This window comes from Novosphingobium rhizosphaerae, assembly GCF_050920675.1.
GTDB classification, from domain to species: Bacteria; Pseudomonadota; Alphaproteobacteria; order Sphingomonadales; family Sphingomonadaceae; genus Novosphingobium; species Novosphingobium rhizosphaerae.
Window position 1 is genome coordinate 402,490 of the sequence record NZ_CP137862.1, and the last position, 230,686, is coordinate 633,175.

The 230,686-nt window shown below is 66.7% G+C and carries 168 protein-coding genes, 3 pseudogenes and 1 other annotated feature (2 of these 172 running past the window's edge); of the genes and pseudogenes, 79 read left to right on the forward strand and 92 right to left on the reverse strand.

Annotation, left to right across the window (positions count from 1 at the left end; all coding sequences use genetic code 11):
* Together R9J51_RS21695 and R9J51_RS21700 are read left to right on the forward strand one after the other, a co-directional pair.
* On the forward strand, positions 1–276 hold the end of the coding sequence (locus R9J51_RS21695) for a hypothetical protein (RefSeq protein WP_432788020.1). 318 nt of this gene lie to the left of the window's left edge; only the last 276 of its 594 coding nucleotides appear in the window; the start codon falls outside the window, past its left edge; the stop codon is at positions 274–276.
* Between the two features lie 241 nt (positions 277–517).
* Positions 518–1,765 carry an alginate export family protein gene (locus R9J51_RS21700; RefSeq protein ID WP_179562397.1) on the forward strand — a complete coding sequence of 416 codons (1,248 nt, stop codon included), beginning with the start codon at positions 518–520 and terminating at the stop codon, positions 1,763–1,765.
* Here R9J51_RS21700 and R9J51_RS21705 read toward each other — a convergent pair.
* The 7 genes and pseudogenes from R9J51_RS21705 to R9J51_RS21735 all read right to left on the reverse strand — a co-directional run bounded on the left by R9J51_RS21705 (position 1,753) and on the right by R9J51_RS21735 (position 11,281).
* Positions 1,753–3,569, reverse strand: a pseudogene (locus tag R9J51_RS21705) (putative bifunctional diguanylate cyclase/phosphodiesterase). The gene R9J51_RS21700 and the pseudogene R9J51_RS21705 overlap by 13 nt on opposite strands.
* Positions 3,541–4,407, reverse strand: coding sequence for a uroporphyrinogen-III C-methyltransferase (gene cobA / locus R9J51_RS21710; RefSeq protein ID WP_179562395.1), 867 nt, complete (start codon positions 4,405–4,407; stop codon positions 3,541–3,543). Before cobA ends, R9J51_RS21705 begins: the two are co-directional and overlap by 29 nt.
* Positions 4,404–4,757 (reverse strand): nitrite reductase small subunit NirD, encoded by a 354-nt coding sequence (nirD, locus tag R9J51_RS21715; protein WP_179562393.1) that lies wholly within the window; start codon positions 4,755–4,757, stop codon positions 4,404–4,406. Before nirD ends, cobA begins: the two co-directional genes overlap by 4 nt.
* On the reverse strand, positions 4,754–7,234 hold the full coding sequence (gene nirB, locus R9J51_RS21720; RefSeq protein WP_179562391.1) for a nitrite reductase large subunit NirB: 2,481 nt from the start codon (positions 7,232–7,234) through the stop codon (positions 4,754–4,756). The genes nirD and nirB overlap by 4 nt, the downstream gene beginning before the upstream one ends.
* A gap of 348 nt (positions 7,235–7,582) precedes the next feature.
* Positions 7,583–8,791 (reverse strand): ABC transporter substrate-binding protein, encoded by a 1,209-nt coding sequence (locus tag R9J51_RS21725; RefSeq protein ID WP_179562389.1) that lies wholly within the window; start codon positions 8,789–8,791, stop codon positions 7,583–7,585.
* On the reverse strand, positions 8,791–9,369 hold the full coding sequence (locus tag R9J51_RS21730; protein WP_179562387.1) for an ANTAR domain-containing protein: 579 nt from the start codon (positions 9,367–9,369) through the stop codon (positions 8,791–8,793). Before R9J51_RS21730 ends, R9J51_RS21725 begins: the two co-directional genes overlap by 1 nt.
* Positions 9,370–9,586: 217 nt before the next feature.
* Positions 9,587–11,281, reverse strand: a complete 1,695-nt coding sequence (locus tag R9J51_RS21735) for a protein kinase domain-containing protein (protein ID WP_179562385.1) — start codon at positions 11,279–11,281, stop codon at positions 9,587–9,589.
* 95 nt (positions 11,282–11,376) lie between these two features.
* Here R9J51_RS21735 and R9J51_RS21740 point away from each other — a divergent pair, with 95 nt between their 5' ends.
* The 3 genes from R9J51_RS21740 (at position 11,377) to R9J51_RS21750 (ending at position 17,480) form a co-directional block, all read left to right on the forward strand.
* The gene (locus R9J51_RS21740) at positions 11,377–12,600 is read left to right on the forward strand and encodes a nitrate/nitrite transporter (RefSeq protein WP_169475375.1); all 1,224 of its coding nucleotides are present in this window, start codon (positions 11,377–11,379) and stop codon (positions 12,598–12,600) included.
* 4 nt (positions 12,601–12,604) lie between these two features.
* The gene (locus tag R9J51_RS21745) at positions 12,605–16,408 is read left to right on the forward strand and encodes a bifunctional nitrate reductase/sulfite reductase flavoprotein subunit alpha (RefSeq protein ID WP_179562383.1); all 3,804 of its coding nucleotides are present in this window, start codon (positions 12,605–12,607) and stop codon (positions 16,406–16,408) included.
* 64 nt (positions 16,409–16,472) lie between these two features.
* Positions 16,473–17,480: an MlaA family lipoprotein gene (locus R9J51_RS21750; protein ID WP_179562381.1), complete on the forward strand. Its 1,008-nt coding sequence runs from the start codon at positions 16,473–16,475 to the stop codon at positions 17,478–17,480.
* Here R9J51_RS21750 and R9J51_RS21755 read toward each other — a convergent pair.
* Both R9J51_RS21755 and R9J51_RS21760 read right to left on the reverse strand, forming a co-directional pair.
* Positions 17,477–20,476, reverse strand: a complete 3,000-nt coding sequence (locus R9J51_RS21755; protein WP_179562379.1) for a sensor histidine kinase — start codon at positions 20,474–20,476, stop codon at positions 17,477–17,479. The two genes, R9J51_RS21750 and R9J51_RS21755, sit on opposite strands and share 4 nt — an antisense overlap.
* A complete protein-coding gene (locus tag R9J51_RS21760; protein WP_432788021.1) occupies positions 20,466–21,119 on the reverse strand; it encodes a response regulator in 654 nt (217 codons plus the stop codon). Before R9J51_RS21760 ends, R9J51_RS21755 begins: the two co-directional genes overlap by 11 nt.
* Positions 21,120–21,283: 164 nt before the next feature.
* Here R9J51_RS21760 and R9J51_RS21765 point away from each other — a divergent pair, with 164 nt between their 5' ends.
* The 9 genes and pseudogenes from R9J51_RS21765 to R9J51_RS21805 all read left to right on the forward strand — a co-directional run bounded on the left by R9J51_RS21765 (position 21,284) and on the right by R9J51_RS21805 (position 28,937).
* The gene (locus tag R9J51_RS21765; RefSeq protein WP_169475379.1) at positions 21,284–22,114 is read left to right on the forward strand and encodes an alpha/beta fold hydrolase; all 831 of its coding nucleotides are present in this window, start codon (positions 21,284–21,286) and stop codon (positions 22,112–22,114) included.
* A gap of 4 nt (positions 22,115–22,118) precedes the next feature.
* Positions 22,119–22,601, forward strand: coding sequence for a DNA starvation/stationary phase protection protein Dps (gene dps / locus R9J51_RS21770; RefSeq protein ID WP_179562377.1), 483 nt, complete (start codon positions 22,119–22,121; stop codon positions 22,599–22,601).
* A gap of 29 nt (positions 22,602–22,630) precedes the next feature.
* Complete coding sequence (locus tag R9J51_RS21775; RefSeq protein ID WP_168557065.1) at positions 22,631–23,308, forward strand: hydrolase; 678 nt, start codon at positions 22,631–22,633, stop codon at positions 23,306–23,308.
* A 66-nt stretch (positions 23,309–23,374) separates the two neighbouring features.
* Positions 23,375–23,629, forward strand: a complete 255-nt coding sequence (locus tag R9J51_RS21780; protein WP_179562375.1) for a XapX domain-containing protein — start codon at positions 23,375–23,377, stop codon at positions 23,627–23,629.
* 4 nt (positions 23,630–23,633) lie between these two features.
* Positions 23,634–25,481 carry an amidohydrolase gene (locus tag R9J51_RS21785; protein ID WP_179562373.1) on the forward strand — a complete coding sequence of 616 codons (1,848 nt, stop codon included), beginning with the start codon at positions 23,634–23,636 and terminating at the stop codon, positions 25,479–25,481.
* A 14-nt stretch (positions 25,482–25,495) separates the two neighbouring features.
* Positions 25,496–26,379: pseudogene (locus R9J51_RS21790) on the forward strand (VOC family protein).
* A gap of 7 nt (positions 26,380–26,386) precedes the next feature.
* Positions 26,387–26,809: a DoxX family protein gene (locus R9J51_RS21795; RefSeq protein ID WP_432788022.1), complete on the forward strand. Its 423-nt coding sequence runs from the start codon at positions 26,387–26,389 to the stop codon at positions 26,807–26,809.
* Positions 26,806–28,230 (forward strand): alginate export family protein, encoded by a 1,425-nt coding sequence (locus R9J51_RS21800; protein WP_432788023.1) that lies wholly within the window; start codon positions 26,806–26,808, stop codon positions 28,228–28,230. The genes R9J51_RS21795 and R9J51_RS21800 overlap by 4 nt, the downstream gene beginning before the upstream one ends.
* 11 nt (positions 28,231–28,241) lie before the next feature.
* Positions 28,242–28,937: a YoaK family protein gene (locus R9J51_RS21805; protein ID WP_179562369.1), complete on the forward strand. Its 696-nt coding sequence runs from the start codon at positions 28,242–28,244 to the stop codon at positions 28,935–28,937.
* Positions 28,938–28,973: 36 nt separating this feature from the next.
* Here the strand turns inward: R9J51_RS21805 and R9J51_RS21810 are convergent, their stop codons facing one another.
* Complete coding sequence (locus tag R9J51_RS21810; protein WP_432788024.1) at positions 28,974–29,861, reverse strand: sugar kinase; 888 nt, start codon at positions 29,859–29,861, stop codon at positions 28,974–28,976.
* Between the two features lie 28 nt (positions 29,862–29,889).
* Positions 29,890–31,097, reverse strand: a pseudogene (gene manD, locus R9J51_RS21815) (mannonate dehydratase).
* A gap of 277 nt (positions 31,098–31,374) precedes the next feature.
* On the opposite strand from manD, the gene R9J51_RS21820 reads away from it, so the two are divergent.
* The 5 genes from R9J51_RS21820 to R9J51_RS21840 all read left to right on the forward strand — a co-directional run bounded on the left by R9J51_RS21820 (position 31,375) and on the right by R9J51_RS21840 (position 38,288).
* On the forward strand, positions 31,375–33,942 hold the full coding sequence (locus R9J51_RS21820; protein WP_179562367.1) for a TonB-dependent receptor domain-containing protein: 2,568 nt from the start codon (positions 31,375–31,377) through the stop codon (positions 33,940–33,942).
* Positions 33,932–34,894: an ABC transporter substrate-binding protein gene (locus tag R9J51_RS21825; protein ID WP_211184907.1), complete on the forward strand. Its 963-nt coding sequence runs from the start codon at positions 33,932–33,934 to the stop codon at positions 34,892–34,894. The genes R9J51_RS21820 and R9J51_RS21825 overlap by 11 nt, the downstream gene beginning before the upstream one ends.
* A 93-nt stretch (positions 34,895–34,987) precedes the next feature.
* Entirely contained in the window at positions 34,988–36,325 is a 1,338-nt protein-coding gene (locus R9J51_RS21830; RefSeq protein ID WP_168557073.1) for an LLM class flavin-dependent oxidoreductase, read from the forward strand.
* Positions 36,322–37,911 carry an FAD-binding protein gene (locus tag R9J51_RS21835; RefSeq protein WP_169475386.1) on the forward strand — a complete coding sequence of 530 codons (1,590 nt, stop codon included), beginning with the start codon at positions 36,322–36,324 and terminating at the stop codon, positions 37,909–37,911. The genes R9J51_RS21830 and R9J51_RS21835 overlap by 4 nt, the downstream gene beginning before the upstream one ends.
* Positions 37,908–38,288: a 4Fe-4S dicluster domain-containing protein gene (locus tag R9J51_RS21840; protein WP_179562365.1), complete on the forward strand. Its 381-nt coding sequence runs from the start codon at positions 37,908–37,910 to the stop codon at positions 38,286–38,288. Before R9J51_RS21835 ends, R9J51_RS21840 begins: the two co-directional genes overlap by 4 nt.
* A 47-nt stretch (positions 38,289–38,335) precedes the next feature.
* Here R9J51_RS21840 and R9J51_RS21845 read toward each other — a convergent pair whose 3' ends face one another.
* The 5 genes from R9J51_RS21845 to R9J51_RS21865 form a co-directional block, all read right to left on the reverse strand.
* Positions 38,336–40,834, reverse strand: coding sequence for a TonB-dependent receptor (locus tag R9J51_RS21845; protein WP_179562364.1), 2,499 nt, complete (start codon positions 40,832–40,834; stop codon positions 38,336–38,338).
* A gap of 176 nt (positions 40,835–41,010) precedes the next feature.
* Positions 41,011–41,940 (reverse strand): aliphatic sulfonate ABC transporter substrate-binding protein, encoded by a 930-nt coding sequence (locus R9J51_RS21850; RefSeq protein WP_179562362.1) that lies wholly within the window; start codon positions 41,938–41,940, stop codon positions 41,011–41,013.
* 47 nt (positions 41,941–41,987) lie between these two features.
* Positions 41,988–42,842, reverse strand: coding sequence for a TauD/TfdA family dioxygenase (locus R9J51_RS21855; RefSeq protein WP_179562360.1), 855 nt, complete (start codon positions 42,840–42,842; stop codon positions 41,988–41,990).
* A 17-nt stretch (positions 42,843–42,859) separates the two neighbouring features.
* Positions 42,860–44,197 carry an LLM class flavin-dependent oxidoreductase gene (locus R9J51_RS21860; protein WP_169475390.1) on the reverse strand — a complete coding sequence of 446 codons (1,338 nt, stop codon included), beginning with the start codon at positions 44,195–44,197 and terminating at the stop codon, positions 42,860–42,862.
* A gap of 133 nt (positions 44,198–44,330) precedes the next feature.
* Entirely contained in the window at positions 44,331–46,745 is a 2,415-nt protein-coding gene (locus tag R9J51_RS21865; RefSeq protein WP_179562358.1) for a TonB-dependent receptor domain-containing protein, read from the reverse strand.
* 176 nt (positions 46,746–46,921) lie between these two features.
* On the opposite strand from R9J51_RS21865, the gene R9J51_RS21870 reads away from it, so the two are divergent.
* From R9J51_RS21870 to R9J51_RS21890, 5 genes are all read left to right on the forward strand, one after another.
* Complete coding sequence (locus R9J51_RS21870; protein WP_168557081.1) at positions 46,922–47,920, forward strand: ABC transporter substrate-binding protein; 999 nt, start codon at positions 46,922–46,924, stop codon at positions 47,918–47,920.
* Between the two features lie 3 nt (positions 47,921–47,923).
* Positions 47,924–49,096, forward strand: coding sequence for an acyl-CoA dehydrogenase family protein (locus R9J51_RS21875; RefSeq protein ID WP_169475393.1), 1,173 nt, complete (start codon positions 47,924–47,926; stop codon positions 49,094–49,096).
* Positions 49,093–50,058, forward strand: a complete 966-nt coding sequence (locus tag R9J51_RS21880; RefSeq protein ID WP_179562356.1) for an NAD(P)-dependent oxidoreductase — start codon at positions 49,093–49,095, stop codon at positions 50,056–50,058. Before R9J51_RS21875 ends, R9J51_RS21880 begins: the two co-directional genes overlap by 4 nt.
* A 125-nt stretch (positions 50,059–50,183) precedes the next feature.
* A complete protein-coding gene (locus R9J51_RS21885) occupies positions 50,184–51,269 on the forward strand; it encodes an LLM class flavin-dependent oxidoreductase (protein WP_179562354.1) in 1,086 nt (361 codons plus the stop codon).
* A 13-nt stretch (positions 51,270–51,282) separates the two neighbouring features.
* Positions 51,283–52,098 carry a class II aldolase/adducin family protein gene (locus R9J51_RS21890; RefSeq protein ID WP_169475396.1) on the forward strand — a complete coding sequence of 272 codons (816 nt, stop codon included), beginning with the start codon at positions 51,283–51,285 and terminating at the stop codon, positions 52,096–52,098.
* 109 nt (positions 52,099–52,207) lie between these two features.
* Here the strand turns inward: R9J51_RS21890 and R9J51_RS21895 are convergent, their stop codons facing one another.
* The 5 genes from R9J51_RS21895 to R9J51_RS21915 form a co-directional block, all read right to left on the reverse strand.
* Positions 52,208–53,572 (reverse strand): FAD-dependent oxidoreductase, encoded by a 1,365-nt coding sequence (locus R9J51_RS21895; RefSeq protein WP_179562352.1) that lies wholly within the window; start codon positions 53,570–53,572, stop codon positions 52,208–52,210.
* 93 nt (positions 53,573–53,665) lie between these two features.
* A complete protein-coding gene (locus R9J51_RS21900) occupies positions 53,666–54,925 on the reverse strand; it encodes a rhodanese-like domain-containing protein (protein ID WP_179562350.1) in 1,260 nt (419 codons plus the stop codon).
* Positions 54,922–55,557, reverse strand: coding sequence for a cysteine dioxygenase (locus R9J51_RS21905; RefSeq protein WP_168557088.1), 636 nt, complete (start codon positions 55,555–55,557; stop codon positions 54,922–54,924). The genes R9J51_RS21900 and R9J51_RS21905 overlap by 4 nt, the downstream gene beginning before the upstream one ends.
* Positions 55,558–55,561: 4 nt before the next feature.
* Positions 55,562–56,365, reverse strand: coding sequence for an ABC transporter ATP-binding protein (locus R9J51_RS21910; RefSeq protein WP_168557089.1), 804 nt, complete (start codon positions 56,363–56,365; stop codon positions 55,562–55,564).
* 29 nt (positions 56,366–56,394) lie between these two features.
* Positions 56,395–57,171: an ABC transporter permease gene (locus R9J51_RS21915; RefSeq protein ID WP_179562348.1), complete on the reverse strand. Its 777-nt coding sequence runs from the start codon at positions 57,169–57,171 to the stop codon at positions 56,395–56,397.
* A gap of 343 nt (positions 57,172–57,514) precedes the next feature.
* On the opposite strand from R9J51_RS21915, the gene R9J51_RS21920 reads away from it, so the two are divergent.
* Both R9J51_RS21920 and R9J51_RS21925 read left to right on the forward strand, forming a co-directional pair.
* Positions 57,515–58,348, forward strand: coding sequence for a LysR substrate-binding domain-containing protein (locus R9J51_RS21920; protein ID WP_168557091.1), 834 nt, complete (start codon positions 57,515–57,517; stop codon positions 58,346–58,348).
* A 147-nt stretch (positions 58,349–58,495) separates the two neighbouring features.
* Positions 58,496–59,188, forward strand: a complete 693-nt coding sequence (locus R9J51_RS21925; RefSeq protein WP_169475400.1) for a peroxiredoxin-like family protein — start codon at positions 58,496–58,498, stop codon at positions 59,186–59,188.
* 66 nt (positions 59,189–59,254) lie between these two features.
* Here R9J51_RS21925 and R9J51_RS21930 read toward each other — a convergent pair whose 3' ends face one another.
* Positions 59,255–61,579, reverse strand: coding sequence for a TonB-dependent receptor (locus R9J51_RS21930; protein ID WP_168557093.1), 2,325 nt, complete (start codon positions 61,577–61,579; stop codon positions 59,255–59,257).
* 236 nt (positions 61,580–61,815) lie between these two features.
* Between R9J51_RS21930 and R9J51_RS21935 the strand changes: the two genes are divergently transcribed.
* The 3 genes from R9J51_RS21935 to R9J51_RS21945 all read left to right on the forward strand — a co-directional run bounded on the left by R9J51_RS21935 (position 61,816) and on the right by R9J51_RS21945 (position 66,717).
* Positions 61,816–64,569, forward strand: a complete 2,754-nt coding sequence (locus R9J51_RS21935; protein ID WP_432788025.1) for a glycoside hydrolase family 2 TIM barrel-domain containing protein — start codon at positions 61,816–61,818, stop codon at positions 64,567–64,569.
* Between the two features lie 3 nt (positions 64,570–64,572).
* Positions 64,573–65,823 (forward strand): MFS transporter, encoded by a 1,251-nt coding sequence (locus tag R9J51_RS21940; protein WP_168557094.1) that lies wholly within the window; start codon positions 64,573–64,575, stop codon positions 65,821–65,823.
* 123 nt (positions 65,824–65,946) lie between these two features.
* Positions 65,947–66,717: a FadR/GntR family transcriptional regulator gene (locus tag R9J51_RS21945; protein WP_168557095.1), complete on the forward strand. Its 771-nt coding sequence runs from the start codon at positions 65,947–65,949 to the stop codon at positions 66,715–66,717.
* Positions 66,718–66,743: 26 nt separating this feature from the next.
* On the opposite strand, the gene nagE is transcribed toward R9J51_RS21945, so the two are convergent.
* The 4 genes from nagE to R9J51_RS21965 are packed head-to-tail and all read right to left on the reverse strand — an operon-like array spanning position 66,744 to position 73,243.
* Complete coding sequence (gene nagE / locus R9J51_RS21950) at positions 66,744–68,462, reverse strand: N-acetylglucosamine-specific PTS transporter subunit IIBC (protein ID WP_179563036.1); 1,719 nt, start codon at positions 68,460–68,462, stop codon at positions 66,744–66,746.
* Positions 68,463–68,470: 8 nt separating this feature from the next.
* Positions 68,471–71,026, reverse strand: a complete 2,556-nt coding sequence (ptsP, locus tag R9J51_RS21955; protein WP_432788026.1) for a phosphoenolpyruvate--protein phosphotransferase — start codon at positions 71,024–71,026, stop codon at positions 68,471–68,473.
* Positions 71,027–71,075: 49 nt separating this feature from the next.
* The gene (gene nagA / locus R9J51_RS21960; RefSeq protein WP_179562346.1) at positions 71,076–72,212 is read right to left on the reverse strand and encodes an N-acetylglucosamine-6-phosphate deacetylase; all 1,137 of its coding nucleotides are present in this window, start codon (positions 72,210–72,212) and stop codon (positions 71,076–71,078) included.
* Positions 72,209–73,243, reverse strand: coding sequence for an SIS domain-containing protein (locus R9J51_RS21965; protein WP_179562344.1), 1,035 nt, complete (start codon positions 73,241–73,243; stop codon positions 72,209–72,211). Before R9J51_RS21965 ends, nagA begins: the two co-directional genes overlap by 4 nt.
* Before the next feature lie 806 nt (positions 73,244–74,049).
* Here R9J51_RS21965 and R9J51_RS21970 point away from each other — a divergent pair.
* Positions 74,050–75,966 (forward strand): NPCBM/NEW2 domain-containing protein, encoded by a 1,917-nt coding sequence (locus R9J51_RS21970; protein ID WP_179562342.1) that lies wholly within the window; start codon positions 74,050–74,052, stop codon positions 75,964–75,966.
* 371 nt (positions 75,967–76,337) lie between these two features.
* Here R9J51_RS21970 and R9J51_RS21975 read toward each other — a convergent pair whose 3' ends face one another.
* From R9J51_RS21975 to R9J51_RS21985, 3 genes are all read right to left on the reverse strand, one after another.
* Positions 76,338–76,706 carry a hypothetical protein gene (locus R9J51_RS21975; RefSeq protein ID WP_179562340.1) on the reverse strand — a complete coding sequence of 123 codons (369 nt, stop codon included), beginning with the start codon at positions 76,704–76,706 and terminating at the stop codon, positions 76,338–76,340.
* Between the two features lie 88 nt (positions 76,707–76,794).
* Positions 76,795–78,081, reverse strand: a complete 1,287-nt coding sequence (locus R9J51_RS21980; protein ID WP_179562338.1) for a sigma-54-dependent transcriptional regulator — start codon at positions 78,079–78,081, stop codon at positions 76,795–76,797.
* Positions 78,082–78,085: 4 nt separating this feature from the next.
* A complete protein-coding gene (locus tag R9J51_RS21985; RefSeq protein ID WP_179562336.1) occupies positions 78,086–79,804 on the reverse strand; it encodes an ATP-binding protein in 1,719 nt (572 codons plus the stop codon).
* 219 nt (positions 79,805–80,023) lie between these two features.
* Between R9J51_RS21985 and R9J51_RS21990 the strand changes: the two genes are divergently transcribed.
* The 6 genes from R9J51_RS21990 to R9J51_RS22015 all read left to right on the forward strand — a co-directional run bounded on the left by R9J51_RS21990 (position 80,024) and on the right by R9J51_RS22015 (position 89,750).
* On the forward strand, positions 80,024–81,355 hold the full coding sequence (locus R9J51_RS21990) for a dicarboxylate/amino acid:cation symporter (protein ID WP_168557101.1): 1,332 nt from the start codon (positions 80,024–80,026) through the stop codon (positions 81,353–81,355).
* A 28-nt stretch (positions 81,356–81,383) separates the two neighbouring features.
* A complete protein-coding gene (locus R9J51_RS21995; protein ID WP_179562334.1) occupies positions 81,384–82,868 on the forward strand; it encodes an alginate export family protein in 1,485 nt (494 codons plus the stop codon).
* 60 nt (positions 82,869–82,928) lie between these two features.
* The gene (locus R9J51_RS22000; RefSeq protein WP_179562332.1) at positions 82,929–84,590 is read left to right on the forward strand and encodes a M20/M25/M40 family metallo-hydrolase; all 1,662 of its coding nucleotides are present in this window, start codon (positions 82,929–82,931) and stop codon (positions 84,588–84,590) included.
* 241 nt (positions 84,591–84,831) lie between these two features.
* A complete protein-coding gene (locus R9J51_RS22005; protein ID WP_168557104.1) occupies positions 84,832–86,331 on the forward strand; it encodes an MFS transporter in 1,500 nt (499 codons plus the stop codon).
* Between the two features lie 38 nt (positions 86,332–86,369).
* Positions 86,370–86,425 (forward strand) — a sequence feature (sul1 is cis-regulatory element that is thought to sense ions involved in sulfur or methionine metabolism; They are found in Alphaproteobacteria).
* Between the two features lie 67 nt (positions 86,426–86,492).
* Positions 86,493–87,998, forward strand: coding sequence for a SulP family inorganic anion transporter (locus tag R9J51_RS22010; RefSeq protein WP_179562330.1), 1,506 nt, complete (start codon positions 86,493–86,495; stop codon positions 87,996–87,998).
* A 78-nt stretch (positions 87,999–88,076) separates the two neighbouring features.
* Complete coding sequence (locus tag R9J51_RS22015) at positions 88,077–89,750, forward strand: amidohydrolase (protein WP_432788027.1); 1,674 nt, start codon at positions 88,077–88,079, stop codon at positions 89,748–89,750.
* On the opposite strand, the gene R9J51_RS22020 is transcribed toward R9J51_RS22015, so the two are convergent.
* The 10 genes from R9J51_RS22020 to R9J51_RS22065 all read right to left on the reverse strand — a co-directional run bounded on the left by R9J51_RS22020 (position 89,740) and on the right by R9J51_RS22065 (position 104,160).
* Positions 89,740–89,916: a hypothetical protein gene (locus tag R9J51_RS22020; protein WP_168557107.1), complete on the reverse strand. Its 177-nt coding sequence runs from the start codon at positions 89,914–89,916 to the stop codon at positions 89,740–89,742. The two genes, R9J51_RS22015 and R9J51_RS22020, sit on opposite strands and share 11 nt — an antisense overlap.
* Positions 89,913–91,019 (reverse strand): PepSY-associated TM helix domain-containing protein, encoded by a 1,107-nt coding sequence (locus tag R9J51_RS22025; RefSeq protein WP_179563032.1) that lies wholly within the window; start codon positions 91,017–91,019, stop codon positions 89,913–89,915. Before R9J51_RS22025 ends, R9J51_RS22020 begins: the two co-directional genes overlap by 4 nt.
* Positions 91,016–94,153, reverse strand: coding sequence for an amidohydrolase family protein (locus tag R9J51_RS22030; RefSeq protein WP_179563030.1), 3,138 nt, complete (start codon positions 94,151–94,153; stop codon positions 91,016–91,018). The genes R9J51_RS22025 and R9J51_RS22030 overlap by 4 nt, the downstream gene beginning before the upstream one ends.
* Entirely contained in the window at positions 94,153–96,381 is a 2,229-nt protein-coding gene (locus R9J51_RS22035) for a TonB-dependent receptor domain-containing protein (protein ID WP_179563028.1), read from the reverse strand. The genes R9J51_RS22030 and R9J51_RS22035 overlap by 1 nt, the downstream gene beginning before the upstream one ends.
* A gap of 39 nt (positions 96,382–96,420) precedes the next feature.
* Positions 96,421–97,056 carry an FMN-binding negative transcriptional regulator gene (locus tag R9J51_RS22040; RefSeq protein WP_179563026.1) on the reverse strand — a complete coding sequence of 212 codons (636 nt, stop codon included), beginning with the start codon at positions 97,054–97,056 and terminating at the stop codon, positions 96,421–96,423.
* Positions 97,057–97,131: 75 nt separating this feature from the next.
* A complete protein-coding gene (locus tag R9J51_RS22045) occupies positions 97,132–98,595 on the reverse strand; it encodes a PLP-dependent aminotransferase family protein (protein ID WP_179563024.1) in 1,464 nt (487 codons plus the stop codon).
* 472 nt (positions 98,596–99,067) lie between these two features.
* The gene (locus R9J51_RS22050; RefSeq protein WP_179563022.1) at positions 99,068–99,301 is read right to left on the reverse strand and encodes a hypothetical protein; all 234 of its coding nucleotides are present in this window, start codon (positions 99,299–99,301) and stop codon (positions 99,068–99,070) included.
* Positions 99,302–99,382: 81 nt separating this feature from the next.
* The gene (locus R9J51_RS22055; protein WP_179563020.1) at positions 99,383–100,396 is read right to left on the reverse strand and encodes a hypothetical protein; all 1,014 of its coding nucleotides are present in this window, start codon (positions 100,394–100,396) and stop codon (positions 99,383–99,385) included.
* Positions 100,397–100,727: 331 nt separating this feature from the next.
* The gene (locus R9J51_RS22060; protein WP_036500702.1) at positions 100,728–101,564 is read right to left on the reverse strand and encodes an IS5 family transposase; all 837 of its coding nucleotides are present in this window, start codon (positions 101,562–101,564) and stop codon (positions 100,728–100,730) included.
* A 76-nt stretch (positions 101,565–101,640) separates the two neighbouring features.
* The gene (locus R9J51_RS22065) at positions 101,641–104,160 is read right to left on the reverse strand and encodes a TonB-dependent receptor domain-containing protein (RefSeq protein WP_179563018.1); all 2,520 of its coding nucleotides are present in this window, start codon (positions 104,158–104,160) and stop codon (positions 101,641–101,643) included.
* Between the two features lie 171 nt (positions 104,161–104,331).
* Between R9J51_RS22065 and R9J51_RS22070 the strand changes: the two genes are divergently transcribed.
* From R9J51_RS22070 to R9J51_RS22095, 6 genes are read left to right on the forward strand one after another with little or no spacing between them, the layout of a single operon-like run.
* Complete coding sequence (locus R9J51_RS22070; RefSeq protein WP_179563016.1) at positions 104,332–105,006, forward strand: GntR family transcriptional regulator; 675 nt, start codon at positions 104,332–104,334, stop codon at positions 105,004–105,006.
* The gene (locus R9J51_RS22075) at positions 105,006–105,920 is read left to right on the forward strand and encodes a hydroxymethylglutaryl-CoA lyase (RefSeq protein ID WP_179563014.1); all 915 of its coding nucleotides are present in this window, start codon (positions 105,006–105,008) and stop codon (positions 105,918–105,920) included. Before R9J51_RS22070 ends, R9J51_RS22075 begins: the two co-directional genes overlap by 1 nt.
* 53 nt (positions 105,921–105,973) lie before the next feature.
* Positions 105,974–108,022: a hydantoinase/oxoprolinase family protein gene (locus R9J51_RS22080; RefSeq protein WP_169475421.1), complete on the forward strand. Its 2,049-nt coding sequence runs from the start codon at positions 105,974–105,976 to the stop codon at positions 108,020–108,022.
* Positions 108,023–108,037: 15 nt separating this feature from the next.
* Complete coding sequence (locus R9J51_RS22085) at positions 108,038–109,927, forward strand: hydantoinase B/oxoprolinase family protein (protein WP_179563012.1); 1,890 nt, start codon at positions 108,038–108,040, stop codon at positions 109,925–109,927.
* Between the two features lie 2 nt (positions 109,928–109,929).
* Positions 109,930–111,117, forward strand: a complete 1,188-nt coding sequence (locus tag R9J51_RS22090; RefSeq protein WP_168557119.1) for a CaiB/BaiF CoA transferase family protein — start codon at positions 109,930–109,932, stop codon at positions 111,115–111,117.
* Position 111,118: 1 nt separating this feature from the next.
* Entirely contained in the window at positions 111,119–111,754 is a 636-nt protein-coding gene (locus tag R9J51_RS22095) for an isochorismatase family protein (protein ID WP_169475423.1), read from the forward strand.
* A gap of 4 nt (positions 111,755–111,758) precedes the next feature.
* Here R9J51_RS22095 and R9J51_RS22100 read toward each other — a convergent pair whose 3' ends face one another.
* From R9J51_RS22100 to R9J51_RS22140, 9 genes are all read right to left on the reverse strand, one after another.
* Positions 111,759–112,679 (reverse strand): YncE family protein, encoded by a 921-nt coding sequence (locus R9J51_RS22100; RefSeq protein WP_179563010.1) that lies wholly within the window; start codon positions 112,677–112,679, stop codon positions 111,759–111,761.
* A 162-nt stretch (positions 112,680–112,841) separates the two neighbouring features.
* Entirely contained in the window at positions 112,842–114,614 is a 1,773-nt protein-coding gene (gene atzF / locus R9J51_RS22105; RefSeq protein WP_179563008.1) for an allophanate hydrolase, read from the reverse strand.
* Entirely contained in the window at positions 114,611–118,207 is a 3,597-nt protein-coding gene (gene uca, locus R9J51_RS22110; protein WP_179563006.1) for an urea carboxylase, read from the reverse strand. The genes atzF and uca overlap by 4 nt, the downstream gene beginning before the upstream one ends.
* On the reverse strand, positions 118,204–118,842 hold the full coding sequence (locus tag R9J51_RS22115; protein ID WP_179563004.1) for an urea amidolyase associated protein UAAP2: 639 nt from the start codon (positions 118,840–118,842) through the stop codon (positions 118,204–118,206). Before R9J51_RS22115 ends, uca begins: the two co-directional genes overlap by 4 nt.
* A gap of 17 nt (positions 118,843–118,859) precedes the next feature.
* Complete coding sequence (locus R9J51_RS22120) at positions 118,860–119,699, reverse strand: urea amidolyase associated protein UAAP1 (protein WP_179563002.1); 840 nt, start codon at positions 119,697–119,699, stop codon at positions 118,860–118,862.
* Positions 119,696–120,175: a CopG family ribbon-helix-helix protein gene (locus R9J51_RS22125; protein WP_168557125.1), complete on the reverse strand. Its 480-nt coding sequence runs from the start codon at positions 120,173–120,175 to the stop codon at positions 119,696–119,698. The genes R9J51_RS22120 and R9J51_RS22125 overlap by 4 nt, the downstream gene beginning before the upstream one ends.
* 16 nt (positions 120,176–120,191) lie before the next feature.
* Positions 120,192–120,983 carry an ATP-binding cassette domain-containing protein gene (locus R9J51_RS22130; RefSeq protein ID WP_168557126.1) on the reverse strand — a complete coding sequence of 264 codons (792 nt, stop codon included), beginning with the start codon at positions 120,981–120,983 and terminating at the stop codon, positions 120,192–120,194.
* Entirely contained in the window at positions 120,980–121,795 is an 816-nt protein-coding gene (locus R9J51_RS22135) for an ABC transporter permease (RefSeq protein ID WP_168557127.1), read from the reverse strand. The genes R9J51_RS22130 and R9J51_RS22135 overlap by 4 nt, the downstream gene beginning before the upstream one ends.
* Positions 121,796–121,869: 74 nt before the next feature.
* Positions 121,870–122,952 (reverse strand): putative urea ABC transporter substrate-binding protein, encoded by a 1,083-nt coding sequence (locus tag R9J51_RS22140; protein WP_179563000.1) that lies wholly within the window; start codon positions 122,950–122,952, stop codon positions 121,870–121,872.
* Positions 122,953–123,683: 731 nt separating this feature from the next.
* Between R9J51_RS22140 and R9J51_RS22145 the strand changes: the two genes are divergently transcribed.
* The 3 genes from R9J51_RS22145 (at position 123,684) to R9J51_RS22155 (ending at position 128,763) form a co-directional block, all read left to right on the forward strand.
* The gene (locus R9J51_RS22145; protein WP_349237544.1) at positions 123,684–126,131 is read left to right on the forward strand and encodes a TonB-dependent receptor; all 2,448 of its coding nucleotides are present in this window, start codon (positions 123,684–123,686) and stop codon (positions 126,129–126,131) included.
* A gap of 125 nt (positions 126,132–126,256) precedes the next feature.
* A complete protein-coding gene (locus R9J51_RS22150) occupies positions 126,257–127,138 on the forward strand; it encodes a sterol desaturase family protein (protein ID WP_168557129.1) in 882 nt (293 codons plus the stop codon).
* Between the two features lie 50 nt (positions 127,139–127,188).
* On the forward strand, positions 127,189–128,763 hold the full coding sequence (locus tag R9J51_RS22155; protein WP_179562998.1) for a tetratricopeptide repeat-containing sulfotransferase family protein: 1,575 nt from the start codon (positions 127,189–127,191) through the stop codon (positions 128,761–128,763).
* Positions 128,764–128,772: 9 nt separating this feature from the next.
* Here the strand turns inward: R9J51_RS22155 and R9J51_RS22160 are convergent, their stop codons facing one another.
* On the reverse strand, positions 128,773–130,446 hold the full coding sequence (locus tag R9J51_RS22160) for a family 43 glycosylhydrolase (RefSeq protein ID WP_179562996.1): 1,674 nt from the start codon (positions 130,444–130,446) through the stop codon (positions 128,773–128,775).
* 162 nt (positions 130,447–130,608) lie between these two features.
* On the opposite strand from R9J51_RS22160, the gene R9J51_RS22165 reads away from it, so the two are divergent.
* The 15 genes from R9J51_RS22165 (at position 130,609) to rutA (ending at position 146,815) form a co-directional block, all read left to right on the forward strand.
* On the forward strand, positions 130,609–131,301 hold the full coding sequence (locus tag R9J51_RS22165) for a response regulator transcription factor (protein WP_179562994.1): 693 nt from the start codon (positions 130,609–130,611) through the stop codon (positions 131,299–131,301).
* 10 nt (positions 131,302–131,311) lie between these two features.
* A complete protein-coding gene (locus R9J51_RS22170) occupies positions 131,312–132,688 on the forward strand; it encodes an ATP-binding protein (RefSeq protein WP_432788028.1) in 1,377 nt (458 codons plus the stop codon).
* Positions 132,689–132,844: 156 nt separating this feature from the next.
* Positions 132,845–133,159, forward strand: coding sequence for a hypothetical protein (locus R9J51_RS22175; RefSeq protein WP_432788029.1), 315 nt, complete (start codon positions 132,845–132,847; stop codon positions 133,157–133,159).
* Positions 133,147–133,536: a phosphatase PAP2 family protein gene (locus R9J51_RS22180; protein WP_432788030.1), complete on the forward strand. Its 390-nt coding sequence runs from the start codon at positions 133,147–133,149 to the stop codon at positions 133,534–133,536. The genes R9J51_RS22175 and R9J51_RS22180 overlap by 13 nt, the downstream gene beginning before the upstream one ends.
* Positions 133,537–133,567: 31 nt before the next feature.
* Positions 133,568–134,338 (forward strand): TonB-dependent receptor plug domain-containing protein, encoded by a 771-nt coding sequence (locus tag R9J51_RS22185; RefSeq protein WP_432788031.1) that lies wholly within the window; start codon positions 133,568–133,570, stop codon positions 134,336–134,338.
* Positions 134,335–134,703 (forward strand): hypothetical protein, encoded by a 369-nt coding sequence (locus R9J51_RS22190; protein WP_432788032.1) that lies wholly within the window; start codon positions 134,335–134,337, stop codon positions 134,701–134,703. Before R9J51_RS22185 ends, R9J51_RS22190 begins: the two co-directional genes overlap by 4 nt.
* A gap of 61 nt (positions 134,704–134,764) precedes the next feature.
* Positions 134,765–135,082, forward strand: a complete 318-nt coding sequence (locus tag R9J51_RS22195; protein ID WP_432788033.1) for a hypothetical protein — start codon at positions 134,765–134,767, stop codon at positions 135,080–135,082.
* Positions 135,010–135,534 (forward strand): TonB-dependent receptor domain-containing protein, encoded by a 525-nt coding sequence (locus R9J51_RS22200; RefSeq protein ID WP_432788034.1) that lies wholly within the window; start codon positions 135,010–135,012, stop codon positions 135,532–135,534. The genes R9J51_RS22195 and R9J51_RS22200 overlap by 73 nt, the downstream gene beginning before the upstream one ends.
* A gap of 212 nt (positions 135,535–135,746) precedes the next feature.
* A complete protein-coding gene (locus tag R9J51_RS22205) occupies positions 135,747–135,929 on the forward strand; it encodes a hypothetical protein (protein ID WP_432788035.1) in 183 nt (60 codons plus the stop codon).
* A 486-nt stretch (positions 135,930–136,415) separates the two neighbouring features.
* A complete protein-coding gene (locus R9J51_RS22210) occupies positions 136,416–137,450 on the forward strand; it encodes a TolC family protein (RefSeq protein ID WP_432788036.1) in 1,035 nt (344 codons plus the stop codon).
* Between the two features lie 76 nt (positions 137,451–137,526).
* Entirely contained in the window at positions 137,527–138,474 is a 948-nt protein-coding gene (locus R9J51_RS22215) for a hypothetical protein (protein ID WP_432788037.1), read from the forward strand.
* Positions 138,474–141,569, forward strand: a complete 3,096-nt coding sequence (locus tag R9J51_RS22220; RefSeq protein WP_179563123.1) for an efflux RND transporter permease subunit — start codon at positions 138,474–138,476, stop codon at positions 141,567–141,569. Before R9J51_RS22215 ends, R9J51_RS22220 begins: the two co-directional genes overlap by 1 nt.
* A gap of 434 nt (positions 141,570–142,003) precedes the next feature.
* Entirely contained in the window at positions 142,004–144,151 is a 2,148-nt protein-coding gene (locus R9J51_RS22225) for a TonB-dependent receptor (RefSeq protein WP_179562986.1), read from the forward strand.
* Positions 144,152–144,293: 142 nt separating this feature from the next.
* On the forward strand, positions 144,294–145,709 hold the full coding sequence (locus R9J51_RS22230) for an amidase (RefSeq protein WP_179562984.1): 1,416 nt from the start codon (positions 144,294–144,296) through the stop codon (positions 145,707–145,709).
* 26 nt (positions 145,710–145,735) lie between these two features.
* The gene (gene rutA / locus R9J51_RS22235) at positions 145,736–146,815 is read left to right on the forward strand and encodes a pyrimidine utilization protein A (protein WP_179562982.1); all 1,080 of its coding nucleotides are present in this window, start codon (positions 145,736–145,738) and stop codon (positions 146,813–146,815) included.
* A gap of 60 nt (positions 146,816–146,875) precedes the next feature.
* Here the strand turns inward: rutA and R9J51_RS22240 are convergent, their stop codons facing one another.
* Positions 146,876–148,168, reverse strand: coding sequence for an MFS transporter (locus R9J51_RS22240; protein ID WP_432788038.1), 1,293 nt, complete (start codon positions 148,166–148,168; stop codon positions 146,876–146,878).
* Between the two features lie 76 nt (positions 148,169–148,244).
* Between R9J51_RS22240 and R9J51_RS22245 the strand changes: the two genes are divergently transcribed.
* Positions 148,245–149,531, forward strand: a complete 1,287-nt coding sequence (locus R9J51_RS22245) for an amidase (RefSeq protein ID WP_179562980.1) — start codon at positions 148,245–148,247, stop codon at positions 149,529–149,531.
* Here the strand turns inward: R9J51_RS22245 and R9J51_RS22250 are convergent.
* The 4 genes from R9J51_RS22250 to R9J51_RS22265 form a co-directional block, all read right to left on the reverse strand.
* Complete coding sequence (locus tag R9J51_RS22250) at positions 149,528–150,556, reverse strand: LacI family DNA-binding transcriptional regulator (protein ID WP_168557141.1); 1,029 nt, start codon at positions 150,554–150,556, stop codon at positions 149,528–149,530. The genes R9J51_RS22245 and R9J51_RS22250 overlap by 4 nt on opposite strands.
* Before the next feature lie 65 nt (positions 150,557–150,621).
* The gene (locus R9J51_RS22255; RefSeq protein ID WP_179562978.1) at positions 150,622–152,277 is read right to left on the reverse strand and encodes a GMC family oxidoreductase N-terminal domain-containing protein; all 1,656 of its coding nucleotides are present in this window, start codon (positions 152,275–152,277) and stop codon (positions 150,622–150,624) included.
* Between the two features lie 10 nt (positions 152,278–152,287).
* Entirely contained in the window at positions 152,288–153,628 is a 1,341-nt protein-coding gene (locus tag R9J51_RS22260) for a glycoside-pentoside-hexuronide (GPH):cation symporter (RefSeq protein WP_179562976.1), read from the reverse strand.
* A gap of 66 nt (positions 153,629–153,694) precedes the next feature.
* Positions 153,695–154,645, reverse strand: coding sequence for a sugar phosphate isomerase/epimerase family protein (locus R9J51_RS22265; RefSeq protein WP_168557144.1), 951 nt, complete (start codon positions 154,643–154,645; stop codon positions 153,695–153,697).
* Positions 154,646–154,834: 189 nt separating this feature from the next.
* On the opposite strand from R9J51_RS22265, the gene R9J51_RS22270 reads away from it, so the two are divergent.
* Positions 154,835–155,953 (forward strand): Gfo/Idh/MocA family protein, encoded by a 1,119-nt coding sequence (locus R9J51_RS22270; RefSeq protein ID WP_179562974.1) that lies wholly within the window; start codon positions 154,835–154,837, stop codon positions 155,951–155,953.
* A gap of 16 nt (positions 155,954–155,969) precedes the next feature.
* Here the strand turns inward: R9J51_RS22270 and R9J51_RS22275 are convergent, their stop codons facing one another.
* Positions 155,970–157,136, reverse strand: coding sequence for a lactonase family protein (locus tag R9J51_RS22275; protein WP_179562972.1), 1,167 nt, complete (start codon positions 157,134–157,136; stop codon positions 155,970–155,972).
* Between the two features lie 72 nt (positions 157,137–157,208).
* A complete protein-coding gene (locus tag R9J51_RS22280; RefSeq protein WP_218847466.1) occupies positions 157,209–158,393 on the reverse strand; it encodes a GGDEF domain-containing protein in 1,185 nt (394 codons plus the stop codon).
* Between the two features lie 356 nt (positions 158,394–158,749).
* Here R9J51_RS22280 and R9J51_RS22285 point away from each other — a divergent pair, with 356 nt between their 5' ends.
* Positions 158,750–159,262 (forward strand): hypothetical protein, encoded by a 513-nt coding sequence (locus tag R9J51_RS22285; RefSeq protein WP_432788039.1) that lies wholly within the window; start codon positions 158,750–158,752, stop codon positions 159,260–159,262.
* 326 nt (positions 159,263–159,588) lie between these two features.
* Here the strand turns inward: R9J51_RS22285 and R9J51_RS22290 are convergent, their stop codons facing one another.
* From R9J51_RS22290 to R9J51_RS22310, 5 genes are all read right to left on the reverse strand, one after another.
* Positions 159,589–160,608 carry an alpha/beta hydrolase gene (locus R9J51_RS22290; RefSeq protein ID WP_179562966.1) on the reverse strand — a complete coding sequence of 340 codons (1,020 nt, stop codon included), beginning with the start codon at positions 160,606–160,608 and terminating at the stop codon, positions 159,589–159,591.
* Positions 160,609–160,643: 35 nt separating this feature from the next.
* On the reverse strand, positions 160,644–160,874 hold the full coding sequence (locus R9J51_RS22295; RefSeq protein ID WP_432788040.1) for a hypothetical protein: 231 nt from the start codon (positions 160,872–160,874) through the stop codon (positions 160,644–160,646).
* Positions 160,871–163,018: a TonB-dependent receptor gene (locus R9J51_RS22300; RefSeq protein WP_432788041.1), complete on the reverse strand. Its 2,148-nt coding sequence runs from the start codon at positions 163,016–163,018 to the stop codon at positions 160,871–160,873. Before R9J51_RS22300 ends, R9J51_RS22295 begins: the two co-directional genes overlap by 4 nt.
* 247 nt (positions 163,019–163,265) lie before the next feature.
* Positions 163,266–164,255 (reverse strand): LacI family DNA-binding transcriptional regulator, encoded by a 990-nt coding sequence (locus R9J51_RS22305; RefSeq protein ID WP_179562962.1) that lies wholly within the window; start codon positions 164,253–164,255, stop codon positions 163,266–163,268.
* Between the two features lie 36 nt (positions 164,256–164,291).
* On the reverse strand, positions 164,292–165,344 hold the full coding sequence (locus R9J51_RS22310; protein WP_179562960.1) for an alpha/beta hydrolase: 1,053 nt from the start codon (positions 165,342–165,344) through the stop codon (positions 164,292–164,294).
* 121 nt (positions 165,345–165,465) lie between these two features.
* Here R9J51_RS22310 and R9J51_RS22315 point away from each other — a divergent pair, with 121 nt between their 5' ends.
* A complete protein-coding gene (locus tag R9J51_RS22315) occupies positions 165,466–165,978 on the forward strand; it encodes a DUF3237 domain-containing protein (RefSeq protein ID WP_179562958.1) in 513 nt (170 codons plus the stop codon).
* A gap of 4 nt (positions 165,979–165,982) precedes the next feature.
* Here R9J51_RS22315 and R9J51_RS22320 read toward each other — a convergent pair whose 3' ends face one another.
* The 11 genes from R9J51_RS22320 to R9J51_RS22370 all read right to left on the reverse strand — a co-directional run bounded on the left by R9J51_RS22320 (position 165,983) and on the right by R9J51_RS22370 (position 178,450).
* The gene (locus R9J51_RS22320; RefSeq protein WP_179562956.1) at positions 165,983–167,701 is read right to left on the reverse strand and encodes a tannase/feruloyl esterase family alpha/beta hydrolase; all 1,719 of its coding nucleotides are present in this window, start codon (positions 167,699–167,701) and stop codon (positions 165,983–165,985) included.
* A gap of 147 nt (positions 167,702–167,848) precedes the next feature.
* Entirely contained in the window at positions 167,849–168,835 is a 987-nt protein-coding gene (locus tag R9J51_RS22325; protein WP_432788042.1) for a sensor domain-containing diguanylate cyclase, read from the reverse strand.
* Positions 168,836–169,328: 493 nt separating this feature from the next.
* Positions 169,329–170,972 (reverse strand): AMP-binding protein, encoded by a 1,644-nt coding sequence (locus R9J51_RS22330; protein WP_179562952.1) that lies wholly within the window; start codon positions 170,970–170,972, stop codon positions 169,329–169,331.
* A complete protein-coding gene (locus R9J51_RS22335; protein WP_179562950.1) occupies positions 170,969–172,372 on the reverse strand; it encodes an aldehyde dehydrogenase family protein in 1,404 nt (467 codons plus the stop codon). The genes R9J51_RS22330 and R9J51_RS22335 overlap by 4 nt, the downstream gene beginning before the upstream one ends.
* A 74-nt stretch (positions 172,373–172,446) precedes the next feature.
* The gene (locus R9J51_RS22340) at positions 172,447–174,645 is read right to left on the reverse strand and encodes a TonB-dependent receptor (RefSeq protein WP_179562948.1); all 2,199 of its coding nucleotides are present in this window, start codon (positions 174,643–174,645) and stop codon (positions 172,447–172,449) included.
* Positions 174,646–174,674: 29 nt separating this feature from the next.
* Positions 174,675–175,145, reverse strand: a complete 471-nt coding sequence (locus tag R9J51_RS22345; protein ID WP_169475057.1) for a cytochrome C — start codon at positions 175,143–175,145, stop codon at positions 174,675–174,677.
* Positions 175,142–175,615: a c-type cytochrome gene (locus tag R9J51_RS22350; protein ID WP_432788043.1), complete on the reverse strand. Its 474-nt coding sequence runs from the start codon at positions 175,613–175,615 to the stop codon at positions 175,142–175,144. Before R9J51_RS22350 ends, R9J51_RS22345 begins: the two co-directional genes overlap by 4 nt.
* Complete coding sequence (locus R9J51_RS22355; protein WP_179562946.1) at positions 175,612–176,178, reverse strand: methylamine dehydrogenase light chain; 567 nt, start codon at positions 176,176–176,178, stop codon at positions 175,612–175,614. Before R9J51_RS22355 ends, R9J51_RS22350 begins: the two co-directional genes overlap by 4 nt.
* A 3-nt stretch (positions 176,179–176,181) precedes the next feature.
* Positions 176,182–176,772: a redoxin family protein gene (locus tag R9J51_RS22360; protein WP_432788082.1), complete on the reverse strand. Its 591-nt coding sequence runs from the start codon at positions 176,770–176,772 to the stop codon at positions 176,182–176,184.
* The gene (locus tag R9J51_RS22365; protein WP_179562942.1) at positions 176,772–177,260 is read right to left on the reverse strand and encodes a MauE/DoxX family redox-associated membrane protein; all 489 of its coding nucleotides are present in this window, start codon (positions 177,258–177,260) and stop codon (positions 176,772–176,774) included. The genes R9J51_RS22360 and R9J51_RS22365 overlap by 1 nt, the downstream gene beginning before the upstream one ends.
* Positions 177,257–178,450 carry an amine dehydrogenase large subunit gene (locus tag R9J51_RS22370; RefSeq protein ID WP_432788044.1) on the reverse strand — a complete coding sequence of 398 codons (1,194 nt, stop codon included), beginning with the start codon at positions 178,448–178,450 and terminating at the stop codon, positions 177,257–177,259. Before R9J51_RS22370 ends, R9J51_RS22365 begins: the two co-directional genes overlap by 4 nt.
* 142 nt (positions 178,451–178,592) lie before the next feature.
* Between R9J51_RS22370 and R9J51_RS22375 the strand changes: the two genes are divergently transcribed.
* Positions 178,593–179,252 (forward strand): TetR/AcrR family transcriptional regulator, encoded by a 660-nt coding sequence (locus tag R9J51_RS22375; RefSeq protein ID WP_432788045.1) that lies wholly within the window; start codon positions 178,593–178,595, stop codon positions 179,250–179,252.
* Between the two features lie 34 nt (positions 179,253–179,286).
* Here R9J51_RS22375 and R9J51_RS22380 read toward each other — a convergent pair whose 3' ends face one another.
* From R9J51_RS22380 to R9J51_RS22395, 4 genes are read right to left on the reverse strand one after another with little or no spacing between them, the layout of a single operon-like run.
* Entirely contained in the window at positions 179,287–180,699 is a 1,413-nt protein-coding gene (locus tag R9J51_RS22380) for a sugar porter family MFS transporter (RefSeq protein ID WP_168557162.1), read from the reverse strand.
* A gap of 21 nt (positions 180,700–180,720) precedes the next feature.
* On the reverse strand, positions 180,721–181,617 hold the full coding sequence (locus tag R9J51_RS22385; protein WP_179562940.1) for an SMP-30/gluconolactonase/LRE family protein: 897 nt from the start codon (positions 181,615–181,617) through the stop codon (positions 180,721–180,723).
* Positions 181,608–182,381 (reverse strand): SDR family NAD(P)-dependent oxidoreductase, encoded by a 774-nt coding sequence (locus R9J51_RS22390; RefSeq protein ID WP_168557305.1) that lies wholly within the window; start codon positions 182,379–182,381, stop codon positions 181,608–181,610. The genes R9J51_RS22385 and R9J51_RS22390 overlap by 10 nt, the downstream gene beginning before the upstream one ends.
* Before the next feature lie 17 nt (positions 182,382–182,398).
* On the reverse strand, positions 182,399–183,529 hold the full coding sequence (locus R9J51_RS22395; RefSeq protein ID WP_179562938.1) for a fumarylacetoacetate hydrolase family protein: 1,131 nt from the start codon (positions 183,527–183,529) through the stop codon (positions 182,399–182,401).
* A gap of 154 nt (positions 183,530–183,683) precedes the next feature.
* On the opposite strand from R9J51_RS22395, the gene R9J51_RS22400 reads away from it, so the two are divergent.
* Entirely contained in the window at positions 183,684–185,402 is a 1,719-nt protein-coding gene (locus R9J51_RS22400; RefSeq protein WP_179562936.1) for a DUF5597 domain-containing protein, read from the forward strand.
* A 58-nt stretch (positions 185,403–185,460) separates the two neighbouring features.
* On the opposite strand, the gene R9J51_RS22405 is transcribed toward R9J51_RS22400, so the two are convergent.
* A complete protein-coding gene (locus tag R9J51_RS22405; protein WP_179562934.1) occupies positions 185,461–186,306 on the reverse strand; it encodes a fumarylacetoacetate hydrolase family protein in 846 nt (281 codons plus the stop codon).
* Positions 186,307–186,562: 256 nt separating this feature from the next.
* On the opposite strand from R9J51_RS22405, the gene R9J51_RS22410 reads away from it, so the two are divergent.
* The 4 genes from R9J51_RS22410 (at position 186,563) to R9J51_RS22425 (ending at position 191,348) form a co-directional block, all read left to right on the forward strand.
* A complete protein-coding gene (locus R9J51_RS22410; protein ID WP_179562932.1) occupies positions 186,563–188,842 on the forward strand; it encodes a TonB-dependent receptor in 2,280 nt (759 codons plus the stop codon).
* Positions 188,839–189,402, forward strand: coding sequence for a hypothetical protein (locus tag R9J51_RS22415; protein ID WP_432788046.1), 564 nt, complete (start codon positions 188,839–188,841; stop codon positions 189,400–189,402). Before R9J51_RS22410 ends, R9J51_RS22415 begins: the two co-directional genes overlap by 4 nt.
* Positions 189,399–190,877: a PepSY-associated TM helix domain-containing protein gene (locus tag R9J51_RS22420; protein WP_179562930.1), complete on the forward strand. Its 1,479-nt coding sequence runs from the start codon at positions 189,399–189,401 to the stop codon at positions 190,875–190,877. The genes R9J51_RS22415 and R9J51_RS22420 overlap by 4 nt, the downstream gene beginning before the upstream one ends.
* A gap of 69 nt (positions 190,878–190,946) precedes the next feature.
* Positions 190,947–191,348: a VOC family protein gene (locus R9J51_RS22425; RefSeq protein WP_179562929.1), complete on the forward strand. Its 402-nt coding sequence runs from the start codon at positions 190,947–190,949 to the stop codon at positions 191,346–191,348.
* Here the strand turns inward: R9J51_RS22425 and R9J51_RS22430 are convergent.
* From R9J51_RS22430 to R9J51_RS22460, 7 genes are all read right to left on the reverse strand, one after another.
* A complete protein-coding gene (locus R9J51_RS22430) occupies positions 191,345–192,970 on the reverse strand; it encodes an alpha-L-fucosidase (RefSeq protein WP_432788047.1) in 1,626 nt (541 codons plus the stop codon). The genes R9J51_RS22425 and R9J51_RS22430 overlap by 4 nt on opposite strands.
* A gap of 14 nt (positions 192,971–192,984) precedes the next feature.
* Positions 192,985–195,309, reverse strand: coding sequence for a glycoside hydrolase family 31 protein (locus R9J51_RS22435; RefSeq protein WP_179562925.1), 2,325 nt, complete (start codon positions 195,307–195,309; stop codon positions 192,985–192,987).
* A gap of 148 nt (positions 195,310–195,457) precedes the next feature.
* Entirely contained in the window at positions 195,458–196,996 is a 1,539-nt protein-coding gene (locus R9J51_RS22440) for a tryptophan halogenase family protein (RefSeq protein WP_179562923.1), read from the reverse strand.
* Position 196,997: 1 nt separating this feature from the next.
* On the reverse strand, positions 196,998–198,491 hold the full coding sequence (locus R9J51_RS22445; protein WP_179562921.1) for a tryptophan halogenase family protein: 1,494 nt from the start codon (positions 198,489–198,491) through the stop codon (positions 196,998–197,000).
* Between the two features lie 98 nt (positions 198,492–198,589).
* Positions 198,590–201,514, reverse strand: coding sequence for a TonB-dependent receptor (locus R9J51_RS22450; RefSeq protein ID WP_179562919.1), 2,925 nt, complete (start codon positions 201,512–201,514; stop codon positions 198,590–198,592).
* Positions 201,515–202,068: 554 nt separating this feature from the next.
* Entirely contained in the window at positions 202,069–203,706 is a 1,638-nt protein-coding gene (locus R9J51_RS22455; RefSeq protein ID WP_179562917.1) for a family 43 glycosylhydrolase, read from the reverse strand.
* Between the two features lie 100 nt (positions 203,707–203,806).
* The gene (locus tag R9J51_RS22460; RefSeq protein ID WP_168557191.1) at positions 203,807–204,874 is read right to left on the reverse strand and encodes a LacI family DNA-binding transcriptional regulator; all 1,068 of its coding nucleotides are present in this window, start codon (positions 204,872–204,874) and stop codon (positions 203,807–203,809) included.
* A 132-nt stretch (positions 204,875–205,006) separates the two neighbouring features.
* Here R9J51_RS22460 and R9J51_RS22465 point away from each other — a divergent pair, with 132 nt between their 5' ends.
* Positions 205,007–207,481: a glycoside hydrolase family 3 protein gene (locus R9J51_RS22465; RefSeq protein WP_179563111.1), complete on the forward strand. Its 2,475-nt coding sequence runs from the start codon at positions 205,007–205,009 to the stop codon at positions 207,479–207,481.
* Between the two features lie 84 nt (positions 207,482–207,565).
* Here R9J51_RS22465 and R9J51_RS22470 read toward each other — a convergent pair whose 3' ends face one another.
* Positions 207,566–209,473: a sialate O-acetylesterase gene (locus R9J51_RS22470; protein ID WP_218847465.1), complete on the reverse strand. Its 1,908-nt coding sequence runs from the start codon at positions 209,471–209,473 to the stop codon at positions 207,566–207,568.
* Between the two features lie 2,460 nt (positions 209,474–211,933).
* Here R9J51_RS22470 and R9J51_RS22475 point away from each other — a divergent pair.
* Positions 211,934–213,442: a GH39 family glycosyl hydrolase gene (locus R9J51_RS22475; RefSeq protein ID WP_432788083.1), complete on the forward strand. Its 1,509-nt coding sequence runs from the start codon at positions 211,934–211,936 to the stop codon at positions 213,440–213,442.
* Between the two features lie 52 nt (positions 213,443–213,494).
* Here the strand turns inward: R9J51_RS22475 and R9J51_RS22480 are convergent, their stop codons facing one another.
* From R9J51_RS22480 to R9J51_RS22505, 6 genes are all read right to left on the reverse strand, one after another.
* Positions 213,495–214,910: an MFS transporter gene (locus tag R9J51_RS22480; protein WP_432788048.1), complete on the reverse strand. Its 1,416-nt coding sequence runs from the start codon at positions 214,908–214,910 to the stop codon at positions 213,495–213,497.
* 2 nt (positions 214,911–214,912) lie between these two features.
* Entirely contained in the window at positions 214,913–216,598 is a 1,686-nt protein-coding gene (locus R9J51_RS22485; RefSeq protein WP_179562913.1) for a GMC family oxidoreductase, read from the reverse strand.
* A gap of 21 nt (positions 216,599–216,619) precedes the next feature.
* Positions 216,620–217,264 carry a gluconate 2-dehydrogenase subunit 3 family protein gene (locus R9J51_RS22490; protein ID WP_179562911.1) on the reverse strand — a complete coding sequence of 215 codons (645 nt, stop codon included), beginning with the start codon at positions 217,262–217,264 and terminating at the stop codon, positions 216,620–216,622.
* Positions 217,265–217,311: 47 nt separating this feature from the next.
* Complete coding sequence (locus tag R9J51_RS22495; RefSeq protein ID WP_179562909.1) at positions 217,312–218,889, reverse strand: carboxylesterase family protein; 1,578 nt, start codon at positions 218,887–218,889, stop codon at positions 217,312–217,314.
* A 173-nt stretch (positions 218,890–219,062) separates the two neighbouring features.
* Positions 219,063–220,115, reverse strand: coding sequence for a sugar phosphate isomerase/epimerase family protein (locus R9J51_RS22500; protein WP_168557196.1), 1,053 nt, complete (start codon positions 220,113–220,115; stop codon positions 219,063–219,065).
* A gap of 15 nt (positions 220,116–220,130) precedes the next feature.
* On the reverse strand, positions 220,131–221,246 hold the full coding sequence (locus R9J51_RS22505; protein ID WP_179562907.1) for a Gfo/Idh/MocA family protein: 1,116 nt from the start codon (positions 221,244–221,246) through the stop codon (positions 220,131–220,133).
* A gap of 124 nt (positions 221,247–221,370) precedes the next feature.
* Between R9J51_RS22505 and R9J51_RS22510 the strand changes: the two genes are divergently transcribed.
* The 4 genes from R9J51_RS22510 to R9J51_RS22525 all read left to right on the forward strand — a co-directional run bounded on the left by R9J51_RS22510 (position 221,371) and on the right by R9J51_RS22525 (position 225,472).
* Entirely contained in the window at positions 221,371–222,591 is a 1,221-nt protein-coding gene (locus R9J51_RS22510; protein ID WP_179562905.1) for an MFS transporter, read from the forward strand.
* Between the two features lie 127 nt (positions 222,592–222,718).
* Complete coding sequence (locus R9J51_RS22515; RefSeq protein ID WP_168557199.1) at positions 222,719–223,393, forward strand: TetR/AcrR family transcriptional regulator; 675 nt, start codon at positions 222,719–222,721, stop codon at positions 223,391–223,393.
* Positions 223,394–223,568: 175 nt separating this feature from the next.
* Positions 223,569–224,588, forward strand: coding sequence for an isopenicillin N synthase family oxygenase (locus R9J51_RS22520; protein ID WP_179563105.1), 1,020 nt, complete (start codon positions 223,569–223,571; stop codon positions 224,586–224,588).
* Positions 224,585–225,472, forward strand: a complete 888-nt coding sequence (locus R9J51_RS22525; protein WP_179562903.1) for a hypothetical protein — start codon at positions 224,585–224,587, stop codon at positions 225,470–225,472. Before R9J51_RS22520 ends, R9J51_RS22525 begins: the two co-directional genes overlap by 4 nt.
* 53 nt (positions 225,473–225,525) lie before the next feature.
* Here R9J51_RS22525 and R9J51_RS22530 read toward each other — a convergent pair whose 3' ends face one another.
* Entirely contained in the window at positions 225,526–226,092 is a 567-nt protein-coding gene (locus R9J51_RS22530; RefSeq protein ID WP_179562901.1) for a hypothetical protein, read from the reverse strand.
* 422 nt (positions 226,093–226,514) lie between these two features.
* Here R9J51_RS22530 and R9J51_RS22535 point away from each other — a divergent pair, with 422 nt between their 5' ends.
* The 3 genes in view from R9J51_RS22535 to R9J51_RS22545 are tightly spaced (at most 22 nt apart) and all read left to right on the forward strand, a layout consistent with a single transcriptional unit that may run on beyond the window.
* A complete protein-coding gene (locus tag R9J51_RS22535; RefSeq protein WP_179562899.1) occupies positions 226,515–229,091 on the forward strand; it encodes a TonB-dependent receptor in 2,577 nt (858 codons plus the stop codon).
* Between the two features lie 22 nt (positions 229,092–229,113).
* Positions 229,114–230,628, forward strand: a complete 1,515-nt coding sequence (locus tag R9J51_RS22540) for an FAD-dependent oxidoreductase (RefSeq protein ID WP_179562897.1) — start codon at positions 229,114–229,116, stop codon at positions 230,626–230,628.
* A 12-nt stretch (positions 230,629–230,640) separates the two neighbouring features.
* On the forward strand, positions 230,641–230,686 hold the 5' portion of the coding sequence (locus tag R9J51_RS22545; RefSeq protein ID WP_179562895.1) for a RidA family protein. The gene runs 482 nt beyond the window's last position; only the first 46 of its 528 coding nucleotides appear in the window; it begins with the start codon at positions 230,641–230,643; its stop codon lies beyond the right edge, outside the window.

The window sequence follows — 230,686 nt, forward strand, 5'->3', positions numbered from 1 at the left end:
TGGAGCGAGGGACGCCTGCTGGCGGCCGGCATGCGGCTCGACGAGCCGGCCTGCGGCGGATTGCGCCGCGTGACCGGGCGCGTGGCCGATCCGATGCTGTGCCACCGTGGCTGGGTGGTGGGGGCCGTGGACCTGGCCGCGGGGCGCATCGCCACGGTGGCCTATGGGCATCCGCAGCCCGGCTTCAGCGGCCTGTCCGCCGCAGTGCAGGTGGATGACACGTTGTGGCTCGGTTCGTTCCAGGCAGATCGCCTGGCCACGGTGACGCTGCCCTAAGCGGTAAAAAGTCCTTGCTGCGCTGCACCCGAATCGCTTAGCCTGGCATTCGAGCCGGCTGGTCGGCGCCCAATGGCGGGCGTTCTTTCCGGGCCGCTGGCCCTTCGTAACAATGCGTGGCAATGGTGCCGCCCGATGTGATCCTCCAGGGATCATCTCGTGGCGGCTTTTTTGTTTTGCGCAGACGCGCGGGGGGCGGCGGCAGCCATCGGTTCCAACAGGTTCAGGAAGGAAAATGCCGATGACATATCGCCTCTTGGCAACCGCGCTGTTGGCCGCGCCGCTTGCCCTGGCACAGCCGGTCCGCGCCGCGACGGGTGATCCGGTGCCGGTGTCCGACACACTGACGATCGATCCGATCCTCGATGCGCGGTTGCGTTGGGAAAATGTCGATACGCCGGCCAAGGGCGCCGATGCGGTGACGCTGCGGCTGCGCAGCGGAGTGGAATTGCGCCACGCACCCTCGCATCTTGCGGTGCTGGCTGAAATGGAAGGCACCTTGCCGATCGTGGGCAATTACAACGCCCTGTCGTTTGTGCCGGCGCGCGCGAAACCCGGCTATGCCGTCGTGGCCGATCCGGCCAACGTGGAATTGAACCGCCTGCAGATCCAGTACCGCACCAAGGCACTGGGGCTGACGGTGGGGCGCCAGGTGATCAACCTGGACGATCAGCGCTGGGTCGGCGCGGTGGCCTGGCGGCAGAACGAGCAGACGTTCGACGCGGTGCGCGGGGAACTGGCACTGGGTCCGCTCGTGGTCGACGCGTCTTATGCCAAGAGCCAGCGCACGCTCTATGGCACCGATGCGCAGGGCCGCACCGCCTATGACGGCCGCTTCTGGTTCCTGCAGGCCGGGTTGCACCACGGGCCCTTTGCCGTGAAGGGCTTTGCCTATCTGCTCGATTACGATCGGGCGGAGCAGGTGCCCGCCCTGGCGCTGACGCTCGCCGATACGCAGACCTGGGGGCTGCGCGCCACGGCCGCGCTGCCGCTGGGCAAGGGGGTGAAGCTGGCACTGGCGGGCAGCTATGCCCGGCAAAAGCCGTGGGCGGATAATCCCCGGCGGTTCGATGCGGATTACCTGGCAGGGCAGGCCGACCTTTCCGCGCATGGCTTCACCGCCACCGCCGGCTATGAAAAGCTGGGCAGCGACAACGGCATCGCCCTGCAAACCCCTATGGCCACGCTGCACAAGTTCAACGGCTGGGCGGACCTGTTCCTGACGACGCCCGCCGCCGGCCTGCGCGATGCCTATGCGGGCCTTGCCAAGACTTTTGCCGTCCAGGCCATGCCCGGCCTCAACGCGACGGTGACCTGGCACGATTTCCATTCCGACGCCGGCGATCTGCCGCTGGGCCGCGAATGGGATGCCAGTGCCGGGTTCAAGTGGCACAAGGTGGGGTTGCTGGCCAAATATGCCGATTACACCGCGCGCGGCTATGGCAGCGATGCGCGCAAGATCTGGCTGGAGGCCGACTACGCGTTCTGAGCCCGTTGGGCTGCCCCGCCCAGGTTGCGGGTGGGGCAGATCAACCCGGTAATCGCCTCGCCCGGCACCGCGCGCGAAAACAGATAGCCTTGGCCGGCCAGGCAGCCCATCGCGCCCAGTGTATCGGCCTGGTCCTGATGCTCGATCCCTTCGGCCACCACCTGGATGCCCAGCTTGACGGCAATGTCGATCACCCCTTCGACGATGATCTGGCTCGGCCGATCCGAAACGATGCGGTCGACGAACGACTTGTCGATCTTGATGAAATCCACCGGTATCGACATCAGGTGCGTCAACGAGGCAAAGCCCGTGCCGAAATCGTCAAGCGCCACTTTGAGGCCCTTGGCGCGCAAGGCCGCCACGGAACGGCGGATCACGCCGTTGTCGTCATCGATATAGACCGCCTCGGTCACTTCCAGGATGACCATCGACAGCGGCACGCGCTGCCGTTCGAATGCCCGGCCAGCGCGTTGAAAAAGCCCGCGCTGTGCAGGTCTGCCGAACTCACGTTGATGCCCACCCGGCAAAACGGCACGCCCTGGTCAAGCCAGGATCGCGCATCGCGCGCCACCTGGTCGATCATTTCCAGGGTCAGCGCGCAGGCGGTCTGCGGGTCGCTGGTTGCTTCGTGGAATTCGGCCGCCGTGACCATGCGCTGGTCCATGCGAATGCGGCACAGCGCTTCCAAGCCGCAGACCTCGCCGCTGGCAAGGTGGATGATTGGCTGGTAGTGCGCCTCCAGCCGCCCATCGCGCAGGGCGGCATCCAGTTCGCGCACTGCGGTGATGCGCCGCGTCATGCGCGTGCCGATGCCCGGCCAATACCGCACGAAGCCACCCCGCGCGATATCCTTGGCATGATAGAGCGCGTAGTCGGCGTTCTGCTGCACGCGTTCGGGGGTGCAGTCGCCCGCCGAGAAGATGGCCATGCCCATGGTGCCGCCCGGGCGCAGGAAATGCCCGGACAGCCTGACCGGCGGGCGCAAGGTTTCCAGGATGCGTTCGGCCAGGGTCTCAATGGCTTGCAGGTGGTGATCGGCGGTGATCAGCACGGCAAATTCGTCGCCACCGATGCGATAGACCGGATCGGGCAGTGCCGCGCCGGCAAGGCGCTGCCCCACTTCCACCAGCAGCGCGTCCCCGGCCTGGTGGCCATAAGTGTCGTTGATCGCCTTGAACCCATCGAGATCGATCATGAACAGCGCCCAGTTGCCGGGCCGGCTGCAATCCAGCCCGGCCAGGGCGGTGTTGAAGGCTGCGCGATTGGCCAGCCCGGTCAGGGCGTCGGTGTTGGCCCGGCGATCGCGCTCTTCGACCCGGCGCTGCCGATCGAGCGCAATGGCGCACAGTGCAATGCAGCGGTCGACCAAGTCGCGCTCCAGGGCCGAAGGGCCGCGCATTTCGCGGTAGTAAAAGGCAAAGGCGCCTACCGGCCGTTCCTGCCCGGCAAAGATCGGTCGCGACCAGCAGGCCCTGAGGCCGAGCGGCAACATCAGGTCGCGAAACTGGGCCCAAGCCGGATCGTTGGCAATGTCGGTCGACATCACTTCCACGCCCAGCGCGGTGGCCGTGCCGCATGCGCCCACGTTGGGCCCGATCGCCACGCCATCGATCGCGGCGCGCAACGATGCGGGCAGGCTGGGCGCGGCCAGGGGCCGCAGCCGGCCGCCGCTGTCGACGGTCAACACCGAACAGACCACGCCGGGTGCCTGGCTTTCCACTTCCTCGCACAACCGAACGATCGTGGCGCACAGCGGAGCGCCACGCGCAATCATTTCAAGAATGATGCTCTGAAAATCGCTCATCGGGTCTCGGCCGGCCAGTTATCGCGGGCACGATCATGCGGCTTGCCAACTTAACGTTTTGTTGTCTGCTGCTATTCGGGTTTTCCACCTGGCCAACGCGGATCTCGGCCCGCGCCATCGCCTGGCCGATCAGCAACAGCGCCGGCCCATCGCCCAAGCCGCTGCAGGCGGCCAGGCCCAGCAGATCGAGCCGGGTGCGCAAAACGCGCTCTTGCGGCAGGCTGGCGTTTTCCACCATGGCTACCGGCGTGTCCCCGGGCAGCCCTGCCGCCATCAGTTGCTCGGCCACCTCGGGCGCGGCGGCCTTGCCCATGTAGATTGCCAGGGTTGCCTGGCGATCGGCCAATGCGGCCCAATCCAGGTCGAGCGCTTCGCCCGCGCGGGCATGGGCGGTGATGAAAGTGAGCTTGCGCGCCAGTCCGCGCAGTGTGAGCGAGGCGCCAAGGCTGGCCGCCGCTGCGCTCGCCGCCGTCACGCCGGGGCAGATGCGCGCGTCGATCCCGGCGGCGCGGCAGGCGTCCAGTTCCTCGGCCACGCGGCCAAAGATCGCCGGATCGCCGCCTTTGAGGCGCACCACGCGTTCGCCCGCCAGCGCCGCCTCCACGATCAGCCGGTCGATGCTGGCCTGGTCCTTGGAATGGCGGCCCGAACGCTTGCCGACATGGACCAGCTGCGCGCCGGGGCTGATGAGATCGAGCACACCGGGACCGACCAGCGCATCGTGGAATACCACGCTCGCCTCCCCGATCAGCCGCGCGGCCTTGCGCGTGAGCAGTTCGGGATCGCCCGGCCCGGCGCCAACCAGCCAGACGGTGCCGACGGGGAAATCGTCGCTCATGCCGCGTGCGCCGGCGCCTGCGCGCCCACCACGGCGGAGCGCAGCAGATAGAGCCGCCCGGCATCGACGCGCACGGGGATCGTCGGCACGCAGCCCTGGTCGTCGCCCAGCGCCTGCCCGGTTTTCAGGCTGATGTTCCAGCTGTGCAGCGGGCAGGTGACCACCGCGCCATGGACGATGCCCTGGCTGAGCGGCCCATGCTTGTGCGGGCACTTGTTGACCAGGGCATAGAACTGGTTGTCCAGCGTGTGGAAGATCGCGATTTCCTCGCCGCCCTGCACCGGCAAGGTGCGCGCGTTGCCGGGGCTGATCTGGCCCACCGGTCCGATATCCAGCCAATCGCCGATCATTCTGCGGCCTCCAAAAGTGCGGGGGTGGGGAAGGGGCGGAACTCGCCCAGGTGCTGGTGCAGTTCGGCGTCTTCGCCGCCCACGCGGCGCGCCCAGGGATCGTCCTGCGAGAATTTCTGCGAATAGGCAAAGCGCGCGGCCAAGCGCTCCACCGCGTCGGGCGCGTCGAACAGGCTGGCCTTGATATGCGCCAAGCCCACGCGCTCGATCCACGGCGCGGTGCGTTCGAGATACCATGCCTCTTCGCGGTAGAGCTGGACGAAGGCGGCGCAGACCTGCATCGCCTCGGCTTCGGTGGTGACTTTGCACAGCAGGTCCGTGGCGCGCACATGGATGCCGCCGTTGCCGCCGACATGGAGTTCATAGCCCGAGTCCACGCAGACCACGCCGAAATCCTTGATCGTCGCTTCGGCGCAATTGCGCGGGCAGCCGCTGACCGCGATCTTGAACTTGTGCGGCATCCAGCTGCCCCAGGTCATCTGCTCGATCCTGATGCCAAGGCCGGTGGAATCCTGCGTGCCGAAGCGGCACCATTCGCTGCCCACGCAGGTCTTCACCGTGCGCAACGACTTGCCATAGGCATGGCCCGAAACCATGCCGGCAGCGTTGAGATCGGCCCAGATCTTGGGCAGGTCTTCCTTCTTCACGCCAAAGATATCGAGCCGCTGCCCGCCCGTGACTTTGACCATGCGGCCATACTTTTCGGTGGCATCGGCAATCGCGCGCAATTCGCCCGGATTGGTCATCCCGCCCCACATGCGCGGCACCACCGAATAGGTGCCGTCCTTCTGGATATTGGCGTGGAGCCGCTCGTTGACGAAGCGGCTTTGCTGGTCGTCCTGATAGGTCCCCGGCCATGCGCAGAGCAGGTAATAGTTGAGCGCCGGGCGGCACGAGGCGCAGCCATCGGGCGTGCTCCAGTTCAATTCCTGCATGACTTGCGGGATCAGCTTGAATTCGCGCTCTACGATCAGGCGGCGCACATCGGCATGGGTAAACGTGGTGCACTTGCACATGGTCTTGGGGCCAGCCTGGACCTCGTCGCCCAGCGTCAGCGCGAGCAGTTGCTCCACCAGCCCGGTGCACGACCCGCACGAAGCCGAGGCCTTGCACTGCGAACGCACCGCATCGAGGCTGCATGCGCCGCCCGTGATGGTGGCAACCACCGTGCCCTTGGACACGCCATTGCAGCCGCAGATCTCGGCATCGTCGGGCAGGGCCGCCATGGCCGCGAGCGGATCGGCCGCCGCGCCACCACCCATGGCGTGGGCCTGGCCGAAGATCAGTTTGTCACGCAAGTCGGCAATGTCTGCCCCGCGCTTGAGCAGGTCGAAATACCAGGCGCCGTCGCTGGTATCACTATAGAGCACGGCGCCGACCACGCGGCCCGCCTGCACCACCACGCGCTTGTAGAGCCCGCGCGCGGCATCGCGCACGACGATGTCTTCGCAATCGGCGCCGCCGGAAAAATCGCCGGCGGAAAACAGGTCGATACCCGAAACCTTGAGCTTGGTGGACGTGACCGATCCGGCAAACCCCGCGCCGGGGCGGCCCACGGCCATGTCGGCCGCCGCGCGGCACATCTCCCACAGCGGCGCGACCAGGCCATAGCAGGCGCCGCGATGCTGCACGCATTCGCCCACCGCCAGGATTGCGGGGTCGCTGGTGACCATGTGATCGTCCACCACGATGCCGCGTTCCACCGCTAGCCCGGCGGACTTGGCGAGCGCGGTCGCCGGGCGGATGCCCACGGCCATGACCACCAGATCGGCCGCAATCTCGCGCCCGTCTTTCAGCCGCACACCGGCCACCCGCCCATTCCGTTCAAGGATTTCGGCCGTGTCCGCCCCGGTCAGGATCGTCTGCCCGCGCCGTTCCAGTTCGGTCTTGAGCAGGTAGCCGGCGGCTTCATCGAGCTGGCGTTCCATCAGCGTGGGCATCAGGTGAATGACCGTCACGCCCATGCCGCGCAAGCTGAGACCATGGGCCGCTTCCAGCCCGAGCAGCCCGCCGCCGATGACCACGGCCTGGCCACCGGCATCGGCGGCGCGCAGCATCTTGTCCACGTCGTCCAGATCGCGGAAAGTGACCACGCCCGGCAGGCTTGCGCCCGGCACAGGGATGATGAACGGATCGGAACCCGTCGCCAGCAGCAGCCGGTCATATGGCTCCACCCGGCCCGAAGCGGCGGTGACGGTGCGTGCGGCGCGGTCGATCGCCACGACCGGATCGCCCGCAACCAGAGTGATGCCGTTGTCGGCATACCAGGCCGCATCGTTGATCACGATGTCTTCAAAGGTCTTTTCGCCGGCCAGCACGGGCGAAAGCATGATCCGGTTGTAATTCACCCGCGGTTCGGCGCCGAAGATCGTGATCTGGTAGGCCGCCGGATCGCGCGCCAGGATTTCTTCCACCGCGCGGCACCCGGCCATGCCGTTGCCGATCACGACGAGGCGTTGGAGAGGTGTGGCAACCATGGATCACGAACTCCTGCAATGCCACGCAGCAAACGCGAAAAGGCCGCCACAACACACGCCAGAAGGCGATGGTCGGGGCGGCTTCGTTGCCACGCGATGGGAAGAAAGAAGCCTTGGCCGGCGCGAGGGGCACCCGCCATTGGGTGCCGGCCGGATCAGGGCTGATAGGGTTGATCCTATACGCTAGCCGGTGCTTCGCCAAGTGGATTTTGCAGGTGCGAGCAAATCCCGCGCATTACGCTCGTCACCCCGGACTTGATCCGGGGTCCAGCTTTTTCTTGCGACATGGCCAAGAAAAGCCGAACCCCGGATCAAGTCCGGGGTGACGTAGTGTTATGATTTAGCGGCCTATTCCAAACTCGCCGCATAGCCCGCGATGTCATGCGGGTCGAAGCTGCGCCCATCGAAAAAGCGGTTGTCGGCCATGGTCATGGCGCCCTGCTGCGCGCCGACAGAGGTCAGCCGCGCGAGGCTGCCTTCGACTTTGGAACTCGCGCCAGGCAGGGGTTCGCCCGTGCCGAGCAGCGCCGCGCGATAGACATCGGGGCGGAATACGCGGCCCGCGCGTTGCGCATCGTCCATGTCGATCGCGCCGCCTTCCCAGCGCACCATCTGGGTGTAGAGCCATTGCGCCTGGCTGACCCACGGGAAATTGGCCGCCTCGCGATACTGGAACATGAAATCGGGAAAATGCACCGGCTCAGCGCCTTGCGACAGGCGCAACCGGTCGGTGATCGCGCGTTCGATCAGGTCTGCCCGCCCATCGAGATAGGCGGGGCGCGCGAGGATCGCGGCGTTTTCGCGGGCCATGGCGGGATCGGCAAAGTGGCGCGCGGCCTGGGTCAGCGCGCGGATCAATGCCTCGGTCTCGGGGCGGCGATCCTCCAGCGTGGATTGGCGCATGGCCAGCACCTTTTCCACGCCGCGCCGCCAGATCTGCGCGGTGGCCAGCACGATTCGCCCCGCGCCGCGTTCCACCGCCACGCTGTTCCACGGCTCGCCCACGCAGATCCCGTCCACTTCGCCCGCTTCCAGCGCGTCGGCGCTGAACGGCGGGGGGACGACGGTGATGGCCACGTCGCGATCGGGCACCACGCCGCAGGCGGCCAGCCAGTAGCGCAGCATGTAATTGTGGCTGGAATGACGGTGCACCACGGCAAAGCGCAGCCGCCTGCCTTGGGCAAGTTCCTCTGCTACCACGGTTTTAAGTGCGGCCCCGGCAGCGCGGGGATCGGCCAGCGCGCCGGCAGGGGCGATTCGCGCGGCCAGGTCTGTGCGCATGGTGATGGCGTTGCCGTTGAGCCCCAGCACGAAGGGGACGGTCAGCGGCTGGGCCGGGCGCCCGCGTCCCAGCGTGGTGGCAATGGCCAGCGGCGCCACCAGATGCGCGGCATGGGTGTGGCCGTAAAGCAGCCGGTCGAGCACCGTGGCCCAACTCACATCGCGCACCAGGCGCAGCGACAGCCCTTCCTGCGCGGCAAAGCCATGTTCGTGCGCCAGAATCGGTAGCGCGGCATCGACCAGCGGCAGGAAGCCGATTGCAAATTCATGGGCCATCAATTGCCTCCCATCAGGCCATGGGCCGTTACCACGGCGCTCGCGATTTCGGCGATCTTGCGCCCTTGGTCCATCGCCGTCTTGCGCAAGGCGGCATAAGCATCGGGTTCGGAAAGACCGCGCGATTTCATCAGGATGCGCTTGGCCGCATCCACCGTCTCGCGCTCCGCCAGCTTGCCGCGCGCGTCGGCCAGATCGGCCTGGAGCCGGGCAAAGGCGTTGAACCGTCGCACCGCCAGATCGAGGATCGCGCGGATGCGGTGCGGGGCAAAGCCATCGACCACATAGGCGGAAACCCCGGCGTCGATGCTCGCCCCAATCGATTCCTCGTCCGAATCATCGACGAACATGGCGATCGGGCGGTCGAGCACGCGGCTGACCGCGAAATATTCCTCCAGCACGTCGCGGCTGGGGTTGCCCAGGTCCATCAGCACGATGTCGGGCTCCAGCTCGGCGATGCGTGCCACCAGCGCGCGACGCTGGGTGATCACGAACACCTCGCAGTCCTCAAGCCCCGCCAATCCTTCATGGATGACAGAGGCCCTGGCCGCGCTTTCATCGACGATCGCCACACGCATGCACGCGAGAGTCGGCACAGATCAGCACGGATGCAATGCAAAAATCGCGGTTCGGCGCCCGCGCGATTTCGCACTTGCATCATTGCGGCAAACGCGTCAGGTTATGGGCAACAGCGCGATCACAAGGGCGTGATCGGCCGCTTTTTTCACCCATCCCATCAGCACGGCAATGGCGCCGCCCCGTTTTCGGAGCAGGCCCATGGTGCGCATTCCGCCCTTATCGCCACAAGACCGCAACGATCAGCGCGGCTGCCAACAGCGCGCAAAGCCCTTTCCAGAACAGCAGCGGATCGCGTTGCAGCAAAGGCAAGGGGCGCAAGGGCCGGCGTGCCACGGCAGCGCCCCCTTCCAGCGCGCGGACCACCTCGACCATGTCGGCAAAGCGGCTTGCCGGGGCGATCGCCACCATGCGCAGCAGCACGGCATCGAGCCAGCCGGGCAGGGCGGCATTGCCCTGGCTGGGCGGATCGGGCTGGCGAAAGCGCGGGCGGCTGAACGCCTCGGTCTGGCCGTGGGGCCAGCTCCGCGCAAACAGGCGCCACAGCACCACGCCCAGCGCGAACTGGTCGGTGGTCGGGCTGCCGGCCTCTCCGGCAAACATTTCGGGCGCCAGGTAGCCCGGCGTGCCGGGGATTTCATCGACGCCGGTTTCCTCCACCTGGGGCAGGCGCGCCACGCCCAGGTCGATCAGGCGGGGCGTGCCGTCTTCGCCCACGATCACGTTTTCGGGCTTCACGTCGCGGTGCACGATGCCCAGCCGGTGCAGCGCGGCCAGGCCCCGCGCCATGCCGATGGCCAGCGCCAGCGCCGTGCCGAAGGGCACCGGCCCCGCCGCCAGCCGCGCTTCCAGCGTCATGCCGGGGTAGAACGGCTGCACCCCGTAAAGCCGGGTCTGGCGGCTTTCATCGACGGCGATCGCGCTGCCCACGAACGGGCTGTTGACCCGGGCGCCCACCACCAGTTCGCGGGCAAAGGCAGCGCGGGCGGCCGCGTCGGACAGCAAGGCAGCCTGGGGAAACTTGATCACCACGGCCGCATTGCCGCCCAGGGTATCGGTGGCGCGGAACACGCGGGCCAGGCGCCCTTCGGACAGCAGCGTCTCCAGGGCAAAGCCATCCACGCTTTCGCCCACTTGCGGCGCGGGCAGGATCGGCAGGCGCGCCAGATCGCCCGCCACGCCATCATGGCCGGGCAGGGGCAGGCTTACCACATCGAGCACCACGGCGCTGGCATTGTCGCGTCCGCCTGCCGCCAGTGCGGCATCGACCAGGCCTTGCGCGTCGGCTTCGGCGGAACGGCGCGCCGCGAGCAAGCGTTCGATGCGCCGGGCCGAAAGCACGCCGTGCACGCCATCGCTGGTCAGCACCAGGCGATCGTGCGGGGCCAGCGCCACTTGCTGGTGATCCAGCCGCAACGTGTCTTCCAGGCCGAGTGCACGCAGCAGCACGTGGCGCATATCGGGGTGGGCGTGGCAATGATCCACGGTCAATTGCTGCAGGCGCCCATCGCGCAGCAACCAGGCGCGGCTATCGCCCACATGCAGCACATGGGCGCGCCGCCCGCGCAGCACCAGCGCGGTGAACGTAGTGGCGCAATGGGCCAAGGCCTCGCCCCGGCCCATCGCCGCGAGCCAGCTGTTGTAGGGGCGCAGCACGCGTTCGGCCGCGGCGGCCACGCCGATGGTGGCCGGCTGCGCATAGAATCCATCGAAAAAGCTGGCCACGGCGAGTTCGGCCGCCACGCGCCCGCCCTTGCCGCCGCTCACCCCATCGGCGAGCGCGGCGGCAAGGCCATGGCGCCGCCGCTCGCTTTCGCTGCCCAGCCAGGCGGCGGCAAAATCCTGGTTTTCCGGCCTCGGTCCCGGCGCGCTGGCAATCCCCACCGCCGCCCACAGCCGTCCTTCCTCGTGCATGGCAGCATCCCCCTCACGTGTGTGCACACGCGATTGGGGCCGCACCCATCCACGCCGTCAACATCCATTTCGTGCTTTGAGGGGAGCGTTTCGCAATGACTGAAAAACCGTTCTGGCAATCGGGCCATCGGCCCACGCTGATCATGGCCTTCCTCTATTTCGACGTGGCCTTCATGATCTGGAACCTGCTGGGTCCGCTGGCGCCGATCTTTGCCAAGGCCATGGCGCTCAGCCCGGCGCAGAAGGGCTTTATCGTGGCCGTGCCCACGCTGGCGGGCGCCGTGCTGCGCCTGGTCAACGGCTTCCTGGCCGATCGCATCGGGCAAAAGCGCACCGGCGTGATCAGCCAGATCATCGTGATCGGCGGGCTGCTGACGGCGTGGAAACTGGGGGTCGATTCGATCCACGCGCTGATCGCGGTGGGCGTGGTGCTGGGCTTTGCCGGCGCGTCGTTCTCGGTCGCGCTGCCGCTCGCCGGGCGGTGGTATCCCCCCGCGCACCAGGGCAAGGCCATGGGCATTGCCGGCATGGGCAATTCGGGCACGGTCTTGGCCGCGCTGTTCGCGCCGATCCTGGCCAAGCTGTTCGGCTGGTCCAACGTGCTGGCGCTGGCCACGATTCCGGCCGTGGTCGTGCTGATCGCCTTTGTCGCGCTGGCCAAGGACAGCCCCAACCAGCCTGAAGCCAAACCGCTCGGCCAATATGTCGCGGGCTATTTCCGCATGCTGCGCGAAGGTGATGCCTGGTGGTTCATCCTGTTCTACGGCGTCACCTTCGGCGGATTCGTCGGCCTCTCGGGCTCGCTGCCCACGTGGTACACCACGGAACTGGGCATGACGCCGATCATGGCCGGCTATGCCACGGCGGCCTGCGTCTTCGCCGGCTCGCTGGTGCGCCCCATCGGTGGCGCGCTCGCCGACCGCGTGGGCGGGATCAAGACGCTGACGGGCGTCTATGCCATTGCCGCCGTGCTCTTGGTGGTGATCAGCCAGACGCCGGCCAGCTTTGCCGTGATGTTCCCGCTGTTCTTCTGCGTGATGGCCACGCTGGGCGTGGGCAATGGCGCGGTGTTCCAACTGGTGCCGCAGCGTTTCCGCAACGAGATTGGCGTGATGACTGGCCTCGTCGGCTTTGGCGGCGGCGTGGGCGGGTTCTACCTCGCGTCCTCGCTCGGCCTGGCCAAGCAGTGGACCGGATCGATGGGGCCGGGCTTCCTGGTCTTTGCTGCCTTGGCCGTGCTCGCGCTGGCGGGGCTGAGCGTGGTCAAGACGCGCTGGCGCACCACCTGGGGCGCGGCGATTGCCGGCGTGCGGATCTGACGCGATGTTCATCCCCGCCGATCCCCAGGGCCAGGTGGCCGCTTCCGCCCCCGATGTGGTGCAGGTGCGCAGCGCCTGCCCTTATTGCGGGGTCGGTTGCGGGGTGGTGATGGATGTGGCCGCCAACACGGTGGTGCGGATGCGCGGGGACAAGGCGCATCCGGCCAACCGGGGGCGGCTGTGCACCAAGGGCCAGACGGCCCACGTGCCGCTCACGGCGCCGGGCCGGGCAGAGCAGGCGCAACTGCGCGGTGCGGATGGCGCACTGGCGCCGGTGGCTCTGGATACCGCGATTGCCGCCGTGGCCGACGGGCTCAACACCATTATCGCGCGCGATGGACCCGATGCCGTGGCGCTCTATGTTTCGGGGCAAATGTCGCTCGAGGCGCAATACCTGGCCAACAAGCTGGCCAAGGGCTTCATCCGCACGCGCCATATCGAAAGCAATTCGCGCCTGTGCATGGCCAGCGCGGCCAGCGGCTACAAGCTATCGCTCGGCGCCGATGGCCCGCCCGGTTCCTATGACGATTTCGACGCGGCGGACTTGTTCGTGGTGACCGGCGCCAACATGGCCGATTGCCACCCGATCCTGTTCCTGCGGATGATGGACCGGGTGAAGGCGGGTGCCAAGCTGATCGTGATCGACCCGCGCCGCACCGCCACGGCCGACAAGGCGGACCTGTTCCTGCAAGTGCGGCCGGGCACCGATCTGGCGCTGCTCAATGGCCTGCTGCATATACTGCTGGCGCAAGGCGCGGTGGACGCCGATTTCATCGCCGCGCACACCAGCGGCTGGGAAGCGATGCCCGCATTCCTGGCCGATTACGATCCCGCCTGCGTGGCCACGATCACCGGCCTCACGCAAGCCGACCTGCACCGCGCGGCGCGGATGATCGCGGAAAATCCGCGCTGGATGAGCTGCTGGACCATGGGCCTCAACCAGTCCACCGCCGGCACGTGGAACACCAATGCGCTGTGCAACCTGCACCTGGCCACCGGTGCGATCCTGAAAACCGGGGCGGGGCCGTTCTCGCTGACCGGCCAGCCCAACGCCATGGGCGGGCGCGAGATGGGCTATATGGGCGCGGGGCTGCCCGGCCAGCGCAGCGCCGAAAACGCTGCTGACCGTGCCTTTGTCGAAAGCGCCTGGCGCCTGGCGCCCGGCACGCTGCGTGGCGAAAGCGGGCAGGGCACCATCGCCTTGTTCCAGGACATGGCCCAAGGGCAAATCAAGGCCTGCTGGATCATCTGCACCAATCCGGTGGCGAGCGTGGCCAACCGCAAAAGCGTGATCGCGGGGCTGGAGGCGGCCGAACTGGTGATCACGCAGGATGCGTTCCTGGCCACCGAAACCAATGCCCATGCCGATGTGGTGCTGCCCGGCGCGCTCTGGGCCGAAGGCGATGGCGTGCTGGTCAATTCCGAGCGCAACATGACGCTTACCCCGCGCGCCGTGCCGCCGCCGGGCGCGGCGCTGCCCGATTGGCAGATCATTGCCCGCGTCGCCTGTGCAATGGGTTTTGTCGAGGCGTTTGCCTACAGCAGCGCGGCCGAGGTGTTCGAGGAAATCCGCCAGTTCGCCAATCCGGCGACAGGCTATGACTTGCGCGGCGCCAGCCACGCGCGGCTGCGCGCAGGGCCTGTGCAATGGCCCTGCGCGCCCGAGGGCGAGACACGCAACCCGATCCGTTATGCCGATGGCGGGGAAGTGCGCTTTCCCACGCCCGATGGCCGCGCCCGGTTCTGGCCGCGCCCGCATCTGCCGGCGGCCGATCTGCCCGACGCCGATTTCCCGCTGGTGCTCAATACCGGGCGGGTGCAGCACCAGTGGCACACCCTGACCAAGACGGGCAGGGTGCCCGCGCTCAACAAGCTCAACCCCGGCCCGTTCGTGGAAGTCCATCCCGACGATGCCGCCGCCCTGGGCGTGGCGCATCAGGGCCGCGCGCGCCTGCGCTCGCGGCGGGGGGAAGCGGTGCTGCCCGTGGTGGTGACGGATCGCGTGCTGCCCGGCACCTGCTTTGCCCCATTCCACTGGGCCGATCTGTTCGGCCCCGATCTGGCGGTCAACGCGCTCACCAGCGATGCGGTGGACCCGATTTCGTTGCAGCCGGCGTTCAAGTTTGCCGCTGTCGCGCTGGCTGCCGCATCGCCCGCACCGATCGTGCCCGCGGCAACCGCGGCAACCGCGTCATCGGCCGATAAGGCGGCATCTGGCCCGGACGTGCTGGTGGCCTGGGCCTCGCAGACCGGGCGGGCCGAAGGACTGGCGCTGGCCCTGGCCGAAGCCCTGGCCGCGCAGGGCCACGCCGCGCGCCTGGCCTGCCTGGCCGAACTTGCGCCCCAGGACCTTGCCGGGGTGCGCCATGCGCTGTTCGTGGCCAGCACTTTTGGCGATGGTGACCCGCCCGACAACGGCGCTGCGTTCTGGCGCGCTTTGGCCGTTGAGGCGGCGCTCCGGCTCGATCACATGGCTTTTGCCGTGCTGGCGCTGGGCGATGCCAGCTATGATGCCTTTTGCGGGTTCGGCCGCGCGTTGGAAGCGCGATTGACGGCGCTGGGCGCCAGGCCCCTGGCCGCGCGCCACGATTGCGAGCCCGATGACGACCACGCCCCGTGGCAAGCGCGCGTGCTCGCTGCCCTGCCGCCTGGCCAGCGCCCCGCCGTCGCCGCCAAGGTCGCGGCACCACCCGCCATCGACCGCCGCAACCCGGTGGCCGCGCCGCTGGTGCTCAACCAGCGGTTAAGCCGGCCTGGCGCCGCCAAGGACGTGCGCCGTTTCGGCTTCGATCTGGCCGGGACTGGCCTGCGCTACAAGGCTGGCGACGCGCTGGGCGTCTGGGGGCGCAACGATCCGGCGCTGGTGGCGCAGATTCTCGATTGTCTGGGCCTGCCGGGGGAAACCCCGGTGGCCGTGGGCGAAGCCGTGGTCCCGTTGCACGAAGCGTTGATCAGCCGCCGCGAAATCACCCGGCCCGCACGCGCCGTGCTGGAGGCGCTGGCCCTGGTCGATGGCGATGCGCCTTTTGCCCCGTTGCTGGCTTCGGCTCGCAAGGCTGCGCTCGATCAATGGCTATGGGGCCGCCAGATGATCGACGTGCTGGCCGCGATGGCGGTGCGCCCCGGCGCGCAGGCGCTGGTCGATGCGCTGCGCCCAATGCAGCCCCGGCTCTATTCCATTTCGTCCAGCCCGCTGGCAGGCCCCGACCGCGTGGAATTGACCGTTTCCGCGGTGCGCTGGGCGCAAGGCGGCGCATTGCGCCACGGTGCCTGCTCCACATATCTGGCAGACCGCTGCATCGACGCATCCCCGCGGATTTTCGTGCAGCCGACCCAGGCCTTCGTGCTGCCGGCCGACGATGCCGTGCCGGTGATCATGATCGGGCCGGGCACGGGCATCGCGCCGTTCCGTGCCTTCCTGCAGGAACGCGAGGTGCGTGGGGCCGTGGGTCGCAACTGGCTGTTCTTTGGCGAGCAGCACCGCGCGAGCGACTTCTATTACGAGGACGAGATTGCGCATTGGCACGCGCAAGGCCATCTCGCGCGCCTGTCCCTGGCGTTTTCGCGCGATAGGGCGGCCAAGGTCTATGTCCAGCATCGCATGGCCGAAGAAGGCGCGGCGCTGTGGCAATGGCTGGCAGAGGGCGCGTGCCTCTATGTCTGTGGCGACGCGACGCGCATGGCGCGCGACGTGGAAGAAACGCTGGTGCAGGTGATCATGCGCCATGGCGGCATGGATGCAGAGGGCGCGCGCGCCTTTGTCGATGGCCTGCGCGAACAGGGCCGCTATTGCCGCGATGTCTATTGACGCAGCCTTGCGCAAGGCATTGGAATATTGCGATACGATGGGGTAACTGAGGCCCAGGTTCATCGTGCATACAGCATTCCCGGCCAACTGGCGGGTTATGGTGACTATGGCGATGGACAAGAGCGGCGGGCGCGCGTCGCGCAGCAGGGCGGCAGCATGGTTGGCCGCTTCGGCCCTGGCTGCCTTGGCGGCCCTGCCAGGCGCCGCCCGCGCCCAGGCGCAGGATCAGACCGCCCCGCAGATCCAGTTGCCCACGCTGCCCGCGCCCGCTGCGCCACCCGCGCCAGCGACCGAGCAGGCCACGGCAACGCCCGCTCCGGCCGAATCCGCCCCGGCCGAGCCCGCTCCACCGGCCGAAGCAGACGAAGCGCCGGGCATCGTGGTGCAGGGTGACAGCTTTTCCCGGCAAGACCCGGCCCACGCGATCAACCAGAAATCGTTCGAGGCGATCCAGAAGGGGGACAAGCTGGTCGTGGCCCCGGTCGCGCGCGCCTATGAAAAGACCCTGCCGTCGCCGCTGCGCCGGGGGCTGCACAATGCGCTGTACAACTTGCGCGAGCCCAGCAATTTCGTGGCGTTCCTGCTCGAGCACAAGTTCGGCAAGGCCGGGCAGGTGCTGGTGCGCTTCACGGTCAATTCCACCGTGGGCCTGGCCGGCCTGATCGACGTGGCCAAGGCCAAGCCGCTCAAGATTCCCTATCGTCCCAATGGCCTGGCGGACGTGGCCGGGTTCTATGGGATCAAGTCGGGCCCCTACCTGTTCCTGCCGCTGATCGGGCCGACCACCCTGCGCGACCTGATCGGCACCACGATCGACCGCGCGTGGTTCCCGCTCGCCGTGGGCAAGCCGCTCGACACCGTGCCCTATGGCCTGGCCGTGACCGTGATCGGCGGCCTCGATGATCGCACCGCGATCGACGGGCAGCTCAAGAAGTTCCGCGAGGAATCCCCCGATCCCTATAACGCCACGCGCGATTTCTACCTCAAGCGCCGCCAGGCGGAGATCGACGCGCTGCGCCATCCGCACAAGGACGAAGCCGCGCCGCCTGCGCACGAGGGTGACCGGCCCTAGGCCGCATAGGCGAGGCGCGCCGGCACCGCCAGGCGCACCAGGGTACCCAGATGGTGCCCGCTTTCGATCGAGAACGATACGCCGATGCGCCGGGCCCGCTCGCGCATCCCGATCAGGCCATAGTGTCCCTTGGTCAGCGCATCGGCGCCGTCCGCGTCGGTGGGGAGGGTGGCGATGCCGATGCCATCGTCGCTGACGAACAGCGCCAGCGCCCGCGCACCATAGTCCACGTGCACGTCCACTGCCGTCGCCTGGGCGTGGCGGACGGCATTGCACAACGCTTCGCCCACGATCGCGACGATTTCGTCGACGATATCGGGGTGCAGCGGCCGTACCGCGCCTTTCACCGTCAGTGTCAGGGCGGCATCGGTCACCTGGCTGTCGAGCAGGCGCTGCAACTCGCGGCGCAAGTGGCGGTCTTCCAGCCGGCGCAGCCCCTTTACCCGGTCGCGCCCTTCGATCAGCATGGCTTCGGCCCGGTCCAGCGCCGGAACCAGCACGGACTGCGCGGCCGGATCGTGGGCCAGCCGGTCGGCCACCGATTGAAAGCGCATGAGCAGCCCTTGCACCCCCTGGATCAGCGTATCGTGCAATTCGCGCGCAATACGGGCGCGCTCCATCTCGCGTTCGGCCATGCGATCGCGGATCAGCCGCCCGAGGTATTGCACCCGGGCCATATAGACGAGGTAGAGCGCGGCCGAGACTGCCAGGATCGCCGCCAGCGGAAACCACCAGGTCTGGTAGAAGCGCCGGGCAATGGCAAAGCGCACGCGCTGGCCCACCGGGTTCCACACCCCGTCTTCGTTGGCGGCGATCACTTCGAAGGTATAATCGCCGGGGCCCAGATCGGTGAACACGGCGCTGCGTTCGGGCGATGGCGCCGTCCAGGCCCCGCTGCTGCTGCCGGCCGACAGGCGCGTGCGGAACAGCACGCGCTGGGGCACGGTAAGGCTGGTAGCGGTGAAATCGATGCGCACGCCGTGGGTGCCTGCCGGCAGGCGCAGCCCCGGCAACGGTGCCCGCGCCGCGCCGCCCGCAACGATCGCGCGCACCAGCACGGCGGGCGGCAGCGGATTGCCGCGCAAGGCGTCGGGCGCGATCGAAACCACGTTGCGGCGGGTGAGGAACCAGATGCGACCATCGCCGCCTTGGGCCACTTGCGCGCCGGCCGCTTTCTGTACGAAGCTGTTGAGCCCGTCGCGGAAATCGAACAGCCGCCAGGGCACGGCCGTGCCGTGCCGGGCCAACGCGGTGGCGAGATCGGCGGCGCGCAGCCGCACGATGCCGATATCGCCAATTCCCCACACATCGCCATTGCTGGCGCGCACCATCCCGTTGAGCGAAGCGGCCCAGGGATAGCGCGTGGCCGGTAGCGCGTGCATGCTTGCAGCCAGCGGCGCCTCTATGCCGCGTGCGCCGCTGATCAGCGGGCCGCTGGCCGCGTCGCCAGGCAACAGGCCTTCGATCCCGCCGACGCGAGACTGGCTGTCGGGCAGTGCAACGAATGGGGCATCGAACGGCGCCGCGCCTTTTGCCGGTGGCGGCCCGCGAAACACGACGACAGCGCGCCCGTCCGCGCCGATGGCGATATTGGCCGGCAGGCTGCCTGGCGCGGACACGGCATGCCAGGCCCCGCCCGCGCGCCACCACAGCCCCTGGTCCAGCGCGGCGAGCCAAAGGCGCCCGGCGCCATCCTCTCCGCAGGCCAGCGGCGCCAACCCCGGCGGCAAGGCGATCGTTGCGCCGGCAGCGCCCTGCGGCCCCAGCCGCACCATCGCCGACTTGCGCACCAGCCAGGCGCCCCCCGCATGCGCCGGGCACAGCGCCGTGGCCGGGCTGGGCAGCGCCAGGATCGGCCGCGCGGCCTGGCCCGGCGCGATGGCATAGGCGGCGCGGGCGTCGGCCACATAGACCGTGCCGTCGCTGGCGGCGGCCAGGCGATAGCTGGTGGGGGAATTGGCGGGAATGGCGGTTTCCACCACAACCGGCACGCGGCGCAGCTTGTCCAGCCCCAGTTCCGTGCCGATCCACAGATTGCCCTCGCGATCCTGCAGCAGGGCGTGGGTCTGGTCCGACGTCAGTCCTTGCGTGGCATCGAAGGCAAAGCGGCGTAGCGCTGGGGCGCCACGCCCTGCGTTGTCCAGCCGCAGCACGCCGGTGTTCCAGGTGGTTTCCCACAAGGTGCCGCCGCTATCGAACAGCATGCGCGTGCCGCCCACCGGATCGGGATTGATCGCCAGCGGCGGCCCGGCGCGCCAGTGGCCCCGTTCGGCCGCGATGCGCCGCGTGCCGGCCGCGTCGGACAACCACATGGCACCGCCCGGCCCTGGCGCCAGGCTGGCGCGCGGGGTCACGGCGATGCCGGTATCGACAAAGCGTGTCGCGCCCGGCTGCCGTACCAGCACGCGGGTTTCGGTGGCCAGCCATTGCGTGCCATCGGCGGCAAAGGCCGTGCTCCACGCCGGTTCGGCCGGCAGGCCAGCCTCTTTGCCGAATTCCTGCCAGCGCCCGGCCGCATAGCGGGCCAGCGTGCTTTCGCTGCGCCCGCCGCGCACCACCCACATCGCGCCATCGCCCGCCTGGGCCATGTCGGTCACCTGGCGCGAGGGGTGGGGCATGGCCATGTCCACCAGGCGTCCGCTGCGCCAGGCCATCACCCCGCGACCGCGCCCCAGCCCCACCCAAACCGTGCCGTCGTGCGTGGCCGCCAGTTGTGATACCACCAGCCGCGCCGCGTCCTTGCCCGGCGGCTGCACCGGCTCGAACGTCAGTCCGTCAAAGCGGAACAGCCCTTCCACGCTGCCGATCCACAGGAAGCCGTCGCTCGATTGCGTCAGTGCGTTGATCCGCCCCGGCGCCCCTTCTTCCAGCGTCCAGTGTTCGTGCTTGTAGCCGGCCAGCGCGGGCTCCGGGCGCTGCGCGGCCAGCGGTGTTGCCGCCAGGGCAAGCAGGCCGGCCGCCAGCCTGCCCGCCTTGCGCCAGCGGCTAAAGTTCAATGATGCCCCGCCGTGCCGCCTTGGTCACCGCGTGGGTCCGATCGTTGACGTGCAGCTTGCCAAAGATGTTCTTGATGCCCGATTTCACCGTTTCTTCGGCCAGGTTGAGCGCCCAGGCGATCTGCTTGTTGGCATGGCCAGAGGCAATCAGTTGCAGGATTTGCGTTTCGCGCGGGGTCAGTGGCTCGTCGATTGCGTGCAGGGCGATTTCCTGCGCCACGTCGGGCGCCAGGTGGCGTTGGCCTTCATAAACGGTGCGGATCGCGCCCAGCAATTCGCGGCGCAGGCTGCTTTTGAGCAGGAACCCGGCGGCCCCCGCGCGCAGCGCCTGAAGCGCCTGGGCATCGCCGGAATAAGTGGTCAGCACCAGGATGCGCGCCTGGGGATGGCGCGCGCGGATCGCCTCTATCGCCGGCAGGCCGCCCATGCCGGGCATGCGCAAGTCCATCAGCACCACGCCGGGGCGCAGCGCATCATAGAGTGCAACGGCCTCTTCCCCGGTGGAAGCCTCGCCCACCACGGCCATGTCTGGCTGCATCGCAATCACCGCCGACACCCCTTCGCGCAGCATCGGGTGATCGTCGGCAATCAGGATGTCTATCGTGGTCTCGTCGCGCGCGGGCATGGCGCCAGCCGATACCATGGGCTTGGGCCCAAGGGTAGTCACCCGAAATGGGGGATGGTTGCCCCCCATGCAGGGGCTGGCAGCGGTGGAGCCCGCGCGCACACTGCCGGGCGAACGAAACGCTGGCCGTGCGCCGTGGGCAAGGTTGCCCATGGCGCCGCCGGAAGGGGAGCCTTCACGTCATGCCCACGATCACCACCGCCGATGGTACGGAAATCTTCTACAAGGACTGGGGCAGCAAGACCGCGCAGCCCGTGGTGTTCCACCATGGCTGGCCGCTGAGCGCCGACGACTGGGACGCGCAGATGATGTTCTTCCTGGGCGAAGGCTATCGCGTGATCGCACACGACCGGCGCGGCCATGGCCGTTCCACCCAGACGGCCGAAGGCAACGAGATGGACACCTACGCGGCCGACGTGGCGGCGCTGGCCGATCATCTTGACCTGAAGAACGCCATCCACGTGGGCCATTCCACCGGCGGGGGCGAAGTGGCGCACTATGTGGCGCTGGCCAAGCCCGGCCGCGTGGCCAAGGCCGTGCTGATCGGCGCGGTTCCGCCGATCATGGTGCAGACCCCGGCCAACCCCGGCGGCTTGCCGATCGAAGTGTTCGACGGGTTCCGTGCCGCGCTGCTGGCCAACCGCGCGCAGTTCTTCCGCGATGTGCCCGCAGGCCCCTTCTTCGGCTTCAACCGCCCCGATGCCAATGTCTCGCAAGGGCTGATCGACAACTGGTGGCGCCAGGGCATGATGGGCGGCGCCAAGGCGCACTACGATTGCATCAAGGCCTTTTCGGAAACCGATTTCACCGACGACCTCAAGGCCATCGATGTGCCGGTGCTGATCCTGCACGGCGAGGACGACCAGATCGTGCCGATCGCCGATTCCGCCCACCTCGCGATCAAGCTGGTCAAGCACGGCACGCTCAAGACCTATCCCGGCCTGCCCCACGGCATGGCCTCTACCCACCCTGACGTCATCAACGCCGACTTGCTCGCGTTCTTCAAGGCTTGATCCGATGACCTACGAAACCAGCATCGATCTTTCGGCCCACGTGCGCAAGGCGTCGGTCGCGCTGCTCCAGACGCGCCTGTCCGACGCGCTCGATCTTGAGGCGCAGGCCAAGCAGGCGCACTGGAACGTGCGCGGCCGCCATTTCCTGCAGCTGCACGGCCTGTTCGACGCCGTGCACGGGCAGATCGAGGACTTCGTCGATCTCCTGGCGGAGCGTATCACCACGCTGGGCCATGTGGCAGACGGGCGGGTGCAGACCACGGCGGGCGCCACCACGCTTTATGAATACCCGCTCGCTGCCCATGGCGGCGACGCGCATATCCGCGCGCTGGCAGCCAGCCTGGCGCTGTTCGCCAAGGCCGTGCGCGCCGCGATCGACGCAGCGGCAGCCGAGGGCGACGCCACCACGGCCGATCTCTTCACCCAGATCTCGCGCGAGAGCGACAAGCAGCTCTGGCTGCTCGAAGCCCACCTGCTGGCGGATTGAGCGTTTCCATTCTTCAAAGGACCGATCCCATGACCTTTCACGCCAAGTCGTTGATCAACCCTGACGACACCGTGTTCCTGTTCGTCGACCACCAGCCGCAGATGTCGTTCGGCGTCACCAGCATCGACCGCCAGTTGCTCAAGAACAACACCGTGGCCCTGGCCAAGGCGGCCAAGCTGTTCGGCGCGCCGATCATCCTGACGGCGGTGGAGACCAAGTCGTTCTCCGGCTATATCTGGCCCGAACTGCTCGACGTGGTGCAGCAGACGCCGATCGAGCGCACCTCGATGAATTCCTGGGACAGCGCGGAACTGGTTGCCGCGGTGAAGGCCACCGGCCGCAAGAAGCTGGTGATCGCCGCGCTGTGGACCGAGGCCTGCCTGCTGTTTCCCACGCTCAGCGCGATCGAGGAAGGCTTCGAGGTCTACATCATCACCGACGCTTCGGGCGGCACTTCGCCCGAAGCGCACGACGTGGCCATCCGCCGCATGGAGCAGGCCGGCGCGCAATCGCTCACCACGGTGAACGCGGTACTGGAACTGCAGCGCGACTGGGCGCGGCGCGATACCTATGACGGGGTCATGGCGATCACCCGCGAGCATTTCGGCGCCTATGGCATGGGCGTGGACTACGCCTACACCATGCTCCACGGCGCCCCCCAGCGCGGCCAGTTCGCCCACGAAGTGGTCGGCGGCGCCGAGCACTGATTATCCCCCCCGGCGGCCCGTCCTCTCCCTCTATCGAGGCGGGCCGTTTCCCCAAGGAAACCCCCCATGAAGGCTTATCTTGCATCGCTGGCGGCAGGCCTGCTCGTGGGCATCGTCTATTCGCTGCTGGGCGTGCGTTCACCCGCGCCGCCGGTGATCGCCTTGATCGGCCTGCTGGGCATCCTGGTGGGCGAACAGGTCGTGCCGCTGGTGCGCCATGCCGCTGCCGGGCACGCGCTGGTCGCCTTCGTGCGCACCGATTGCCGCAGCCACATCTTTGGCCGCCTGCCCGATGGCACGGCGCCGGAAAAGGACGCCTGAGATCATGGCCGATACCCTGATCGTCAACGCCAAGGTCACGACGCTCGACCGCGCCAACCCACAAGCGCAGGCGGTGGCGATCCGCGATGGCCGCTTCCTGGCGGTGGGCAGCGAGGGCGAGGTCCGCGCCGCCGCCGCGCCCGATGCCAGGGTGATCGACGCGGGCGGCCGCCGCCTGATCCCTGGCCTGATCGACAGCCACATGCACATCATTCGTGGTGGCCTCAATTACAACATGGAGCTGCGCTGGGACGGCGTGCCGACGCTGGCCGATGCCATGGCCATGTTGAAAGCCCAGGTGGACCGCACCCCCGCGCCGCAATGGGTGCGCGTGGTGGGCGGCTTTACCGAGCACCAGTTTGCCGAAAAGCGCCTGCCGACGCTGGCCGAACTCAACGCCGTGGCGCCCGATACGCCGGTGTTCATCCTCCACCTCTACGATCGCGCGCTGCTCAACGCGGCGGCGCTGCGCGTAGTGGGCTATACCAAGGACACGCCCAACCCGCCGGGCGGGGAAATCGTGCGCGACGCGGCCGGCAATCCCACCGGGCTGCTGCTGGCCCAGCCCAACGCCACGATCCTCTATTCCACGCTGGCCAAGGGGCCAAAGCTGCCGGAAGACTACCAGGTCAATTCCACGCGCCATTTCATGCGCGAGGTCAACAGCCTGGGCGTGACCGGCGTGATCGACGCGGGCGGGGGTTTCCAGAACTATCCCGATGACTATGCCATCATCGAAAAGCTCCACGCCGATCGCCAACTCACCGTGCGGATCAGCTACAACCTGTTCACGCAAAAGCCCAAGGAAGAGCTGGCCGATTTTGCCGGCTGGGTGAAGCAGGTATCGCCCGGCCAAGGCGACGATACCTATCGCCACAACGGCGCGGGCGAGATGCTGGTCTATTCCGCCGCCGATTTCGAGGATTTCCGGGTGGAGCGGCCCGACATGCCGCCGAGCATGGAAGGCGACCTGGAGCCGGTGATCCGCCTCTTGGCCGAGCATCGCTGGCCCTGGCGCCTGCACGCGACGTATGACCAGACCATCGGCCGCGCGCTCGATGTCTATGAAAAGGTCAACCGCGACATTCCGCTCACCGGCATCAACTGGTTCTTCGACCATGCCGAGACGATCAGCGACCGCAATATCGACCGCATAGCCGCGCTGGGCGGCGGTATCGCCGTGCAGCATCGCATGGCGTACCAGGGCGAATACTTCGTGGAGCGCTATGGCCACCGCGCGGCGGAGCGCACGCCGCCGATTGCGCGGATGATCGCGGCGGGCATTCCTGTGGGCGCGGGCACCGATGCCACGCGGGTGGCGAGCTACAACCCCTGGGTGTCGCTCTCGTGGCTGGTCACCGGGCGCACGGTGGGCGGCATGGCGCTCTATCCCGGCGCCAACCGCGTTTCCCGCGAAAAGGCGCTGGCGATGTGGACGCACGAGAACACCTGGTTTTCCAACGAAGTGGGCAAGAAAGGGCAGATCATGGCAGGGCAACTTGCCGATTGCGCGTTGCTGAGCGCCGATTTCTTTGCCGTGCCCGAGCATGACATTGCCCATATCCGCAGCGTGCTGACCCTGCTGGGCGGGCAAGTGGTGCACGGCGAGGGGGACTTTGCGCCGCTCGCGCCGCAACTGCCCCCGGCCATGCCCGATTGGTCCCCAGTCAACACCTTCGGCGGCTATCACCAGACCAGCGAAGCCCGCGCGATGCTGGCGAGTGCCTGCGGCTGCGCCAGCGCCTGCGGCGTCCATGGCCACGATCACGCGGCCGCCTTGGGCCAGGCCGCCCCGGTGGCCGATGTCCAGACGTTCTGGGGCGCGCTGGGCTGCGGCTGCTGGGCGGTTTGACAGGAGAATTCATGATGAAGCTGCGTGTTTCCCTTGCCCTTGCGGCCCTGCTGGCCTCAGCGCCGCTGGCCGCAAAGCCCGTTGCCACGCCCGATTTTTCGGTGGGCGCGCAATACGATACCACTCACGTCTATGTGCCGCAGGAGCAGTTCGACGCCTTCGTCACCGCGTTCCAGGCGACATTTGGCGGCACCACCAGCAAGCAGGGCGAATTCCAGGTGACGCCCACGCCCAGCCTGACCAAGTCGCAACTCGTGCTCACCCCCGCCGGCACGGTTTCGGTGTTCGGCTTCAAGACGCCGGTGCCCTATCCGTTCGGTGCGGAGCGGACCGGCTATCTGGTGAGCGACATGGACGCGGCGGTGAACGCGGCGCGCGCCGCCGGGCCACGCGCCTGATCGAAACCTTCCCCGATCCCATCGGCCGCGATGTGGTGGTGCAATGGCCGGGTGGGGTGAACATGCAGCTCTATTGGCACACCGCCACGCCGCATTATGCCCCGCTCGCCATGGTGCCGGAAAACCGCGTTTACCTGACGGCAGACGCGGCTGACACCTTTATCCTGGCGTGGACGCGCTTTGCCCATGGCCGCGTGGTGTCGGACGACAAGACCGCGCCGGGCGGTGAAGTGGGGCAGGCCGCCCCGATCCGCCGGGTGATGATCGACAGCGGCTATGGCAAGCTGACCGTACTCGTCTCCAACGGGCAACTGCCCTGGCCCTGGGGCCGGGACATGACCGGCTATGCCGTGCCGGACCTTTCCGCCACCCTGGCCAAGGCCACGGCAGCGGGCGTCGAAACGCTGGTGCCCCCGCGCGAAGTGGGCGGGCGCATGGCCGCGCTGGTGCGCTTCCCCGGCGGCTATATCGCCGAAATCCACCAGAACGCGCTGCGATAAGGCGGTGGTGCGCGAACCCCGCTTTGTCGACGCGGTGCTGGATTGGCCGCCCACGTGGTTTGTCGCCCGCCTCTTGCTGGTGGGCGCCTATCTGGTGGGAGGCCTTGCCAAGCTGGCCGATTGGCCGGGCGCCGTGGCCGAGCAGGCGCATTTCGGGATGCACCCGCCCGCGCTGTGGGCTGGCATCACGATTGCGGTGGAACTGCTCGGCCCGGCGCTGATCCTGGCGGGGCGGTTGGTGTGGCTGGGCGCCGGGATGCTGGGCGTGTTCACCGTGCTGGCCGCGTGCACGGCCAATGCGTTCTGGACCATGCAAGGCGCCGAACGCTTTGCCGCGACCAACGCCTTTTTCGAGCATCTGGGCCTTGCCGGCGGCTTTGTGCTGGCGGCGCTGGTGGCCGAACATGCGCGGCGCGAAGGCCGCATGTGAGGCGCCGTTGGCCCGCGCTCTGGGCCATGCTGGCGGCGGTTCCGGCGCAGGCCCAATCGCCAGCGGACCAATCGTCCGATCAGGACGTGCTGCCGCGCAGCGTGATCGAGGCCTGGCGCCCCCCCACCCTGACGATCACCCGCTATACCGAGGATTGGTCTGCCCTGGCCGATCCGGCCAAGCGCACCGGGCGCTGGACGGCGCCGTTCAAATATATCCCGCTGGGCGAGGCGGACCGCTGGTTGTCCAGCGGCCTCGAACTGCGCGCGCGGGTGGAATCCGGCCAGGGGCAGACCGCCAGTTATTGGCGCGCGATGCCCCATGCCGATCTGCATTGGGGCCGGCTCCGCGCGTTCGTGCAGGGGTTGGCGAACACGGCGGGCGGCGTTGCCGGCGGGCCGGCGCCGGTCGATCGCACCGGCATCGATCTGCTGCAAGCCTTCGTCGATTACACCGTGCCGCTGGGCACGCAGGCCAGCTTGCGGCTGGAAGGCGGCCGGCAACTGGTCAGCCTGGGCAGCGAGCGGCTGGTCGGCACGCGCTATGGCCCCAATACGCCGCAGCCCTTCGATGGCACGCGCGCGCTGCTCGATGCGGGGCCATACACCGCCAGCGTGTTTTACCTGGTGCCCGTGGTCGCAGGGCCGCGCCGCCTGGACGATCGGCGCTCCCGCCAAAAGGCGCTGTGGGGGCTCTATGCCACGCGTTGGCTGGGGGCGGGGCAAAAGGCGCGGATCGATGCTTATGCCATGGCCTATCACGATCGCGCCGCATCGCTGCAACAGGCCGGGCTGGCCGGCGGCACTGGTGAGGAGCGGCGCACCACGCTGGGCCTGCGCGCGGCGGGGCAGGCCGGGCGGCTCTATTGGGATGGCGAGGCGATGGTGCAGCGTGGGCACTTGGCTGGCCGCGCGATCCGCGCCTGGTCGGTGGCGCTGCGCGCCGGGCGCCGCTTTCCCGCCTTGCCGATGCAGCCCGATCTTTCGGTTCATGCCGATCTGGCCAGTGGCGACAGGGCGCCCGGCGATGGCCGGGTGCAGGGGTTCAACCCGCTGTTTCCCAAAGGCAAGTATTTCGGCGAACTGTCTCCCTTTGGCCCGCGCAACCTGATCGACGTGCACCCCGCACTGGTGCTCTCGCCGCTGGCCGGGGTGAAGCTGGGGCTTTCGGCCATGGCCTATTGGCGGCACAGCCGGGGCGATGGGATTTACGATGTGCCCGGCCGCCAGTTGCACGCCGCAGACGCCGGGCAGGGCCGCTTTCTGGGCAAGCAAGTTGAAGCGGTGCTATCCTGGCAGGCCACGCCCGAACTCACGTTGACCACGTCGGCCAGCCATTTCGTGCCGGGCGCGTTCCTGGTGCAGGCCGGCGCCGCGCGGCCGATCGATCTTTTCGCGGGTGAAGCCGTGTTCCGGTTTTGAAGGAGAGTGCCATGGAAGACCCGCCCGTTGTCGTGCGTCCCGCGTCGCCGCTGCCGCGCTTGCTGTTGCTGCTCTCTGCCACCACCGGCCTGGTCGATGCGGTCAGCGTGCTGGGGCTGGGCAAGGTGTTCACCGCCAACATGACCGGCAACGTGGTGTTCCTGGCCTTTGCCCTGGCGCGGGCACCCGGCTTCACACCCTTGCCTTATGTCGTGGCGCTGGCGCTGTTCATGGCTGGCGCGCTGGTGGCGGGGCGGTTGTGGCGCCACGCCGCCAGCCATCCCCTGCGCTATTGGCTGGTGCGCGCCGCCTTGCTCGAAGCCGTGCTGTTCCTGGTCGCGGCGGGGGTCGCGCTGGTGCCTGGCGTCGATCGCCCGCATCCAACCTGGGCGGTGTTTGCCATGATCGCGCTGACGGCCGGGGCCATGGGCTTTCGCAACGCCACGGTGCGCCAGCTCAAGGTGCCGGATCTGACCACCACTGTCCTCACGCTGACCATCACCGGCATCGCCGCCGATGCCGGGGCGCCCAACTTGCGCACCCGCCTGGGCGCGATCGCCGCGATCTTTGCCGGCGCGGTGGCCGGGGCGCTGCTGGTGCTGCATGCGGGCCTGGCGCTGCCCTTGGCGCTCACCGCCGTGCTGGTGCTGGGCGGCACGCTCGCTTGCGTCCGCCACCCGCTGATGGCGCTGCCGCATCGGCCATAAGCCTGTCCCAAAGCGGTCAGTCCAATTGCACGGTGTCTAGTCGCGCGCGGGGATGGCGCCGGGGCGCATGATCGTCCACCCGGCACAGGCATGGCCGGCCAGTACCGCTGCCGTATCGTCCGATCCGCGCAGCACGGCGCCCAGGAACCCGGCGTTGAACGCGTCGCCCGCGCCGCTGGTGTCGATCGGTTGCAGGCGCGCGGGTGGGGGGATCGTCTCGCCGCCGGGCAGGCGGGCACCCTCCGCGCCCGATTTGACCACCGTGCGCGCGCAGCCCTGCGCTTGCCAGCGCGCGGCCACGACGGCCGCGTCGGTCTCGCCGGTCAGCGCGGTTTCGTCTTCCAGGGTGGGCAGGCCGATGCTCGCCGCCGCCACGGCGCGGGCGTGCCAGGCGCGCGCAGCTGCTTCGCTTTCCCACAGGCGCGGGCGATAGTTGCTGTCGAACGCCACTTCCCCGCCATTGGCGCGCACGCGCGCGGCCAGGGCGAGCAAGGCGCTGCGCCCCTCGTCGGGCAGGATGGCAAGCGAGATCAACGAGAAATAGAGCAGCGCCGCCTGGGCGGCGCGGTCCATGGCACTTGCCGTTTCGGGCAGGGCAAACATCGCGCGCGCGGCGCTCGCCTCGCGCCAATAGGTAAAGCTGCGCTCACCCTGCGCATCGGTGGAAATGGCATAGAGCCCGGCGCCCCGCGTGGGGTGCGTCAGGATCAGGCTATCGCCTACCCCTTCGTCCCGCCAGGCCGCGCGCAGCTTGGTACTGAACGGATCGCGGCCCAGCGCGGTGAAATAGGCCACGTCATGCCCGGCGCGCGCCAGGTGGATCGCGGTGTTGAGCGTGTCGCCGCCATGGCCAAGGCGGAAAGTCTCTCCCGCCCCGGACAATTCCAGCATGCCTTCGCCCAGGCAGACGATCCGCCCGGTCATTCGATCCCCCCGGTCGTTCGACCCATGATCACCAGTTCCACATCGTGCCGTCTTCAAGACGGGCCACCGGCAGGTAGGCCGGCTTGTAGGGGTATTTCTTGGCCAGTTCCTCGTCGATGTCCACCCGTGGCCGGGGGTATCGCCCACAAACAGCTCACCCTTTTCGAAATGGTAATCGTGCGGGAAAACCGCATCCGTTTCAGCGGTGTGGCGCATGTATTCCTGGATGCCGAAATTGGGCACCCAGGTATCGAAATGCAGCGCGCAGCCCATGGTCACCGGCGAAAGATCGGTTGCGCCATGGCAACCGGTGCGCACCTGGTAAAGGCTGGCCAGATCGGCAATGCGGCGCAAGTGAGTCAGGCCACCCGCGCCCACCACGGTGGCGCGGATATAGTCGATCAACTGGTTCTGGATCAGGTCCTTGGCGTCCCAGATCGTGTTGAAGATCTCGCCCACGGCCAGGGGCGTGGTGGTGTGCTGGCGCACCAGCTTGAAGGCTTCCTGGTTTTCCGCAGGCGTGCAGTCTTCCAGCCAGAACAGCTGGTAGGGCTCCAGCATCTTGCCCAGGTTGGCCGCTTCCTGCGGGGTGTAGCGGTGGTGCCCGTCGTGCAGCAGGTGATGGTCGAAACCATAGGTCTTGCGCAGTTCTTCAAACAGCTTGGGCACGTGGTTGAGCGCCTTGCGCGTGTCCCACCCGGTGACCGAGGGCAGCGCGGCATCGGCCGGCTCGTAATAGAGCTTGCCCCGGCCCACGCCATAGGCGTCCTTGATGCCGGGTACGCCGGTCTGGGCGCGGATCGCCTTGTAGCCCATGTCGATATAGTGGCCCACCGCTTCCACGGTTTCGGCAATGTCAGAGCCGTTGGCATGGCCATAGACCATCACGCCGTCGCGGCTGCGCCCGCCGAGCAGCTGGTACAGCGGCATGCCCGCCATCTTGGCCTTGATGTCCCACAAAGCCATGTCCACCGCGGCGATCGCCCGCATCGTCACCGGGCCGCGCCGCCAATAGGCACCGCGATAGAGATATTGCCAGATATCCTCGATCCGGCGCGGGTCCATGCCGATCAGGCACGGCGCCACGTGATCCTGCAGATAGGAAACCACTGCCAGTTCGCGCCCATTGAGCGTGCCATCGCCGATGCCATAGACGCCCTGGTCGGTTTCGATCTTGAGCGTGACGAAATTGCGGCCGGGGCAGGTGACGATGACCCGTGCGGCAGTGATCTTCATGAAATGGTCCTCGCGTGTCGGCTGACGGATGGTGGCAGGCGAATGTGGTCTTGCCGAATTGGCCGACCGATATCGGCCTGTCAAGTTTTACAAGATTGGTAATGCCAGTTTGTGCCGATCAGGCCCCATATTGGCAATGCTCATGGGTGGCGACTGTGAAATCATTGGCAAGGCGCGGTCGTGCTCCGTAACTCGCGGCGGTATTTTCAACCAAAGCGGTAGAGTTTAGACAATGACCAATGGGGGTTTTCGCGCGGGCCTGTTGCGGGGCGGGGCCGTGTTCGCTGTACTCGGGGTGGCCCAGGTGGGCGCGGCCCATGCGCAAGGCGCGGGCGCCGTGGCGTCGGCGCCGGCGGCCGAAGGCGTTGACGAAAGCGGCGCAGGGGCGATCATCGTCACCGGCCTGCGCGGCGGGCCGCAGCGCACGGTGGCGGAAAGCCCGGCACCGATCGACGTGGTCGGGGCCGACAAGCTCAAGACCACCGGCGCTGCCGAATTCGGCGAAGCGCTCACGCGCGTGTTGCCCTCGATGAATTTCGCCAGCACGCATGCCGGCATCTTTTCCGTGGTCCGCCCGGTCAGCAATCGTGGCCTGAGCCCGGCCTATACCCTGGTGCTGGTCAACGGCAAGCGCCGCCACAACAGCGCGTTCATGACCAACACCACCCAGGATACCAGCGGCGTCAACGCGGTGGACCTGGACATGATCCCGACCAGCGCGATCGGCCGGATCGAAGTGCTCAAGGATTCCGCAGCCGCGCAATATGGCACCGATGCCATCGCCGGGGTGGTCAACATCCAGCTCGACAAGCGCACCGGCTTTGATGCGACGGCGCAACTGGGCCGGCAATACATCGGCAACGGCGATCGCCAGAGCTGGCGCGTGCAGGGCGGCTATGGCGTGAAGCTGGGCGAAGGCGGGTTCCTGCGCCTGTCGGCCGAATATCGCGAGCGTGGCGGCAACTGGTGGAACTTGCCGGCCACCGACACCAATCTCTACTCGATCCCGTCCAACCGCACCGTGGCCCAGGTGGCTGCCACCAGCGGCTTGTCCGAAGCGCAAGTGCAGGCCAACATCACCGCGGCCAATGCCCGCAACGCGCAGTGGAACCGCGATGGCGCGCACAACGGCGATCCGCAGGTCAAGGCGTGGAACGCGGGCTGGAACGGCGAAGTGCCGATCGGCACAGATTGGACGTTCTATTCCTTCGGCACGTTCGGCCATCGTGACGTGCAGATCGGCAACAATTTCCGCCGCCCCAACGGCACGGCCGATTTCACCGCGCTGTTCCCCAACGGCTATTACCCGGTCAACAACATCGCCGAAAACGATGTGCAGGTTACGGGCGGGTTCAAGGGCACGCTGGACAAATGGCATATCGATGCCTCCAGCAGCTTTGGCCGGAACCGCAGCCGGCAATATTCCAAGCTCTCGATCCGCCCTGCGCTCGGCCCCACCGGACCGACTTCGTGGGACAGCCTGGCCAATTTCCGCTTCACCGAATGGACTCACAACCTCGACGTGACGCGCGAGGTGGACCTGGGCCTGGCCAAGCCGCTCCAGCTTTCGTTCGGTGCGGAATACCGGCTCGATCGCTTCCAGACCTTTGCCGGGCAGGAACTGGCGTGGAAGACGGCCAGCTATATCATCAAGCCGGGCGACCAGCAGTATGACTGGAACGTGGGCCTGGCCGCCTCGCCGGTGGTGCAGGGCGCGATCGTGCTTTCCCCGGCCGACGAGGCCGATGCCAAGCGCCGCGTCTATGCCGGCTATGTCGATCTGGCGTTCTATCCGGTGCAGGATGTCTATGTGGGCCTGGCGGTCCGCGCCGAACATTACAGCGACGGATCGGGCAGCCCGGTGGGCGTCAAGTTCAACGCGCGCTGGGATGTCAGCCCGGTCTTTGCCCTGCGCGGCACGGTCGGCACCGGGTTTCGCGCGCCTTCGCTCACCCAATCGGCCTATGCGCAGACCGATGGCCGCACCGCGCTGGTGCTCAACCCCGCCACTGGCCTGACCGAAGCCGTGCCGACCGTGGCCAAGCTGGTCACGCCGGATTCGAAGCTGGGCGGGCTGCTCGGGGCCAAGCATCTCAAGGCCGAGCGCAGCTGGAACGCCGGGCTGGGCTTCGTGGTCAACCCCGGCCATGGCTTTAACCTCACGGTCGATGGCTATTACATCAAGATCAAGGACCGGATCGAGCGCACCGGGCGTCTCTATGGCAGCGGCATCACCGCGATCCTCAATGCCAACGGCCTTTCCGGCGTGGAGCAGGTGGAATACTTCTTCAACGCGGCCGACACCTCGACCTGGGGGCTCGATGCAGTGGCGCAGTGGCACCATGGCCTGGGCGCCTGGGGTGACGTCGATCTGAGCGCCGCGTTCAACTACAACAAGACGCATATCGATCGCCTGCCCACCGTCCCCTCGCAACTGTTCGGGGCAGGCGGCGCATCGCTGCTGGGCGCCGGTTCCGCCTTTTTCGGCGGGGACAAGCAGGGCGAACTGACCGTGATCAACCCCACCACCAAACTGGTGCTCAACGGCAGCTGGACGCGGGGCCGCCTGGGCCTGGCGGCCACGGTCAGCCGCTATGGCAGCTATGTGCAGCGCACCGCCGCCGGTGATGACCGCCGCTTTGCCGACAAGTGGATTACCGATGCCAGCGTCAGCTATCGCCTGACCAGCTTTGCCACGGCGCAGGTCGGTGCCACCAACCTGTTCAACGTGCGCCCCGAAACCAATGGTCCGGGCAGCCCGCAGACGGGCCAGGGCTATTACGGGCCTTCTCCGTTCAACCCCGATGGCGGCCACTATTATGGGCGAATTTCCGTTGCGTTCTGATCGGCGCGGGTTCCTTGCCGGCGCGGCGGCCAGCCTGGCCGTGGTGCCGGCGCTGGCCGCCTGCGGACACCGGCAGGCCGGCACCGCCCTGGTGCTGGGCGATCAGGTCCATCTGCTCCAGGCCAAGCTGGAAGCGGCGGGCGCGCTCGATGGCGTGCCCTACCGCTACACCTGGGCCAGCTTCCCCGGCGCGGCGCCCTTGCTCGAAGCGCTCAACGCCGGCGCGGTCGATACCGCCATCGCCGGAGACCTGCCGGTCGTGCTGGCCGCGGCGGCCGGGTGCCGGCTCAAGATCGTGGCGGTCAGCCAGTCCGCGCCCGAAAGCATGGGCATCATCGTGCCGCGCGGTTCGGCGATCAAGGACGTGGCCGATCTTGCCGGGCGGCAGGTCATCGTATCGAGCGCGCGGGGCAGCATTTCGCATTACCTGCTGCTCGAAGCGCTGCGTGAGGCAGACGTGCCGGTCGAGCGGGTGAAGATCGGCTTCATGCTGCCGACCGAGGCCAGCGCGGCCTTTGCCAGCGGGCAGATTGCCGCCTGGGCCACGTTCGGCCTGTTCCAGGCGCGGGCCGAGGCGGCCGGCGCGCGCGTACTCCGCGACGGGCGCGGCATCGGGCCGGGCTATACCCTGATCACGGCGACGGAGGCTGCCCTGGCCGATCCGGCAAAGCGCGGTGCGATCGGCGACGTGCTGGCCCGCCTGCGCCGCGCCAATGCCTGGGCGCGCGCGCATGCAGAGGACTATGCCCATGTCTATGCCCGGCAGACCGGCGTGGACCTGGCGCTGGCCCGCACGCTGGTGGCGCGCGAGCGGCCCGGCCTTGCCCCGCCCGACGATGCTTTCCTCAGCGCGGTGCAGCGCGCGGCCGATCGCTTTGCCGAATATGGCATGCTGCCCCGCCGCGTCCACCTGCCCGACTATTGCGATTTCACCTTGCTGCCGCCCGCGTGAGGCTTGAGCGGGTTCAATCGCCCTATCAGCAATGCTCGTTATCCCCCACGCCCAGCCCGACCCTAGACTGTGCGCCAACAGGAGGTCCATTTCATGTCAGAGCCCCGCCAATTGCATCTGGGCGCCATTCTCGAAGGCGTCGGCACCGATCAGCATTCCTGGCGCGATCCCGCCGTTCCGGCTGACGCCAGCATCAGCATCGACTGGTATGTGGAGCAGGCGCGCCTGGCCGAGGCGGCCAAGTTCGACCTCGTGTTCATTGTCGACAGCCCGTTCATCACGCCTGATACGGCGCCGCATTTCCTCAACCGGCTCGAGCCGCTCACGCTGCTGTCCGCCCTGGCGCTGGCTACCAGCCGCATCGGCCTGGTCGGCACGCTGACCACGTCCTATTGGGAACCCTACAACGTTGCCCGCCAGTTCGGCTCGCTCGATCATATCAGCAAGGGCCGCGCGGGCTGGAATGTGGTGACCACCGGCCTCGAAGGGGCTGCGGGGAACTATGGCCGCGATGCGCATTTCCCCCATGCCGAACGCTATGCCCGCGCGCGCGAATTCGTCGATGTGGTGCAGGGCCTGTGGGACAGCTATGAAGACGATGCCTTCGTCGCCGACAAGGCCAGCGGCGTGTTCCTGGACAAGGCCAAGCAGCACCGGCTTGACCACAAGGGCGATTTCTTTTCGGTCTCCGGCCCGCTGGCGCTGAGCCGCTCGCCCCAGGGCCAGGCCGTGATCTTCCAGGCCGGCGACAGCAACGAAGGCCGCAACCTGGGTGCCGCTATCGCCGATGGCACGTTCACCGTGGCGGCTGATATTGCCACGGGCCAGGCCTATTACGCCGATCTCAAGGCGCGCGCGGCCGCCCTTGGCCGCAATCCCGAACACATCAAGGTCCTGCCCGGCCTATCGCCGATCCTGGCCGATACCGACGAGGAAGCCCAGGCCATTGCCCGCGCACAGGAAGAAGCGCTCGATTTCAACAAGCTGCTGGTGCAACTGGGCCGTGCGTTCAACTATCACGATTTTTCGCAATACGATCCCGACGCGCCGTTCCCCGATGTGTCGGGCCTCTCGCTCAACAGCTACAAGGGCCATGCCGAACGGATCGTGGCGACCGCGCGCGCCGAAGGGCTGACGCTGCGTGCCACGGCCTGGCGCTTTGGCCAGTGGCGCAGCAGTTTCGTCGGCTCGCCCGAAACCATCGCGGACGAGATCGAGCGCTGGTTCGTGGGCCGCGCCGCCGATGGCTTCAACTTGCGCGTCACGCGGCCGGGTGAATTTGCCCTGTTCCGCGAACGCGTGGTGCCGATCCTGCAGAAGCGCGGCCTGTTCCGCACCGACTATGCCGGGCAGACCCTGCGCGAGCATCTCGGCGTGCCGGTTCCCGCCCATCGCCATGGCGCGCAGCTTCTGGCCGAAGCCGCCGAATGAGCACGGCGCCGCTGACGCTGCGCGCCGATGTCCTGGTGATCGGCGGTGGCATGGCGGCAGCCTGGGCGGCGCTGGCCGCCGCCGAAGCGGGCGCGGCGGTGATCGTGGTGGACAAAGGCGCCATGGGCACCAGCGGCGTGACGGCCACGGGCGGGCCGGGCCACTGGTTCGTGCCGCCCGAAGGCCGCGCCGCCGCGCTGGAGCGGCAAGTGGCGCGCACGCAGGGCCTGGCCGAGGCGGCGTGGATGGAACGGGTCATGGACCTGACCTGGCGCCACCTGCCGACGATCGCCCCGTGGTATCCGTTCGGTAGCGACGGGCAGGGCGGGCGCTATATCCAGGGCGTGCGCGGGCCGGAATACATGCGCGCGTTGCGCCGCATGTGCGTGGGCGCGGGCATTGCCGTGCTGGATCATCATCCCGCGCTCGAACTGCTGGCCGATGGCGACGGCGCCGTGGTTGGTGCGCGCGGCCTGGCCCTGGGCAGTGGGGAGGACTGGGAAATCCGCGCCGGCGCCACCATCCTGGCGACCGGCGGCTGTGCGTTCCGCTCCGGCCTGATCGGCAGCCACACCCAGACCGGCGATGGGCTGCTGATGGCGGCGGAAGCCGGCGCCTTGCTCTCGGGCATGGAATTTTCGATATCCTGGTCGCTCTCGCCGGCCTGGGCCTCCACCCGCACGCTGCCGTTCACCGCCGCGCGCTTTTTCCGCGAGGATGGCAGCGAACTGGCGATCCCCTCGCTCAAGGCCGGGCATGCGCATTACCAGGCGCTAGGCGCCGCGTTGCTGCAAGGGACCGTCCTGGCCGATCTTTCCGCCGCGCCGGCCGGGCTGCCGGCGGTCTTGCGGCAGATCCAGCCGCTGACCGTGGCCGCGTTCGAGCGGCGCGGCATCGACCTGTTCCGCCAGCGCTTTCCAGTCCGCCTGTTTGGCGAAGGGACCATTCGCGGCACGGGCGGCATTGCGCTCGCCGATGCCGATTGCGGCACCGGGGTGCCGGGCCTCTATGCCGCAGGAGACGCGGCCACGCGCGAACTGGTGGCTGGCGCGATCAGCGGCGGCGGCGCGGTCAATTCCGCCTGGGCGCTCGCCTCGGGCCGGATCGCCGGCGCGGCGGCGGCGCACTATGGCGCGGCCAAGGGCGGTCGTGCCGGCCCGGCGCGCGCCTTGGGCAAGGCCGGCCTGCGCCCTCGTGGCAGCGCCAGGCCGGTTGCCACGGCGCCACTGCAACAGACGATCGAGCACGCCATCCACGGGCTCGATCGTGCGCTGTGGCGCCGTGCTTCCACCTTGGCGGCATCGCTGCACGAACTCGATGAAGCGTGGCGCGCAGTGGCCGACCATGGCCTTGCTGCCGACCCTCGCGGCCGCGTGGAACTGCGCGCGACGGCGGCGATGGCCGCCACGGCGCGATGGTGCACGGCGGCGGCGGCGGAACGACGCGAGACGCGCGGCATTGCCGTGCGCACCGATCTGCCCGCCACCGATCCCGCCCAGGCGCGGCGCCTGCTGGTCGGTGGACTGGACAAGGTGTGGACCCGGCCGGCAGCGCCCGCCCTGCGCGGGTTGGAGGCGGTGCTGTGATCGCCGCCCTGCTTGCCGAGCGCTGCACCGGCTGCAACGCCTGCGTGGAGCAGTGCCCGACGCGCGTGTTCGAGCCCGGCGGGGCCGGCGGTGTGCCGGTGATCGCCGCGCCCGATGCCTGCCAGACCTGCTATCTGTGCGAACTGGCCTGCCCGGCCGATGCGCTTTGGGTCAATCCCGATGCACAAGACGCCACCGCGCCCTCGCTTGCCGATCTGCTCGCCTCGGGCCAAGTGGGCCGGGTGAAGCGCGATCATGGCTGGGATGCGCCGCTCGATGCCGGCCAACTCGATGCCTATCGCCTGCTTGGCCCGCTGCTGGGCGAAGGGGTGGAGATTGCCGACCGGCACTACCACCGCTTGATCGCCGCACGTTGACCCTGCCGCGCGCCGCCACCCCAGCGGGATGGCGGCGCGCGCATGGCTCAGAACGTCACGCCCACGCGCGTGTAATAGAACCCGCCCGAAAGCCCGAACGGGGCAAAGTTGCCATAGGCGCCCGAACCATCGGAAGCGACGATGCCGTTGCGATCGGGGTAGACATCGAACAGGTTGTTGGCCCCCACCGACCAGGTGACCTTGTCCGAAAGCTTGTAGCCCACTTCCAGATCGGCCACCCATTTGGCGCTAAAGGTGCGGTCGCTCGCCGCCGTGGTGCTGCTTTCGGTATATTCGCCATAGCGCGTCGTGCGCACCAGCGCGGTCAGGCGGTCAAGGCTCCAGTTGGCCGACAGCACCACTTTGCTCTTGGGCACGGCCACCAGTAGGTCCTGCTGCACCTGCCGCCCAAACAGCACCACGTTGAGCGAGGATAGCTGGCTGGGATTGGCGATCACATGCAGGATCTTGGTGTCGAAATAGCTCCACGCCGCATTCAGACGCACGGTGCCAAGGTTGCCGGTGTGCAGGCTGTATTCGCCCACCACGTCCACCCCGCGCGTGCGCGTGTCGATCGCGTTGGTGAAGAACTGCGCGCTGTCCACCCCGGTCACGCCATTGGCGACCAGGATCGCCTTGATCGCGCTGCCGCCGTTGGCGGCGGTGCCGAGGAAGTCGGTCTTGACGATGCGATCGTCGATGCGGATCTGATAGCCATCCACCGTCAGGCGCACGGGCCCGCGTTCAAACGTGATGCCGGCGGTAAAGCTCAAGGACTTTTCGGGCTTGAGCGGCTGCGCCCCCAGCGCGCGGGCCGCAGCCGAATCCACCGGCAGGAATTTCGAGGTGGTCAGCACGCGTTCGTTGCCGACCACCGTGGCGGTGTTCTGCGTGGTGGAAAAGGCCGTCTGCGCCAGCGACGGGGCGCGGAAGCCGGTATTGACCCCGCCGCGCAGCGCCAGGCCGCGCGCCAGCTCAAGCCGCGTGCTGAACTTACCCGATGCGGTGTTGCCGGCGCTGTCGGAATAGTGCTCGAACCGCCCGGCGAGCCCCACGAACCAGGCCGGGGTGATCTTGGTGGACACGTCCACATAAGCAGCCACGTTGTTGCGCGAAACCTGCGTGGCATCGGCCGGCGACGTGCCGGTGAACGAGACGAGGCCGGGCGAGGGCGATAGCCCGCCATAGAGATTGCCGAACGGCGTGCCGTCCTTGGGCACGACATAGCCGCCGTCGCGATAGCTGTCAGGCTCGCCGGCGCGGCTGGCGAACTGTTCGAAGCGGTGCTCGATGCCCACGGCCAGGTTCAGCTTGTCGGCCAGGCCCACGTCCAGCCCGCGCGAGAGATCGAGGTTGTTGACCCACAGCGTCTGCACCTGGCGGCCCATGTAAAAGCTGGTCTTGCTGGTCGGCCCGATCGAGGGGTTGAGCGTGTTTTCCGCCCCCAGCTTCACCGAATCCCGGCCAAAGCTGCTGGAAAGATCGGCCGCCCAGCCGCCCAGGTCGCTGCGCAGGCCCCAGGTGGTCTGGTAATCCCATTCCCACAGCCGGCGATAGGCCTGGAAGCCGGAAGGGTAGAGCTGCGGCAACGACCCGATCGAGGTTGCCGGCACATAGGCGCCGCGCGCGTCCTTGATGTTGCGATAGCTCAGCGTGGAAAAGCTGTAGAGGCGCGTGGTGTCCGACAGCGGCAGTTCGGCGTTCACGCTGCTGTTGATGATCTTGTCGCGGTTCGATCGGCCATAGCCGCCCGCGATCACATGGTCGGCGTTCGCTTCGCGCGGGTCGGGCTGGCCGTTGACCAGCGGATAGATCCGCGCGATCGGATCGGCCGAGCTCTTGGCGCGGTCGTGATACTTGCCCTCCACTGCCACGCGGACAAAGCCATCGTCGCCCAGGCGCGCGCCATAGGACAGTGTCTGTTGCAACAGCGCGCCGCCCTTTTCATAAAGCTGGCCGGCGGTGGTGGTGAATTCCCCGCCCTGCGGCGCGTCGTCCAGGATCAGGTTGATCACGCCGGAAATCGCGTCAGACCCATATTGCGCCGCCGCGCCATCGCGCAGCACTTCGATCCGGCCCACGGCATTGGTCGGGATCAGGTCCACGTCCACCGGGGTGGAACCGCCCGAAACGCGGCTGAGATTGTTGATCAGCGCCGTGGTGTGGCGGCGCTTGCCGTTGACCAGCACCAGCAGATAATCGCCCGAAAGCCCGCGGATCGAGATCGGCCGCACGCTGGCCGACGTGCCGCCGCCACCCAGCGCCGGCATCGACAGCGACGGGATGATATTGCCCAGGATTTCCTTGAGGCCGGTGCGCCCGGTCTGCTTGAGATCGGCCGGGGTGATCACGTCGATCGGCACCGGGCTGTCGGCTACGGTGCGAGGGCTGCCGCCACGCGTGCCGGTCACCACGATCGCGTTGCCGCCAACCTCGCCCGCGTCGGCATTGCTTTCTGCTGCCGGAGCAGCTGGGCTTTCTGCCGCCTGCGCTGGCGCTGTGGCCAGCACGCCCACCAGGGCGGTGGAAAGGAGAGTGGATCGCATGGAAAAAGCCCCCGTCATATTCGGTTCTGAACGTGGGGTTGCCTTGCGGAATTATACTCTATCAATCCAATTGAGTTTATTTGGTGGCCTATGATGTCTGGCAATAGGCCAAACGGGATGGGCGTTAAAAAGTAGTGGGGACCCCGGACTTGATCCGGGGCCCCCGCTTGTTCGCCTTACACGATTGGCGCAAAGGCCTGGGCAAGCGGGCGCGGCGCTTTCACTTCGCCGGCCTGGCGGAAGGTGTCGAGCACGCTCTGCTGCGCCGCGATCAGCCCGGCATCGATCGGCGTGCGCACGCGGCCGTTGCGCTGCGCGGTGGCGCGGGCAATGGCGAGCGGCAGCCCGGTCTCGCGTGAGAGGACGGCGGCGTATTCCTCCACGTGGCTGGCCGCCCAGGCCAGCGCCTTGGTCTCGCGATCCAGGAAATCGGCCAGCAGGTCGCGCTTGGCCTTGGCCGCCCCGGCATAGGCCACATCGAAACCCGTGCCGTTGGAAAACGGCCGGCCATCCACAGCAATGTGCGCGGCCTGGGCCAGCGCGGCCACGGTATAGGGCGCCCATGTGGCCCAGGCATCGATGGCCCCGGTCTGCAGCGCGGCCTGGCTGTCGCTGGGCGAAAGGAACACCATGTGCACGGCATCGGCTTTGAGCCCGGCCTGTTGCAGCGCGCGCAGCACCAGGTAATGCCCGATAGAGCCACGGGTGGACGCAATGCGCTTGCCCACCAGGTCGCCGATCGAGCGTGCGGCCGAGCGTGGCGACACGAGGATCGCCAACGCGCCTTCGGGCGTGGGCGGCACCACTGCCATGGCGCCCACGGCCACGATCGGGCTGCCGGCCTGATAGGCGAACTGGAACGGCGCGTCGCCCACCAGGCCGACATCCACCGCGCCAGACCCCAGCGCTTCGAGCAGGTTTTGCGCGGCGGGAAATTCCGACCAATCCACGCGATAGGGCGCGCCGTCCAGCACGCCGGCGGCCAGCATCAGGGCCTTGGTGCTGCCGCGCTGGTTGCCCACGCGCAGGGTGCCCGATGTGGCCCCGCCCCGGCCGCAGGCGGCCAGGGCGAGGAAACCAGCCGCCGCCAGGCCACCTGCTGCCATGATCGCATTGCGGCGGGTGAGCGACGGATGGACAATGCCTGTTTCGTTCACAGATCGGACCATAAGGGCTCGTCGGCGATCAGCACGCGATGCAGTTCACGGGGGAAATCGCCATAGTTGCGCACGGCATAATGCACGGCGGCGCGGTTGTCCCAGAACGCCACCGAATTGGGCCGCCAGCTGAAGCGCACCTGCAGTTCGGGCCGCTTGTACTGCTGCAGGATCTGCGCCAGCAACTCGCGGCTTTCGGCCAGTTCCACGCCCAGGATCTGCGGCTGCTGCGAGAAATTGACCCACAGGATCTTCTCGCCCGTTTCGCGGTGGGTGCGCACCACGGGATGCGCCACGATCGGGTATTCGTGGCCCACGGCCTTGAGCGCGCCGAGGAAATTGTGCGTGACGTGCAATCCTTCCAGCCGCGCCTGCAGCGCTTCGGGCAGGCTTTTCCACGCCAGGTGCGCGTCCACCCATATCGTGTCGCCGCCCACTTCGGGCAGCCGCACGTCGCGCAGCACCGCGCCCCAGGTCGGCACCAGGCGCCAACTGGTGTCGGTGTGATAGGCCTCGCCCTTGTCCAGGTGATCGAGATAGCGATCCCCGGCGTGCTTGAGGTCTTCAGCCGCGATCGCGTGGATCGGGGTGATCCCGGCGTTGTGCCGTGTGGTAGGGTGGGTGTAGAGCGGCCCGAACTGGCCGGCAAAAGCCGCCTGTTGCGCGTCGGTCAGCACTTGATCGCGGAAGAAGATCACTTTGTAGCGCAAGACGGCGGCGCGGATCGCTTCCCGCTGCAACGGAGTGATCGGTGCAGACAGATCGATGCCGCTTACTTCGGCCCCGATGGTGGGCTGCAGGCGCGTGAAAGCCAGCCCGTGGTCGCTGCGTGCCAGAATGTCGGTGCTCATGGCGTTTTCTCCCTCGCTCAGGCCGCGCTGCGCGCCGTGCGCGCGGCAGTGTGGCGGTTGACGGGCACATCCAGGCCCAGCGTGTCGCGGAACGTGCTGCCGGGATAGTCGGTCTTGTAGATGCCGCGCCGTTGCAGGATCGGCACCACTTCGTCCACGAACGCTTCCAGCTGGCCGGGCAGGCTTTCGAACAAGTTGAAGCCGTCGGCGCCACGCTGTTCGAGCCATTGCTCGAACCGGTCGGCAATCTGGTCGGGCGTACCCACGAACAGGCCACGCGGCGTGGCGCTGCGCAGCGCGATCTCGCGCAGAGTCAGCCCCTGGTCGGCCAGCGCCAGCACGCGGGCGGATTGGCTCTGGTTGCTCTTGAGCCCTTCGGCGGCCACTTCGCGCGGGAAGGGGCCATCGGGATCATAGACGCTGAAGTTGTGGTCGTTGAAGCCACGGCCCAGCGCGCGCAGCGCGTTTTCCAGGTTGCCCAGTTCGGCCAGCTCGCGATACTTGGCCTCGGCTTCCGCTTCGGTGCCGCCGATCACCGGCCGCGCACCGGGCACGATGAAGACCTTTTCGGGATCGCGGCCAAAGCCGCGCGCGCGCGCCTTTATATCGGCATAGAACTTCTGCGCTTCGGCCAGGTCTTCCTGGTGGGTGAAGATCGCCTCGGCTTGCGCGGCGGCAAAGCTGCGCCCGTCCTCGCTCGATCCGGCCTGGAAGATCACCGGCTGGCCCTGCGGGCTGCGCGAGATATTGAGCGGGCCCTTCACTTTCAGGAACTCGCCCTTGTGGTTGAGTTCGTGCAGCTTGTCGGGATCGAGGAACTGGCCGCTGGCCTTGTCGCGCACCAGCGCGTCGTCTTCCCAGCTGTCCCACAGGCCCTTGACCACGTCGAGGTATTCGGCCGCCAGGCGATAGCGCGTGTCGTGCGCCAGGTGCTCGTCCTTGCCGAAATTGGCCGCGCTGCCTTCCAGCCAGCTCGTCACCACGTTCCAGCCCGCGCGCCCGCCGCTGATATGGTCGAGCGAGGCGAACTGGCGTGCCAGGTTATAGGGTTCGGTATAGGAAACCGTGGCCGTGCCGACCAGGCCAATATGCTCGGTCACGGCGGCCAGCGCCGAAAGGATGGTCAGCGGTTCGAACCGGTTGAGGTAGTGCGGGCTCGACCGTGCGTTGATCGAAACGCTGTCGGCCACGAACAGGTAGTCGAACTTGCCGCGCTCGGCCGCCTGGGCCTGGCGCTTGTAAAACGCGAAGTTGGTGCTGGCGTCGACTAGCGCATCGGGGTGGCGCCAGTCGTCCCAGCCGGGGCCAACGCCGTGGAGAATGAAACCGAGGCGAAGTTCTCTCTTGGTCGTCATGTCATGGTCCTTTCCATCTCCCCGGCGGTTGCTTGTTTTTTGCCATGATAGGCCTTGGCGGCGGCGGGGCGACCGAGAGCTGCTCAATTCAATTCAAGAATTGCCAATGCCCGCCGGTCGGCCGCCGCGCCGATCAAAAGGCGTAGGCCGCCTTGAGGAACACTGTGCGCGGCGGATTTTGCGCGCCCTGCAACAGGATGGTCCCGGCATAGGGCCCGGACTTGATAGCCGCGCCCACCGGGCTGAGCGAGGTGAAGAAGAAAGAATTGGTGAGGTTGCGGCCGGTCAGCGTGAAGGTCCAGCGTTCATCGGGCGTGGCATAGCTGATGAAGGCATTGGCATAGCCATGCGCCGGGATCTGGTAAGCCGGGGTGTTGAGCTGGTTGGAGAAATACGAAGTCTGGAAATTGCCGCTGGCGCCCAGCTTGATTTCACCCGGCACGCCCACGGGCACCGTCCAGGTGGCCGAGGCGAAATATTGCCACTTGGGCTGGAAGGGGAACTGGTTGCCGGTGTAGGTATAGGCCGGCACCGTGCCATAGGCCGGCGCGGCATAATCGTCATAGCGCGTGGCCAGGTACGTCACGTTGAACACCAGCGCCAGGCGGCGCCAGGGCTGCGCGGCGGTTTCCAGTTCGAACCCTTCGGTGTGGGCCGACGGCGCGTTGCCGCGGGTGCTGACATACGTGCCCGAAATCGGGCTATAGGCCGAAACGGACGTCTGCAGGTTCTTGTAGTCGTTATAGAACCCTGTCAGGTTCAGGCGCAGATCGTGGTTGAACCAGTCGGTCTTGATCCCTGCTTCATAGGTGTTCACCGTTTCGGGGTCATAGGGCAGCGCCGTTGCCAGGTTGAGCGCGCGGTTGTTGAATCCGCCGGCGTCGAATCCCTTGGCATAGCTGGCAAACAGGAACACGTCGGGCGTGGCCTGCCATGACAGTCCGGCCTTGGGCGTAAAGGCATGCCAGGTCTTGGCATTGAGAATGCCGGCATTGGTGAAGTTCACCTGCGCGGCCGAAACGCTCACGCCCAGCGCCGGGATCGCCCCGCCGGTCAGGACCTGGGGATAGAGCGTGGGATCGATGGGGTTGCCGTCGAGGTCATAGTTCACGCCGCGGAAGGCAAAGGTGCGGCGCTGGATGATATAGCGCCCGCCAGCAGTAAACGTCAGGCGCGGGGTGACATGAAGGTTGCCCTGGAAATAGGCGGAATAGTTGAAGCTGCGCGTCCGCCCGATCTGGTCGAAGGGCGCGGCGGGCAGGGCCATGTCGGACTGCGGCAGCCCGGTGACATAGCCCAGCCGGTCGCTGGCGAAATTCTCGAACAGGTAATAGAGCCCGCCGGTAAAATCGAAGCTCTGCCACGTGCCCTGCAACTGCAGTTCCTGGGTGAACTGGTGCTGGCGATAGGTGATGTAGTTGTCGGAAATGTCGATCGCCCGCGGTTGCGCGGAATTGTAGGGCAACTGCGCCTGGCCATCGTTGTTGTAGTTCACCGGGTTCTGGCTGAACGCGCGCAGCGCGGTGATGCTGTGCACGGCCAGGTGGGCGTTCACGTCATAATCGATCCGCGCGGTCAGCCCGCCGGTGCGCGACGTGTTGGTGGGATAGCGCCCGGCATAGCTGACATTGGCCTTGTAGCGCGAGAACGAGGTGGGGCTGTACAGCGTGCCGCCGGTGATCGCGCCCAGGCCGCTCAATGCCGCATTGGTGGGATTATAGGTGGTGGCAACATATTGCGCGGCCTGCGAATGGTCGATCGTGCCATCGCCGGTCAGCGTCACTTTCAGCCCTGCTGCCGGGGTCAGCACCAGCTTGATCCGCCCGCCGGTGGTGTTCTGGTTGTTGACGTGGTCCTTCTGCGACGGGTTCCAGGTATAGCCGTCGTGCTGGTCGTGGGCGATGGCCACGCTGCCCACCAGCAGGCCGGGCACCAGCGTGCCGGCCACATAGCCGTGGGCATTGACCGTGTTGTAATTGCCATAGCCGATGTCGCCGCGCAGGCTGAAACGGTCGGTGGGGGTGCTGGTGACATAGCGGATGGCGCCGCCCGCCGAATTGGCCCCGAACAAGGTGCCCTGCGGCCCGCGCAGCACTTCCACCCGCGCCACGTCAGTCAGGTCGGACATGCCGTTGATCGCGCGCGCCAAGTACACGTCGTCGATATAGGTCCCAACGGTTGGGTCGAAGATCGGGTCGCTGTTGCCGATGCCGCGGATGAAGAACGTGTTGGTCAGCGGGGTGATGCCGCTCGGCGCGGTATAGAGGCCGGGGATCTGCCCGGCGAGATCGCGGGCGGTGATCACGTTCTGCTGGGCGCGGAATTCGTTGCCGATCACGCTGACCGCCACGGGCGTCTGCTGCAGGCGCGTTTCGCGGCGCGTCGCGGTGACGACGATGTCATCCTTGCTGCCCGCCTCGGCGGCCGGGTCGGCGGCAGGGGCCGCATCGGGCACCGGGGCATCGGCAGCGGGCGCGGCGAGCGCGGGCGCAAAGGGCGCGGCGGCGGCACTGGCCAACAGGGCCAGCGCGAATGCGGAACGAGTCATGATTTCCCCTCAAGGCTTGTTGTCTGCCCGGTTAGAGAGCGGCCACCAGCCCGTCCTATTGAAACTCAACTTCAATGGTTGAGTTATCGTCATGGCCCCCAACGCATTGCCGATGCTCATCACGGCAAAGGAAATCTCATTGGTCGAGGGTAAACTCAACGGATAGGGTTGAGATTATGTCTGTTCCATTCGATACCCGCCGTGCCGTGCCCGGCGTTGCCCGTCGTTCGTTCCTGGCCGGGGCCGGTGCCGCGCTGCTGGCCGGCTGTTCTGGCACGGCCAAGCCCACCGCCTTGCGCGTTGCCATCACCGGCAAGGGCGAAAGCGACAACCGCCTGATCTTTGCCACGGCCGGGATCGTGCCCGATTTCCCCGTGCACTATTCCGAATTCGAATCCGGCCACCTCGTGGTCGAGGCGCTCAATTCCGGCGCGATCGACTTTGGCGGGATGAGCGAAATTCCCCCGGTCTTCGCGGCAGCCTCCACGGTGCAGAGCTTCCGGCAGATCGCGGTCTACCATGGCGACGTCAACAACCAGGCCGTGCTGGTGCCGCGCGGATCGGCGCTGCGCACCCTGGCCGACCTGAAGGGCAAGCGGGTGGGCTATGTCCGTGCCACCACCACGCAGTATTTCCTGATCCGCATGCTCGAATCTGTCGGCCTCGCCTGGGGCGACATCGAGCCCGTGGCGATGACCGTGGCCGATGGCGCTGCCGCGTTCGGCAACGGTTCGCTCGATGCCTGGGCGATCTATGGCTTTCCGATCCAGCGCGCGCTGGCCACGCAAGGCGCGCGCGTGCTGCGCACCGCGCTGGGGTTTCTTTCGGGCAACTATATCGTGGCCGCGCACAAGGATGCGATTGCCGATCCGCTGCGTGCCGATTGGATCGCGCGCTACTTGCGCCTGACCCAGCAAGGCTATGCATGGACGGCGGCAAACCAGAACGTCTGGGCCGGCAAGGTGGCCGATGCCATCGGCGTGCCGGTGGCGTTGGTCAACGACCAGTTCGCCCGCCGCAGCGATCCCTTCACGCTGCGCCGCGTCAGCGATGCCGCCATCGCTTCGCAGCAGGGGGTGGCCGATGTCTTTGCCAAGGCGGGCCTGATCGGCCGCCGGGTCGACATGCGCCCGCTGTGGGACAACCGTTTCAATGCCCAGATCAAGGAGGCCTGAGCGATGGCCACGCATGCCCTTTCCGCCGACCATCCCGACTTGTCCGATGCCGCGCTCGATCGCCTGACCCGTGAACTGGCGCACCGGGCGGAAGACTATGACCGCAATCCCCGTTTCCCGCGCGAAAACTTCGATATCCTGGCGCGCGAAGGGCTGATCGGCCTGACCGTGGACCCGCGCCTGGGCGGGGCGGGCGCCGGCTTTCTCGATACGCTGCGCGTGCTTGGCGCGGTCGCCAAGGGTGAGCCGTCGACCGCGCTGATCCTGTTCATGACTTATGCGTTCCACGCTGCGCCGGAAAAGGGCCGGCGCTGGGACCGCGCGCTGTATGAACGCCTGGCGCGCGAAGCGGTGGCGGGCAAGGGCCTGGTCGGCACCTTCCGGGTGGAGCCCGAACTGGGCACCCCGGTGCGCGGCGGGTTGCCGGCCACGGTGGCGCGCCGCACCGACGATGGCTGGCGCATTTCGGGCGAGAAGATCTATTCCACCGGTTCCACCGGGCTCGACTGGTTCGCCGTCTGGGCCAAGACGGACGAGACGCCGCTGCGCCTGGGCCTGTTCCTGGTGCGGCCGGACAGCGATGGCATCACCATCGTGCCCGAATGGGATCATCTGGGCATGCGGGCCACGGTCAGCCACAAGGTGGTCTTTGCCGATACCCCGGTGCCGCCGGCCCTGGCGGTTGACTTGCGCGCGCCCGAGGAATGGGCGCCCAAGCCGGGTGACGATACCAGCGCGTTCCTGTGGAATGCCCTGGCCATCGCCACGATCTATGATGGCGTGGCCCGCGCCGCGCGCGATTGGCTAGTCGGCTATCTCAACGCGCGCAAGCCGGCCAACCTGGGCGCCGCGCTTGCCACCCTGCCGCGCGTGCAGGAAAAGTTCGGCGAAATCGAAGGCCTGCTGCTGACCAACCGCGTGCTGATCGAGAACGCGGCGCGCGCCGCCGATGCCGGCCTGTCCACGCCGCCGCACGAAGCCAACCTGATCAAGCACCTGGCCAATGCCAATGCCATCCGCGCGGTGGAAATCGGGCTGGAGCTGACCGGCAATCCCGGGATCAGCCGTGCCAACCCGCTGGAGCGGCACTATCGCGACGTGCTGTGCAGCCGGATCCATTCGCCCCAGGCCGATACCGTGCTGGTCGGCGCTGGCCGGGCGGGGCTGGGCCAATGAGCCTTGCCCCCAACAGCCTTGTCATCGCCAGCCAGCTCGAACCTGCGCTCAACGATGCCTTGGCCAGCCACCCGGCGCGCCCGCGGGTGATCGCGGCGCCCGAGGATGAACCCTGGCGCGCGGCGGCTGATGCCGATGTCCTGGTCGTGCGGCCATCTCCCGCCTGGGCTCCGGCCCGCGCGGCGCCGGCGCCGCCGGTCTGGCCGGGGCGGCTGCGCTGGGTGTGCAGCGCGTCTGCCGGCATCGATTTCTACCCGGCCTGGCTGCTCGACGGGCCTTTGGTCAGTTGCGCCCGCGGCACCGCTTCGGAAGAGATTGCCGACTATGTGATCGGCGCGATCTATCGCCAGGCCAAGGATCTCGATGGCGTGGCCGCGCGCGGGCCCGAAGGCTGGCGCTATACCGCGCTCGGCCAGGTCCTGGGCAGCACCATCGGCCTGGTCGGGCTGGGCGCCATTGGCCAGGCCGTGGCGCGCCGGGCGCTGGCGCTGGGCGCGCGGGTCGTGGCGGTGCGGCGCACCGGCGCCTTGCCCGAGGGGCTTTCCGGCGTGGAATTGGTCGCCCGCGTGGAAGACGTGGTGGCGCGGGCCGATCACATCGTGCTGGCCGTGCCGGCCACGCCGCAAACCCGCCATCTCGTTGACGCCACATTGCTGGCGCGGGCCAAGCCGGGCGCGCACCTCGTCAACGTGGCGCGTGGCAGCGTGGTTGACCAGGCGGCCCTGCTCGAAGCGCTCGATCGCGGGCACCTGGGTTTTGCCACGCTCGACGTGACGGATCCCGAACCGCTTCCGGCCGGTCACCGCCTCTACACCCATCCGCGCGTCAGGCTCACGCCGCACCTCTCGTCCAACTACACCGTGGCGCGCGACAAGCTCCTGGCCAAGATCCTGGGCGATATCACCCGCTTTGCACAAGGGGAGCCGCCGCGCGATCTGGTGGAGCCGGCGCGTGGCTATTGAGCCGCTCGCAATTGAGCGCCTCCCTATTGAGCAATGCCAATAGGCCGCGCGGATAACTCGATTGCCAAGATAGACATTCGTGCCGAGATTGTTTCCGGCATTTCAACGAAAAAGGGCACCAGGCCATGACGCTCAAGTTCATCGGCTATATCGGCTTCAACAATACCTCGGAAATCCACGGCCCGGCGCGCCGCATCCTCGATCGCGCCTATGTGGAAGACGCGGCGCGAGCGCAGGAAGCTGGCGGCTTTGACCGGGTGTTGATCCCGTTCGGGTCGAACTCGCCCGAAAGCCAGATCGTCGCGGCCCATGCGGCGGCGCTGACCAAGCGGCTCGGCTTTCTCGTCGCACATCGTCCCGGCTTTACCCAGCCTACGCTGGCCGCGCGGCAGCTTGCCACGCTCGATCAGCTTTCGGGCGGGCGCGTGGCGGTGCACATCATCACCGGCGGCGCGGACGAGGAAATGGCCCGTGACGGCGATGTCGGCTCGACCAAGGCCGAACGCTATACCCGCACCGACGAATACCTCGACGTGCTGCGCCAGGAATGGAACGCGACCGTTCCGTTCGATCACAAGGGCCGCTTCTATGAAGTGCGCCAGGGGTTCAGCGCGGTAAAGCCGTCGAATCTGCCGGTGTTCTTCGGCGGTTCCTCGCCCGAGGCGATTGCCGTCGCCGGCCGCCACGCCGATGTCTATGCGCTTTGGGGCGAAACCCTGGCGCAAGTGGCCGATGCCGTGCGCAAGGTGCGCCACGCCGCGGCCGACCATGGGCGCAAGCCCGGCTTCTCGCTTTCGCTGCGCCCGGTCATCGCCGATACCGAAGAAGCGGCCTGGGCCAAGGCGCGCGATATCGAGGACCAGGTGCGGACCGTGCGCGAAGCGGCTGGCCTGCCGGTCAGCGGCCATCGCCCACCCAACGCAGGCTCGCTGCGCCTGCTCGAAACCGCCACGGGCAATCGCCGCGACGCGCGCCTGTGGACCGGGGTGGCCGCGCTCACCGGCGCGCAGGGCAACAGCACCGGCCTGGTCGGCACGCCCGAGCAGGTGGCCGATGCCATGCTGGCCTATGCCGATCTCGGGATCGATCATTTCCTTATCCGCGGGTTCGATCCGCTTGGCGATGCTATCGCCTATGGCGAGCATCTGATTCCGCTGGTTCATGCTAAATACGCCGCGCGCCAGGACCGCCCTGTCGCTCTGGCCGGTTGAAGGAGCCTTTTCCATGGCCACCGTTCTCGAACGTCCCGTTTCCGACCCGCAGGAACGCCCCGATGGCATCAGCGAGGCCGAATGGGCCACGCGCGTCGATCTCGCTGCGTTCTACCGCATTTCGGCGATCTACGATTACGACGATTTTCTCTATACCCACGTCACCGCGCGGGTGCCGGGGCCCGATGCCCATTTCCTGATCAACCCGTTCGGCCTGGCTTTTGACGAAATCACCGCGTCGAGCCTGGTCAAGGTGGATCTGGACGGCAACGTGATCGGCGGCGAGGGCGAATACGGCATCAACTATGCCGGCTACGTGATCCATTCCGCGATCCATGCCGCCCGCCACGATGCGCACTGGATCGCGCATTTTCACACCCGCGACGGGATGGGCGCCTCGGCGCACAAGGAAGGCCTGCTGCCCTTGTCGCAGCGCGCGCTCTATATCATCCCGCGCCTGGGCTATCACGATTACGAAGGCGTCGCGCTCAACCTGGACGAGCGGGAGCGGCTGGTGGCCGATCTGGGCGACAAGCAGTTCCTGCTGCTGCGCAACCACGGCACGCTGGCGCTGGGCCGCACGCCGGGCGAAGCCTGGGCCGCGATCTACCAGCTTGAAGAGGCGTGCTCGGCGCAAGTGGCGGCGCTCGCCGGCGGCCGCGACCATGTGCTGCTCGCCCCGGCCGAAGCGCAGGAAGAGGCGCTGCGCCAGATTGCCGAACAACCCGCCGCCGCCCGCGCCGCGCAAGGGCGCAAGCCGCACCACCAGCTGGCATGGGAAGCGGTTTTGCGCCGCGTGAACCGCGACTTGCCGGGGTATGATGTCTAGATAGCGCGTTGCAGCCATGGGGCTTCGACAAGCTCAGCCCGATCGGAATTGAGAAAACTGTTCTTTCAATCCGTTCGCCCTGAGCCTGCCGAAGGCCCTGGCTCAACGTTCAGGCCGCAACCGCTTCCCGCACCGGGGTGAGATATTCTGCCAGGCGCTGCGCTTGCAGGCGGATATCGGGCACGGCCACCATTTCCCAATTGAGCCCCTTGGACAGCGCGCCCATCGCATGGATCGGCAGGGCCGAACGGCCAGCGCCATCGCGCAGCCGCCAGTGTCCGTCCACATCCAGCCCCAGCCGCAATGGGCAGGGCCGGGCAAGGCCGGCGGCGAGCAAGGTGCGCAGCAGTGGATCGCGGCTTTGCGTGGGATCGCCCCCCGGTCCGGTGCACACCACCACGTGATCGAGCGCGCGCGTCACGGTTTGCGCGTCGCGGCGCGTGCGCCATTGCGCCACCAGGCTGCCGTCGCTGCGGCGTTCCACCGCTTGCAGGTTGCCCGCCACCACGGTCAAACGGCCTTCCGTGCGCAAGGCGGCAATGCGTTGCGCGATCGCCGGGGCCATGCGGTGGCGGTGCACGTCCCACCAGGGGCGGGCGTGGCGCAGGAAGCGGGCCTGGGCCGTGGCATCGTGCGCCTGCCACAGCGCATGGGTGTGCGGGCGCAGTTCGTCGATCGCATGGCGCCAGCCCACGTCGCGGGCGCGCGCGCGGATCTGGCGCAGCAGCGCGCTGCCGCGTGCGGCGGGCATCGGCTGCGGCGTCACCGTGGGGCCGCTGGCGGCATGGGCGCGTGGCACCAGGCCCCGCCGCGACAGCGCCAGGATCGGCCCCTTGTGCCCGCGCGCCTGAAGGGACTGGATCACGTCGATCGCGGTCAGGCCGGTGCCCACCAGCAGCACGCGCGCATCGGGCGCAATCGCGTCGAGCGCGCCGGGCGCCCAGGGATCGGGCAAGACCAGCGGCGGTTCGAACCCGGCCAGCGCGCGGTGGCGCTGCGGCGGCAGGTTGCCCTGGGCGAGCACGACGGCGCGCGCATGCAGCGACGTGCCATTGTCCAGCGCCAGTCGCAGCGTGCCATCGGCCTGAGGCACCAGGCCTTGCGCGGCGGCGATGGCAATGGCGATGCGATCGGGCATCATGGCGCGCGCGGTGGCCAGCAGGCTGGCGAGATAGGCACCATAGCTGGCGCGCGTGGCAAAGTGATTGGCAGCGTCCGCTTCGGCCAGGCCCAGCCAGCGCAGGAAATGGCCCGGATCGTCGGGAAAGGCGCTCATGTTCCCGGCGCGCACATTGAGCAGGTGCTGTGGGCCGCAGGCGCCATAAGCAAGGCCATGGGCCAGGGCCTGGGGGTCGCGCTCCACGATGACCACGCGGGCCCCGCGCCGCGCCAGGTGGATTGCGAGCAAGGTGCCACTGAATCCACCGCCGACAATTGCAACCGGCAAATCATTGAGCACACGTGCATTTGCCATAACTCAACCTTTCAAGTTGAATTTAGGCTGACAAGTTTTTCCTGTGGGGTCAATAGCCAATCTTTGAGGCGTGGCGTGCGGGCGCCGCGCCTCTCAGATCACGTAGAAACCATGCGTGCCATCGCGGCGCAGCTGCTCGACCAGGCCGAATTCCCAATCGAGGTAGGCCTGCATGGCCGCTGCTGCGTTGTCGGTGCCTTCATAGGGGCGCTTGTAGCGGCCTTCGGGGCCGCGCGGCGGCGGTGCGCCGTCGCTGCCGGTTTCCAGCGCCACGCCTTGCGGCCAGTCGAGCACGGCCACGTCCCAGCCCAATTGCGCCAGCCACGATGCGGTCATGTCGGCGCGCGGGCCCAGATCGTCGGCCAGCACCACGCGCGCGCCGCGCACCGGGGCGAAGTGATCGGTTTCCTGAACCAGCTGCCCGCCCTGGGCGTTGCGGAAACCGGGCAGGTGCCCCGCGGCGAAATCTTCGGGCAGGCGCACGTCATACAGGTAAAGCGTGCGCGTAGTGCCGCCGCGCAGATGGGCCAGTTCGTCCCAGGTGATATGGCGCACACCGGCGCGATAGGACACGTCGCGTGCGCGGGCGCGCGCTTCGTCGGTCCAGTCACCGCCGGTTTCAGGCAGCGGCGCGCGGCGCTGTTGCCCGGTATCCAGCCCCTGGCCTGCCAGGGTCCAGCCGATCGTGCCGTTGCGCAGGGCATAGATCTTGTTGGGCAGGCCGGCATTGATCAGCGACTGGGTGCCGATGATCGAGCGGGTGCGCCCGGCGCAGTTGACGATGATCGTGGTATCGGGATCGGGCGCCACGGCGCGGGCGCGCAAGACCAGCTCCGCGCCGGGCGTGCTGACCCCGCCCGGAATGCTCATCGTGGCATATTCTTCAAACCGCCGCGCATCGAGAATGGCGATGTCGGCCTTTTCCTCAATCAGCGCCGCCACGTCGGGCGCCGGCAACGACGGCGTGTGGCGGTAATGCTCGACCAGTTCGCCAAAGGCCTTGGAGTAGGAATTCACATCCTCGAACAGTTCGTACCCCTGATCGCGCCAACCCGAAAGGCCGCCTTCGAGCGCGGAAACATCGCTGAAGCCCAGGCTTTCCAGGATTTCGACGGCAGGCTCGACCAGCCCTTCGCCATTGTCATAGACCACCACCGGCACAGCGGCGCGGGGCAGGCGCCAGCGCGCTTCAAGGGCCAGGCGGCGCAAGGGAATCTGCGCGGCGAACAGCGGGTGGCCGCGCGCGAAATCGGCCTCTTCGCGCAAATCGATCAGGGCCACTTCCTGGCGCGCGAGCAGCGCCTGGCGCAGGCCAAGCGGGCTGGTGGTGCGAACTTTGGTCAAAGTAGTCATGGATTTTGCGAACGATCCCACAAGTTGGGCACCATCGAGCTGGCATAGCCCGAGACGAAGCGCTTGGCCGTGCCGTCGAGCGCATAAGTCGCGCGCTCGACCGCGCCGATATTGGCGCCATAGACATGGATGGAAACCGAAGGGCCGTCGGCGCGCGCGTTGCGCACGCGGTGGATGTCACCCACGCGAGGGCTCACCGCTTCCACTTCGCCCGCGCGCAGCAACTGTGCCGGCCCATCGGCCTTGAGGCTGCCATCGCTCTGGCGAGCGAAGCGTTCCGATGTTTCCGCCCCGCGCAGCACACCCACCAGGCCCCACACGCGGTGATCGTGGATCGGGGTGCCCTGTCCCGGCGCCCAGACGAACGAAACGACGCTGAAGCGCTCGCGGCTGTCGCAGTGGAGCAGGTATTGCTGATAGCGTTCGGGATGGGGAATGGCGAAGGCAGGGGGCAGCCAGTCGTCCTGCGCGATCAGGCGCGCGAGCAGCTTGGACCCGGTCTGCAGGATCTCGGTCTCGTCCCGCGTGGCGCTGACCAGTTCGGCCAGGTTGGTGACGAAGCCGCGCAGGCGGGCAATGCCGGCGCGTGGTTCGGCAGGAACAAGCGCAGGAGGAACGGCAAGCGTGGCCATGCAATCAGGCTCCGGCAGCGGCGTGGGGGAAGGGTATCACATGATCGGGCAGGCCGGAATGCGCCGGCGTGCCGCCCAGGATCCCCAGCAGCTTTTCCTTGAGTGGCAGGGTCAGTTCGGCGCGGGCCCCCCGCGCGATCGTGATCCGCTCTTGCGCGGCAATGCGCCCACCGTCGAGGACGAGGATGCGATCGGCCAAGGCCACCGCTTCGTCCACGTCGTGCGTGACCATCAGCACCGCGCAACCGTGGGCGCGCCACAGGGCCAGCACCAGTTCGTGCATGCGCAGCCGGGTCAACGCATCGAGCGCGGCAAAGGGTTCGTCGAGCAGCAGCAGTTGCGGTTCGCGCACCAGGGCGCGGGCCAGCGCCACGCGCTGCGCTTCGCCACCCGAAAGGGTCAGCGGCCAGGCATCGAGGCGATGGCCCAGGCCCACTTCCTTGAGCGCGTGCTGGGCGCGGGCGCGAATGTCGGCGCCCTTGAGCCCCAGCGCCACGTTGCGCCAGACTTTCTTCCACGGCAGCAGGCGGGCATCCTGGAATACCACGGCGCGCGCGGTGGGTACGGTCACGTCCTGGCCATCGGCGCTGTCGAGCCCGGCCAGCGTGCGCAACAGCGTGGTCTTGCCCGAACCCGAGCGGCCGAGCAGGGCGACGAATTCACCCGGCTGGATGGCCAGGTCCAACCCATCGATCACCGTTACATCGCCAAAGCGGCGGGTAAAGCGGTTGAGGCGCACGATCGGATCGGCAGCGGGGCTGGCCGGCGCGGCAGGCGTATCGGCAAGGAACTGGAGGCGGGCGTCCATGGGGCTCACTCCTTGAGGCAATGCGGCGCTCAGGCCTTGATGAGGGAAGGGCGCCAGACAAGGGCGCGGCGCTCGATCGTGCGGACCAGCGCGTCGGCACCCAGGCCAAGCACGGCATAGACCATCAGGCACACCACGATGATATCGGTGCGCATGAAATCGCGCGCGTTGTTGATGAGATAGCCAAGCCCGGCCGACGCGTTGATCTGTTCGGCCACGACGAGCACGAGGATGGCAATCGAGAGCGAATAGCGCAGCCCGGTCAGCAGCGCGGGCAGGGCGCCGGGCAGGATGACGTGCCAGATCAGCTCTGCCTGCGACAGGCCGAAGCTGCGTGCGCCTTCCAGCAGGCGCACATCCACCCCGCGAATGCCGCTATAGAGGTTGAGGTAGACCGGGAACATCGAGGCGAAGGCGATCAGCGCCACCTTGGGGGTTTCGCCGATGCCGAACCACACGATGAACAGCGGGGTCAGCGCCAGCGTGGGAATGGTGCGCTTGATCTGCATGATCGGATCGACCGCGGCTTCGCCCTGGCGTGACAGCCCGGCCACCAGCGCCAGCACCACGCCGGCGGCCACGCCGATCGACAGCCCCAGGCCGACGCGCCAGAAGGACACCAGCAGGTTCTGTGGCAGTTCGCCCGACACCAGCATCGCCCACAAGGTGGCGACCACCGCCGAAGGCGCGGCCAGCGTGCGTTCGGGGATCAAGCCACTGCGCGAGGCGAGTTCCCACACGACAAGCAGCACCAGCGGCGAGGACCAGCGCGAGCGGGCAAGGCGGGCAAGGATACGGGTGGACATGAAAGGCAAACCTGCATGACGTGACACGGGGGCAAGACGTGGCCGCAGCAGACCGTGCATTGTCTATGCAATCAATTGAGTTTTGTTTGCCACCCATAAGCATGGCTCATAGATGGCTGCCAAGCCCCCGATTCCTGCGGCAGGGCGCGCAAACAAACACTTGCTTTAGCATTTTAAATGTCTACTATTTTGATAGATAAATTCGGGAGCGGTAGCAGACCGACACGAAGCGCATTCCAACGGCCGGCGGACATCCGCACCCGAACGCGCCAGCCTGCCTCTTTGTGGCCCGGCGCGGTTTCGCCGGGCCAATCCTTTGTAACCCGTTGTTGATGGTGCCTTCATGCCGGTCAATCTGCCTACCAACCTGCTTCGCAGCTTTGTCGCCATCGTGGACACCGGTTCGATGCTCAACGCTTCGGAAAAGGTGTTCGTCACGCAATCGGCGCTCAGCCTGCAGATCAAGCGCCTGGAAGAACTGCTGCAACAGACGCTGTTCCACCGCGACGGGCGCCGGCTGACGCTGACCCCGGCCGGCGAGCTGATGCTCGATTATGCGCGCAAGGTGCTCACCTTGCATGACGAGGCCGTTGCCGCGGTCAGTGCCGGCCATTTCAATGGCCCCGCGCGCATCGGCATGGTTCAGGATTTTGCCGAAATGCTGCTGTCGGGCCTGCTTGCCCAGTTTGCCGAATTGCATCCCGAAGCGCAGATCTATTCGCGGATCGCCGGCACGGCCGAACTGCTGGGCCAGTTGGAGCGGCGCCAGCTCGACATCGTGCTGGGCTATGGCCTGCCCAATGACGAAAGCGCCGTGTCCACGGCCGATATGGCCTGGTTCGGCGAAGCGGGCCTGGCTGGGCGGCCGGTCATTCCGCTGGCCGTGCTCGAACAGCCATGCCGCTTTCGCGAGGCTGCGATCCGCGCGCTCGAAGATGCCGGCCGGGTCTTTCGCATTACCGTCGAAACACCCAACCTCACCACGTTGCGCGCCGCCGTGCAGGCGGGCCTGGGCCTGACGGTGCGCACGCCGCTGTTCCTGCCCGATGCCCTGCTCGAAGCGGGCACTTTGCCGGCGCTGCCGCGCGTGTCGTGCATCCTCCAGACCGCCAGCGTGCTCGATGGCGCGACGGCCCGGCTTGCCGAGCTGGCACGGCAGACCGTCGCCGCGCTCTGAGAGCCTGACCCGAAATCCTGCAGGTCGCCCGACCTTCGGGTGAGCCTGTGATATTGCAAACTCTCATGCGCGGGCGCGCCGATCTCGATGGTCGGCGCGCCGGGGGCAGGTTACGCCGAAGGTGAAACTGCCCAAGGAGCGCCCGCCATGACCCAGACCACCAGCCTTGCCCACAAGAGTCTTGCTGGACGCTTTGCCGATTTGGCGGCAGAGCGCGCGCGCACCTGGGCGCCCGAGCAGCTGGCCCGCAACGCCTATCAGCGCCGCGTGCTGGTGGAGCGGCACGATCCGGCGGCCCACCCCGCACCCGGCACGCGGCTGGCGCCTTTCACGCTGGTGGACGCGGACGGCAGGGCCCATGCCAGCAGCGAACTCCTGGCCCACGGGCCGGCAGTGCTGGTGTTCTTCCGCTTTGGCGGGTGCCCGGCATGCAACATCGCGCTGCCCTATTATGACGAAACCTTGTGGCCGGCGCTGCATGCGGCGGGCATTTCCCTGCTGGCGGTCAGCGCACAGAACCCGGTCGATCCCGGCCCGACGCAGCGCCACGGCCTGCGGTTTCCGACCTTTGCCGATCCGGGCTATGCCCTGGCGCGGCAACTGGGCATCACGTTCTATCCCGAAGAGCAGCCCGAAGTGGCGCCGGGCGAATCCTGGATCGGCGCGACGCTGGGCACGAACAGCTATGAAATGACCGAACCTGCCGTGGTGATCATCGCGCCCGATCACAGCGTGCGGTTCCTGGCGGTGAGCCCCGACTGGCTCGACCGGCCAGAGGCTGACGCGATCCTTGCGCATCTGCCCGAAGCGGGCGTGCACGAGGTAGACCACCTGGGCTGACCGCTTGCCGTTCCCGTCCTGGCAACGCGCAGCCGGCAGGCCCAGGCCTGCCGGCTGCGTTCGTTTTCAGAACTGGTAGCGCGCGCGCAGGCCGAAATAGCGCCGCGAGTTGCGATCGAGCGACTGGGCCAGCAGGCCCGCGCTGCCGCCCGAGGCAATCGACACGTTCGAGGCGTAATGCTTGTCGAACAGATTGTTGACGAACAGCGTCACGCGCAGCCCGCCACGGTCGTTCTGGTCGATGCCCAGGCTGGCGTTGACGATGCCGTAGCCCGCCTGCACCGTGGCCGGGTTGCCGAGCAGGTCGAAGTTGACTTTGCTTTGATAGGAATAGTCCGCCTGCACGAAGGCATCGAAGGGCAGGCTGGGCAGCAGGATCTTGTAGTTTCCGCCGATGTTGAACTTGACCTTGGGCGCATTGGGCAGGCCCTTGCCGGCAAGGTTCTGGCCGGTGGTGGTCGATGGGCCGCTGCCATCCAAATCGTAGCAGCCCACGGTCTGCCCGGTGTAGCACTGCGCACCGGAATATTCGAGAATGCGGGTGTCGGTATAGCTGAACGCACCGTCGATGGTGAGTTGCGGCATTGGCCGCGTGTTCAGTTCCACTTCCACGCCGCGGGTGCGCACGCGGCCCACGTTGTTGAGCGTCAACTGGATCGTGTTGTCAGGCAGCAGAACGCCGGACTGGGCCTGGAAGTCGCGGAAATTGCTCCAGAACGCGGCGACATTGAGCTGGACCCGGTTGTCCAGGAAGCGGGACTTGAGCCCCAGTTCATAGGCATCGGACTTTTCCGGGCGCACCGGATTGGCGGCGCGACGCGGGGTAAAGCCGGTGCTGATATCGAACCCTTGGCCCTTGTAGCCGCGGGCATAGGAGGCATAGGCCATGACCGATCGCGTCAGGTCCTGGCGCAGCGCGCCTTTCCAGGTCAGCGCGGTGTCGTCGGACTTGCCCGAACAGGTCGACAGGCAGGTCGCGTTGTTGGCCGGGATGGTGGCCGGCGTCACCGTGTTGAGGAAGTCAGCCGAGATCTTTTCGTGGTTGAGCCGCAGGCCCAGGTCGAAGTGGGTGCCCTGGGCAATGTCATAGGTCGCCTGCCCGAACGCGGCATAGCTGCGGGTGCCGCTGCGCGAAGTCCAGCCGGCGACGACCGGGCCGGACGGGCCACGCGCGAAAGTGCGATCGGTCTTGCCGTCGGCATAGAACAGGCCGAGCACATAAGTCAGCCGGCGCTGGCCGGGCGAAACGAGGCGGAGTTCCTGCGCGAACTGCGTGGCGTGATAGGTGCTGCCCGCCACGATCCCGCCGGGAATGCCCAGCACGTTGGAAATCGTATAGTCGAAGTCCTCGTTGAAGCGGAACTTCCAGTCCTGGTAGCTGGTGACGGAAACCAGGTTGGCAAAGCCCAGGTCGAAGCTGGCGCGGCCCGAAACCGTGGTCTGCATGCTCTTGTTGAACAGCGGCTTGTCCAGGCGCACGGAATAGTTGTCGGTGCCCGGCGTGATGCCCACAACGCTGGGCGCAACCGGGGTGCCGAAAATGGCGGCACCGGCCGGCACGGCGCGGAAGGTGCGGGCAAAGCCGTTGCTTTCGCTTTCCGAATGGCTGGCGATGAGGTTGACCTTCACGCCGGCGGCAGGATCGAGATCGAGGCGCCCGCGCAGGCCGAAGCTCTTGTCGTTGTTGAGCTTCGATCCGTCTTGCAGGTTGCGGATATAGCCCTTGCGATCGCCCACGAAACCGTTGATGCGAAAGCCCACGCCTTGGGCCAGTGGGCCGGACAGCGAGGCGTCGAGGCGGTATTCCTCGTCGGTCGTGGCGGTGCCGGTAATCGATCCGGTCAACGTGTCGGTGGCGGCCTTGGAGACGATGTTGATTGCGCCGGCCGATGCATTCTTGCCGAACAAGGTGCCTTGCGGGCCGCGCAGCACTTCGATCCGCTCAACATCGCTCAAGCCGGAAAAGGCCTGGGCCTGCTGGAGCAGGGCCACGTCATCGACGATCACCGCCACCGAAGGCTCGATCGCGGTGCTGAAAGCCACCGTGCCGATACCGCGCAGGTTGATCGAGTTGTTGGTGGGCACGTTGCCCTGCGTCAGCGTCAGGCTGGGTGCCAGCCGGGGAAGATCGGCGACGGTTGAAACGTTGTGGCTGACCAGCGTGTCGGCGCTCAACGCGGTGACCGCCACGGGCACGTCCTGCAGATTCTGCGCGCGCTTTTGCGCGGTCACGACGATTTCAGCGAGGCCTTCGGTCGGGGCGGCATTGGCCGGTTGCGGCGCGGCGGCAGTGGCCGGTTCTGCGGCGTTCTGGGCAAGGGCGGCAGCCGGTGCGAGGCATGCGGTGATGGCAAGGGCGCCTGCGGACGTAAGAAGCCTGGAAACAGACATGGTATCCTCCCGTTGTGCTTTTTTGGGCATTGGTCAGGCCGAATCCACAAATTGGCTTGCGCTGTCAAGCCAATTCTTCCGAATTGGTCAGAGATTCTTGCGTCAGAGCGGCGCGCGCGCCGCGAAAGATGGGCCAGCAAGGATTTAGCTTGTCTTCACGCGCTCGCCCTGCCTAATATCGGCCAGACCAATTATGACGGTGACCGTGCCAAGGCGGCGCCGCTCTGGGAGATACCATGAACGAACGCCTCACGCGCCATCGGGCGCAGATCGACGGTTGCGGTCTGATGCCGCGTTGGCGCGCAACGGCCCTGCTGGCGGTGTCGCTTGCGGCCCTTTGCACCGTGCCTGCCCGGGCCGCGCCGCAGGCGCCGGGCGTGGCCGAGCCGCGCGCCGAGATCGCGCTTGAGCAGGGGTGGCGGTTCTTTGACGGGGACGCGCCCGACGCTGCAGCCGTGGCTTTCCCCGATGCATCCTGGGCGACGGTGAGCGTGCCGCACACGTGGAACCGCGTGGGATATTATCGCACCGGCGCAGGCGGCACCAATCGCGCCGAGAGCGTGGCCAAGCGCCAGGGCATCGGGTGGTACCGCCTGCATTTTACCGCGCCTGCCGACCTTGCCGGGCGCAGCAACTGGCTGGAATTCGACGCGGCCAGCCGCACTGCGCAAGTGTGGCTGAACGGGCGCCTGCTGGGTGAGCACCGCGGCGGCTTCTCGCGCTTCCGGCTTGACGCCAGCGCGGCCTTGCGCCCGGGGCAGGACAATGTGCTGGTGGTGCGGGTCGATAACACGCAGCCCGCTGCCGGCAACTCTACCGCCGATGTGCTGCCGCTGGTGGGTGACTTCTTCGTCCATGGCGGGCTCTATCGCCCGGTTCGCCTGGTTTCGACCGCGCCGGTGCATTTCGATCTGGCCGATTCGGGTGGGCCGGGCGTCTATGCCACGACCGCGATCGGCGCCGATGGCGCGGCAACGGTTGCCGTACGCGCCCGCCTGGCCAACGCCACGCGGGCCAAGGCCGCGGCCACGCTCCACCTTGCCCTGGTCGATCGCGCCGGCGCGATCGCGGCCAGCGCCGATGTGCCTGCCACGCTGATGGCGGGCACCACCGGCGAAGCTTCCGCCAGCTTGCGCGTGGTAGCGCCGCACTTGTGGCAGGGGACCAGCGATCCCTACCTTTATCGCCTGGTGGCCGAACTGCGCGATGCAGCCGGCCGGCCGCTCGACCGGATCGAGCAGGCCTATGGCTTGCGCACCATGCTGGTCGATCCCGACCGCGGGTTTCTGTTGAACGGCCAGCCCTATCGCCTGCACGGCGTGGGCTATCACCAGGATCGTGATGGCAAGGGCTGGGCGCTGAGCCGGGCCGACATCGAGGAAGACGTGGCCACCTTGCGCGAGATGGGGGCAAATTCCATCCGCCTCACGCATTACCAGCACGGCCAGGCCATTCACGAGATCGCCGACCGGGTGGGCCTGGTGGTGTGGGACGAAATCCCGCTGGTCTCGTCGTGGACCCTGGGCGGCAAGATGGAGCCCGATCCGGCGCTGGTCGCCAATGCCCGGCAGCAGTTGATCGAATTGATCCACCAGAACTTCAACCATGCCTCGGTCGGCATGTGGGGCATTGCCAACGAAGTCGATTTCGGCAACTCGCTGCCGATCTTCCTGACCGGGGGCAAGGATGGCGCGGTGCCCGATCCCATGCCGCTGCTGCACCAGTTGAACGCCCTGGCCAAGCAGCAGGACCCTTCGCGCCCCACCGCGCTTGCCACCTGCTGCGAAGGCAACCTGTTCGCGCCGGGCGTGAGCATCCCGATCACCGCCACGGCCGCCGACCTGGGCGGGGCGAACCGCTATTTCGGGTGGTACTTCGGCAAGCCCGGCGACCTGGGCGGCGCGCTCGACCGCATCCACGCGGCGCGGCCCAGCCAGCCGCTGGCCGTGACCGAATATGGCGCGGGCGGCGCGCTGAGCATTCACACCGACGATGTGACCGCAGGACGCCCGGATTCGCGTGGCCGTGCCCAGCCCGAGGAATACGAAAGCTATATCCACGAAACCGCGCTGGCGCAGTTGGAAGCGCGGCCCTGGCTCTATGCCACCTGGCTGTGGAACGCGTTCGACTTTGCCACCACGATCCGCAACGAAGGCGACGCGCAGGATATCAATACCAAGGGCCTGGTCGCCTATGACCACCATACCCGCAAGGATGCCTGGTATTTCTACAAGGCCAACTGGAACCCGGCGCCGATGGTGTACATCACCGGCAAGCGGTATGACACGCGCGCCTATCGGCTGAACGACATCAAGGTCTACAGCAACCTGCCCGAAACCGAATTGCTGCTCAACGGGCGTTCGCTGGGCGTGCGGCGCGATTGCCCCCAAAAGGTCTGCGTGTGGCCGGCCGTGGCGCTGGACGCGGGGGCCAATGCCCTGGTGGCGCGGGGCACCGGCACCATGGCCGCCACGCAGGACACCGCGAGCCTTGCTCTGCCGGCCCAGAATGCCGATCGGCTGCTGATCGATGCCGGGGCACTGGTGGCCGGCGCCGGGCAGGACGCATCGGGCGCGCCGCGCTTGCTGGGGTCCGACAAGTGGGTGGAAGGCGGCACGGCGGCCTCGCTCGATGCACCGGCCGATTATGGCCGCCCGGCGCGCGCCACGCCGATTGCCGGCAGCGCCGAACGCGATGCGATGGCGAGCTATCGCGAAGGCACCTTCACCTATCGCCTGCCGGCCCGGCCCGGCACCTACAAGCTGACCTTGTGGTTCGCCAGCGCGGCCACGACCCGGCCCGGCACGTTCACCGTCAAGGTGGATGGCAAGCCAGTGTTGCAGGATTTCCAGCCGGCGATCCCGGCAAGCGACGGCCAGGCCGAAGCACACAGCTTCACGATCAAGGCGCGCGGCGACGTGACGCTGGACTTTGCCGCTGGCACCGGGCCGGCGCGGGTCTCCCTGATCGATCTGGCGCGGACGCGCTGATCGATGCTGCGTTCGCTGTTCACAAAGCCGGCGCTGCGTTGGCGCATCATCGGCCTGGTCACGCTGGGCACCATTCTCAATTACCTGGCGCGCTCGACGCTGTCGGTGGCCGCGCCCACGCTCAAGGCCGAATTCGGCATGACCACCGAGCAGTACAGCTGGGTCGTGCTGGCGTTCCAGGGCAGCTATACCGTGATGCAGAGCGTGGCGGGCGCGGTGCTCGATGCCCTGGGCACGCGGGTGGGCTTCATGGTCTTTGCCGTGGGCTGGGGCCTGGCCAACATGGCGCATGGCCTGGCGACGGGATGGCAGAGCCTGGCGCTGTTTCGCGGCGCTCTGGGCGCAACCGAGGCAGCGGCCATTCCCGCCGGGGCCAAGGCGGTGTCGGAATGGTTTCCCGCGCGAGAGCGGCCGCTGGCCACCGGCGTGTTCCAGATGGGCACGAGCCTGGGGAACATGATTGCCCCGCCGCTGGTGGCGTTCTGCATCCTGGCGTGGAACTGGCAGGCGGCGTTCCTGGCAACGGGCGTGCTCAGCCTGGCCTGGGCGGCGCTGTGGTGGTGGGGCTATCGCAGCCCGGCCGATCATCCGCGCCTTTCGGATGCAGAGCGCGCGCTGATCGTGGCCGGGCAGCCGCCGGTGGTGGCGGGCAGCGACGCCTCGCGCGGGCAAGTGCTGCGCACCCGTGCGTTCTGGGGCATTGCGGTGCCGCGCTTCCTGTCCGAACCGGCGTGGCAGACCTTCAACTTCTTCATCCCGCTTTACCTGGTCGCGGTGTGGAAGCTTGATCTCAAAGCCATTGCGGTGTGGAGCTGGTTGCCGTTCCTGGCGGCGGACATGGGCAGCCTGGCCGCGGGTGTATTGCCGGCCTGGCTGATGCGCCGGGGCGCGGGCCTGGTGCCATCGCGCAAGATCACCATGACGCTGGGCGCGCTGTGCATGGTGGGGCCGGCCTGCATCGGCCTGGCGGGATCGCCGGGCATGGCGATTGCCCTGTTCTGCGTGGGCGGCTTTGCCCACCAGTTGCTCAGCGGTGCGCTGATCACTTTGTGCGCCGACGTGTTTCCGCCGCGCGCGGTGGGCACGGCCAGCGGCATGGCCGGCTCTGCCGCCTGGATCGGCGGCATGCTGTTCACCCTGCTGATTGGCCAGAGCGCGGACGTGCTGGGCTATGACCCGCTGTTCGTGGCGCTGGCCGGATTGGACCTGGCCGCCGCCGCAGTGCTGTGGCGCTTGCTGCGCGAGCCGCGGTGAACGGCCCTAGCGCATCGCCAAGCGGATGTGGTAGGACCGGATTGATCGACCAATTCGGCCTGTCGATTGTCAAAATAGTGGTCATGCCGGTTTGCCGGGATGCGAAAGGCGAACAACAGCGTAATGGCACAAGGTGAAGACACGCAGGCCGCCAAGGGCAACGATCGGCTCTATCAGGATCTGGCCCGCCTGCTGATCGAGGAACTCGCCAGCGGCCGCTATCCCCCCGGCACGCGCCTGCCGGCCGAGCGCGACCTGGCTGCGCGTTTCAGCGTCAGCCGCCCCACCGTGCGCGAAGCGATCATTGCGCTTGAAGTGCAGGGGCTGGTGGAGGTGCGCATCGGATCGGGCGCCTATGTGCTGCGCCTGCCCGGAGACGAGGACAAGCCCGGCTTCAACGCCACCGCGTTCGAAGTGACCGAGGCGCGCCTGCTGTTCGAAGGCGAGGCGGCGGCCCTGGCGGCCACGCAAGTCACGGATGAGGACATCGCCACGATCGAGCGCCTGGTGCACGAAATCGCCGCCGAGAACCTCGATCCCAACGGCACCGAGCAGGCGGACCGCGCGTTTCACCTGGCCATTGCCCGTGCCACCCGCAACACCGCGGTGCTCAAGGCGGTGGAGAACCTGTGGGCGCTGCGCGCGTCATCGCCTGAAGCGGCGCTCATGCATGAAAAGGCGCGCCACGCCAATGTGAAGCCGGTGGTTGAAGAACACACCGCCATTCTCGATGCGCTGCGCGCGCGCGATCCTGCCGCGGCCCGGGCCGCCATGCGCGCGCATCTGTCTGCCGTGCTCGAAGGCCTGCTGTTCGCCACCGAGGAACGCGCTCTGCAGGAGGCGCGCCGCGCCATCCAGGCCAAGCGCGATCGCTACGCCCGCGCCACGGCCTAGGGTGCGTGGCTAAATCCCCACACGCCCTAAAGAGCGACGCGCCAGCCGGCCAGGTCTGCTTCGGCAAACAGCACTTGCGGGCCGGCCGGCGTGGCCACCAGGCCGCGCGCGCCCAGGCCCACCAGCACGGTTTCGTTGAGCAAAGTTCCGGCGGGCAGCAGCAGGCGGCCATGCACGGCACGCGCCTGCGCCAGCACTGCCGGGCCGCCCAGCGCGGCCGCCAGATTGGCAGGAAGCGCGGCCGGATCGATGCGGTGGGCAAAGGTTTCGACCACCGGCGCCACCGGCACCGTGACTGAACCAGGAGCGGTCATGGCAGCGCGGATTTCCACGGCCACCTGGTCTGCCTGCGGCCCCAGCACCACCTGCAGCGCGCGGGGGGAGGGGCGGATCAAGCCCTTGGCGCCCAGGCTGCGCAGCGTCGCTTCGTCCACGCCAGCCTGATCGGCCACGACCAGCCGCAGCCGCGTGGTGCAGGCGCCCACTTCCACCAGGTTGGCCGCGCCGCCCAGCGCCAGCACGAAGGCCTGGCCGCGTTCGCCGGCCGGAACCGGGGCGTCGCTGGACGCAGGTGGTGCATCGTCGCGGCCCGGCGTCTTGAGATCGAACCGCACGATCGCCCAGCGGAACACGCCGTAATAGATCACGGCATAGGCCAGGCCGACCGGGATCAACAGCAAGGGCTTCTGCGCCTTGGAAAAATTGAGCGCGTAGTCAAACAGCCCGGCCGAGAAGCCAAAGCCCAGGTGCACGCCCAGCGCGGCCATCAGCGCCATGGCGGCGCCTGTCAGCAAGGCGTGGAAGAGATAGAGGATCGGCGCCAGGAACATGAAGCTGAATTCGATCGGCTCGGTCACCCCGGTGAGGAACGAGGTGGCGGCAAGGCTGAGCAGCATGCCTCCGGTGGCCTTGCGCCGTTCGGGCCGGGCAGCATGATACATGGCCAGGCACGCGGCCGGCAGGCCGAACATCATCACCGGGAAGAACCCGCTCATGAAGGCCCCGGCTGTGGGGTCTCCCGCGAAGAAACGGCGCAGATCGCCTGTGGTGCCGTGGTAATCGCCCAGCACGAACCACGCGATGTTGTTGAGGATGTGGTGCAGCCCGGTCACCAGCAGCAGGCGGTTGAGCGCGCCGAACACGAACAGGCCCAGCCCCCCGCTGGCCAGCGCGGCCTGGCTTGCGGCGTTGGCGCCGGCGTTGATCGCCGTCAGGCTGGAGCCGAGAATGCCCGCCAGCGCCAGGCCGGCCAGGCCCGAGACGATCGGCACGAAGCGGCGCCCGCCGAAGAACGCCAGGTATTCGGGCGGCTTGACCGTGGAAAAGCGATTGTACCCCAGCCCGCCGACAATGCCCGAAACGATGCCGAGCGGCACCGCGACGTGATCGACTTGCGCGCTGCGCCAGGCCGCGACCACGGCGGTGCGGGCGGCATCGGCCAGGCCCGGCGCCACGTCGGCCGGCACCTGCAACAGCGCCTTGGCGCCTTCGGTTGCCACCAGGAAGCACACCACGCCGGCAAGCGGTGCGGCGCCATTGCCATCCTTGGCAAAGCCGGTGGCGACGCCGATGGCAAACAGCAGGCCCAGGTTGGCAAACATGGCATTGCCCGCTGCGCTGACGAAATCGAGGCCGAGCAGATCGGGCTGGCCCAGCCGCAGCAGCAGGGCCGCCACCGGCAGCACCGCAATGGGCAGCATCAGGGCGCGGCCCAGGCTTTGCAGGTGTTGCAGCGCGTTCGTCACGGCGTTTGTCACAGGGCAACTCCCTCGATCATCTGGGCCGCCAGCACGCGCACTTGCGCGGCGGTGGCAACGCCAAGCACCTGTTCGGCCAGGGCCCGGCAATCCTGCGCCGACAGCGCCCGCACCAGCGCCTTGATTTCCGGCACCATCGCGGGCGCGGCAGACAGTTCGGTCACGCCCAGGCCGATGAGGATCGGCACCGCGAGCGGATCGGACGCCAGGCCGCCGCACACGCCGACCCATTTGCCATGGGCCGCCGCGCCCTGGCAGCACAGGCCGACCAGGCGCAGCACGGCGGGATCGAGCCCGTCGATGCTGCCGGCCACAGCCGGATTGCCGCGATCCATCGCCAGCGCATATTGCGTGAGATCGTTGGTGCCGATCGACAGGAAATCGCATTCCGCAGCCAGGGCATCGGCCATCACGGCGGCGGCCGGCGTTTCCACCATCACCCCGAGCGGCACCGTGGGCAGGCCCAGGCTGGCGGCCTCTCCGTCCAGCGCGGCGCGCACCGCGCGCAGTTCTTCCACGCGGGCGATCATCGGCGCCATCACGCGCACGTCACCAACAGCACCGGCGCGCAGCACGGCGCGCAATTGCGGCACCAGCACATCGCGTCGCGCCAGCCCCACGCGAATGCCGCGCAGGCCCAGCGCCGGGTTTTCCTCTGCCGCCATGGGCAGATAGGGCGCGGGCTTGTCGCCGCCGATATCGAGCAGCCGGATGATCAACGGCCGTCCATCCAGCGCATGGGCAATGGCGCTGTAATCGTCGGCCTGTTCGTCTTCATCGGGCGCGCTGGCGCGATCGAGGAACAGGAATTCGGTGCGCAGCAGGCCACAGCCTTCGGCCCCGGCGGCCACGGCCGGCGCGGCTTCGGCACGCTTGCCCAAGTTGGCGCAAACCTCGATCCGCTGGCCATCGCGGGTGCGCCCCTCCAGGCCCGACGCGGCCTGCGCGGCAGCCTTGCGCGCCTGGCGCCGGGCGGCTTCGGCCTGGGCGGCGGCCCAGGTTGGCGCATCGGGCGAAACGGTAAGCATGGCGCCCGTGGCGTCGAGCAGCAGCGGCGTGCCCGGCGCGATATCCAGCACGCGCGGCCCGGCGGCGACCAGCGCGGGAATGCCCTTGCTGGCGGCAATGATCGCCACGTGCGAGGTGGGACCGCCCTGGGCCGTGACGATCCCCGCCACCTGGCCCACCGGCAGCGCCGCCACTTGCGAAGGCACCAGATCGGGCGCGATGATGATGGCGTTGGCCGGCAGCGTGGCGGCCGGCGGTTCCTGGCCGGCCAGATGCCACTGCAACTGCCATTCCAGATCGATGAAATCGGCGGCGCGCTGGGCAATGTGCGGATCGGGCGCGGCGCGCAGCGCGGCGGCGCGCGTTTCCATCGTGTGCTGCCACGCCAGGCTGGCGCTTTGCCCACGGGCAATGCCGGCGTGTACATCGGCCAGGATGTCTTCGTCGTCGAGCAAGAGGCGGTGCGCGGCGAGAATGGCGGCCTGTTCGCCGCTGGCATCGGCCTGGGCGCGGCGATCGAGATCGGTGCCAAGCGTCTGGAGGGCCCGTGCAAAGCGGGTGCTTTCCGCGTCAGCGCCCTGGCCATGCGCTGCGCGCGGCGGTTCTGGCCGCTCCAGCCAGGCGGCCGCGCCAATGGCATAGCCGGCCGCCGCGGTTACCGCGTGCAGCCGTTCGCCCGGTTGCAGCGCGGCGGGGGCGGCAACAGCAGGTTCGTTTGGCGTGACGACAACGGGCGCGGGCGCTGTCTCGGGCAGCGGGCGACCTTCGCCCATGCCCGTGGCGATCAGTTCGGCCAGGGCATCGATTGCCGCCTGCGCCGCCGGGCCACTGGCCAGCAGGGCCATGGCATCGCCATGGCGCAGGCCGAGCGCCATCACCGCGCTGGGGCTGCGCAGGCGCACGGGCGCTGCCTGCGGCGTGGCTTCGGGCACGATCCGCACTTCGGCATCGAACGTGCGCGCCAGTTCGGCCAGGCGGGCGGCGGGGCGGGCGTGGAGGCCATGGGCCAACGGAATGCGCAGTGTGGTGCGCGCGGTGGCGGCGAATTCGCCCGGCCCAGCGGACGCAGCGGCCTGCTCGGGCGCCAGCACCAGCAGCGGGGCGCCAAGGGTGACGCGGCCGGCCGCTGCGCGCTGGACGATGGCATGGCCGGCGGTTTCGGTCAGCACCAGCGGCGTTATCAGGCTTTTGACCCGCGGGGCAACATGGGCAAGGTCCACCGAGATCAGCCGGTCACCGGCAGCCACGCGGTCTCCGGCACGAACGTGCGCGGTAAAACCTTCGCCACCCAACCGCACGGTTTCCAGGCCGATGTGCATCAAGGCCTCCACCCCGCCGGCAAAGCGCAGGGTCACGGCATGGCCGGCGGCGTGCACGGAAACCACCGTGGCATCGGCCGGGGCATGTAGCGTCGCGTCCAGCGGATCGATCGCCAGCCCGTCGCCCAGCAGGCGCTGGGCAAAGACCGCATCGGGAACATCGTCAAGCGGGGAGAGCCAACCGTCGAACGGTGCGCCAAGGATCAGGCTGGACATCGGCTTCATCGACTTTCGTAATGCGTCCAGAACAGGGAAACGAAACGACCGCGCGCGGTCAGATCATCGCGGCGCCACCGATCCAGCATTGCACCGGCGCGAGCGCGGCATCCAGCCATGCCAGATCGGCGCGATGGCCGGGGGCAAGCGTGCCGATCTCGTCGGCCAGGCCCAGGAACCCGGCCGGCGTGGCGCTGGCCATGCGGCTTGCCGTGGGCACGTCGGCGCTGGTCATCGCCACCATGTTGCGCAGCGCGCCGGCCATGTCCAGGCTGGAGCCAGCCAGGGTGCCGTTGCCATCCTGGCACACGCCGTCGGTTACGGTGATCGTCCGTCCGTTCAACTCGAAGGTGCCGTCGCTCATGCCCACGCTGGGCATGGCATCGGTGACCAGCATCAGCCGGTCCGGCCCCTTCATGCGCAGCGCGATTTCCAGCGCCGGGGCGGCAACGTGCACGCCATCGGCAATCACGCCGCACCAAACGCCCTGGTCCAGCAGTGCGGCGCCGACCATGCCGGGCGCGCGATGCAGGAGCGGCGACATGGCGTTGTAGAGGTGGGTGACCCCGGTGATGCCGGCCGCAAAGCCGGCGCGCGCCTGGTCATAAGTGGCGTTGGTGTGCCCAGCACTGACGATGACGCCGGCAGCCACCAGGCGGGGCAAGGCCTCGATGCTCACCTGCTCGGGCGCGATGGTGAGCATGACTTTGCCACGCCGGGGGCGGCACAACTGGTCGAGCAGGGCATCGTCCAGCGGGCGGATCAGCGCGGGATCGTGAATGCCCTTGCGCACCGCGTTGATGAACGGCCCTTCGATATGCAGGCCGACGATGCCGGGCTGGCCTTGCGCGATGGCCTCGTCCACCACATCGAGTGCGCGGGCCATGGCATCGGGCGTGTCGGTGATCAGCGTGGGCAGCAGGGCCGTTGTGCCAAAGCGGGCATGGGCGCTGGCGATCGTCGCCAAGCCCGCAACGGTGATATCGTTGTTGAGCAGCGCGCCGCCGCCACCGTTGACCTGGGTATCGACAAAGCCGGGCAACAGCCAGCCGCCGCCCAGATCGATCGCTGGCGTGCCAGGCGCCACATCGGGGTCCACGGCCACGATGCGGCCATCGGCCAGGGTGAACGCGGCCGATCCTGCCACCGTATCGCCCAGCAGGATGTGCCCGTTGGTAAAGGCCAGGACTGTCATCGCGTGCGGGTCACTTTCGCCAGGAACGGCGGCTCGTCAGGATTGAACCCGCGCGCCAGGGACAGGGCATTGACCATGCGATAGAAACTGGCAATGCGCAGCAGCGGCGCAATCGCTTCGTCTGCGGCAAGCGCGGGCAGCACGGTTACGCCGCTGTCGGCCGGGATCGCTTCTGGCTGGGCCGTTGCCAGGAACACTTGCGCGCCACGCTGCGCAAAATCGCGGCAGACCTGGCGCACGTCTTCCCCGGTCTGGCCGCCGATGTCGAAGCCCAGCACCGGAAAGCCATCGCGCACGATAGCCATGGGGCCGTGGCGCACTTCCGCCGAACTGAACGCCTCGCCATGCAAGCCGCTGGTTTCCTTGAGCTTGAGTGCGGCTTCCTGCGCGATCGACAGGCCATAGCCACGGCTGATCAGGAACAGGTTGGTCGCATCCTGCAAGCCGGCCCGGGCGGCCGACCAATCGAGCGCAAAGCTCTGGTCGAGCGCGGTGGGCAGGCCAGGCAGGGCCGCAACGAGGGCTTCGTCCTGGCTCCAGGCCGCCACCAGCGCGGCGATGCCGGCGAGCGAGGTGATGAACGACTTGGTTGCCGCCACCGAGATTTCCGGCCCGGCGCAAAGCGGCAGGGCCACGTCGGCAAGATGGGCGAGCGGGGAATCGTCATTGTTGACCAGCGCGACGACCAGCGCGCCGGCAGCCTTGTAGCGTTCCACCGTGGCGAGCATGTCGGGGCTGTGGCCCGATTGCGAAATGGCGATGCACAACGGCGCGGCGCCAGCGGCCGCACGCATCGGCGCATCATAGAGCGAGACGGTGGAAAACGCCGCCGATGCGGTGGGAATGCCCAGCACTGTCTCGATCATGTATTTGGCATACGTGGCGGCGTGATCGGAAGAACCGCGTGCGCAAGTCAGGACCAGGGGCGGCGGGGCCTGGCGCAGGCGCGCGCCGAGATCGGCCAGCGCTTGCGCATTGCGCGCGAGGAAACGGGACACCGCCTCGCCAGCCTCTGCCGCTTCGCGATGCATCCAGGTGGTTGCCGTTGCGGGAGTGGCAGGGCTGGCACCCGGTTCGGGGGAACTTGAGGGCGTGATCAACTTGGCCTCCACGCATTAACCTTTCCGGTGGGTCTGAACGACGAGATGGGCACCGTGTCATGCCGCCGCGCAGCAAGACAGGTTGGTTATACATCTCGGGAGAGTTGATGCAATGGTAGTAAATAGGTATTTTTTTAGTCGGAGCAAAGCGGCGCTCCCCTATGCTGTGGCGCGCGACACCGGGCGCGATGCGAGCAGGAGCAGCCCCGATCTACGGCAAAGCGTCAGCACGGGCGCGATCAAGCCGCATACCTATGAGAATTTATAATTTATCAATTATCATCAAGGTTTGGTGAAAGATAGTGGCGGCAACGCAAGCGGGCATCGGCGCCTTTCCGCGCGCGGGGAATGATGCCAGCCAACGCGACCTTGCCGTGCCGCCCCGCCGGTCGCAGCGGCCGGCATAGCACGTTTTGTTTTTGTCCTATCTTTGCAAAGGCAGCGTGCCGCAACGAGGCGCCTGGCGACGCCGGAAGGGCCCAGATTCTGCGAATTTCCGGAGGGCTTGGCTCCACCCCGCTTACGCGCGGAGACGATACCAATTTCCGACATAGGGCCCGGCGCGCGGCGTGGGAGAGCATGCGGCCGATGTGGCGTCTCCCTGCGGATTTTTGCACAGGGCGCGCTCGCCACACGGTTGCTTTGCAGTCCGGCGCACCGCAGGATGGTTGCGCAACCATCGGTTTGCCGCCGCACGTCCGCTGCCCCCGCCCGGACTGCCCCGAAAGGACCAGACCATGCGCTTTTTGCCCGCGCCTGCCGCCGCCCTCGTCGCTATTGCCGCCAGCCTGGCTCTTGCCCCGTTGGCGCAAGCAGCCGGCACACCGGCCGATGCCCTGGCCCCCACCGGGCGGTGGAGCGCAAATGCGCGCGGACAGGCGCCCACGCCGCCGATGGGCTGGAACAGCTGGAATGCCTTTGGCCCCGCGATCGACGAGACCAAGCTGATGGCGTCGGCCCAGGCGCTGGTGGATACCGGGCTGGCGGCCAAGGGCTATCGCTATGTCGATATCGACGATGGCTGGTGGCTAAAGCGGCGGATGCCCGATGGCCGCATGCTGGTGCGCACGGCCATGTTTCCTTCGGCCGCAACGCCCGATGGCGCCACGTCGCTGCGCCCGTTGACCGACCGGTTGCATGCCATGGGCCTCAAGGCCGGCATCTATTCCGACATCGGTCGCAACAGCTGTAGCCAGGTGTTCGGCGGGGCCGACGCGCCAAATCTGCCCGAAGGCACGCAGGCCGAACGCGAGGTTGGCCTTTACGGCCATATCGAACAGGACATCGCGCTCTATTTCCAGGAGTGGAAGTTCGACCTCATCAAAGTGGATGGCTGTGGCATCCGCGGGCTGGGGCCTGACAACCCGCGCGTGAAGGCCGGCCTTTATCGCCCGCTTGGCCCGGTGATCGATTTCGACGAACTGCCCCGCACCGACATTGCCGAAGTGCGCCGCCTCTATGGCGCAGTGGCCGATGCCCTGGCGCGCACCCGCCCGGCGGGGGACTATGTATTCTCGCTGTGTCTGTGGGGATCGGCCAATGTGCGCGCCTGGGGCAAGGATCTGGGCAACATGAGCCGCACCAGCGAGGATATCTCGCCCACCTGGCCGCGCATGCTGCACAATCTCGACACCACGGCGCGGCGCGCGCTCTATGCCCATCCCGGCAGTTGGAACGACCCCGACATGCTGTTCATCGGCAAGGGCGAATTCGACGCCGCGCACATGACCGAGGCGCGCTCGCACTTGGCACTGTGGGCGATCGAGAACGCGCCGCTGCTCATTGGAATGGACTTGCGCGAGGCCAATGCCGACCAGATTGCCCTGCTGGGCTGGCAGGCCGCGATCGCCATCAACCAGGACCCGGCGGGCAACCAGGCGGTGCTGGCCCATGATAGCGCCGAAGTGCAGATCTACGTCAAGACCCTGGCCGATGGCACCAAGGCCGTGGCGCTGTTCAACCGCAGTGCCGCGCCAACCCATGCCACGCTGACCGCCGCGCATCTGAAAATGACCGGGGAAATTGCCACCACCGACCTGTGGACCGGCAAGGCCAGCCGCTTTGCCAACGAAACCACCGTGCCGCTCGCCCCGCACGAGACCGTGCTGCTCAAGGTTGCGGGTGCGCGGCGCCTGCCCGATGGAATCTATCTTTCGGAAATGCCGGGCAGCGTCAACCCGGCGGTGGATGGCGTGGTGCAGCCCCAGCCCGATCCGCAGGTCCATCTCGGGCTGTCGCCGTGGAACGACACGCGCGGCACGGGCGAGCATCCGCGCTATGGCGGTTGGGGCGGCGCGGCGGTGGACACTGGCCCCTATGGCCAGGAACTGCAGGCCGGCCACGAAAAGCTCGACACCGGGATCGGCATTCTTGCCGGATCGCGCCTGGAATTGCGCAATGCCGGTCATGCCCGCTTTACGGCGCGGGTGGGGGTGGACGATGCCGCCTGGGGCAACAGCGGGGCGGTGACGTTCCTGGTCTATGGCGACGGGCGCCTGCTGGCCCGCTCAGCGCCGCTGCGCGCTGGTGCGGCCCTGGTGCCGATCAGCGCCGACGTGCACGGCGTTGGCTTGATCGAGCTGGTTGCCCGGCCTGCCCAAGCGAGCGCCGCACCCGATCCGGTGGTCTGGGGCGAGGCCGCGCTGCGCAATTAGAGCCCGCGATTCAGCGATTTTGGGGCGGCAGAAATTGTTGGGAAGCGGCGTTGACAAATCAGCGGTTTGGGAAAGACCGGAAGTGGTGGTTAGCTGCGGCTCTGGTATCGGCCGATGCGGAGCCAACGATCGAAGGGTAAAAGTTCGCATAGCATCCCGGCAAGGAAGCCACCGATCCACATCGATCCTTGTGGCAGGTTTAGGTGAAACAGAGCCTCACCCACTCGGAGCAGCAGAACGACGCCCAGCGCTATGCCGATTCTAACGGTAAGCAACACTCCCACACGCGACAAGAAGAGCACCTTTTGTCTCCCATTCCTTACCGCAGCATAACGCGACGAGTGATTTCCGGAAATGTTGGAAAGCGGACGCTACGCTCTATGCAGATGGGCGTCGTCCACGGCTCTATCCAACAACAGCCGGAATCGGCCTTGCCCGATCCGCTTGCGAAACTCCTCAAGAGACTCGATTTGAATATCAACCGGCGGTCCACCCACTACGCGAGTTCGTTTAAAGCTCAGACGAGGTAGCTCGAAATGAACGATGGTTTCGCCGTCGATCAGCACCGAAAGTTCGTCCCCGGAGTCCTCCGGAGTATCGCGCAGTATGTGGAAAACCGATCCACCGGAACAGATTGAATCGACTGCTCCCAACAAATCCCGAGACAGCGCGTTGTGCAGCGCTTCTCGCGTAAACCGGATGGCGTCGACATTGTATCGCTCGGTCAGCCGCTTCCGCACGTCCTGTTCCTTCCGCAAACCTGCTATGGATGCGACTGCTTACGTCCGCAAGCGGGCGCACGCGGCCATTCGAATTTGTCCGTGCCGCTTAAACCTGCCGAAGGGCCTGAAGATCGATCTGCAACTTGTTGACTTTGTAATAGAACGTCTTGCGCGGCAGGCCCAGCGTGGCAATCGCGGTGGCAATGCGCCCTTGCGCGGCGCGCACGGCGGCGATGATTTCCGCGCGTTCGAAGGCATCGACGCGTTCGGCCAGCGATAGCGGCGTTTCGCCCGGCGCGGCGGGCAGCTCGGGCGTGACCAGGCCCAGCACCCATTGCTGGGCAAAGCGGGCGAGTTCGTGGGCATTGCCGGGCCAGTCGTGCCGCTCCAGCCGATTCTGCACAGCGGGCATCAGGCGCGGCACCGGCAGTTTGGCCCGCGCCGCCGCCTCCCCGGCAAAATGGGCGAAAAGCGCGGGAATATCCTCGCGCCGCGCGCGCAAGGGGGGAATGGCAATGCGCATGCCGGCCAGGCGATGCAGCAGGGCCGGCGGCAGGCCATCGGCGCTTCCCGCGGTGGCGATCACGCGCAAGTCCAGCGACACTGCGTCCTTGCCGGGCACGGCCAGCGCGCGGTCTTCCAACACGGGCACCAGCAGGCTGTGAAAGCGCGGGCTGGCGCCATCGATATCGTCGAGCAGCAGTGTGCCCCGGCTGGCATGGACCAGGCTGGCCCCACCCGACAACGAAAGGATTTCATCCTCCAGCGCCGGACCCAGCCCCGCACAGTTGACCGTGGCAAAGCGATGGCGGCGGCGCTTGCCCCCCTGGTGGATCAACCGGGCGAGCAGTTCCTTGCCGGTGCCGGTTTCCCCCTCGATCAGGAGGTCGAGATCGGCGTCGGCCAGCGTCGGGATCATGTCGCGCAGCCGGCGGATCGCGGGCGAGGTGCCGATCAGCGCGGCAGCAGCGGCGCCATCCTGCGCCTGGGCCTGGAGCCGGCGATTTTCCAAAGCCAGGGCGCGGGCATGGGCGGCGCGCTCGGCCGCCGCGATGAGCGCTTCGGCGGCAAAGGGCTTGGTGAGGAAATCCCAGACCCCGGCCTTGAGGGCATCGACTGCCATGTCCACGTCGCCATGGCCGGTGATCAGGATCACGGGCAGTTCCTCGTCCCGCGTGCGCAGGGCGCGGAACAAGTCGATCCCCGAAAGGCCGGGCATGCGCACGTCGCTGATCACGACGCCGGGCCAGGTGGCGTCGAGTGCCGCCAGCGCCGCGGGCGCATCGGCAAATTCGCGCACCTGGAAATCGGCAAGGCGGAGCAGTTGCGCGGTCGAGGCGCGCAGATCGGCATCGTCTTCGACCAGGGCGATGTGGCGGGTGGCTTCGGTCATCCCTTCAGCCCTCCCGCACCAGGCTGATGCGGAAGGCGGCGCCCTGCGCGCTGGGCACCAGCACCAGGCTGCCGGAAAATTCCTCCACGATATCCTTGGCGATCACCAGGCCCAGACCCAGGCCCATCGGCCTGCTCGTGGCAAACGGGGTGAACAACCTTGCGGCGATTTCGGGGTCCAGGCCGGGGCCGTTGTCGGCAATGGTCAGGTCAAGCGTCGTTGGCGTTTCGGCCACCGCGATGGTGATTGCCGCATCGGGCACGCCGGCCAGCGCCTCGATCGCATTTTGCAGGATGATTACCAGGACTTGTTCCAGCCGGGTCTTTTCCGCCCGGACCCGCAGCGCGGGATCGAGCGGGGGCAGGGCTAGCGACACGCGTGACAGCTGCTCCTTGAGGATCAGGCGCGCGCCGTCGAGCGCCTCTGCCAGCACGATCGCGCTTTCGCCGCGGCTGCCCTTTCGCGCAAAGCCGCGCAAGTGCTGGGTGATCGCGCCGATGCGATCGGCCAGGCGCGTGATCGCGGCGAGGTTGGCCCGCGCCTCTGCGCTTTCGCCACGATCGAGGAGGAGCGCGGCGCTGGCGGCATAGTTGCGGATGGCGGCCACCGGCTGGGCGGTTTCATGCGCCACGCTGGCCGTGACCTGGCCCAGCGTGGCCAGGCGATTGGCCTGGCGCAGGCCTTCGCGCAACGTGGCGGCGCGGGCCTCTGCCGCCGTGCGTTCCTGGATTTCGCTGCGCAGTTCGGCCGTGGCCTGGGCCACCGCGCTTTCCAGCTGGGCGGTGCGGCGCCGGCGCTGGCGCGCGCGCTCCACCAGGGCAGCGGCCACGGCGCAAAGCAGCAAAACGATCAGCGCGGTGGTGCCTTGGGCGACGCGCACCGCCGGATCGACCGTGCCCGCCAGAGGCAGCGCCAGGTTGAGCCGCCAGCCCGCCGCATCGGGCCCAGATTGGACCAGCAGATGCGGCGTCGCCGTGCCCACCGGCACCAGCAGTCCGGCAGAGGGGCGGGCGAAGGGCGGCGGCGGCAGGGCGGGCACGCCGAGCGATTGCTGTTCGGCTTGGCGAACGGGCGGCGTGAGCGGCGCAGTGGCGGCAAAGCGCCAGCCGGGCCGGCTGGCGACGAGCACCACGCCCTGCCGGTCGGTAACGAACGTGATGCCGGGCGCGGCGCGCCACGCGCTTTCGATGCCATCGAATTCCAGCTTGACCACGACCACGGCCGCTCCGCCTGCCGCGCGCGTGGCCAGGTACAGGCCTGCCTTGTGGCTGGCGGTGCCCAAGGCGAACTGCTGCGCCTGGCCGCTTTGCAGCGCCTGCCGGAAATAGGGGCGGAAATTGTAATCGCGGCCGATGAAGCTTTGCGCCTGGCGCCAGTTGCTCGCGCCAAAGGCAAACCCGCCGCGATCGATCACATAGATGGCCGCGGCGCCGAATTCCCGCGCCAGCGCTTCCAGCTTGCGATTGAGCGCGGCACGGGCTGCCGGCGCCGGGGTCTGCGCCGCGGCAACGAGATCGCGGTCATCGGCCAGCGCGCGGGGCAGCAGGCGGAACCGGGCAATCTCGCTGGCGAGCAGCGCCTGGCGCAAGCGCAGGTCCTGCCGCCCCTGGGTTTCCACGCGCGCCAGCATCACCTGCCGGGCAATCGCCCCAGCGAGCGCGGCAGCGCCAAGCGCCAGCAGCAGCACGGCCGCAAGGGCCCAGAATCGGCGAAGCGATGACATAGCCAGGATGCTATCAGGCTGAGCCGAAAATTGCACATGCCTGAAGAAAGATGTGTCGAAATATGCACATCAGAATGGCAGGGATGCAGTTATAGTACTGAATACCATTGGTAAAATAAGTGATCCCAAACCCTTTTGACGCGCGCTGCAGCCGCCTATGGTAGGGATCAAGCAGGGCCAAGCAACGCGACCTGCCGAGAGGACGAAAGGCATTTTCCGATGATCGTTGCCGCGACTGATCCATCTGCGCCCGCAGCCAAGCCGGCCCGGCGCTGGTATGGCCATCTCTATGTCCAGGTGGTGGCCGCGATTGCGGCAGGCGTCCTGCTAGGCCATTTCCACCCGGCGGCGGGCGAAGCGCTCAAGCCGGTGGGTGACATGTTCATCAAGCTGGTCAAGATGGTCATCGCCCCGGTCATTTTCCTGACCATCGTGACCGGGATTGCCGGGATGCGCGATCTGGCGGCGGTGGGCCGCGTGGCGGCCAAGGCCTTTGCCTATTTCCTGTTTTTCTCCACCCTCGCGCTGGTGGTGGGGCTGATCGTGGGCAACGTGATGCGCCCCGGTGCCGGCCTCAATATCAATCCTGCCACGCTCGATGCCGGCAAGGTGGCCGATTACGCCGCCAAGGCGCATGAAAGCACGATCGTGGGCTTCCTCTCGGCGATGATCCCCGACACGTTCCTTTCGGCACTGACGCAGGGCAATATCCTGCAAGTGCTGGTGGTGGCGGTGCTGTTCGGCATTGCCCTGGCGTCAGTGGGCGAGCGTGGCCAACGCGTGCTCAGCCTGCTCGACGACGTTTCGATCGTGGTGTTCAAGCTGGTGTCGATCGTGATGAAGGCCGCCCCGATCGGCGCGTTTGGCGCGATGGCCTTCACCATCGGCAAGTATGGCGTGGGCAGCCTGGCCAACCTGGCGCAGCTGGTGGCCGCGTTCTACATCACCGCGCTGCTGTTCGTGCTGGTGGTCCTGGGCGTGGTGGCGCGGCTGGCGGGCTTTTCGATCCTGCGGCTCATCGCCTACTTGCGCGAGGAACTGCTGCTGGTGCTGGGTACGTCTTCCTCGGAAAGCGCGCTGCCCGCGCTGATCGAGAAGATGGAGCGCGCCGGCTGTTCCAAGACGGTGGTGGGCCTCGTCGTGCCCACCGGCTACAGCTTCAACCTGGACGGCACCAACATCTACATGACGCTCGCCGCGCTGTTCATTGCCCAAGCCTGCAACGTGGAATTGACGCTGGGCCAGCAAATCCTGCTGCTGGGCGTGGCGATGCTGTCGTCCAAGGGCGCGGCCGGGGTAACCGGCGCGGGCTTCATCACCCTGGCAGCGACGCTGTCGATCGTGCCTTCCGTGCCGGTGGCGGGCATGGCGCTGATCCTGGGGATCGACCGCTTCATGTCGGAATGCCGCAGCCTGACCAACTTCGTCGGCAACGCGGTGGCCACCATCGTGGTGTCGCGCTGGGAAAATGCGCTGGACCACGAGGCACTTGATGCAGCGCTGCACGGCAAGGCGCTGCCCCCGCCGGCACAACAGGCGCACGCTGCCTAAGCAGCGGCGCACCAAGGGAGAGTTCATCATGGACCTGAATTTTTCGCGGCTGCGGGCCGCCACGGCCCCGCTTTGCCTGCTTACCGCCACGCCGGCCCTGGCCGAGACCTTGCCCGAAGCCACCGCCGGCAGCGAGCGCAAGAGCTATCCGCTGGCATACAACGGCGATGCCGCCGCCGCGCCGGGCAGCTATGCCCTGTCGCGCTGGGCCGAGGATTGGCGCGGGATGCGCAACCCGGCCAAGCGCGACGATCCGCTTGACCGGTTGAAGTTCATTCCGCTCGACGCCGACGGCGACAGCTACCTGACGCTATCGGGCGAACTGCGCCTGCGCATGAACATGACGACCAATCCCAACTTGCGCGACGCGCAGGCGCAGCGGCAGGACATCAACCGCGAAACCCTGGGCGCAGACCTGCACATCGGCCCGCATTTACGGCTCTATGGTGAAATCTCGCATGGCGGGATCGGCGGGCGCAACCTGGGCGCCCCGGCGGCGACGCTGCGCAACGACCTGGTGTTCCTCCAGCACTTCGTGGAAGTGGACGGCACGATCGGCGCGGCCGAGGTGGGCGCGCGCTATGGCCGCCAGGAATTCACCGATGGGCCCAATATCCTGGTGTCGCAGCGCGACAACAACACCATCCGCTATACGCTGAACGGGTTTCGCGGCTGGGTGCGCACCAGCAATGCGCGCCTGACGCTGTTCGATCTCAAGCCGACGGCCTATGGCGACCTGGGCACCGATGACGACGTGGTCGATCCGGCCCGGCGCTTTTCCGGTGTCACTGCCGGGTTCGTGCTGCCCAAGAGCACGCTGGGGGGATCGCAGCTGACGCTCGATCTGTTTGCCTGGCGCCGGCGCAACCTGGTGGGCACCTGGGGCGGGCGGATCGGCCCGGCGACGCGGTTTTACGCCGGGGCGCAGCTGCGCGGCGATGTGGGGCGGCTGGGCCTGGATTGGTCGGTCAACCACCAGTGGGGCACGTTCGTGAACCAGGGTATCGACGCCTGGCAGGCATTCCTGGCGCAGACCTGGCGGATCGGCAAGGGCCCGGCCAAGACCGCGCCGCGCGTGGGCGTGCATGTCGATTATGCCAGCGGCGGGGGCGGCTATGGCGATGGCAAGCTGCGCAATGCCTATGCCCCGTTCGGCAACAACATCTATTTCAGCTATCAGCTCTACCTCACCCCATCCAACCTCGTGGCGGTGACGCCCAACGCCAGTTTCACCCCGTTCCGCAACGCGCGGTTGAGCGCCGAATACGAACTGGTGTGGCGTGACAACGTCTATGACGCGGTCTATCGCGCCAATGGCCAACCCTTTGCCGGCACGCAGAATTATCACGGCCGCAAGATTGCCGACGTGATGCGGGCGCAACTGGTGTGGAATGCCACGCCGCGCCTGACGCTGACCGGGCGCTATGAACACCTAGCGGCGCGCGCGGCCTTGACCGACGCGGGCTATCGCAGTTCGGATTTTATCGCGGGGTGGATCAGCTATCGCTTTTGACCGGCACGCGGGCTGGCTATAGCCAGCGTCTTTCCCCTGCCGCGATGGAGCCCGCCCGCCATGAACAAGGCCGCAATCACCCTGCTGTTGACGGTTGCCCTACCGATCTCAGCACCGACCGCTGCCCTGGCGCAATCGGCCCCGATCCCCGCCGCGCAGAAAGCCGGCTTTGACCGCATCCACGAAAGCGACTTGCGCGCGGACCTGGGCCTGGTGGTGTCGGACGCGTTGCAGGGGCGTATGTCGTTGCAGCCGGGTGATGATGCCACGGTGCAATGGGTGGCGGCCGAATTTGCCAAGGCCGGGCTGGAACCGGCAGCGACCGACGCCAGCGGCGCGCCCAGCTTTCTGCAGGCCGTGCCGCTGGTGGAATATCGCCCCAATGCGGCGGCCAATTTCCTGGCGCTGAGCAGCGGCGGGACCACGCGGCGCTGGCAGGCACCGCACATCATGGGCGGCTATCGCGACGATGTGGAGATCACCGCGCCGCTCGCCTTTGCCGGCTATGGCATCACCGCGCCAGGCGTGGGCTATGACGATTATCGCGGGCTCGACGCCAAGGGCAAGATCGTGGTGGTGTTCGAGCACGAGCCGCAGGAAAACGATCCGGCCTCGCGCTTTGGCGGCACGGGCAACACCCGCTATGCCACCAACCGGGTCAAGGCGCTGAATGCCCAGGCCCATGGCGCGCTGGCCGTGGTAGTGATGGCCGAGCCCAACCGCAAGCATCCGTCGAATTTCGATCGGGTAATGCGCATCGGTGGCAGCGCCAAGCGCACGCCGCCCCTGCCGGCGCAGGCGTTGGTGGACGATGCCTTGCATATTCCGGTGATCACCGTGGACGACGAAACCGGCACGGCACTGCTGGCGGCCAGCGGGCAGAGCCCTGGCGCCTTGCAGGCCGCGATCGACAAGGCGCTGGTGCCCCAATCGCGCCCGCTGACCGGCGCGCAGGCGACGCTCCACCTGGAAAACACCGTGCGTTCGCGCGGGGTGACATGGAACGTGACCGGCTTGCTCAAGGGATCGGACCCGACGCTGGCGCCCGAAACCGTGATCATCAGCGCACATCACGATCACGACGGGTCCAGCGGGCCGGAAATCTGGCACGGCGCCGACGACAATGGTTCGGGCACGGTGGGCGTGGTGGAGCTGGCCCGCGCCTTCGTGGCCAATGGCGTGCGACCCCGTCGCTCCATCCTGTTCACGGTGTTTGCCGCGGAAGAGCGCGGGTTGCTCGGCGCCTATTACATGGCAGCCCATCCGCTGCGCCCGCTGGCCACCACGCGCGCGATGATCAATTTCGACATGATCGGCCGCAACGAGGCGCCCAGCGACCAGACCACCGGCCTGATCGAGATCCCGGCCGACACGACCAACCGACTGAACCTGATCGGCGCGGCCTATAGCCCCGATTACGCGCGCACCGTGGCAGAGGCCAATCGCAGCGTCGGGCTGGTGCTGGACGATCGCTTCGACCACGAAAACGCGCTCAACGTGTTTTTCCGCAGCGACCAGTTTCCTTTCGTTCTCAACAATATCCCGGCATTCTGGTTCTTCACCGGGTTCCACCCCGATTATCACCACACCACCGACACGGCCGACAAGATCAACTACGCCAAGATGACGCGCATCCTGCAACTGTCCTACCTTTCGGCCTGGCGCTTTGCCGATGGGGCAACGCCGCCGGCTTTCGTGGCCGACCCGCCGGGGCAACGCTGAACCGCCGCGCGCGGTTGCTTGAAATTCAATCGCCCGGCGCAGAATTGCACGCGGGGGCAGGGTTTCAAATCCTGCCCCCGTCTCTATATCGCGGATCAATTCACGGTGCTGCGGCGCCGCCCTTTATTCGCGCATTTTCCGTGCGTTCTTTGTGCGTGCCATGCATGGCACCGCCCAACCGGAAGCGATCGTTGTCGATGACCCATTCCTCCCTCGCCCGGCCCTGCCCATGGGAGCGCCCATGCTAGTGCCCCGCCGGCGGGGCATTGCCGTGGCCAACGCCGAAAGCCGCGATGGCATCGTTCCTGCGGTCAGCATCTATGCCCCAGCCCATCGTCCGGGCGGACCACCCCAATCGACGGCAAGCTATCGCCTGGTCGCGCTGATCGTTGCCTGCGCGCTGTTCATGGAATTCGTCGACGCCACGGTGCTGGCAACCGCCCTGCCGACGATGGCGCGCGATTTCGGCGTGCGGCCGCCGGAAATGAGCATTGCGCTCACGTCCTACCTTCTGGCGCTGGCGGTGTTCATTCCTGCTTCTGGCCTGCTCGCCGATCGGTTTGGTTCACGCACCGTGTTCCGCGCGGCGATCGGGCTGTTCATGGTGGGCAGCTTTGCCTGCGGGCAGGCGCCCAGCCTGGAATTCATGGTCCTGGCGCGCTTTGTCCAGGGGATGGGCGGGGCGATGATGATCCCGGTCGGCCGCCTCGTGCTGCTGCGCAGCGTGGCCAAGCACGACATGGTCAGTGCCATGTCGTGGCTCCTGGTGCCGGCGCTGATCGGGCCGGTGGTGGGACCGCCGCTGGGTGGGTTCATCGTCACCTATCTCGACTGGCGCTGGATTTTCTACATCAACCTGCCGGTCGGCTTGCTCGGCCTGTGGCTGGTGGGGCGCTTCATTGCCAATTTCCGCGAGGACAACCCCGGCACGATCGACTGGGCGGGCTTTGCCCTGAGCGGGGTTTCGCTGGGCTGTCTGCTGTTCGGCTTCGAAATGGCGAGCCGCGCCGGCAAGGGGCCGCTTGCGGCAGGGCTGCTGGTGGTGGGCGCAGTGGCCGGCGTGCTCTATGTGCGCCACGCCCGCGGGCGCGAAGGGGCAATCCTGGATCTCTCGTTGATGAAGGATCGCACGTTCCGCCTCTCCGTCATCGCCGGCTCGGTCACGCGGATCACGCAAGGGGCGCAGCCGTTCCTGCTGCCTTTGATGATGCAGGTTGGGTTCGGCTTTTCGGCGGTGCACAGCGGCATGATCACGGTGGCCACCGCGATTGGCTCTTTGGCGATGAAAGGCGCCGCGCCGCGCGTGCTGCGCGCTTTCGGCTTTCGCCGCACGCTGGTGTGGAACGGGGTGATCGGCACGGCCGGCTATGCCGTGTGCGGCCTGTTCGCGCCGGGCTGGCCGGTGTGGGCGATGTTTGCCGTGCTGGTGCTGTCGGGCTTTTTCATGTCGTTGCAGTTCACCGCCTACAACACCATTGCCTATGACGGCATATCGCCGCCGCAGATGAGCAGCGCGACGGCGTTTTATGCCACGTTCCAGCAATTGATGCTGTCGCTTGGCATCTGCATCGCGGCGGTGGCGCTGCACCTGGCGATGCTGCTGCGGGGCCACACGCGGCCGCTGCTCGATGATTTTTCGGCTGCGTTCTGGGTGGTGACTGCCATCTCGCTGGGTGCCACGATCTGGAACCGCCAGTTTGCCACCAATGCGGGCGCGGAGATCAGCGGGCATTCCGATTGACGCACCGCAACAGGGGCTGTTAAAGGCGCGGGCATTCGCATGGACCCGGTGCAATTCCGGGTGGCTATTCCGGCCGCCGATCCGCCGGACAACGCACTTCGCAGACCTCGAGATTGCCGCCCGGATGGGCAGGCTGCTCTGCGATTTTCGCGGATTTTTCTATGTTGTCATTGTTTTCCCAAGAATATCGCGCGTCGTGGTTTCGTGGCGTGGGCGCGGCACGGCGCGATGTGCTGGCCGGCATGGTCGGCACGTTTGCGCTCATCCCCGAAGTCATTGCCTTTTCCTTTGTCGCCGGGGTCGATCCACAGGTGGGGCTCTATGCCTCTTTCGTGATCGGCATCGTCATTGCCTTTGCCGGCGGCCGGCCGGCGATGATTTCGGGCGCGGCCGGTTCGGTGGCGCTGGTGGTGGGCGCGCTGGTCCAGGCGCACGGGCTGGCCTATCTGCTGGCGGCCACGGTGCTGGCCGGGGCATTCCAGATCGTGTTCGGCCTGCTCAAGCTGGACGTGCTGTTGCGCTATGTCTCGCGCTCGGTGCGCACGGGGTTCGTCAATGCCCTGGCGATCCTGATCTTTTCGGCACAGGTGCCGCAGATGGTGGGCGTGGATTGGCACACCTGGGCACTGATCGCGGCGGGCCTGGCGATCATCTATCTGCTGCCCCGGTTGACCCGCGCCGTGCCATCGCCGCTGGTGTGCATCGTGGTTCTGACCGCCATCACCATGGCCGTGCCGATGCCGGTCCATACCATTGCCGATCTGGGCCGGCTGCCTGACGGCCTGCCCCATCTGGCGCTGCCGGATGTGCCGTTCAGCCTGGCAACGCTGCGGATCGTGTTTCCCTATGCCCTGGCAATGGCCGCCGTGGGCCTGCTGGAATCGATGATGACCGCCACCGTGGTGGACGATCTGACCGAAACGGCGAGTTCCAAGGCCCGTGAATGCACCGGGCTGGGCCTCGCTAACATGGCGGCCGGCCTGTTTGGCGGGATCGCCGGTTGCGGCATGATCGGCCAGACGGTGGGCAATGTGCGCTATGGCGGGCGGGGGCGCCTTTCCACGCTGACGGCAGGTGTGTTCCTGCTGGTCGTGTTGGTGCCGTTGCGGCCCTGGGTGGCGCAAGTGCCGGTGGCCGCACTGGTGGCGATCATGATCATGGTGTCGGTCTCCACCTTCTCGTGGGGATCGCTGGCCGATCTGGTGCGCCATCCCAAGGTTTCCAGCGTGGTCATGCTGGCAACCGTGGCCGTCACGGTGGCCACGCACGATCTGGCCGCCGGCGTGGTGGTGGGCGTGCTGCTGAGCGGCGTGTTCTTTGCCTTCAAGGTCACGCGATTGATGGATGTGAGCGTGGGCCACGATCCCGGCAGCGACACGCGTATCTACACCGTTTCGGGCCAGGTGTTCTTTGCCAGCGCGGATGTCTTTGCCCAGCGTTTCGATCTGCGGGAAACTGCGCCGCAGGTGCGCATCGACCTGACGCGCGCGCATTTGTGGGACGTGACGGCAGTGGCCGCGCTGGAAGACGTGGTGGCCCGGCTGCGCCGCCATGGCACGGCGGTGACCGTGGTGGGCCTGAACCAGGCCAGCGCCAGCCTGGTTGACCGCCATGCCCCGCGCGTGCGGGAGGGCGCTGGCCTGGCCCCCGCTCTGGACCCCGCCTGATCTCCAAGCTGGACGCTGCCCCTTGGCCTGGGCCGCGCAAAGTGCGAGTCTTGAAGGATCAATCGGGGTAACAAGGCCATGGTCACGCGTCGCGCTTTCGTGTCGGGTTCGCTCAATGCCGTGGCCGCATCGGCGCTGCCGGTGCGCGCCATGGCGGCGGGGCAAGGCCGGGTGGAGGTGGCCTATGTCAACGCCGCCGTCTGGACCGGGGCGGGGCCGGAGGTGCGCAGCGATGCCATCGGCGTGGCCGGCAGCCATGTGGTGGCGATCGGGCGCGAGGCGGTGCGCGCGCGATCCGGCCCGCGCACCCGCGTGGTCGATCTGCAAGGCGCCTTCGTCACGCCCGGGCTGGTCGATTGCCACACCCATTTCACCATCGGTTCGCTGGCGCTGACCCAGCCATCGCTGCGCGATGCGGCCAACCCCGATGAATTCGTGGCGCAGATCGCCAAGGCGGCGCGCGCCCTGCCCAAGGGCGAGTGGCTGGAAGGCGGCAACTGGGATCAGGATCGCTGGGGCGGCACGCTGCCCACGCGGCAATGGATCGACGCCGTGACCCCCGATACGCCGGTGGCGGTGATCCGCTATGACCTGCACATGATCTTGTGCAATTCGCTGGCGCTCAAGCTGGCGGGGATCGATCGCAACACGCCCGATGTGCCGGGCGGGGTGATCGTGCGCGATGCGCAAGGGGAGCCGACCGGCATCGTCAAGGACGCAGCCAAGGACCTGGTGCTGCGCGCCATCGCCCAGCCCAGCCCGGCACGGCTGGACGCGGCGGTACGCGCCGGGATCGCCCTGGGCCTGAGCAAGGGCGTGACCGAAGTGCACGTGCCCGATCTCGATTGGTCGACGTATGAAATCACCCACCGTTTGCGCCAGCAGGGCGAGACGGGGATGCGGTTCTACCAGTTCACCCCGCTAAAGGACTGGGAGCGCATGGCCCGGATCGTGGCCGAGGAAGGGCACGGCGACGACTGGGTGCGCTGGGGCGGGTGCAAAGTGGTGTTCGATGGCTCGCTGGGGTCGCGCACCGCGCTAATGTATTTGCCCTATCAGGATGAATCCGGCGCGCACGGCATCGTGGTGACCGATCCAAAGGACCTCAAGGCCTGGATTGCCGGGGCCGACAAGGCAGGCTTGCAGGTGACGGCCCATGCCATCGGCGATGAAGCCAACGACATCGTGCTCGATACCATGGCGGCGGTGACCAAGGCCAATGGCGCACGCGACCGGCGCTTTCGCATCGAGCATGCCCAGCACTTGCGCGAGGAGGCCATCGGGCGCTTTGCCCGCCAGGGGGTGATCGCCTCGATGCAGCCCTATCACGCCATCGACGATGGCCGCTGGGCCGTGCGGCGGATCGGGCCGGAGCGGCTGCGCACCAGCTTTGCCGTGGGATCGATGGTGCGCAGCGGCGCGCATGTCTGCTTTGGGTCAGACTGGCCGGTGGCGCCGCTCGATCCGCTGACCGGCATCTATGCCGCGGTGATGCGCGAGACGATCGACGGCAAGAACCCCAAGGGCTGGTTTCCCGAGCAGCGGATCACCATGGCCCAGGCACTGCGCGGCTATACCCGCGAGGCGGCCTATGCCGGCAAGGTGGAGCACCTGCGCGGCGCGATCATGCCCGGCATGCAGGCCGATTTCGCGGTGTTCGACCGCGATCTGTTCCGCATCGATCCCGAAACCATCGAGCAGGCCAAGGTGATCCGCACCGTGGTGGGCGGGGTGGAGCGCTTTACCGCCTGATCGGCCCGCCGCGGCGCAGCGCCCAGGCGATGGGCGCCACGCTGGCGGTGAGGCCGAGCGCGGCGGCAAGGTCTTCCCAACCATCGCCCGCCAACCCGGCGATCATGCCCGCCAACGAAACCACGGCGATGATCGCCACCGGCCACAAGGGGTGCGCCTGTTTCATGCGGCGCGCGCCTTGCGGGCCGGGCGCGGCTTGCCCAGCCACAGGTAAAGCCCGCTGCCCAGCACCACGATGCTGACCACATCGAGCAGCGCCCACAGGATTTTCATCGCCAGCCCCCCGTAATCGCCAAAGTGCAGCGGTTGCGCCAGCAGCAGGCCTTTCATGTACCACGGCATCGGCGCCACGCCATCGACCTGGCCGGTGCGCGCATCGACCATCACCGGGGTGAGCAGCTTGGCGGTGAGCGGGGTGGCGCCCTTGAGATAGACCGCGATGTGATCGTGGCTGCTGAACGCGGCGCCGGGAAAGGCCACGAACTGAACGCTCATGCCCGGCACGGCGGCCTGTGCGTTGCGCAGCCCCAGCGCGGCGATGCCGGGGCGATAGGGCACGATCGGCCCGCTGCTGTCATGCGCCAGGCGGGCCAGGGCATCGCCCCGCCACCATGCGGTGATCGGATCGGCCAGGGTGTTGATCGTGCCGGTCAAGCCCACGACCATGGCCCAGGCCAGCGTGACACCGCCGATCACGTTGTGCCAATCGAGCCAGCGCAGGCGGTTGGACTTGCCCCGGCGCACCGTGGCAAAGCCGGGCTTGCGCGCGAAGGGGGCATAGAGCACCACGCCCGAAACCAGCGCCACGGCAAAGCACAGGCCCATCGCGCCCAGGAAATACTCGCCCACTTTGCCCAGCAGCAGATCCTTGTGCAGATCGAGCACGGTATCCATCACGCCATGGCCGGGCGCATCGCCCTGGGGCGGCGCGGCGGTGCGCAAGTCCACGGGATTGAACCGCATCGCCGCCTCGGGCGCATCGCCGGTGGGGCCGGTGGTGAGGTTGATCACCGGCCGGTCTTCATCGAAGCTGAGGTAGATCGGCACGCTGCCGGGATTGCGCGCGAGCGCCGTGGCCATGGCATGGTCCACCGGCAGCAGTTCTTGCGCGCGCCAGCGTTGCGGCTGGCTGGGCTTGGCCAGGCCGTCGATCTCGTCATGGAACACCAGCGGGAGGCCGGTGAGCGCCAGGATCAGCAGGAAAAGGGTGCAGGTCAGGCTCGACCAGGTGTGAACCTTGCTCCACGCGCGCAGGGTGGCGGGCTTCATGGCGCGGTGTCCTGCCACCAGGGCGCCACGGGTGCCTGGCCATCGCGGGCCAGGGTTTGTCCATCGAATGCCACGCCGCCGCGCATGACCAGGGCGATGGCGCGGGCATTGGCGATATCGGCGCGGGGATCGGCATCCAGCACGACGAGGTCTGCCAGTTTGCCCGGCGTGATGCTGCCCAGGTCATCCGGGCGGCCGATGATGCGGGCGTTGTCGATCGTGGCCATTTCCAGTGCCTCTTGCGGGGTGGCGCCGCCGGCCACGAAGGCGCCCATTTCCCAGTGCACGCCCAGGCCCTGCATTTCTCCATGGCTGCCCACGCCCACCAGGCCGCCGGCGCGGCGCAGGCGCATGGCATCGCGGGCAAAGCGGGACCAGGTCTGCCAGGGCGCGGCCGTCCAGTGCCGGTCGCGCAGCTTGGCCGCCAGCACGAACGGCGGGGTGAAGCGGGTGAGCCGCCCATCGTCTTGCGGCGCGTGGTTCTCGATTTCGTCGAAGAGCAGGGGCGCGCCGCCATAAAGCACGGTGATCGTGGGCGTATAGGCAATCTGGCTGGCCACGAACAGGCGGATCACGTCGTCATGGATCGGCGTGATCGGCAGGTTGTGTTCGTTGCCGGAAAAGCCATCGATCGCGTGGGTCAGTTCCAGCACATAGTCCGCCGCGCCTTCGGTGGTGGGCATCATGCCCAGCTTGCGCGCGGCATTGGCCATGTCTTGCCGCGCGGCGCGGTCTCCCACCATGTAGCTCTTGATGTTGCGCGTGCGATAGGCATCGCGATACCGGGTGAGCACGTCCTGCGCCACGGCTTGCGACGTAATCGCGCTGTTGACGAAGACGCCCGGCCCGGTGCTGAACAGGCGCGGCCCGGCCGAAAGCCCGGCATCCATGCGATCGGCATAGGCAAAGATATCGGGCGTGAACGGCTGCACTTCCAGAACGGAGGTGACGCCATAGGCCAGCAGCGCGGGAAATTCCCAATGCGTGCCATCGTGGATGGTGCGCGGAATGGGAAAGAAATGCGCGTGGGCATCGATCAGGCCCGGGATGATGAACTTGCCGACCACATCGCGCATCTGCGCGCCGGCGGGCAGCGGCACAGTGCCGCGCGGGCCGATTGCGGCGATGCGGTTCCCGACCACCACCACATCGGCATCGGCGATGACCGCGCCATGGTCCATGGTCAGCACCGTGGCCCCGCGCAGCACTTGCGGCACGGACGGCAGCGCGCGCGGCACCTGCACCGAAAGATCGCGCGGGGCGGCGGCGCTTTCAGGGTCGGCTGCGGCAAGGGTGGCGGCATTGGCGTGGCGCCAGAACGGGCCGGTGGTCCAGGACAGGCCATCGCCATCCCAGCGCATGGTATCGGCGCCGATGCGGGTGATCTGGCGCTGCGCGGTGGCGGCGTCAGCCAGGTTCACCGGCTGGTCCTTGGCGGGCAGGGGCAGCACGTGCAATTCGAACGCGGTGCGCGCGGCCAGCCAGCGGCCATCGGGCGAGAGGCGCAGCTCATCGACCGGGCGCGGTTCCTTGACATATTGCCCGGCCGCCCGCGCCACGATGCGGGCGCGCGGGCGCACAGTGCCGTCCGCTTCGATCCGGGCGAGGGCGCCGCCGCTGTTCACATACCAGGCGCCATCGTCGGTCTGCTGCAAATGCTTGAGGCCGGCGCCATGCGCCATGACACGCGGCGCGCTGCCATCCTGGCCCAGCGCCACCACATCCACTGGCCAGGCGGGATCGAGTTCGTTTTCCGCGTGCAGCCGGTCGAACTGCGCGGCGCGCAGGGCCACCACGCCGCTGCCGTCGCGGCTCCAGCGCGGCTCAGACCAATAGGCACCCTGCGGCCCGAGTGGGCGCGGCGCGCCGCCCTTGGCCGCAATGGTCCACACGCCGCCGCCGGTTTCCGCGCTCCACCGCACGAAAGCCAGGGTTTGCCCATCGGGGGACCAGGCCGGCTGGAACGCATCGCCGGCAAACAGCGCGCGCGGCGTGCCCCCGGCGCGGTCGGCCAGATAGAGCGTGCCCAGCGCGGTGAAGGCAATGGTCTTGCCATCGGGAGACAGCGCGGCGCCTTCGGCCAGGTGGCTGCGCACCGTGGGGCCGTCTTCCACGCGCTGGCGCACGCGGCTTTGCGGGGCCAACGTCAGCTTGATCGGCGCGGTGAACGGGATCGGCGTCTGGGCCCCGCTGGCCAGGTCGATCCGCACGAAGCCGCCGTCCTTGGCCAGGATCAGCGCGCGGCCATCGGGGGTGAAGCGATAGCCAGGGGTGAGATCGTAGTAATAGCCGCCTTCCTGGCCATCGTGATCGATCGGCCAGGCAATCCAGCGGTCCTCTCCCGTGGCAAGGTTGCGCAGGCGCAGGCCGGTTTCGCTGCTCGCCGGCGTGGTGCCATCGCGCCGCGCGGCATAGGCCAGCAATTTGCCGTCGGGCGAAAGCACCGGGCGCATGCCGCCCGGCACCACGGTTTCCACCGTGCTGGTCGCCAGGTCCTGCCGCACGATGGACCAGGTGGGCGGGTCTTTCTCGGTCCAGGTGTGGCCGCGCTTGGTGGCATACCACAAGGCCTTGCCATCGGGCGAGGGCGCCGCGCCCAGGGCGTTGACGCGATCGTCCCAGCCTTCGTTGCCGGTGGGCTGCGCTTTCACCAGCACTTGCGCCGCGCCGCCATCGAGGGGCACGCGCCACAGCTCGAACGCCAGAATGGAATGCACCGCGCGGCTGACATAGACGCTGCGGCCATCGGGCGCCCAGGCGGGCGAAGTCATCAGCACGAGCGATCCCTCGTGCGTCAATTGGCGCGCGCCACTGCCGTCTGCGCGCGCGATCCACAGGTTGGTCACGCCCGAACGATCAGACAGGAACGCCACCCATTGCCCATCGGGCGAGGGCACCGGATTGCGTTCGAACGCGGTGCCGGTCAGCACGGCTTGCGCCGCGCCGCCGGCCGCCGGCATCCGGTAGATGTCACCCAGCAAGTCGAACCACAGCCAGGCGCCGTCGGGCGAAAGCGCCGGCTGCGCCCAGGTGGCTTCATGGGCCTGATAGGCCAGTTGCCGGGGCTGCTCAGCCTGAGCAGCCCCATGGACAAGCGCCAGTATCAGGCCAAGTACGGGCGCGGCCTGGCGCATCAGAGCGACCAATCCACCCGCAGGCCCAGCGTGCGCGGGCGGACGATCGAGCCGGCCGGCGTGGCCTGCGACGTGAATGGCGCGTTGAGAATGCCGAACTTGTCGAACACGTTGTTGGCAAAGACCAGCACACGCAGCTTTTCGCCCACCGTCACCCCGGCGCGCAGATCGAAGATGTTGAAGTTGCCGCGCGTGGCCGAGTTGCCAAAGGCAACCGGGGCCGACGAGAGATAGCGGTGCGCCACTTCGAACGAAGGCTTGAGCGCGGCATCGGCAAATTCGAACTTGAGGTTGTTGGCCACCGACCAGCGCGACGAGCCGGGCAGCACCGAGCCGGAGGCATAGCCGCCGCCCACGGCAAAGGTATCGGGCAGGAACGCGGTGAGGCGTGCATCCTGCAACGTGGCACTGGTGCTGAAGCTGGCAAAGCGCGTCAGTTGCGCCGTGGCAGCCAGTTCGACCCCGCTGATATTGGCGCTGCCAGCGTTGGAGACATAGGAATAGTAGGACGGCGCCGGGCCGAACAGGCGCGCCTGGATGCCTTTCCAATCGATGTTGAACACCGTGGCTTCGACATAGAGGCGGTTGTCGAGCGCGTGGAATTTCACGCCCATTTCATAGTTCTTGACCCGGTCGCTGTTGTACTTGACCGGGATGGTGGGCAAGAGGCCGGCGTTGGGATTGATCCCGCCCACGCGATAGCCTTCGGAATAGGTGGCGTAAGCCAGGAAATCCTTGGTGGGGCGTGCGGTCAGCGTCACCTTGGGGGTGAAGCCGTCTTCCTTGTTGGAGACATAGCCGGTGGCATCGGTGGCGTGATAGCCGCCTTCATAGCCGCCGAGCGCGCCAGCCTGGTTGACCACCGTGGCGTTGTAGCGGTTCCAGAAATAGCGGCCGCCCACGGTCAATTCGATATCGTGGCGCGGGGCATAGGTCAGTTCGCCAAAGACGCCCACGTCCTGGTTGTAGGTATCGGAGATGTAGCCATAGAGCCGGTCGCCGGGGGTCAGCACGCTGCCGGAATAACCGCCGAACAGGGTGGGATTGGCATTGATATAGTCTTCCGCCCCGTTCTGGAAGATCTGGTCATAGCTGTGCTTGCGCGCTTCCATATAGCTGGCACCGATGAGGTAGCGCAGCGGGCCATTGCCCTTTGACGCCAGGCGCACTTCGGCGGTCTTGATATTGGCATCGGCATTGCCCGCCGAATAAGCCGCGCCCGATCCGGTGGTGACGCCGGTGACATAGTAATAGGGATAGGAGAACTGGGTGAAATTGTGCTTTTCCACGATCGAGCCGATCGCGGTCAGTTCGGCCCCACCCAAGTCCTGGTCCAGGCGCAGCGAGTTCATCCAGAAGCGCGTGCGCTGCGGTTCGGCCCGCGCGGTGTTGCGCGTGTAGGGGTGATCGAGATCGAGGTAGGTCTGGTCTTCCAGGTAGGTATCCTGCCAGGAAGACAGATAGCTGAGCTTGGTGGCGGTGGTGGGCGTCAGCACCACCGAGCCGCGCAGGCCGCGCGTGCGGAAATCGTTGCTGCCGTTCACGCCCGTGCCGGGATTGTCGAGATAACCGGCATCGAAGCGCTGCAGCGCGACCAGGCGCACGGCCAGCTTGTCGGCAATCAGCGGCACGTTGACCATGGCCTTGGCGGCATAGTTCGCCTCGCCATGGGAATTCTTGGTGGTGCCGACCAGGCCCGAGGCCGCCGCATCGATCTTGGTGGGATCAGCCAGGTTCACCACATAGTTGACGAGGCCACCCAGCGTGGAGGAGCCGAACAGCGTGCCCTGCGGCCCGCGCAGCACTTCCACCCGGTTGAGATCGAACGTGTCGACATCGGGAATGGCGATGGGGAAGCCCGGTTCGACCAGCGGCACTTCGTTGAGGTAATAGCCGACCGTGGTCTGGCCCTGTTCGTGATAGGTGGTGGCGGCAATGCCGCGGATCACCACTTCGGAAACGCCGGGCTGGTAATCGTTGAACACCACGCCGGGCAGGCGCGCGATATAGTCGCCCAAGCTTTGCGCGTTGGCGGCGGCCAGGTCCTTGCCCGAAACGGCGCTCGCGGCAATCGGCGTCTGATCCAGCGCGACCGCGCGCTTGGTGGCGGTGACGACGATGCTGCCGGCGCTTTCGGCGGCCGGTTCATCGGCGGCCAGCGCGGGCTGGGCCGCCAGCGCCAGCGCGGAAACGCCGGCCAGGCAGGCAAGATTCAGTGTGGTCCTCATGGTCTTTCCCCTGTGCATGTCATGGATTGCCCGGTTCGGCTATCCTGTGGTTTCTTCCCCGTGTGCCGCCGCATGGGCCTGCAGGCGGTCGTTATTGAGCCGCCACATCCACCCGGCGAGCACCGGATCGGGATGGGCGGCAATGATTTCGCGCAGTTCGGGCAGGTCTTCCTCCTGCCCCAGCTTGAACCGCGCATCGATGGCGGTGACCGTGGCGCGAAAGCCGATGATCCGCGCCATCAGTTGCGGCAGCCGCGCGCCGGCGTCTTCCACCTGCCAGGGTTGCGCCTGGCTCGCCTCGACATGGGTGGTCAGGCGGCGCACGGCGGGCAGGGTGCCTGCTTCGTCAAACGCCACGGTCACGTCGAACGCGGCCACGGCAAAGTTCCAGGTGGGAGCCCAGTGCGGGCGCGACACCAGCGCGGGCGAGACATAGCCCTGCGGCCCCATGAACAGCACTTGCGCACGCGGATCGGCCTGCAAGGCGGCCACTTGGCCATTGCGGCGCGAGCAATGGCCGATCAGCGCCGTGACATGGCCGGCTTCGTCCAGCTCTGCCACCAGCGGCAGGGGCGTGGCGAAGAAGCCGGCAGCGCCATGGTTGACGAGCCATGCCAGCGGATATTCCGCGATGAGCCGGGCCAGATCGGCGGGAGTGCCAGAGGGAAAGTCCATGCACGCCATCTTGCCGCATGGTTGGCCCGGTAAAAGTGCCAGATCTGCAATCCACAGGGGACCAGTGCGCCCGTGTCACCCCCGGCCCAGCGCGCCCAGCACGCGCACGGCCTGCACGGTGCGATCGGCAGCATGGCTGGCAAAGCCCAGGCGCAGGCCATGGGGTGCGTCTTCGGCCAGGCGATAGGATGCCGATTGGGCAAAGGTGATGCCCGCCGCGCCCGCGCCCGCCTCGATCCGGGCGAGCGCGGCAAGATCCTGGAATTCCAGCCACATTGCCAGGCCGCCGGCGGGCAGGCGGGCGCTGACCATGGCGCCCAGTTCGGCCTGCACGGCCTGGGCCAGCGCATCGCGGCGCTGGCCATAGATGCGCGTGGCCTTGCGCGCATGGCGGCGCACTTCGCCTTCCTCGAACAGCATGGCCACGGCATCCTCGGTCAGGCTGTTGCCCATGCCATCGCCGATCGAGACCTGGTGCGCGGCGGCCGCGATCACCGGGGTGGGGGCCACGATATAGCCCACGCGCAGCGCCGGCAGGAGCAGCTTGGAGAGGGAGCCGACATAGATCACCACATCGGGCGCATAGGCGGCCATGGGCAGCAAGGGTTGCGAGCCGAAGCGGAATTCGTGGTCGTAATCGTCCTCGATAATGGCAAAGCCGAACTGGCGGGCCAGTTCCACCAGGCGCAGCCGCCGCTCGGGCGCCAGCGAGACGGTGGAGGGGAACTGGTGGTGCGGTGTAAGGAACACGGCGCAGACCTTGCGGCTGCGGCAGGCGCGCTCCACCGCGTCCACATCGATGCCCTCGTCATCAAGGGGCACGGGCAGCACCGGCACCCCGGCCGCCTGGAACGCGGCGACGGCGGGTTCATAAGTCAGCGCCTCGGCCAGAGCAACGGCGCCGGGGCGGGCGAGCAGCCGCGCGGCGAGCGCAATGCCCATCTGGCTGCCGCGTGTGACGCAGATGTTTTCCGCGTCCACCACCAGGCCGCGTTCCTCGCGCAGCATCGTGGCCAGGCTGGCGCGCAACTTGTCGCTGCCGCAAGGATCGCGATAGCCCAGCTGCTGGCGCCGCGCGGCATAGAGCGCGGCAGTGCGAAACGCGCGGGCCAGCGCCTCGGGCGGGAACAGGCTGCCATCGGGGCTGCCTTCGTCCAGCTTGATCACCCGGCCCGGCGGCACGGCAATCGGCCGATCGGGCGGCGGCACGAAGCGATAGATCGGGCGCCGGCCGATGGGCGGGCTGGCCTCGACCGCCTCGGGCCGGCTGCGTGGCAATCGCGTGGCCACCGCCGTGCCCTTGCGCCCGGCCGCCTCCAGCCAACCCTGCGCCACCAGTTCCTCGTAAGCGGTCACCACGGTCTTGCGGTTGAAGCCCAGTTCGGCCGCCAGCTCCCGGCTGCTCGGCAACGCCGAGCCAGGCTGCAGCCGCCCGCGCTCGATCTCGTGGATCAGCGCATGGGCCAGCTGCATATAGAGCGGCGTGGCCTGATCGCCACGAATGCGCTGTTGCAGGGTAAGGGACCAGCCGCGGCGCATGGACCTGTCATGGACTCCGCAAAAGGGGTGCTGTGGGGTCCAATCGGGGTTTTGGGGCTGCGGGTCAAGGGGCGGTGAAATGGCAAGTAGCGACCAAACCTAGCCGCTACCAATTCTCCAGAGGAACAGCGAGATTTGCCGCTAGCGGTCATTCGCCCGCCGACGATTGGCCGGCTGAGCCAATGTACGGCTTCAGCGTTTTTGCATGTGTAGCAGTGGTGACGTGATGTGATGGACAACCTCTGCACCAGCGTCGCTGTGCGATGATGTGGTCGCTGTAGGTCCATGTGTGGACGACCTTCGCAGTGCAAGGCGTCTGACTGCGTTTGCTCACGGCTCGCGCTACCGGGCTAAATTGCTTTCCGTTTGCCGCGCAAACTGCGGTACCCGCTCTTTCGACACGAAGCATTCACAAAAACGCCCTGCTTGGACGACCAAAATCAAAAAATTTCCGATCGCCACTAGCGGGACTTTATTCAGCAATACCAGTGATAAGTTCGATGCGGCCTTCCGTGAGGCCGGCCGCTGGCTCGGGAGAGGCATGTTCATATGGGCCAAAGATGTTCACCCCGCTGTTCAGGATTTCCAGCCATTGCTTTTCAATCGCCTCGGAAAGCGCGGGGAAATCCTTAGCAAGAGCCATGGCAATATCCGGCATTTGTTGGAGGGAAACAGCCAATCCAAGACGATAACGAGTGTCGGGCATTAGAAGTCCTTGTTAACTACGGGCCGCATGTTGAGCATGTTACAACCATTTGCACGGGATCGACAAATTTTTCCTTTTTATTCATGTACCCGACGTTATTTTCCGAACTATCACACGCTCAAGAGCGATGCGAAGAGCGGTATAGGCATGGTTTGCATCGTCATATTCTTCCCGACCGATGACGATATGCGGGCGATCACGAGCATGTCGTCCAGGATGAAGAAGGTTGCGCGTATCCCGCAAAGAGGAAAGCCAACTAGCGATCTTGACGGTGATTTCATCGTTCTCCAAGTCGGGCAGCCACCCTAACTCTTCAGCGAACGAAATTAGTATATCCAAGGTCCAATGCAGCGGGTTGAGATTGCGCGGCTTCTGCGATCTGGCTTTTTTGGCCAAAATCGCCGCCACATCGTCGTAGTAAACAAGGCACATCCTCAATATCCGCGCCTCAGCTGCGGACCCGAGCATTACACAGGCCGCGCAATACGCCCCTGCTGAAGCGCAGCGCCGGGCCTCTTCTTCATAGCTTCCGATCGAGTCAGCAACCGATTTTTGGACGTTATCCTTTTCAAATATAGTTAGCCGTCCAATTTTATGCCGCCGGTCATACTCCGCGCGATCGGTTCGCCAAATCTCGGCGATTTTCACAAGACCAAACTTTTCCAGCATCGCAGCGAAACGCTCATCGAGAGCGGCTTCGTGCAACCTGGTGGCTTCGCAACGTTCGGGCGGGCCTTCACCTCGCAACCAATAATGCCCATCGCTTAGCCCGTGATCGTTTTCGATCTGATGAATTTTCGATGCCAATTCCTCGACTTCGGGATATGCTCCGGCTAGCCAAAGGGAGGTATGGTGATCGTCCACACGATAGGTCGCATAAAAGAGATACTCATCAGCAGTGATGTTCCCAGCAGCCAGCAATGCATTCGCCAGATCAACAGCATGTTGAACTTTTTCGATGGAACTCGCTCGCATTTTCCAAGCATCATCTAAGCTGTTCACTAGTTCTTCTGCGCGCAGGCAGGCCTCCGCCTTACGGATTCCGTATTTGAAGATTTCATCTTCAGGGGAAAACTTAGGAATTTCAAAAGCCATTAGCTAATAAACCTGCATGCAGCGGAGCTATAGCTTGTCTGATAGCTCGAATCCCTTCAATCGTCGCGTATAAATCGCCGCTCCCTCCGTTTTCCCTCAGCAGATTAGGCGCTTACGGTCTGCCGAACGCTCGCGCGTGCCAACCTGAGTATGGCGCCATTCCGGTATGCGGATAGACATCAACGGCAACTTACAGTTCAAGCTGCCGCTCAACGAATTGAGCGGGGACGGCGGCATTGTCCCAAAACCCGGCCGCGCCATAGTAACACGGCCGGGTTCCGCCAAAGTCAGCGTGAAGGGTTGGGGAAACCTCAGTGCCTGACTCGAAAGATCACCAAGCGTAGCAATATCTTGCGGTTCTGCGGGTGAGCATGCGGATGGAGGCGATTGTGGCCCAGGCGGTGGACGAGGCGATGGTTGTTTCCCAATCCTTGGCCAAGCGGCGGCATCGACCGAGCCATGCGAAGGTGCGCTCGACTACCCAGCGGCGCGGCAGAACCTGAAAACCCCTGGCCTTGTCGGACCGCTTGATGATCTCGATCGTCCACTGGCCCGAACCGGCGATGGCATCGCGGAGTTTGTCGCCCGCATAGCCGCCATCGGCAAAGACATGGCGCAGCCAGGGGAAGCGCCGCCGCACGGCCTTGAGCACATCGACGGCGCCATCGCGGTCCTGAATATCGGCGGTATGCACGAGAATGAAGATGAGGAAGCCGCAGGTGTCGGTCAGGATGTGCCGCTTGCGGCCCTTGATCTTCTTGCCTGCGTCATAGCCGCAAGGGCCACCACTTTCGGTGGTTTTGACCGACTGGCTGTCGACCACACCGGCACTTGGGCTTGCCTCGCGTCCTTCGATCTCGCGCAGGTTCATGACCAGTACCGTGTTCATCGCCTCGAGCAAGCCTGCGTTGCGCCAGACGTAGAAGTAGCGTTGGACCGTCGAAACCGGCGGAAAGCATTTGGGCAGAAGCCGCCACGCGCAACCGCTCGCCGCAATGTAGAGCAAGGCGTTCAGGACTTCGCGCATGTTTGTTGTCCGGCGCCGACCTCCCCGCTTGGCCGCAGGGATGAACGGCGCTGCCAAAGCCCACTCCCGGTCGGTCATATCGCTGGAATAACGCAATCCTTTTCGGCTATGCTCCTGCCGGGCAATACCAGTCCATGCCATCGTTCACTCCATCTCTTCGCAAAGAGGCGTGAATCACAACATACTGGTATTGCTCAACAACTTTCGGGGCGGGCTCTCAGAACTTCATGCTGGCTTCCACGCCCACCAAGCGCCGCGTGCCGGGCGTGATGAACGAGCCACCGAATTCGACGGCGGTGATCACTTCGTTCAGGTACTGCTTGTCGAGCAGGTTGTTGGCGAAGACGGCGAGGGTGTAGCGGTCGGTCTGGAGGCCGGCGCGCAGGTTGACGATACCGAAGGCGTTGCGGCGGGCCACGTCGTATTTGCCGTCGCCCACGAAAGCCGGAAGTTGCAGCGCCGAGATCGGGAGGAGGCCGGAGAACACCGTGGGCACCGACTGGTTCTGCACGGTGTGGAACCAGGTGGGGCCGGTGAGGCGATAATCGGCGCGGGTGAAGAAGCGCAAGTCGCCACTGAGCGATTGCTCGAATTCGCCGCCCAGGTTGAGCGTGTAGTCGGCAGTGTAGGGCGACTTGTTGCCCACGGTGTAGGGGCGCGAGGAATTGCGCTTGATCTCGCTGTCGGTGTAGTTGAACGAGCCGAACAGCTTGACGCCCTTGATCGGCTTGACCGTGACGCTGGCCTCGATGCCCTTGAGGTCCACACGGTCGATGTTGGACACCACGCGCAACAGGCCGAAGCTGCCGACGAAGAATTCGAAGAACTGCATGTCGTGGACCTGGGTGTAATAGCCGGCCAGGTCGAACGTCAGCGCGCCGTTCAGCAGGTTGCCCTTGAGGCCCGCTTCCCATGCGCTCGACCATTCCTTGCGGTATTGGTCGTTTACCGTGACGTTGGCACCAAAGGCGTTGACGAAATTGTCCTTGATGATCTGGGCCGAACCCTGGTTGTTGAACCCGCCCGATTTGAAGCCGATGCCCCAGTTGGCATAGAGGTTGAACTCGCGGCTGGGCTTGAAGCTGAGCGTGACCTTGGGCTCGAACTGTTCGAAGCGGGCGTGCTTGTCGGTCAGCGGGCCGAACGCCTGGCCGGGGTTGATCGGGCCGCCGGTGAAGGGATCGGTGGCCGTGGGCACGAGCGAGGACGACTTGCGATCCTCGATATCGTAACGCAGCGCCAGGCCGGCATCGAATTTCTCGTTGGGCTTCCATTCCACCGAGCCGAAGCCGGCATAGACGTTGGTCTTGAAGCGATCGGCCAAGAGCAGCGTGGTCGGGTTGGTGGTGTTCGGCGCGTTGTAGAGCTGCTTGATCACGCCATTGCCGGTGTCGGCGCCCAGGCTGACGCCCACGGTGCGCTTGATGTGCAGGTAATAGGCGCCCAACTGCCAGTTGATCTGGCCCAGATCGCCGATCAGGCGCCATTCAGTGCTGATGTCCTGCTGCTTGCGCAGCTGGTATTGCGTGCCGTCGCAGGTGGTGGGGCTGTAGGGGCCGAAGGTGGAGCCGGTGGTGGGCGCGAAGATGAACGGCACCGGGGTTTGCCCGATGAAGCCGGGCGGGTTGACCTTGTAGCCGGTGAGCGCGGCAGTGCTGGCAAAGCAGGAGTTGACCGCGCTTTGCGCCTGCGGGTTGGCAGCGCTGAGGAAGCGGCCGAAATCGGCCGAGGTGCCATCGGCCACCAGATCCTGGTTGACGTTGGAATAGAGCGCCCAGCCGACCAGCTTGATCGTGTCGGTCAACTGGTGGTCCAGCTTGATCGACATGTCGAAGCTGGTCTGGTCGTTGGTGGGGCGGATGTTGCTGTAGAAATTGAACGGGTGGCTGTTGACGTTTTCATAGAACGCGCCGCCGAAATTGGGCAGGTGGAATGCAGCGTTGAACGGCAGCGAGGCGCCGTGGAATTCGCTGTAGCGCGCCTTGATATCCAGCTGCGTGGGGCTGCCCTGGCCCACCATCACGCGGCCGTCGATCGCCCAGTTTTCCTTGTCGTCCACCGTCTTGGAATTGGTGAAGACGTTTTTGTAGAAGCCGTCGGTCTTGTAGTAATAGCCCGCCAGGACGAAGCCCACGTTTTGCGCGAGCGGCCCGGCGACGTGGGCGCTGGCTTCCCAGGTGTTGTAATCGGCATAGGACAGCTTGGCCGCGCCGGTGAAGCTGTCGGTCGGCTTGATCGACTGGAGCACCAGGGCGCCGGCAGCGGCGTTGCGGCCATAGAGCGCGCCTTGCGGGCCCTTGAGCAGTTCCACCTGCTGCAGTGTGCCCTGCGGCTGGTTGAGCTGCGCTGTGTTGGTTTTCAGGATGCCGTCGACGACCAGCGCGACCGAGCTTTCCGCGTCGCGCGCGCCGTTCATGCCGCGAATGTTGATCTGGGTATCGCCCGCTTCGGCCGTGCCGGTGACGATGGTGACGCCCGGCGTCAGCTTGACGAAATCCTCTGCCTTGACCGCGCCGGTGCGTTGCAGCGCATCGGCGGTGAGCACCGCAACCGAGGCGGGCACATCCTGCAGGCGTTCGTTCTGGCGGCGAGCGGTGACGATGATGCCACTGTCGTCCGCCGGCACAGCGCCCGATTGCGGCGCTTCCTGGGCAAGGGCGGGCGTGGCGAGCGCGGCGGCAAGCATGGCGGCAGGCGCCGAGGCCGTGGCGAGGAAAGCGGAGTGGGAAAGTCGCATTGCATTCTCCCTGTTCGGTGGCGCCCGCGAATCCATCGCGGTGCCGATGTCACCCGCCGGTCTTTTTCGTGCCCCCATGGCTGACGCGGCTTGATGGAAACAAAGAGTATTGTATACAAATACCGCAGGTCAAGATATAAACCGCCCAGACCAAGGGATTTGGAGAAAGCTGTGTCCCGCGCTTCCGACCGTGCCTATGAGGCCATCCGCAGCATGATCCTGTCGGGCGAATTGCCCGCCGGCGCACAGCTTGCGGAAGAAGCCCTGGCCGAGCGCTGCGGCGTTTCGCGCACCCCGGTTCGCGAGGCGCTGCGACGGCTGGAATCCGACCTTCTGGTGACGCGGACCGACACCCAGCGCAGCTTTGTGGCCGACTGGTCGATCCACGATGTGGCAGACGCGTTCGAACTGCGCGCCCTGTTGGAAGGCAAGGCGGCGCGGCGGGCGGCCGAACGCATGACGGACGCGGCGCTTGCGCGGATTCGCGATGCGAATCACCGGTTGGGCGATGCCATCCGTCGGCCGGTGCCCGATGTTGCGGTGTTTCTCGACGCGAATCGGGATTTCCACGCAGCAATTCTGGACGTGGCCGGATCGCGCCGCCTGGCAGCGCTGCTGGCCACCCTGATCGAGCAGCCGGTGGTGTGGCGCACGGCGCATCATTATGGCCGCGAGGCGCTCAACCGATCCTTTGGCGAGCACGAGGAATTGATCGCCGCCTTTGCCCGGCGCGATGGCCCCTGGGCCGAAGCGATCATGACCGGGCACATCCTGCGCGCCTATCACGCCTATGCCGATGCGCATCGCGGGCTGGCGGAACGGGACCAGCGAGAGGCTGCCGAGTAATGTATACAGAATCTGTCGAGATGGTCGAAGTCTCCCCGCGCGACGGGCTGCAGAACGAAAAGACCCTGATTTCCACCGCCGACAAGATCGCGCTGGTGGAGCGGGCGATTGCGGCGGGCGCCCGGCGGATCGAAGTGACGAGCTTCGTCAATCCCAAAGCCGTGCCGCAGATGGCCGATGCCGAGGCGGTCTGCGCCGGCCTGCCGTGGCGCGACGACGTGACCTATATCGGCCTGGTGATGAATGCGCGTGGCGCGGCACGGGCGATCGAAACCGGGCGGATCGACCAGCTTGGCGCGGTTTCGGTGGCGACGGACACTTTTGCCAGGGCCAACCAGGGCCAGACCAGCGACGGATCGGTGGCAGCGGCGCAAGAGATCATCGCCATGGCGCGGCAGGCGGGCAAGACCGGGCAAGTGACCGTTGCCGCCGCGTTCGGCTGCCCGTTCGAAGGTGAAGTGGCCGAAGACCGCATTGTGGCCATGGCGCGCGCACTGGCAGAAGCAGACCCGGTGGAAATCGGCCTGGCTGACACGATCGGCGTGGGCAATCCCGCGCATGTCATCTCTTTGGTGGGCAAGATCCGCGCCGCCGTGCCGCACATTCCCGTGCGGGTGCATTTCCACAACACGCGCGGCACCGGCCTGGCCAATGTCTGGGCCGCGATCGGCGCGGGGGCCGTCAGCGTGGACGCGGCCATCGGCGGGCTGGGCGGCTGCCCGTTTGCGCCGGGCGCGGCGGGCAACGTTTCGACCGAAGACGTGGTCTATATGCTGGAGCGCGCGCGGATCGGCACCGGGCTGCACCTGCCCGCGCTGGTGGCGGCCAACCACTGGCTGGGCAGCGTGATGGACCGCACTTTGCCCGGCATGGTGGCCAAGGCGCCACCGTTCCCCAAGCCAGCGCAGGCTTGAACACACCTTAGCATCGGCACGCACAAACGCTTTCTTGAAGGGATTGTTGGACGATGGGTTATCGGCTTGGCGTGGATGTCGGCGGCACGTTTACCGACCTTCTGCTGTTCGACACGCACAGCGGCGCGTTCTGGCGGCACAAGACGCCATCGACGCCGCACGACAGTTCCGAAGGCATCTTGAATGGCGTGACCGCGATCTGCGCCAAGGCGGGCATTGCCGCGGGCGCAATCGACTATTTCCTGCATGGCACCACCGTCGCCACCAATGCCGTTCTGGAAGGCAAGGGCGCGCGCGTGGGCCTGGTGACGACCGAAGGCTATCGCGACATCATGCAGATCGCGCGCAGCTATGTGCCCGGGGGCCTGGCCGGCTGGATCATCTGGCCCAAGCCGCAGCCGCTGGCCGCGCTGGAAGACACCGTGACGGTAAAAGGCCGCATGGACGCGCAAGGGCAGGAAGTGCGCCCGCTCGATGAAGCGGATGTGCGCGCGCAATTGGCCAAGCTGAAGGCGCAGGGCGTGGAAGCTGTGACGGTCAGCCTGATCAACGCCTATGCCAATGGCGCGCACGAGGCGCGGATCGGGCAGATTGCGGCCGACGTGCTGCCCGGCCTGCCGATTTCATTGAGCCACGAAGTGCTGCCGGAAATGCAGGAATACGAACGCACGTTGACGACGGTGGCCAATGCCAGCGTGCGCCCGGTGGTGGGCAAGTATGTTTCCAACTTGCGCAACCGCCTGGCCGCCGAGGGGATGACCGGCAAGCTCTCGCTGCTGCGGTCCGACGGCGGGCTGATGAGCGCGCAGAAGGCCGAGGAGCACCCGGTCAGCATCCTGATGTCCGGTCCGGCCGGCGGGGTGACGGGGGCGATCTGGGTGGGCCGCAATGCCGGCATCCGCAATATCCTCACGCTCGACGTGGGCGGCACCAGCACCGACGTGGCGCTGATCGAAAATCTTGAGCCGCGCCGCCAGCGCACCACCGAAGTGGGCCATCTTTCGGTGCGCGCCTCCGCGCTCGATGTGAAGACGGTGGGCGCCGGCGGCGGCTCCATCGCGTATGTTCCCGCGCTGACCAGAGCCCTTCGGGTCGGGCCGCAGAGCGCAGGAGCGGTGCCGGGGCCGGTCGCCTATGGCAAAGGCGGCACGGCCCCCACCGTAACCGATGCCAACGTGGTGCTGGGCTATCTGCCCGAAAACCTGCTGGGTGGCACGTTCCAGCTGGACCGGGAAGGCGCCAAGGCAGCGGTGCAGACCATTGCCGATGCGCTGGGCATTGGCCTGATGGAAGCCGCGCGCGGGATCATCGACATCGTCAACGAGAACATGTTCGGCGCGCTGCGGATGATTTCGGTGCAGCAGGGCTATGACCCGCGCGATTTTGCGCTGATGGGCTTTGGCGGGGCAGGGCCGCTGCATGTCAATGCCGTGGCGCGGCTGATGGGCAGCTGGCCGGCGGTCTCTCCAGTCAGCCCCGGCGTGCTCTGCGCGCTGGGCGATGCCACCACGCGGATGCGCACCGAAACCGCGCGTTCGTGGTCGCGCCTGGCGCGCGATACGGCGGCGCAAGACCTGGTGGCCGTGCTGGACGAAATGGCGGCGCACGTGCGGGCCGAACTGCTGGCCGATGGCGTGCCCGAAAGCGAGATTGCCACGAGTTTCGAAGTCGACGTGCGCTATGCCGGGCAGGCCTTCGAAGTGCCGCTGTCGATCACCGCGCAGATCCTGGCCGAGGATGGCATTGCCGGGGTGCTCGCCCGCTTCGACGAAGAGCACAAACGGCTGTTCACGTTTAACATGGATACCCCGCACGAGATCGTGAACTTGCGCGCGGTGGCGCTGGGCCGGGCGCTCGATCTGCCCGCCGCCGAACTGGAGCAGGGCAACGGCGATCCATCGGCGGCCAAGGTGCGCGACCATGTGCTGTGGATGGACGGGGCCGAACACGCCGCCGTCATCTATGACCGTGCGCGGTTGAAGGCGGGGGACGTGATCCCTGGCCCGGCCATCGTCTGCGAAATGGATTCGACCACGCTGATCGAGACCGGGTGCGTGGGCACGGTCGACAAGGTCGGCAACATCCTGATCAACCTGGCCTGACGAAAGGGAAAAGCGATGCCTGCAACAATCGTTCAGACCAACCCGACGCCCTTTGCCAAAGTGGCGATCGACCCCGTCACGCTCGACATCATCGAGAACGCGCTGCGCAACGCGCGCGTGGAAATGGATGCCACGCTGGTGCGCACTGCCATGTCGCCCGGCATTCGCGAACAGGGCGATGCCTTTCCCCTGATTGCCGACCATACCGGCAAGATGATCGTGGGCCAGTTCGGCAGCTTCATCGGCGGCTTCCTGGCCAATTACGAAGGCACGCTGGAAGACGGCGACATGATCTTCCTGTCCGATCCCTATTCGGTGGATGGCGCGATCAGCCATTCCAACGATTGGCTGGTGCTGCTGCCGGTGTTCAAGGACGGGAGGCTGATCGCCTATACCTCGATGTTCGGGCACCAGAGCGATATCGGCGGCAAAGTCGTCGGCTCGATGCCGATCAACGCGCGCTCGATCTATGAGGAAGGCGTGCGCATTCCGCCGGTAAAGATCTGGAAGAAAGGCGAATACAACGCCGATCTGATGAAGCTGGTGATGCACCAGACGCGCAAGCCCGATTGGTGCGCGGCCGATCTCAATGCGCTGATTGCCTCGTGCCGCGTGGCCGCGCGCCGCGTGGTCGAGATGGCCGAGCGGTTTGGCGACGATGTCTATGTCTCGGCCACGCAGGAACTGCTGGCGCGCAACCACCGCGCGATGAAGACCTTGCTGGCCCAGGCGGTGAGCGAGGAACCGGTCAGCTTCGAAGACTATATCTGCGACGATGGCATGGGCTTTGGCCCCTATCGCATCAAGTGCACGATGTGGCGCGAGGGCGAGAAGGTCGTGCTCGATTTTGCCGGCACCGATCCGCAGAGCGTGGCCTCGATCAATTTCTATCTCAACGAGAACATGTTCAAGATGTTCTTCGGCATCTACATGATCATGGTCTTCGATCCGCAGATCCTGTTCAACGACGGGTTCTATGACCTGATCGACGTGCGCATTCCCGAAGGCAGCTTGCTGAAACCCCGCTTTCCCGCCGCGCTTTCGGGCCGCACCCATGCGCTGGGCCGCATTTTCGATATCCTGGGCGGGCTGCTGGGGCAAAAGACGCCGCAGTTCCTCAATGCCGCCGGCTTTTCGTCCAGCCCGCACTTGTTCTATTCGGGCAACGATACGCGGCCCGGCCAGGGCAATGCCTGGTTCCAGCTGTTCCAGATCGGCTTTGGCGGCATTCCCGGCCGCCCGCTGGGCGATGGGCCGGATGGTCATTCGCTGTGGCCGGGGTTCACCAACGTGCCCAACGAGTTCCTGGAACGCTATTTCCCGATGATGATCGAACGCTATTCGACCGAGCCGGATTCGGGCGGGGCGGGGCTGCATCGCGGCGGCAACGGCATCCACATGACCTATCGCTTTCTCAGCGCCGGGACGATTGCCATCCACGACGACCGCTGGTTCGTGCCGCCCTGGGGCGTCAACGGCGGCGATCCGGGCAAGCGTGCGCGCAAGATCCTGGAAAAGGCCGACGGCACCATGGTGATCGTGGGCAACAAGGTGGAAGACGTGGCGGTGGCGGAAGGCGACCAGTTGCACTTCATCACCTGGGGTGGCGGCGGTTGGGGCGATCCGCTGGACCGCGATCCCGCGCTGGTGGGCAAGGAAATCGTGCAGGGGCTGGTCACGCCGGCCGGCGCGGGCGCCTATGGCGTGGTGGCCGATGATGGGGGCGTGGTGAACGAAGCCGCCACGGCTGCCCTGCGCGCGCAGATGCGCGAGGGCCGGGGCGGAGACCTGCCGGTGTTCAACACCGGGCCGGGGCTTGATGCCCTGCGCGCCGCCTGCCAGGCGGAAACCGGGCTGCCGGCGCCGATCCAGCCGGTGTGGCCGCATGCAGAGGCGGCGGAGTGATCATGAACAACGGTGCATTGCAGGACATTCGCGTGGTGGAACTGGGCCAGCTGCTGGCTGGCCCGTTCTGCGGACAATTGCTGGGCGACATGGGCGCCGACGTCATCAAGGTGGAGCCGCCGGTAACGGGCGACCCGATGCGCGAATGGGGCCAGGGCAGCGAAAAGGTGCAGTGGGAAGTGATCGCGCGCAACAAGCGCTCGGTCAGCGCCAACTTGCGCGTGCCCGAAGGCCAGGCGCTGGTGAAGCGGCTGATCGCCCATGCCGACGTGGTGATCGAGAATTTCAAGCCGGGCACGCTGGAAAAGTGGGGCATGGGGCCAGACGTGCTGCTGGCCGAATTCCCCCACCTGATCATCGCGCGCATGTCTGGCTATGGCCAGACCGGCCCCTATTCCGACCGCGCCGGGTTTGGCGGGATCGGCGAGGCGATGGGCGGCTGGCGCTATATCGTGGGCGAACCCGATCGTCCGCCCAGCCGCATGGGCGTTTCCATCGGAGACACGCTGACCGCCACTTATGGCTGCATGGGCGTGCTGGCCGCGCTGCATGTGAAGGACAGGACCGGGCAAGGCCAGGTGATCGACACCGCGCTCTATGAAAGCGTGCTGCAGGTCATGGAAGGCCTGGTGCCGGAATACGATCGCATGGGCCTGATCCGCGAGCGGTCCGGCTCGATCCTCAAGGGCATTGCCCCGTCCAACGTCTATTCCTGCAAGGACGGGGAATTCATGATCGGGGCCAACAAGGATTCGCTGTGGAAGCGGCTTGCCACGGCCATGGGGCGGCCCGAACTGGGCGACGATCCGCGCTATGCCACGCACCTGGCGCGGGGCGAGAACCAGACCGAGCTGGACAACCTGATCAACGATTGGACGCTGACGCTGACCATGGACGAAGTGGATGCGCTGATGATCGCGCATTCGATCCCCGCAGGCCGCGTCTATCGCGCGCCCGACATGCTGGACGATCCGCACTTCCAGGCGCGCGAAGCGATCATCGAAGTCGAGACCGAACGCTTCGGCCCGCTCAAGATGCAGTCCACGTTCCCCAAGTTTTCCGCCACGCCCGGCGGGGTGCGACGGCCCGCGCCGGTGCAGGTGGGGCAGCACAACGCCGAAATCTATGGGCAACTGCTGGGCCTGGACGATGCGGCGCTGGCCGACATGGCCGCGCGCGGGGTGATTTGACGTGGCGAAGGACGAAGCCGACCTGGCCGACAACTATGCCGGCGCCTTCGATGGGCGGTTGCCGTTCGGGACACGCCCCGCTCTCTTGCTGATCGACCTGGTGGAAGCCTATTTCCAGCCCACCTCGCCGCTCTATGCCGGGATCGAGGCTGCGCTCGACAGTGCGGTGCGGGTGACGGCGGCGGCGCGCGCGGCTGGGCTGCCGGTGATTTTCACCAACGTGGAATACCAGCCCGGTGGCGCCGATGGCGGCGTGTTCTACCGCAAGGTTCCCGCGCTCAAGGTGTTCGAGAAGGGCTCGCCGCTTGGTGCTTTTCCACCTGCACTCGCCCCGCAGGACGGCGATGTGGTGATCACCAAGCGCTACGCCTCGGCCTTTTTCGCCACGCACCTGGCCGCCACGTTGACGGCGCTGGGCGTGGATACCGTGCTGGTCTGCGGCACCTCCACCTCAGGCTGCATCCGCGCCACCGCGCTCGATGCCTGCCAGAACGGCTTCCTGCCCTTCGTGGTGGCCGATGCCTGTGGCGACCGGCACCTGGCTCCCCACGAAGCCAACCTGTTCGATCTCCAGGCCAAATATGCCGAAGTGGTGAGCGAAGCGCAGGCCCTGGCGCTGATCGCGGGCCTGCGCTGACGCTTTACTTGCCGTAAGCGGAGGGCTTTGGCCACCAAGTGAGCGTGTGGGCATCGTGGGCCGAGGTCCAGATGCCGTGCGGGGCAAAGCGCAGGCCGCCGCTGCCGGCCGGCTTGCCCACGCGCGCGTCGATCGCCATGGTCTTGGCGTCGATCACGGCGAAGACCTGGTCGTCGGTGGTGCGCAGCCAGACTTTGCCGGCGCCGGTATCGATGTCCCCCCACTTGAGGTTGTCGCCCACCTTGACGCGGCCGAGCAGGGCGCCGGTCTGCGGATCGATCCGCGCCAGGGTGCCATCGCCCTGTTCCTGCACCCACACGCTGCCTTCGCCCGCCGCGAGGAAGCCGGGCGCCTTGCCCAGCGGAGTGCGCGCGGTGACGGTCATGGTTGCGGGATCGATGCGCTGCAGGCTTTGCTGCTGGGCGCTGACCACCCACACCGCGCCTTCGCCAAAGGCCATGTACCAGCTGCCCGGATCAACCGCGACAGTGCCGACCACGCTGTTGGTGGCGGGGTCGATGCGCGCAACCACGCCCTTGGGGTCGCTGGCGATCCACACCGAGCCAGCGCCGGCCACCACGTTGAGTTCGCCTTCCTTTTGGTTGGCAATGCCGGTGGCGATAGTCGCGACGAGCTTGCCGGTCTTGGTGTCGATGCGGTTGACAGTGCGATCGGCGCAGTTCGCCACCCACAGCGCGCCATCGGCAATCGCCATGCCGCCGCAGGGATGCGCAAGCGGCACGCTCGCCTTCATGCCCTTGAGCGACCATTGTTCCACCCGGCCGCGATTGGTGGCCCAGACGGTGTTGCCATCCACGGCGAGGAAATCGGCAAAGCCGGGCACTTGCAGCACCACGGGCTTGGGCGCGGCGTGGGCGGTGAAGGGAGTAAGAGCGAGCAGCGTAGCGGTAAGCAAGCGTTTCATCGGCGAATACTCCCTGTTGTTCTCCACCTTCGTCACCCCGGGCTTGACCCGGGGTCCAGCTTCTTCTTTTCCCGCCGCCGAAAGAAAGCTGGACCCCGGATCAAGTCCGGGGTGACGGGTGGGTGGCTGGGATGACGAAGTAGCGGATGAGGCTTTTGGACTTTATGCCGTGGCCTTCTGGGCGATGAAGGCGCGCCAGCCGCCCAGCGCGGTGATGTCTTGCGCCCCGGCAATCGCGCGCGGTTCGGCGACAAAGCCCTTCACGCTGCTGCCGTCGGCCAGCGTCACCGTGCCGATGGCCAGCGGCGCGGGCACTTCCACGGTGAAGCTGCCGAATTCGGCCACGCCCAATTCATAGACTTCCACCGCGATGGCGGCGCCGTCTTCGCTGTGGATCAGCGCGGGCTTGGGCGGCACGCTGTCGGCCATGGCATAGAGCTTGTAAGTGGGCGCGGTCGTCGTCGCTTCCACGAACGTCGCGTTGCGGCTGGTCAGCTGCCAGTGCAGCGGCATGTCTTTGAGGTGTGCGCCGACAACGGCGAGTTTCACGGTCTGCATCTTGCCCTCCAGATCGAGCGGGGGTGGGGGTGGCAGATTGGCCACCGAGAGATAGGCATCGGCGAGATCGAGCAGCGCGCGGTCGCTGTCGGCGGGGCCGATCAGCGTAATGCCAAAGCCGGTGGCGTTGGCCCTCACGCCGGCCGGCACGGCGAGCGCGGCCATGTCGAGCAAGTTGACGAAATTGGTGTAGAACCCAAGGTTGCTGTTGAGCGCGATGGGCGCGGCGGCGAGCTCCGCCACGCGATAGGCGGTGCCGGTGGTGGGGAAGGCGAGCGCGTCGATCTCGTCCCACAGCTGGTCGGCATGGCGCTTCAATTCGGCCAGGCGATAGATGCCGTTGAACAGCTCCACCGCGCTCTTATCCAAGCCCGGTTCCACCACGGCGCGCACGGTGGGATCGATCGCGTTGGGATTTTCCGCCAGCAACGTGGCCAGCGCGGCGGTGCGCTCTGCCACCCATGGCCCGCCATAGAGCAACTGCGCCGCTTCCTGCAGCGGGGCGTAGTCGATTTCCACCAGCGTGCCGATCTGGCTGAGGTGTTCCAGCGCGCGATCATAGCAATATTCGGATTCCGCGTCTCCGAACCATTGCCGCTGCTGGCGCTTGGGCACGCCGATTACGCGGCCGGCAATCGGCTTGTCGGCCAAGGACTTTGACCAGGGGTCGGTGGCGTCGTAACCGGCGACCACGGCATCGACCAGGCGCGCGTCGGCCGTATCGGCGGTGAACACCGAAATGCAATCGAGCGAGCGGCAGGCCGGCACCAGGCCCGAGGTGGACCAGCGGCCCTTGGTGGGTTTCATGCCCACGAGGTGGTTGAACGCGGCGGGCACGCGGCCCGATCCGGCGGTGTCGGTGCCCAGCGCAAAGGGCACCAGGCCTGCCGCCACAGCGATGGACGAGCCGGAGCTGGAGCCGCCCGAAACATAAGCCAGGTTGCTGGCATTGCGCGGAATGCCATAGGGGCTGCGCGTGCCGACCAGGCCCGTGGCGAACTGATCCAGGTTGGTCTTGCCCACGCAGATCGCGCCCGCCGCTTCCAGCCGCGCCACCACCGTGGCCGATGCCGCCGGATCGAAGGCGAAGGCCGGGCAGGCCGCCGTGGTGGCTAGGCCGGCCACGTCGATATTGTCTTTTGCGGCAAAGGGCACGCCGGCCAGTGGCAAGTGCTCGCCCGCCGCGACGCGCGCGTCCACTGCCGCAGCTTTGGCCAGCAGCGTTTCTGGCGCGGCGCGGCTGATCCAGACTTGCGGCTGCACCACGTCATAGGCGGCAATGCGGGCGAGCGTCTGTTCCATCACCGCAAGGGCAGAGGTTTCCCCATCGCGGACTGCGGCGGCCAGCGTGCTGGCGGAAAGGCGGGGCGCGCTCATGCGTGCCTCCGCAGCGCGAGCATCGGGGCACCGGGTTGCAGGGCCTGTTTCTCCTGCATGTAGAGCGCGGCGACCACGCCGCTGCCGGGGCTTTCCACCGCGCATTCCATCTTCATCGCCTCCAGCACGGCGATGGTATCGCCGGCTTTCACTTCATCGCCTTCGGCCACCAGCAGCTTCCACACGCTGCCGCCGAACGGCGCCTCGACCAGGTCCGCGCCATCGGGCACATCGACGCTACCGGCGACCGGGGCATCGGCATCGGCCAGATCGGTCACGCGGTCGAATTCGCCACGCCGCTGCCAGTCAGCGCGTTCTTCATCGAAAGCGGCCACGCGCTGCGCTTCGAACGCGGCGATTTCGGCGGCATTGTCGGCGAGGAACTGGCGATAATCGGCCAGGCGGAATTCCGATGGCTCGATCCGGATCGAACGGCGCCCGGTGGGGAAATCGCGGCGCCATTCCACCAGCTCTTCGGCGCTGACCGGATAGAAGCGGATCTGGTCGAAGAAGCGCAGCAGCCAGGGCTTGCCCTCGATAAAGGCGTCTGTCTGGCGGTGGGTGTTCCACACCTGGATGGTGCGGCCGAACAGCTGATAGCCGCCGGGCCCTTCCATCCCATAGATGCACATATAGGCGCCGCCGATGCCGACCACGTTGGGCGGGGTCCAGGTGCGGGCCGGATTATACTTGGTGGTGACCAGGCGATGGCGCGGATCGACCGGGGTGGCGACCGGCGCACCCAGATAGACGTCACCCAGGCCCATGACGAGGTAATTGGCCTCGAAGATCAGGTTCTCGACCGCTGCGGCATCAGCCAGGCCGTTGACGCGGCGGATGAACTCGATGTTGTCCGGGCACCACGGCGCGTCGTCGCGCACCGCGCCCATGTACTTCTCGATCGTCTCGATCGTTGCGGGATCGCGCCAGCTCAAGGGCAAGTGCACGATGCGCGAGGGGATGGTGAAATCCTCCAAGTCGCCCAAGTGCTCTTCCGCCGCGATCAGCGCGGCGAGCATCGCCTGCTGGTTGAGCCCGAGGCCATCGAAATGGACCTGGAGCGAGCGGATGCCGGGCACCACGTCGATCACGCCGGGCAGGGCCATGCGCTCCAGCTCGGTCATCAAGGCGTGCACGCGGATGCGCAGCTCGATATCGAGCGTGATCGGCCCGTATTCGACCAGGATGTTGCGATCGCCCTGCTGGCGATAGACGGTGCGCGGGCGCGCGCCTTGCGCGGCGATTTCGGCCAGGATCGGCGAAAGCGTCTCGATCTCGCGCGCGGGGCGGGGAGCGGGCACGGTGCCGTCTTCCACCAGCGCGCGTTGCGCCGCGTCCGCCGCCTGGGCATCGGCGATGGACACCGGCACGAAACGCAACCGGTCACCGGGTACGAGTTGGCCGATCTTCCAGCGGTCTGCCGCGATCACCACGAAGGGGCAGACGAACCCGCCCAGCGACGGCCCATCGGGGCCCAGGATGATCGGCATGTCGCCGGTGAAATCGACCGCACCGATGGCATAGGGGTTGTCGTGAATGTTCGACGGGTGCAGCCCGGCCTCGCCGCCATCGGCGCGGGCCCATTGCGGCTTGGGGCCGATCAGGCGCACGCCGGTGCGGTTGGAATTGTAATGCACTTGCCAATCGGCGCCCACGACCATGGCGATATCTTCATCGGTGAAGAAATCGGGCGCGCCATGCGGGCCATAAAGCACGCGCAGGGTCCATTCGTTGCCCATCGCGGGCAGGGCCACGGCGGGCAGCGGCGCGGCGGTATCCTGCTGGCCCAGATGAACCACATCGCCCGCCACTAGGCGCCGGGCCGCATGGCCGCCGAACTGGCCCAGCTCGAACGTGGCGCGGCTGCCCAGATAGGGCGCGATATCGAGCCCGCCGGCAATCAGCAGGTAGCCGCGCATGCCGCCGCCACGCGTGCGGCCCATGGCCAGAGTCTGCCCGGCGGCAATGTCCACCGCCTCACCCAGCGGCACGGCCTGGCCATCGAGCGTGGCGCCGAAATCGGCCCCGGTCAGGCAGATGCGGGCCGGCGCGGTGAACGCCAGGGTCGGCCCGGTGTGAGTCATTTCCAGGCCCGCCATGCCTTCGGGATTGCCCAGCAGGCGGTTGCCCAGGCGGAACGACTGGTCGTCCATCGGCCCCGATGGCGGCACGCCCACGGCCCACAAGTGCTGGCGCCCCGGCCAATCCTGCACGGTGGTGGCCGTGCCGCCGCTGATCACGCGGAAACTGTCGGGCACGAATGTGATCGCGTCGAGCACGCGGGTGGATACGGCGCCCGTGACGAAAGCCTCGCTTGCCACCACGCGGCGCAGCCAGCGCAAGTTGGTCTCGATCCCGTCGACCCGTGCGCGTGCCAGCGCCTCCTGCATCGCCGCCACCGCCGCCTCGCGCGTGGGGCCATGCACGATCAGCTTGGCGAGCATGGGATCGTACCAGGCGCTCACTTCGGTGCCGGCGCTCACCCAGGTTTCGGTACGGATGTCAGCGGGAAATTCCACCGCCGTCAGCGTGCCCGAAGTGGGCCGGTAATCGAGCGCGGGATCTTCGGCATAGAGCCGCACTTGCACCGAATGGCCACTCGGCACGGTGGGCGGCGTATCGAGGAACGCAAAGTCTCCCGCGCCGCCGCGCACCATCCATTCGACCAGGTCGATCCCCATGACCTCTTCAGTGACGCCGTGTTCGACCTGAAGGCGGGTGTTCATTTCCAGGAAGAAGAATTCCTGGGCATCGGCGTCATAAAGGAATTCCACCGTGCCGGCGGAGCGGTAGCGCGCCGCCTGGCCCAAGCGGATGGCCGCGTCATAAAGCGCCTCGCGCACATATGGCGGCAACAGCGGGGCAGGGGCTTCCTCCACCACTTTCTGGTTGCGGCGTTGCAGCGAGCAGTCGCGCTCGCCCAGGGCGACGATGCGCCCCTCGCCGTCACCGAAGATCTGCACTTCGACATGGCGCGCGCGGCGCACGTAGCGTTCGAGGAACACGCCGGCATCGCCGAAATTGCTCTGCCCCAGGCGCGCCACGGTAGCAAAGCCCTCGCGCACGTCGGCCTCGCCCTCGCACACGCGCATGCCGATGCCGCCGCCGCCAGCCGTGGCCTTGAGCATGATCGGATAGCCGATCGTGGCGGCCGCAGCGACTGCCTCTTCCTCGCTGGTCAAAAGGTCCGTGCCCGGCGCCAACGGCACGCCGTGGGCCTTGGCCAGGTCGCGCGCGCTGTGCTTGAGGCCGAAAGTGCGGATGTTGTCGGGCGTCGGCCCGATGAACACGATGCCTTCGGCCGCGCAGGCATCGGCAAATTCGACGTTCTCCGCCAGGAAGCCATAGCCGGGATGGATCGCGCCCGCGCCGGTTGCCTTGGCCGCCGCGATGATCGCGGGGATGTTGAGATAGCTTTCGCTGGCGCGCGCCGGGCCGATGCACACCGCCTCGTCGGCCAGGGCCACGTGGGCAGAGCCTTCGTCCGCCTGGGAATAGACCGCCACCGAACGCAGGCCCATCTGGCGCAGCGTGCGGATGATGCGGGTGGCGATGGCGCCGCGGTTGGCGATGAGAACGGTATCGAACATCATGCAGCGGCCACGATCATGCGCACGGGGGTGGGATTGAACGCGTTGCAGGGGTTGTTGATCTGCGGGCAATTGGACACGACCACGATCACGTCCATCTCTGCGCGCAAGTCCACCGTCAGGCCCGGCGCGGAAATGCCATCGACAATGCCCAGCGACCCATCGGCTTCCACCGGCACGTTCATGAAGAAGTTGATGTTGGAAACGATGTCGCGCTTGCCGCGCCCTTCCCAAAGGTTTGCCTCAAGGAAGTTTTCGACGCAGGCATGTTGCGACTTGGTGTGATGACCATAACGCAAGGTGTTGGATTCGCACGAACAGGCCCCGCCGATCGTGTCGTGATATTCCACCGCGCTGGCCGTGATCGTCATCATCGCGCGCCCTTCGTTGGAACGCAGCACGGTGCCGGTGCGCAGGAACAGGTTGCCTTGTGCCGTCACGGTATCCTGCGCGGAATAGCGTTCGGCATCGTCGGCCGCGCTATAGAGCAGGAAATCGACCGCCTGGTTGCCTTCCAGATCGACGATGCGCAGCGTCTGGCCCTTGGCAACATGGTACAGCCAGGGCGCGCGGGCGGGCACGATCTCGTCGTGCACGATGGTGGCCGGCAGCCCGGCGAGATGAAGATCGCTCGACATGGGTATCCGTCCTTTGCTCAGCGGCGGAAATAGTCTTCGACATTGAGGAAGGCGCGCAGGCCTTCGGGCGTCGCATTGCGGATGGGATCGTTGCCCAGCGTCACCGGGCCGCGCCAGGCCGTGGCGCGCAGCGGGGTGACGGTATATTCCCCGCGCGGATCGAGCACGTGGGGCACGTTGGCGATCACCACGATCACGTCCATTTCCGCGCGCAGCAAGATCTCGCGCCCCGGCGCAAAGGGGCCGACCAGCGGGGTGATCGTGCCGTCTTCCTCGATCCGCGTGCCCTTGAACAGGTTGATGCACGGGTGCACGTCGCGCCGCGTCAGGCCGTGCTTGGCCGCGCCGAGCAGAAAGCGGTCGCGCCCGTTGGGATGGGCACCGCTGTTGCGCCCTTCGCCATATTTGGCGGCATTGGTGGCCGCGTTGGACGTGCCAGCAAAGCAATCGTGCGTGCCCGCGCCATCTTCCACGATCGACAGCAGCACGCGGCCCATGTCGGACAGCAGGAGCTTGCCCGCGCCGAGATAGGCGTTCCACTGCACTTTCACCGTATCCGCCACGTTGAGCCGCTCGGTGGGCATGGCGGCGTTGAACACTTGCAGCCCGGCGCAGGCATCGCCGCGCGTGTCGATCAGGCGCAGCCGCGTACCGCGCGCCAGAACCCGCGTGGCATAGCCGCCCGCGGCAATGGTTTCTTCCCACAACAGGTCCGCCGGGGCCACGCCCTGGGGCAGGTCATCCGCCTTGGGCGGCAGCACGGGCATGGTTTCCACCACGGTGCCGCCCATGCTGCGGGCGTGATCGCGCGCGGCAAGGGGGTTGGCGAGGGGGGATGTAACGAGCGTATCGGTCATGCGGCCGCTCCATCGGATGCGTCCTTGCCGTCGTCCTGGACATAGATCGGCGGCAGCAGGGCAGTGGTGGTGACAAGTTCGAGTTGCTGGACGCCGCGCACCCGGCGCAGCGCATCGGACAGTTCCTTGAGCCGCACGGCCGGGCCCTGCACCAGCAGGACTTCCAGGCTCTGGTCGTCTTCCAGGAAGACGTGCTGGGCCGAAATAACTTCCTTGAGGTAATCGGCCTGGGTCTGCGCCAGTTGGTGGCGCACGCGGCCGCGGTCGCCGCGATAGACCAGGGTGACCGTGCCGGCGAGCATCTCGTCGGGGCGGGTCAGGGCTTCGTGCTCGGCCAGGGCGTGGCGGATCAGTTCGGCAATCAGTTGCGAGCGCGAGGGCAACTGGCGTTCTTCCACCATCATGTCGAGCTTGCGGAACAAGTCTGCCGGCAAGCTCATGCTCAGCCGGGCGAGCGTGGCGGTCTCGCTGCTCATGGGCGGTTCTCTCTCGTCATACGGCAAGCCTTTGCGGCGGTGCCTGTTCTGCTTCGGCCTGGGCAGGTGCGGCCTCGTCGTCTTCGCGCGGGCGCAACGGCAGGTCATAGACCACGGTGGCGCCATAGCGGTGCGGCGCGTGGGGATCGTGGCGGCGCTTGTCGAGCGCGAGCACCCGCGTGCCCAGCGAAAACGCCTCGCGGATATCGTGCGTCACCATGATCACGGTCAGCGCATGTTCGCGCCACAAGCGACGGATCAGCAAGTGCATGTCGGCCCGAATGCCCGGATCGAGCGCGCCGAACGGTTCATCCAGCAAGAGGATGCGCGGCCGCTTGAGCAAGGCCTGGGCGATCGCCAGGCGCTGCTGCATGCCGCCCGAAAGCTGCGCGGGATAGAGATGCAGCGCATCGCCCAGCCCCACGGCTTCGAGCATTGCGGTGGCTTCTTCCTGCGCGGCGCGGCGGGCGGCGCCGAACAGGCGGGCCAGCAGCGGCGATTGCGCACATTCCAGGCCGAACATGGTGTTTTGCAACGCGGTGAGGTGCGGGAACACCGAATAGCGTTGAAACACCACGCCGCGATCGGGGCCGCATTCGGGCGGCAGGACCGTGCCATCCAGGCTGATCGTGCCGCGCGTGGGCACTTCCTGGCCCAGCACGAGGCGGAGCAGGCTGCTCTTGCCCGCGCCCGAGGGACCGACGATCGAAACGAAGCTGCCGGCGGCAACATCGAGGTTGATCTTTTCCAGGACGATCTTGTCCCCGAATTCAACCCAGACATTGCGAAGCGAAAGGAGCGTGGTCAATGGCTTGCTCCATAGGCCCAGGGGAAGGCGCGGCGGCTTGCCTGGGACAGGGCAAAGTCCATGGCGATGGCCAGCAGCGCAATCCACGCCACATAGGGAATGATCACGTCCATCGAGAGATAGCGCCGCACCAGGAAGATGCGATAGCCAAGCCCGGTGTCCGACGCGATCGCTTCGGCCGAGATCAGGAAGACCCATGCGGGCCCAAGCGCCAGGCGCACCGCCTGGATCAGGCGCGGCATCGCCTGGGGCAGGGCAACGCGGATCATGATCTGCCAGCTGCTGGCCCCCAGCGTCTGCGCCTTGATGATCTGTTCGCGCGGCAGGCTGGCGATGTGGTCGGTGATGTCGCGGATCATCGCCGGGGCGATCCCCACCACGATCAGCGCCACCTTGGCCGTTTCACCCAGGCCCAGCGCGATGAACAGGATGGGCAGCAGCGCGATCGGCGGGATGACGGCGATGGCGGTGACCAGCGGCCCGAGCGTGGCGCGCACCGGCGGCAGCACGCCCAGCACCAGGCCGGCCACCAGCGCGCCCAGCGTGGCAAGGCCCAGGCCAAGGCCGAGGCGTTCCAGGCTGGCCAGTGTGTCGGTCCAGAAAAGGAAGTGGCCCGACAGCGGATCGGCCTGGAACAGCAGGGCCGAAAGACCGCGCGCCATGGCATCGGGCAGGGGCAGGATCTTGTCCGACGGGTTGAGCGCGTGACGCTGCGCCGCCAGGACGAGATAGACCACCAGCAAGGCCAGGATCGGCAGGGCGCCGGCGATCATCCTGTCGTTGCGGCGCATGTTTCGGTTGACCCACCGCATGGTGTGCATCCCTGTTGCAACGGCCGATCGACGCGGCCAGAGGATGAGGCGGCGCACGCAGGCGCCGCCCGATGTCAAAGCTTGCCGGCGGCGGCCAATTTCATGAAGCTGTCATCGAAACGCAGCGTCACGTGCGCCGGATCGCCCAGCGTCTTGCCACCGGGGAACGCCATCCCGACCGCATCGGCCGAACTGGCGCCCTTGAACAGGCCCTTGGAAAAGCTGAAATCGCGCGCCCGCGTCATCGTGGTGATCAGCGCGGGACTGTCCGCCGCGGCCACGGCGGCGGCGGGCTGATCATAGAGGAACGTGGTGGTCAGCTGCTTGTCAAAGGTTTCGGGGCTGGCGCCCGAAAGCTTGGCCATCGCGGCGCGCGCCTGGCGGCCCTGTTCGTCCTGGCGCTTCATCAGCGCCATGGTTTCATACCAGATGCCCGCCAATGCCTTGCCCAGCGCGGGATTGGCCTTGAGCGTGTTGGTATCGACCGCCAGGAGATCGAGGATTTCGCCCGGAATCTGCGCCGAGGAGAAAACCTGATTGGCACCGGCCTGACCACGCATGACCGAAAGCTGCGGGTTCCAGGCCACCGCCGCCTGGGCGTCGGGGCTCGAGAAGGCACTCACGATATCCGCGTCCGACGTATTGACTGTCTTGACATCGGTGAGTGAAAGGCCGGCGGAACCGAGGGCACGAGCGAGCAGGTAGTGCGACACCGAGAGCTCGACCAGGTAGATTTGCTTGCCCTTGAGCGCGGCAACCGAATTGGCACCTTTGAGCAGGACCCCGTCGTTGCCGTTGGAATAGTCACCCACGATGATCGCGCTGGTATCCTTGCCCCCGGCGGCAGGAATGGTCAGCGCATCCATGTTGGTGACCGTCACGCCATCGAACTTGCCGGCGGTGTATTGGTTCACCGACTCGACATAGTCATTTACTTGGACGATATTGATCTTGATGCCGTACTTGTCAGCCCATTTCTTTACAATGCCCGCCTGTTGGGCATAGGGCCAGGGCATCCAGCCGGCATAGATAGACCAGCCGATGTTGAATTCGGTTTTCTTGGCCGCCCCGGCATCGGGTGCCGAAGAGCATGACGCCATCATCAGCGTGCTTGCCAGAAGTGCGATCTTACCCGCCGTGCCAATCATCTTCATCATGATTCGCGCCCCTTTCGCACTGCACCATCGCTGCAAAGCGCACCCTTGTCCATGGCAAATATTACACATCTTCATTTTTGTAATAACGCTCGATCGACGTGACATCGCCGCCTGCGGGCACTGGCATCGCGCAGGGAGGAGCTGGGCTCTGGCGGCAAGCGCCGTTATCAAAGGCATTTCGCGAAACTGGCGCCGATCTGCGCCCCCGCCGAGATCACACTTTGCGCATGCGCGATTCGCGAATCAAGCGCGAATATGCAGCGGCAATGCGATGACCACTTGGTCAGAAGCCGGTCTGGCCCGGCAGGCGCGTGCCGCAAGTGCGAGAAAATCGGCACTTTCCGGTATGTTTCCTGTGGGTGAATCATACTGAACGACACGAAAATTATTACGCTTGACCGAATATGTAATATCGGTACCGTGTTGGGTGTCGATAGTTCAGGGCGACACAATAAAACACAACGAGTGGGTCACCTTTGGCCAAGCCAGTCGCGGCTTGGCAATGGGACAGTCTGCGGATTTCCACACGCCTCGCGGCGAGGCGGCCTTGCGCCTTTGGCGCAGGGGCACGCCGCATCTGGCAAGGTCCGCAGTCCCGACCCCTCTTGTCAACGACGCGATGCAAGGTGCCAGGCCGGCAATCGGCCGGTGCGTGCCCGGCAAACGGGCTGATCCCTTGGGAGGGGATGTCACGGAGCGCAGGCTTTCTGATAACAAAACGAGGGGCTGAAGTGACCAAGCGATCTTTCCGAACGAACCTGCTGGGCGCCACGATGCTGCTCGGTTGTGCTGCGATGCCGGCCATGGCCCACGCCCAGGCGGCGCCGGCTGGTGATGCCGGGGCCGATGCTGGCGCGGATGCCAACAGCGGGCCTGACGCCAACTACATCGTGGTGACGGCCACGCGGCGCGCCACCACGCTGCAGGATGCGCCGATCAACATCAGCGCCGTCAGCCCCCAGGAACTCGCCCGCCAGCGCATCGACGACATCAAGTCGCTTTCGGCCTTCACCCCCGGCATGACGGTGTCGGACACCGGCCCTGGCTCTTCCGGCAAGATCGTGCTGCGCGGCATCAATTCGGGCGATTCCAGCGTCGAAGGCGCCAATGCCAACAGCGCGGTGGGCGTCTACCTGGGCGAAGTGCCGCTCTACCTCGATCTAAAGCTGCTCGACATCGATCACGTCGAAGTGCTGCAGGGGCCACAGGGCACGCTTTATGGCCTGGGCACGCTGGCCGGCGCAGTGCGCTACATGCCCAAGCGCCCGGATACGGACCATTACACGGTAGACCTGCATGGCCGCTGGTTTGGCGAAAGCCACAGCAGCCAGGCTGGCGTGAATGCCGATGGCACCGTCAACATCCCGATCGTGAAGGACCACATCGCGCTGCGCAGCACGGTGGGCTATTACGACAATCCCGGTTTCATCGATTACAACTACCTGCTGCGCGAACCGGGCGTTTCCAATCCGCAGCCGGTGCGCGGCACCGATGCATCGGATGCGTCATTCGGCAGCGCCTCGCAGCGGGCAGCCAACTTCTATTCCAAGAAGGATGTGAACTACGAACACACCTTCACCACGCGCAACCAGTTGCTGCTGCAGGCGAGCCCGGACTTCAAGCTCTACCTGACGTATGCCCACCAGATCACCAAGACCGGCGGCCGCCAGGCCAATGGCGCGGGCGTGCTGGGTACCGGCAATTACGAAGCGCCGTGGCGCTATCTCGAACCGACCAGCCGCAAGTCGGATCTCTATTCGGCCGAATTCAACGTGAACCTGTTCGACGTGGCCCAGCTGGTGGCGACGACCGCGTTCACCAACCAGACGATCATTACCCAGCGCGACAATACCGACCTGCTGCTGGACCTCGACTATGGCTATGAAGCCTTCCCCAACTTCTCGTCGTACAACCGCTCCACGGCCAAGTATCGCCAGTTCAACGAGGAAGTGCGCCTGGTTTCAACCCACGGCGGCCCGTTCAGCTGGGTGATCGGCGGGTTCTACAACAACCAGCGCTATGGGTCGCAGTATCGCGAATATGTGCCCGGCTATCCCGAGTTTGCCGGCATCTATCGCCCTGACAATCTGGAATACATGTCGTTCGTCAACACCCGCACCAAGGAAAAGGCGGTCTATGGCGAAGGCACGTTCCACATCACCAAGGATTGGCAGGTCACCGGCGGCCTGCGCTATTTCAAGTATGACGCCTTTGCCGAAGGCGGCACCGATACGCCGCTGTTCAGCAGCTACACGCCTTATCCGCTGGTGGTCTTTGCCCCGCAGCGCATCAAGTCGGGCGCGACGGGTGACGATGGCTTCGTGTGGAAAGCCAACACCTCGTACAAGTTCAGCCCCGATCTCATGGCCTATTTCACCTACAGCACCGGCTATCGCACCGGCAACGTGAACCGCGTGGCGCCTTGCGTGCTGCCGCTTGACCCGGATGTGCAGAATGTCTGCGCGCTGCCCAACGAGCTGTCGTTCGGCCCGGACAAGACGCGCAACCGCGAACTGGGCCTGCGCGGCGCGCTGTTCGACAAGAAGCTACAATTCACGCTCAGCGGCTTCATCGTCACCTGGTCGGGCGTGCAGGTGCCCAGCCAGACGGTGAACGGCGCGGTGGGCATTACCGTGAACGGCAGCACTGCCGTTTCCAAGGGCATCGACTTTTCCAGCCACCTCAAGATCACGCCGCGCCTGACGATCGATGGCACCTATTCCTACAACGATGCGCACCTGACGGCCGACGCGCCGGGGATCGTGGTCAGCAGCGGCGTCAATTACGATGCCTATGCCGGCGATCGCCTGCCCGGCTCCACCAAGCATGCCGGCAGTCTGGGCGCGACCTATACTTATCCGATCGGTGATGGGAAGGATATCGAGGCAAGCTGGGCCACGACCTATACCGGCAACATCTATTCCCGCGTCGGCCTGCGCGGCAATGGCGAGGTCATCCCGGCCTATACCACGCACCGCGCCTCGGTTACCTATCACAGCGATATGTTCGACATTGGCGTCTACGCCGACAATATCTTCGACAAGTATGCCGTCACGGCGGTCGAGAACGACAGAAGTTCGTACAATCGCACGCGGACCGGTGTGGTGGAGCGCTATTATGCCTATGGTGTCTTGACGCCGCGCCGCGTCGGGCTTGAAATGACGTTCCACTACAAGTGATGCCGTGATCGGGCCCGGCTCCGATGCGCGACGGTGGGCAAGGGGCCGGGCCACCACGCGATGTGCACCTGCGATTTTCTCCGCGATCCCAGATTGAGCAAGCAACTGGAATGGATGGGACAGACATGAAACAGCGGCTGACCGGGTTGATCCCGCCCGCCACGCTTGTGGCGGTGGTGCTGTTCTGGGCCTTTGCGCCCAAAAGCGTGGTCGATTATCCCTGGACCCTCACGATCATGGCCACGGCCATTTCTGCCTGGCTGCTGCTGCTCGAATGGCTGTTCGAGCGTCACGAGGGCTGGCGCATGAACTGGCGCGAGTTCTGGACGGATTCGTTCTATGTCGTGCTCAGTTCCACAGTGATTTCCTGGGCCACCGAATACTTTGCAGATTCCCCGCTCAAGGCGGCGAAGGCCAGCGTCGGCCTGGCCACGCCGTGGCTGGGGGAAATGCCGTTCCTGGCGCAAGTGGCGCTGATCTTCTTCCTGTTCGAATTCGGCCAGTACTGGATGCACCGCGCGATGCACAACTGGCATCCGCTGTGGCTCACCCATGCGCCGCATCACCACATCACCCAGCTCAACGCGCTCAAGGGCTATGTCGGCAATCCGCTGGAGCTGTTCCTGATCAGCCTGGGCGTGATCGCGCTGCTCGATTTCAGCCCGGTGGCGATCCTGTGCGCAGCCAGCGTGGGCAACGTGGTGGCCGGCTTTGCCCATGCCAACGTGCGTGCCGATCCGCCGCCGTTCTATTCGTTCTTCTTTACCACGATCCGCCATCACAGCCTGCACCACTCGGTCGGCTATGAAGAAACCCGCTGCAACTATGCCAACTCGATGATCCTGATCGACCGCGTACTGGGCACCTATCGCGAGGGCGAGGGCGTGCTGGTGGGGCAGGACGAGCGCCGCCGGCTGTCGATCAAGGAGCAGTTCCTATTTCCCTTCGTGCCGGTGATCGACGCGATCAAGGCGCGCCGCGAGCGCCGCGAAGAGGTGCGGGGCTGAACCGGGGCGCTTCGCTTGCCACGGCCGTGCCGAACATGGCACAGCGCGGAATGACTTTGACCGACCCTGGGATCGCTGCGGCACGCCAAGCCCTTGCGCGTGGCGATCTGCCCGCCACGGCCCGCACCGCGCAGGCCGTTCTGGCCGTGGCGCCCGATCACGCCGAGGCGCAATTCCTGCTGGGCCTGGCGCTGGCCGGCATGGGCCAGGTGCGCGATAGCATCGCGCAGATCATGGCGGCCGTGGCGCGCGATCCGCAAGGCGAGTACCGCGCGCAACTGGCGCGGTTGCTGATCATGACGCGCCAGGACAGCGCGGCAGCGCAAGTCCTGGCCGATGCCGAAGGTGCACTGCCCGATGATGCGCTGAGCCGCGATACCATGGGCTGCGTCTATGCACGCCTGGGTGATCACGCCGCTTCGCTGCCCCACTTTGCGCATGCCGTGGCGGGTGAGCCCGACAATCTCGAATACCGTTACAACCACGCCGCCGCGCTCAATTTCGTGGGCGCGGTCGATGCGGCAGAGGCCGCGCTCGAAGCGTTGCTGGCGCTGGCCCCGGGCCACGGACGCGCGCACCATCTGCTTGCCAGCCTCAAGCGGCACAGCGCGGGTGCCAACCATGTGCCACGCCTGCGCGCGCGCTTGACGGCCGCACAAGACCCGCAGGATCGCTTGCTGCTGGGCTATGCCCTGGCCAAGGAACTGGACGATCTGGGCGAAGACCAAGCCGCCTTTGCCGCGCTGGCAGCAGCCAATGCCGAGCATCGCGCCCGGCTGCCCTATCGTTTCGAGACGGACGCGGCCAATTTCGATGCGATCGTGGCCACCTGGCCGGCGCTGGCGCGTGCGCGCGTTTCCGCGCCGCCCGCAGAGGCGCCGATCTTTGTGATCGGCATGCCGCGCACCGGCACCACGCTGGTCGATCGCATCGCGTCTTCACACGCGCAAGTGGAAAGCGCGGGCGAACTGCAGGCCATGCCGCTGGCGGTAAAGCACGCGGCAGGCACGCGCACGCGCACCGTGCTTGATCCCGAAACCATCGCGGCCCTGGCACAGGCCGATCTGGGCACCGTGGGCCACGATTACCTTGCGCGCGCGCACCACCACCGCCGCAATCCCAATCTGCGCTTTGTCGATAAATTTCCCGGAAATTTTCATTATGCCGGGATAGTGGCCCGCTGTTTTCCCAACGCGCGCATCATATGCCTGCGCCGCCATCCCATGGACACGGTGCTGAGCAACTTTCGCAACCTCTTCGCGATCACCTCGCGCTATTACGACTACAGCTATGACCTGATGGACATCGCGCGGTATTACGTGCGCTTCGACCGCCTGATGGCATTCTGGCACCAGGCGCTGCCGGGCCGGATTCTCGACGTGCAATACGAAGACCTCGTGGCCGACCAGGAAGGCGTCACGCGCCGCATGCTGGAACACTGTGGCCTGGAATGGGATGCCGCCTGCCTCGATTTCCATCGCAATGCCGCGCCGGTGTCCACGCCCAGCGCGGCCCAGGTCCGCCGGCCGCTCTACCGCGATGCACTGGCGCGGTGGAAACGGCACGAAGCGGCGCTGGCCCCGGTCGCCGCCTATTTTGCCCGCGAGGGCATAACCGTTACCTGAGCTTGCGGCTCAGGCCGGCGGCGCAGCGGGATCGAGCGCGCGGTAACGGAACGCGCGGAACACGGCCTGGCCCTTGCCGGCGGCGAACAGCGCGGGGCGCAGGCTCAACAGATTGTCCATCGTGTTGGCATTATAGCCGGCCACATATGTGCGCACCGCGTGGCGTGTCCAGGTGCGGCCATCGAGGCTGTAGTGGAAAGTCACCACCTGGTCCGCGCTGGTGATGCGCAACTGCATGCGCCGTGCAGGCGGGGCGGGTTCCTGCCAATAGGCCGCCTTGCCGCCGCGATAGGTGATCATGCGCTTGCCATCCAGGCCCATGCCCAGGAAGAGGCGGTCATCGAAGAACAGCAGCAACCCGCCTTGCACCTCGCCCACCAGTTCCACATCCACGGTGATTTCGAATGCGCGATCGCCCACTTGCTGCGTCAGCACCGTGCCATCGTGCGGGCCGCTGCCCTTGGCCTGGAGTGCCAGGCTCTTGTCGGCAATCCGCACCCGCGCGCTGTCAGATGGCGCACTGGCATAGAGTGTCCATAGCCGGCCGAGCGCCTCATGCTGGAAATCGTCGGAATGCGCCATGCCGTGGGGCACTGCCGTGCCGGCAGGCTTGGGCAGGGGCCGCGACAGATCGCCACCGGTGGCGCGAAACCAGCCATCGTCGGTCCACGCGATGGGTTCGAGCAGCGTCTGCCGGCCCAGCGTCTGATAGCCGTTTTCATAGGCGTGATAGACCATGTACCATTGCCCGCCCGGCCCTTCCACGCAGGTGGCATGGCCGCGCGACCACCAAAGGTCTGCGTCGGAACGGGCGCGCACGATCGGATTGTGCGGGCAATTTTCCCACGGACCGTTGACCGAGCGCGCGCGCGCCACAGCCACCATATGGCCGGTGGCCGGGCCGCTGGTGCCGCCCACCGCATTGACCAGATAGAACCAGGGCCCGCGGCGGAACAGCTTGGGTCCCTCGGGAGACCACGCCTCGGTGATCCAGTCCTCGGGATAGTGCCAGGCTTCGTAGGCCTTTTCGACCGGGCCGGCCGTGGCCAGGCCATCGGCGGACAGGCGCACGCGCTTGCCTTCGTTGAAGAACAGGTAGCGTTGCCCATCTTCGCCCACCACGTGGCCGGGATCGATCAGGTCCTGCACGCCCAGGTCGATCGGTTCGCTCCACGGACCCTCCATCGATGGCGCATGGATCACGTAGATATTGGCAAAGCCACGCAACGGCGGCGACCACGGCGCCTTCATGAAGGGGATATAGATGAAATAGCGATCGCCGTGCTTGGCGATGTCGACCGCAAAGACCGTGCCCAGTGGCTTGGCCAGCGCCGGCCCCAGCGGGCGCCAGTTCACCAGGTCGCGCGAATGCCAGATCAGCAGGCCGGGCGCCCCATCGAACGAGGAATGCGTCATGTAGTAGTCGTCGCCGTCCTTGAGGACCGAAGGATCGGGATAGTCACCCGAGAGAATCGGGTTGAGATAGAAGCCGTTGCCCAGATCCGCCTTGCGCTGGCCTTCGATTCCGCGCGGCCAGACAGTGGCACCGGTCGCGCCAGGGATCGCGGCGTCGGCAGCCTGGCTGCGGCCGCCAGGGGCCGCCATGGCCCGCGTGCCCTGGGTGCCACAGGCCGCGGCGGCACTGGCAAGCGCGATCTTGATCGCGGCACGGCGGGATTCCATCAAAGCCTCTCCTAATTAGAACTTATACTCTACTTTAGACGCGAGGTGCGCCGCTTGGCAAGCGCGCAGACGCGCCAGCGCCAAAGCCGGCGGGGCGCGTGGTTCGTCACCCTGTTGCAACATTGCTGCCGTAATCTCTGCGCTTTGCGTGAGGGTGTGGCGATGCATTGCCTGGTGGTGGAAGACGATCCGGTGATTGCGGCCCATGTGCTCGACGGGTTGCGTGGTGCCGGGCGATCGGCCGACCATGCGGCCACCGGGCAGGCGGCGCTCGATTGCATGGCGCGGGCCCGCTATGATGCGGTGGTGCTCGATCGCATGCTGCCCGATCTGGGCGGGCTCGAGGTGTTGCGCGCGCTGAACACACTGGGCGCGGCGGGCGAAGCGCGGCCCCCAGTGCTGGTGTTGAGCGCGCTGGGTTCGCTGGCCGACCGGATCGAGGGGCTGGAAGCAGGCGGCGACGATTACCTGGCCAAGCCCTTTGCCATGGAAGAACTGCTTGCCCGGCTCAACGCCATCACCCGCCGCCGCCCGGTCCAACCCGAAGGCGCGGGCCTGGCGGTAGGGCGCCTGGTGCTTGATCCCTCGCGCCACTGCGCGGGGTTCGATGGGCGGCAGGCGCTGCTCAATCGCAAGCTCTATTCGCTTCTGGCGCACATGATGCGCCACGCCGACAAAGTGGTGACGCGCGACATGCTGCTAGAGCATGTCTGGGGCTATGCCTTTGCCCCCACGACCAACATCGTGGAAAGCAACATGAGCCGGCTGCGCACGCGGTTGCTGGAACTGGGTATCGACCCGATCGAAACGCAGCGCGGCCATGGCTATGTGCTGCGCAGCGGCCTGTGTGCCTGAAGCCGCGCACGTGAAGGGCCGCCTTTTCCCCTCTGCCATGGCGCGACTGGGCATTGCGCGCCTCGGTATCGGGCGCCTGGCGATCCAGTTCGGCACGCTATTTGCGCTGGCCATGCTGGCAATGGGCCTGGTGGTCTTCCTGGTGGCGCAACAGCGTATTTCCCGCCGCATCGACGACGCGCTGGAATATCACAGCGCCAAGTATCTGGCGGCCGAGCACGGACAGGTGGCCAGCAGTGCCGTGGTGGCCGGTCGGATCGAGGCGTGGCAACGACAAAAGGCCTTGAGCGAGCGCACTTATATCCTGTTCGCCCCCGATGGCCGTTTGATGGCCGGGCGCCTGCGCATTCCGCCACCGCCGCAAGGCTTTTCGCAAGTCCGCTATGTCAGCCGCGCGCATGTGGTGCACAAGGGACGGGCGCTCGCAACGCGCCTGCCCGACGGCGCGCTGTTCGCCGTGGTGCAGCACAGCGAAGCGGCCGAAAGCCTGCAAGCCATGCTGCCCTGGATGGTGCTGGCGATCTTTGCCTGCGCGCTTTTGGCGGGGCTGGCGGTGACCACGCTGTTCGCCCGGCAGACCGCATTGCGCCTGGCCGAGACGCAGGCCGCCGCCGACGCGATTGCCCGAGGCGATCTTTCCCGGCGCATTGCCACCGACCGGCTGGACGGCATGTTTGCCGAGCAGGCGGCCAGCCTCAACCGCATGCTCGATCGCATGGCGGAGCTGGTCAATGCGCAGCGCCAGTTTTCCAGCGCGCTGGCGCACGACTTGCGCACGCCGCTGGCCCGGCTGCGCGGGTTGCTCGCCGCTGCCCGGCCCGGTGACGAGGCGCAAAGCGATGGCCTGATCGAGCGGGCCGAGCGCGAATGCGGCTCGGTCATCGCCATTTTCGATGCCTTGCTGCGGCTGGCAGAGCTGGAATCCGGCCGCCATCCCACGGCGGTTGCGCCGCTGGACTTGGGGCATCTGGTGGCCGATGTGGCCGAAACGATGGAGCCCGTGCTGGCCGATCATGGCGGCACCTTGCGGCTTACCCGCCTGGACGATGCCGTGGTGCGGGCCGATGCCGGCCTAGTCAACCAGTTGCTGGTCAACCTGCTGGAAAACGTGGCCACGCACACGCCGCCGGGCACCACCGCCACCCTGCGGGTGGAGCGCGCGGACACCGGCGCCGTGGTGATCCTGGCCGACGACGGACCGGGCCTGGGGGCGACCGATCGCAGCCGCGTGGTGCGCCCGTTCGAACGCGGGGCGGAAAGCGCCGGGCGGCGCGGCAGCGGCCTTGGCCTGTCGATCGCCCAGGCAATCCTGCGCTTTCACGGCGGCACTCTGGCGCTGGCCGACAATGCGCCGGGGCTGGAAGTGCGGATGACCTTCCCCGGTTGAAAGGCCGCAACGGGTTCCAACATTCTCAATTTGCAATGTTGCCGGGAATCGCGGCTGGGCCCCCGGGCTTGTCGCACAACTGTCATGCCCGCTGCCTAGCGGGACGGCAGGCGCAAGGGGATGGCCCCGGCGCCAATGGGGTTTCACACGATGCGAATGTTCCGGTCCGCGGCCGCGCTGGCGGCTGCCTGCCTGGCCGTGCCCGCCACCTATGCAGCCGATGCGCCCGATCCGGCGCCGCGCTGGCTTTCGGCACAGGTCTTTGCGCCCACCCACGCCTTTGCCCCGCCGCCCGCACCCGGTTCGGTGGAGGAGCGGCTCGATCTCGATCGCCTGCGCGCGCTGATTGCCGCCACGCCGCCGGCGCGGCGCGAACAGGCCGATTGGGACGGCAAGCACGAAGAACCGGCGATCTTCGACCAGGCGCTGGGCCAGGACCTGGCCAAGCTGCCCATACCATGGCGCTGTTGACGCTGGTGCAGGATGAAGTGGAACGCGTGGTCGCGCAGGCCAAGCATCATTTCCGCCGCGCGCGGCCGTTCATGGTCGATCCTGCCTTGCCCCACTGCGGCAAGGGTGAAAACGCGCTGAAAGCCTATCCCAGCGGGCACGCGGCGTTCGCCTGGGCCACGGCCTGGACGCTGGCGCAATTGACCCCGGACCATGCCGCCGCGGTGATGGCCCGCGCGCAGGATTATGGCCTGAGCCGCGAGATCTGCGGCGTCCACTATGCCAGCGACGTGGAAGCCAGCCACGGCATGGCCACCGCCGCTGCCCAAGCCCTGCTTACCGATCCGCGCCTGGCCGCCATGGTCGCTGCCGCACGCGCTGAATGGCCCCGGCCGTAAACCCTTTCCCCGCGTCCCAAGAGGAAACATCATGACCAAGCAACCCTTCCGCGCCGCGTTGCTCGCCGCGTCCAGCCTGCTGGCGACGACCGCCCATGCCGCCGATGCTGCGGCTGCCAACGCCTCTGCCGATCCGCAATCGACCACCGCCAACCAGGCCGGCCAGGCCAACGACGCGCAGTCGCTGACCTCGTCCGACATCCTCGTGATCGGCAGCCGCGCCGCCGAAGTGGCCCCGATCGCCGCCTCGCTCACCACCACGCAGCCCCAGGCCGCGGTGAGCCGCGAATTCATCGACAACGCCAACGCCGCGTCCGATTTCAACCAGTTGATCGCGATCACGCCCAGCGTTTCGATTTCGGGCAACAACAACGGCACCGGCTTTACCGAAAGCAAGGCCACGATCCGCGGCTTCCAGGATGGCGATTACAACGTCACCTATGACTCGATCCCCTTTGCCGACACCAACAACCCCACGCACCATTCCACCGCGTTCTTCCCCACCACCACGATCGAGACCGTGGTGGTCGATCGTGGGCCGGGCAACGCCAGCCAGCTGGGCCAGGCAACCTATGGCGGCAACATCAACCTGTATTCCCGCGCCGCCAAGGACGAGATGGGCGGCCAGGTCCAGGGGCTGCTGGGCAACTGGAACACCTTCATCGGCCGCGCCGAATTCCAGAGCGGCAAGATCGACAAGCTGGGCGGCGCCAAGTTCGTGCTGGCCGGGCAGTTCCTGCGCTCCGACGGGGCACTGACCAATTCGCGGTCAATTCCAAGAACCTGTTTGCCAAGGCGGTGATCCCCATCGGCAGCGCGCATACGCTGACGCTGCTGAGCACGTGGAACCGCAACTTCTATTACCAGTCGGATTCGCAGAAGGGCGCCACTTGCGGCACCGGGGGCACGGCGCTGGCCGCCGGCACGCAGCTGACGGCCGACAACTGCACGGCCGCCTCGCAGATCGGAACCTATGGCCTGAACTATGGCCTGGGCAGCGATCCGACCAAGCAGGACTACTGGAAGTACAACCGCACCGACAAGACCACGGACTTTTCGTATATCCGCCTGCAGAGCAAGCTGGCGCGGGCCTGTCGATGGACAACCGCGCCTATATGTATGGCTATACCAACAACACGCTTTCGGGCACGACCGGCACGGTGGTGACCGCTTTACCGGCGCGGGCACGACGGCTTCGCCCTACAAGGCGGTAAGCGCGCCGGCCGATGTGCTGGGCTACTACAAGCTCAACAAGTATCGCGTGCTGGGCTATATCGGCCAGCTCAACTACGATTTCTCGCTCGGGAAGATCCGCGTGGGCGGCTGGTATGAATATGCCGATACCGATCGCGCCCGGCTCGATCTGGACCGCACCACCGGGCTGCTTCCTACAACGAAAAGTTTGCGCGGTGACCGCAACGGCCACGCTGCCCAGCGTGGCGCTCGCCAACGTCAACTACTGCAATATTCGAAGTGGAACCAGTACAGCTCTTTGCCGAGTTCGAGTTCCACCCGATCGAAGCGCTGGCGATTACGCCGGGCGTGAAATACGTGCATTTCAACCGCGCGATCAGTGGCCCGGTCAACCAGAAGAGCCGCACCCCGATCGACACCGAGGCGACCTGGACCAAGACGCTGCCGTTTGCCACGATCAACTGGCAGGCGACGAGCAACTGGCGTTCTACGGCCAATATGCCCAGGGCATGTACGTCCCGACCTGTCCAGCTTCTACACCAGCAGCGGCACGGCCAACGACCAGGCGGTGCAGCAGCAGAACCTTTCAAAGCTGCAACCGCAGACCTCCACCAACTATCAGGTGGCACGGTGTGGCACGGCAGCCATGTGTCGGTGGACGTCGATGGCTATATCATCGACGTGAACAACAAGATCGCCAGCGACACGTCGACCGGGGCGCCGGCCAATGCCTTGGTCAACATTGGCCAGGTCCGCTACAAGGGCGTGGAAGGGCAAGTGAGCCTGATGCCGTTGCGGGGCTGACACTGTTTGCCAACGCATCCTACAACTATGCCCATTCGGTGACGACCGCGCGCAGATTGCCAACGCACCGTTCTCCACCGCTGCGGTGGGCGCGTTCTACAACCGCAATGGCACGCGGGTTTCGTTCAACCAGAAGTTTACCGGCCGCAATACGCCACCGATGCCACGGTCGGCGCCACCGGCCCGCGCAGCTACCGCATGGCACCTACAGCGTGGGCGAATTCGCGATCAGCCAGATGATCGCCGAACGCTTCCGCATCGGGGCGACCGTCTCCAACGTGTTCAACAGCCGCGCGATCACGTCGATCTCCAACGGCAAGACCTATGGCGTGGATGACCAGTTCCAATTCCTGGCACCGCGCTCTTTCATGGTTGACGCACGCATCACGTTCTGATGCGATGCGCATGGCAGGGGGCCGTTTCGAGGGATGAAGGGACGCATCGCGGGGTGGCCCCTGCACACAACATTGCACAATGCTCACTTTCCTTGCGCCCCGGCGCGGGTTACCCCGCAAGGCAGGGGGGAATGCAGTGAGCCGCTTTTTCTGGCGCAGGATGGCAATGGCCAGCGGCTTTGCGCGCAGGCTGCCTGTGTGCTGACAGCCTGCGCGCCGGTGCCGCCCGTACCGGCCGATCTGCCCGCGCGCAGCCAGGCCCGGGTGGCAGCCTCGCTTGACCTGGCCGCCGTGCGGCGCATTGCCGTGGCGGTTGCGCCGGCGCACCGACCGCGTCCGACGGGCTCGATCGCCTGTCGTTGTTCGCAGCGATTCTGGCGCAAGACCCGCGCGTGGCGCAGGCGCGGGCGGCCGTGGCCTCTGCCAAGGCAGACGCGCGTGCCGCGCGCAAGGTGGCAGCGCCCACATTCACGCTGTCGAGCGAATATGCCAACGATCCGTCACCTCTTCGCCTGGTTGCTGGGCGCTGGTGCCAATCTGCCACTCGATTTCGGCGGTCGGAAAGGGGCGCGACTGGCCAAGGCGGACCTCGCGATAGTGATGGCGCGGCAGGACCTGGCCGAAACCGTGTGGGCCGAACGCGTGGCGCTGCATCGCGGGCTGATCGATGCCATGGCCGGGGCCGAACAGGCGCGCCTGGGCACCATCATCGTGGCCCTGCGCGACCGGCAGTTCGCCGTTCTGGAAAACCGGGCGCGGCAAGGGGAAATCGCCTCGCTCGATCTCTATCCCTATCGGGCCGCGCGCGCCGCTGCCGCCCGCGCCCTGGCCGATGCCCAGGCGCGCGCGCAAGGTGGACGCGCGGCGGTGGCGGGCATCTTGGGCGTGCCGGTGCAGGCGCTGGCCGGCCAGGCGCTGATCTGGCCTGATTTCACCAGTCCCATGGCCGCTGTGCCCGATCTGCCGGCGGGCGAGCGGGCGCGATCGATTGCCGCACGCGCCGATGTGCTGCGCGCGCTGGCCGCCTATGACCAGGCCGAAGCCGATCTGCGCGCCCAGGTGGCACAGCGCATGCCGGCCTTGAGCCTGGGGCCGGGTTATACCTGGGAGCGTGGCTTGGTGAAGCTGCCCTTTGCGCTCAACCTTTCGTTGCCGGCCTGGGATGGCAACCGCGCCGGGATCGCCGCGGCAGAAGCGCACCGCGCGCAAGCGGGCGCGACGCTGGAATCGACACTGGCCAACGCGCAAGCCGCGATCGAAACCGCCCAGACCGAGCGCGCTGCGGCCCTGGCCGCGCTGGCCCGGGTGAGGGCCGAGGAACTGCCCGCCACCACGCGTGCCGCGACCAAGGCCGATATACAGTTGAAGCAAGGCGCGATCGGCATGGCCGATTGGGCCGCCGCCCAGATCGCCGCCGCCGAAGCGCAACTGGCGCAAGTCGATGCCCTGGTGCGCGTGCGCAGCGCCGATCTTGCCCTGGAAGATGCGCTGCGGCGCCGTTGGATGGACCCGAAACCGTGATCGACCCTGCATTGGTGCAACCATGGCTCTAGGCCGCTGGACCGCGTGTGCTGCGCTTCTGCTGGCGGGGGGCGCCGTGGGCGCGTTGGTTCACGCTGGCCTGGCCGGCCATGCCACGCCCGACGCCGATGAAGCCGCGGCGCAAGCCACGCCCGCGACCAGCGACGCGACTGGCTTGCTGGTCGATCCCGCCACCCAAACGCGCGCCGGGATCGCCACGGCGCAACTTGTGGCCACTGCCCAAGCGCAAGGGGAAACCGGCTATGCCCGCGCGCTCGATGCCGGGCCGCTGGCGGCGATCGGCGCGGAAATCGAAAGTGCGCGCGCGGCGGCCGATGCTTCGGCCAGCGAAGCCGCGCGCCTGGCCGCGCTGGCCGGGGCAGATGCCGGCGCCGCGCAACGCGAAGTGGAAAGCGCGCGGGCCCAGGCCCGCGCCGATGCCGCCCGGCGCGATCTGGCCTGCCAGCGCGTGACCTTCGAATTTGGCGCGGGATTGGCCCACTTGGGCTGCGCCGCAGTGGAAAGCCTGGCCCGGCGCGCGGCGGCGGGACAAGTGGCGATCCTGCGGCTCGACTTTCCGGGCGGCGCGCCACAGGTCGGCGCTGCCGTGCAAGTGGACCTCACGCCCGGTAGCGCGCAAGTGCGCGTACTGGGGCCGGCGGCGGCGGGCGACACGCAGTTGCAAAGTGGCGGCGCGCTGGCGCTGCTGACCGGGCCGCAGGCCGCGCGAGTGGGTGTCGGGCGCATCCTGGCCGCCAGCACCGCGCAAGCCGGGCCGGTGCGCGCCGGCGTCATGGTGCCGCGCAGCGCCATCGTGCGCGCCGATGCCGGGCTTTTCGTGTGGCGGGCGGGCGCGCAAAACCGTTTTGAACGCGTGCCATTGGAAGATGGCAAAGCCGGGCCGCAGGGCTGGTTCGTGCCATCGGGCAAGCTGCAGCCGGGCGATCGCGTGGTGGCTTCCGGCGCGGGTACGCTGCTGGGCCTTGACCATGCCGCTCCTGCGCCGGCCACCGGGGACGAGTGATGCTGTCCGCGCTGGTCCGGCAATCGTTGCGCCACCCCTGGCTCGTGCTGCTGGGCGCGGTGGTGCTGCTGGCCCTGGGCGTGCAGACCCTGCGCACCACGGCCTATGACGTGTTTCCCGAATTCGTGCCGCCACAGGCCAGCGTGCAGACCGAGGCACCGGGCCTTTCCCCGCAACAGGTGGAAATGCTCGTCACCCGCCCGCTGGAGGCGGTGATCAACGGTGCCAATGGCGTGGAAACGGTGCGCTCGCAATCGATCCAGGGCCTGTCGGTGATCGACATCACGTTCCGCGAGGGCAACGATGCCTATCGCGCGCGCCAGCAGGTGTCCGAAGCGCTGGCCGATGCCATTCCGCGCCTGCCCCCTGGCGTCGATACCCCACGCCTGACGCCGCTGGTGTCTTCGACCATGGACCTGCTCAAGATCGGGCTGGTGTCCACGCGGCTTTCGCCGATGCAGTTGCGCGATCTGGCCGAATGGACGATCCGCCCGCGGCTCCTGTCGGTGCCGGGCGTGGCGCGCGCCAATGTGTTTGGCGGAGAGCAGCGCCGCATCGAAGTGCGCGCCGACCCTGCCCGCCTGCTGGCGCGCGGATTGACGTTTGCCGATCTGGGCCAGGCGGTGAGCGCAGCGGTCAATGTCAATGGCGGCGGCTTTGCCGATACGCCCAACCAGCGCATCCTGGTCGATCCCGGCCCCAGCGCAACCAGTGCCGCACAGATCGCGGCTGCCGTGCTGGCCACCGGGCCGGGCGGCACGGTGCGCATTGGCGACGTGGCGCAAGTGGCCGATGGCGCCGCGCCGCCGGTGGGCGATGCGCTGATCATGGGCAAGCCCGGCGTGCTGATGACGTTGTCGAGCCAGTATGGCGCCAACACGCTCGACACCACGCGCGCGCTGGAGCGCACGCTCGATGACCTCGCCCCGGCGCTGCGCGCCCAAGGGGTGACGCTCTACCCCGCGCTGCACCGCCCGGCCAATTTCGTGGAAGTCGCGTTGACCGGCATCGGCCGCGACCTGGCCATCGGCGCGGCCATGGTGCTGGTGGTGCTGCTCGTGTTCCTGCGCGATCTGCGCGTGGTGGGCATTGCCTTCGTGTCGATCCCGCTTTCGCTGCTGGCGGCACTGATCGTGCTGGATCGCACCGGGCAGACGATCAACACGATGACGCTGGGTGGCCTTGCCGTGGCGTTGGGCGTGGTGATCGACGATGCGATCGTCGATATCGAGAACATCGTGCGCCGCCTGCGCGGGGTGACGGACGAAGCCGATCGCCGCGCGATCATCGCCGCCGCCTCGATCGAAGTGCGCGCCCCGGTGGTCCACGCCACGTTCGTGCTGGCGCTGACGATGCTGCCGGTGATCCTGCTTACCGGGCTGCAGGGCGCGTTCTTTGCCCCGCTCGGCCTTTCGTTCCTGCTGGCAACGCTCGCCTCGCTGGTAGTAGCGTTGTCGGTGACGCCGGCCCTGGCGCTGATGCTGTTGCGCGGGCGCACGCCGGTGGAAGAGCCGGCCCTGCTGGAACGCTTCAAGGATTGGCATGCCGGATTGATGCGGCGGCTGTGCGCGCGGCCGGGCCTGGCGGCCGGGGCCATCGGCGTGCTCGGCGCGCTGGCGCTGGCCGGCACCCTGTCGTTCGGCAGCGAACTGCTGCCCACCTTTCGCGAGCGGCATTACGTGCTGCAAGTATCCGGGCCGCCGGGTGCCTCGCTCGAATGGATGCGCGCGTCAGGCATGCAACTGTCGCGCCGGCTCATGGCCATTCCCGAAGTCTTGAGCGTGGAAGAACAGATGGGCCGGGCGGAGGCAGGCGAAGACACCTGGCCGCCGAGCCAGGGCGAGTTTCACTTGCGCCTCAAATCGGTGGGCGGCCGCGGCGAGGATGCGGCGCTCGCGGAAATCCGCAGCGCATTGGCAGCAACACCGGCCTTGCAGGGGGAAGTGACCACATTCCTGGGCGACCGCATCAGCGAGAGCCTGTCGGGCGAAACCGCCGCGATTGCGGTGAGCGTGCAAGGCGCCGATCTCGACACGCTCGATCGCACCGGCCTGGCCATTGCGGCGGCGCTGCGGGCAACGCCGGGCGCCACCGACGTGACGATGAAAGCCGCGCCGGGCACGCCGATGCTGGGCGTTACGCTCGATCCCGCGCGCATGGCGCTGCACGGCGTGACCGCAGCCGATGCCGGGGATGCCATCCGCGCCACCTTTGCCGGGCAGACGGTGGGGCAGGTGGTCCTGGCCGATCGTGCGATCGACGTGGCGGTGACTTTGCCGCCCGAACTGCGCCGCGATCCCGAGGCGCTGGGCGATACCCTGGTGCGCGCCTCGGCCGGTGGCGCAGCGGGCGGGGCGGTGCGCCTGGCCGATATCGCCACGATCTCTCCGGGCGAAGCGCGCGCGCTGATCGCGCATGAAGGCGGGCTGCGCCGGCAGATCGTGACCGCCAATGTGGTGCCCGGCCACGCCGTGGCCGATGTGGTGCACGATGCCCAAGCGCGCATCGGCCAGGACGTGCGCCTGCCGCCGGGCGTTTTCCTGTCATGGGCAGGCACGGCCGAAGGCGCAGCCGCAGCGCAACGCCAGTTGCTCGCCCATGTCGTGCTGGCGGGCGTTGCCATGGTGGCGCTGTTGGTCCTGGCTTTTGGCGGGGTGCGCCCTGCCTTGCTGATCCTGGCGGGCATGCCGCCGGCCATGGCGGGCGGGGTCCTGGCCGTGGCATTGACCGGTGGCGTGGTTTCGCTGGGCGCGCTCGTCGGGTTCATCGCGCTGTTCGGCATTTCCGCGCGCAACGCGATCCTGCTGGTCGCCCATGTCGATCAACTGGTGCTGGGGGAAGGGCGGCCCTGGACGCTGGAAACCCTGCTCGAAGCCACGCGGGAACGCGTGACGCCGATCCTGCTGACCGCGCTGGTCACCGCCTTCGCGCTTTTGCCGGTGGCGATCGAAACCGGGCAGTCAGGGCGCGAAATCCAGGGCCCGATGGCGGTTGTCATCCTGGGCGGGCTGGCCTCGTCCTTGCTCCTGACCCTGCTGTTGCTGCCGGCACTGATCTGGCGTTGGCGCTTTGCCGGGCGCAAGACAGCAGCATAGGGTACTGGCGGCCGCCAATCTCGCTGCCACCGCGATGGTAACGATTACATAAATTGTCGATAATCTCGCACCTCTCGTCGCAGGCTTGCCGGCGGCGTGGCCTGGGATGCGGGCCACGAAACACCCTCCGCGTCTATGGTATGGGCGAGAATCAGCATCCGGCGTGGCGCTCGCCGGGCCATTCTCGCTTCACTCGCACAAATCGTTGAATTGGCGTGCTTTTGCTGCATAGCCGGCGCTCGTGCGCGTGGGCCATGCAACCCTAATGAAAACGATGCTCATTTTTTGTCGGCATTATTACATATATAATTCAACGCTTTATATATTCCCTCCAGTCACTGCACTTGAACACCGCTTGCAATCGCGCGCGAATCAGACATTCTAGTGAAAACGAAACGCATTTCGGGTCAGGGCCCGACCATAAGGGGGGTTAGATGTTGCATACTCGCGCGCTCTTCACCGTCAGCACGCTGGCACTTGGCCTGGCGGCGCAAACCGCTTTCGCACAGGAAACCGCGCCGCCTGCCGTCGCTGCGGCCGATGCGCAAGCCCCGGCGCCCGGCGCGGCCGGACTGGGTGAAATCGTCGTCACTGCCGAAAAGCGCCCCTCCGTGGCGCAGAACACGCCGATCGCCATGACGGTGGCCACCGGCGCGGATCTTGCCAGGAACGGGGTCAGCGATGTCAACGGCCTCGCCAACGTGGCGCCCACCGTCAATATCGCCCAGAACAACGCCAACACGATGATCACCATTCGCGGGGTTTCGAGCCGCGACTATTCGGAAACGGGCGATCCGGCCGTTGCCGTCAGCATCGACAACTTCTACCTCCAGCGCGCCTTTGCGCTCAACGCCGCGTTGTTCGACGTGGAGCGCGTGGAAGTGCTGCGCGGCCCGCAGGGCACGCTCTATGGTCGCAACGCCACGGCCGGCGCGGTCAACATCCAGTCGGTCAAGCCCGGCGACAAATTCAGCCTCAACGCGGCAGGCGAAATCGGCAATTATGGCACGCTCAACCTGGAAGCGGGCATGACCGTTCCGCTGACCGACACGCTGAGCGTGCGCGTGGCCGGCACCCGGCAGACCCGTGACGGCTATCGCACCAATCCCGGCTATCGCGGCGGCGATGACAACGATACCAGCGGCGCGCGCCTGCACGTGCTGTGGAAGCCCACGCCGCGCCTGTCGATCCTGGTCACCGGCGAGTATGTGGACGTCGGCGGCGTAGGCGCCGTGATCAAGGGCGTGCCCTATTCCGGCCTCAACAGCGACGGCACGTTGACGATCGGATCGGCCAAGACCTGGAACGTCAACCACCAGGGCTATACCGATATCACCGCCAAGGCCGTGCGCACGGCGATTTCCTATGACCTCGATTTTGCCACGCTCAGCTTCTTTGGCGGCTATCAGCAGTCGGTGCTGCATCGCGACAACGACCAGGATGGCGGCACCAGCTACAACTATGGCTTCCAGCAGAACGAGAACGTCAAGGACCAGAACTACGAACTGCGCCTGAGTTCCAACAACGCCCACGGCCTGACCTGGCAACTGGGTGCCTATGCGTTCAAGGAAACCGACGCGCTCAACACCTATTTCCAGGTCCACGGGTTGAGCCCCGATCCGTTCAACTTCTACACGTTCGATTACAACGTCGGTTCGCGGTCCAAGGCTGCCTTTGCCCAGGTCGGCTATGACCTGACCGATAGTCTCAAGGCCGAGGCCGGCATCCGCTATACCCAGGATGACAAGTACCAGCGCGGCTACAACATCATCGCCGGGACCTATTCCGATCTCGACAACGTCTATTCGGGCAACCAGGTGACCTGGCATTTCGGCCTGAATTACAAGATCAGCCCCGGCCACCTGCTCTATGCCAAGGTCGACAAGGGTTATAAGGCCGGCGGCTATACCACCACCAATTCCTTTGGCCCGGAAAAGATCATCGCTTATGAAGTGGGCAGCAAGAACCGCTTCCTGGGCAATGCCCTGCAGGTCAACCTGACCGGCTTCTACTATGACTATTCGGGGCTTCAGGCCCAGGTGGAAGACCCCGATACGGCCTTGGTCTATACGCTCAACGCCGGCAAGGCGCATGTCTATGGCGGGGAAGCGGAAGTGGTCTGGCTGGCCACGCCCGGCACCAAGATCGATCTGAACGCGGCCTATCTGCATGCCCGCTATGTCGATTTCTGCACGATCACCACCGATCCCTGTCCGGCGGCCAACGATCTGGCCGGCAACACGCTGCCCCAGGCGCCGAAGTGGACTTTGGCCGGCGGCATCCAGCAGGACATCCACCTGCCGGGCGGCACGCTGACCCCGCGTGTGCAGACGCGCTATGTCACGCGCACCTATTTCACGGTCTACAACACCGCGGCCGAGCGCCAGGACCCCTATTTCAAGACCGACGCGCAACTGACCTGGACGCCGGACAACGGCCCCTACACGATCACCGCCTATGTGCGGAACATCGAGAACAACACGATCCTGACATCGGTTGGCGAAGCCAGCTATGCCGGGGGCTATCTGGTCCAGTTCGCTGCGCCGCGCACTTACGGCGCGCGGATCGCCTACAAGTTCTGATCCCTTGCGCGCGGGGCAGGCCGCCTTTGGCCCGGCCCGCGCGCCTTGCCTGCCCGCACACACCCGGTTGCACCTGGCGACGCCATCGCGCGCACGGGGCGCGACACCGTGCGCGCCGGGCGCATTGCTGGCGGAGTGTGGCATGACTGGTGAAGTGCTTTGCGGGGACCGCGCGATCGCCGACGATCTCGTCGCGTTGAGCGAGGCATTGGTGGGCGGCCGGGTGCGTGCGGTCGATGCCGTGGAAGCTGCACTCGCCCGGGCTCGGGCCGTGCCGGGCCTCAATGCCGTGGTCGAGCTCGATGAAGCCGGCGCGCTGGCGCAAGCCCATGCCTGCGACCGCGAACACGCCCAAGGCCATGTGCGCGGGCCGCTGCATGGCCTGCCCCTGGCCCACAAGGACATGTTTTATCGTGCCGGCGCCCTGACCGAGGCGGGATCGCGCATCTGGCGCGGCCACCGGCCCGACCACACCAGCCCGCTGGTGGCGCGACTGGAAAAGGCCGGCGCCATCACCATCGGCCGGCTGCACATGGCCGAATTCGCGTTGGGGCCCACCGGGCACAACGCGCACCTCGGGCGGTGTGGCAACCCGTGGCATGGTCCGGCGATTTCGGGCGGATCGTCGTCGGGTTCGGGCGCGGCGGTCGGCGCACGCATCGTGACGGGCGCCCTGGGATCGGACACCGGTGGATCGATCCGCCTGCCCGCCGGCATTTGCGGGGTGGCGGGGCTCAAGCCGACCAACGGCCTGTTGCCCGCCGCCGGCATGATGCCGCTGTCGCACACGCTCGACACCGCCGGGCCGATCGCCACGTCCAGCCGCGCGCTGGCACGATTGCTCACCGTGCTGGCCGCCAACGGCACCGATTACGAAGCCGCGCTGGGCTGCGGCACGAACGATCTCAGTGGCCTTACCATCGGGCTGCCCGATCGCCATTTCCTGCAAGACCTTGCCCCGCAAGTGGCTGCGGCGCTCGATGCTGCGGCCGGGGTGCTGGCAGGCGCGGGGGCGCGTGTACGCACCGTCACCATGCCCGACCAGGCCAGCCATGCGCGCATCGCCGCCGAAATCTGGGCACCGGAGGCCGCGCGCGTCCACCAGCGTACGCTGGCCGCGCGGCCCGACGATTATGGCGAGCAAGTGCGCAACCGGTTGCTGGACGGAGCCCGCGTCGATGCCGACACTTATGCTGCCGCGCTGCTGGCACGCGATGCGGCGCGGGCGGCCATGCTGGGCGGACCGTTGGCCGAGGCCGATCTCCTGCTCACGCCGCTGATGCGCAAGCCGGTGCCGCTGGCCGCGACGGTCGAGGCAGCCGCCGGGCCCGCGATGCAGGCGATGATTGCCGAAATATCCGCCCTGACCCGGCCGATTTCCATGCTCGGCTTTCCCGCGCTGGCCACGCCGATGGGGTTCGATGCGCGTGGCCTGCCCCTGGCGCTGCAACTGATCGGTGCGCCCCTGGCCGAAGCCACCTTGCTGCGCGCGGGCGATGCGCACGAGCGCGCAACCGGCTTCCTGGCGCGACGCCCCGATCTCTCTCCTTTTGCCTAAACCGTCCATCTTTCAGGAGCACGTCCATGGATATCGGTCTCTTTATTCCCATCGGCAACAACGGCTGGCTGATTTCCGCCAATAGCCCGCAATACATGCCGAGCTTTGAATTGAACAAGAAACTGGTGCTCGCTGCCGAAGGCTATGGCTTCGACTTTGCCCTTTCGATGATCAAGCTGCGTGGCTTTGGCGGAAAGACGCAGTTCTGGGACCACAACCTGGAAAGCTTTACCTTGATGAGCGCCCTGGCGGCAGTAACCAGCAAGATCAAGCTGTTTGCCTCCACCGCCATTCTCACACTGCCGCCCGCGCTGGTGGCGCGCATGGCGGTGACGGCGGATTCGGTGGCGCCAGGCCGCTTTGGCGTCAACATCGTCACCGGCTGGGCCAAGGGCGAATATGACCAGATGGGCCTGTGGCCGGGCGACGCCTATTTCGGCTATCGCTATGACTATGCCAGCGAATACGTGCAGGTGATGAAAGACCTGTGGGGCCAGGGCCAATCGGGTTTCAAGGGCAAGCACTTCCAGATGGACGATTGCCGCCTGGGGCCAAAGCCTTCGGCCGCGATCCCGATCGTGGGTGCCGGGCAATCCGACCGGGGCATGGAATTCGTGTCCAACTACGGGGACTACAACTTCGTTACCGCCGGCGGCATCAACCAGCCGACGCAGCATGCCGGGCAGGTGGAACGCCTGATGCAGGCCGCGCAGAAGACCGGGCGCGACGTGGGCGCCTATATCCTGTGCATGGTCATTGCCGACGAAACCGACGAAGCGGCCTTTGCCCGCTGGGAGCATTACCGCGCCGGCGCCGATGTCGATGCGCTGGCCTGGATGTATGACCAGGGCCAGGCCGACACCACCGCCGGCAGCGACAGCACGGCACGCCACATCAACCTGCCCGAGGGGGCGGTGAACTTCAACATCGGCACGTTCATCGGCTCTTACGCCAATGTCGCGCGGATGCTGGACGAAGCTGCCGCCATTCCCGGCACCAAGGGCATCATGCTGACGTTCGATGATTTCGAAAGCGGGATCGAAGCCTTTGGCCAGAAGATCCAGCCGCAGATGGCATGCCGCGCCGACCGGTTGGTCGACGCGTAAATCGATACCTGGGACGTGGCTTGAAGATCGCCTTTCAAGCCACGTGCCGTGCACGATAATCTACGTCTTGCTAGCGGCGGCGCGGTCAGACCAGGCCATCCACCCGGCCATGACCGCGCCAAGCCCCGCCACCCAGCTCATCAACAGGAACGTGGTGCCGTAATCGCCGCAGGCCTCATAGACCAGGGCAGCCACGGCAGGGCCGATCATCACGCCCAGGAACGTATAGACCAGCGCCCCGCCGATCACCCGGCCCGCATCACGGGGTTGGCAGTGGCGGGTGCATTCGGCCATCAGCACGCCGTTCCACCCGCTCATGCAAAAGCCGAACAGGCCCAGCACAGCGATCTGCACCGCAGCAGGCATGGCATCGAGCCGCCACAGCGCCACCATGCAGGCCATGGCGATCAGGCCGATGGCGCAGAGCACGCGAAAGCCGCCGATGCGGTCGCCAACCAGCCCCCACGAGATACGACCGACCGCGCCGCACGCCTGGACCACGCCGGCCACCATGCCGGCCGCCACCAATGGCCAGCCATGATCGACCAGCATCGAGACGGTGAACGCCGACAACGACAACTGCAGAGAGGAATAGAGCATGCCGAGCAGCGCCAGCACGCGCAGCGAGGCATGCCCCCAGACGAGGCGCTGTTCGTAGAGAAAACTGCCGGCCAAGCGCCCCACCATGCTGCCGCCCGCGCGGCTGGCCGGCCCGCGCGGGCCGTCACCATGGCTGGTCAGCACGGCGATCATCGCCAGGCAGGGCACCGCAGTCAGCGCCAGCGCCATCCTCCAGCCGATGACCGGCGCCAGGGCCGGATAGGCCAGGCTGGCAATCACCCCGCCAAGCGGCACGCCGGCCTGCTTGATCGAAAAGATCAGCGCACGGCGTGCCGGCGGCGTCACTTTGCCCAGGATCTGGGCCGATGCGGGATTCTGCACGCCATAGCCCACGCCGATCACCAGCGAAGCCAGGCCGGCAATCCAGGCGTTGCCGGTGGTCAGCAGCAAGAGCGCCAGAGCATAGCACAACAGCGCGAGTTGCTCGATCCGCACCGGGCCAAACCGCACGATCATGGCCCCGGCCATGGCCGATGCGATCATGCCCGAGGCATAGATCACGCTGATCTGGTAGCCGACCCAGTGCGGCGCCAGCCCGAAATCGCGCGCAACCAGCGGTGCGATCCCGGTCAGCACCAGGGCGGTGGCCGTGGAGAGGATCTGGATCGTCGTGGTCGTCGCCAGTGCGCTGGCCAGGCCCTTGGCCGGCACGCTGCGGCCGGGGGCGGAAGCGGGGGACAGCATGGGCTTGGGTGGCGGCAAGCTGGCAGCCGGCGGATGCGGGTCGATCATGCCGGCGCCATAATGTAATGCTTTACATTTGCCAAGCGGCAAGTCACACCAGTGCCGCTATCCGACGGAGTTGGTGATGAATTACGCACATTCTGCGCCCCTGGTGACCCCGCGGGTGGAAGCCGCGCTGGCCCGCATCGCCACCCGCGACGCCACGGTGCGGGCCTGGCTGCACGTGGATGACACCGGCGCGCTGGCAACGGCGCGCACGCTCGATGCCCTGGCGGCCGACGCGCGCGGACCGCTGCATGGCCTGATCATCGGGGTAAAGGACGTGATCGCGGTGGCCGGCATGCCGCTGACGCACAATTCGCCGCTCTTTACCGGCCAGGTCGCTGCGCATGACGCACCCTGCGTGGCGATCCTGCGCGCCGCGGGCGCCGTGATCCTGGGCAAGACCGATACCACGGAATTTGCCGCCGCCGGTCGCAACGCGGCCAGCGGCAATCCCCACGATCCTGCCCGCACGCCCGGCGGCAGCTCTGCCGGATCAGCCGCAGCGGTGGCCGATGGCCATGTCGATGTGGCGCTTGCCACCCAGACCGGCGGCTCCACCATTCGCCCGGCCAGCTATTGCGGCATCCATGGGTTCAAGCCCAGCTGGGGCCTGGTCAGCCGCGAAGGGGTGAAAACCTATGCCAACAGCCTGGATACGGTGGGCTGGCACGCGCGCAATCTGGGTCTGATCGACCGACTTTGCGCGGCATATGGCCTGGCCCCGGCATTGGCAGTGCCGGCGGACGCGCCCTTGCGCATCGGCGTTTTCCGCACGCCGTGGTGGGACAGGCTGGCCAGCGATGCCCAGGCCGCGTTCGAGGATGTCGTCGTGGCGGGGCTGGCGCGCGCGGGGGTGGCGCTGGAGCGGATCGACGATCTGCCCGATTTTGCCCATCTCAACGATGATCACCGCGCCATCCTGTTTCGCGAAGGCGCGGCCAGTTTCCGCGATCTGGCCCACACCCGCGGCGCATTGCTTCATCCCGATTTTCATCTGCGCGTGGCCGCACTCGACCAGTTCGACGACGAACGCCTACGCCTGGCGCGCGACCGGGCGAGCGCCGCAACGCGTGCGTTCGAGCGGGCAACGATCGGGCTCGATGCCGTGCTGGCACCAAGCGCACCGGGCATCGCCCCGTTCGGCCGCGGGCCGGGCGATCCGCTGTTCAACCAGCCCTGGACGCTGATGCAGGTGCCCGTGCTGAACCTGCCGCTGGCGCGCGGCGGGCAGGGCATGCCGATCGGCGTTTCGCTCGTGGCGCCACGCTATGCCGACCGCCGGTTGATAGCCGTGGCCCAGGCTTTGGAAGACAGGTTGGCGGCCGTGGGCGTGCTGCCCACCGATGCCGGGCCGCTGCCGGCCTAGCTTTTGCGCCGCCGGCGCCGGGGGGCGGCGGTGGATTGGCGCACGATCAGGCGGTGGGGCAGCACCACCTCGCGCGCTGGCGGCTGCTCTTCGGCGGGCAGCAGGGAATCGAGCATCAGCCGCATCGCCGCTTCGCCAAGTTCGATCGTGGGGATATGAATGGTGGTGAGGGGCGGGCTGGCAAAGGCGCCAAAGCGCAAGTCGTCAAACCCGACCACCGACATTTCATCGGGCACGGCAATGCCGCGCTGTTGCAACGCGCTGAGCGCGCCAAGCGCCATTTCATCGTTGGCGCAGGCCACGGCGGTGAATTCGTCGCCATTTTCCAGCAGCGACACCATCGCATCGTGCCCCGATTGCAGCGAGAAATCGCCTTCGGCAACGAGGGCGGCATCGAATTCCAGGCGGTTGCGCGCCAGACCCAGGCGATAGCCGGCAAGGCGATCCTTGGACATGAACTGCGCCAGTGGCCCGGTGATCGTGGCGATGCGCCGATGGCCCAGTTCGGCCAGGTGGCTGACGACAAGGGCCGCCGCCTCATGATTGTCGATCCGCACCCGCGGCAATTGCAGGTCTGGCGGATATTCGCAGGCCGCCACCAGCGGCGGCACCTTGCCCCCGGCAGGCGGGCGGCGCACCACGTCGGGCAGGCTGTTTTCCAGCAGGATCATGCCATCGGCCTGCTTGCCGGCGATCATGGCGGTGTATTTGTTGAGCGTTTCGACATCGCCTTCGGTAATGCCCAGCAGCACGCGCATGCGATTGGCCCGCGCCACGTTCTCGATCCCCTGGACGAACGCCGAGGTGAACGGGTTGTAGATGCTGGGCACGGCAACGATCACGTTGTCGCTGCGCTGGCGGCGCAGGCCGGCGGCCAGATGGTTGGGTTCGTAGTTGAGATCGACGATCGCCGCCTCGATCCGCTCGATCGTGCGCGGGCGCACCAGCGACGGCGTGCTGAGCGCGCGCGAAACGGTGGCGACCGAAACGCCAGCGTGGCGGGCGATGTCCTTGATGTTTGCCATGGTCGATCGATACAGAGCGGCAGGGGCGGCGGCAAGCGCCACCCCGGCAGCCGCCGTTCATCCCATCACGCCGGCGCGCGGGCCAGGGCCGGCTCGATCACTTCGGCCGCATGCCAGGCAAAGGCCATGGCCGGGCCATTGGTGTTGCCCGAAATCGGCGTGGGCATGGCCGCGCAATCGGCCACGTAGAGCCCCTCCAGCCCATGAACCTTGAGATCGGGTCCGACCACCGCGCCGCCGCCCGCGTCCTGGCTTGGCCCCATGCGGCAGGTGCCGGTGCCGTGCAGGCCGGTCGAAACCATCCAGTCTGCAGCGGCCATGATGGCATCGTCGCTCTCCACCGCAGGGCCGGGCACGGCTTCCTCGCCCAGCCAGGGGGCCAGCGCCGGGGCCTGCATGATGGCGCGCACGCGGCGCAGCGCCTTGACCACGGTGGCGCGATCGGCCGGATCGGCAAACCAGCACGGCACCAGGCGCGGCGGCGCCGCCGGATCGGTGGACGCCAGCTCGACATGGCCGTGGCTGGCCGGGCGCAGGCAAAACGCCGTGGCGGTGATCCCCGGGACGGGATCGGTCTGGCCGCGCCCGGCCTCGGGCTTGTCATCGCCGCTGCCGCCCATCGAATAAGGCGAAATGCCGATCTGCAGATCGGGCCAATCGACAGTGGCGGGATCTTGGGGATCGATCGCGGTCATGATCGACACTTCGGGCAAAAGCGAGGCCATCAGGCCTTTGCCGGTCAAGATATAGCGAAGCCCGTGCCAATAGGGGCGCCAGCCGCGAAATTGGTGGTTGAGGCCCCGCGCGCCGCGCAAGCGCCAGCTCATCGCGAACATAATATGCTCGTTCATGTTGCGGCCCACGGCAGGGTTGACGTGCACCGGGGCGATGCCGTGCCGGGCCAGCACCTCGGCCGGGCCGACGCCGGAAAGCTGCAAGAGTTTGGGGCTTTGCAAAACGCCGGCGGCCAGGATCACGCGATCGGCAGAAAACGTCTGCTCCTGTCCGTCGATGGTCACGACCACGCCGGTGGCGCGGCGCCCTTCGAACACCACCTTGCGCACCAGCGCGCCGGTACGGATCGCAAGGTTGGGCCGCCGTGCCGCATCGCGCAGGAACGCGGTAAAGGCAGTGACGCGCCGGCCACGCCGGTCCACCGTCTGCTGCGTGGCGGCCGCGACAGGGGTGGCGGGGGTATTGACATCGTCGAGCACGGGAATGCCCGCCTGGCGTGCGGCATCCAGGATCGCGGCGCTGAGCGGGGGATGCGGCGGCACACAGGTCACTTCCATCGGGCCACCGCGCCCGCGGCCAGGCCCGCGGCCCGGCCCGACATAGTTTTCCAGCGCGACATAGGCCCGCTCGATCGCCGCCCAGTTCCAGCCGGGATTGCCCTGCGCCTCCCAACTGTCGAAATCGCGCGGCTGGCCACGGAAATACCAGGTGCCGTTGACGGCGCTGGATCCGCCCAGGCCTTTGCCATAATACCAGGTTTCGCCCGCCGGGCGGCCGGGCTGCGGCTCGGCCGGAAAGGGCCAGTACCAGCGCGGCTTGGTCCACATCCTGACCATGCCGCGCGGCATGCGCACGAACAGTTCGTCGTTGCGGCCGCCCGCTTCCAGCAGCAGCACCCGGCGCGTGCCGTCGCGGCTCAGCCGGTCGGCCAGCACGCAGCCGGCCGATCCGGCGCCGACGATGATCGTGTCGTATGGCGGGTTCATGGCAAACTCCTCACGCGCCGGCAGGGGCCGATCCGGGGCGGTAATCGGGGGCAAAGCGGAACAGCAGCAGGCTCAGGCCCATGGCGGCAAAGCTTGCGGCCGGGATGGCGACATGGCCGGCGACGACAGCAGCCGCGACCGGCGCAGTGGTGGCCGCGCCCGGCACATAGCCGGCGCGGCCCAACAGCCATGCACCGGCGGCACCGCCCAGGCTCATGCCCAGCTTCACGCCAAAGCTGGACGCGGCAAACAGGAAGCCCTGCGCGCGATAGCCGGAACGCCACGCGCCATAATCCACCGCATCGGCCATCAGCGAAAACAGCAGCCCGCCGATCAGCCCCTGCCCGAAATAGGCCAGGATGTTGGCAACGAGCACCCAGGAAGGATCGGCCGAAAGCGGGATCAGCGCCGTGAACAGCGCAGCCAGTCCCGCACCGATCGCCCCGGTGCGCCGCTTGCCGATCGCATTGGCCAGCACCCCCGCGATGGCGGTGCCGGCCAGCACCGCCAGCATCGTGAGCATCAGCCACGAAGTGAGCGCGGGCGCTGCCAGCACCCGCTCGGCATAGAACACGAACGACTGGAGATGCCCGGCAAAGCCTATCCAGAAAAAGAAATTGACCAGCATCGTGGCGATCCACGGCCCGTTGCCGCGCGCCGCCTCCAGCGATTGCGCGGTGGTCAGCCGGGCCACGTCCTGGGCCACGGCGACGCGTTCGCGCGTGGTGGCAAAGGCGTTGAGCATCGCCAGCAGCGTGACCAGCGCCAGGCCGACCGCCAGCACGAAAAACCCGCGCGCCTCGTTCCCCGGCGCGATCAGCCGCACCAGCGGCAGCGCGGCATAGCTGATCCCGACCGTTGCCGAAGACCCGAGGAACTCGCGCAAGGCGTTGACCGTGTTGCGCTGGCGCGGATCGCGGGTGAGCGTGGGCAGCATCGAATTGAACGGCAGGCTGGCCGCCGAATAGAGCATGCCAAGCAAGGTGTAACTGGCAAAGACATAGGCAATCCGCGCGGTCCCCGCCCAGGGCGGCACCCGGAACACCAGCGCCCCGCACAGCGCAAAGGGCAGCGCCACCCAGATCAGCCAGGGGCGATGCTTGCCCCAACGGGTGTGCGTGCGATCGATCAGCAAGCCCATCAGCGGATCGAACACGGCATCGAGGCAGCGCGCCACCAGGAAGACGGTGGCCACCGTCCCGGCCGGGATCGCGCAAACGTCGGTATAGAAATAGAGCAAATAGGCACTGGTCATGCCAAAGGACAGGTTGATGCCGAAATTGCCGAGGCCGTAGCCCAGCTTTTCGCGCCAGCGCAGGGTTTCCCGCCCCGGAAGTGTTGCTTCGTTCATGCCCGTGTCCCGCCCATGTCCATCAGCCTTTCCCGCGCTGCCAATCCCTGTCGTGTCCCCGCCGGTTCAGACGCTTGCCCCGGTGGCAAGCGGCGACGCCAGCGTTCCGGCATAAGCCAAAGAAGCGCGAATGGCGCGCAGCGGATCGGCCACCGCATCGATTTCCAGGATCGCCCATTCGAGATCGGTCCGCGTTGCCAGAACAGCAGCCCAGCCCGGCAGATCGACCTTGCCGGTGCCCAGCGCGGTGAAGAACGGGCGATGGGCGCGGTGGATGTCGTGGTCGATGGTGGTGCGCAAGGGCATCGTGCCGCGCGCGTCCTTCCAATGGGCGGCGGCGATACGTTCGGCATGGCGCGCCGCAATCGCCACCGGGTCTCCGCCCGAAAGCAGGATATGCGCGCTGTCGGGGCAGAACCCGACGTAGACCGGATCGGTCAACAGCAGCAGCAGGTCGATATCGCGCGGCTGGCTGAAAATCGAATGGGCCTCGGTGTGCAGCGCCAGGCGCACGCCGTGGTGCAGCGTGCGCGCGCCGAGCCGGTTGGCAAGGCTTGCGGCCTGTTGCATCAGCGCAAGGTCGGCAAAGACCGGAGGCTGGGCGTCCCAGCTCGTGCGCATGGGCAGGCCGATGACCATCGACTGCGCGCCCCAGCCGGCGAGATGCGCAGCCAGCGCTTCGCCCCGTTCCAGCCAGCGCGCCTCCACGTGCGGATCACCCAGCCCAGGCTCGATCGCGATATCGGCAAAGAAGCCGCCGGCAATCGCCAGGCCGCGCGCGGCCAGTTGCGCCGCCGCATCGGCATGGCTGCCATAAGCGGCAATGAGATCGTCGGCCCCGAACGGGGAAAAGGTCAATTCGATGCCGCGCACGCCGCTTTGTGCCAGGGTGTCGAGCATGCGGTCCCAGAACGCGCGTGGATCGGCCTTGCCATGTGCCACCACCGCTTCCTCGGTCGGAAGGTCCCAGAAACCGGGATGGAAGAACGTGATCAGGTCGACACCGAACGAGAGCATGAACGCAGGCACCTTGCAGAATCGGCGCATCAAGCCCAGGGCTCGCACACCAAATGTAATCCATTACGTTTTGCAAAAGCCCGAATCCGTGTCGCTTGTCAAGCACTGCGCAGAACCGCTTGCAGGGCTCGGTGCTTCGAAGCTAGATGATGATGGTAACGTTTTCATTTAGGTGGCGGAAGGACTGGCATGGCACGACGCATTCGCATGGGGCTGATCGGTGGCGGGCCGGGTTCCTTCATCGGCCCGGTCCATGCCATGGCGGCGCGGCTCGATGGGCAGATCGATCTTGTCGCGGGCGTGTTCAGCCGCGACGCGGCGCGCAATGCGCTGGCGGCGGCAGGCTATGGCGTCGATCCGGCACGCGCCTATGCCGATGTCGAGGCGCTTCTGGCGCAGGAAGCGCAGCGGCCGGACGGCATCGATTTCGTCACCATCGCCACGCCCAACGCGCACCATGCCGCCGCGGCGACAGCAGCGATCGATGCGGGCGTGGCGGTGCTGAGCGACAAGCCGATGACCGCAACGCTGGCCGAAGCGCAGCAGATCGTGGCGCGGTTGGCGCACAACCCGGTGCCATTCGGGCTGACCTACACGTATACCGGCTATCCCCTGGTGCGCGAAATGCGCGCGCGCGTGGCCGCCGGCACCATCGGCACGCTGCGCAAGGTGGTGGTGGAATACAGCCAGGGCTGGCTGGCCGGTGCGGCTGAAAGCCGCCAGGCGCAATGGCGGCTCGATCCGGCGCGATCGGGCGAGGGCGGCTGCATTGCCGACATCGGCGTGCATGCGTTTCACCTGGCCGAATTCATTGGCGGCACGCCCGTCGTGCGCCTGGCCGCAGACCTGGGCAGCGTGGTGCCCGGGCGTGCGCTGGATGATGATTGTCAGGTTTTCCTGCGCTTTGCCAATGGGGCGCGCGGCCTGCTGATGGCCTCGCAAGTGATGACCGGGGAGGGCAACGGCCTGGCCATCCGGCTCTATGGCAGCACAGGTGGATTGCGCTGGAGTCAGGAAGAGCCCAACCATTTCGACTGGTTGCGCGAAGATGGCGGGCTGGAACGGGTGCGCGCGGGCGACCCGTCGCTCGGCGCTGCGGCACGCCGCGCGACGCGCCTGCCGGGCGGCCATCCCGAAGGCCTGATCGAAGCGCTGGGCAATCTCTATCGCGATTTTGCCGGCAGCCTGGCGGGCGAGCCAGGCAGCCTGGTGCCCGATGCCGGCCAAGGCCTGCGCGGCATGGCCTTCATCGCTGCGAGCGTGGCCGCCAGCCGCGCTGGCGCGGGCTGGGTGGACTTTGCCCCCTGATCGCGGTGCCTGGCCGTCAGCGCGGGAACAGCAGCGCCGATGGCTGGCTGAATGCCAGCGTCTGCACCTTTTCGCCAACCACGCCGGTCTGCGGATCGCGGCGGAACACGGCAATGGCGTTGCTGCCCTGGTTGGCCACCAGCACGAAGCGGCCATCGGGGGCGAAGGCGAATTCGCGTGGCTGGATGCCATCCACCGCGCGCCGGTCCACCTGCGTCAACGTGCCATTGGCCGGATCGATGGCAAAGCTGACCAGGTGATTGTCGGTGCCGCGGTCGGTCACTGCCAGGAAACGCCCATCGGGCGAAACATGCAGTGCCGCCGCCCCCACTTTGCCGGCAAAGCCGGCGGGGGCCAGCGGCACCACCTGGCGCACCGTCAGGTGCCCTTCGGCGTAATCGAGCACGGCCACCGCGCCCGCCATTTCCAGCGTCACATAGGCCTGGTGGCCGCCCGGCGCAAAGACCAGATGGCGCGGACCCGATCCGGGGGGCAATGCCAGGAAGGGCTGGCCGGGCACGGCCGACAGCGGATTTTCGCGCTGGGCGGGATCATAGCGATAGGCATAGATGCGATCCGCCCCCAGATCCTGCGCAAAGACGAAGCGGCCATCGGGCGAGGACACCGCCGAATGGACATGGGCAGACGCCTGGCGATCGGCATCGACCAGGCTGGCATGGTGCGTCTTGACCTGGATGACCGGCGCCAGGCGGCCATCGGCCAGAACCGGTGCTACCGCGAGCGTGCCGCCCGGATCGGCCGATACCGAATAGTTGGCAATGAACAAAAAGCGCCCGTCGCGGCTGAGGCTGGCATGCGTTGGCTCCGCGCCAAGGGACGCGACGCGGTTGAGGAACGCCAGGCGCCCATTGCGCGGATCGAGACGATAGGCCGAAACCCGCCCGACCGGGTCAGCTTGCCCGCCACCGTTTTCGTTGACGGCGTAGAGATGGCGGCCGTCGGCCGAAAGCGTGAGCCACGAAGGATTGCCGGCCGCTTCCACCTGCAGGGGCCGCGCGGCGATGGTGCCGGTGCGCGGATCGAAATCATAGACGGCGATGCCCTGGCCGCCTTGGCCGGTGTACCCACCCACCAATAGCGGCTGCGCGGATGCGGGCAAGGGGGCGAGCACGGCAGCACCCAATGCCAGCGCGATACCGTGCGCGAAGACTTTGAAATCCATGTGGTCGACGCCCTCTCTTGCCGGCAATGCGCCGTGGCAGTGGCCGTTGCACCGCGCGCCGTCAAGCGGCGATCAGGCGGCCAACTCCTCGGCGCCCATCGCGCGGTTCCGGCCGCCGTGCTTGGCAGCGTAAAGCGCCCGGTCCGCCGCTTGGACCGCGGCCTCCCACCCCTTGCCGGGCAGGGCCATCGCGGCATGGCCCAGGCTGATCGTGCAGGACAGCGGCGTGCCATCGGGCAGGGTGAGCGCCGCATCGGCCACGGCCTGGCGCAGCCGTTCGGCCAGGCCGGCACGCGCATCGATCTTGTCGTCGGCCAGCAGGATCAGGAATTCCTCGCCCCCGATGCGCCCCAGCACGTCGCCGCTGCGCAAATTGCGGTTCAGCACCTCGGCGACCAGCATCAGCATGGCATCGCCGGTGCCATGGCCATAGCGATCGTTGATCTGCTTGAAATGGTCGATATCGATCGCGATCACGCCCACTTTGCCACGCGGGCGGCCACAGCGCGCTTCGGCCAGTTGCCAGATCACGCGGCGGTTGGCGACGCCGGTCAGCGGGTCCTGGCGCGCATGGCGGATCAGTTCGGCATCCACTTCGCGCTTGATCATCCACAGATAGCACGGCGCGATCGCCCAGGTGAGCAGCAGGCGCGCCGTCAAGCCGAAGCTGGACGTCGGATCGGACCCGCGCCCGCTGGCGTCGCTGCCCAGCCACCAGGTGATGCGCAGGACGAGCATGACGATCCAGGCAATGTGAAACCCCGCCAGGATCAGGGCGATCGGCCGTCGTGCCGGATCGTGGCACCGCCACAGGGCAAACACCGTGGCCATGGCCACACAGGCGCGCAGCCCGGCGCCCAGCGCCACCATCATCCGCATATCGGGCCCGATGCGCGCCACCAGCGCCAATTCGCACAGGCCCAGCGCCAGGGCCACGGGCAGCACCCAGAATTCGGCGCCATGGCGCTGGCAAATGGCATTGAGCGCCAGGAAATGCGCAATCGTGCCCAGGTCGAGCAGGGCGTTGCCCCACAACGCCCCGGCCGCCAGCACGGGAATGAAGCCCGGCGCAAACAGGATGGCAAAACCCGCGGCGATCAAGCCATAGCCAGCGGCAAGGTACGCGGCCCCACGCTGGTCATCGCGATTGGCGATATGGCGGGTGGCAACCGCCAAGGCCACCAGCGACATGGTGGCAATCAGCGCATTGATGATCAGCAACGTGCCGATATCGAGGAGTTGCGAAATCACCATCATCGCATAGCGCCCCGCCATCCTTCGCCACGGCGGCACAAAGCGCCGCCGGCCTGGGTATCTGCCTGTCGTTACCATACCGCCAGTGACTGAGCGGATTGCTAATATCCCATTCGGGTGGTTTGCGAAAGTCACGGCTGACACTTTACCGCAGCGCTCGGGTAAAGTGTCACGCATGACTAATCGACGCGACAAGCGTGCCCATGGCCTGCAGGGGATTCACAAGAGAGTCGGTTTGTGCTTGAAATGTTCGCATGTTTCAGCCTGACCTCTTCGCAACGGATCTGCCCGTCGCCCCGCGCAGACCACGCCGCCTGCGCGCCGGAGCAAGGGGCATGGCCAAGCCGGGCATGAAGCCAATGCCAACGCCGCCCGCAGATCACGACATGGACTTGCCGGCCGTGCTCGAAAAACTGGCCCAAGTCTCTGCTAGGCCGCGTTATACGTTCATGGTCCTCAACCTCATCGCCAGGGCCGCGGGCGCGTCAGACAGCGCCGGACCTTATGTGCGTGAAGGCGGCCAGGCGATCCCGGTGCGCGACTGGTTGAGCGACGCGCTGATGCCGATGGCCCAGCGCGATGCGCGGCGCCGTGCCGTGGTGGAGCAAGTACGTGCCGAGCTCGTGGCACGCGGCGCCTTGCCAGATGATCCCGCCCTGGCCGAGCAGGCGATCGCCACCGAACTGCGCGAGCGGCTGCGCCATTCCGGGCGCACCAACGTCAGCCGTGCGGTGTCCGACCTGGTGCGCGCCGGGCTGATCCGCCGCCATTACCAAGGCTATTGCGTGGATCATGAAAACCGCGGCGCCCAGCGTGAAGCGGTTTACACTATTATACCTGCCGTCAAGCGCGCACTGGGCAAGACAATCTGAACCGAACCGGCCGCAATCGCAAACAACAGGCAAAAAAATGGCCAGCCCGAAGGCTGGCCGTTTTGAGTTTGGGAGAGGATGCCTGAAAGGCCTGCTCCAAATGGGTGAAATCGGGGCTTGGTGCAAGTGCGAAGGGAGCAAGGACAGTTGCGCAGTTTGCAACTATGCGCTCAATTTCATTTAACATAACCTTTATTATGCACTTTACGGCTCTCATCACGTCGGCTCGTCCTCTTGCCAAAGTCACCGCCAATGCACGCCAAAACTGGCAATTTCCGCCCTCGCCGCAGCCGACCAGCAAGACCGCATACCACCGCAGCGTTTGATCAAGCGAGCAAGTGACGGTCGAGCCAGGCTGCCGCAAGGCGCGGCCATTGCCCGGCAGGCGCATTGGCCGGCCCGGTGCCAAAGCCGTGGCCACCCTCTTCGAAGAAGTGCGCTTCCACCGGTCGCCGTGCCGCTTGCATCGCCTCGATGAACGCGGTGCTGTTTTGCCAGGGAACGGCCGGATCGTCGAAAGCGTGGGCCAGCATCGTCGGCGGCGTCTGTGCGTCGACATGCTCGGCCGGAGAACGCCGGGCGACCAGGGCTGCATCGGGATCGGGCCCGAGCAGGAGTTCGCGCGAAAGGGCATGGCCATAAGGCGCGCGCATCGCGATCACCGGATAGACCAGGACGCCACATGCGGGCCGCGCATCAAGCGTATCGAGATGATCGCCCGGCGCAAACAACGGCTCGCGATACCCGGTCAGCAGCGACGCGGCCAGATGCCCGCCCGCCGAAAAGCCCATGACGGCCACCTGGACCGGATCAAGCCCATGGCGCGGAGCCAGTGCCCGGATGCGGCGCATGGCGCGCTGCGCATCGGCCAGCGGCACATCGGCTCGCGCCGTCCAGCCCTCGCCCGGCAGGCGATAGACCAGGACATGGACGGTATAACCCAGGGCGGTGAAAGCCTGCGCCACGTCCAGCCCTTCGTTGCGAACCGAGACAAAGCTGTAGGCGCCACCGGGAATGACCAGCAGCGACCGGCCATTGCTCTGCCGGGGCCGAAACACGTGCAGCGCCGGCGCGCTCACGCCAGTAATGAACGTCGCGGCCAGGCCGGCCGGGCGCTGCGGCGGAGCAAAAGTGCCGCCCGGCGGCGGCCCGTCCCACAGCGGCACCACTTCTGCTTCTCGCCACGCCGCCGGAAGGTCGCTCGCCCCGATCGGGGTTTGCAATGGCGGCGGCACGCTGGCGCGCGCCGTGGCCTGCGCGGCCGTGGCCGCAGCCGGAAATGGACCAGCGATCATCGCGCCACCCACCATGCCCAGCACGCCGCGCCGATCGATGCCCTGGTCCATTTCCTGTCGTTTCCCATTCCCGAGTCTAGCCTCGATCAGTACTTGAAACCGACGCGAACGCCATAGGTGCGCGGCGGGGCATAGCTTGCCGTGGTCGAGCTCCACACCGGTACCACGGTGGTGGGAATGCGGCGATCTTCCACATTGTTGATGAACAGGTTCACATAGGCGTGGCCTGAGGCATCGTCGAACTGCAGGTTGAGATCGGTCTTGGTATAGCCGGCAATGCGCCCCTGTGCGATGTTCTGCGCGGTGGCATAGCTCATCGACTGTGCGAAGAAATCCACAGCCGGCGTGATCCGGGCGCCCGATGCCAGGGTGAACGCGTGCGAATAGCTGGCCCGTGCGCTGAACTTGGGCGCAAAGGCGAGACGCTTGCCCGAATTGTCGGTGGTGGCCGCCGTGATCGATGCATAGCCCAGCAGCGGGCAAAGATGTTGTACATCGTATCGGCATAAAGCAGGCCGTCAGGCGTGTCGGCAAAGCTGCGGAAGCGCGCATCCATCAACGAAACATAGCCCGACAGGCGATCGGCCGACGTGGGACGGAACGTGGTTTCCAGCTCAAGCCCGCGGATACGGGCCTTGGCGGCATTGGTCGTCACCGCGATCGGCCCCTGCACCGGATCGACGATGATCGTCGAAACCTGCAAGTCGCGATAGTCCATCTGATAGGCGGTGAGGCCCACGAACAGGCGATTGCCCCAGAAATTGCCGCGCAGACCCGCTTCATAGTTGGTGACGGTTTCGGGCGCATATTGGCGGAAGCCGGCCGGGTTGGTGCTGGCCTGCAAGCCGCCGCCCCGGTACCCGGTCGAAACCGTGACATAGCCGACCACATCGTGGGTCAGGTCGGCATCGACGCCAAGCTTCCAGTTCACCTTGCTGAAGTCCACCGCCGCGCGGTTGCGGTCATCGGTATAGGCAAGCGTGCCCCCCACCGGGCAGGTATCGGCGCTGACCGTGGCGCGCGTCACCGTATTGCCCGCGCAGACCAGCTGCTGTTCGCGCGAAAACACCGAATCCCAGGTGGAGCGCACCCCGGCGGTCAGGCGCAGGCCGGGCAGCGGCTTGAGCGTCGCCTGGCCGAACAGCGCGTGCGAACGGCTGCCCGTGCCCGAATAGGTGTTGACCACGTCCACCCCGGCAATCGTCGAAATCTGGTTGCCGGTGCCCGCCACGATCGGGCCAAAGGCGTTGAACACGGTGTTGAACGACGCGGGCGCGGTATTGCCCGCGTGCAGCAGGCGCTGGCCCGAAGGCTGCTTGTCTTCATAGAGATAAGCGCCCGCCACCAGCTTGAGCGGCCCGCTTTCGTAGTTCACGTCCACTTCGTTGGACCAGGTGCGGGTGCGCTGGCCCAGGTATTCCTGCGAGAACACGCCCGACGCGGCCACCACCCCATCGTTCTTGAGCAGCGAATAGCCGGCCAGCCAGGTCACCGTCAGCGGCGCGGAAATCTGCCAGACGACCTTGGAGCGCAAATCATAGCTCTTGATCGACTGGCGATTGGCGGTCACCAGATCGAGGCCTGGATTGATGGCGTCGGACTGGACGATCGTGCCGGGCCCGAACGTGCCGGTGGTCAGGTTGGCCTGCGGATAATAGGTGTAGTTGCGCAGGTAGACAGCCGGCACCGTGCTGTGGTTCTCGCCATAGCTGCCCGAAAGGCGCCAGCTGAACGAGGACGTCGGCTGCCACTTGGCGGTCACGCGCACCGCGGCCAGATCGGCGCGATCGAACCGATCGGCCTTGAATTGCGGGCCATAGCCATCGTTGACCTGGCGAAACGCCGCCACGCGCAGGCCGAGCGTATCCGATACCGGCAGGTCCACCGCGGCCTGGGCGCGGATATCGTTGAAGCGGCCATATTGCACGCTGGCACTGCCACCATAGAGCTTGCCCGGATCGGCGGTGTTGATGTTGACCACGCCCGCCGTGGCGTTGCGGCCATAGACCGTGCCCTGCGGCCCGCGCGCCACTTCCACCGAGGCGATATCGAACACCGCCATCGACAGCGCGGCCGACGAGGGATTGTAGATCCCGTCGAACTGGGTGGCGACCGTGGAATAGCCGCTGAAGCTGTTGTTGCTGCCAATGCCGCGAATGGCAAAACCGTTCTGCGACAGCTTGAGCGAGGGCACCGTGGTCGCCAACTGCTCGCCCGTGGTCAGCCCCTGGCGATCCAGCAATCCCTGCGCCACGACGCTCACCGCGATCGGTGCCTTGCTGAGCTTTTCGCTGCTCTTCTGCGCGGTCACCACGATTTCGCCCACGGCCTGGTCGGCGGGCGCTGCCTGCGAGTCTGACGGCTGGGCAGCCTGTTCCACAGCCTGCCCGTGCGCAGCGGTGGCAAGCGCGGCAGCCGCGCATGCGCCGGCGGAAATCAGCCATTGGGTGCGATTCATCATGTCACTCTCCCTGATGCCAAGGATGCCGGTGCCCGCCGATGCGAATGGGGCAGACCCCGCGCCGTTCCTCGTGTGTTGCGTAATCGATTGCACACATTTCCACGCAGCGTCAATGGCGCGGCGCGAATTTATTGCAATCGATTAGATTCCGGGCGGCATGAAATGGCGGGCACCGGCCTTCGCCGCGGCACGCCCGCGCGAATCAAGCTCGTGCAGCAGGGAAATGAAAGGCCGGCCGGGGCCCCGATCAGGTGGACGCGCGCTGCAGCAGGCGGGGCGCGATCCGCACCGATGGCGTGTCTTCGCCCGCGATCCGGCGCAACACCAGGTCCACCATGATTCTGGCGCCCTCGCGCAACTGCTGGTCGATCGTGGTGAGCGTGGGGGTGAGCTGCTCGCCCAGCGGCAGGCCGTCGTAGCCGATCACGCGCACGGCACCGGGCACGTCGTGGCCCAGTTCGGTCAGGGCCTTGATCATGCCGGCGGCGGTCACGTCGGCGCCGGCAACGATGCCATCGGGCATGTGGCCCAGGGAAAGAAGGTGCGCGGCAAGATCGCGATAGGCCGCATCGGGTTCGAAATGCGATGGCAGCTCCACCGGCTCAGGCAGGCCCGCCGCGGCCAATGCCGCGCGCACCCCGGCCAGGCGTTCGCCGAATTCGGCGCCCCGGTCCGGCCCGGCATAGGCCAGTTTGCGGCACCCTTGCGCCACGAGATGCTCGGCCGCGAGTTGTCCGCCCCGGAAATTGTCCGATCCCACCGCGCAATGCTGCTGGCCGGGCAACTGCCCGCCCCAGACCACCATGGGGTGATAGCGGCGCGCGACGCTTTCGATCACATGATATTGATCGGATTGGCCAATCACGATGATACCATCCACGCGGCCACTGCCGATGTAGCGATCGAGCCAGCGCTCGTCACTGGGCAGCACGCGCGAGAGCAGCAGGTCATAACCGCGATCGACCAGGGCATCGGCGAGGAAGCCGATCATGGTGTTGAAGAACGGGTCGGACAGGTGCTGCAACGCATCGTGGCCCATCGGCACCAGGACGCCCACGGTCATGGTGCGCTGCGTGCGCAAGTTGCGGGCAATGGCATTGGGTTGATAACCCAGCTTTTCCGCCAGCACGGCAATGCGTTGCCGCGTTTCCTCGCTTACCCGGCCGGACCGGCTCAGCGCCCGCGATGCCGTTGCCGTGGAAACCCCTGCCAGTTCCGCAAATTCCTTGAGATTCATGCGTTCCGCTTCATGATCGTGGCGCAGCAGCCGGGGTCAGGCAAAGGCCCGGCGCAAAGCGTCGAACCGCGCCTGGATCAGCCGCCGCGAAGGGCCGGCATCGGGCACGACGCGGTCAAACCCGTGATAGGCTCCGGGGATCACCAGCAATTCGGTCGGGACACCGGCATCGGTCAAGCGCCGAGCATAAGTGATGTCCTCGTCCACGAACAGATCGATACCACCCACCGCCACGAACGCTGGCGCCAGTCCACGCGGATCGGCCAGGCGCGCCGGCACGCCGGCGGCCGGAACCGCGCGCGATCCCGGCGTTGCCCCAAGAAAACTGGCCCAGCCAAAGCGGTTGGCCTGCGCGTCCCAGCCCAGCTTGCCCACGCCCGGCGGCGGGGTAACGGTGCTGCCGGTGCGATCATCGAGCATGGGATAACTCAGCACTTGCAGCACCAGCGGCACTTCGCCGCGATCGCGCGCAATGATCGCCAGCAGCGCGGCATGGCCGCCGCCCGCGCTTTCGCCCATCACCGCCAGGCGCCGCCGGTCCACGCCCAGCGTTTCGGCCTGGGCGTGCAGCCAGCGCAGCGCGGCATAGGTTTCGGCGGTGGACCGGGCAAAGCGCGCCTCGGGCGCCAGGGTGTATTCCACCGTCACGATCACGCAATCGAGCGTCTTGGCAAAGTCCTGCAGATAGCCGCGTTCCGCGCGCGCCGCGCCGGCCACGAAGCCGCCGCCATGGGTATGCAGGATCGCCGGCCTTGGCGCGCCCCCTGGCCGGGCACCGGCGTTGATCACGAAGACGGTCACATCGGGAATGCCGGCACCCACCGGAACCTTGCGCTCTTCCACCGGCACGTCCGGACGCAGCGGCGCTGCCATCGTGGCGCTGCCCTGGCGCAGGATCGGCAGGCGGGCAGCCGTCAAAGGCGAAAGCTGGGCTCCCATCTTGAGCACGACATCCGCACCCGCGCGCAGCGCCGGGTCCACCCCAGCCAGCGGATCGGCCGCCCAGGCAACAGGCCCGGCCAAGGCCACGCCCAGCCCCGCACCCACACTGGCTGCGCCGTGGCACAGGAGTTTGCGTCGATCGATCATCGCTTGATTTTCCCTCACCCGATTGCGCCTTGGCGCACAATCATCTTGCACTGCCCTCGTGGCATGCCAAAAGCAATTGCGCAATCGGTTACGCATTCACAATCCGTCGGAGAGGTTCACCATGTTACGTATCCATGCCGTGCCCGCACTGCTGGCCGCCCTGTGCACGCTTGCAGCGCCGGCCACGGTTCGCGCCGCCACGCCGGCACCCACGCTCGATCTCATGTTTCGCGCCCATGTCCTGCTGGGCGAGCAACGCGACGTGGGGCAGACGCCGCGTGGTAGCCGCAGCCTGGTGCGCATCACCGGCGGCACGTTCGAAGGGCCGATGCTGCGCGGCACGGTCGTGCCTGGCGGGTGGGACTGGCAATTGCACGGCGCGGGGGGCTGCGCCGAACTCCATGCCGACTACATGCTCAAGGCCGCAGATGGCACCGTGTTCAACGTGGTCAACCACGGCAAGATGTGCCCCGGCCCCGATGGCACCCGCACGCCGATCTACAGCATGCCCACGTTCGAAGCGCCGCTTGGCCCCCTCACCTGGCTTAACGGCGGTGCCTATGTCGCCACGATCGAGGGTGGCACCGATCCGGCCCACCCTGCGGTCGACATCGCGTTCTACAAGGTGCGCTAGCCCCTCAACCCTTGGGCATCACGCAAGCCGGCGCGCCGCCCTTCCCCTTGGCCACCAGGGGATAGCGGCACAGCGGCCGGGTGCGGCCTGGCCAGGGTGTGGCGGGCCCGGCGCTGGCCTGCAACGCCTGGGGCGCCTGGCCCTGCTCCACCCAGCGCACCAGCGCGCGGAACGCGTCGAAGCGGTCGGTGGCCGGGCCGCCCGCGCAGTGCGCCATGCCCGGCACCGGGAAGACCCGCGCAAATCCCGCCGCCTGACCGCCGCTGTGGCGATCGAGCGAGCGCCACCACGCCAGCGTATCGTTCAGCGAAAACACCGGGTCAGAGGCGCCATGCGGCACGATCAGGCGGCCGCCTCGGGCACGGAACCGGTCAAGATTGGGCAGATGGGCGCCCACATCGGCCCAGGCCGATCGCGGCCAGCCCGGCGCCGTGGCGGCGATCGCGGCAGCGTCCTTGTCGGGCGAGAATGCCAGTTGTGCGGCCAGCATCGCGTCTGGCGCGGGCGGGACGGTGCCCGGCGGCGTGGCAAACAGCACCAGTCGCGACGGCGCACCCAGCACGACGTTGAGCGGCGGCACACGCCCATCGGCGCTGCCCATCATCCAGATACGCCAACCCGGATCGAACCAGCCGCCATCCCAGCCAAAGCCAGGATAGATCTGGTGCCCCGCGCTGTCCCGAACGCCATCGTGGATGGCCACCAGCGCATCTACCTGCGCGGCCGAAAGACCGGCCTGGCGCAGCTGCGGCACGACCAGCGCAGAGGTGCAACGCGCGCCATCGGCCACGATCCCGTCGCTGGCCCCGTCCAATCCGTCGCACGCCGCCAGGATCGCCTGGCGTACCTTGGCCCCGGCTTCCACCGAAAAGCTGCCGGCCAGCGCGGCCACCGTGGGTGCCTGGCCCTGCGCTGTCAGTACACCGCCCAGCGCCTTGGTGTTCCACGCCTCGGCCAGGGCGGCGCGCGGCAGGGCAAAACCGGGCGCAGCGGCCACGATGCCGTTGTAAAGGTCGGGCTCCTGCTGGGCCAGGACCATGCCTTCCTGCCCGCCCTTGGAACAGCCATAGAAATAGCTGAAACGCGGCGCACGCCCATAATAGGCAGCAACGAGCGCCTTGGCCGCCAGCGTGACCGGCCGCAGCGAGGCGCCGCCATAGTCGGCCCGCGCCTGCGGATCGTGGGCAAAGGCCACCATGCCGCCGCGGGCCGGATCGGTGTTGGTGGCATTGTCGTGGCCCGAATCCTGCGCGAGCACGGCATAGCCCTGGCCCAGGGCAAAGGGCTGGCCCACGCCCACCTGGCCGATGGCGTCGCCCACGGTGCCGTTGGTGCCGCCGCCGCCCTGCATGAGGAAGCGGCCGTTCCACTGCGCCGGCAGACGCAGGCGGAAGCGGATGGCATAGCTTTGCCCGTCTACCCCGCGCCGCTCGTGCATCAGGCCCTCGATCTCGCAATGGGCGGGCAGCGCCGCCTGGACCGGGGGTGCATCGGGCTGGCCAAGCAAGGGGACCGCGTATCCCGCCGCGCGCCAGGTGGCCGCCACAATGCGCGTGGTGGTATCGGGCCAGGCCACCCGGCCTGGCTGCGCCAAAGCCGCGCAGGCCTGGGCAGAAGGCACGGCGGCGCCGGTCTTGGCCAGTGCCATGCCAGGCGCCAGCAGCGCGCCCGTTGCGATGCCGGCCAGCGCCATGCGGCGCATGCTTTTCGTCTTACAGGCCACGCAAATCCTCCATAAGGCCACGCCTCTCCCATCCGATCGTTACGATCCAGATAGCAATGCGGTATAACATTCGCGCAAACGATTGCAACCGCATGTGCGTGCCCAGCAAGGATAATCCGATCCGGCTGCGGCGCTCCCTTGGGGAAATCAGGCGCAGATTTCGCAGCGGTTGCGGCCGCCGCGCTTGGCCGCATACATCGCCTGGTCCGCAGCGGCGAGCCATTCGTCCGGCATGGTGATGCCGCCGCTCAGTTCGGCAATGCCGAAACTGGCGGTGACGCGAAGCCGCTCGCCACCGGGCAGAGTCATGGTGTGCTGTTCCAGCGTGCGGCGGAACCGATCCACCGCCGCCCGCGCCGCGCCGGCGCTGGTTTCGGGCAGCAACACGGCAAATTCCTCGCCGCCCAGCCGGCCCAGCACATCGCCGTCGCGCTTGAGCTGCATGACCAGTTGCGCCACTTCGCGCAGCACGCAATCGCCGGCAATATGACCGTGCGTGTCGTTCACGGCCTTGAAATGGTCGATATCGGCCATGACCAGGCTGCACGGACGGCCGTAGCGGTGGAAGCGGTCGATCTCCACCACGGCGCGCTCGGCAAAGGCGCGGCGGGTCAGGCAACCGGTCAGCGCATCGCGATCGGCAATCCGGCGCAGTTCCAGTTCCTTTTCGACGATGCGGGCCAGGTTGCACAGCATCGCCACTTCGGTGGGCGTGAACTGGCGCGGGCGATGGTCGATCGCACACAGCGCGCCAACGTTATAGCCTTCGGCCGTCCGGATCGGGATGCCGGCGTAACTGCGCACATTCGGCGGCCCGTTGACCAGTGCATTGTTGGCAAAGCGCACGTCTTCCAACGCGTCGGCGATCAGGAACGGCTCGGTGTCCTCGATCGCGTGGGAGCAGAACGAGACGCTGCGCGGGGTTTCGCTGACGTCGAGCCCGACCCGGGCCTTGAACCACTGGCGATCGGCATCGATCAGCGAGACCGCTGCGATCGGCACATGCAATGCCGCGCGCACCAGTGCGACCACATCCTCGAACGCGCTCTCTGCCTCGGTATCGAGAATGTCGAGGCGATGCAGCGCGGCAATGCGCCCGGGTTCGTCCCCCAGCACCGTGCGAATAGGCTTCACGACAAGTCCCTCATGCGTTTCGATCCCCGTGCCGCCGGCGCCAGGGTCTGCAACAGGGCGAGATTCATTGCGCGCAAACCCTTCCCGATGTCTACCGCATCGACCTTGCCGAACCGTAGAACGGGCCTTCGGCATTCCTCGTGATCGGCGGTCGTTACGATGGCCATAGAACCTGGCCTGCCGCAACACAATCGTGCCTTTACGGGGCGTTCCGGGCGGGCTCCGGCTAGGTCGTGAACGCATAAATGGCGCCCCCGAGGCGCCAAAATGGCGAACATATCGGGCCAAAGTGCCCGCCGCGAAGGCTGGCAGCCTTTGCAAGGGCACTTTGGGCTGAGATGGAAGCCATTTTGGCGTCCCTTCGGGATTTGACCCAAAGGCCCCCTCGCAGCGTCGAAAGCACTTGAAATATGTAAGATATTCCTGCGCGCTTTCTCCTCGCGACGGGGCCTTTGGCCTCAAACCTCGGGGGCGCCATTTATGCGTTCACGACCTAAGCCGGGTTGGCCTCGACACCGCGCAACTGCGCCTCCATGATCTTGCGCATCTCGAATTTCTGCGCCTTGCCCGTCACCGTCATGGCAAAGCGTTCGACGATGCGGATATGCGCGGGCACCTTGAAATGGGCAATGCGGCCTTGGCAATGCGCACGCACGGCGGCTTCGTCGATCGTTGCCCCCGGACGCGGGATGATCCAGGCACACACTGCCTCGCCGAACCGGTCATCCGCCACGCCAAAGACCTGCGCGTCGAGCACTTCGGGATGGCCGAGGAGAAATTCCTCGATCTCGCGCGGGTAGATGTTTTCCCCGCCGCGAATGATCATGTCCTTGATGCGCCCGGTGATGCGGATATAGCCCTGCGCGTCCATCGTGGCGAGGTCGCCCGAATGCATCCAGCCATCGGCGTCGATCGCCTCGGCGGTCTTTTGCGGATCGCCCCAATAGCCGCGCATCACCGCATAGCCGCGCGAGCAATATTCGCCCTGCACGCCCACGGGCACCACGGCGCCATCGCTGTCCACGATCTTGGCCTGGGCATGGGGATGCACGCGGCCCACGGTTTCCACGCGCTCTGCCACCGGATCGGTCCGCGCGGTCTGGGTGGTCAGCGGGCTGGTTTCGGTCATGCCATAGCCGATGGTGACTTCGGCCATATTGAGCCGCTCCATCACCGCGCGCATCACGCTGACCGGGCAAGGCGATCCGGCCATGATCCCGGTGCGCAGGGTGGAAACGTCATAGATGCCTGCCTCCAGTTGGGCGAGCACGCCGATGAACATCGTTGGCACGCCGTGCAGCGCGGTGCAGCCTTCGGCGCTCACCGCCTCCAGCACCAGGCGCGGATCGAACGCTTCGCCTGGATAGACCATCGCCGCGCCGCTGGTCAGCGCCGCCAGATTGCCCAGCACCATGCCAAAGCAATGGTACAGCGGCACCGGAATGCACAGCCGGTCTGCCGGCCCCAGGCCCATGGTGCGGCCGCTGAACAGGCCATTGTTCAGGATGTTGTGATGCGTCAGCGTGGCGCCCTTGGGAAAACCGGTGGTGCCGCTGGTAAACTGGATGTTGATCGCATCGTGCGGATCGAGCTCGGCCTCGGCCAGGTCCAGCGCCGCCCGGTCCGCCTCTGCCCGCAGGGCCTGCCAGGGCAGGAAGCCATCGAATGCTTCGGCGCCCAGCGTCACTTTATGTTCCAGGGACGGCAGGCGCTCCGGCCCGAGTTCGCGCAGCATCGCCACATAGTCGCTGCTCTTGAACCGGGGCGCCAGCACCAGCAGGCGACAGCCCACCTTGTTGAGCGCGTATTCCACCTCGCTGGTGCGATAGGCCGGGTTGATCGTCACCAGGATCGCGCCGATCCGCGCGGTGGCAAACTGGATCACCGTCCATTCCGCGCCATTGGGTGCCCAGATGCCCACCCGATCGCCCTTGGCAATGCCCAGCGCCAACAGGCCGGTGGCCACCTGGTCCACTTCGGCGTCCAGCTCTGCCCAGGTCCAGCGCAGGCCCTGGTGGCGCGAAACCAGCGCCAGGCCATCAGCCCATTCCTGCCCAGCGCGGCGCAGCGCCTGCCCGATGGTCAGGTTCAGCAGGGGCTCGTCGGTCGGCCCCACGGCATGGGATAGCGCGCTCATCGCTTGATGTTCACCACTTGCACCTGGGCATATTCGGCCAGGCCTTCCACGCCCTGCTCCACGCCCAGGCCCGATTGCTTGAAGCCGGCCATGGGAATGTGCGGGCCGATCGCCAGGTGCTGGTTCACCCACACCTGCCCGCTCTCGATCCGCGCGGCGATATCGGCGGCGCGGCCCACATCGGCCGACCAGACCGAGCCGCCCAGGCCATAGTCGCTGGCATTGGCGCGCGCGATCACGTCTTCCACGTCATCGAATTTCACCAGTGGCAGGATCGGGCCGAACTGCTCCTCGTCCACGATCTTCATCCCGTCGGTCACATCGCGCACGATGGTGGGCGCAATGAAATAGCCGGCACGTTCCATCGCCGCGCCACCGGCCACGATTCTACCATCGGCGCGCGCGCTATCGAGGAAACCCTTGATCTTTTCGAACTGCATCGCGTTCTGGATCGGGCCGATCTGGGTGCCCTGCTCCAACCCGTCGCCCACCACGGCCTCTTGCGCCAGGCGGGCGAGTTCGGCGGCCATGGCATCATAGATATCGGCGTGGACATAGGCGCGCTTGATCGCCAGGCACACTTGCCCGCAATTGAGGAAGGCATTGGCAAAGATCGCCTTGGCCGTCTCGCGCACGTCCACATCGTCCAGCACGATGGCCGGGTCGTTGCCGCCAAGTTCCAGCGTCACGCGCTTGAGCGTGTCGGCCCCGTTGGCGGCAATGCGCTTGCCCGTGGCGGTCGATCCGGTGAAGCCGATCTTGGCCACGTCGGGATGCGCCGTCAGATGCGGCCCCAGGTCATTGGCATCGGTGATCACGTTGACCACGCCGGCGGGAAACACCTGCGCACAGATTTCCCCCAGCAGCAGCGCGCTGGCCGGCGTGGTGGGTGCGGGCTTGAGCACGATGGCATTGCCCGCCAGCGTCGCCGGGCCGATCTTCCACAGCGCCACCAGCAGCGGGAAATTCCACGCGATGATCCCCACCACCACGCCCAGGGGCCGGTGCTTGACCACGATGTGCCCGGCGGCATCGTCCTGGATCACGCGATCTTCCAGGCCCAGCGTGGCATAGTGGCGCAGGAAGCCCTGCGTCCAGGCCACTTCGCCCTGCGCCTCGGGCAGGGGCTTGCCCTGTTCCTGCGTCAAGAGGCGGGCAAATTCATCGGCCCGCGCGCCGATGGCATCGGCCAGATCGAGCAGCGCCTGCTGCCGCGTGGCCAGCGGCGTGGCGCCCCAGGCCGGCTGCGCCGCCTTGGCCGCCGCGATCGCGGCATCGGCCTGCGCCACGCTGGCGCGCGGCACGGTGAGGAAGGCTTCCCCCGTGGCCGGGTTGATCACGTCCATCGTCATGTCGCCCGCCACCAGGGCGCCGCCGATCAGCATTTTCATCTCAGGCATCGCTCTCTCCGTCATCGCTTGTCGCGTTGACCAGGCGGGCGCTCTTGCGTCACCTTCGCCCGGCCCGCAGTCTATCAGAACTTGGCGCCCACCGTCACACCGTAGGTGCGCGGATTGCCGATGTGGTTGTAATCGAACCCGAACCCCGCCAGCAGATCGACGCGCGAGGTGAAATAGAGCTTGTTGCCCAGGTTCTTGGCCCAGGCCGACGCGGAATAGCGCCCATCCGCGCTTTCCCAGTCGATATGCCCGCTCACCAGGGCATAGCCTTTCTGTTCGAGCCGGGCGATGTTGATCACCTCGAAATATTGGCTCGATTGATAGGCCACTTCGGGATGCAGCGACACCGCGCCCCAACCGCCCTTGGCCACCGTCAGGTCGATCCCTGCGTTGAACGTCAGGTCCGGCGCGTTGGACAGCTTGCGCCCGGCCACATCCGTGCCGCTGACCGTCCCTTTCTGGATGCGGGCAGACAGCAGCCCCAACCCGGCGCGCAGCGAAAGCGCATCGCTGGCGCGCACGCTCAATTCGGCTTCGGCGCCATAGATCCGGCTCTTGGGAATGTTGAGCAGGGTCTGCGCGGCCGTGCTGGGATCGACGTTGATGAACTGCTGGTTGCGATAGTCGTAATAGAACGCCGCCATGTTGAGCGTAATGCGCCGGTCCCACGCCCGCGTCTTGGCGCCCACTTCATAGGACGTCACCTGCTCGGCCTTGGCCACGCTCAATTCGCTGGGATCGAAGAAGGCCTGGGCGTTGAAACTGGGCGCGCGGTAGCCCCGGCTGACGCTGGCATAGAGCAGCGCGCCGCTCGCCAGCTTGTAATCGAGCCCGACCTTGCCGGACAGGTTATCGGTCTTGAAGCGCAGGGTGGAATTGGGAATGAGGTTCATGACCAGCACGTCGTCATAGCCATAGGCGTTCGACGTGAAGCCGCTTTGCGAGCCGGTATCGTGGGTAAAGCGCAGGCCGCCCCGCAAGGTCAACGCATCGGTCAGCTTGTACTTGAGGTCGCTGTAGAGCGCGACGCTCTTCTTCACCTGGTCGAACCGGTTGCTCACCTTGCAGGCCAGCGGGAAACCGTCAGCGCAATCGGCGGCGGTGATCGCGCCATCGCCGTTCACGTCGTCATCCGTGGCGATTTCGAACGAGGTGCTGTTGAACACTTTCTCGCGGTTGAAATAGACGCCAAGGATCAAATCGAACGGTCCGCCGAAATTGCTGGTCAGGCGCAAGTCCTGGGCAAACTGGCTGGCCTTGTCGTAATAGGGAATTTCCAGCAGGCGCGTGGCCGTGCCGTCAGTATCCTCGCGAAAGAACAGCGTGCCGGCGTCATAGCTGGTGATGCTGGTCAGCGCGAGCGCATCGGTAAGATCGATATTGGCGGTCAGCGCCACCGAATTGGTCACCGCGCGGCGCCGCGTCGCCACGTCGCTGGCGATCTGCCAGGTGGAAAGCCCGGCCCGGTTGCTCGCCTCGGGCTGGGCATAAATGCCATAGTTGTGCGGGTTCTGGAACGAGTGCGACGCGCGCAAGGTAAAGCGCACGCCATCGCGCGGCTCCCACTTCAAAGTGCCGCGCACCGCCCATTCGCGCGTTTCCGCCAGGTCCGGCATGCCGGGCACCACGTTCTTGAACCAGCCATCGGCTCGCGCGAACGTGCCCGCCACGCGCAGCGCAGCCTTGTCGCCCAGCGGCACGTTGACCGCGCCGTTCAGGTCCACCCGGTTGTAATTGCCATAGCCGGCGTTGAAATAGCCGCTGGTGTCATTGAGCTTGGCATCGCGGCTGATGATATTGACCGCCCCGCCGGTGGTGTTCTTGCCATAGAGCGTGCCCTGCGGCCCGCGCAGCACTTCCACCCGTTCCAGATCGTACATCGCCACGCCCAGGAACGCGAAGTTGCCCTTGTAGACTTCGTCGTAATAGGTCGCCACCGGGCTGGACTGGTTGAGGCTGTAGTCCGACATCGAAACGCCGCGCAGGGCAAAGATCGGCGTGTTGTCCCCCACGATGCTGGTCAACTGCAGGTTGGCCACTTTGGTCACCAGGCTATCCACATTGGTGATACGCGATTTGGCGAGCTGATCGCCGCCAACGGCTGAAACCGAAATCGGCACCGATTGCAGGTTTTCCGATCGCTTGGCCGCCGTCACCACGATTTCGCCCGGCGCCGCAGCGGCATCCTGGGGTTGTGGCGCCGTTTGTGCTTGCACGGGGTCTGCCATGGCGATCGCGGCCAATGCCACCCCGCCGAAAACGTGCTTCCTCATGGACTTCCCTCCGCTGGTTGGTTCCCTGTTCAGTCCTGCTTGGTGGTAAAGCCCTCGACCAGGCGCGCTCTCGTCGCGGCACGCTCAAGCCGAAGGGGATGTTGGCGCAGTGCGCCGAGTTCGCGCGCGGTATAGGGCCGGAAATCGGCAGGCATGTGCCGCGCATCAAAGGTGTAGAGCGTCCAGTTGACCAGATTGGCGAGGCGCCGGTCATCCAGATCGGTGGTGGCAACGCCGGGCACGCGGGCAATAAAATCGCGCCCGCCCGGCACGCCCAGGAACTGGGCTACCACGCCCTGCATGGGCGGGTTGGAAACCCCGTCGCCGCTGCCATCGGGGCGGTGGCAACCCTGGCATTTCAACTGGTAATCGGTCCGCGCCTGCACCGGATCGGCCACGCCGCGCATTGCCGGCACCGGTGATGCGCGGGTGGAAACGGTGGCCAGCGTGGCCGCAAGACTGCCGGCCACCAGCACCAGGGCAAGCGGCCGAGCCTTCATTTGCCGCCAGCCCCGGCGTGCAGCCTCGCCACGTCGGCCGGGGCCAGGCCCGCCCCGCTTTGCCGCAGCTTGCCCACTTCCTCGGCGGCAAACGGGCGGAATGCCGGACCGGCCTTGGCCACTTGCGTGCCGACGTGGTTGAGCACGGCGGCCACGGCGCCATCGTCCAGCCCGCCCTGCGCCGGCATCACCCCGGCATAGGGCTTGCCTTCCACGGTGATCGGCCCCATCAGCCCGCGCGTGACGGCCAGCACGATATAGCGCCGCCCGGCATCCTTGGCCGCCAGGCTGCGGAAATCGGCCCCGAGCGGGGGATAGGCCCCCGGCACGCCGGCCCCGGTACGGGTGTGGCACGCGGCGCAGCGGGCAAAGACGGCGGCGCCATCGGGCGCGGCCCGCAAGGGATAGGCGCCGATCAGCGCCACGCCGCCCAGCGCGGCCGCCGCCGCCAGGATCGCCCCGCGCTTCACTTGGCTTTCTCCAGCGCCACGCCGATCACGGCCGCGACCGAGCAGTTGTAGACGCTGCTTTGCGACCCCAGGCACCAGTTGTAGTCGTTGTTGGACTGCGGGCGCACTTGCGGCCGGTCGCCCTCGTTGCGGTTGCACAGGCACTGCCCGCACGAGGATGTGCCGCAACAATCGTTGTAGCTGATCACATAGGCGCGGCCATCGGCCGGGTTGGTGCACGTGCCGATCCAGGTGATCGGGCTCATTTCCGTGCCCGGCGGGCAGGTGTTGACGCTGCCGCCGCAGCACGAACAGAGGAACCCGTCGATCGCGCAATAGCGCCAGTAATCGCAGCTCGCCTGGTCGCCCGGGTCCTGTTCCAGCCCGCTGGCCATCGCCGGCCGCGCCGGGCCGCCGGGGTGGGCACCGTGGCCCCCTTCACTACTGGCCGCGCGCGCCACCGGCAGCACCGGAAAGGCGGCGGCCCCGGTCATGCCCGCGCCCAGCAGGGCCAACAGCGAACGGCGGCTGGTGCCGCGCGCCACGCGGCGGGCGAACGTTTCGGTCAACTTGTCGAACCGCATGGCTCAGGCCTCCTTGTGGCGGCGGGCGAGGAAGTCCTGGATCGAGGCGACGCCCCGCTCCTTGGCTTCGAACAGGCTTTCAAGATGTTCGCGGCTGTTGATGAGGCCGAGCGAGGCAACGCGCCCCTCTTCGTCCAGCAGCACGGCATAGGGCAGCTTGGCGACGCCGAACGCGCGGCCCAGCGCTTCGCTCAAGACCATCGGCAGCGCGTCGAGGCCGTGCTCGCGCGCCATGGCGCGATAGGCGCTCTTGCTGCCATCGCCGGCCACCACCACGTCAAGCCAGCTGGCCTCGGCCCGCGCCGAACTGCGCAGCACCGGCAGCAGGGACTTGCACATCGGGCATTCGGGCGAAGCGAAGAACAGCAACTGGCTGCGGCCCTGGCGCGTGCTACCGATGGCCACCGGGGCGCCATCCACATCGGCCAGCGTCATCGGCGTGGCCTTTTCACCCACGGCCACGGTCTGGTGCAAGGTGAGCGCGCCGGCCGGGGCAATGCGTTCGTGCAGCACGCCCACCTGGCGGGCGAGCGCGGCAATCAGCAGCGCCTGGATAATCACGGCGGTCCACAACAGGATCTGGCTGGTCAGCATCACGCGGTCCTCCATGCAGGGCGGGGCGTGGCGAGCAGTTCGCCCAGGCCCAGGTAGAGAGCGAAAAAGCCGGCAGCGGCGAACGGCGCATCAAGCGTGAGCGGCGCTGCCGGCAGGGTGGAAAGGATGAGGGCCAGCGCGCTCAGCGCCGCCGGGCGCGCCACGATGGCGGCACTCAACGGCTTGGCGCGGGCGGCCAGGTCACACCCGCAATCGAGTGTCTGCCCGCTCTTGCGCCACAACGCGATGGCATAGGCCGCCCAGATCGCGGCCGCGATCAGCGCGCCCACGGCGTGGAGCGGCGGGGTTACCAGGAACACGGCGGCGGCCATCTCGCCAGCACCGGCGAGCAGCAGAACCACGGGCCCAAGCGCGGCGCTTGTACCCGCCAGCCGCGCCGCCACCGGCGCCAGCCGATCGCGGGCCAAGGCCTTGTGCGCGGCCGATCCGGCCAGCAGCATGGCGCAAAAGAGGTTGAGCGCCATCATCGCGGCACCGTGATCATGATCGGATTGGCGCCGACATTGGCCCCCAGCGTGCGCACGAAGGCGCCGGTGCCGGCATCATAGACGTCAACCACCCCATCGGCGCGCGCGGCCACCAGATGGGGCTGTTCTTCGCGCGTCACGGCAATGGCCACGCTCTGGCCCTTCAAGGCTATGCGCTGCACGCGGGCCTTCTTCACCGGGTCCACCACCCAGACTTCGGTGCCGCCATCCTTGTGGCTGCCTTCCTTGCCATAGGGGCTCATCAGCACATAGAGCCGGCCGGCGGCATCGGCGTGGATCACTTCCCAGCCGCCCGGGCGCCATTCGGGCTGGCCACCTTCGGCGCTGCCCACGCTGAAGCTGCCAGGCAGCGGACGGATCACCGTGCCCGACAGGTCAAAGCCCTGGACCATGCCGTAAAAGCTCACGAACCAGGCGGTCTTGCCCACGATCGCCGGCGTGCCGAACAGCGGCTGGCGATCGATGTCCTGCACCTTGAGCACGGTCTTGGAACTGGCCGCCGCGCCCTTTTCATCCAGCGTCACGCTGAAGGCAGAGCCATCGGCGCACAGGCTGGTAAAGCCGCGTTCCCCGGTGGGATAGATCTGCGCGCAGCCCGGCAGGTCGATCTCATTCAGGATCTTGCGCGCCGCCAGGTCCACCACCGTCACCGATTGCGCCGGGGTGAAATTGGCAATCAGCGCCCATTTCCCGCCATTGGTGAACTGGAACAAGTGGGGATAGGTGACCGATTGCTGGCGCTTGCCACCCGGCAGCACGATCTCACCCTTGGGTTCGAGCGTGGCCATGTCCCAGATGGTGATCGCGTCGGTGCGCTCGCCGCGCGACAGGCGGGTATAGAACGTTTCGGCGGTGTAGATTTCGCCGCGATCGGGCGAAACCAGCATGTTGGCGAACTGCGCGGCGCGCACCAGGCCCTTGAGCGGCCTGACCGGATCGGCGGTATCGACCACGGCAATTCGCCCGTCGACGATCGACATGAAACGGAAATCGTGGATCAGCACCCAGCTTGCCGGCCATTGCGCCGGCAGCTTGGCCACGCTGGGCAGGGTTTCCTCGGGCAAGGGCGTGGGAAAAGCCGGCGCGGCAATCGCGGTGCCGCTTCCCCCAATCGAAAGCGCCAGAACCGATAGGGAAAGCCCTGCTGCAAGGGCGAAGGATCGCATCATGTGTCCCCCCATGGCGGCCGATGGGCTCGCCTTGTGCAACACAAGATGATCTTTCAGACACAAAACTGTCAATTGACCTAAATTTGTCGAGTGACCTATTTTTAAAAGCGTGTTACAACCTGGCCGAAGCCGGGGAGACACGATGAAAAATCAGATGGATAGCGTGCCACGCCTGGTGACCGACCTGATCGTGCCAGAGCGCGAGGGCGGCTATCTCAAGGGCCAGGAAACGCGCGAGCTGATCCTGCGCACCGCGCTGAACATCCTGATCGAACATGGCTACCCGGCCATGTCGATGCGCCGAGTCGCAACGGCATGCGGCATGAAGTTCGGCAACCTCACCTACCACTATCGCAGCCGCGAAGACCTGGTGCGCGAACTGCTCGAAGCGGTGATCCGGTCTTACGAAGTGGAATTCACGGCCATCGCGCACATGCCCGGTGCCTCTCCCGAAGACCGCCTGCGCCGCGTGTGCCTATTCATTCTGGAAGACATTCGCACCAAGAAGACCACGCATCTCTTTCCCGAGATCTGGGCCCTGTCCAACCACGAGCCTTTCGTGTTCGATCTGATGCACGCGCTCTATGTGCGCGCCCGCGCGCCGCTTCGCGCGATCATCGACGAAATGCGGCCCGATCTGCCCCCTGACGTGCGCGAGGACGTGGCGCTGTTCATTTCCGCGAGCATGGAAGGGATGACCGTGTTTGCCGGCCACGGCAAGCCGTTCGAGCCGCGCATGCCCTCTATCGAGCATATCGCGGTGCAGTCGTTCCTCGATCTGGTGCGCACCTACCGGCCCTGACCTGCCATGACGGGCCAGGGCCGACGTGGCGCAATCAGCCCTGCATCTGCTCCAGCGTCACGCCCTTGGTTTCGTTGACCATGGCGCGCACGAAGAAGAACGAGATCGCCGCTGCTGCGGCATAGAACGAATAGGTGATCGCCAGGCCCGGCGAGACGACCAGCGCCGGGAAGCTGACCGAAATCGCCGCATTGGCAATCCACTGGGCAAAGCCGGAAACCGCCAGGCCAGAGCCACGGATCTGGTTGGGGAACATTTCGCCCAGCATGACCCACATGATCGGACCCCAGCTCATGTTGAAGAACACGACATAGGCATTGGCGGCAAACAGCGCGATCACGCCGTTGTGGCCGGGCAACGACACGCCGCCATCGGCGCCATGCACCGCGGTGGAAAAGGCCCAGGCGACGATGCCCAGCGTCACGGCCATGCCGGCCGAGCCGGTCAGCAGCAACGGCTTGCGCCCGATGCGATCGACCAGCAGCAACGTGGCAAGGCACCCGGCGATGGAGACCACGCCCGACAGGATGTTGGTCTGCAGGGCATAGCTTTCGGAAAAGCCCACCGCCTGCCACAGCGTGGCGCCGTAATAGAACACCACGTTGATGCCGACGAGTTGCTGGAACACGGCAAGGCCGATCCCGGTCCACACGATCGGGCGGATGCGGCCGGTGGCGCGGTCGATCAGGTCAGACAGCTTGGGACGGTGATGGTCAGCCGCCAGGCTGTCGCGGATTTCGGCGACCGTGCGCGTGGCGCTCGCCGCGCCGAGCAGGCGGGTGAGCACCGCTTGCGCGCCGGCTTCATCGCCCTTGGCCACCAGGTAGCGCGGGCTTTCGGGAATGCCGAGCAGCGCCAGGAAATAGATCGCCGCCGGCAGCGCCTGCAGCCAGAACATCCAGCGCCAGGCCGGCTGGCCCGCCCACAGGATCGCGGTCGATTCCCCGGCCACCTGGGCCAGGATGTAATTGACCACAAAGGCGCCGGTCAGCCCGGTGATGATCATCACCTGCTGCACGCTCGACAAACGGCCACGCACGTTGGCCGGCACCACTTCGGAAATATAGACCGGCGAGATCACGCTGGCCGCGCCCACGCCCAGCCCGCCGACGATGCGCGCGAGGATGAAAATCACCGAAGACCCGGCCGCGCCGGCCAGCAGCGCGCTGGCCAGGAACAGGATCGCCGCCAGCTTCATCACGCCGCGCCGGCCGATGCTGTCGGCCAGGCGCCCGGCCCCGAACGCGCCGATCGACGAACCGACGAGGATGGCGCCGACGTTCACGCCGATGCCCACCTTGCCCAGGTCGAACGCCGCCTCCAGCCCCTTTTGCGTACCGTTGATGACGCCGGAATCGTACCCGAACATGAACCCGCCGATCGTGGCCACGGCCACGATGGCACCGATCAGGCGCATGTTCACTGCGCCTCCTGCCGTATCTGTCATCCTTCCCTCTCCCATTTGTTCTTATACCTGCGCCAGATGGCAGGGCAGCCCGGCAACGCCGGGGTCGAAAGCAAACAAGGCCCCCGCCAGGGGCTGGGCCGCGCGCTCTGCCGCCCCCAGGCCCTTGGAAGCCGTCGTGGCATAAGCGGTGCGCAAGCCCGGCCCGCCGAACGCGATCTTGGTCACGTTGGCCACGGGAAATGGAACGGTGCCGATCAATTGACCCGCCGGGTCATAGCGGCGCACGCCCCAGCCGGCGAACAGGCCCACCCACAGGCAGCCCTCGGCATCCACCACCGGCCCATCGGGATAGCCCGCGCCATCCTCGATCTGCGCGAACAGGCGAGTCTCCGTGACCACGCCATCGGCCACGGTGCTCGCCCAGATGCGGCGGCCCAGCGTATCGTGGTGATAGAGCGTGGTGCCGTCGGGCGAAAACGCCGGGCCATTGGTGATCGAAACGGGTGGCAGGCCGCTGTCCGCACAGCCTGCGCCGTGCAGCCGATAGATGCGCCCGGTATCGGCCGCTTCGGCATCGTCCATCGAACCCAGCCACACCGCGCCATCGGCGGCGACGGTCGCATCGTTCAGGCGATTGCCCGGCAGATGCGCTTCGGGGGCCGCGAGCAGGCTGAATGCCCCGCTCGCGGGATCGAAACGATGCACCCCGCTTTGCAGACCGGCCAGCATCGTGCCATCGGCGCAGGGCAGCACCCAGCCCACTTGCGCGGGCGCCGGCCAACTGGCGGTTGCCCCAGTTTCCGGCACGAAGCGATGGATCGCCGGCGCCTTGATATCGACGAACCACAGGGCCGAATCCTGGGCGTTTTCGCGCGCCACCCACACCGGACCTTCGCCCAGCGTGGCGCCCAGCGGCCAGATCGCCTCTGGTTTTGCGCCGGGAATGGTCAGCGCCATCCCGCGTCCACCCAATATTCGTGACCCGTGATCAGCCGCGCATCGTCCGAGGCCAGGAACAGCGCCAGGGCGGCGACGTCCGCCGGCACCAGCCGCCCATCCAGGCACTGCGAAGCCACGATCTCGGCCTCGCCCTCGGGCGTGTACCACTGTTCCTGGCGGGGCGTCTTGACGTTGCCGGGGATGATCGCGGTCACGCGGATGTTGTCGCGGCCCAGTTCGCGCGCCAGGCCGCGCGTAAGCCCCTCGATCGCGGCCTTGGCGGTCTGGTAGATCACCAGATCGGGCAGGCCCAGGTGCCAGCTGATCGACCCCAGGTTGATCACCGCGCCCCCGCCCGCGCGCTTCATCGCCGGCACGGCGGCCTGCGTCACGAAGAACTGGTGCTTGAGGTTGACCGCCATGCGCTCGTCCCAATAGGCGGGCGTCACTTCCTCCACGGCATGGCGATCATCGTTGCCGGCGTTGTTGATCACCACGTCGATGCCGCCCAGATGCGCTTCGGCGGCGCGCATCACGGCGGCAATCGCCTCGGCATCGCGCAAGTCGCATTCCAGGAACAGCGGGGCGGGCGCATGGCTGTTGCCCAGGCGCGTTGCCACCGCGATGCCCTGTTCGGCCGCAATATCGCAAAACACCACATGCGCGCCCTGCGCCACGAAGGCCTCGACCAGCCCCTCGCCAATGCCGCTGCCGCCGCCGCTGATGAACACGCGCTTGCCCATCAGGCTGGGATAGATCGCGCGCTTGTCGCTGCCGTTCATTGCTCCGTTAAGGCCGCTCACGCCTTTTCCCCCAAGAGGCCCCGCGCGGCCAGGTTGGCGTAGAACGCGCCGATGCCCACGGTCCACGGTTCCGCCTGCGGACAGTTGACGACGGTGTTGACCAGCTTGCCCAGCCGCGGCGTGGCGATGGTGACCACGTCGCCCACTTTGTGGGTAAAGCCGCGGCCGGGATCGTCGCGATCCTGCACCGGGGCAAACAGCGTGCCCAGGAACAGGGCAAAGCCATCGGGATACTGATGCTCGCTTAAGGTCTGGCGCACCAGGTCGAGCGGATCGCGGCTGATCTCGTTCATGCTCGAATGGCCTTCCAGGCGATAGCCGTCGGTGCCCTCGATCACCAGGTCCACTTCGGCCTGGCGCACGTCATCAAGGGTAAACCCCTCGTCGAACAGGCGCACCAGCGGGCCGAGCGAGCAGGACGCGTTGTTGTCCTTGGCCTTGCCCAGCAAGAGCGCGCTGCGGCCCTCGATATCGCGCAAGTTGACGTCGTTGCCCAGCGTCGCGCCCACGACGGTGCCCGTGGCGTTGACCAGCAGGACCACTTCGGGCTCGGGATTGTTCCAGGTGGAATCGCTGCGCACGCCGATCGCCGCCAGCGGCCCTACGGTGGCCAGCACCGGCGCCTTGGTAAAGACTTCGGCATAGGGCCCGATCGCCACTTCCAGGTATTGCGACCACAGCCCGTCTTCGATCAGCAAGGCCTTGAGCGCTTCGGCCTCGGCCGAACCGGGCACGACCGAACGGATCGAACCGCCCACGCGCTCTTCGATGCGGGCGCGAATTTCCAGCGCCTTGCTCGAGTCTCCGCGGGCGCGTTCCTCGATCACGCGTTCGAGCGTGGAGGTGGCAAACGTGACCCCGCAAGCCTTGACGCATTGCAGGTCCACCGGGCTGAGCAACGGCAGGTCGAGCGCATCGAGCCGGCCCAGCACAATGCCGGCACCGGGATCGAGCGGCAGCATTTCAACCAGTTGCGAAACGGTTGGCGCCACGGCTGCCATGTCATAAGCAATGCCGTCTTGCACCAGGATGGGGCTGGGCCCGGCCGGCGTTTCCACCCGCCCCAGAAACCGGCCCGATTCCCAATCGTCGGGCAACAGCGCTGTGATTGACGAAACCCCGTTCATTTTATCTCCCCCAACCGTCGGGCAATCGTTGACAAATTCTGATAGCGCTACCATCATGCAAACCCATCGGCTGTCAAGTGCTTTTGGCACGGCCGGGCAAACAACGATCCTGCCCGCGCAGGGCGAGGCCACAGTTGCCACCAGGGAGATGACGATGCCGCTTGCCGCACCGCTCGGGCTGTTTCACCACGCATGCCGCCGTGCCTTGCCACTGGCCGTGGCAACCGCGCTGGCCGCAGGACTGGCCGCGCCATGCCCGGCCATCGCGCAGGGCAAAACGGCCGCGCCACTTCCTCATATCGAACGCACGAAATCCGGTGCGATGCTGGTGGTCGATGGCGCGCCGTTCCTGATGCTGGGGGCGCAAGCCAACAACTCCAGCAATTATCCCGCGCCGCTCAAGCAGGTCTGGCCCACGATCGATGCCATGTCCGCCAACACCCTGGAAATCCCCGTGGCGTGGGAACAGATCGAGCCGCGCGAAGGCCAGTTCGATTTTTCCTGGGTCGACCATCTGCTGGGCGAAGCGCGCCAGCATAACAAGCGCCTGGTCCTGCTGTGGTTTGCAACCTGGAAGAATACAGCGCCGGCCTATGCCCCCGAATGGGTCAAGCTCAACCCTGTGCGCTTTCCCCACATGCTCACCTCCAAGGGCGAGGTGCACTATGCGATGAGCCCGCTCGGCACCGAAACGCTCAAGGCCGATACCCGCGCCTTTGCCGCCTTGATGCGCCATTTGCGCCAAGCCGATCCGCAGAACACCGTGATCATGGTCCAGGTGGAAAACGAAGTGGGCAGCTATGGCAATGTGCGCGATTTTTCGCCCCAGGCGCAAAAGCTGTTCGATGGGCCGGCGCCAACCACCCTGCTCAAGCATTACGGCAAGCCGGCCGGGCAGAGCTGGGCCAAGGCCTTTGGCAGCGATGCCGACGAATATTTCCAGGCCTGGTACGTGGCCAGCTACATCAACACCGTGGCGCTCGCCGGCAAGGCGGAAAAGGCATTGCCGATGTATGCCAATGCCGCCCTCGCCTCGGCTTTCGGCAGACAGGCGGCCACCACTTATTCCAGCGGTGGACCGGTCCACCATGTGATCGACATCTACAAGCTGGCAGCGCCCGCGCTCGATCTGGTGGCACCCGATATCTACAACCACGATGAAAAGGCCGTGGCCGCATACCTGGGCTTCTACGGGCGGCCGGATAATCCGCTGATGGTGCCCGAAATCGGCAATTCCACCGAATATGCCCGGTTCTTCTGGGATGCGCTGGGCAAGGGCACGATCGGCTTTTCGCCGTTCGGCATGGATCAGACCGGTTACTTCAACTATCCGCTCGGCGCCCGCGCGCTCGATGGTTCGCTCAACGGCTTTGCCCGCATCTATCGCCTGTTTGCGCCGATGCAGTCGGTCTGGGCCAAGGCCGGAGCGCAAGGCCTGGTGCGCGCCGCGGGTGAACCGATCGACCCGGCCGCCAAGCACACCCGTGAACTCACGCTTGGGCGCTACAAGGCGACGCTCGGCTTTGGCCAGCATCAGTTCGGGTTCGATCCCCCGGCCGGCAACACCCAGCCAACCGGCGGCGCTGCACTGGCGCAACTGGGGCCGGACGAGTTCCTGATCACCGGGTTCGATACCCGGGTCACTCTCGCCCTGGCCGATCCCGCACCGGGGGAATCGCTGCTGCTGTTGCGCGCCGAGGAAGGGCATTACGAGCCCGACGGTGAAGGCGGCCAGCGCTGGGTGTTCGATCGGGTGTGGAATGGCGACCAGATCGACTATGGCTTCAATTTTTCCGGCCTGCCGCAGGTCCTGCGCGTGCGCTATGCCCGTATCAAGGGCAATGCGGTGATCCCGGTCGGCGCCGACCATTGAGCCATGGCAGGGCCTGGCCGGCGACCCCAGGCCGGCTCGGCTCCCCTGCCCTTGCGCTTCAGGGCGCGGGCACCACGACCTGGCGCTGCGTGCCCAGCTTTTCGATGCCCAGTTCGATCACGTCCCCCGGCTGAAGGAACTTGGGCGGGTTCAAGCCCAGGCCAACCCCGGCAGGCGTGCCGGTGGTGATCACGTCGCCAGGCTGGAAGCTCATGAACTGCGACATGTAACTGAGCACGAAGGCCGGCTGGTAGACCATCGTGCGGGTGGAACCATCCTGATAGCGGGTGCCGTTCACGTCGAGCCACATTGCCAGCTGGCCAGGGTCACCCACTTCGTCGGCCGTGACGAGCCAGGGGCCGATCGGGCCAAAGCTGTCGCAACCCTTGCCTTTCATCCACTGGCCCTGGCGCTCAAGCTGGAAGGCCCGTTCCGATACGTCGTTGCACACGAAGTATCCGGCAATCGCCGCGCGGGCGGTGTCCTCGTCGGCATAGCTGACCGGGCTGCCCACGACGAAGGCGAGTTCCACTTCCCAATCCAGCTTGGTGCTGCCGCGCGGCTGGATCACCGGATCGTTCGGCCCGCAGATGGCGCTGGTGGCCTTCATGAACGCTACGGGTTCGGGTGGCACGGTGGCGCCGGTTTCGGCGGCGTGGTCGGAATAGTTGAGGCCGATGCACACGAACTTGCCGACCTTGGCCACGCAGGCGCCCAACCGCCCTGGCTCAGCCACCAGCGGCAGGCTGGCCGGATCGAGCGCGCGCAACCGATCCAGCGTGGCGGGATCAAGCGCGCTGCCGTCGATATCGGCAACATGGCCGCTAAAGTCGCGCACCGCACCTTCGGCATCGAGCAGACCCGGCCGTTCCGCCCCAGGGTTTCCATAGCGCAGCAATTTCATGATCGGTCCTTTTCCGGGAAACGGGGGTGTGCAAACCGCATGGTTCGCGTCGGCAGCATCGGCTGTTCGGCCAGCCACCGTCGGTGACGCAGCATGCCCCGTGGTAAAGCCACACGCACCGCTGGCAAGATAAAGTGCAAGCGCAGCAATCTCTTCCGGGCCGGCTCGCCACCACGGAATTTTCTACCCTTGGTTTATTGCGATTGACTCTCATTACTATTCGCGTCAGGAGCCGAACCGCAACAGGGAGGCTTCTTTGATCCGTATTCACGCCTTGCTCGCCGGTGGCGCACTCGCCGCGCTTGCCATCCCCACCGCTGCGCGTGCCGAAGAGCCGGAGGCGCCGCCGGCGTTCGCGCCCGGCGAAATCGTCGTCACGGGGGAAAAGGCGGCGCGCACCTTGCAGCACACGCCGACCAGCATCGCCGTGACCGCTGCGGACAAGATCGCGCGCGAAACGTTGCTGTCGATCCAGGATGTCTATGCGCGCACCGCGAATCTTTCCGACACCTATGGCGCGGCCGGCTTTACCATTCGCGGCATCACCAATTCGGGCGTTGGCGGGGGCGGGCAATCCGATACAGCAACGGTCTATGTCGATGGCGCACCGGTTTCGCGCCAGGCGCTCTATGGCGGCCCCACCGATCTGTGGGATGTACAGCAGGTGGAAGTGCTGCGCGGGCCGCAATCGACGATCCAAGGCCTCAATGCGATGGCGGGCGGCATTGTCATAACCACCAAGGACCCATCGCTCGAAAGCTGGACCGGTGACGCGCGCGTCTTGTGGACCGACCGCAACGACCGCACCTTTTCGGCGGCCGTGGGTGGCCCGATCATCACCGACGAACTTGGCCTGCGCCTCTCGGCGGAGCGCCGCGCCAACCGCGGCGTGATCCGCAACATCACGCGCGGCGGCTATGATGATGCCATGCAATCGCTCAACCTGCGCGGCAAGCTAAAGTGGACGCCCGCCGCCCTGCCCGGCTTCGAGGCAACAGCCAGCTACAACCGCGTTCGCCGCGAAGGTGGCTATCTCTATCAATATGCCCGCACCGACGTGGCCGATTACTATGACAACCGCACGTCCACCTCTGATCAGCCCAACCGGGGATGGGTGGCCAGCGACATTGCCGTGGTGCAGCTCGGCTATCGGCTGACCGATCATCTCAAGCTGTCCAGCGCCACCTCGTGGAACCGGTCGGATGTGCGCTCGCTCGCCGATTCCGACGGTACGCCCGTCAACCTGTCGGCGATCGACAACCATTATCGCTACAAGACGCTGACCCAGGAACTTCGCCTCAATTACGAAGACGATCGCCTGAGCGGCCTGCTCGGGGCCTGGTACTATCGCCGCACCGGCGCGCTCGATGCCAACAGCCAGATCAATGTGACCACGCCCACCGGCACGATCACCAGCCTGCTGACGCCCTATGTCGGCGCCACGGCCGCCGGGACCATCGCCGCCGCTTATGCCCAGGCTCTGCCCGTCATTCCGGTCGCCTACACCTCGTACCAGCCGGAACGGGTGGAAACGATGGCCGTGTTCGGCGACGCGCGCTTCAAGGTCGCTGACCGGTTGACGCTGATCGGTGGTTTCCGCCTCGACCGCGAACGCAACCGCTATGCCGCGCAAACCCTGGCCACGTTCACCGGCACGCTGCCTGACGTCAATTTCCTCGGCACGCGCTATGCCCCGCTGGTTGCGGCGGTGAACAGCGGCGTACTGGGCCTGGTGGACGATGCCAGTTCGGCGATGGCCTCCAACACGCGCACGTTCCACGCCTTCCTGCCCAAGGCGGGGATCAGCATGGACTGGACGCCGCGCCTGACCACCGCCTTTACCGTGCAGCGTGCCTATCGTTCGGGTGGGTCGAGCCAGAACCCGGCACGCGCCACCCTGGTGCCCTACAATCCCGAATTCAGCTGGAATTACGAGGGATCGCTGCGGTCCAAGTGGTTCGGTGGCAAGCTGCTGATCAACGCCAATGCGTTCTACATGACGTGGAAGAACCAGCAGGTCATCGCCTATTTCAGCGACAACAACTACGATTACAACACCGTCAACGCGGCCAGTTCGCACCTCTATGGCTTTGAAATCGAGGCCAGCGGCCGGCTTTCGCCAGCGGTCGATCTCTATGCGTCGGTCGGGCATACGCGCACCCGTTTCGATGATTTCACCCTGCCCACCGGGGCGACGAGTTCGCTCAAACTCGATGGCACCGAATTTCCCTATGCCCCGCGCTGGACGCTGGCGGCGGGGGTGAATGCCCGCCGCGGCCCGATCAGCGGCAATCTCAACGCCAACTATCGCAGCGCGGTGTTCACCGGGGTGGGCCAGAGCCAGGCCAGTTCGCGCGTCGGCGGGCGCACCGTGGTCAACGGCCAGATCGGCTATCAGGCCGATCATTGGAATCTGTTCGTCTTTGCGCGAAATCTGCTGAACGCCAAATACCGGCAGTACAACTATACCGCGGCGGGCCTGGCGATCCTGGGCGATCCACAGACGTTCGGCGTCGGCGCGGGGCTGCACTGGTGATCGCGCTGGCAAGCCTGGCGCTATTGGCCACGGGCGCGGCGGGGGCGGCGCTGTTGCGGCGATCGTGGCAACGGCGCGATGGCATGGCCCTGGCGCTGGTGGCTGCTGGATGGGGCCTGCCGGCCATTGCCCTGGCGCTGGCGATCCTGGCCTTTGGCCCGGTCAAGGGCATGGCCCTTGCCCTCGCCATGCAGGCGATCGGCGCGCTGGGTGTTGTCTGCCAGGGCCGGGTGCAGCGCACGGCCGCGCGCCCGCGCGCCGGGGAAGCCGCACCCGAACCGCTGGAACAGCCAGGCCGCGTGTGGCGCGGCGTGCTGCGCGCCCTGCTCGCCGGGCCGTTGGGCATGGTCGCCGCGCTCGCCGTGGCGTTGTGCGTGGCGGTCTACCTGCCGGGCGATCCGCGCACCCGCATCGTGCTGAGCGGATTGCTGATGCCGGTACTGTGGGGCCTGGCGATGACCTGGACCCTGGCTGACCGCCGCCTGTTGCGGGCCCTGGCCGTGCTGGTCGGCACCAGCCTGCTCGGCCTGGGCATCGCCGCATTGGGAGGGGCAGCATGACCGAGCAGACGCCGCGCAACACACGCAGCAAGCAATGGCGCTGGCCGCTCTCACCCGAAACGGTGCGCGCCGTGCTGAGCAGCCATTCGGTGCTGGGGCTGGCCTTTGCCGCCGTGATCTACCTGGTCTGTCTCACCGGAACGCTGGTGGTGTTTTCGCCCGATCTGCAGCATTGGGAAGTGCCCCAGGCCCCCGTGGTGCCGAGCCTGTCGGATCGCGCCGCCGGGCGCGCCGTGTTGCTGGCCGAACGCCAGGCCGCGCCCGATGCCACGCTCTCGCTCAGCCTGCCGGGCCCGGCCAGGGCCGGCGCCACGCTGATGGCCTATGGCAACAAGCGCGCAGAGCAGACCTGGGCCGTGGCGCCCGATGGCGCGCTCGTGCCGATGGATGCGCCGTGGACCGAATTTCTCCTCCACCTCCACGTCAATCTCCATCTGCCGCGCAGTTGGGGCGGGTTCATCGTCGGGCTTACCGGCGTGGCGCTGCTGTCTTCGCTGGTGTCGGGCATTCTTGCCCACCCGCGCGTGGTGCGCGATGCGTTTCACCTGCGGCTGGGCGGATCGCGCCGGTTGCAGGAAGCAGACTTGCACAACCGCCTGGGCGTATGGGCGCTGCCGTTTCATTTTACCCTCGCGCTCACCGGTGCGCTGCTGGGGCTGAGCACGCTGATCGTCGCCGCGCTGGCGCTGTTGCTCTATCGGGGCGACACGCAAAAGGTCTATGGCCTGTTCATCGATCCGCCCCCGCCGGCAGACGCGCGGGCCGTGCCGATGCCCGATATCGCCGCCCTGCTGGTGATCGCGCGCGCCAGGACACCTGAGGCCGCGCCCCAGACCGTGTCGATCGCGCGCCACGGCCGCGCCGACATGCGCATCACGATCAACAGCGCCCGGCCACGCCTGCTGGTGCCGCAAGACGAAGTGCAGTTCGACGCGCATGGCACGGTGCTGGCCGAAGAACATCCCGCCGATCTCGCGCTCGGCACCAAAGTGCTGGGCGGCATCGGCCAGGTGCACTTCGGCTGGTTCGGCGGCGCGGCGGTGCGTGTGGCCTATGGCCTGCTGGGGCTGGCGCTGTGCGTCGTCACGTCCAGCGGGGTGACCATCTGGCTGGCGCGGCGGCGCGATCGCGGCCGCGCGGCGCCGCAGTGGGAACGCATCTGGGCCGCCGTGTGCTGGGGCCAGCCGCTGGTGCTGATGATCACGGCCATGATCGCCATGGTGGCACCCCGCGCACCTTTGCCCATCACCTGGCTCGTTCTGACCATCGCCATCGTGGCGGGCGCGGCGCTGGTCCGCATCGACGGCGCCAGACTGGCTGTGGGCCTGCGCCGCGCGCTGGGGGCCGGGCTGGTCGCACTCGGCCTTGTCCATGCGGCCACGGTCGGCCTCGGGCCGATCGACGGGGTGCTATGCCTTGGCGGCGCAGCCTTGCTCGCCTTGACCTGGCCGGTGGCACGGCGCAGCACAGCCTAAGATCGTGGCAACCTTGCGCGCCGCGCCACGTTGGGACAGGGCCATTCTTTCGCTGCCGGAGCCACGCCCATGCCGCTTGTCGATGCCTTTGACCACATCGTGCTCAACGTTCGCGACGTGGACGCCGCTGCCCGCTGGTATGGCCAGGTGCTGGGCATGGCGCGCGAAGATCGTGCCGCGCCCGGCGGCGCCACCCGCACGGCAATGCATTTCGGCCACAACAAGATCAACCTGCGCCCGATCACGGCCACGCAGGAAGACTGGTTTACCGGCCTTTCGCCCTGTCCGGGCAGCGACGACTTGTGCTTTCTCACCCAGCAAAACCCGGAAGCCGTGATCGCCGATCTGGCCCGGCACGGCGTCGCGGTGGAACTTGGCCCGGTGACCAGGGCGGGCGCGCGCGGCCCGATCCGTTCGGTCTATGTGCGCGACCCCGATGGCAACCTGATCGAGATCGCGTCCTATCCTTAAGCGCCGCGCACCAGCCCCGGCCCGTCAAGTTGCACCACTGGCACGATCCCGCCAGTCGGACGCGGCGGCAACGTCACAGTCAATCCATCGTCATCCTGGCGAAACGGCACTGCCCCGCCGCCCAGCAGGCGGGCCGAGACGACCTGCCCCTGCGCGCGCGGCAGCGATGCAATGCGCACGGGCGCATCGGGCCACACCAGCATCGCGGCAAACAGCGCGCCGCCCTTGGTGGTGAAACGAATGTCCTGTGCGGTGAACGCGCCGGCCTTGTCTTCGGCCATCAGGCCGGTGTCCAGCTTGGTCGGCCCTTCGCCATAGCGGCGCCACGGGCGGCTGCCATGGATCATCGCGTCGCCATGCACGGCCATCCACGCCGTGATGCCGTCCAGGATCTTGTCTTCCTCGCCATCATACGTGCCGTCGCCGCGCAGGGGGATCGACAGCAGGAGGTTGCCGTTCTTCGATACCACGTCGAGCAGGCGCTGGATCACCTGGTGGGCTGGCACATAAGATTTCTGCTCGAACCGGTCGCGGTTGTAATGCCAATCGCCGATGCAGGTGCAGGTCTGCCAGGGGCGCGGGCGGATGTCGGCAGCAAAGCCGCGCTCCACGTCTTCCACCACCGCGCGTTGCTGGTCATCGCTCAGGCGCTTGGCGGTCAGCACCACGTCGGGCGCGCCGTGCCAGGCCGTGGCCTGGTTGTAGTAATGCGCCAACGCATCGAGCCCGTACTGCCCGAACGGCAGGCTGTAATCGTCGAAATAAACCATGTCGGGGCGATAGCGCTCCACCAGGTTCTTTTGCCGCGCCAGCCAGCGCGCGGCAAAGGCGGGATTGGTGGGGGGAATGTTTTCCAGCCACTGCCCGTCGTTGGCATCGTGCCACTTGCCCATTGCGGCCTCGGTGGTGATGCCATCGGGCGGGGCCATGTTGGGGCCGGTATAGAGCGCCTGCGGATCAAGCCCCTGCCACCAGGTGCCCTGACCATCCTTGCTGCGCAGCTTCCACGCGTCATAGCGCTGCCCGGCGCGCGGCCCTTCCGCGTCATAGCCATAGGCCGTCTGCCACCAGTGCCAGGCATGGCTGGCATGGTTGGATACACCGAATTTCAGGCCCTGGCTGCGCGCGGCCTTTTCCCAGCCGGCGATCAAATCGCGCTTGGGGCCCACGCGCGTGCTGTTCCACGCGTGGTGATCGCTGGCAAACAGGTCGAGATTGTCGTGGTGGCAGGCCATCGCCATGAAATAGCGCGCACCTGCCGCCTTGTAGCGGCGCACCAGGAAATCAGGGTCCCAATGCTCGCCACGCCATTGGCCGATCACGTCGATAAAGCCATGGTCGGCCGGATGGCCATAAGTCTTGACGTGATGCTTATAGGCCGGCGTGCCCGGAATATACATCGACCGGCCATACCAGTCGCCGCGTTCGGGCTGGCATTGCGGCCCCCAATGCGCCCAGATGCCAAAGCGCGCGTCGCCAAACCACGCCGGCACGCGGTAGCCATCGGCCAGCGTGTTCCAGTCGGCCTTGAGCGTGCCGGCTTTTCTGCCTTGCGCTTTGGAAATACCCCCGAGAGCGAGCGCGGCGGCGCTGCCGCTGAGCATGGTTCGCCGGCTCGCCATCAGGGTTCGTTGCGTCATCCGTGTATCACCTCGATCGGGGGGCGAGCACCCCTGCCCACACCTTGCGGCCATTCCAGATTGCCGGCTTTGTCGTTCCAGTGCAAAATGGTCTTGCCAGATGAAGATGATTTATAGTCGTTTGTGATACCATTGTCATCATAAAGCATGGCTTCGCCATCCGCCCCGGCGAACACGCGCAATTTGGCGATGCCTTGCTTTTCGGCGGTGGACAGGATCGGCGTGCCCAGCGGCACCACGCTGCCCGCGCGCACGAACAGCGGAATATGCGCGATCGGCGCATCCGCCTCGATCGTCTGGCCACCGCTGAACTTGCGACCGGTCCACCAGTCATACCAGTCCGTGCCGCTGGGCAGATAGACCGGCCGGTGCGTCTGGCCCTGCTTCGTGACCGGCGCCACCAGGAACGCGGGGCCGAACATGTACTGGTCCTTCACGGCCAGGGCCTGGGCATCGCCCGGAAAATCCATGAACAGCCCGCGCATGATCGGCGCACCCGTGTCATAGGCATGGCGCGCGGCGGCATAGGTGTAAGGCAGCAAGGCATAGCGCAGGCGCAGCGTGTCGGCCAGGATCGCCTCGGCCGCAGGGCCATATTGCCACAGCGCGGTGCCCGGCCGCTGGCCATGGATGCGCAACGTGGGGGTAAAGGCGTTGTACTGGAACCAGCGCACGAACAGTTCGGGATAGTCCTTGTAATCGGGCGCCATGGCCGTGGCCCCGGCCGGATCGACCAACGGCGCGGTCGTGGCTTCGCCCGCGCCGCCCGGCCACTGCCAGCCACCAGTGTCGCTGCTCCAATACGTCAGGCCCGAAGCCGCAGCGTTGATGCCGGTGGGAATCTGGCGCTGCAAGGCTTCCCAGGTCGCGTCCACGTCGCTCGACCAGAACAGGCAGCCATTGCGCTGCGCCCCCAGGTACGCCGCGCGGCACAGGATCAGGTTGCGCTTGTCGGGGCGGTCCTGCGCAGACCCTTCGGCCACGCTCTGTGTGTGCAGCAGCGGGAACAGGTTGTGATAGCGGTCACCCGAGCCGATCGAATAGAAATAGCCGTCGGGCACCAGATCCGGCTCGGTCTCGTCCAGCCAGGTCCAGTCGAAGCCCTGGCTCAGGATATTGTCGCGCACCTGGCTCCAGAACCACTTGCGCGCGGCCGGCACGGTGGGGTCGATCAGCGCACCGGCGCGATCGGCGCGGATCGGCAGACCATCGACCGGCTTGCCGTCCTTGTCGTGCAGCAGCCAGCCCTTGGCGGCGAGCATATCGAAGTTCTTGGAAACCTTTTCGAACCGCGGCCACACGCTGATCAGCGAGCGCATGCCCATGGCATTGAGCTGGGCGTTCATGCCCTTGGGATCGGGAAAGGCAGCGCGATCGATATCGAGGTTGCCCAGCGCGGTCCAATAGAACCAGTCGAGCACCATGACATCGAGCGGCAGGTTGCGCGCACGATAGCCCTTGGCGATATCGAGCAGTTCGGCCTGCGTCTCATAGCGCGCCTTGGATTGGATCAGGCCCAGCGCGGCCTTGGGCGGCAGTGGCGTGGCCCCGGTCAGGCGGGCATAGCCGGCATAGATCTCGTCGGTGGTCTTGCCCGTGATCAGGAAAAAGCTGACCCGTTCGCCCACGTTGGATTGCCAGCGGGTCTTGCCATTGACCCCGGCCGAAACCGTCGTGGCCGAGGGATTGTCCCAGACGATGCCATAGCCCTTGCTCGTCACCATGAACGGCACGCAGACGCTTTCGCCCTCGGGCGCGTCGTAATTGTGGCGGCAATCGATGGTGCGGCCGCGCAAGTCGGCAAAGCCCTGCTGGTTCTGGCCCAGGCCCCAGAAATGCTCGTCCGCAGTGGTCGAGAAACTGGCGCCGACGCGGAACGTATGCTCACCCGCCACGTCGTGCGGGCTCATTTCCCAGCCGTTCATGCGGGTCAGCGTAGCGCCGCCGGGACGGCCGAAGCCGATCGTGACATTGGGCAGCGAGGGTGCGAAATAGCGCTCCATCATCGTGGGCGCCTTGGGCCAGGGCTGCGCATCCACACGCACTTCCAGGTCGCCGGAGCGGAACACGTCGGCACCGTTCTCGCTGGCGCGCGTCCACCCCGCCGCATCGGGCTTGGCATTGGGGCCTTCACCCGGGTCCGCGCGGACGAGGTCGGGATCGGTGGCGATGGTGACGCGCACGATATTGGGCGCATAAGGTTCGATGCTCACGGCCGCGCCGTTGCGATCGAGCACGGCCAGGGGAGCGGCCAGCGCGGGAATCGCGCAGCCAGCCTGCAGCAGCAGCGCGAGCGTGAAAGTACGTGCCTTGGCCTTCATGCAAACGGTCCCTTCCCGTGTCGTTGCGTCTTTGTGTTGTTGCTGGCCGCGTCGCTCGCGCGGCACTTGTTGTGATAGCGCTATCATTAAAACACCTCGCGAGGCTTTGCAACAGCTTCTGCGGATTGTCGTGCGAAGCCCCGGCGTTTCAGCCCAGCGCCATCTGGCGCGGCGCCTGGCCCATCTGCGCCAGATGAGTGCGCTGCGTCGGCATGGCATCGGCTGCCTTGGCGATCAGCTGCCGCATCCCGCGCAACAGCTTGTCCAGGTCGGTCGGGCGCAGGCTTTCGGTCAGCGGGTCGTGGCCGTGCGGCATGATCCCCTGGCCCAGCATCACCGCAAGCCAACTGGCGTCCTGGAACAAGTCGCTCTCGCGGGAAAGCAGCCGCCCGGTTCGGCGGAACATGGCGATCTTCTCGGCCAGGGTATCGGGAATCGGCTGCGTGGCGCAGTGCCGCCAGAAAGCATCGTCGTGCCGGGCATTGGCGTGATAGTGCAGCACCAGGAAATCGCGAATACGATCATATTCGTTGATGATCTGGCGGTTGAACTCGCCCATCGTCATCGGATCGAAATCCAGGTCGGGAAACCAGTTCAACAGTTTTGCAACCGCGATCTGGATGAGATGGATGCTGGTCGATTCCAGCGGTTCGAGGAATCCGGCCGAAAGGCCGATGGCCACGCAGTTCTTCGCCCAGCTTTGCGCGCGCCGCCCGGTGGTGAAGCGGATCGGGCGCGGATCGGCCAGCGGCTTGCCCTCCAGGTTGGCCATCAGCGCATCATGGGCCTGATCGTCGCTCCAGAATGCCGCGCTATAGACCATGCCATTGCCCATGCGATGCTGCAGCGGAATGCGCCATTGCCAGCCCGCTTCATGCGCGGTGGATCGCGTATAGGGTCGGTCCAGGTCGATGCTGTCGGTCGGCACCGCCAGCGCGCGATTGCAGGGCAAGTAATGCGTCCAATCCACGAATGGCACGCCCAGCGCCTCACCCAGCAACAGGCTGCGCAAGCCCGTGCAATCGATGAACAGATCGCCTTCCACCAACCCGCCATCGTCCAGGCGCAAGCCTTCGATATGGCCGCTTTCGCCGTTGAGCACGACGTCCTCGATCAGCCCCTCGCGGCGCACCACCCCGCGTTGTTCGGCCATGCTGCGCAGATGCTGGGCATAGAGTGCAGCGTCGAAATGATAGGCGTAGGAAAACGTCGAGAACACCGACCGTGGATCGCTGTCGAGCTTGCCCATCTTGCCCGAATAGGCGGCCTTTTCGTTCAAGGAAAAGTCCCCGAACGGCGTCGTGTCGCCCAATGACTGGGCACGCAGCCAGTGCTGATGAAAATTCGTGCCGGCAAAATCGTTGCCGTAACGCCCGAACGGATGAAAATAGCGGTGGCCACGGTTGCGCCAGCCGGCAAACTCGATGCCCAACTTGAACGTCGCTTTTGTGGCCTGAACGAACTCGGCCTCGCCCAGCCCGATGATCTGGTTGAACGACAGGATCGGTGGAATGGTCGCTTCGCCCACGCCGATCGTGCCGATCGTTTCGGATTCGATCAGGGTTATCGCACAGCGATGCGGCGCAATCGTGCGCGACAGCGCCACGGCCGCCATCCAACCCGCAGTGCCTCCCCCGGCAATGACGATCGAACGGATATGCCGGGGTGCGGTGTCGCTATCCACCATGTCAAGCTGCTGCCTTGCAATTGCGGTCGAGATAGACCTGGTGATCGGGCGCGGCCCTGCCCAACCGGGCCATGTCCTCGCGCCGGCGCGCCATGCTGGCGCGCAGGGCCTCGACCGGCAACGCGTCGATCAGGGGATCGTGCCGCCGGGGTAGAAAGCCATTGCCCAGCAGGATCGCGGCCCAACTGGATTCAGAATAGGATTCCCCGTCCAGCAGCGGCACGCGGCCGGTGGCGCGCCAAGTGTCCAGCTTGTGACGCAGCGTATCGGGCAGATCCATTGCGCGCGCGGCTTGCCACATCGGCTCGGGCCGCTGCGAAACGCAGTAATGCGCGATGATGAAATCGCGGATGCGGTCCCATTCCGCGCCGCACACACGGTTGTATTCGGTGCATACCGCCGGATCGAAATGACGATCGGGGAAAAACTCCAGCAGGCGGCCGATGCCATTCTGGATCAACTGGATGCCGGTTGATTCGAGCGGTTCGAGAAACCCGCTGGCAAAACCCAGGGCCACGCAATTGTGCCGCCAGAACGCTTCGCGCCGCCCGGCGGTGAAGCGGAAACGGCGCGGGGTTGCCAGCGGCGCCCCGGCCAGGTTGGCCAGCAGCGTGGCCTCGGCCTCGTCATCGCGCATGTGGGCGCTGGCATAGACCACGCCGTTGCCTTCGCGATGCTGCAAGGGAATGCGCCATTGCCAACCCGCCGCCAGCGCGGTGGATCGGGTAAACGGCGCGGGGGCTTCGGCTCTCGCGCAGGGCACGGCGATCGCGCTGTCGCACGGCAACCAGTGCGACCAATCGACATAGGGCGTTCCCAGCCGCCGGCCGATCAATTCGGCCGCAAAACCGGTGCAATCGATGAACAGTTCGCCATCCACCACCTGCCCGTCGGCCAGCACCAGTGCCCGGATGTGGCCGGTTTCGGCATCGAGCGGCACATCCACCACGCGGCCTTCGACGCGAACCACGCCGCGGCTTTCGGCAAGACCGCGCAAATAGCGCGCATAGAGCACGGCATCGAAATGATAGGCGTGGAGATAACGCGGCTGGCGCGGATCGGTCGGCATGAACTTGCCGCGTCGTGCCAAGGCATAAGGCGCGGAATAATCGTCAATCGGGGCGGTGTCGCCGGCCCGATGCAGGCGCAGCCAGTGCTGGTGCGGGGCAATACCGTCGATCGGCTCGCCATAATCGCCAAAGCCATGGAAATGGGTGTTGCCCGCCACGCCCCAGTCGCAAAATTCGATGCCCAGCTTGTAGCTGGCCTGGGTCGCCTGCATGAACGCGTGCTCGTCCACGCCCAGCGTTGCGTTGAAATGGCAGAACAGCGGCACGGTGGCCTCGCCCACACCCACCGTGCCGATCTCTTCGGATTCGACCAAAGTGATGTGCACGGTGCGCGGATCGAGCTTTTTGGCCAGCATGGCCGCCGCCATCCAACCGGCCGTTCCACCGCCCAGGATGGTGATCGATCGGATGGCTGCTTCGTTCATTGGTGCCTCCCCCTGCCTCGGCCGGTCATCCCCGCGCCTGCCTGGGGCAGCGCGGGGAGATAACCAGAGCCCAAGCCCGTGGGCAAGATGCTAGCTGATCAGAACTTAGAACGGATCAGGAAAGCGATGTGGCGATCGGTTTCTTCCCAGGCATAGCGCGGGTGCAGGCTGGCCGGACCAACGTCGATATAGGTCTTGGCCTTGAGCAGGTTCTGCGCCTGCAGGCCCACCTTCACGTTGCTGTTGACGTCCACGATGAACGAGGCGTCGAGCTGGCCATAGGCTTCGTTCCACACCGGCTGGTTGACGTTGGCGCCGTTGGCATTGGCCAGGTATTCCGAACGCCAGTTGTAGGCAAGGCGTGCCGAAACCCCATACTTTTCATAGAGCAGCGCCGCGTTGAACGAATGCTTGGACAGGCCCTGCATCGGCAGGTCGCCCGGCAGCAGGCTGCCCGGGGCAAGCTGCGGGTTCGCCGGGTTGCGACCGCCGGTGCTCTGGATGAAGGTATAGTTGCCGTTGAAGCCCAGGCCCGACAGTGCGCCCGGCAGGCTGTCGAAGAACATGGTGTAACCCGCTTCCACGCCCTTGATCGTGCCATGCCCGCCATTGACCGGAATGTTGACCTGGAAATCCTGGGTCACGCCATTGCGCGTCAACGTAACGGTGCTGGCCTGCGGGCTGATATAGTTGGTAACGTCCTTGAAGAACGCTGCCAGCGTCACCGCGTTGGCCTTGCCGAAGTAGTATTCGAAGCTGGCGTCGAAGTTCCACGCGCGGATCGGCTTGAGGTAGGGATTGCCACCCGTGAGCGTGCGCGGCGCCGTGACGGCAGGCGTATAACCGTCGGACTGGAAGCTGAAGTTGTACGTCTGGTTGGCCTGGAGATCGGTAAAGCTCGGGCGATAGATCGCCTTGCCCACCACAAAGCGCAGGATGGTCTTGTCGTTGAGATAGAACCGCGAATTGAAGGTGGGCAGCACGTCGGTATAGCTGTTGCGGGCATCGACCGGCGTCTTGCTGCCATCGCCCACGAACGTGGCGGCATTGACCAGCGCCTGGCACGCTGCCGCGCCGTTGGCCGCGACGCACGCGGCCGCCGTTTGCGAGTTGGACGAGGACGAATTGAGCGTGGGCAGGAAGATCGCGCCCACCGCGGTGGTGCGGGTGCGGATCACGCGGACGCCGATGTTGCCATCAAACCGGCCGAGCAAGCCACCTTCGTCACCAAAGCGCGCCATGGCATAGCCGGCCAGGGTCTTTTCGGTCTGGGTGTTGGTGCCATAGGCGTTGTTCGAGCCGGCGCTGCCGTCGAACGCAGCGTCGGTCAGCGGCGACCAGCCGCCATTGCCGCTCTGCGTCGTCACCAGATACTTGTAGGCATTGGCCGCGCCCTTGTCGAGCAAGCCGCTCTTGGCGAACCAGCCGCCCGGCACGCTGACATTGCCGCCCATGAAGTTGTTGAAATTGAGCCGCGTGGTCTGGCCGGTCAGGCCGACGTTCCCAGGATCCTGGTCGAGATAGACCGGCGTGCCGCCACCCCAATAGGCGGTGCTGAGCAGGCCCCAGTTATAGTTGGTCGACTGCGTGACCAGGTCCTTGGACGTGTTGCGGAAACCGACCTTGAACGCCTTGAAGAAGTTGCCCTCGTCAAGCGTATAGGTCACGTCGGCCCGCTCTGCCCACGAGGACGCGCGGTTGTTCTCGTTGTGCTGCATGGCAGCCAGCCAGAAATAGTTGGCCGGATCGTTCAGGCTCAACCCGTTTTCGATGAAATTGAGGCTGGGCGTCTTGCCGGTCAGGTCGAATGACACTGAGGGGCGATTGCCGTTGAGACCGAACCCGTCAAACGCCGTCAGGCTGTAGACGCTGGCGTGCGAATTGACGTGATCGACGTCCACGCTCACCGTCAGGTGATCGGTCGGCGTCCAGAACATGCTGCCATAGAATTCGCGCGTCACCTTGTCCTGCTGGCCGACGCGGGTGTCATAGGTGAGCTGTGCGTTGGTCAACGTGCCGGTGGCCAGGGTATGTTGCGGCCCGGTAAAGGTGAAGCTGGGATCGAGGGCGAAGCCACCGTTCTGGTCGTTGATCCCCACAGCGTTTTCGGTGTCGCGCGGCGTCACCTTGGCGACCATGCCTTCGAACGTGAAAAGCAGGCTGGACGAAGGCTTGATCTGCAGCACGGCGTCATAGGAGTGGCGCACCTGCGTCCATTCTACCGAGCGATAGCCCAAGCCACTGGGCAGCGCCACGGTGGTGCCGGCGGGCAGGCCCGATTGCGCCGACGTCAGCGTCGTGGTGCTGATGGAACCGGTCTGGATCGCGTCGGTGCGGTTGCCGGTCTTGCCGGTGGACGCCGACAGCTGCAGGCCGATTTCCGTGCCGCCGGGCGTGTCCCAGCGGTGGCTGATCACGGCGTTGCCGGAGAAGAAGCCTTCCTTGCGCTTGTCGGCATAGTTCCAATCGCCCGAAACGGCGATGAAGTTCTTGGAATCGAGCGGCTTGCGCGTGCGCAGGTCGACGATACCGGCGATCCCGCCTTCGACCATATCGGCCGACGGCGTCTTGTAGACGTCCACCGCACCCATGAGGTCGGGCGAGACGTCTTCAAAGCTCAGACCACGGCCGCTGTTGGCCGAGAATACGTCGTGCCCATTGATTTCGCTGCGCGTCCACGAGAGGCCACGAATGAACACGCCGCCGCCTTCGGCCGGGACACGGCCGGGGTCGCTGCCTTCGAGCGTGTTGACGTCACCGGTACGCTGGATGGTGATGCCAGGCACGCGCTGAAGGGCTTCCGACACGGTACGATCGGGCAGGGCGCCGATGTCCTGAGCGGAAATGGAATCGACGATCACCTGCGAATTGCGCTTGGTGTTGAGCGCATTGCTCAGCGAGCCGCGAATACCGGTAACAATGATCGAGGGGACGCTGGGTTCTTCGGCCGCTTCGGCCTTGTCTGCAGCAGCTTGCGCGGCTTCCTGCGCGTGCGCGGACCCTGCCGCAAGCGACGCGGCCATCACCAGGCTGGAGGTGACAAGGAACCCGATCTTACGTGTGTTTCGGCGCGTGCTGCGCACAACAACTTGGTGCATAACCCCTCCCAATTGCAGGCTATATTTGAAATTTCGACGAATTTTTAGACATTTACAGGCCGCGTGGACCCCAAGCCCGACACGACCGCTGCCAAGAACTGGAACTGAACCCCCGATTTCCTCTCCTGATTGCGCCGCGTTTCCGTGCACATCATCAGCGTTAACGCTACCATTACACCGCATGATTCGCAAATCCGATTATCAACAAATCGACACATTCGGCCCCTGGCGGCGAGGGTGGGTGCGAAGGCATCGGAAACGAGCGATTTTTCTGCTTCGCATCATTTCTTTATTTTCAATACTTTGGAATTATAATATCAATGAGATAAGGGCGTTTCGCACCCCACCATGGTGCATTGCGATAGTGCGCAAAACGCCCGCAAAAGAGCCCTTCGAGGGGGCCTTGAAGTGTTGCACAAGAGCAACGGACAAAACTGTATTTTTATTCCAATTTGGTTTTCCGCGCTGCCTGCTGCGCGTTACAACGCGCGATAGGCGAAGTCGCTGAAGCGCACCTGGCCCGTACCGGCGCTGTAAAGCCCGACCTTGAGGCTGAGAAAGCCGCCGAAGGTGTTGTGATGCATGCCCGAAACATCCATGCGCAAACCGTGCAGCGCCCAGGTATGTCCCCCGTCGTGTGACAGCCAGAACGTCACGATCTGGTCCTGGCTGGTCAGCCTGACGCGCAGCGGCCCGGCGGGCAAAGGTGCACGAGCCCAGGCCATCTCCTGCGCATATTGCCACAGCTTGGCGACATCGGCGGTAAAGCCCAGCCCCACGAAGGCCTGGTGGTTGTAGAACAGCAGCAGCCCGCCTTCGCCGCCATCGTGCCGTTCGATCGTCACCTCCACGGCAAAGGCACGATCCGGCACGACCATGGTCAGCGGGCTGCTGTCCGCCGGCGTCTTGCCGCTGCCGGCCAGCACCAAGCCGGCACCGGGGCGCGCCACGCGGTCCATCTCGTGCGGGGAAGGTTCGTGAAACGCCCATTGCAGGCCAAAACGATCGTGGGCGAAATCATCCGACAGGGCCATGCCGGATGGACCGGCGCGCCCACCACGCGGCTTGGGCAAGGGGCGCGAAAGATCGCCCCCCGTTGCCTTGGGCCAGCCTTCGGCGGTCCACACGATCGGTTCCAGCAAGGTTTGCCGGCCCAGCGTACGATAGCCATTTTCATAGCCGTGATAGATCATCCACCAATCGCCGCCCGGCCCTTCCACCATGGTGGCATGCCCGCGCGACCACCACGGCTCGCCTGCATCGACCGTGCGCACAATCGGATTGTGCGGGCAATGCTCCCACGGGCCGTGCACCGAGCGCGAACGCGCCACGATGACCATGTGCCCGGTGGGTGGCCCGGCCGTGCCGCCCACGGCCGTGGTGATATAGAACCAACCGTTGCGGCGCAGCAGCTTGGGCCCTTCGGGCGAAAAGCCTTCCACGATCCAGTCCTGCGGATAGACCCACGGCGCATAGGCCGGCTCCAGCGGCCCGGCGGTGGAAAGGCCATCGGGCGCCAGGCGGATCTTGCGAATGCCGTTGACGAAGAGATAGCGCTCACCGTCTTCGCCCACCACGTGCCCCGGATCGATGCAGCCGGGGATGTTCAGATCCACCGGGTCGCTCCATGGCCCTTCGATCCGCTCGGCATGGATCGCATAGATCGACCAGCGATCGCCATCAGGCGCGGCGGGTATGTAGATGAAATAGCGCCCGGCATGCTTGCACAGGTCCACCGCCCACACGGTCCCGAGCGGCTTGTGCAGGGCTGGGCCGACCGGCGCCCAATTCACCAGGTCGGTCGATTTCCAGATGATGAGGCCCGGATAGGAATAGAACGACGAAAACGTCATGTAATAGGTATCGCCATCCTTGAGCACGGTGGGATCAGGATGATCGCCGCCAAGGATGGGATTGCGATAGGTGCCGTTGCCCAAGTCGGCACGGCGCTGCCCTTCCTGCCCACGCGCCCACGCCGGTGCGGCAGCGGCAGGGTGGCACGCGGCGACCGCGCCGGGTGCTGCGGCCCATGCCGAGGCGGCGACGGGCAACCCGGCCGGAACCAATCCGGCAACGGCGAGGGCCTTGAACGCATCGCGGCGGGTCGGATCGGTCATCGGCACGGCTCCCATGGCGCGCGCCGGTCTGCCAGCCAGCCGGGCGCTTTTACCTTGGTAGCGCTATCAACAGCGATATGCCCGGTCAAGCCGGCCGATGTCAGGCCGAAACGGCAACGCCGGTATCGGACTGGCGCAAGACCAGCGAGAAATCCACGCGCACGTGGCGCGGCGTACGCGCCTTGGCATCGAACACGCTGTCCACCAGCAGGCGCACCGCCTCGCGCGCCATGTCGGCGACGGGCTGGCGCGCGGTGGTGAGTTCAGGCCAGACATTGGTGGCCGAGGCGGTATCGTCGAACCCGCAGACCGAAAGCTGGCGCGGCACGTCCAATCCCATGCGATGCGCCGCCGCGATCGTGGCGGCGGCCATGTCATCGTTGCTGGCAAAGATCGCCGAGGGCCGCTCGTCCAAAGCCAGCAATGCCAGCGCGCAATCCATGCCGGAGCGGAACGTGAAATCGCCGGTGGTTTCCAGGCGTCGGTCGGCGTCGATGCCCGCGCTTTCCAAGGCACGGCGATAGCCGTTGCGGCGCAGGGCGCTGGCCGTCTGGTTGGGCGCGCCACCGATAAAACCGATGCGCTTGTGCCCCAGGGCAATGAGGCGCGCCGTCAGGGCAAAGGCGGCGGCTTCATCATCGATGGTCACGGCGTGGGCCAGCGGCGAGGGCGCACCCGTGGCCACTTGCGCCATGACCATGCCCGCCCGGTTGATGCATTCCAGCAGCAGCACGTCATCGGAAAGCGGTGGCGGCAGCAGCACGGCATCCACCCGATGCAGCAACAGCTTGGCAGCCAGCGCATCGCGGCTCGCCTCTTCCTCGAAATGTTCGACCAGAAGCTGTGCGCCCATGGCGTTGGCCTGTTCGGTCGATCCCACCAGGAATTCGCTGAGATAGGCGGCGCTCGGGTTGGAATGGAGCAGGCCGATGCGGCATTGCCGCCCGCCGGCCAGGCTGCGCGCGGCCAGGTTGGGCACATAGCCCAGCTCGGCAATCGCCTTTTCCACTTTGGCCCGGGTGGTTTCGTGAACCTTGGGATCGCTGTTGACGACCCGCGACACGGTCATCGGCGAAACCTGGGCGAGACGCGCCACGTCGGCAACGGTGGGCCCGCGCGCGCCCCTGCGCTGGCCCCGCTTTGCGCGCCCATTGTCCTGCTCTGCCATCTTCCGGCTCCTACGCGCGGCTCCGGCGCCATGCAAGCAAAACAACGCTTGCGCGCGTCTGCTTGGTAACGCTAACTATTGCATTCCGTGTCGGACGAAGCAAGCGCCGCCGCCATCGAGATCGGGATCAGGATGCACCGCAAGACCATCAGTTTCACCGCCTGCCTGCTTGCGGGCGCACTGGCTGCCAGCCCTCCCGTGGCGGCTGCACAAGACACGGCAACCCCTGCTGCCGCGCAGGCCCATCCCGCGCTATGGCCTGCGGTCAAAAGCGGCCTGGCGCTCGATCCCGCGACGGAGCGGAAAATCACCGCGCTGCTGCGCGCGATGAGCCTGGAGGAAAAGATCGGCCAGATGATCCAGGCCGATCTTTCCACCATCCGGCCCGATGACCTGCGCCGATACCCCCTGGGCAGCATCCTGGCCGGCGGCAGCACGCCGCCGCTCGATGCGCCCGATCGCTCCCCCGCCGGGCCATGGGTGGCCACCGCCCGCGCCTTTCGCGCCGTGGCGATGGAGCGGCGGCCGGGCCACCAGCCCATCCCGCTGATGTTCGGCATCGATGCGGTCCACGGCAACAACAACGTGGTGGGCGCCACGCTTTTCCCGCACAACATCGCGCTCGGTGCAGCGCAAGACCCCGATCTGGTCCGCCGCATCGGCGAGGCGACAGCGCGCGAAACCGCCGCAGCCGATATCGACTGGGCGTTTGGCCCGACGCTGGCCGTGCCACAGAACGATCGCTGGGGCCGCACGTTCGAAGGCTATTCCGAACGGCCCGAAATCGTGCGCGCCTATGCCGGCGCCATGGTGGAAGGCCTGCAGGGCAAGCCGGGCGCCGACAACCGCATCCAGACCGGGCACGTGGCGGCCAGCGTCAAGCATTTCCTGGGCGATGGCGGCACCACCGACGGGGTGGACCAGGGCAACACGCAAGTGCCCGAAAGCGAACTGATCGCCATTCACAACGCTGGCTACCCCAACGCCATCCGCGCTGGCGCAATGACAGTCATGGCGTCGTTCAACAGCTGGAACGGCCAGAAGATGCATGGCAATCGCAGCCTGCTGACCGATGTGCTCAAGGGGCGCATGGGCTTTACCGGGTTCATCGTGGGCGATTGGAATGGCCATGCCCAGGTGCCCGGCTGCAGCAACGTGGATTGCCCCGCCAGTTTCAACGCCGGGCTCGACATGGCGATGGCGCCTGACGGCTGGAAAGGCCTCTTCGACAACACCCTGCGCGAGGTGCGCAGCGGACAGATTCCGATGGCGCGGGTGGATGACGCCGTGCGCCGCATACTGCGCGTGAAATTTCGCCTTGGCCTGTTCGATCCGGCCCGGCCGCTCGCGGGGCAGGATGGCGTGCTGGGATCGCCGGCCCATCGCGCCCTGGCACGCGAGGCGGTGCGCAAGTCGCTCGTGCTGCTCAAGAACGACGGCGTGCTGCCGGTGCGCGCCAACGCGCGCGTGCTGGTGGCGGGCCCTGCCGCCGACGATATCGGCCTGCAATCGGGCGGCTGGACACTAAGCTGGCAGGGCGAAGGCAACACCAACGCTGATTTTCCCAATGCCCAATCGATCTATGCCGGGATTGCCCAGGCGGTGAAGGCCGGTGGCGGCAGCGCCACGCTCAGCCGCGATGGCACATTCACGCAAAAGCCCGACGTGGCGATCGTCGTCTTTGGCGAAACCCCCTATGCCGAGGGTGTGGGCGACGTGAAAACCCTGGAATTCCAGGCCGGCGACAAGCAGGCGCTGGCCCTGCTCAAGCGGTTGCGCGCGGCGGGCGTGCCCACCGTCTCGGTCTTCCTCTCGGGCCGCCCGCTGTGGGTGAACCCTGAGCTCAACCAATCCGATGCCTTTGTCGCCGCCTGGCTGCCGGGCAGCGACGGCGGCGGCATTGCCGATGTGCTGGTCGGCACCGCGCAAGGGGCGCCGCGCAGCGATTTCCAGGGGCGGCTGTCGTTTTCCTGGCCCAGGACGGCAGGCCAGTTCACCCTCAACCAGGGCAAGCCGGGCTATGATCCGCTGTTTCCGCTGGGCTATGGCCTGGGCTATGCCCACGGCGGCAAGGTCGGCGCGCTCGACGAAGCACCGGGGCTTGATGCCGGGGCGGCCAATACCACGCTGTTCCTGAGCCGCGCGATGGCGCCCGCACCGTTCAAGCTGGACCTGGCGCCCGGCCTCGACGCCCGCAAGGTCGATAGCGCGACCACGCAGGAAGGCGCGTTGCGCCTGGCCTGGAAGGCGGGCCAAGAGGGCGCACTGCGCGTGCGTGGCGCACCGCTGAACTGGATGCGCGAATTGAACGCGCAAATGGTGCTGCAACTCACATATCGGGTGGAGCAGGCGCCGCAAGCGCCGGTCACTCTGGAACTGGCGGCCCATGGTTCAGCGGCCGGCGTGCCGCTCAACGGCGTGCTCGCCCCCGCCGATGGCCAATGGCACACCCTGCGCGTGCCGCTCTCATGCTTTGCCGCGCGCGGGCTCGACATGAGCAAGGTGGACGAAGTGCTGGGCCTTGCCAGCACTGGCCCCTTTGCCATCGCCCTGGCCGAAGCGCGCCTGTCGGGCGATCCCACCGGCGCGGTCTGCCCCAAGGACTAGACGCATGAACGCATACCCGCCCCTTCCCTCGAGGGGCGCAGGCGCGGCCGGCCGGGCCATCCACCCGGCCGGTCGCGTTCGCTGTCACGGCAAAGGCATCGTGAACGGTGCAACCGGGCTGGCATCGGCGTCGAACAGGTTCGCCACCGGGCTGTCTGCCCAGAGATAGCGCAGGCTGGCATCGCCTGCCTGCGTCGCCAAGACGACCGTTTCCGCCCCATCCAGCCGCGCCGCCGCATAGCGGCAATGGGCCGCCGCATCGCACAGTTCAAAGCCGATCGGCACACTATCGCCGATGACGCGCAAGGGCCGGTTGAAACGCAGCCGCAGCGTGGCGCCGTCACGCCCGGCCTGGGGCAGCGCCGCCACGTCCTTGCCGGCAAGCGCCAGGGCCAGGCGATGGCCCACCGGCTTCTTGCGCGTGGGGTGGATATCGTCGGGATCGCCCACGTCGATTGCCACGGCCAGCCCTGCTTCGGCATCGGTGGCAGCCACCTCGCGCTGCGCCTCGCGGATCTGCGGCCAGAACGCCGCAACCGGACCAGTGGCGAGCGGGCCATAGCCGGCGATCTGCACGATACCGAAACGGCGGGTAGAAAACTGGCTGCGCCAGGCGGCAATCAAGCCGCGCAGCAAAGCGCGATAGCCCTGCGCATCGCCGGCGTTCGATTCCCCCTGGTACCAGGCGATGCCCGCCAACGGATAATCGCCCAGTGGCGCGATCATGCCGTTGTACAGCGTGGTAAGGCCGCTCGCGGCGATCCATGGCGGCATCGGCACGCGGCCGGAACCGCCCAGCGGTGCCCCCTGTACCACAGTCCAATCCTTGAGCGGCAGCGCCGGGCGGCCGGCCAGTTCCAGCGCCGGGGGCGCCGCGCCATGCAGCCCGCCGCCGCCGCCGCTGTCGAGTACGTTGACCGTGATCGTATTGGCCCCGGTGCGCAACACGCCGGGCGCCAGGGCATAGCGGCGCTGGTTGTTCCAACCCACGTCTGCCCCGACCACGCGCCCGTTCACCAGGGTCTGGTCAATATCGTCGGCCACGCCCAGGCGCAGCGCCTGCACGGCGCCCGCCTGCTGCCTGGTCAGTTGCACCGTGGCGGTGTAGGTGGCCGTGCCATCGAACTGGGCGAACGCGGGATCGCCCCATTCCTCCCACACCCGCGAAACATCGGCGGGGCGGCCCGCTCCCTGGCGCACCGTGCGCGCAAAATAGCCGCCAAGGCGCTCGCTCCACGCCGCCTGGGCGGCCGCAGGATCGCGCCGACGCAGTGCCAGCAAGGCCAGTTCGTCGGTATACGTGCCCAAGCGCTGGGCAGCGGCTTGCGGCAGCCAATCCTCGATGATCGATCCGCCCCACGAGGCCGCGATCAGGCCTACCGGCACTTTGCGCGTCGCCTGGAGATCGGCCCCCATGAAATAGCACACGGCCGAAAAATCGGGCACGCTCGTCGGCCCTGCCTTTGCCCACGCCACCGGCGCGCCGAATTGCGCCTGGGGCGCCAGGCTGCTTTGCTTGGGCACGTTGAACAGGCGCAAGTCGGCATTGGCGCTGTTACCGATCACCGTATCGGCATTGGTGGCATGGCGCAGGGTGAATTCCATGTTCGATTGCCCCGAACACAGAAAGACGTCACCAAACGCCACATTGGCCAGGTGGGCCTGCTGCCCGGTGGACGCGGCAAAATGCAGGACATGGCCGGTGCCGGCGTCATGCGCGGGCAGCGCCACCTGCCAGGTGCCATCGGCGGCCACGGTGGCATCCTGGGCCACGCCATCATCCAGCCGCACATGCACAACGCTGCCCGGCTCGCCCGTGCCGCGCAATGGTGTCGGCACGCCGCGCTGGAACACGGCGTTGTCGGTAAGAATCGGTGCCAGGGCAAAGGGCGCGGCCTGCGCCAGCGTGGGCGCGGCGGCGAGCGCCAGGGCCAGCGCGCCGCAAGACACGCCGAAGGGCGCCAAGCGCAATGAAAAACCAGGGTGGAACATGCCCGGCAAGGCTCCTCTCGATGCTCGGCACGCGCCCGACGGGGTGTGCGCCGCGTTTTTGATGGTGTATTGTTAGCGCTATCTTGACGGCAATTCGAGCGCAATTTATGCCCTGCCGCAAGGAAGCGAAATCCAGCGCAAAAACCATAACCCGCCGTGCCCCGCAGCCGGCCAGGGAAGGAGAGAGACATGCCCGCAACGTGCCCCGCGCGAAGGACCATGGCCGCCTTGGGCGCTACCGCCGCAAGCCTTGCCCTGTCCATGCCGGCTCATGCCCAGGGACCGGCACCCGCCGCCGCCACCGCAGCGCCCGTTCCGCTGGCGAGTGGGCCCTATCACTGGCAGACCGTGCCGTTCGGCGCGGGCGGGTTCATCGACGGGTTCCTCTATCATCCCCGCCAGCCCGGCATCCTCTATGCCCGCACCGATATCGGCGGCATGTATCGCTTTGATTTCGAAAGAAAGCGGTGGCTGCCCCTGCTCGATCACCTGGGCCATGACGATGGCGATCTGATGGGCGTGCTCAGCTTTGCCGTCGATCCCCAGGCGCCCGATCGGATCTATGCCGCAACGGGGCTCTATCTTTCACAATGGAGCCGCAAGGGCGCCATCCTGCGTTCCGACGATCGCGGCCGCACCTGGCAGAAAACCGAACTGCCGATCGGCGTGGGCGGCAACAGCGATGGCCGCGGCTCGGGCGAGCGGCTGGCCGTCGATCCGCGCCAAGGCGACGTGCTCTATTTCGGGTCGAACCGCGACGGCTTGTGGAAAAGCACCGATCGCGGCCGCAGCTTTGCCCGCACCGGCGCCAGTGTCGCCGGGTTCAGCCTGGTCGCGGTCGATCCCGCCGTGGCCAACCAGGTCTGGGCCGGATCGACCGACGGCACCGGCGCGCTGGTGGTGAGCCGCGACGGCGGCGCCAGCTTTGCCCCCGTGCGCGGTTTGCCCGCGCTGGTGCCCCAGCACCTGGTCTTCGGCCCCGACGGCAGCCTCTACGTGACGTTCGCCGGCGGCGACCAGGCCAGCACGCTCAACCCCGCCAACGTCAAGACCGGCGCGGTGTGGAAGCGCGACGGCAAGGACGGCGCGTGGCACGATATCACCCCCACCCCGCCCGCTCCGGGCCTGCCCGGCGGCTTTTCCGGCATCGACCTGTCGAGCGATGGCACCCTGGCGGTATCGACCATCGATCGCTGGGCACCGGGCGACGATATCTACCTTTCGCGTGACGGCGGCGCGCATTGGAACGCCTTGTCCACGCACGCACGCCACGATCCCAAGGGCTATCCCTGGCTGGTCGACTACATGAAGGGCGAGGATCGGATGGGCCATTGGATGGCCGATCTCAAGTTCAATCCGTTCAAGCCCGACGAACTGGTCTATGGCACCGGCTATGGCCTGTGGATGAGCCGCAACCTTGCCAGCGCCAAGGGCCAGGAGCCGGTGCAATTCGATTTCACCGTGGCCAACCTGGAAGAGGCCGCCACGCTGCAGATGGTCTCGCCCACCGGCGGGGCGGCAATCCTCGCCGCGTTCGGCGATGTCGGCGGCGGTGCCTGGGAAGACCTGGCGCGCACGCCGCCGCGCAAGGGCCTGTTCACGCCCGCCAGCGAAACCAACTTCAGCATCGATTATGCCGGCCTCAAGCCCGGCAACCTGGTCCGCCTGGTCGATCGCGCGCCCACCCACGGCTATGTCTCGGCCGACGGCGGCGCCAGCTGGACCCCGTTCGGCGCTTCTGCCTGGCAACCGCCGGCACCTGGCGAGCCATGGCGCGGGCTGGGCGTGGCGGCCATTTCGGCCAAGGCTACGTCGCTCGTCTGGGCGCCGCAAAAGGATGGCCTCTATTTCTCGACCGACATGGGCCGCACCTGGAAGCCTTCGTCCGGGATCACTGCGCGCGCCGATGATTCCTACCTGCCCGTGGCGGACAAGGCCGCCGACGGCATCTATTATGTCTATGATCGTGCGGCATCCGCCGTGCTGGCCAGCGGCGATGGCGGCGCCACGTTCAAGCCGCTGATCGAAGGGCTGCCCAAGCTTGAATCCTGGCAGCAGGGCCGCCTGGCGGTGGTGCCAGGCCGCGTGCGCGATCTGTGGCTGGCACTGCCGATGGGCCTGTTCCATTCGCCCGACAGCAAGACCAAGGTCACCCAGAACCGCAAGGTGACCGAGGCCTGGCTGGTCAGCTTTGGCGCGCCCACGGTCAAGGATGGCTACCCGGCGGTGTTCCTGTGGGGCAAGGTCATGGGCCAGGAAGGGCTGTGGCGGTCCGACGATGCCGGCGCCAACTGGGTGCGGATCAACAGCGCAGACCAGCAGTTCGGCACGCTGCGCGCGATCGCGGGCGACATGCTCGATCCCGGCACGCTCTACCTCGCGCCCCACGGGCGCGGCCTGGTCGTCGGCATGCCGGCCAACAAGCCGCTGCCCGCGCCGGGCGCACCGCAGGCCAATGCCGTGCCGGACGGGCCGCCGGCCGTGCGCCAGATCGCCATCGATGCGGCGCGCGATGGCGGGCCGATCGATCGCTTCTTCGATCTCTCGATCGGGTCGGACTACCCCGGCACGCTGCGCCGCCCGGAAAACATGGCGCAGCTCAAGATCGCGAGCGACGAACTGGGCTTCCGCACCATCCGCTTTCACGACATCTTCCACGATGCGCTGGGCACGGTAAAGCGCGTTAACGGCAAGATCGTCTATGACTGGACCGCGATCGACGCACTCTACGACGATCTCAAGGCGCGGCACTTGCGCCCCTTCGTCGAACTCGGCTTCACCCCCGATGCGATCAAGACCTCGGACCAGACGATCTTCTATTGGAAGGGCAACACCTCGCACCCTCAGCCGGGGCCGTGGCGCGATCTGGTCGACGCCTTCGTGCGCCATGCGATTGCGCGCTATGGCCGGGAGGAAGTGCGGCAGTGGTTTTTCGAAGTGTGGAACGAGCCCAACTTGGCCGGCTTCTGGGAAAAAGCCGATCAACCGGCCTATTTCGACCTCTATCTGCAAACGGCACAAACCATCAAGGCGATCGACCCGCAGCTGCGCGTGGGCGGTCCTTCGACGGCAGGCGCGGCGTGGGTGCCCGAACTGCTCGCCTATGTGAAGGCCAAGGGCGGCGCGATCGATTTCGTCACCACGCACACCTATGGCGTGAACGGCGGTTTCCTCGATGAAATGGGCAAGGACGATACCAAGCTCGATCCGTCGGCGCAGGCGATCACGGGTGACGTGCTGCGCGTGCGCCAGCAGATCGAGGCTTCGCCCTTCCCTGGCCTGCCGCTCTATTTCACCGAATGGAGCACCAGCTATACCCCGCGCGACCTGGTGCACGATTCCTATGTCAGCGCGCCCTATATCCTGTCCAAGCTAAAAGCCGTGGAAGGCGCGGCGCAAGGGATGAGTTATTGGGTCTATTCCGATCTGTTCGAGGAACCCGGCCCGCCGACGACCGAATTCCACGGCGGTTTTGGCCTGATGACCAAGGACGGCATCCGCAAGCCCGCGTGGTTCGCCTACAAGTATCTCCATGCCCTGCAGGGCCATCGCGTGCCGTCGGCCGACGGGCAAAGCAGGATCGCCAGCGATGGCCGCAAGATCACCGCGCTGGTGTGGGATTTCCGGCAGCCGGACCAGCCCACCAGCAACCGCAGCTTCTTTGGCAAGCTGGTGCCCAATGCGCCGGTCGCGCCGGTGCGCCTGGCGTTCAACCACCTCAAGCCGGGTCGTTATCGCTATACCCTGCATCGCACCGGCTATCGCGCCAACGATGCCTATTCCGCCTATATCGACATGGGGGCCCCGGAACAGCTCACCCCGGCGCAGTTGGCCAGCCTTCAGGCCCAGGCACAAGACAAGCCGGAAGCGAGCGAGATGGTCACCGTTGGCAGCGATGGCGCCTTCGTGCGCGAAGTGCCGATGCACAGCAACGACGTGGCGCTCGCCACGCTCGAACCCCAGGGCTAGGCCCGGTTCTCACCAGCGGGCGGGTGGCGCAGCGGCGCCCCCGCCCGCTGCTTCAATCAAACAGCTTGTGCGGCAGCCGCCAGGCAATCGCGATGCACAGGCCCAGCAGCACGACGATCGCCGCCAGCGCGGCCATCGCCGGAAACGGATAATCGCGTGCGCCGCTGGCGAAATAGAGGCTGCCCACCAGCGCAACGCCCAGCGCCGCACCGAATTGCTGGCTGGTCTTGAGCAGGGCACTGGCCGCCCCGGCGTGGTCACGATCCACGCGTGAAACCACCACGGGCCCAACGCAGCCCGATGTCATGCCCATGCCCGCGCCCGCCATCATCAGCGCCAGCACCACCAGCAGCCATGGCAGGTGTGCAACGGTAATGCCCCACAGCACCAGCGCAGTGGCGGGCAGCATCGTCGCCGCGCCCAGCACCAGCACCCAGCGGCCCAGCCTTGGCAGAAGGTTGCGGCTCATCACCCCGATGCCGAACATCGCGCCCAGGCCATAGGGCATGTGCAGCAAGCCGGTGAACAGCGGCGTCTGGCCGCGCTCTGCCTGGCAGGCAAAGGCAAAGACCAGCAGGAAGCCCGATCCCACCCCGCCGAACACGATTGCCAGCGCCAGCCCCAGCCGGAAACTGGCAATGTTGAACAAGGCCGGATCGAACAGCGCCGGGCGCCCCTCGCGCACGCGCCGCCCGGCGTGGCGCCAGGCCATGATCCCCAAAGGTATCACGGCGAGCAGCGGCCACAGGTTCACCCCGCTATGGCCGCTTTCGGCCGCGCCGATCAGCGGTTGCAACAGCGCCGCCATGGCCAGGCCGAACCATGCCATGCCGAGCAGGTCATAGCCGGCCGGCCGGCTCGATCGGGCCTCGGGCAAAAGCACCAGGCCGGCGATCACCGCGCCGATCCCCACCGGCAGGTTGATCAGGAACACCGCGCGCCAGCCAAGTTCGAACAGGTTGGCCTCGATCAGGATGCCGCCCAGCACCGGGCCGGCGATCGCTGCCAGGCCGCCGATCACGCCGAACAACGCCATGCGTGAAACGCGTTCGAGCGGGGAGAACATGACCTGGACCATGGCCATCGCCTGGGGCGCCATCACCGCCCCCGTCGCGCCCTGCAGCAGCCGCGCTGCCACCAGCGCCGTGCCGGTCGTGGCCAGCCCGCAGGCCGCCGAAGCAAGGGTGAAACCCGTCACCCCGATCAGGAACATGCGGCGATAGCCGAAAGTATCGCCCAGGCGGCCACCGGCCATGAGCAGCACGGCAAAGGCCAGGGAATAGCCCGCCACGATCCATTGCGATGCCTGGGCATCCGCGCCCAGGCTGGCCTTGATCGCCGGCAGCGCGGTGTTCACGATCGTCATGTCGACGATTTCGAGCACCAGCGCCGTGATCAGGGTGATCAACGCGAAGGTTTTCTGGCGATGCGTCAGGCTTTGCGGGTCTCGACCGGTGGACTTTGGCACGCTCAGATCTTGCCTTCACGCAGCATGTCCACGGCCGCATCGGCGGCGCGTGCAGTCAAGGCCATGTAGGTGAGCGACGGGTTCTGGCACGCCGACGAACTCATCTGCGCGCCATCAGTGACGAACAGGTTGGCCACATCGTGCGCCTGGCTCCACTTGTTGAGCACGCTGGTGGCCGGATCGTTGCCCATGCGCGCGCCGCCCATCTCGTGGATCGCGGTGCCGCCCGCACCCGGCCGGTCAAAGCCCATGATGACCTGCCCGCCCGCAGCGGTGAGCATTTCGGCTGCCTCGGCCTTGGCCTGGGCAAGTGCGGCGTGTTCCTCCGCGCCAAAGGCGAACTCGATCTTGAGCTGCGGCAGGCCGTTGGCATCGGTCTTGCTGCGATCGAGCGTCAGGCGATTGCTGGCGCGCGGCACGCAATCGGCAAAGGCCACCAGCACCATGCGCCACGGGCCGGGACGGTGCAGCGTGTTCTTGTAGTCCGCACCGATCCCTTCCATCCGCTTGCCCTGCGTCCAGGTGCTTTGCAACGCGCCGCCCTGGAACGAAAAGCCGCGCGTGTGGCCGACGCCGTCGAGCGTTTCCATGTTGCGATACCGCGGAATGACAATGCCGGTCGGCCGGTTGCCGAACGAGGTATGCGCGTCGAAGCCGGGCATGATCGCCGCTGCCGAAAGCGTGTTGGCATGGTCCATGATGTGCGTGCCCAGCACGCCGCTGGAATTGGCCAGGCCCTGTGGCATCGCCTCGGTGGCGGAATTGAGCAACACGTGCACCGAATTGAACGCCCCGGCGTTCAGGAAGACCAGCCGCGCGGTGGCGCTCTTGCGGGTGCGGGTCTTGGTGTCGATGTAGCGCACCCCGGTGGCCCGGCGCGTGGCCGGGTCATAGTCCACCGCTTCGACCACGGCATCGGTAATCACGGTCAGGTTGCCGGTGGCCATGGCGGCCGGCAAAGTGCTCGACTGCGTGGAGAAATAGGCGCCATAGGAACACCCGCGCGCGCAGATCGAGCGATACTGGCACGGCGCCCGGCCTTCTTCTTCCTTGGCCTGGGTCAGGTTCGCGGTGCGTCCCACGGTAAGGCAGCGATCGGGCCAGCGCGCCGCAATCGCTTCGCGCGTGTGCTGCTCCACCACGTTGAGCGCCATGGGCGGCTGGAATTGCCCGTCAGGCAATTGCTTGAGGCCTTCCTTGGCACCCGAGACGCCGACGAAGCTTTCCACCTTGTCGTACCATGGGGCCAGGTCGGCATAGCGGATCGGCCAGTCGGTGCCGTGGCCATCGCGCGCATTGGCGGCAAAGTCATAGTCCGACCAGCGATAGCACTGCCGGCCCCAGGTGAGCGAGCGGCCGCCCAGCTGATAGCTGCGGAACCAGGTAAACTGCGTTTCGGGCGTGGTCTGATAGGGGTTCTGCGCGTCGTTGACGAAGTGGCCCTGGGTGAATTCGTTGAAATGGCGATTGAGCATCTGCACGGGATATTCCCGTTCATAGAGCGCGGCATCGCCCTCGCCCCGGAACGGCATTTCCCAGGGCGCTTTCATTTCCGTATCATAGTCCTGCTGATGGCGGATCTCGCGGCCCCGCTCGATCATCAGCACTTTGAGCCCAGCCTTGGTCAATTCCTTGGCCGCCCAGCCACCGCTGATGCCCGAGCCAACCACAATCGCATCGAAATCCATGGGAAACATCCTGTCCGCAAATCAGCCGAAATCGATGGCCGTCCAGTCGCTGGAATAGCTGCGCGTGGTGGGGGTGACCGGCACGTCGGGGTCCCACCGGCCGGGCACGAGTTCGTAGTTGAGTTCCTTGGAACCGCCGATCTCGCTGGTGTAGTAACCGGTCAGGATAAGGTTCTTGATCGGGTGCCAGGGCTGCGCAGCAGGCACCTTGGCAAAGGCATCGTGATCGAGTGCGGCCAGCGCGGACTGGCGTTGCGCGGGCGTTGCCACGGCAAACGGACGCCCGGCGCGCTTGGCAAGTTCGGCGGCCAGCCAGCTCGCGTGATCGAGGCTGCCATCGGGACGGGCAAAGGCCGCGACCGCCGGATCAGCGCGCAGCGCATCGGCCAGCGGCTTGCGCGTGCCGTCCAGCCCGTGGTCGAGCGCGAGCAGCACAAACGTGCCCGCCCCCACTTCACCGGCCCCGGCCGTGCCCGTGCGCGGGATGACCAGTTGGGCAACATCACGCATCAACGCCTGGTGCGGGGCCAGCCGCGCCGCCTTGCGCCGCGCGGCGGCCAGCGCTTCGTCGGCCGGGGCGAGCGAGGCCCCAAGGGCCGCGCCGAACAGCGCCAACCCGGCCATGAATTCGCGGCGCTGCCATGCACCGGCGGTCTTGTCTGCCATGTTACCTCGCTTTGCCTCGTGCCGATCAGCTTCGTCGCGGAATGCCATTACATCAGCCCCAGATTGCCACCGGCCGCGGCATAGGCGGCAAAGGCCGCCTGCCGTGCCGGGGTGGATACCGCCGGTGCCAGGCCCGGCTTGTCACCCAGCCACATCACCGCGCCAGAACCGTCCGCCGCCATCGCCGGCCAGGGCGCACCGCGGCCGGCCGGGTTGCCGCTGCGCAGAAACGCCAGCACGTGGTCCTGCCATTGCCGGCTGACCGCCGCATCGCGCGCGGTGAACTGGCGCCCGCCCTGCCCCAACGTGCCAAACAGATAAGGCAGTTGCGAGGAATGGAACGCGCCGAACGATGCCCCGCCCGGCGCGGGCGGATAGGCATGGTCGTAAAGATAGGCATAGACCCGCTGGCCCGCCTGCGCGCGAGCCCTGGCCCAGAGCAGCAGCCCGGTCATATAACGGTCGCGCGCGATCAGCAGGTTGGATTGCTGGGCCTGCGCCGCATCGGCATGGGGATAGAGCGCAAGCAGCCGATCGGCAAAATTGCCATAACGCCCTCGCACCGCCGCTTCGAACGCGGCGGGCGTGCGGATCGACGGGTCGATCATCTCGGCGCCGTTGAAGCCCGTCAGCAACGGGACCGGGCTGGCCACCGGCATCGCCGCGCGGACCGGATCATGCGGCAGGAACGCACCATCAACGTGGGGCACGTAGACCAGGCGTGGCGGGCCGCTGCCACCGGGAACCACCTTGGTCGCCTCCACCAGGTCTGCCGCCGCAACCGCGCGCAGCGCTGCCGCGTCTGCGGCCTGCAGCCGCGCGCCAAGCGCCTGACCTTCGGCATCGCCCTGCGCTAGGCTGGGCACGTCCACCGCCATGCTCGCGCCGCTCAGCGCCATGGCCTTGGCGAACAGGCCCTTGGCGCGGGGCGACACGATCAGCGCCACGACCGATTCGGCGCCGGCGGATTCACCCGCGATCGTCACGTTGGCCGGATCGCCGCCAAAGCGGGCAATATTGGCCTTGATCCAGCGCAGCGCGGCAATCTGGTCTTCCAGGCCATAATTGCCCGAGGCACCCGATTGCCCTGGCCCGCGCAGCGCCGGATGGGCGAGGAACCCGAACACGCCCACGCGATACTGGATGGTGACCACCACGGCCTGCCGCGCCGCCAAGGCTGCCCCGTCATAGACCGGCACGGTGGCGCCACCCCCGCTGAACCCGCCGCCATGGATGAACACCAGCACCGGCAAGCCATGCGCCGGGCCCGCCGGTTTCCACACGTTGGCGGTCAGGCAATCTTCGGAAAAAGGCGGCGGCGCCAGGAATTCGGCGGTATAAGGGCCCCAGGCGCCGGCCTGCGCCTGATAGCACGAGGGGCCAAAGCGGCTGGCATCGCGCACGCCCTGCCAGGCCGGTGCCGGGCGCGGCTCTTGCCAGCGCAGCGCGCCGACCGGGCCTTGCGCATAAGGCAGCCCCAACCATGCTTCCACGCCGCGGCTCGCCGTGCCCGCCGCCAGGCCCTGTGCCGTGCGCACGAGTGGCGCGGGGCCGGCCGCTGCAACACCGGGAATGCCAAGCGCAAGCGCTGCAAGCAGCACGGCGGCTGGTTGCTTGATGGCCATGAGGCATTCTCCCGCGTCGGTTTGATTTATCGTAATCAATATAATGGTTCTAAAATAGGTCAAGCCGGCAAAACGCTATTGGCCGCGAATGCGGCGCAATCGCCCGGCAATCTACGGAACCGGATCGCCGTGGCGCGGCTGGCAGGCAGCGCCACGGCGAGCCGGAATGAAGGTCAGATGCCCATCAGCTTGCGGTTGAGCGCGCGGTCGGCGCCACCGGCGGCAAAGTCGTCAAACGCGTGCTCGGTGACGCGAATGATGTGCCGGGCAATGAACGGGGCGCCCTCGGCCGCACCCTGCTCGGGATGCTTGAGCGCGCATTCCCATTCCAGCACTGCCCAGCCGGGGAAGTCGTATTGCGCCATCTTGGAAAAGATCGCCGGGAAATCCACCTGCCCATCGCCCAGGCTGCGAAACCGGCCGGGCCGATCAACCCAGCTCTGGTACCCGCCATAAACGCCGCTGCGCCCGTTGGGGCGAAACTCGGCATCCTTCACGTGGAAGCATTTGATCCGCTCGTGATAGATGTCGATATAGGCCAGGTAATCCAGGCATTGCAGAACGAAGTGGCTGGGATCGTAGAGAATGTTGGCGCGCGGATGGTTGCCCACGCGTTCCAGGAACATCTCGAAGGTCGCGCCGTCGTGCAGGTCTTCGCCGGGGTGGATTTCATAGGCCGCGTCCACGCCGTTTTCGTCGAACACGTCCAGGATCGGCTTCCACCGCCGCGCCAGTTCGTCAAACGCGTCTTCCACCAGGCCCGCGGGCCGCGCCGGCCAGGGATAGAAATAGGGCCAGGCCAGCGCGCCGGAAAACGTGGCATGGGCGCTCAGGCCCAAGCGCCGGCTGGCAACCGCCGCCTTCTTCACCTGCTCCACCGCCCAGGCCTGGCGCGCGGCCGGGTTGCCGTGAACCTGCGCCGGGGCAAAGGCATCGAACTGCGCGTCGAATGCCGGATGCACCGCCACCAACTGCCCTTGCAGGTGGGTGGAAAGTTCGGTGATCGCCAGGCCCTTGTCGGCGAGCAGGCCCTTCACCTCATCGCAATAGGTCTGGCTTTCCGCTGCCAGGTCAAGATCGAACAGGCGCTTGTCCCAGCTGGGGATCTGCACGCCCTTGTAGCCCAGGCCGGCCATATAGCTGCCGATGGCATCCAGGCTGTTGAACGGGGCGGCATCGCCGGCGAACTGGGCCAGGAAAATGCCCGGCCCCTGAATGGTCTTCATGGCTGTTCGGCTCCTTCAAACGGTCGATTTCAAAGCCCTCAGGGGCACCCATCCGGCGCCTTCGCGGCTGGCCGCCACGGCGGTGGCGATGAACGCCATGCCGCGCAAGCCCTCTGCCACGCCCGGCAGCAGCGGCGCTGCCTCGCCGCGCAACAAGGCGGCAAAATCGCGGTAGAGGTTGGCAAAGGCTTCCAGGTATCCTTCGGGGTGGCCGGCCGGTGTGCGCGTGCGCGCCACGGCATCCGGGCCGAGCTGACCGCTTCCGGCGTGGATCACTTCGCTGCGCCCGTCAATGGTGTTGTATTCCAAGACATTGGGCGTTTCCTGGCGCCAGGTCAGGCCACCCTTGTCGCCATAGAGCCGAATGCGCAGACCATTGCGTTCGCCCACTTCGATCTGGCTGGCCAGCAGGACGCCGCGCGCGCCGTTGTCGAAACGCAGCAGCACCGTGCAATCATCGTCGAGCGTGCGGCCGGGCACCACGGCGGCCAGATCGGCCAGCAGTTCGGTCACTTTCAGCCCGCTGATGAATTCAGCCAGTTGAAATGCGTGAACGCCGATGTCGCCGATGCACCCGCCCAGCCCCGCGCGCGCGGGGTCGACGCGCCACTGCGCCTGCTTGCCCGTCGCTTCTCCAGCCAGCCAGCCTTGGGGATATTCCACCACGATCTTGCGCACCGTGCCCAGCGCGCCGGCGGCAACGCGTGCCCGCGCCTCACGCACCAGGGGATAGCCCGAATAAGTATAGGTCACGCCAAAGGGCAGGCCCGCGGCCGCAACCAGCCCGGCCAGTTCCTGCGCTTCGGCCAGGGTCGCGGTCAGCGGCTTGTCGGTCATCACCGGAACACCGGCCGCCAGCGCGGCGCGGGCAGCGGGCAGATGGTGGTGATTGGGCGAGACGATCGAAACGAAATCGATGCCATCAGGCCGCGCACGTTCGGCCGCGAACATCGCCTCAAGCGTGGGATAGGCCCGCGCAGAATCGATGCGATAGCTTGCCGCCGCCGCCTGGCCGCGCGCCGCATCGCTGGAAAACACGCCGGCGACCAGCTCGATTTCCCGATCCATTTCCGCCGCATAGCGATGCACCGGGCCGATGAAAGCACCAGGCCCGCCGCCGATCATAGCCATTCTCAGACGCCGCAAGTCACTCTCCCCACGCGGTTTCGTTTGTAATACCGATTCTAGTTTGATAGGGCGAGCGCCGTCAAGCAGGAATGGTCGCGCCCGAACGGCCCCGACGGGAGAATTTTGCATGCAGCTCGTCCGCAAGTTTTACGCCTCGCTCACGCTCAAACCGCAAGGTCTGACGATGATCGTGGCCGGCTTCCTGCCGGTTTTCGCCATCATCGCCATGTTCCCGGTGGTGGCGGCAATGATCGGCCATTTCAAGGACGTGCCCGATGCCGCGATTCGCGTGCCGGCCATGGTTACCGCGCCAGGCTATGCCATCGCCGTGCTGGCGCCGTTCGCCGGCCTGTTCGTCGATCGTTTCGGCCGCCGCCCACTGCTGCTGGCCTGCACATTCTTCTACGGGATCGTGGGCACGGCGCCGTTCTTCCTCGAAAACCTCGATGTCATCTTCGCCTCGCGCCTTTTGCTGGGGGTTTGCGAGGCCGGCATCCTCACCATCGTCAACACCCTGATCGCCGATTATTGGGAAGACCGCGAACGCCGCACCTGGCTGATGCTGCAAGGCATGGTGGGTCCGCTGTTCCAATCGCTCGTCTTCCTGCTGGTCGCGGCGGTGGCGGCCTGGCGCTGGAACGGCAGCTTCCTGGTCTACCTGGTGGCGCTGCCGATCTTTGCGGCGATGTATGCCTTCATCTACGAACCCCGCCAGCCTGAACCAGCCGCGCTGGCCACGCCCGGCACGGTGACCCCGCCGACGCAGGCTGATCGCTTCCCGCTGGGCATGGCGTTCCTGGTGGGCGGGCTGACACTGTTTTCGTCGGTTCTCTATTATGTGTTCATCGTCAATGGCAGCATCGCCTGGGCCGAAATGGGCGTGACCGATCCCATGGCGGTGAGCAAGGCCACGTTCATCCCCAGCTTCTTCATCCTTGCCGGCGCCGTGGTCTTCCGCATTGTTTCGCGTTTCAGCAATGCCGCGCAGATCGCCACGTTCCTGCTGCTGTTCGGCCTGGGCCTGGCCGGCATTGGCCTGGCGCACAGCGTGCTGCAGATGCAGGTGGCGCTGGTCATCCAGCAGACCGGTGCCGGCATGGCGGTACCCGCCCTGATCGCCTGGGCGCAAAGCAAGTTCTCGTTCCGCCACCGCGGGCGCGGCATGGGGGTGTGGACAAGCTGCTTCTTCCTGGGCCAAGCGGTCTCGCCGGTCCTGGTCGGGCTGGTGGCGCGGCACCTGGGTTCGATGCAGGGCGCTTTCCTGGCGGCCGGCGTCGTCGCCCTGGCAGCGGCCTTGGCCGGCGGCGCGATTGCGCTGCGCCACAAGGCCGTGCTTGCCCCGGCATGACGCCAAGGCTGGGGCACCGGGCGTGTGACGCAATGATGACTGGCCGGTTGGCGGGCGCAACAAATGACGATATGGCACCGCAACACGCACCCGCCGTTCCGGCTGGCGCCAGCATAGGGTTGCCTTGATGTCGCAAGAAACGTCCGTCCCGGCGGACGCCCAGGAATTCACGCTCGAAGGCCTGAGCCGCGCGCCTTTGCAGGGCCGCAGCAAGGCTTCGCTCGAACGCATGCTGGCCACTGCGCGCGAACTGATGCTGGAACGCGGCAGCGAAGATTTCACGCTTCAGGAAGTGAGCAGCCGCGGCAAAGTGTCGATCGGCTCGATCTATCTGCGCTTTGAAAACAAGGACAGCCTGGTGCGTGCGGTGCTGCTTCAGGCCACGCAGAACCTGGCGCGCGAGGAGAACGCGATGCACGCGGCGCTGGCCGCGTCCTGCGCCAACCTTGCCGAATTCGTGCCTCGTTATGTCGAGGCCTATTCCGAAGTGCTCCGCGTCAACGCCCCGCTCTTGCGCCTGACCATGATGCGCGCCGAGCAGGACCCGCAGATTTCAGCCTTGGGCAAGCAGGCGGCGTTGCGCGCGGTGGACAAGGCCGTGGCCGCGTTCATGACCTATCGCGACGAATTCGGTGGCGCGGATCCCGAACTCGCCGCCTCGTCGGCGCACCATATCATCTTTGCAACCCTCGCCCGCCAGCTCAGCCTGGGATCGAGCAGCGAGTCGGTCACCAATTACGACTGGAACGTGCTCAAGGGCGAACTGGCGCGCATGTGCGCCGCCTATTTCCAGGCGCCCTGAACCACCAGGCCGCCCCGAAAGACCCGCATTCAGCGCTTGCGCGCGGGCACTGCTTGCCCTCGAAACCCGATCCAGACGGCGCGTCCGATCCGGCCCGGGGGCATAGACTGCATTGATGACCGTTATCGTCGTTTGCGGGGTGGCGCGGCGGGCGCGGGCTTGTCACTATGGCGGCATGGTCACGCCCACCCATGTTCTTCCGCTCGTCGATATCACCCGCCTGCAAAGCGCGCGGCGCGAAGACCGCCTGGCCGTGGCCGATGAGCTGGACCGCGCCTGTGTCGACGCCGGGTTTCTCTATGTCACCGGGGCCCAGATCGACACGGCATTGCGCGACCGTGTGGTGGCGCGCGCCAAGGCCTACTTCGCGCAAGACCAGGCGGCTAAGATGGCCAGCTACATCGGCCTGTCCGAAAACCACAGCGGCTATGTGCCGGTGGGCGAAGAACAATTCGGCAGCGGCACGCCCGATCTCAAGGAAGCCTATGACATCAACGTGGACTATGCCCACGCGCACGGCCGTCGCCCGCTGCTGGGGCCCAACCTGTGGCCGCCGATGCCCGGCTTTCGCGAGGACGTGCAGGCCTGGTACCAACACCTGACCGGCATCGGCCACCAATTGTTCCGCGCCTTTGCCCTGGCGCTGGGGCTGGCGGAAAGCCATTTCGACGCCCACCTGCGCCATCCGCCCAGCCAGTTGCGGCTGATCCACTACCCCCACGATGCCGATGCGCAGGATCGCCCCGGCATCGGCGCCCACACCGACTATGAATGCTTTACCCTGCTGCACGTGACCGCGCCGGGCCTGCAAGTGGTGGACAAGCAGGGCAACTGGGTGGACGTGCCGCTGGTGGACGGCGCCTTGATCATGAACGTGGGCGACATGATGGAAATCCTGTCCAACGGCCGCTACCTCGCCACCAAGCACCGGGTGAAGAAAGTGGCGCAGGAGCGCTATTCCTTCCCGCTGTTCTTCTCGTGCGACTATGACCATGTCATCGCGCCGCTGGTCGTGGGGCCGGCGGGACAGCAGGCGTCGCACTATCGCCCGATCAAGGGCGGCGAACACTTGTTCAACCAGACCGCGCAGACCTTTGCCTATCTCAAGGCGCGCATCGCGCGCGGCGAACTGGTGCTGAACGATCCCGTGCCGCTTGATTCCTTTGGCCAGCGCGAGGCCGGGGCACGACCATGACGCTCGACCAGTTGCTGGCCGTCCTGCCACCCCGTCCGCTGGGGGACCTGGCGTTTCCCCGCCATCTGCTCGGCGCATTCCGGCGCAAGAGCATCACGTTCTGCACCGGGCTGACCGACGAGACGACGCCGGTCTACTGGTTCCAATCGCGCAGCTTCACGCTGGACTTGCGCTTGCCGGGCCTTGACCAGACGGCCGTTTCCGATCGGCAAGGCTGGGTGGGGGATACGCTATGGGACGAGCGCCGCGCTGAACTGTCATGGTCGATCGCGCGCAGCTATCAGCCGCGCAACCAGTGGCCCGAGCCGGCCCGCCTGGCGTTCATCGGCAACAGCGTGCTCGAATTCGCGCCTTCGGGTGCCTATGTCGAGGATTGGCGCCAGCAAAGCACGCAGGGCCCGCTGCTTGGCCTGCGGCTCACGGCGATGCGCGAGGAGGCCACGGGCGCCCGGCACGCGATGGACGGCGGGCTGATCATGGCGGGCGCGCACATCGCCCTCGCGCGCTCACGCCTGCCGGCCGATGATGCAGCCTTGGCCGGCACGGAAAGCCTGGAGCAGGCAATTGCCAACGGGTGCGCCAGCGCTGCGGCGATCGAAAGCTATGAAGTGTCGGTGGCATTGGGCAGCGAGATCGTGACCCACAGCACCCAGCCCGCGCGGCGGGGCAAGCCGATCGCGCCAGGCCCGTTCACGCTCCTGCCCGATGGCACCGTCACCCAGGAATGCGCGATCGATGGCGCGCGCTGGACGCGGTTTTACACCATCGACGTGTTCGAACCGGATTTCGCTTTCGCCACATGCACGTCCGCCGCGCCCGATGCGCTCACCTGGCTGGAAGCGGAACGCGCGCACCTGGTGCGGCATGCGCGGGTCGCGATGTAGACACACGGGCGGCACGGGGCGCCAAAAGGCGCTCCCCCGTGCCGCCGGCGCCGTTACACTTTCTGGCCGACGGTTGCGGCCGGCGCGGCGGGTGCCTCTGCCTTGGCCGGCACAGCCTGGGTGTTGGGCTTGACCGCGCTGCAGGCGTCGGACGCGGCCTGCGTCACGCGCGGCGCGGCATCGGCGCCGCCCTCGGAACTGTAGGATACCGTGCGGGTGCAGCCCGATGCGTCGGTGGTGGACGAAACATAGGTCATGTGCACGCCCTTGGGCAGATTGCCCATGCCAGCCACGGTCACGCCGGGTGCGGCGCCCGCTGGCGCGGCGGCGGCATTGGCCATGGCGGCACGCTGCATCAAGGCAACCTGCTGCATCATCGCAGCCGCCTGCTGGTCCATCATTGCCGAAATCATATCCATCTGGGCGAATGGATCGGCCAGCGCCACCGGCTGAACCGCAACGCGCGGCGGCACCGCGCCCTGATATTGCACTTGCGCCACCGAGCCATCGGGGAGGTTGACCAGCATGGTATGCACATCGGCCGTGGCCGCCTGGGCGGCGCAGGCCCCTGCCAGCGTAAGCGCGGCGGCACCGATCACAAACTTGGGGAATCCTGTCATGGATGTCGCTCCTTGTGCTTGTCCGCGCCCAAATTTCCGCCGTCTGGCTGAACGCGCGATGAAGCATGTGGCGCCGCGCGACGAGGCGTGACTGCCTGCGCGATGCCCGGATCGGCCAGCGCGCGCCGCCCGGCAGGCCCAATGACGAGCGTTGCTGATAGCGCGATTGAACTCTCTCAAGCCAGCCTCGCGCAGCACGCAGGCGAAGCGGGCAGCTATGAGCATCGGCAATGCCGCAGCCCGCAGCAACGGCACCGCGCAGCCCGCACCTATTTGCGCTGCGCAACATATCGTTGCGGGCAAACAATGAACGAGACATTCTCAATTCAATCGGTAGAGTTTATTGCCTAGCGAGCCCTCACGCGCTGCCTGGCCAAAGGCCCGAACCGCAGCGCGGCATTTCTTGCCATGGGGGGAATTCCATGAAATCCGCTTTGCTCGCCGCGTCGGCCCTGATGCTGGCGCTACCCGCTGCTGCCTTTGCCGCAACACCGCCCGCGCCCGCTGCCGAGCCTGACACGGCGCCAGCCACGGCCACCGACATCATCGTGACCGGCACGCGCACCACCGGCACCCGCGCTGCCGACAGCGCCGCGCCGATTCAGATCCTGGGCGCCAGCACCATCGAAAATGTCGGGCAGCGCGATCTGCGCCAGGTTCTGGGACAAAGCCTGCCCAGCCTGGGCACGCAATCGTTCGGCGGCGACGCGGCCAATCTCACGCTCAACGTGGCCTTGCGCGGCATCAGCCCCAACGACACGCTGGTTCTGGTCAATGGCAAGCGCCGCCACTTCACCGCCAACCTGGCCGTCTTGGGCGGCAGCCCCTATTCGGGCGCGGCCACCACGGACCTGAGCTTCATTCCCACCGGTTCGATCGGTCGCGTGGAAGTCCTGCAGGATGGCGCGGCGGCGCAATACGGGTCTGACGCGATCGCCGGCGTGGTCAATATCATCTTGCGCAACGACGATCATGGCGGGCAGCTCTCGCTGACCGGCGGGCAGTATTACAAAGGTGACGGCAAGACGTTCGAGGGCAGCTTCAACAAGGGGTTCAAGTTGGGCGATCGCGGCTTCCTCAACCTGACCGGCGAATACCGCTTTCACGATTATACCCAGCGCGGGACTTACGATTACCGCTTCTTCAACACCGATGGCACGCTGCGCAGCAGCCTGAGCGCGCTCAACGCCAACGGGATCAAGGGGGCGGCGAACTATCCCTATGTCAACCGCATCCTCGGCGATGCGCGCTACCAGATCTGGAACCTGGCGTTCAACGCCGGCTATGACGTGAGCGACAATGTGCACGCCTATGCCTTTGGCAGCTATGGCCGGCGCACCGCATCGGCGCGGCAGAACTATCGCGCGCCCAGCCGCTATACCGGCACCGATGCCAACGGCAACACGGTGGTGCCCTTCCCCAATGGCTTTACCCCGCGCATCGCGCTGGACGAGGAAGACTTCTCGCTCACCACCGGGCTTTCGGGCGATCTGGGCGGCTGGCAGTGGGATGGCTCTCTCACGTATGGCCGCGTGGCCGATGCGCTCTACACGCGGGATTCGATCAATGCCGCCACGTGGCTGCCGGTGCAGAAGGCCAGCACCACCGCAGTGCGCCCGCAGACCGACTATTACGATGGCACCCTGACCAACAGCGAGTGGGTGGCAGACCTGGGGGCCACGCGGGACATTCCGCTCGGCCTGGCAAAGCCGCTGACGCTTTCGCTGGGCGCGCAATACCGCGTTGGCCACTATGGCATCCAGAACGGCGAGCTGGGCTCCTACTACAACGGCGGGCCGGCCGCCTATCCCGGCTTTGGCCCGAGCGATGCCGGGGTCAACGGCCGCAAGACCTGGGCCGGCTATATCGACGCGGCGCTCGATCCGGTGTCGGGCCTGCACCTCGATCTAGCAGGCCGCTATGAACACTATTCCGATTTCGGATCGGTGTGGACGGGCAAGGCCACCGCACGCTATGATTTCAGCCCGGCCTTTGCCCTGCGCGGCACGGTTTCCAACGGCTTTCGCGCGCCGACCCTGGCAGAGGAATACTATTCCTCCACCAACGTCAGCCCCAATTCGATCTATGCCCAGCTCGCGCCCAATTCGCCCGCCGTGGCCGCGCTGGGCTTTGGCAAGCTCAAGCCGGAAAAATCGACCAACTTTTCGGCCGGCTTCGTCGCCCATCCCGGCGGCAGCCTGCAGCTGACGGTGGATGCCTACCAGATCAAGATCACCAACCGCATCGTCGCCTCGGGCGGGATCGTGGGCTATTCGAGCGGCTTTGGCAGCAATGGCGTGGTTTCGTCCGCCGTGCTTTCCACGCTTGCGGCGCGGGGCCTGATTTCGAGCACCGACCCGGCAGTGGTGGCGGCCAGCGGATACAGCTTCTTCGGCCTCAACCTGTTCACCAACGGCGCGGATACCCGCACGCGTGGGGTGGAAGCAACGCTGACGGCCAGCAGCCGCTTCGGCAGTGGCGACCGCGTCGACTGGAGCCTGGGCTTCAACTACAACCAGACCAAGGTTACCCGCGTCTCCAGCCTGCCTTCGGCGGTTTATAATGCCGCATTCGGGCAGACGACCCTGCTGACCCGCAACGCCACGGACGCGCTCACCACCGCAACGCCGCGCGTCAAGCTGATCGCCGGCGCGCTGGTCACCCACGGGCCGCTGTCGTTCAACCTGCGCGAGACGCTCTACGGCATCACGCGCCAGCACGTGAGCCTGGATGGCACCGGCTCCGGCAACACCGTGATCGGCACGCCGACCACGCTGATCACCGACGTGAACCTGGGTTGGAAAGTCACGCCGGCCTTCCGCCTCGATCTGGGCGCCAACAACGTGCTTAACCACAAGGCCACCACGGTTCCCAACGTCAACAACAACGGGGCCCTGCAACCGGCCGATGGCAGCAACGTCTACGATCGGCCGTCCTCGCTCGCGCCTTGGGGCATCAACGGTGGGTATTACTACGCCCGCGTGACGCTCTCGTTCTGATCCGGCCCGGAAGGAGCACACCATGATCGATCGGCGATCCTTGTTGACCGCGTTGGGTGCGGCCACCGTCACGTTGGGCCTTCCCGCCCGCAGCCTGGCCAAACCCCTGCCATCGGGCGGCACCAGCCGCGCCCGCGTGGTGGTGCTGGGCGCAGGGATCGCCGGCCTTGTCGCCGCGCGCGAGCTGGAGCGGCAGGGCGCCACCGTCACCGTGCTGGAAGCGCGCCAACGCGTGGGCGGCCGCGTCTGGACCGTGCGCGGCGGCGATCACTTTACCGACACCGAGGGCGTGACCCAGACAGTGGGTTTTTCCCCCGGCCTCTACCAGAACGCGGGCGCCGCCCGCCTGCCCAGCCATCACGAAGGCGTGCTGGGCCTTATCCGCGAACTGGGCGTGCCGGTGGAACCGCTGGTCAATGCCAGCCGCAGCGCATTCCTGTCGGACGAGCACGGCACGCTGCGCCTGCGCGAGGCCAGCTATGACTTGCGCGGCTATCTCTCGCAATTGCTGCAGGAAGCGCTGCGCAAGGGCACGTTCGATGTGGAACTCGATGCGTCCACCCGCCAGGCGCTGGCCAAGTTTCTGGCGGTTTATGGCGATCTGGGCGCCGACGGGCAGTTTCACGGCAGCCCGCGTGCGGGCCTGGCCAGCCCGCCCGGCGCCACGCCGCGCGATCTGCAACGCGCCGTGGCGCCGCGCAGCCTGGACGATATCCTCGCCCACCCCGCCCTGCCGTTCATCCTGTTCGATGACGATATCCTGATGCAGGCCACCATGCTGGCGCCGCGCGGCGGGATGGATGCCTTTCCCAAGGCGCTGGCCGCAGCGCTGCGTCGGCCCGTCGTGACCGGTGCGCGCGTCACCGCGATCCGCCGCGAGGGCGAGGGCGTGCGGATCGAATGGCGCAATGCCGCGGGGCAGCCGCAGGCAACGATCGCCGATCGCGCCGTGATTACCCTGCCGCTGCCGATACTGGCGGGCATCCCGTCGGATTTTGCTGCGCCAACCACCGCGGCCATTGCCAGCGCGCGGCTGGCGGATTCGGTGAAAGTGGCGTTCGAAAGCGCGCCGTTCTGGGAAGCGGACCAGATCTATGGCGGGCTTTCGTTCGTGGGCGGGGAAACCGGGGTGATCTGGTACCCGTCAGACCGCTTCCAGGCGCCACGCCAGGTTCTGCTGGCTGCCTATACCGCAACGCCCGCCGGGGCGAAGGCCTTTGCCGCGCGGCCGCTGGACCAGCAGGTGGCGCTGGCTCGCGCGGCGGTGGACAAAGTGCACCCCGGCCATGGCGCCGACTTGGCCAACCCGGTGGTAATCAACTGGGGCAAGCAGCCGTTCAGCCTTGGCCCGTGGATCGAGTGGGGCCAGGATGGCAACGATCCGGCCACGCTCGACCGCTTGAACCAGGGCGACGGGCCCTTCGTTTTCGCCGGCAGCCACCTGTCTGCCTATAGCGGCCACTGGCAGGAAGGCGCGGTTCTTTCCGCCCGCCGCGCCGTGAGCCTGCTGGTGCCCTCGCTGTCCCACGTTCGTTGAGGAGAATACCCGATGCCCAAGATTTCAGCCTTGCGCCGCGCCATCGCCCTGCCCGCGC

Excerpts from the sequence above, each read along its gene's own strand:
- R9J51_RS21700 (WP_179562397.1), top strand. The coding sequence starts at position 518 with ATGACATATCGCCTCTTGGCAACCGCGCTGTTGGCCGCGCCGCTTGCC.
- cobA (WP_179562395.1), bottom strand. The coding sequence starts at position 4,407 with ATGAGCGACGATTTCCCCGTCGGCACCGTCTGGCTGGTTGGCGCCGGG.
- nirD (WP_179562393.1), bottom strand. The coding sequence starts at position 4,757 with ATGATCGGCGATTGGCTGGATATCGGACCGGTGGGCCAGATCAGCCCC.
- nirB (WP_179562391.1), bottom strand. The coding sequence starts at position 7,234 with ATGGTTGCCACACCTCTCCAACGCCTCGTCGTGATCGGCAACGGCATG.
- R9J51_RS21725 (WP_179562389.1), bottom strand. The coding sequence starts at position 8,791 with ATGGCCCATGAATTTGCAATCGGCTTCCTGCCGCTGGTCGATGCCGCG.
- R9J51_RS21730 (WP_179562387.1), bottom strand. The coding sequence starts at position 9,369 with ATGCGTGTGGCGATCGTCGATGAAAGCGCGGCCAGGGCCTCTGTCATC.
- R9J51_RS21735 (WP_179562385.1), bottom strand. The coding sequence starts at position 11,281 with ATGCACGAGGAAGGACGGCTGTGGGCGGCGGTGGGGATTGCCAGCGCG.
- R9J51_RS21740 (WP_169475375.1), top strand. The coding sequence starts at position 11,377 with ATGACTGAAAAACCGTTCTGGCAATCGGGCCATCGGCCCACGCTGATC.
- R9J51_RS21745 (WP_179562383.1), top strand. The coding sequence starts at position 12,605 with ATGTTCATCCCCGCCGATCCCCAGGGCCAGGTGGCCGCTTCCGCCCCC.
- R9J51_RS21760 (WP_432788021.1), bottom strand. The coding sequence starts at position 21,119 with ATGGTATCGGCTGGCGCCATGCCCGCGCGCGACGAGACCACGATAGAC.
- R9J51_RS21765 (WP_169475379.1), top strand. The coding sequence starts at position 21,284 with ATGCCCACGATCACCACCGCCGATGGTACGGAAATCTTCTACAAGGAC.
- dps (WP_179562377.1), top strand. The coding sequence starts at position 22,119 with ATGACCTACGAAACCAGCATCGATCTTTCGGCCCACGTGCGCAAGGCG.
- R9J51_RS21775 (WP_168557065.1), top strand. The coding sequence starts at position 22,631 with ATGACCTTTCACGCCAAGTCGTTGATCAACCCTGACGACACCGTGTTC.
- R9J51_RS21780 (WP_179562375.1), top strand. The coding sequence starts at position 23,375 with ATGAAGGCTTATCTTGCATCGCTGGCGGCAGGCCTGCTCGTGGGCATC.
- R9J51_RS21785 (WP_179562373.1), top strand. The coding sequence starts at position 23,634 with ATGGCCGATACCCTGATCGTCAACGCCAAGGTCACGACGCTCGACCGC.
- R9J51_RS21805 (WP_179562369.1), top strand. The coding sequence starts at position 28,242 with ATGGAAGACCCGCCCGTTGTCGTGCGTCCCGCGTCGCCGCTGCCGCGC.
- R9J51_RS21810 (WP_432788024.1), bottom strand. The coding sequence starts at position 29,861 with ATGACCGGGCGGATCGTCTGCCTGGGCGAAGGCATGCTGGAATTGTCC.
- R9J51_RS21830 (WP_168557073.1), top strand. The coding sequence starts at position 34,988 with ATGTCAGAGCCCCGCCAATTGCATCTGGGCGCCATTCTCGAAGGCGTC.
- R9J51_RS21835 (WP_169475386.1), top strand. The coding sequence starts at position 36,322 with ATGAGCACGGCGCCGCTGACGCTGCGCGCCGATGTCCTGGTGATCGGC.
- R9J51_RS21845 (WP_179562364.1), bottom strand. The coding sequence starts at position 40,834 with ATGCGATCCACTCTCCTTTCCACCGCCCTGGTGGGCGTGCTGGCCACA.
- R9J51_RS21850 (WP_179562362.1), bottom strand. The coding sequence starts at position 41,940 with ATGGCAGCAGGTGGCCTGGCGGCGGCTGGTTTCCTCGCCCTGGCCGCC.
- R9J51_RS21855 (WP_179562360.1), bottom strand. The coding sequence starts at position 42,842 with ATGAGCACCGACATTCTGGCACGCAGCGACCACGGGCTGGCTTTCACG.
- R9J51_RS21860 (WP_169475390.1), bottom strand. The coding sequence starts at position 44,197 with ATGACGACCAAGAGAGAACTTCGCCTCGGTTTCATTCTCCACGGCGTT.
- R9J51_RS21865 (WP_179562358.1), bottom strand. The coding sequence starts at position 46,745 with ATGACTCGTTCCGCATTCGCGCTGGCCCTGTTGGCCAGTGCCGCCGCC.
- R9J51_RS21870 (WP_168557081.1), top strand. The coding sequence starts at position 46,922 with ATGTCTGTTCCATTCGATACCCGCCGTGCCGTGCCCGGCGTTGCCCGT.
- R9J51_RS21875 (WP_169475393.1), top strand. The coding sequence starts at position 47,924 with ATGGCCACGCATGCCCTTTCCGCCGACCATCCCGACTTGTCCGATGCC.
- R9J51_RS21880 (WP_179562356.1), top strand. The coding sequence starts at position 49,093 with ATGAGCCTTGCCCCCAACAGCCTTGTCATCGCCAGCCAGCTCGAACCT.
- R9J51_RS21885 (WP_179562354.1), top strand. The coding sequence starts at position 50,184 with ATGACGCTCAAGTTCATCGGCTATATCGGCTTCAACAATACCTCGGAA.
- R9J51_RS21890 (WP_169475396.1), top strand. The coding sequence starts at position 51,283 with ATGGCCACCGTTCTCGAACGTCCCGTTTCCGACCCGCAGGAACGCCCC.
- R9J51_RS21895 (WP_179562352.1), bottom strand. The coding sequence starts at position 53,572 with ATGGCAAATGCACGTGTGCTCAATGATTTGCCGGTTGCAATTGTCGGC.
- R9J51_RS21900 (WP_179562350.1), bottom strand. The coding sequence starts at position 54,925 with ATGACTACTTTGACCAAAGTTCGCACCACCAGCCCGCTTGGCCTGCGC.
- R9J51_RS21905 (WP_168557088.1), bottom strand. The coding sequence starts at position 55,557 with ATGGCCACGCTTGCCGTTCCTCCTGCGCTTGTTCCTGCCGAACCACGC.
- R9J51_RS21910 (WP_168557089.1), bottom strand. The coding sequence starts at position 56,365 with ATGGACGCCCGCCTCCAGTTCCTTGCCGATACGCCTGCCGCGCCGGCC.
- R9J51_RS21915 (WP_179562348.1), bottom strand. The coding sequence starts at position 57,171 with ATGTCCACCCGTATCCTTGCCCGCCTTGCCCGCTCGCGCTGGTCCTCG.
- R9J51_RS21920 (WP_168557091.1), top strand. The coding sequence starts at position 57,515 with ATGCCGGTCAATCTGCCTACCAACCTGCTTCGCAGCTTTGTCGCCATC.
- R9J51_RS21925 (WP_169475400.1), top strand. The coding sequence starts at position 58,496 with ATGACCCAGACCACCAGCCTTGCCCACAAGAGTCTTGCTGGACGCTTT.
- R9J51_RS21930 (WP_168557093.1), bottom strand. The coding sequence starts at position 61,579 with ATGTCTGTTTCCAGGCTTCTTACGTCCGCAGGCGCCCTTGCCATCACC.
- R9J51_RS21935 (WP_432788025.1), top strand. The coding sequence starts at position 61,816 with ATGAACGAACGCCTCACGCGCCATCGGGCGCAGATCGACGGTTGCGGT.
- R9J51_RS21940 (WP_168557094.1), top strand. The coding sequence starts at position 64,573 with ATGCTGCGTTCGCTGTTCACAAAGCCGGCGCTGCGTTGGCGCATCATC.
- R9J51_RS21945 (WP_168557095.1), top strand. The coding sequence starts at position 65,947 with ATGGCACAAGGTGAAGACACGCAGGCCGCCAAGGGCAACGATCGGCTC.
- ptsP (WP_432788026.1), bottom strand. The coding sequence starts at position 71,026 with ATGAAGCCGATGTCCAGCCTGATCCTTGGCGCACCGTTCGACGGTTGG.
- nagA (WP_179562346.1), bottom strand. The coding sequence starts at position 72,212 with ATGACAGTCCTGGCCTTTACCAACGGGCACATCCTGCTGGGCGATACG.
- R9J51_RS21965 (WP_179562344.1), bottom strand. The coding sequence starts at position 73,243 with ATGCATCGCGAAGCGGCAGAGGCTGGCGAGGCGGTGTCCCGTTTCCTC.
- R9J51_RS21970 (WP_179562342.1), top strand. The coding sequence starts at position 74,050 with ATGCGCTTTTTGCCCGCGCCTGCCGCCGCCCTCGTCGCTATTGCCGCC.
- R9J51_RS21980 (WP_179562338.1), bottom strand. The coding sequence starts at position 78,081 with ATGACCGAAGCCACCCGCCACATCGCCCTGGTCGAAGACGATGCCGAT.
- R9J51_RS21985 (WP_179562336.1), bottom strand. The coding sequence starts at position 79,804 with ATGTCATCGCTTCGCCGATTCTGGGCCCTTGCGGCCGTGCTGCTGCTG.
- R9J51_RS21990 (WP_168557101.1), top strand. The coding sequence starts at position 80,024 with ATGATCGTTGCCGCGACTGATCCATCTGCGCCCGCAGCCAAGCCGGCC.
- R9J51_RS21995 (WP_179562334.1), top strand. The coding sequence starts at position 81,384 with ATGGACCTGAATTTTTCGCGGCTGCGGGCCGCCACGGCCCCGCTTTGC.
- R9J51_RS22000 (WP_179562332.1), top strand. The coding sequence starts at position 82,929 with ATGAACAAGGCCGCAATCACCCTGCTGTTGACGGTTGCCCTACCGATC.
- R9J51_RS22005 (WP_168557104.1), top strand. The coding sequence starts at position 84,832 with ATGCTAGTGCCCCGCCGGCGGGGCATTGCCGTGGCCAACGCCGAAAGC.
- R9J51_RS22010 (WP_179562330.1), top strand. The coding sequence starts at position 86,493 with ATGTTGTCATTGTTTTCCCAAGAATATCGCGCGTCGTGGTTTCGTGGC.
- R9J51_RS22015 (WP_432788027.1), top strand. The coding sequence starts at position 88,077 with ATGGTCACGCGTCGCGCTTTCGTGTCGGGTTCGCTCAATGCCGTGGCC.
- R9J51_RS22020 (WP_168557107.1), bottom strand. The coding sequence starts at position 89,916 with ATGAAACAGGCGCACCCCTTGTGGCCGGTGGCGATCATCGCCGTGGTT.
- R9J51_RS22025 (WP_179563032.1), bottom strand. The coding sequence starts at position 91,019 with ATGAAGCCCGCCACCCTGCGCGCGTGGAGCAAGGTTCACACCTGGTCG.
- R9J51_RS22030 (WP_179563030.1), bottom strand. The coding sequence starts at position 94,153 with ATGCGCCAGGCCGCGCCCGTACTTGGCCTGATACTGGCGCTTGTCCAT.
- R9J51_RS22035 (WP_179563028.1), bottom strand. The coding sequence starts at position 96,381 with ATGAGGACCACACTGAATCTTGCCTGCCTGGCCGGCGTTTCCGCGCTG.
- R9J51_RS22040 (WP_179563026.1), bottom strand. The coding sequence starts at position 97,056 with ATGGACTTTCCCTCTGGCACTCCCGCCGATCTGGCCCGGCTCATCGCG.
- R9J51_RS22045 (WP_179563024.1), bottom strand. The coding sequence starts at position 98,595 with ATGCGCCGCGGCTGGTCCCTTACCCTGCAACAGCGCATTCGTGGCGAT.
- R9J51_RS22050 (WP_179563022.1), bottom strand. The coding sequence starts at position 99,301 with ATGCCCGACACTCGTTATCGTCTTGGATTGGCTGTTTCCCTCCAACAA.
- R9J51_RS22055 (WP_179563020.1), bottom strand. The coding sequence starts at position 100,396 with ATGGCTTTTGAAATTCCTAAGTTTTCCCCTGAAGATGAAATCTTCAAA.
- R9J51_RS22060 (WP_036500702.1), bottom strand. The coding sequence starts at position 101,564 with ATGGCATGGACTGGTATTGCCCGGCAGGAGCATAGCCGAAAAGGATTG.
- R9J51_RS22065 (WP_179563018.1), bottom strand. The coding sequence starts at position 104,160 with ATGCGACTTTCCCACTCCGCTTTCCTCGCCACGGCCTCGGCGCCTGCC.
- R9J51_RS22075 (WP_179563014.1), top strand. The coding sequence starts at position 105,006 with ATGTATACAGAATCTGTCGAGATGGTCGAAGTCTCCCCGCGCGACGGG.
- R9J51_RS22080 (WP_169475421.1), top strand. The coding sequence starts at position 105,974 with ATGGGTTATCGGCTTGGCGTGGATGTCGGCGGCACGTTTACCGACCTT.
- R9J51_RS22085 (WP_179563012.1), top strand. The coding sequence starts at position 108,038 with ATGCCTGCAACAATCGTTCAGACCAACCCGACGCCCTTTGCCAAAGTG.
- R9J51_RS22090 (WP_168557119.1), top strand. The coding sequence starts at position 109,930 with ATGAACAACGGTGCATTGCAGGACATTCGCGTGGTGGAACTGGGCCAG.
- R9J51_RS22100 (WP_179563010.1), bottom strand. The coding sequence starts at position 112,679 with ATGAAACGCTTGCTTACCGCTACGCTGCTCGCTCTTACTCCCTTCACC.
- atzF (WP_179563008.1), bottom strand. The coding sequence starts at position 114,614 with ATGAGCGCGCCCCGCCTTTCCGCCAGCACGCTGGCCGCCGCAGTCCGC.
- uca (WP_179563006.1), bottom strand. The coding sequence starts at position 118,207 with ATGATGTTCGATACCGTTCTCATCGCCAACCGCGGCGCCATCGCCACC.
- R9J51_RS22115 (WP_179563004.1), bottom strand. The coding sequence starts at position 118,842 with ATGTCGAGCGATCTTCATCTCGCCGGGCTGCCGGCCACCATCGTGCAC.
- R9J51_RS22120 (WP_179563002.1), bottom strand. The coding sequence starts at position 119,699 with ATGACCGATACGCTCGTTACATCCCCCCTCGCCAACCCCCTTGCCGCG.
- R9J51_RS22125 (WP_168557125.1), bottom strand. The coding sequence starts at position 120,175 with ATGAGCAGCGAGACCGCCACGCTCGCCCGGCTGAGCATGAGCTTGCCG.
- R9J51_RS22135 (WP_168557127.1), bottom strand. The coding sequence starts at position 121,795 with ATGCGGTGGGTCAACCGAAACATGCGCCGCAACGACAGGATGATCGCC.
- R9J51_RS22140 (WP_179563000.1), bottom strand. The coding sequence starts at position 122,952 with ATGATGAAGATGATTGGCACGGCGGGTAAGATCGCACTTCTGGCAAGC.
- R9J51_RS22150 (WP_168557129.1), top strand. The coding sequence starts at position 126,257 with ATGAAACAGCGGCTGACCGGGTTGATCCCGCCCGCCACGCTTGTGGCG.
- R9J51_RS22155 (WP_179562998.1), top strand. The coding sequence starts at position 127,189 with ATGACTTTGACCGACCCTGGGATCGCTGCGGCACGCCAAGCCCTTGCG.
- R9J51_RS22160 (WP_179562996.1), bottom strand. The coding sequence starts at position 130,446 with ATGGAATCCCGCCGTGCCGCGATCAAGATCGCGCTTGCCAGTGCCGCC.
- R9J51_RS22165 (WP_179562994.1), top strand. The coding sequence starts at position 130,609 with ATGCATTGCCTGGTGGTGGAAGACGATCCGGTGATTGCGGCCCATGTG.
- R9J51_RS22175 (WP_432788029.1), top strand. The coding sequence starts at position 132,845 with ATGTTCCGGTCCGCGGCCGCGCTGGCGGCTGCCTGCCTGGCCGTGCCC.
- R9J51_RS22180 (WP_432788030.1), top strand. The coding sequence starts at position 133,147 with ATGGCGCTGTTGACGCTGGTGCAGGATGAAGTGGAACGCGTGGTCGCG.
- R9J51_RS22185 (WP_432788031.1), top strand. The coding sequence starts at position 133,568 with ATGACCAAGCAACCCTTCCGCGCCGCGTTGCTCGCCGCGTCCAGCCTG.
- R9J51_RS22210 (WP_432788036.1), top strand. The coding sequence starts at position 136,416 with ATGCCAACGATCCGTCACCTCTTCGCCTGGTTGCTGGGCGCTGGTGCC.
- R9J51_RS22220 (WP_179563123.1), top strand. The coding sequence starts at position 138,474 with ATGCTGTCCGCGCTGGTCCGGCAATCGTTGCGCCACCCCTGGCTCGTG.
- R9J51_RS22225 (WP_179562986.1), top strand. The coding sequence starts at position 142,004 with ATGTTGCATACTCGCGCGCTCTTCACCGTCAGCACGCTGGCACTTGGC.
- R9J51_RS22230 (WP_179562984.1), top strand. The coding sequence starts at position 144,294 with ATGACTGGTGAAGTGCTTTGCGGGGACCGCGCGATCGCCGACGATCTC.
- rutA (WP_179562982.1), top strand. The coding sequence starts at position 145,736 with ATGGATATCGGTCTCTTTATTCCCATCGGCAACAACGGCTGGCTGATT.
- R9J51_RS22240 (WP_432788038.1), bottom strand. The coding sequence starts at position 148,168 with ATGATCGACCCGCATCCGCCGGCTGCCAGCTTGCCGCCACCCAAGCCC.
- R9J51_RS22245 (WP_179562980.1), top strand. The coding sequence starts at position 148,245 with ATGAATTACGCACATTCTGCGCCCCTGGTGACCCCGCGGGTGGAAGCC.
- R9J51_RS22250 (WP_168557141.1), bottom strand. The coding sequence starts at position 150,556 with ATGGCAAACATCAAGGACATCGCCCGCCACGCTGGCGTTTCGGTCGCC.
- R9J51_RS22255 (WP_179562978.1), bottom strand. The coding sequence starts at position 152,277 with ATGAACCCGCCATACGACACGATCATCGTCGGCGCCGGATCGGCCGGC.
- R9J51_RS22260 (WP_179562976.1), bottom strand. The coding sequence starts at position 153,628 with ATGAACGAAGCAACACTTCCGGGGCGGGAAACCCTGCGCTGGCGCGAA.
- R9J51_RS22265 (WP_168557144.1), bottom strand. The coding sequence starts at position 154,645 with ATGCTCTCGTTCGGTGTCGACCTGATCACGTTCTTCCATCCCGGTTTC.
- R9J51_RS22270 (WP_179562974.1), top strand. The coding sequence starts at position 154,835 with ATGGCACGACGCATTCGCATGGGGCTGATCGGTGGCGGGCCGGGTTCC.
- R9J51_RS22275 (WP_179562972.1), bottom strand. The coding sequence starts at position 157,136 with ATGGATTTCAAAGTCTTCGCGCACGGTATCGCGCTGGCATTGGGTGCT.
- R9J51_RS22280 (WP_218847466.1), bottom strand. The coding sequence starts at position 158,393 with ATGATGGTGATTTCGCAACTCCTCGATATCGGCACGTTGCTGATCATC.
- R9J51_RS22285 (WP_432788039.1), top strand. The coding sequence starts at position 158,750 with ATGCCAACGCCGCCCGCAGATCACGACATGGACTTGCCGGCCGTGCTC.
- R9J51_RS22290 (WP_179562966.1), bottom strand. The coding sequence starts at position 160,608 with ATGGACCAGGGCATCGATCGGCGCGGCGTGCTGGGCATGGTGGGTGGC.
- R9J51_RS22295 (WP_432788040.1), bottom strand. The coding sequence starts at position 160,874 with ATGAGCTATGCCACCGCGCAGAACATCGCACAGGGGCGCATTGCCGGC.
- R9J51_RS22300 (WP_432788041.1), bottom strand. The coding sequence starts at position 163,018 with ATGATGAATCGCACCCAATGGCTGATTTCCGCCGGCGCATGCGCGGCT.
- R9J51_RS22305 (WP_179562962.1), bottom strand. The coding sequence starts at position 164,255 with ATGAATCTCAAGGAATTTGCGGAACTGGCAGGGGTTTCCACGGCAACG.
- R9J51_RS22310 (WP_179562960.1), bottom strand. The coding sequence starts at position 165,344 with ATGATCGATCGACGCAAACTCCTGTGCCACGGCGCAGCCAGTGTGGGT.
- R9J51_RS22315 (WP_179562958.1), top strand. The coding sequence starts at position 165,466 with ATGTTACGTATCCATGCCGTGCCCGCACTGCTGGCCGCCCTGTGCACG.
- R9J51_RS22330 (WP_179562952.1), bottom strand. The coding sequence starts at position 170,972 with ATGAGCGCGCTATCCCATGCCGTGGGGCCGACCGACGAGCCCCTGCTG.
- R9J51_RS22335 (WP_179562950.1), bottom strand. The coding sequence starts at position 172,372 with ATGCCTGAGATGAAAATGCTGATCGGCGGCGCCCTGGTGGCGGGCGAC.
- R9J51_RS22340 (WP_179562948.1), bottom strand. The coding sequence starts at position 174,645 with ATGAGGAAGCACGTTTTCGGCGGGGTGGCATTGGCCGCGATCGCCATG.
- R9J51_RS22345 (WP_169475057.1), bottom strand. The coding sequence starts at position 175,145 with ATGAAGGCTCGGCCGCTTGCCCTGGTGCTGGTGGCCGGCAGTCTTGCG.
- R9J51_RS22355 (WP_179562946.1), bottom strand. The coding sequence starts at position 176,178 with ATGCGGTTCGACAAGTTGACCGAAACGTTCGCCCGCCGCGTGGCGCGC.
- R9J51_RS22360 (WP_432788082.1), bottom strand. The coding sequence starts at position 176,772 with ATGCTGACCAGCCAGATCCTGTTGTGGACCGCCGTGATTATCCAGGCG.
- R9J51_RS22365 (WP_179562942.1), bottom strand. The coding sequence starts at position 177,260 with ATGATGGCGCTCAACCTCTTTTGCGCCATGCTGCTGGCCGGATCGGCC.
- R9J51_RS22370 (WP_432788044.1), bottom strand. The coding sequence starts at position 178,450 with ATGATGCGATCCTTCGCCCTTGCAGCAGGGCTTTCCCTATCGGTTCTG.
- R9J51_RS22375 (WP_432788045.1), top strand. The coding sequence starts at position 178,593 with ATGAAAAATCAGATGGATAGCGTGCCACGCCTGGTGACCGACCTGATC.
- R9J51_RS22380 (WP_168557162.1), bottom strand. The coding sequence starts at position 180,699 with ATGACAGATACGGCAGGAGGCGCAGTGAACATGCGCCTGATCGGTGCC.
- R9J51_RS22385 (WP_179562940.1), bottom strand. The coding sequence starts at position 181,617 with ATGGCGCTGACCATTCCCGGCGCAAAACCAGAGGCGATCTGGCCGCTG.
- R9J51_RS22390 (WP_168557305.1), bottom strand. The coding sequence starts at position 182,381 with ATGAACGGCAGCGACAAGCGCGCGATCTATCCCAGCCTGATGGGCAAG.
- R9J51_RS22395 (WP_179562938.1), bottom strand. The coding sequence starts at position 183,529 with ATGAACGGGGTTTCGTCAATCACAGCGCTGTTGCCCGACGATTGGGAA.
- R9J51_RS22400 (WP_179562936.1), top strand. The coding sequence starts at position 183,684 with ATGCCGCTTGCCGCACCGCTCGGGCTGTTTCACCACGCATGCCGCCGT.
- R9J51_RS22405 (WP_179562934.1), bottom strand. The coding sequence starts at position 186,306 with ATGAAATTGCTGCGCTATGGAAACCCTGGGGCGGAACGGCCGGGTCTG.
- R9J51_RS22420 (WP_179562930.1), top strand. The coding sequence starts at position 189,399 with ATGACCGAGCAGACGCCGCGCAACACACGCAGCAAGCAATGGCGCTGG.
- R9J51_RS22425 (WP_179562929.1), top strand. The coding sequence starts at position 190,947 with ATGCCGCTTGTCGATGCCTTTGACCACATCGTGCTCAACGTTCGCGAC.
- R9J51_RS22430 (WP_432788047.1), bottom strand. The coding sequence starts at position 192,970 with ATGGCGAGCCGGCGAACCATGCTCAGCGGCAGCGCCGCCGCGCTCGCT.
- R9J51_RS22435 (WP_179562925.1), bottom strand. The coding sequence starts at position 195,309 with ATGAAGGCCAAGGCACGTACTTTCACGCTCGCGCTGCTGCTGCAGGCT.
- R9J51_RS22440 (WP_179562923.1), bottom strand. The coding sequence starts at position 196,996 with ATGGTGGATAGCGACACCGCACCCCGGCATATCCGTTCGATCGTCATT.
- R9J51_RS22445 (WP_179562921.1), bottom strand. The coding sequence starts at position 198,491 with ATGAACGAAGCAGCCATCCGATCGATCACCATCCTGGGCGGTGGAACG.
- R9J51_RS22450 (WP_179562919.1), bottom strand. The coding sequence starts at position 201,514 with ATGGCCGCGTCGCTTGCGGCAGGGTCCGCGCACGCGCAGGAAGCCGCG.
- R9J51_RS22455 (WP_179562917.1), bottom strand. The coding sequence starts at position 203,706 with ATGACCGATCCGACCCGCCGCGATGCGTTCAAGGCCCTCGCCGTTGCC.
- R9J51_RS22460 (WP_168557191.1), bottom strand. The coding sequence starts at position 204,874 with ATGGCAGAGCAGGACAATGGGCGCGCAAAGCGGGGCCAGCGCAGGGGC.
- R9J51_RS22465 (WP_179563111.1), top strand. The coding sequence starts at position 205,007 with ATGCACCGCAAGACCATCAGTTTCACCGCCTGCCTGCTTGCGGGCGCA.
- R9J51_RS22470 (WP_218847465.1), bottom strand. The coding sequence starts at position 209,473 with ATGTTCCACCCTGGTTTTTCATTGCGCTTGGCGCCCTTCGGCGTGTCT.
- R9J51_RS22485 (WP_179562913.1), bottom strand. The coding sequence starts at position 216,598 with ATGGATTTCGATGCGATTGTGGTTGGCTCGGGCATCAGCGGTGGCTGG.
- R9J51_RS22490 (WP_179562911.1), bottom strand. The coding sequence starts at position 217,264 with ATGGCAGACAAGACCGCCGGTGCATGGCAGCGCCGCGAATTCATGGCC.
- R9J51_RS22495 (WP_179562909.1), bottom strand. The coding sequence starts at position 218,889 with ATGGCCATCAAGCAACCAGCCGCCGTGCTGCTTGCAGCGCTTGCGCTT.
- R9J51_RS22500 (WP_168557196.1), bottom strand. The coding sequence starts at position 220,115 with ATGAAGACCATTCAGGGGCCGGGCATTTTCCTGGCCCAGTTCGCCGGC.
- R9J51_RS22505 (WP_179562907.1), bottom strand. The coding sequence starts at position 221,246 with ATGGCTATGATCGGCGGCGGGCCTGGTGCTTTCATCGGCCCGGTGCAT.
- R9J51_RS22510 (WP_179562905.1), top strand. The coding sequence starts at position 221,371 with ATGCAGCTCGTCCGCAAGTTTTACGCCTCGCTCACGCTCAAACCGCAA.
- R9J51_RS22515 (WP_168557199.1), top strand. The coding sequence starts at position 222,719 with ATGTCGCAAGAAACGTCCGTCCCGGCGGACGCCCAGGAATTCACGCTC.
- R9J51_RS22520 (WP_179563105.1), top strand. The coding sequence starts at position 223,569 with ATGGTCACGCCCACCCATGTTCTTCCGCTCGTCGATATCACCCGCCTG.
- R9J51_RS22525 (WP_179562903.1), top strand. The coding sequence starts at position 224,585 with ATGACGCTCGACCAGTTGCTGGCCGTCCTGCCACCCCGTCCGCTGGGG.
- R9J51_RS22530 (WP_179562901.1), bottom strand. The coding sequence starts at position 226,092 with ATGACAGGATTCCCCAAGTTTGTGATCGGTGCCGCCGCGCTTACGCTG.
- R9J51_RS22535 (WP_179562899.1), top strand. The coding sequence starts at position 226,515 with ATGAAATCCGCTTTGCTCGCCGCGTCGGCCCTGATGCTGGCGCTACCC.
- R9J51_RS22540 (WP_179562897.1), top strand. The coding sequence starts at position 229,114 with ATGATCGATCGGCGATCCTTGTTGACCGCGTTGGGTGCGGCCACCGTC.